The organism is Variovorax sp. OV700 (genome assembly GCF_900099805.1).
Lineage (GTDB): Bacteria > Pseudomonadota > Gammaproteobacteria > Burkholderiales > Burkholderiaceae_C > Variovorax.
Genome location: NZ_FNDR01000005.1, coordinates 1 through 225,244, shown reverse-complemented (window position 1 = coordinate 225,244; position 225,244 = coordinate 1). Strand labels below are relative to the sequence as shown.

Annotated in this window: 206 protein-coding genes, 1 tRNA gene, 2 pseudogenes and 2 riboswitches (1 of these 211 cut by a window edge); of the genes and pseudogenes, 73 read left to right on the top strand and 136 right to left on the bottom strand. The window is 66.2% G+C overall.

The features are described 5' to 3' along the window. The 5 genes from BLR24_RS13895 to BLR24_RS13875 all read right to left on the bottom strand — a co-directional run. Positions 1-33 carry the 5' end (the start) of a hydantoinase B/oxoprolinase family protein gene (locus BLR24_RS13895; protein ID WP_093017743.1) on the bottom strand. It extends 3,621 nt beyond the left edge of the window, so the window shows 33 of its 3,654 coding nt (coding positions 1-33); it begins with the start codon at positions 31-33; its stop codon lies beyond the left edge, outside the window. 72 nt (positions 34-105) lie between these two features. Next, positions 106-1,068, bottom strand: a complete 963-nt coding sequence (locus tag BLR24_RS13890; RefSeq protein WP_093017741.1) for a TRAP transporter substrate-binding protein — start codon at positions 1,066-1,068, stop codon at positions 106-108. A 53-nt stretch (positions 1,069-1,121) separates the two neighbouring features. After that, complete coding sequence (locus BLR24_RS13885) at positions 1,122-2,414, bottom strand: MFS transporter (protein WP_093017739.1); 1,293 nt, start codon at positions 2,412-2,414, stop codon at positions 1,122-1,124. A gap of 42 nt (positions 2,415-2,456) precedes the next feature. After that, the gene (locus BLR24_RS13880) at positions 2,457-3,272 is read right to left on the bottom strand and encodes a putative hydro-lyase (protein ID WP_093017737.1); all 816 of its coding nucleotides are present in this window, start codon (positions 3,270-3,272) and stop codon (positions 2,457-2,459) included. Positions 3,273-3,363: 91 nt separating this feature from the next. After that, positions 3,364-4,269, bottom strand: a complete 906-nt coding sequence (locus tag BLR24_RS13875) for a LysR family transcriptional regulator (protein ID WP_093017735.1) — start codon at positions 4,267-4,269, stop codon at positions 3,364-3,366. Positions 4,270-4,369: 100 nt separating this feature from the next. Here BLR24_RS13875 and denD point away from each other — a divergent pair, with 100 nt between their 5' ends. The 8 genes from denD to gcvP all read left to right on the top strand — a co-directional run bounded on the left by denD (position 4,370) and on the right by gcvP (position 13,902). Then, the gene (denD, locus tag BLR24_RS13870) at positions 4,370-5,386 is read left to right on the top strand and encodes a D-erythronate dehydrogenase (protein ID WP_093017733.1); all 1,017 of its coding nucleotides are present in this window, start codon (positions 4,370-4,372) and stop codon (positions 5,384-5,386) included. A gap of 70 nt (positions 5,387-5,456) precedes the next feature. Beyond that, a complete protein-coding gene (locus BLR24_RS13865) occupies positions 5,457-6,428 on the top strand; it encodes a TRAP transporter substrate-binding protein (protein ID WP_093017731.1) in 972 nt (323 codons plus the stop codon). Between the two features lie 82 nt (positions 6,429-6,510). Further along, a complete protein-coding gene (locus tag BLR24_RS13860; protein ID WP_093017729.1) occupies positions 6,511-7,005 on the top strand; it encodes a TRAP transporter small permease in 495 nt (164 codons plus the stop codon). A gap of 85 nt (positions 7,006-7,090) precedes the next feature. After that, complete coding sequence (locus BLR24_RS13855) at positions 7,091-8,368, top strand: TRAP transporter large permease (protein WP_093017727.1); 1,278 nt, start codon at positions 7,091-7,093, stop codon at positions 8,366-8,368. A gap of 143 nt (positions 8,369-8,511) precedes the next feature. Further along, positions 8,512-9,048: a hypothetical protein gene (locus tag BLR24_RS13850; RefSeq protein WP_175543268.1), complete on the top strand. Its 537-nt coding sequence runs from the start codon at positions 8,512-8,514 to the stop codon at positions 9,046-9,048. A gap of 48 nt (positions 9,049-9,096) precedes the next feature. Then, a riboswitch (glycine riboswitch) is annotated at positions 9,097-9,187 on the top strand. Between the two features lie 12 nt (positions 9,188-9,199). Further along, positions 9,200-9,315: riboswitch (glycine riboswitch) on the top strand. A 45-nt stretch (positions 9,316-9,360) separates the two neighbouring features. Then, on the top strand, positions 9,361-10,536 hold the full coding sequence (gene gcvT, locus BLR24_RS13845) for a glycine cleavage system aminomethyltransferase GcvT (protein WP_093017723.1): 1,176 nt from the start codon (positions 9,361-9,363) through the stop codon (positions 10,534-10,536). Positions 10,537-10,576: 40 nt separating this feature from the next. After that, complete coding sequence (gene gcvH, locus BLR24_RS13840; RefSeq protein ID WP_093017721.1) at positions 10,577-10,948, top strand: glycine cleavage system protein GcvH; 372 nt, start codon at positions 10,577-10,579, stop codon at positions 10,946-10,948. A 47-nt stretch (positions 10,949-10,995) separates the two neighbouring features. Further along, positions 10,996-13,902 (top strand): aminomethyl-transferring glycine dehydrogenase, encoded by a 2,907-nt coding sequence (gene gcvP / locus BLR24_RS13835; RefSeq protein WP_093017719.1) that lies wholly within the window; start codon positions 10,996-10,998, stop codon positions 13,900-13,902. A gap of 57 nt (positions 13,903-13,959) precedes the next feature. Here the strand turns inward: gcvP and BLR24_RS13830 are convergent, their stop codons facing one another. The 19 genes from BLR24_RS13830 to BLR24_RS13740 form a co-directional block, all read right to left on the bottom strand. Next, positions 13,960-14,208 (bottom strand): hypothetical protein, encoded by a 249-nt coding sequence (locus tag BLR24_RS13830; protein WP_093017717.1) that lies wholly within the window; start codon positions 14,206-14,208, stop codon positions 13,960-13,962. Positions 14,209-14,320: 112 nt separating this feature from the next. Continuing rightward, positions 14,321-15,274: a DUF3014 domain-containing protein gene (locus tag BLR24_RS13825; protein WP_093017715.1), complete on the bottom strand. Its 954-nt coding sequence runs from the start codon at positions 15,272-15,274 to the stop codon at positions 14,321-14,323. Between the two features lie 126 nt (positions 15,275-15,400). Further along, on the bottom strand, positions 15,401-16,072 hold the full coding sequence (locus tag BLR24_RS13820) for an alpha/beta hydrolase (RefSeq protein WP_093017713.1): 672 nt from the start codon (positions 16,070-16,072) through the stop codon (positions 15,401-15,403). 7 nt (positions 16,073-16,079) lie between these two features. Continuing rightward, on the bottom strand, positions 16,080-17,132 hold the full coding sequence (locus BLR24_RS13815; protein WP_093017711.1) for an NAD(P)H-dependent flavin oxidoreductase: 1,053 nt from the start codon (positions 17,130-17,132) through the stop codon (positions 16,080-16,082). Between the two features lie 53 nt (positions 17,133-17,185). Continuing rightward, positions 17,186-17,956: a tRNA-uridine aminocarboxypropyltransferase gene (locus BLR24_RS13810; protein ID WP_093017709.1), complete on the bottom strand. Its 771-nt coding sequence runs from the start codon at positions 17,954-17,956 to the stop codon at positions 17,186-17,188. A 52-nt stretch (positions 17,957-18,008) separates the two neighbouring features. Further along, positions 18,009-19,220, bottom strand: coding sequence for a DUF1501 domain-containing protein (locus tag BLR24_RS13805; RefSeq protein WP_093017707.1), 1,212 nt, complete (start codon positions 19,218-19,220; stop codon positions 18,009-18,011). Positions 19,221-19,370: 150 nt separating this feature from the next. Continuing rightward, complete coding sequence (locus BLR24_RS13800; RefSeq protein ID WP_217636320.1) at positions 19,371-20,945, bottom strand: DUF1800 domain-containing protein; 1,575 nt, start codon at positions 20,943-20,945, stop codon at positions 19,371-19,373. Positions 20,946-21,037: 92 nt separating this feature from the next. Continuing rightward, positions 21,038-21,721 (bottom strand): DsbA family oxidoreductase, encoded by a 684-nt coding sequence (locus BLR24_RS13795; protein ID WP_093017703.1) that lies wholly within the window; start codon positions 21,719-21,721, stop codon positions 21,038-21,040. A 39-nt stretch (positions 21,722-21,760) separates the two neighbouring features. Further along, positions 21,761-23,170 (bottom strand): MFS transporter, encoded by a 1,410-nt coding sequence (locus BLR24_RS13790; protein ID WP_093017701.1) that lies wholly within the window; start codon positions 23,168-23,170, stop codon positions 21,761-21,763. Positions 23,171-23,199: 29 nt separating this feature from the next. Further along, positions 23,200-25,095, bottom strand: coding sequence for a bifunctional sugar phosphate isomerase/epimerase/4-hydroxyphenylpyruvate dioxygenase family protein (locus tag BLR24_RS13785; protein WP_093017699.1), 1,896 nt, complete (start codon positions 25,093-25,095; stop codon positions 23,200-23,202). A 140-nt stretch (positions 25,096-25,235) separates the two neighbouring features. Further along, positions 25,236-26,000 (bottom strand): alpha/beta fold hydrolase, encoded by a 765-nt coding sequence (locus tag BLR24_RS13780; protein ID WP_093017697.1) that lies wholly within the window; start codon positions 25,998-26,000, stop codon positions 25,236-25,238. Then, complete coding sequence (locus BLR24_RS13775) at positions 25,997-27,217, bottom strand: multidrug effflux MFS transporter (RefSeq protein ID WP_093017695.1); 1,221 nt, start codon at positions 27,215-27,217, stop codon at positions 25,997-25,999. Before BLR24_RS13775 ends, BLR24_RS13780 begins: the two co-directional genes overlap by 4 nt. Beyond that, positions 27,214-27,642: a carboxymuconolactone decarboxylase family protein gene (locus BLR24_RS13770; RefSeq protein WP_093017693.1), complete on the bottom strand. Its 429-nt coding sequence runs from the start codon at positions 27,640-27,642 to the stop codon at positions 27,214-27,216. The genes BLR24_RS13775 and BLR24_RS13770 overlap by 4 nt, the downstream gene beginning before the upstream one ends. After that, the gene (gene pcaB / locus BLR24_RS13765; protein WP_093017691.1) at positions 27,639-28,850 is read right to left on the bottom strand and encodes a 3-carboxy-cis,cis-muconate cycloisomerase; all 1,212 of its coding nucleotides are present in this window, start codon (positions 28,848-28,850) and stop codon (positions 27,639-27,641) included. Before pcaB ends, BLR24_RS13770 begins: the two co-directional genes overlap by 4 nt. 10 nt (positions 28,851-28,860) lie before the next feature. Further along, positions 28,861-29,694 carry a shikimate dehydrogenase family protein gene (locus BLR24_RS13760; protein ID WP_093017689.1) on the bottom strand — a complete coding sequence of 278 codons (834 nt, stop codon included), beginning with the start codon at positions 29,692-29,694 and terminating at the stop codon, positions 28,861-28,863. Positions 29,695-29,719: 25 nt separating this feature from the next. After that, positions 29,720-30,733 (bottom strand): TRAP transporter substrate-binding protein, encoded by a 1,014-nt coding sequence (locus BLR24_RS13755; protein ID WP_093017687.1) that lies wholly within the window; start codon positions 30,731-30,733, stop codon positions 29,720-29,722. Positions 30,734-30,784: 51 nt separating this feature from the next. Further along, the gene (locus BLR24_RS13750; RefSeq protein ID WP_093017685.1) at positions 30,785-32,065 is read right to left on the bottom strand and encodes a TRAP transporter large permease subunit; all 1,281 of its coding nucleotides are present in this window, start codon (positions 32,063-32,065) and stop codon (positions 30,785-30,787) included. Between the two features lie 15 nt (positions 32,066-32,080). Further along, a complete protein-coding gene (locus BLR24_RS13745) occupies positions 32,081-32,641 on the bottom strand; it encodes a TRAP transporter small permease (RefSeq protein ID WP_093017683.1) in 561 nt (186 codons plus the stop codon). Positions 32,642-32,670: 29 nt separating this feature from the next. Continuing rightward, positions 32,671-33,594, bottom strand: a complete 924-nt coding sequence (locus BLR24_RS13740) for a shikimate dehydrogenase family protein (protein WP_093017681.1) — start codon at positions 33,592-33,594, stop codon at positions 32,671-32,673. 200 nt (positions 33,595-33,794) lie between these two features. On the opposite strand from BLR24_RS13740, the gene BLR24_RS13735 reads away from it, so the two are divergent. The 5 genes from BLR24_RS13735 to BLR24_RS13715 all read left to right on the top strand — a co-directional run bounded on the left by BLR24_RS13735 (position 33,795) and on the right by BLR24_RS13715 (position 38,838). After that, positions 33,795-34,589, top strand: a complete 795-nt coding sequence (locus BLR24_RS13735) for an IclR family transcriptional regulator domain-containing protein (RefSeq protein WP_093017679.1) — start codon at positions 33,795-33,797, stop codon at positions 34,587-34,589. 73 nt (positions 34,590-34,662) lie between these two features. Then, positions 34,663-35,670 carry a Bug family tripartite tricarboxylate transporter substrate binding protein gene (locus BLR24_RS13730; protein WP_093018239.1) on the top strand — a complete coding sequence of 336 codons (1,008 nt, stop codon included), beginning with the start codon at positions 34,663-34,665 and terminating at the stop codon, positions 35,668-35,670. Positions 35,671-35,695: 25 nt separating this feature from the next. After that, positions 35,696-36,361: a response regulator gene (locus tag BLR24_RS13725; RefSeq protein WP_093017677.1), complete on the top strand. Its 666-nt coding sequence runs from the start codon at positions 35,696-35,698 to the stop codon at positions 36,359-36,361. Between the two features lie 18 nt (positions 36,362-36,379). Beyond that, a complete protein-coding gene (locus BLR24_RS13720) occupies positions 36,380-37,780 on the top strand; it encodes a sensor histidine kinase (protein WP_093018235.1) in 1,401 nt (466 codons plus the stop codon). A 35-nt stretch (positions 37,781-37,815) separates the two neighbouring features. Next, positions 37,816-38,838 (top strand): tripartite tricarboxylate transporter substrate-binding protein, encoded by a 1,023-nt coding sequence (locus tag BLR24_RS13715; protein WP_093018237.1) that lies wholly within the window; start codon positions 37,816-37,818, stop codon positions 38,836-38,838. Between the two features lie 6 nt (positions 38,839-38,844). Here the strand turns inward: BLR24_RS13715 and BLR24_RS13710 are convergent, their stop codons facing one another. Then, positions 38,845-39,501 carry a hypothetical protein gene (locus BLR24_RS13710; protein WP_093017675.1) on the bottom strand — a complete coding sequence of 219 codons (657 nt, stop codon included), beginning with the start codon at positions 39,499-39,501 and terminating at the stop codon, positions 38,845-38,847. A 178-nt stretch (positions 39,502-39,679) separates the two neighbouring features. On the opposite strand from BLR24_RS13710, the gene BLR24_RS13705 reads away from it, so the two are divergent. Further along, the gene (locus BLR24_RS13705; RefSeq protein ID WP_093017673.1) at positions 39,680-40,159 is read left to right on the top strand and encodes a hypothetical protein; all 480 of its coding nucleotides are present in this window, start codon (positions 39,680-39,682) and stop codon (positions 40,157-40,159) included. Between the two features lie 5 nt (positions 40,160-40,164). On the opposite strand, the gene BLR24_RS13700 is transcribed toward BLR24_RS13705, so the two are convergent. From BLR24_RS13700 to BLR24_RS13625, 16 genes are all read right to left on the bottom strand, one after another. Next, positions 40,165-41,391: an ROK family transcriptional regulator gene (locus BLR24_RS13700; RefSeq protein WP_093017672.1), complete on the bottom strand. Its 1,227-nt coding sequence runs from the start codon at positions 41,389-41,391 to the stop codon at positions 40,165-40,167. Beyond that, entirely contained in the window at positions 41,384-42,181 is a 798-nt protein-coding gene (locus BLR24_RS13695) for an ATP-binding cassette domain-containing protein (RefSeq protein WP_055805505.1), read from the bottom strand. Before BLR24_RS13695 ends, BLR24_RS13700 begins: the two co-directional genes overlap by 8 nt. Then, on the bottom strand, positions 42,181-43,140 hold the full coding sequence (locus BLR24_RS13690) for an ABC transporter permease (protein ID WP_093017670.1): 960 nt from the start codon (positions 43,138-43,140) through the stop codon (positions 42,181-42,183). Before BLR24_RS13690 ends, BLR24_RS13695 begins: the two co-directional genes overlap by 1 nt. A 20-nt stretch (positions 43,141-43,160) precedes the next feature. Continuing rightward, positions 43,161-44,165, bottom strand: coding sequence for a sugar ABC transporter substrate-binding protein (locus BLR24_RS13685; protein WP_093017668.1), 1,005 nt, complete (start codon positions 44,163-44,165; stop codon positions 43,161-43,163). A gap of 187 nt (positions 44,166-44,352) precedes the next feature. Continuing rightward, positions 44,353-44,685 (bottom strand): hypothetical protein, encoded by a 333-nt coding sequence (locus BLR24_RS30405; protein ID WP_139188758.1) that lies wholly within the window; start codon positions 44,683-44,685, stop codon positions 44,353-44,355. 15 nt (positions 44,686-44,700) lie between these two features. Continuing rightward, positions 44,701-45,177, bottom strand: a complete 477-nt coding sequence (locus BLR24_RS13675; protein WP_093017664.1) for a hypothetical protein — start codon at positions 45,175-45,177, stop codon at positions 44,701-44,703. Next, positions 45,174-49,877 (bottom strand): RHS repeat-associated core domain-containing protein, encoded by a 4,704-nt coding sequence (locus BLR24_RS13670; RefSeq protein WP_093017662.1) that lies wholly within the window; start codon positions 49,875-49,877, stop codon positions 45,174-45,176. The genes BLR24_RS13675 and BLR24_RS13670 overlap by 4 nt, the downstream gene beginning before the upstream one ends. A 16-nt stretch (positions 49,878-49,893) precedes the next feature. Continuing rightward, entirely contained in the window at positions 49,894-50,388 is a 495-nt protein-coding gene (locus BLR24_RS13665) for a pentapeptide repeat-containing protein (RefSeq protein WP_093017660.1), read from the bottom strand. Continuing rightward, a complete protein-coding gene (locus tag BLR24_RS13660) occupies positions 50,385-50,771 on the bottom strand; it encodes an SEL1-like repeat protein (protein WP_093017658.1) in 387 nt (128 codons plus the stop codon). Before BLR24_RS13660 ends, BLR24_RS13665 begins: the two co-directional genes overlap by 4 nt. Positions 50,772-50,801: 30 nt before the next feature. After that, positions 50,802-51,206 (bottom strand): VOC family protein, encoded by a 405-nt coding sequence (locus BLR24_RS13655; RefSeq protein WP_093017656.1) that lies wholly within the window; start codon positions 51,204-51,206, stop codon positions 50,802-50,804. A gap of 36 nt (positions 51,207-51,242) precedes the next feature. Next, a complete protein-coding gene (locus BLR24_RS13650) occupies positions 51,243-51,713 on the bottom strand; it encodes an SEL1-like repeat protein (RefSeq protein ID WP_093017654.1) in 471 nt (156 codons plus the stop codon). Beyond that, positions 51,710-56,374 (bottom strand): RHS repeat-associated core domain-containing protein, encoded by a 4,665-nt coding sequence (locus BLR24_RS13645; RefSeq protein ID WP_254787283.1) that lies wholly within the window; start codon positions 56,372-56,374, stop codon positions 51,710-51,712. The genes BLR24_RS13650 and BLR24_RS13645 overlap by 4 nt, the downstream gene beginning before the upstream one ends. Before the next feature lie 122 nt (positions 56,375-56,496). After that, on the bottom strand, positions 56,497-59,502 hold the full coding sequence (locus tag BLR24_RS13640; protein ID WP_093017650.1) for a type VI secretion system Vgr family protein: 3,006 nt from the start codon (positions 59,500-59,502) through the stop codon (positions 56,497-56,499). A gap of 353 nt (positions 59,503-59,855) precedes the next feature. Then, the gene (locus BLR24_RS13635; RefSeq protein WP_254787281.1) at positions 59,856-61,037 is read right to left on the bottom strand and encodes an MFS transporter; all 1,182 of its coding nucleotides are present in this window, start codon (positions 61,035-61,037) and stop codon (positions 59,856-59,858) included. A 17-nt stretch (positions 61,038-61,054) separates the two neighbouring features. Beyond that, positions 61,055-62,179: a chorismate synthase gene (gene aroC, locus BLR24_RS13630; protein ID WP_093017647.1), complete on the bottom strand. Its 1,125-nt coding sequence runs from the start codon at positions 62,177-62,179 to the stop codon at positions 61,055-61,057. Positions 62,180-62,211: 32 nt separating this feature from the next. Beyond that, positions 62,212-62,397, bottom strand: a complete 186-nt coding sequence (locus BLR24_RS13625) for a hypothetical protein (protein WP_093017646.1) — start codon at positions 62,395-62,397, stop codon at positions 62,212-62,214. 215 nt (positions 62,398-62,612) lie between these two features. On the opposite strand from BLR24_RS13625, the gene BLR24_RS13620 reads away from it, so the two are divergent. Continuing rightward, entirely contained in the window at positions 62,613-63,035 is a 423-nt protein-coding gene (locus BLR24_RS13620) for a cupin domain-containing protein (protein WP_093017645.1), read from the top strand. 92 nt (positions 63,036-63,127) lie between these two features. Next, a complete protein-coding gene (locus BLR24_RS13615; RefSeq protein WP_093017644.1) occupies positions 63,128-64,057 on the top strand; it encodes a DUF2167 domain-containing protein in 930 nt (309 codons plus the stop codon). A gap of 13 nt (positions 64,058-64,070) precedes the next feature. Here the strand turns inward: BLR24_RS13615 and BLR24_RS13610 are convergent, their stop codons facing one another. The 7 genes from BLR24_RS13610 to BLR24_RS13580 form a co-directional block, all read right to left on the bottom strand. Further along, on the bottom strand, positions 64,071-65,213 hold the full coding sequence (locus BLR24_RS13610) for an acyltransferase family protein (RefSeq protein WP_254787277.1): 1,143 nt from the start codon (positions 65,211-65,213) through the stop codon (positions 64,071-64,073). Between the two features lie 14 nt (positions 65,214-65,227). Then, positions 65,228-66,190, bottom strand: a complete 963-nt coding sequence (locus BLR24_RS13605) for an NAD(P)H-dependent flavin oxidoreductase (protein WP_093017643.1) — start codon at positions 66,188-66,190, stop codon at positions 65,228-65,230. 82 nt (positions 66,191-66,272) lie between these two features. Further along, entirely contained in the window at positions 66,273-68,063 is a 1,791-nt protein-coding gene (locus tag BLR24_RS13600) for an acyl-CoA dehydrogenase (RefSeq protein ID WP_093017642.1), read from the bottom strand. Between the two features lie 74 nt (positions 68,064-68,137). Then, complete coding sequence (locus BLR24_RS13595; RefSeq protein ID WP_093017641.1) at positions 68,138-69,070, bottom strand: electron transfer flavoprotein subunit alpha/FixB family protein; 933 nt, start codon at positions 69,068-69,070, stop codon at positions 68,138-68,140. Between the two features lie 13 nt (positions 69,071-69,083). After that, complete coding sequence (locus tag BLR24_RS13590; protein WP_093017640.1) at positions 69,084-69,833, bottom strand: electron transfer flavoprotein subunit beta/FixA family protein; 750 nt, start codon at positions 69,831-69,833, stop codon at positions 69,084-69,086. Positions 69,834-69,971: 138 nt separating this feature from the next. Continuing rightward, positions 69,972-71,252 carry a mechanosensitive ion channel family protein gene (locus BLR24_RS13585; protein ID WP_093017639.1) on the bottom strand — a complete coding sequence of 427 codons (1,281 nt, stop codon included), beginning with the start codon at positions 71,250-71,252 and terminating at the stop codon, positions 69,972-69,974. Between the two features lie 50 nt (positions 71,253-71,302). Then, positions 71,303-72,256, bottom strand: a complete 954-nt coding sequence (locus BLR24_RS13580) for a histone deacetylase family protein (protein ID WP_093017638.1) — start codon at positions 72,254-72,256, stop codon at positions 71,303-71,305. Between the two features lie 86 nt (positions 72,257-72,342). Between BLR24_RS13580 and BLR24_RS13575 the strand changes: the two genes are divergently transcribed. From BLR24_RS13575 to BLR24_RS13555, 5 genes are read left to right on the top strand one after another with little or no spacing between them, the layout of a single operon-like run. Beyond that, positions 72,343-73,263 (top strand): AAA family ATPase, encoded by a 921-nt coding sequence (locus BLR24_RS13575; protein WP_093017637.1) that lies wholly within the window; start codon positions 72,343-72,345, stop codon positions 73,261-73,263. Between the two features lie 37 nt (positions 73,264-73,300). Then, positions 73,301-74,272 carry a DUF58 domain-containing protein gene (locus BLR24_RS13570; protein ID WP_093017635.1) on the top strand — a complete coding sequence of 324 codons (972 nt, stop codon included), beginning with the start codon at positions 73,301-73,303 and terminating at the stop codon, positions 74,270-74,272. Between the two features lie 31 nt (positions 74,273-74,303). Then, positions 74,304-76,322, top strand: coding sequence for a transglutaminase TgpA family protein (locus tag BLR24_RS13565; RefSeq protein WP_093017633.1), 2,019 nt, complete (start codon positions 74,304-74,306; stop codon positions 76,320-76,322). Between the two features lie 52 nt (positions 76,323-76,374). After that, positions 76,375-77,466, top strand: a complete 1,092-nt coding sequence (mltB, locus tag BLR24_RS13560; RefSeq protein WP_093017631.1) for a lytic murein transglycosylase B — start codon at positions 76,375-76,377, stop codon at positions 77,464-77,466. Between the two features lie 4 nt (positions 77,467-77,470). Further along, complete coding sequence (locus tag BLR24_RS13555; protein WP_093017629.1) at positions 77,471-78,100, top strand: HD domain-containing protein; 630 nt, start codon at positions 77,471-77,473, stop codon at positions 78,098-78,100. Between the two features lie 31 nt (positions 78,101-78,131). Here the strand turns inward: BLR24_RS13555 and BLR24_RS13550 are convergent, their stop codons facing one another. The 16 genes from BLR24_RS13550 to glpD form a co-directional block, all read right to left on the bottom strand. Beyond that, entirely contained in the window at positions 78,132-78,620 is a 489-nt protein-coding gene (locus BLR24_RS13550) for a hypothetical protein (RefSeq protein ID WP_093017627.1), read from the bottom strand. Continuing rightward, positions 78,617-79,696 carry a beta-ketoacyl synthase N-terminal-like domain-containing protein gene (locus tag BLR24_RS13545; protein WP_093017625.1) on the bottom strand — a complete coding sequence of 360 codons (1,080 nt, stop codon included), beginning with the start codon at positions 79,694-79,696 and terminating at the stop codon, positions 78,617-78,619. Before BLR24_RS13545 ends, BLR24_RS13550 begins: the two co-directional genes overlap by 4 nt. Continuing rightward, positions 79,693-79,968, bottom strand: a complete 276-nt coding sequence (locus BLR24_RS13540; RefSeq protein ID WP_254787275.1) for an acyl carrier protein — start codon at positions 79,966-79,968, stop codon at positions 79,693-79,695. The genes BLR24_RS13545 and BLR24_RS13540 overlap by 4 nt, the downstream gene beginning before the upstream one ends. After that, positions 79,965-81,122, bottom strand: coding sequence for an ABC transporter permease (locus tag BLR24_RS13535; RefSeq protein WP_093017623.1), 1,158 nt, complete (start codon positions 81,120-81,122; stop codon positions 79,965-79,967). The genes BLR24_RS13540 and BLR24_RS13535 overlap by 4 nt, the downstream gene beginning before the upstream one ends. Positions 81,123-81,127: 5 nt before the next feature. Further along, on the bottom strand, positions 81,128-82,036 hold the full coding sequence (locus tag BLR24_RS13530) for an ABC transporter ATP-binding protein (RefSeq protein WP_093017621.1): 909 nt from the start codon (positions 82,034-82,036) through the stop codon (positions 81,128-81,130). 348 nt (positions 82,037-82,384) lie between these two features. Beyond that, on the bottom strand, positions 82,385-83,365 hold the full coding sequence (locus BLR24_RS13525; RefSeq protein WP_093017619.1) for a BtrH-related acyltransferase DarH: 981 nt from the start codon (positions 83,363-83,365) through the stop codon (positions 82,385-82,387). Beyond that, on the bottom strand, positions 83,362-83,760 hold the full coding sequence (locus tag BLR24_RS13520) for a DarG family dialkylresorcinol biosynthesis protein (protein ID WP_093017617.1): 399 nt from the start codon (positions 83,758-83,760) through the stop codon (positions 83,362-83,364). The genes BLR24_RS13525 and BLR24_RS13520 overlap by 4 nt, the downstream gene beginning before the upstream one ends. A 2-nt stretch (positions 83,761-83,762) precedes the next feature. Beyond that, positions 83,763-84,896 carry a beta-ketoacyl-ACP synthase III gene (locus tag BLR24_RS13515; protein ID WP_093017615.1) on the bottom strand — a complete coding sequence of 378 codons (1,134 nt, stop codon included), beginning with the start codon at positions 84,894-84,896 and terminating at the stop codon, positions 83,763-83,765. Beyond that, positions 84,886-85,866, bottom strand: a complete 981-nt coding sequence (locus BLR24_RS13510) for a hypothetical protein (RefSeq protein WP_093017613.1) — start codon at positions 85,864-85,866, stop codon at positions 84,886-84,888. Before BLR24_RS13510 ends, BLR24_RS13515 begins: the two co-directional genes overlap by 11 nt. Positions 85,867-86,027: 161 nt before the next feature. Further along, on the bottom strand, positions 86,028-87,758 hold the full coding sequence (locus BLR24_RS13505) for an ABC transporter substrate-binding protein (protein ID WP_093017611.1): 1,731 nt from the start codon (positions 87,756-87,758) through the stop codon (positions 86,028-86,030). Positions 87,759-87,855: 97 nt separating this feature from the next. Continuing rightward, positions 87,856-88,164 (bottom strand): DUF2160 domain-containing protein, encoded by a 309-nt coding sequence (locus BLR24_RS13500; protein WP_055805411.1) that lies wholly within the window; start codon positions 88,162-88,164, stop codon positions 87,856-87,858. A 129-nt stretch (positions 88,165-88,293) separates the two neighbouring features. Then, on the bottom strand, positions 88,294-89,106 hold the full coding sequence (locus tag BLR24_RS13490; RefSeq protein WP_093018229.1) for a carbohydrate ABC transporter permease: 813 nt from the start codon (positions 89,104-89,106) through the stop codon (positions 88,294-88,296). Between the two features lie 72 nt (positions 89,107-89,178). Next, a complete protein-coding gene (locus BLR24_RS13485) occupies positions 89,179-90,069 on the bottom strand; it encodes a carbohydrate ABC transporter permease (protein WP_093017607.1) in 891 nt (296 codons plus the stop codon). A gap of 220 nt (positions 90,070-90,289) precedes the next feature. After that, a complete protein-coding gene (locus BLR24_RS13480) occupies positions 90,290-91,360 on the bottom strand; it encodes an ABC transporter ATP-binding protein (RefSeq protein ID WP_093017605.1) in 1,071 nt (356 codons plus the stop codon). A 10-nt stretch (positions 91,361-91,370) separates the two neighbouring features. Next, positions 91,371-92,444: an ABC transporter ATP-binding protein gene (locus tag BLR24_RS13475; protein ID WP_093017603.1), complete on the bottom strand. Its 1,074-nt coding sequence runs from the start codon at positions 92,442-92,444 to the stop codon at positions 91,371-91,373. Continuing rightward, the gene (gene glpD / locus BLR24_RS13470; RefSeq protein WP_093017602.1) at positions 92,444-94,117 is read right to left on the bottom strand and encodes a glycerol-3-phosphate dehydrogenase; all 1,674 of its coding nucleotides are present in this window, start codon (positions 94,115-94,117) and stop codon (positions 92,444-92,446) included. Before glpD ends, BLR24_RS13475 begins: the two co-directional genes overlap by 1 nt. 121 nt (positions 94,118-94,238) lie before the next feature. On the opposite strand from glpD, the gene BLR24_RS13465 reads away from it, so the two are divergent. Together BLR24_RS13465 and glpK are read left to right on the top strand one after the other, a co-directional pair. Continuing rightward, on the top strand, positions 94,239-95,006 hold the full coding sequence (locus BLR24_RS13465) for a DeoR/GlpR family DNA-binding transcription regulator (protein ID WP_093017600.1): 768 nt from the start codon (positions 94,239-94,241) through the stop codon (positions 95,004-95,006). A 369-nt stretch (positions 95,007-95,375) separates the two neighbouring features. Next, a complete protein-coding gene (gene glpK / locus BLR24_RS13460; protein WP_093017598.1) occupies positions 95,376-96,869 on the top strand; it encodes a glycerol kinase GlpK in 1,494 nt (497 codons plus the stop codon). A 24-nt stretch (positions 96,870-96,893) separates the two neighbouring features. Here the strand turns inward: glpK and BLR24_RS13455 are convergent, their stop codons facing one another. From BLR24_RS13455 to BLR24_RS13445, 3 genes and pseudogenes are all read right to left on the bottom strand, one after another. Next, entirely contained in the window at positions 96,894-97,850 is a 957-nt protein-coding gene (locus tag BLR24_RS13455) for an alpha-E domain-containing protein (protein ID WP_093017596.1), read from the bottom strand. Positions 97,851-97,893: 43 nt separating this feature from the next. Then, the gene (locus tag BLR24_RS13450) at positions 97,894-99,393 is read right to left on the bottom strand and encodes a circularly permuted type 2 ATP-grasp protein (RefSeq protein WP_093017594.1); all 1,500 of its coding nucleotides are present in this window, start codon (positions 99,391-99,393) and stop codon (positions 97,894-97,896) included. 90 nt (positions 99,394-99,483) lie between these two features. Then, positions 99,484-101,933, bottom strand: a pseudogene (locus BLR24_RS13445) (DNA internalization-related competence protein ComEC/Rec2). Positions 101,934-102,102: 169 nt separating this feature from the next. Here BLR24_RS13445 and BLR24_RS13440 point away from each other — a divergent pair. From BLR24_RS13440 to BLR24_RS31040, 6 genes are all read left to right on the top strand, one after another. After that, positions 102,103-105,648, top strand: coding sequence for a transglutaminase family protein (locus BLR24_RS13440; RefSeq protein WP_093017593.1), 3,546 nt, complete (start codon positions 102,103-102,105; stop codon positions 105,646-105,648). A gap of 86 nt (positions 105,649-105,734) precedes the next feature. Then, positions 105,735-108,509, top strand: a complete 2,775-nt coding sequence (locus BLR24_RS13435) for a circularly permuted type 2 ATP-grasp protein (protein WP_093017591.1) — start codon at positions 105,735-105,737, stop codon at positions 108,507-108,509. Positions 108,510-108,535: 26 nt separating this feature from the next. Then, the gene (locus tag BLR24_RS13430; protein ID WP_093018227.1) at positions 108,536-109,333 is read left to right on the top strand and encodes a basic amino acid ABC transporter substrate-binding protein; all 798 of its coding nucleotides are present in this window, start codon (positions 108,536-108,538) and stop codon (positions 109,331-109,333) included. 15 nt (positions 109,334-109,348) lie between these two features. Next, a complete protein-coding gene (locus BLR24_RS13425) occupies positions 109,349-110,341 on the top strand; it encodes a transglutaminase family protein (protein WP_093017589.1) in 993 nt (330 codons plus the stop codon). Then, the gene (locus BLR24_RS13420; protein WP_012748505.1) at positions 110,338-110,796 is read left to right on the top strand and encodes a RidA family protein; all 459 of its coding nucleotides are present in this window, start codon (positions 110,338-110,340) and stop codon (positions 110,794-110,796) included. The genes BLR24_RS13425 and BLR24_RS13420 overlap by 4 nt, the downstream gene beginning before the upstream one ends. A 26-nt stretch (positions 110,797-110,822) precedes the next feature. Then, entirely contained in the window at positions 110,823-111,203 is a 381-nt protein-coding gene (locus BLR24_RS31040) for a hypothetical protein (protein ID WP_254787273.1), read from the top strand. Here BLR24_RS31040 and BLR24_RS13410 read toward each other — a convergent pair. From BLR24_RS13410 to BLR24_RS13375, 8 genes are all read right to left on the bottom strand, one after another. Then, entirely contained in the window at positions 111,103-112,128 is a 1,026-nt protein-coding gene (locus BLR24_RS13410) for a LacI family DNA-binding transcriptional regulator (protein WP_093017587.1), read from the bottom strand. The genes BLR24_RS31040 and BLR24_RS13410 overlap by 101 nt on opposite strands. A 124-nt stretch (positions 112,129-112,252) precedes the next feature. Next, the gene (locus BLR24_RS13405) at positions 112,253-113,236 is read right to left on the bottom strand and encodes a 2-hydroxyacid dehydrogenase (protein ID WP_093017585.1); all 984 of its coding nucleotides are present in this window, start codon (positions 113,234-113,236) and stop codon (positions 112,253-112,255) included. A 2-nt stretch (positions 113,237-113,238) separates the two neighbouring features. After that, complete coding sequence (locus BLR24_RS13400) at positions 113,239-114,192, bottom strand: sugar kinase (protein WP_093017583.1); 954 nt, start codon at positions 114,190-114,192, stop codon at positions 113,239-113,241. A 12-nt stretch (positions 114,193-114,204) separates the two neighbouring features. Beyond that, entirely contained in the window at positions 114,205-114,948 is a 744-nt protein-coding gene (locus tag BLR24_RS13395) for a sugar phosphate isomerase/epimerase family protein (RefSeq protein ID WP_093017581.1), read from the bottom strand. Continuing rightward, positions 114,949-115,704 (bottom strand): amino acid ABC transporter ATP-binding protein, encoded by a 756-nt coding sequence (locus BLR24_RS13390; RefSeq protein ID WP_093017579.1) that lies wholly within the window; start codon positions 115,702-115,704, stop codon positions 114,949-114,951. 35 nt (positions 115,705-115,739) lie between these two features. Then, the gene (locus tag BLR24_RS13385) at positions 115,740-116,537 is read right to left on the bottom strand and encodes a transporter substrate-binding domain-containing protein (RefSeq protein WP_093017577.1); all 798 of its coding nucleotides are present in this window, start codon (positions 116,535-116,537) and stop codon (positions 115,740-115,742) included. A 46-nt stretch (positions 116,538-116,583) separates the two neighbouring features. Beyond that, positions 116,584-117,237, bottom strand: coding sequence for an amino acid ABC transporter permease (locus tag BLR24_RS13380; protein ID WP_093017575.1), 654 nt, complete (start codon positions 117,235-117,237; stop codon positions 116,584-116,586). A 27-nt stretch (positions 117,238-117,264) separates the two neighbouring features. Further along, positions 117,265-117,936, bottom strand: coding sequence for an amino acid ABC transporter permease (locus tag BLR24_RS13375; RefSeq protein ID WP_093018225.1), 672 nt, complete (start codon positions 117,934-117,936; stop codon positions 117,265-117,267). 135 nt (positions 117,937-118,071) lie between these two features. Between BLR24_RS13375 and BLR24_RS13370 the strand changes: the two genes are divergently transcribed. Together BLR24_RS13370 and BLR24_RS13365 are read left to right on the top strand one after the other, a co-directional pair. Then, positions 118,072-119,793 carry a magnesium transporter CorA family protein gene (locus BLR24_RS13370; protein WP_217636319.1) on the top strand — a complete coding sequence of 574 codons (1,722 nt, stop codon included), beginning with the start codon at positions 118,072-118,074 and terminating at the stop codon, positions 119,791-119,793. A 44-nt stretch (positions 119,794-119,837) separates the two neighbouring features. Continuing rightward, positions 119,838-120,575, top strand: coding sequence for a metallophosphoesterase family protein (locus tag BLR24_RS13365; protein WP_093017573.1), 738 nt, complete (start codon positions 119,838-119,840; stop codon positions 120,573-120,575). Positions 120,576-120,581: 6 nt separating this feature from the next. Here the strand turns inward: BLR24_RS13365 and BLR24_RS13360 are convergent, their stop codons facing one another. Next, positions 120,582-121,118, bottom strand: a complete 537-nt coding sequence (locus BLR24_RS13360) for a cysteine hydrolase family protein (protein WP_093017572.1) — start codon at positions 121,116-121,118, stop codon at positions 120,582-120,584. Between the two features lie 66 nt (positions 121,119-121,184). After that, positions 121,185-122,777 carry an esterase/lipase family protein gene (locus BLR24_RS13355; protein WP_093017570.1) on the bottom strand — a complete coding sequence of 531 codons (1,593 nt, stop codon included), beginning with the start codon at positions 122,775-122,777 and terminating at the stop codon, positions 121,185-121,187. A 204-nt stretch (positions 122,778-122,981) separates the two neighbouring features. On the opposite strand from BLR24_RS13355, the gene BLR24_RS13350 reads away from it, so the two are divergent. Then, positions 122,982-124,103 carry an MBL fold metallo-hydrolase gene (locus BLR24_RS13350; RefSeq protein WP_093017568.1) on the top strand — a complete coding sequence of 374 codons (1,122 nt, stop codon included), beginning with the start codon at positions 122,982-122,984 and terminating at the stop codon, positions 124,101-124,103. A 15-nt stretch (positions 124,104-124,118) separates the two neighbouring features. On the opposite strand, the gene BLR24_RS13345 is transcribed toward BLR24_RS13350, so the two are convergent. Genes BLR24_RS13345 through BLR24_RS13325 form a run of 5 tightly spaced genes read right to left on the bottom strand, consistent with a single transcriptional unit; the run spans position 124,119 to position 130,826 of the window. Beyond that, positions 124,119-124,307 (bottom strand): hypothetical protein, encoded by a 189-nt coding sequence (locus BLR24_RS13345; protein ID WP_055805346.1) that lies wholly within the window; start codon positions 124,305-124,307, stop codon positions 124,119-124,121. Next, complete coding sequence (parC, locus tag BLR24_RS13340) at positions 124,307-126,700, bottom strand: DNA topoisomerase IV subunit A (RefSeq protein WP_093017566.1); 2,394 nt, start codon at positions 126,698-126,700, stop codon at positions 124,307-124,309. Before parC ends, BLR24_RS13345 begins: the two co-directional genes overlap by 1 nt. A 49-nt stretch (positions 126,701-126,749) precedes the next feature. Further along, on the bottom strand, positions 126,750-127,871 hold the full coding sequence (locus BLR24_RS13335) for a Kelch repeat-containing protein (RefSeq protein WP_093018221.1): 1,122 nt from the start codon (positions 127,869-127,871) through the stop codon (positions 126,750-126,752). A 40-nt stretch (positions 127,872-127,911) separates the two neighbouring features. Further along, positions 127,912-128,802: a lytic transglycosylase domain-containing protein gene (locus BLR24_RS13330; protein WP_093017564.1), complete on the bottom strand. Its 891-nt coding sequence runs from the start codon at positions 128,800-128,802 to the stop codon at positions 127,912-127,914. Between the two features lie 26 nt (positions 128,803-128,828). Then, positions 128,829-130,826 carry a DNA topoisomerase IV subunit B gene (locus tag BLR24_RS13325; protein ID WP_093017562.1) on the bottom strand — a complete coding sequence of 666 codons (1,998 nt, stop codon included), beginning with the start codon at positions 130,824-130,826 and terminating at the stop codon, positions 128,829-128,831. Positions 130,827-131,033: 207 nt separating this feature from the next. On the opposite strand from BLR24_RS13325, the gene BLR24_RS13320 reads away from it, so the two are divergent. The 6 genes from BLR24_RS13320 to BLR24_RS13300 all read left to right on the top strand — a co-directional run bounded on the left by BLR24_RS13320 (position 131,034) and on the right by BLR24_RS13300 (position 135,985). Continuing rightward, entirely contained in the window at positions 131,034-132,257 is a 1,224-nt protein-coding gene (locus BLR24_RS13320) for an MFS transporter (RefSeq protein WP_093017560.1), read from the top strand. Between the two features lie 21 nt (positions 132,258-132,278). Continuing rightward, the gene (locus BLR24_RS30700) at positions 132,279-132,419 is read left to right on the top strand and encodes a hypothetical protein (protein WP_175543267.1); all 141 of its coding nucleotides are present in this window, start codon (positions 132,279-132,281) and stop codon (positions 132,417-132,419) included. A gap of 5 nt (positions 132,420-132,424) precedes the next feature. After that, entirely contained in the window at positions 132,425-132,994 is a 570-nt protein-coding gene (locus tag BLR24_RS13315; protein ID WP_093017558.1) for a class I SAM-dependent methyltransferase, read from the top strand. 79 nt (positions 132,995-133,073) lie between these two features. After that, positions 133,074-133,964 carry a 4-hydroxy-tetrahydrodipicolinate synthase gene (dapA, locus tag BLR24_RS13310; RefSeq protein WP_093017556.1) on the top strand — a complete coding sequence of 297 codons (891 nt, stop codon included), beginning with the start codon at positions 133,074-133,076 and terminating at the stop codon, positions 133,962-133,964. Positions 133,965-134,111: 147 nt separating this feature from the next. Then, a complete protein-coding gene (gene bamC, locus BLR24_RS13305) occupies positions 134,112-135,203 on the top strand; it encodes an outer membrane protein assembly factor BamC (RefSeq protein ID WP_093017554.1) in 1,092 nt (363 codons plus the stop codon). A 5-nt stretch (positions 135,204-135,208) separates the two neighbouring features. Continuing rightward, complete coding sequence (locus tag BLR24_RS13300; RefSeq protein WP_093017553.1) at positions 135,209-135,985, top strand: MBL fold metallo-hydrolase; 777 nt, start codon at positions 135,209-135,211, stop codon at positions 135,983-135,985. Between the two features lie 96 nt (positions 135,986-136,081). Here BLR24_RS13300 and BLR24_RS13295 read toward each other — a convergent pair whose 3' ends face one another. The 3 genes from BLR24_RS13295 to BLR24_RS13285 all read right to left on the bottom strand — a co-directional run bounded on the left by BLR24_RS13295 (position 136,082) and on the right by BLR24_RS13285 (position 138,089). Beyond that, on the bottom strand, positions 136,082-136,348 hold the full coding sequence (locus tag BLR24_RS13295) for a hypothetical protein (RefSeq protein WP_093017551.1): 267 nt from the start codon (positions 136,346-136,348) through the stop codon (positions 136,082-136,084). Between the two features lie 93 nt (positions 136,349-136,441). Beyond that, entirely contained in the window at positions 136,442-136,957 is a 516-nt protein-coding gene (locus tag BLR24_RS13290) for a hypothetical protein (protein WP_093017549.1), read from the bottom strand. After that, positions 136,947-138,089, bottom strand: a complete 1,143-nt coding sequence (locus BLR24_RS13285; protein WP_093017547.1) for a cupin domain-containing protein — start codon at positions 138,087-138,089, stop codon at positions 136,947-136,949. The genes BLR24_RS13290 and BLR24_RS13285 overlap by 11 nt, the downstream gene beginning before the upstream one ends. A 14-nt stretch (positions 138,090-138,103) precedes the next feature. On the opposite strand from BLR24_RS13285, the gene BLR24_RS13280 reads away from it, so the two are divergent. Continuing rightward, a complete protein-coding gene (locus BLR24_RS13280) occupies positions 138,104-138,628 on the top strand; it encodes an FKBP-type peptidyl-prolyl cis-trans isomerase (RefSeq protein ID WP_093017545.1) in 525 nt (174 codons plus the stop codon). 91 nt (positions 138,629-138,719) lie between these two features. On the opposite strand, the gene BLR24_RS13275 is transcribed toward BLR24_RS13280, so the two are convergent. The 4 genes from BLR24_RS13275 to coaBC form a co-directional block, all read right to left on the bottom strand. Then, positions 138,720-139,220, bottom strand: a complete 501-nt coding sequence (locus BLR24_RS13275; RefSeq protein WP_093017543.1) for an outer membrane lipoprotein — start codon at positions 139,218-139,220, stop codon at positions 138,720-138,722. Between the two features lie 159 nt (positions 139,221-139,379). Next, complete coding sequence (dut, locus tag BLR24_RS13270; RefSeq protein WP_093017541.1) at positions 139,380-139,826, bottom strand: dUTP diphosphatase; 447 nt, start codon at positions 139,824-139,826, stop codon at positions 139,380-139,382. Positions 139,827-139,828: 2 nt separating this feature from the next. Continuing rightward, entirely contained in the window at positions 139,829-140,287 is a 459-nt protein-coding gene (locus tag BLR24_RS13265; RefSeq protein WP_093017539.1) for a hypothetical protein, read from the bottom strand. Then, positions 140,287-141,510 (bottom strand): bifunctional phosphopantothenoylcysteine decarboxylase/phosphopantothenate--cysteine ligase CoaBC, encoded by a 1,224-nt coding sequence (gene coaBC, locus BLR24_RS13260; protein ID WP_093017537.1) that lies wholly within the window; start codon positions 141,508-141,510, stop codon positions 140,287-140,289. The genes BLR24_RS13265 and coaBC overlap by 1 nt, the downstream gene beginning before the upstream one ends. Before the next feature lie 150 nt (positions 141,511-141,660). Here coaBC and BLR24_RS13255 point away from each other — a divergent pair, with 150 nt between their 5' ends. From BLR24_RS13255 to BLR24_RS13220, 8 genes are all read left to right on the top strand, one after another. Continuing rightward, entirely contained in the window at positions 141,661-143,340 is a 1,680-nt protein-coding gene (locus BLR24_RS13255; protein ID WP_055805307.1) for a CTP synthase, read from the top strand. Continuing rightward, entirely contained in the window at positions 143,337-144,194 is an 858-nt protein-coding gene (gene kdsA / locus BLR24_RS13250) for a 3-deoxy-8-phosphooctulonate synthase (RefSeq protein WP_093017535.1), read from the top strand. Before BLR24_RS13255 ends, kdsA begins: the two co-directional genes overlap by 4 nt. Next, on the top strand, positions 144,191-144,481 hold the full coding sequence (locus BLR24_RS13245; protein WP_093017533.1) for a DUF1330 domain-containing protein: 291 nt from the start codon (positions 144,191-144,193) through the stop codon (positions 144,479-144,481). Before kdsA ends, BLR24_RS13245 begins: the two co-directional genes overlap by 4 nt. Positions 144,482-144,506: 25 nt before the next feature. Then, a complete protein-coding gene (gene eno / locus BLR24_RS13240) occupies positions 144,507-145,790 on the top strand; it encodes a phosphopyruvate hydratase (protein ID WP_055805298.1) in 1,284 nt (427 codons plus the stop codon). A gap of 17 nt (positions 145,791-145,807) precedes the next feature. Continuing rightward, complete coding sequence (gene ftsB, locus BLR24_RS13235; protein WP_093017531.1) at positions 145,808-146,086, top strand: cell division protein FtsB; 279 nt, start codon at positions 145,808-145,810, stop codon at positions 146,084-146,086. A 114-nt stretch (positions 146,087-146,200) separates the two neighbouring features. Next, on the top strand, positions 146,201-146,821 hold the full coding sequence (gene pnuC, locus BLR24_RS13230; protein ID WP_093017529.1) for a nicotinamide riboside transporter PnuC: 621 nt from the start codon (positions 146,201-146,203) through the stop codon (positions 146,819-146,821). After that, a complete protein-coding gene (locus BLR24_RS13225) occupies positions 146,818-147,516 on the top strand; it encodes an AAA family ATPase (RefSeq protein ID WP_093018219.1) in 699 nt (232 codons plus the stop codon). Before pnuC ends, BLR24_RS13225 begins: the two co-directional genes overlap by 4 nt. After that, positions 147,516-148,496 carry a hypothetical protein gene (locus tag BLR24_RS13220; protein WP_175543266.1) on the top strand — a complete coding sequence of 327 codons (981 nt, stop codon included), beginning with the start codon at positions 147,516-147,518 and terminating at the stop codon, positions 148,494-148,496. Before BLR24_RS13225 ends, BLR24_RS13220 begins: the two co-directional genes overlap by 1 nt. A 30-nt stretch (positions 148,497-148,526) precedes the next feature. Here the strand turns inward: BLR24_RS13220 and BLR24_RS13215 are convergent, their stop codons facing one another. Then, a complete protein-coding gene (locus BLR24_RS13215; RefSeq protein ID WP_093017525.1) occupies positions 148,527-149,534 on the bottom strand; it encodes an Hsp33 family molecular chaperone HslO in 1,008 nt (335 codons plus the stop codon). Between the two features lie 34 nt (positions 149,535-149,568). Then, a complete protein-coding gene (locus BLR24_RS13210; protein ID WP_093017523.1) occupies positions 149,569-150,093 on the bottom strand; it encodes a gamma carbonic anhydrase family protein in 525 nt (174 codons plus the stop codon). Positions 150,094-150,130: 37 nt separating this feature from the next. Between BLR24_RS13210 and BLR24_RS13205 the strand changes: the two genes are divergently transcribed. Further along, complete coding sequence (locus tag BLR24_RS13205; protein WP_093017521.1) at positions 150,131-150,943, top strand: ferritin-like domain-containing protein; 813 nt, start codon at positions 150,131-150,133, stop codon at positions 150,941-150,943. 9 nt (positions 150,944-150,952) lie between these two features. Here the strand turns inward: BLR24_RS13205 and BLR24_RS13200 are convergent, their stop codons facing one another. From BLR24_RS13200 to BLR24_RS13180, 5 genes are all read right to left on the bottom strand, one after another. Next, the gene (locus tag BLR24_RS13200) at positions 150,953-151,429 is read right to left on the bottom strand and encodes a MaoC family dehydratase (protein WP_093017519.1); all 477 of its coding nucleotides are present in this window, start codon (positions 151,427-151,429) and stop codon (positions 150,953-150,955) included. Between the two features lie 59 nt (positions 151,430-151,488). After that, positions 151,489-152,484: a Bug family tripartite tricarboxylate transporter substrate binding protein gene (locus BLR24_RS13195; RefSeq protein WP_093017517.1), complete on the bottom strand. Its 996-nt coding sequence runs from the start codon at positions 152,482-152,484 to the stop codon at positions 151,489-151,491. Beyond that, positions 152,481-153,257 carry a DUF72 domain-containing protein gene (locus tag BLR24_RS13190; protein ID WP_093017515.1) on the bottom strand — a complete coding sequence of 259 codons (777 nt, stop codon included), beginning with the start codon at positions 153,255-153,257 and terminating at the stop codon, positions 152,481-152,483. Before BLR24_RS13190 ends, BLR24_RS13195 begins: the two co-directional genes overlap by 4 nt. Before the next feature lie 12 nt (positions 153,258-153,269). Continuing rightward, a complete protein-coding gene (xerD, locus tag BLR24_RS13185; RefSeq protein ID WP_093017513.1) occupies positions 153,270-154,181 on the bottom strand; it encodes a site-specific tyrosine recombinase XerD in 912 nt (303 codons plus the stop codon). A gap of 79 nt (positions 154,182-154,260) precedes the next feature. Further along, positions 154,261-155,235: a tripartite tricarboxylate transporter substrate binding protein BugE gene (locus tag BLR24_RS13180; protein WP_093017511.1), complete on the bottom strand. Its 975-nt coding sequence runs from the start codon at positions 155,233-155,235 to the stop codon at positions 154,261-154,263. A 101-nt stretch (positions 155,236-155,336) separates the two neighbouring features. Between BLR24_RS13180 and BLR24_RS13175 the strand changes: the two genes are divergently transcribed. Further along, complete coding sequence (locus tag BLR24_RS13175; RefSeq protein WP_093017509.1) at positions 155,337-156,254, top strand: AEC family transporter; 918 nt, start codon at positions 155,337-155,339, stop codon at positions 156,252-156,254. Here BLR24_RS13175 and queG read toward each other — a convergent pair. After that, the gene (queG, locus tag BLR24_RS13170; RefSeq protein WP_093017507.1) at positions 156,202-157,329 is read right to left on the bottom strand and encodes a tRNA epoxyqueuosine(34) reductase QueG; all 1,128 of its coding nucleotides are present in this window, start codon (positions 157,327-157,329) and stop codon (positions 156,202-156,204) included. The two genes, BLR24_RS13175 and queG, sit on opposite strands and share 53 nt — an antisense overlap. Between queG and tsaE the strand changes: the two genes are divergently transcribed. The 3 genes from tsaE to BLR24_RS13155 all read left to right on the top strand — a co-directional run bounded on the left by tsaE (position 157,315) and on the right by BLR24_RS13155 (position 159,825). Next, complete coding sequence (tsaE, locus tag BLR24_RS13165) at positions 157,315-157,824, top strand: tRNA (adenosine(37)-N6)-threonylcarbamoyltransferase complex ATPase subunit type 1 TsaE (protein WP_093017505.1); 510 nt, start codon at positions 157,315-157,317, stop codon at positions 157,822-157,824. The two genes, queG and tsaE, sit on opposite strands and share 15 nt — an antisense overlap. Next, entirely contained in the window at positions 157,821-159,401 is a 1,581-nt protein-coding gene (locus BLR24_RS13160; protein ID WP_093017503.1) for an N-acetylmuramoyl-L-alanine amidase, read from the top strand. The genes tsaE and BLR24_RS13160 overlap by 4 nt, the downstream gene beginning before the upstream one ends. Before the next feature lie 133 nt (positions 159,402-159,534). Then, a complete protein-coding gene (locus BLR24_RS13155; RefSeq protein ID WP_254787271.1) occupies positions 159,535-159,825 on the top strand; it encodes a glycine zipper domain-containing protein in 291 nt (96 codons plus the stop codon). Between the two features lie 60 nt (positions 159,826-159,885). Here BLR24_RS13155 and BLR24_RS13150 read toward each other — a convergent pair whose 3' ends face one another. Next, positions 159,886-160,554 (bottom strand): DedA family protein, encoded by a 669-nt coding sequence (locus BLR24_RS13150; RefSeq protein WP_093017501.1) that lies wholly within the window; start codon positions 160,552-160,554, stop codon positions 159,886-159,888. A gap of 104 nt (positions 160,555-160,658) precedes the next feature. On the opposite strand from BLR24_RS13150, the gene mutL reads away from it, so the two are divergent. The 4 genes from mutL to BLR24_RS13130 all read left to right on the top strand — a co-directional run bounded on the left by mutL (position 160,659) and on the right by BLR24_RS13130 (position 165,413). Further along, on the top strand, positions 160,659-162,548 hold the full coding sequence (mutL, locus tag BLR24_RS13145) for a DNA mismatch repair endonuclease MutL (RefSeq protein WP_093017499.1): 1,890 nt from the start codon (positions 160,659-160,661) through the stop codon (positions 162,546-162,548). Between the two features lie 187 nt (positions 162,549-162,735). Then, the gene (locus BLR24_RS13140; RefSeq protein WP_093017497.1) at positions 162,736-163,740 is read left to right on the top strand and encodes an alpha/beta hydrolase; all 1,005 of its coding nucleotides are present in this window, start codon (positions 162,736-162,738) and stop codon (positions 163,738-163,740) included. Between the two features lie 42 nt (positions 163,741-163,782). Beyond that, complete coding sequence (gene miaA, locus BLR24_RS13135) at positions 163,783-164,766, top strand: tRNA (adenosine(37)-N6)-dimethylallyltransferase MiaA (protein WP_093017495.1); 984 nt, start codon at positions 163,783-163,785, stop codon at positions 164,764-164,766. Continuing rightward, on the top strand, positions 164,763-165,413 hold the full coding sequence (locus BLR24_RS13130) for an ABC transporter ATP-binding protein (protein WP_093017493.1): 651 nt from the start codon (positions 164,763-164,765) through the stop codon (positions 165,411-165,413). The genes miaA and BLR24_RS13130 overlap by 4 nt, the downstream gene beginning before the upstream one ends. Position 165,414: 1 nt before the next feature. Here BLR24_RS13130 and BLR24_RS13125 read toward each other — a convergent pair whose 3' ends face one another. Beyond that, a complete protein-coding gene (locus BLR24_RS13125) occupies positions 165,415-166,371 on the bottom strand; it encodes a threo-3-hydroxy-L-aspartate ammonia-lyase (protein WP_093017491.1) in 957 nt (318 codons plus the stop codon). A gap of 226 nt (positions 166,372-166,597) precedes the next feature. Here BLR24_RS13125 and BLR24_RS13120 point away from each other — a divergent pair, with 226 nt between their 5' ends. The 7 genes from BLR24_RS13120 to BLR24_RS13085 all read left to right on the top strand — a co-directional run bounded on the left by BLR24_RS13120 (position 166,598) and on the right by BLR24_RS13085 (position 176,089). After that, positions 166,598-166,963, top strand: a complete 366-nt coding sequence (locus BLR24_RS13120) for a YciI family protein (RefSeq protein WP_093017489.1) — start codon at positions 166,598-166,600, stop codon at positions 166,961-166,963. Then, entirely contained in the window at positions 166,960-168,192 is a 1,233-nt protein-coding gene (locus BLR24_RS13115; RefSeq protein ID WP_093017487.1) for an RNA polymerase sigma factor, read from the top strand. Before BLR24_RS13120 ends, BLR24_RS13115 begins: the two co-directional genes overlap by 4 nt. Positions 168,193-168,231: 39 nt before the next feature. Next, complete coding sequence (locus tag BLR24_RS13110) at positions 168,232-170,841, top strand: FtsX-like permease family protein (protein ID WP_093017485.1); 2,610 nt, start codon at positions 168,232-168,234, stop codon at positions 170,839-170,841. Between the two features lie 630 nt (positions 170,842-171,471). Beyond that, the gene (locus tag BLR24_RS13100; RefSeq protein WP_093017483.1) at positions 171,472-172,533 is read left to right on the top strand and encodes a PLP-dependent cysteine synthase family protein; all 1,062 of its coding nucleotides are present in this window, start codon (positions 171,472-171,474) and stop codon (positions 172,531-172,533) included. Then, a complete protein-coding gene (locus BLR24_RS13095) occupies positions 172,533-173,612 on the top strand; it encodes a lipocalin-like domain-containing protein (RefSeq protein WP_093017481.1) in 1,080 nt (359 codons plus the stop codon). The genes BLR24_RS13100 and BLR24_RS13095 overlap by 1 nt, the downstream gene beginning before the upstream one ends. 94 nt (positions 173,613-173,706) lie before the next feature. Continuing rightward, positions 173,707-174,168, top strand: a complete 462-nt coding sequence (locus tag BLR24_RS13090) for a hypothetical protein (RefSeq protein WP_093017479.1) — start codon at positions 173,707-173,709, stop codon at positions 174,166-174,168. Positions 174,169-174,253: 85 nt separating this feature from the next. Beyond that, positions 174,254-176,089, top strand: coding sequence for a bifunctional metallophosphatase/5'-nucleotidase (locus BLR24_RS13085; RefSeq protein ID WP_093017477.1), 1,836 nt, complete (start codon positions 174,254-174,256; stop codon positions 176,087-176,089). 57 nt (positions 176,090-176,146) lie between these two features. On the opposite strand, the gene BLR24_RS13080 is transcribed toward BLR24_RS13085, so the two are convergent. The 5 genes from BLR24_RS13080 to BLR24_RS13060 form a co-directional block, all read right to left on the bottom strand. Beyond that, positions 176,147-177,130, bottom strand: coding sequence for a branched-chain amino acid ABC transporter permease (locus BLR24_RS13080; RefSeq protein WP_093017475.1), 984 nt, complete (start codon positions 177,128-177,130; stop codon positions 176,147-176,149). Positions 177,131-177,134: 4 nt separating this feature from the next. Continuing rightward, positions 177,135-178,010, bottom strand: coding sequence for a branched-chain amino acid ABC transporter permease (locus BLR24_RS13075; RefSeq protein ID WP_093017473.1), 876 nt, complete (start codon positions 178,008-178,010; stop codon positions 177,135-177,137). A 143-nt stretch (positions 178,011-178,153) separates the two neighbouring features. After that, the gene (locus BLR24_RS13070; RefSeq protein WP_093017471.1) at positions 178,154-179,350 is read right to left on the bottom strand and encodes an ABC transporter substrate-binding protein; all 1,197 of its coding nucleotides are present in this window, start codon (positions 179,348-179,350) and stop codon (positions 178,154-178,156) included. A gap of 55 nt (positions 179,351-179,405) precedes the next feature. Continuing rightward, the gene (locus BLR24_RS13065; protein WP_093017469.1) at positions 179,406-180,113 is read right to left on the bottom strand and encodes an ABC transporter ATP-binding protein; all 708 of its coding nucleotides are present in this window, start codon (positions 180,111-180,113) and stop codon (positions 179,406-179,408) included. A 1-nt stretch (position 180,114) separates the two neighbouring features. Next, positions 180,115-180,885 (bottom strand): ABC transporter ATP-binding protein, encoded by a 771-nt coding sequence (locus tag BLR24_RS13060; protein WP_093017467.1) that lies wholly within the window; start codon positions 180,883-180,885, stop codon positions 180,115-180,117. Between the two features lie 217 nt (positions 180,886-181,102). On the opposite strand from BLR24_RS13060, the gene BLR24_RS13055 reads away from it, so the two are divergent. Further along, a complete protein-coding gene (locus BLR24_RS13055) occupies positions 181,103-182,302 on the top strand; it encodes an AGE family epimerase/isomerase (protein WP_093017465.1) in 1,200 nt (399 codons plus the stop codon). 31 nt (positions 182,303-182,333) lie between these two features. Here the strand turns inward: BLR24_RS13055 and BLR24_RS13050 are convergent, their stop codons facing one another. The 4 genes from BLR24_RS13050 to BLR24_RS13035 are packed head-to-tail and all read right to left on the bottom strand — an operon-like array spanning position 182,334 to position 187,325. Beyond that, positions 182,334-183,896: a DHA2 family efflux MFS transporter permease subunit gene (locus BLR24_RS13050; RefSeq protein ID WP_093017463.1), complete on the bottom strand. Its 1,563-nt coding sequence runs from the start codon at positions 183,894-183,896 to the stop codon at positions 182,334-182,336. Positions 183,897-183,926: 30 nt separating this feature from the next. Then, on the bottom strand, positions 183,927-185,279 hold the full coding sequence (locus BLR24_RS13045; protein WP_093017461.1) for an HlyD/EmrA/EmrK family protein: 1,353 nt from the start codon (positions 185,277-185,279) through the stop codon (positions 183,927-183,929). Between the two features lie 38 nt (positions 185,280-185,317). Then, positions 185,318-186,796, bottom strand: coding sequence for an efflux transporter outer membrane subunit (locus BLR24_RS13040; protein WP_093017459.1), 1,479 nt, complete (start codon positions 186,794-186,796; stop codon positions 185,318-185,320). Then, entirely contained in the window at positions 186,789-187,325 is a 537-nt protein-coding gene (locus tag BLR24_RS13035; protein WP_093017457.1) for a MarR family winged helix-turn-helix transcriptional regulator, read from the bottom strand. The genes BLR24_RS13040 and BLR24_RS13035 overlap by 8 nt, the downstream gene beginning before the upstream one ends. A 76-nt stretch (positions 187,326-187,401) precedes the next feature. Between BLR24_RS13035 and BLR24_RS13030 the strand changes: the two genes are divergently transcribed. After that, on the top strand, positions 187,402-189,186 hold the full coding sequence (locus tag BLR24_RS13030) for an ABC transporter transmembrane domain-containing protein (RefSeq protein ID WP_093017455.1): 1,785 nt from the start codon (positions 187,402-187,404) through the stop codon (positions 189,184-189,186). Between the two features lie 21 nt (positions 189,187-189,207). Here the strand turns inward: BLR24_RS13030 and BLR24_RS13025 are convergent, their stop codons facing one another. The 25 genes from BLR24_RS13025 to BLR24_RS12905 all read right to left on the bottom strand — a co-directional run bounded on the left by BLR24_RS13025 (position 189,208) and on the right by BLR24_RS12905 (position 213,274). Further along, the gene (locus tag BLR24_RS13025) at positions 189,208-189,675 is read right to left on the bottom strand and encodes a DUF1178 family protein (RefSeq protein ID WP_093017453.1); all 468 of its coding nucleotides are present in this window, start codon (positions 189,673-189,675) and stop codon (positions 189,208-189,210) included. Positions 189,676-189,682: 7 nt separating this feature from the next. Next, positions 189,683-190,291: an NUDIX domain-containing protein gene (locus BLR24_RS13020; RefSeq protein ID WP_093017451.1), complete on the bottom strand. Its 609-nt coding sequence runs from the start codon at positions 190,289-190,291 to the stop codon at positions 189,683-189,685. Position 190,292: 1 nt separating this feature from the next. After that, on the bottom strand, positions 190,293-190,598 hold the full coding sequence (locus BLR24_RS13015; protein ID WP_093017449.1) for a DUF2818 family protein: 306 nt from the start codon (positions 190,596-190,598) through the stop codon (positions 190,293-190,295). Positions 190,599-190,614: 16 nt separating this feature from the next. Further along, entirely contained in the window at positions 190,615-192,102 is a 1,488-nt protein-coding gene (nuoN, locus tag BLR24_RS13010) for an NADH-quinone oxidoreductase subunit NuoN (protein ID WP_093017447.1), read from the bottom strand. Between the two features lie 13 nt (positions 192,103-192,115). After that, entirely contained in the window at positions 192,116-193,594 is a 1,479-nt protein-coding gene (locus BLR24_RS13005; RefSeq protein WP_093017445.1) for an NADH-quinone oxidoreductase subunit M, read from the bottom strand. Positions 193,595-193,619: 25 nt separating this feature from the next. Then, on the bottom strand, positions 193,620-195,653 hold the full coding sequence (nuoL, locus tag BLR24_RS13000; RefSeq protein WP_093017443.1) for an NADH-quinone oxidoreductase subunit L: 2,034 nt from the start codon (positions 195,651-195,653) through the stop codon (positions 193,620-193,622). A gap of 7 nt (positions 195,654-195,660) precedes the next feature. Beyond that, positions 195,661-195,969, bottom strand: coding sequence for an NADH-quinone oxidoreductase subunit NuoK (nuoK, locus tag BLR24_RS12995; protein ID WP_012748597.1), 309 nt, complete (start codon positions 195,967-195,969; stop codon positions 195,661-195,663). After that, complete coding sequence (locus BLR24_RS12990) at positions 195,966-196,628, bottom strand: NADH-quinone oxidoreductase subunit J (RefSeq protein WP_093017441.1); 663 nt, start codon at positions 196,626-196,628, stop codon at positions 195,966-195,968. Before BLR24_RS12990 ends, nuoK begins: the two co-directional genes overlap by 4 nt. Positions 196,629-196,666: 38 nt before the next feature. Continuing rightward, complete coding sequence (nuoI, locus tag BLR24_RS12985; protein WP_055805171.1) at positions 196,667-197,188, bottom strand: NADH-quinone oxidoreductase subunit NuoI; 522 nt, start codon at positions 197,186-197,188, stop codon at positions 196,667-196,669. 17 nt (positions 197,189-197,205) lie between these two features. Continuing rightward, entirely contained in the window at positions 197,206-198,282 is a 1,077-nt protein-coding gene (gene nuoH, locus BLR24_RS12980; protein WP_093017439.1) for an NADH-quinone oxidoreductase subunit NuoH, read from the bottom strand. Then, entirely contained in the window at positions 198,279-200,441 is a 2,163-nt protein-coding gene (nuoG, locus tag BLR24_RS12975; protein WP_093017437.1) for an NADH-quinone oxidoreductase subunit NuoG, read from the bottom strand. Before nuoG ends, nuoH begins: the two co-directional genes overlap by 4 nt. 93 nt (positions 200,442-200,534) lie before the next feature. Then, positions 200,535-201,875: an NADH-quinone oxidoreductase subunit NuoF gene (gene nuoF, locus BLR24_RS12970; RefSeq protein WP_093018215.1), complete on the bottom strand. Its 1,341-nt coding sequence runs from the start codon at positions 201,873-201,875 to the stop codon at positions 200,535-200,537. Continuing rightward, positions 201,875-202,432 (bottom strand): NADH-quinone oxidoreductase subunit NuoE family protein, encoded by a 558-nt coding sequence (gene nuoE / locus BLR24_RS12965; RefSeq protein WP_254787269.1) that lies wholly within the window; start codon positions 202,430-202,432, stop codon positions 201,875-201,877. The genes nuoF and nuoE overlap by 1 nt, the downstream gene beginning before the upstream one ends. A gap of 10 nt (positions 202,433-202,442) precedes the next feature. Then, positions 202,443-203,696, bottom strand: a complete 1,254-nt coding sequence (locus BLR24_RS12960; RefSeq protein WP_093017435.1) for an NADH-quinone oxidoreductase subunit D — start codon at positions 203,694-203,696, stop codon at positions 202,443-202,445. A gap of 1 nt (position 203,697) precedes the next feature. Next, positions 203,698-204,309, bottom strand: a complete 612-nt coding sequence (locus tag BLR24_RS12955) for an NADH-quinone oxidoreductase subunit C (RefSeq protein WP_093018211.1) — start codon at positions 204,307-204,309, stop codon at positions 203,698-203,700. Between the two features lie 13 nt (positions 204,310-204,322). After that, on the bottom strand, positions 204,323-204,802 hold the full coding sequence (locus BLR24_RS12950) for a NuoB/complex I 20 kDa subunit family protein (RefSeq protein ID WP_012748606.1): 480 nt from the start codon (positions 204,800-204,802) through the stop codon (positions 204,323-204,325). Between the two features lie 15 nt (positions 204,803-204,817). After that, positions 204,818-205,177, bottom strand: a complete 360-nt coding sequence (locus tag BLR24_RS12945) for an NADH-quinone oxidoreductase subunit A (protein WP_055805154.1) — start codon at positions 205,175-205,177, stop codon at positions 204,818-204,820. Positions 205,178-205,245: 68 nt separating this feature from the next. Then, positions 205,246-205,330 (bottom strand) — tRNA-Leu (locus BLR24_RS12940). 117 nt (positions 205,331-205,447) lie between these two features. Continuing rightward, positions 205,448-205,861 (bottom strand): preprotein translocase subunit SecG, encoded by a 414-nt coding sequence (gene secG / locus BLR24_RS12935; RefSeq protein WP_093017433.1) that lies wholly within the window; start codon positions 205,859-205,861, stop codon positions 205,448-205,450. Between the two features lie 39 nt (positions 205,862-205,900). After that, a complete protein-coding gene (gene tpiA / locus BLR24_RS12930; protein WP_093017431.1) occupies positions 205,901-206,689 on the bottom strand; it encodes a triose-phosphate isomerase in 789 nt (262 codons plus the stop codon). Further along, positions 206,683-207,681 (bottom strand): NAD(P)H-quinone oxidoreductase, encoded by a 999-nt coding sequence (locus BLR24_RS12925; protein ID WP_093017429.1) that lies wholly within the window; start codon positions 207,679-207,681, stop codon positions 206,683-206,685. Before BLR24_RS12925 ends, tpiA begins: the two co-directional genes overlap by 7 nt. Before the next feature lie 93 nt (positions 207,682-207,774). Then, entirely contained in the window at positions 207,775-210,093 is a 2,319-nt protein-coding gene (pnp, locus tag BLR24_RS12920; RefSeq protein ID WP_093017427.1) for a polyribonucleotide nucleotidyltransferase, read from the bottom strand. Positions 210,094-210,309: 216 nt separating this feature from the next. Further along, the gene (rpsO, locus tag BLR24_RS12915) at positions 210,310-210,576 is read right to left on the bottom strand and encodes a 30S ribosomal protein S15 (protein WP_007837783.1); all 267 of its coding nucleotides are present in this window, start codon (positions 210,574-210,576) and stop codon (positions 210,310-210,312) included. 227 nt (positions 210,577-210,803) lie between these two features. Further along, positions 210,804-211,964 carry a pyridoxal phosphate-dependent aminotransferase gene (locus BLR24_RS12910; protein WP_093017425.1) on the bottom strand — a complete coding sequence of 387 codons (1,161 nt, stop codon included), beginning with the start codon at positions 211,962-211,964 and terminating at the stop codon, positions 210,804-210,806. An 11-nt stretch (positions 211,965-211,975) separates the two neighbouring features. Next, the gene (locus tag BLR24_RS12905) at positions 211,976-213,274 is read right to left on the bottom strand and encodes a branched-chain amino acid ABC transporter substrate-binding protein (RefSeq protein ID WP_093017423.1); all 1,299 of its coding nucleotides are present in this window, start codon (positions 213,272-213,274) and stop codon (positions 211,976-211,978) included. Between the two features lie 122 nt (positions 213,275-213,396). Here BLR24_RS12905 and BLR24_RS12900 point away from each other — a divergent pair, with 122 nt between their 5' ends. Together BLR24_RS12900 and BLR24_RS12895 are read left to right on the top strand one after the other, a co-directional pair. Then, positions 213,397-213,768, top strand: a complete 372-nt coding sequence (locus tag BLR24_RS12900; protein ID WP_093017421.1) for an Hsp20/alpha crystallin family protein — start codon at positions 213,397-213,399, stop codon at positions 213,766-213,768. Between the two features lie 189 nt (positions 213,769-213,957). Next, positions 213,958-214,719, top strand: coding sequence for an alpha/beta hydrolase-fold protein (locus BLR24_RS12895; RefSeq protein WP_093017419.1), 762 nt, complete (start codon positions 213,958-213,960; stop codon positions 214,717-214,719). Here BLR24_RS12895 and tsaD read toward each other — a convergent pair. Continuing rightward, a complete protein-coding gene (gene tsaD / locus BLR24_RS12890) occupies positions 214,655-215,716 on the bottom strand; it encodes a tRNA (adenosine(37)-N6)-threonylcarbamoyltransferase complex transferase subunit TsaD (RefSeq protein WP_093018209.1) in 1,062 nt (353 codons plus the stop codon). The two genes, BLR24_RS12895 and tsaD, sit on opposite strands and share 65 nt — an antisense overlap. A 76-nt stretch (positions 215,717-215,792) precedes the next feature. On the opposite strand from tsaD, the gene BLR24_RS12885 reads away from it, so the two are divergent. The 4 genes from BLR24_RS12885 (at position 215,793) to BLR24_RS12870 (ending at position 220,428) form a co-directional block, all read left to right on the top strand. Continuing rightward, positions 215,793-217,073, top strand: coding sequence for a nitrate regulatory protein (locus BLR24_RS12885; protein ID WP_093017417.1), 1,281 nt, complete (start codon positions 215,793-215,795; stop codon positions 217,071-217,073). Between the two features lie 343 nt (positions 217,074-217,416). Further along, entirely contained in the window at positions 217,417-218,661 is a 1,245-nt protein-coding gene (locus BLR24_RS12880) for a CmpA/NrtA family ABC transporter substrate-binding protein (RefSeq protein WP_093017415.1), read from the top strand. Positions 218,662-218,683: 22 nt separating this feature from the next. Then, entirely contained in the window at positions 218,684-219,622 is a 939-nt protein-coding gene (gene ntrB / locus BLR24_RS12875; RefSeq protein WP_093017414.1) for a nitrate ABC transporter permease, read from the top strand. Beyond that, positions 219,619-220,428, top strand: a complete 810-nt coding sequence (locus BLR24_RS12870) for an ABC transporter ATP-binding protein (RefSeq protein WP_093017412.1) — start codon at positions 219,619-219,621, stop codon at positions 220,426-220,428. Before ntrB ends, BLR24_RS12870 begins: the two co-directional genes overlap by 4 nt. A 25-nt stretch (positions 220,429-220,453) precedes the next feature. Here BLR24_RS12870 and BLR24_RS12865 read toward each other — a convergent pair whose 3' ends face one another. After that, positions 220,454-221,746 (bottom strand): type IV pili methyl-accepting chemotaxis transducer N-terminal domain-containing protein, encoded by a 1,293-nt coding sequence (locus BLR24_RS12865; protein WP_093018207.1) that lies wholly within the window; start codon positions 221,744-221,746, stop codon positions 220,454-220,456. A gap of 257 nt (positions 221,747-222,003) precedes the next feature. Here BLR24_RS12865 and BLR24_RS12860 point away from each other — a divergent pair, with 257 nt between their 5' ends. Beyond that, positions 222,004-223,272, top strand: a complete 1,269-nt coding sequence (locus tag BLR24_RS12860) for an MFS transporter (protein WP_093017410.1) — start codon at positions 222,004-222,006, stop codon at positions 223,270-223,272. A 17-nt stretch (positions 223,273-223,289) separates the two neighbouring features. On the opposite strand, the gene BLR24_RS12855 is transcribed toward BLR24_RS12860, so the two are convergent. Beyond that, positions 223,290-224,990 (bottom strand): bifunctional protein-serine/threonine kinase/phosphatase, encoded by a 1,701-nt coding sequence (locus tag BLR24_RS12855; RefSeq protein WP_093018205.1) that lies wholly within the window; start codon positions 224,988-224,990, stop codon positions 223,290-223,292. Positions 224,991-225,065: 75 nt separating this feature from the next. Between BLR24_RS12855 and BLR24_RS31035 the strand changes: the two are divergent. Then, positions 225,066-225,244 (top strand): annotated as a pseudogene (locus BLR24_RS31035) (NAD(P)/FAD-dependent oxidoreductase); the annotation flags it as partial.

Genomic DNA, 225,244 nt, shown 5'->3' with positions numbered 1-225,244 from the left:
CTGCCAGCGCGGGGGGGAGATGTTGTCTTGCATGGTGTTTCAGCTTGTGGTGTTGAATGAATGCCTCCTTGTCCGGGCCGGCCGGGCAAGGCACTGGGATGGCAACTAACGTTGGAAGTAATACGGTACGAAGATGAGGTTGGCTTCATTCCCGACCGAGCGCACCCATTCGCGGGAGAATCGCTCGCCCAGCCGCTTGAGCTCGGCTTCGAAGCCGGGCGCAATGCGGTCGACCTGCATGCCCTCGGCCTTGAGCTTGCGGGTGGAGCCGGCGGCCTCGTCCTGGCTCATGGCCCAGCCACGCAGCTCGGCCTCACCGGCGGCGTTCAGCACCGCCTGCTTGACGGCGGGCTGCAGTGCATCGAACGCCTGCAGGTTGACGAACACGATGTTCTTCGGAAACCAGGCATTGATCTCGTGGTAATGCCGGAACTGGCTCCAGACCTGGTTCTCCACACCGGTCACGGCCGAGGTGATCATGCTGTCCAGCTGGCCGCCGGCCAATGCCTTTTTGACGTCCACCATCGGCACATCCACGGGCGTGGCGCCCAGCATCTCGGCGATGCGCACGGTGGCCTGGTTGTAGGTGCGCATGCGCATACCCTTGAAGTCGGACGCCGATCGCATTGGCGCGACCGTGTACAACCCCTGCGGCGGCCAGGGAACGGCGTACAGCGCTTTCAGGCCTTGCGCTGCAAAGTGCTTGTCGATCAGCGGGCGCTGCAGGTCCCACAGTCGCTTCGCATCGGCATAGTTGCCCACCACGAAGGGGATGGCATCGGCCCCGGCGATCGGAATCGCCTCGACCAGGCTGCTCATGATGGTCTCACCCGCCTGCACCTGGCCTGCCTGCACCGCCTGGCGGATGTCACCCAGCTTGTACAGCGTGTTGTTCGGCCGCACCTCGATGCGCAGCGCACCCGCTGTGGTCCGTTCCACCTCTCCTGCGAACCACACGATGTTCTGCGTGTGGAAGGACTCGGCGCGGTAGCCGGTCGCCAGTTGCCAGCGCGTCTGGGCGTGCGTCACCGTCGCTGCGAACAAGGCAGCAATCAATAGCAATTTCATGAGAATTTCCTTGCGACGGTACGAGCGCTCGTTTTCGCTCGTTCCCGCTCGGATCAGTTCTGGCGCAGGTCGCGTCCACGCGTCTCTGGAAGACAGAGCGCAACCACCACCACCATCGCATAGGCCACCGCCGCGCACACGCCGATGGCGGTGCCCAGCGGAAGATGCATGCGGTCGCTCAGCACCCCGACCAGCGCTGGAAAGGTGGCGCCGATGCCGCGCCCGAAGTTGTAGCAAAAGCCCTGTCCGGAACCGCGCAGTTCGTTGGGAAAAAGCTCCGCGAGGAAAGCGCCCGCGCCGCTGAAGATGCCCGACATGAAGAAGCCGAGCGGAAAGCCGAGCAGCAGCATCAGTCCGTCGGTGATGGGCAGCAGCGTGTAGGCGTAGACCAGCGATCCGGCGCCCACGGCAAAGAGCATGAACGCACGGCGGCGGCCGAGGCGGTCCGACAGGTAGGCGCCGCACAGGTAGCCGACGAAGGCCCCGACGATGAACATGAACTGGTAGCCGCCCGAGCCCAGCACCGTGAGATGGCGTTCGTTCTTCAGGAAGGTCGGCAGCCAGACGCCGATGGCGTAGTAGCCGCCTTGCATGCCCGTGAACAGCAGGCTCGCGAGCACCGTGGTGCGCAACATGCCGGGCTTGAAGATCGCAAGAAAGTTGCCGCTGCGCTCGCCGCGTTCAACGGCAGCGCGGCTTTGCACATAGATCTCCGGGTCGCGGATGGAGCGGCGGATGAAGACGATCAGCAGCGCCGGAAGAAGCCCGAGCATGAACATCACGCGCCACGAATATTCCGGCGGCAGGAAGGAGAACAGCGCCATCGACACCAGCACCGCCGCCCCCCACCCTACGGCCCAACTGCTCTGGACCAGGCCCACCGCCTTGCCTCGATAAGCTGGCCGGATCATCTCGGCGATGAGCACCGAGCCCACGGCCCATTCGCCGCCGAAGCCCAGGCCCTGCAGCGTTCGGGCGACCATCAACTGCCCCGGCGTTTGCGCCAGCCCGCAGGCAAAGGTGAAGATCGCGAACACCAGGATGGTGAGCTGCAGGATGCGCACGCGGCCATACCTGTCGGCCAGGATGCCCGCTATCCAACCACCAAAGGCGGACGCCACCAGCGTGGCGGTGCCGATCAGCCCCACCTCTGTCTTGCTCATGCCCCACAGCGACAGCAGAATGGGCGTGACCAGCGGCAGCGTGTAGTAGTCGAAGGCGTCGACCGCATAGCCGCTGAACGATGCGGTGAGCGTGCGCTTCTCGTTGGGATTGAGCGTGCGCAGCCAGCTTCCTTCGGCCTGTGCGCCGTCGCCCGCCTGCGTGGCGTCGATGGTGGTCTTCATGGTTGTCTCCAGGTATTGAAATGGGGATGGAAAAACGGCGGGCTAGAACGCAGCCAGGCTGTGGTGCAGCAGGTCGGTCACCAGCATCGAGCCCGGCGCATGCGTGATGGCGAACGGCAGCCTGGCGGCGGCCAGCGCGGCCTGGGGCGTGACGCCGCAGGCCCAGAACACGGGCAATTCGTCAGGCATGACCTCGACCGCGTCGCCGTAGTCGGGATCGGCGATCGACCGGATGCCGATGAGCGCCGGATCGCCGATGTGCACCGGCGCGCCGTGCACGGCCGGAAAGCGCGAAGTGATCTGCACCGCGCGAATGGCATCGGCCGCGCGCAGCGGGCGCATCGACACCACCATCGGCCCATGGAAAGGACCGGCGGGCGTGGTGGCCACCGAGGTTCGGTACATCGCCACGTTGCGGCCCTGCTCGACATGGCGCAGGACGATGCCCTCGGCCATCAGCGCATGCTCGAAGGTGAACGAGCATCCGATGACGAAGCTCACCAGATCGTCGCTCCAGAGCGCGCGAACGTCGGTGGGCTCGTCCACCAGCATGCCGTCACGCCACACGCGGTAGCGCGGCAGGTCGGTGCGGATGTCGATGTCCTCGCCAAGCGCCGGCAGTGCCGGGTCACCGGCCTCCGACACGCCGAGCAGCGGGCACGGCTTGGGGTTGGCCTGGCAAAAGCGCAGGAAATCGGCGGCGTGAGCCTGCGGCAGGAGCACGAGATTGCCCTGCACGTGGGCGCTTGCAAGGCCGCTGGTGTGGGCGTGGAGCGCACCGCTGCGGCAGGCCTGGCGCACGGCCAGCGCGCTGCTGCCTGCGCCGGGCTGTTCTACGAAGGATGGACGGTTCGACATTTGGCGTTTTCGATGCCCGATGCATCGCTGTGGGGTGATGCGCCGGATTGTGGGAATCCGCGCTCACGAACGCCAACGCAAAGTTTCTTTCTCAGCTCATCGATTTTTTCGATGACCCTGGGCGGTGCGATGCATGCACCACGGCGGAGCCCAGCGCGGCCTCCGGCAACGGGGACGAAGGATCGTCGCGGTAGCTTGCGTAGATGGGCAAGGGCTCCAGCGTGTCGTCGCAGGGCAGCACGCGCAGCGGCAGGCGCCGCGCCAGTGGCTCGACCACCGCGCGCGGCAGCGTGGCCACGCCGAAGCCCGCCTCCACCAGCTGCGCCATCGCTGAAATCGATGAGATCGCATGCACGCGCGGCGGCGGGCTGCCGGCTTCGCGAAAAAGTTCGAGCAGCGCCACGTGCGGCTGCGAACCGCGCTGAAAGGTCAGCAGGTCGAGCGAGAGCAGGTCCGGCAGGCGGTAGCGCCGCTTCAGGTGCAGCTCGCGGTGGCCGACGAAGCACATGGGCATCGGCGGCACAGCGCGCGTGCGCACGCCGTCACCAGCGGCCGGCAGCGCGGCAAACACCAGGTCCTGCTTGCCTCGCTGCAGCTGGTCGACCAGCACTGGCGTGGTTTCGACGGTGAGCTCCAGCTCGAAGTCCGGATGCGTCGCCTGCATGTGCTTGAGCCAGCCCGTGAGCCAGCTGTGCACCACCGACTCGATGGCACCCACGCGCAGCACGGCCTCGCGCACCGCGCCCGAACCCATCTCGGCCTTGATGTGCATCTGCATTTCGAGCAGCTTCTGCGCAAAGGCATGAAAGCGCTGCCCCGCCACCGTGAGGCGAAACTGCTTGTCGCGCCGGTCGAGCAGCAGCACGCCCAGCTCCCGCTCGAGCGCGGCAATGCGGCTGGAGAGCGCCGACTGCGTGATGTGCAGCTTCTCGGCCGCACGGGTGACGCTCTTGAGCGCCACGGCCCAGTGAAAGGCTTCAACGAATCGCAGGTTCATCGTTTTCCGGTCGTCCGGCTCCTTGAGTGCGCGAGCCGCGAGTGTCGCCTGAGCCGGGCGCCGTGCTGCGCTATCCTCGTTGCCGAAGGAGACAAGACACATGCAGATCGTCATCACTGGCGGCGCCGGCTTTGTGGGCGCACGCCTTGCCCGCACGCTGCTGAAACAGGGGAAGCTTTCACTCGCGGGTGCGCCGCCCCGGGCCATCTCGCGTATCACGCTGGTCGACCGCGCCCTGCCGCCGGCCGATCTTGCCGCCGATACGCGCATTGCCAGCGCACTCGGCGACCTGAACGAACAACTGGCATCGCCCGATGCAGCGCTCTGGCGCGAAGCCGACGCCATCTTCCATCTGGCCGCCGCGGTCAGCGGCGAATGCGAGACCGACTTCGACCTGGGCATGCACAGCAACTTTGCCGCCACGCATGCCCTGCTCGAGAAGGCGCGCGCCGTGGGCACACGGCCGATGGTGGTGTTTGCCAGCTCGCTGGCGGTGTTCGGCGATTCACCCGAGCAGCCGCTGCCTCCGGTGATCGAAGACCACACGCTTCCGACGCCGCAGACCAGCTACGGCATCCAGAAATTCATCGGCGAGCAGCTGGTGGCCGACTACACGCGCAAAGGCTTCATCCGTGGCCGCAGCGTGCGGCTGATGACGGTGAGCGTGCGTCCCGGTCGGCCCAACGGCGCGGCATCCGGTTTTTTCAGCGGGATGATCCGCGAGCCACTCGCGGGCATTCGCGCCGCCTGCCCGGTGCCCGACGAAACGCCCGTGGCCATCGCGTCGCCAGCTCGCACCGTCGAAGGCATTCTCCGCGCGGCGGAAGCCGGCGACGCCGAATGGGGCCCGCGCACGGCGCTCAACCTGCCCTCGCTTTCCACCACGGTGGGAGAAATGGCCGCCGCGCTCGAGCGCGTGGCCGGCAAGGCCGCCACCGACCTGCTCGACCGCACGCCCGATCCGGCCATCCAGCGCATCGTTAAAACCTGGCCCGGCCGCATCGAAACCGCGCGTGCCAGAGCTTTGGGGCTCTCGGCGGACGCCAATTTCGAAGCGGTGATTCGCGACTACGTCCGTGAAAATCCCGACGCCGTGAAGCTTCCGGTTACGGCATAGTCAAGCGGCTATCCGCGGGGTGCCTTTTTTGGCGTCTGCTTCGCGCCTTCTTTTCTCTGGAGACAACACAATGAAATTGACCCGACTGGCCGCTGGCCTGGTTCTGGGCATGGGCATGGCCTGCGCCGCCTTCGCGCAGACCACCATGAAGATCAGCATTTCGACCGCGCAGAACTCCCACCAGGGCGTCGCGATCGACGTCTTTGCCAAGGAAGTCGAGAAGCGCACCGGCGGCCGCTACAAGGTCCAGACCTTCTACAGCGGCGCGCTGGGCGGTGAGCGCGAGTCGATCGAGGCCGTGCAGCTCGGCACCCAGGAGCTGGCGCTCTCCTCCACCGGCCCGGTGCCGAACTTCGTACCGGAGACGAAGATCCTCGACGTGCCGTTCCTGTTCCGCGACAAAGCGCACGCACGCGCCGTGCTCGACGGCCCGATCGGCCAGGACCTGTTGACCAAGTTCGACGCCAAGGGCTTCAAGGCGCTGGCCTGGGCCGAGAACGGCTTCCGCCACATGACCAACAGCAAGCGCGACGTGAAGGGCCCCGAAGACCTCAAGGGCCTGAAGATGCGCACCATGGAAAACCCGGTGCACATCGCGGCCTACAAGACCTTCGGCATCGTCACCACGCCAATGGCCTTCCCCGAAGTGTTCACCGCCTTGCAGCAGGGCACGGTCGATGGCCAGGAGAACCCACTGTCGGTCATCATCGCAGCCAAGTTCGACCAGGTGCAAAAGCACCTGTCGCTCACCGGCCACGTCTACTCGCCCTGCATCTTCCTGATGAACAAGGCGTCGTTCGACAAGCTCAGCGCCGCCGACAAGCAGGCCTTTCTCGAGGCCGCGAAAGAAGGCACCAAGGCCAACCGCGCCCGCGTGGACGAAGACGATGCCAAGGGCGTAGCCGACCTGCGCGCCAAGGGCATGACCGTGATCGACAACGTCGACAAGACCAAGTTCGTCGCGGCCCTGGCACCGGTGAACGCGCAGTTCGAAAAGGACTTCGGCAAGGCCAATCTCGACAAGATCCGCGACTACAAGTAAACCGGCTGCCGTCGCCCCGACGGCACGCTCCCGCCCGCCCGGATCGGTCTGGCGGGCTTTTTTGTTTTGAAGACAGGTGCAGATGAAAGAAAAATTTCTCGGCATCGAGCGCTGGACCACCGGCTTCTCGATGATCGCCGCCTGCGTGATGCTGGTCATCGCCTCCGGGTTGGGCGTGTTCCAGATCATCACGCGGTTCGTGCTCGAACAACCCGCTGAGTGGAGCGAAATCCTGATCCGCATGAGCCTGATCTGGATGGTGTTCCTCGGCATCCCGATGGCCTTTCGCCAGGGCGCCATGGTGAGCGTGGATGTGCTTTATCGCTGGAGCCCACCCAGCATCAAGCGCGTGCTCGATGCCGTAGTGAGCATTGCAGCGCTGGCACTGATGCTGGTCATTCTGTGGTGGGGTTGGGACTATGCGATGCGCGGCCGCGTGCAGTCGATGGCCGGACTCGAAAGCCTGTCGATGATGTGGTCTTACCTGGCGCTGCCGGTCGGCGCTGTCTTCTGCCTGTTCGGCATCGTTGGTAATTTTCTCGATCCCAAGCGGCTCGAACTGGAGACCGCGCAATGAGCGCCGCGCCGGGCCGCCCCAAGCAAGCGAACGGCCCCCTTGGGGGGCAGCGAGGACACGAAGTGCCGAACGTGGGGGCTACATCATGACGCCCGTGATGGTTGCAACGATGGTGCTGTGTTTCGCACTGTCCGTTTCGGTGGCCGTGTCCATCGGACTCGCGTCGATCCTGGGCATTCAGGTGGCCAACGTCAACATGCTCATTTCCGTGAAGGAGATGTTCAACTCGATCAACAAGTTTCCGCTGGCGGCGATTCCGTTCTTCATCCTGGCCGGCAACTTGATGGAAACCGGCGGCATCTCGCGCCGGCTGGTCGAATTTGCCAAGAGCATCGTGGGTGGCGTGCAGGGCGGGCTGCCGATGACCTGCGTGCTCACCTGCATGATCTTTGCGGCGGTGTCGGGCTCGTCGGTCGCAACCACCTTTGCCATTGGCGCCATTCTGATTCCGGCGCTCATCAAGCACGGCTATCCCACCGCATACGCGGCAGCGCTGCAGGCCACGAGCGCCGAGCTGGGCGTGATCATCCCGCCCTCGATCCCGATGATCCTGTACGGCGTGAGCGCCGAAGTGTCGATCGGCGAGCTCTTCATTGCGGGCTTCGGCCCCGGCATTCTCATCAGCCTGGCGCTGATGCTGTTCGTCTGGGTCTACTGCAAGTGGAGGGGCTGGGGCAAGAACGACGGCGACGGCCGCATGCCTTTCGGCAAGGCGACGTGGCAGGCCGGCTGGGCGCTGCTGATGCCCGTGATCATTCTGGGCGGCATCTACGGCGGCATCTTCACGCCTACCGAAGCCTCGGCGGTGGCGGTGTTCTATGCGCTGGTGGTGGGCGTGGTGATCTACCGCGAGATCAAGCCGAAAGATCTGTACCTCATCCTGCGCAAGTCGGTGCTGTCGTCGGCGGTGATCATGTTCATCATCGCCAACGCGGGCCTGTTCGCCTTCCTGATCACGCGGGCGGGCGTGCCCGACGCCATCGGCCATTGGCTGCAAGAGGTGCTGAAGTCACCGACCATGTTCCTTTTGGGCGTGAACGCTGCGCTGTTCGTCATCGGCATGTTCATCGAGACCAGCGCGGCCATCATCGTGCTCGCGCCCATCCTGGCGCCGGTGGCAGTGCATTTCGGTGTCGACCCGGTGCACTTCGGGCTCATCATGGTGGTGAACCTCGCGCTCGGCATGATCACTCCGCCCTTTGGCGTGAACCTGTTCGCGGCCTGCACGGTGGCTCGAATTTCGCTCGACCGGATCGTGACGTACCTGGTGCCTTTCGTGCTCGTGATCCTGGCCTGCCTGATGGTGATTACCTACGTGCCGTGGATATCTCTGGCACTGCGCGACCTGGTCTACGCCAAGTAGCCGGAACGGCCTAGCAACGAGACGGGCAGCCTTCGCCGGCTGCCCGTTTTTTTTGTTTGCTGGCATGTAGTGCAAAGGTTTCACAAAAATGTCACAGGCTGCAACGATGCTTCATGCCTCGATTTCCGAAAAGCTGTTGCGCCATGTTTCCCACCAAGACCGACAAGGCCCGCGACGAACTGCAAGGCGGGCAACGCACGCTCAGCCAGCGCGAACGCGCATTGCTGCTGATGGCCGACGGCCGGCGTTCGCTGACCGATTTCAGCCCGATGTTTGCGAGCCGCGGTGAAGCCGAGCAGGCATTGCAGGCATTGATGAGCCGCGGCTACCTGCACTATCCGCAAGCGGCGGTGCCCTCCGCCCCCGCGGCGCACATCAACCGCGTCGCCGAACCGTCTCAGGCCGCCACGTCCACCGACCACTTTGACGGCAAGCGCTCCCTGGCCACCACGCGCATGTTCCTGTTCGACATCTGCGAACGCATGTTCGTGCGGCGCGACCCCCGGTTCGCGCAGCAGATGCGCGACGCACTGCGAGAAGCCCGAGACCGCGACGCCATGCTGACGATCGCCGCGCTGATGCTCTCGGAGGTCGAAAAGACCGCCGGGGCGGAACGGGCCGAATCGCTGCGCGAGCGTATCGAGAGGTTACTTCCGCTCTCCTCCGAGACCGTGCACTGAGCCCGTCCGCCCGCCGGCCACCGGACCAGGGCGCCGCGATCCACTACACTCGCCTGGTCAGGAGAGAGCTTCGCCATGCGAGGCCGCCGAAGGCGCAGGGGTTTCCCGAACGCTCAGGCAAAAGGACTGACAAGGCGCTGGCGGATGCCGGCGTTTCCTTGCTGGAGAGAGGCTGTCGCCCGCATCAACGCGATGCAGCAGCCCACCGAAGGAGCAAACCTCGATCGTGGGGCGAATCTCTCAGGTAAAGCGGACAGCAGGGGTGGCCCATGGCTTGCGCCATGGAATTCGACTGCCCCTTTGGAGTGCCCCGTGGCCGCTTCCGCTTCATCATCCGACGCCCAATTGCTCAAGACGCCCCTGCACGACCTGCACGTGGAACTGGGCGCCCGCATGGTGCCGTTTGCCGGCTATTCGATGCCGGTGCAGTACCCCGCCGGCCTCATGGCCGAGCACAAGCACACGCGCGACGCCGCCGGGCTGTTTGACATCTCGCACATGGGCCAGCTGCGCCTGGTGGGCCCGGACGCCGCCGCCGCCTTCGAAACGCTGATACCGGTCGACGTGATCGACCTCGCGCCCGGCAAGCAGCGCTACGGCCTGCTGCTGAACGACGAAGGCGGCATCCTCGACGACCTGATGTTCTTCAACGAAGGGCACGGCTCGATCTTCGTGATCGTCAATGGCGCATGCAAGGTGGCCGACCTGGCCCACATCCAGCAGAAGATCGGCGCGCGCTGTGATGTGCAGCCCATGCCCGACCATGCACTGCTCGCGCTGCAGGGGCCGCAGGCGGCCACGGTGCTGGCAAGACTGTCGCCCGGCATCGAGCGCTTCGTCTTCATGACCGGCGGCGCGGTGCAGATCGGTGGCATTCCCGCCTTTGCCACCCGCAGCGGCTACACCGGCGAAGACGGCTTCGAGATCTCGGTGGCCGGCAAGGATGCCGACGCGCTCGCCCGCCTGCTGCTGGCCCAGCCCGAGGTCAAGCCCGTTGGCCTGGGCGCACGCAATTCGCTGCGCCTGGAAGCCGGACTCTGCCTCTACGGCAACGACATCGACACCACCACCACGCCCGTCGAAGCCTCGCTCAACTGGGCCATCCAGAAGGTGCGCCGCACCGGCGGCGCGCGCGAAGGCGGATTTCCGGGTGCGGCCAAGGTCCTGGCCCAGCTCGCGGCCGCCACGGCCGGCGCAGCGGGCCGCACCGACCATGACACGCTCAAGCGCCGACGCGTGGGCCTCGTGGCACTGGAACGCATTCCGGTGCGCGACGGTGCGGTGCTGCAGTCGTTCGAAGGCCACGACATCGGCTTTGTCACGAGCGGCCTTCTCGGCCCGACGGCCGACCGCCCGCTCGCCATGGGCTACGTGGCCACCGCATTTTCAGAACCGGGCACCCGCGTGCAAGCCATCGTGCGTGGCAAGCCGGTTCCGATGGAAGTCTCGACCCTGCCTTTCGTGCCCACCCGCTACTACCGCGGCTAGGCTCGGCATCCCCGATCACTTTTTCCACGAGGAGTTTTTCATGAGCATCAAGTACACCAAGGACCACGAATGGGTCTCGGCCGAAGGCGGCGCAGCCACTGTCGGCATCACCTTGCACGCACAGGACGCGCTGGGCGACGTGGTATTCGTCGACCTGCCTGAAGTCGGCAAGACCTTTGCCCAGGGTGAAGTGGCCGGTGTCGTCGAATCGGTCAAGGCCGCGGCCGATGTGTTCATGCCCGTCTCGGGCGAGATCACCGAAGTGAACGAAGCCCTGCGCGCCGATCCCTCGCTCGCCAACACCGATCCGCTGGCCACCGGCTGGTTCTTCAAGGTCAAGCTCAGCGAACCCGCGCAGCTCGACGCGCTGCTGGACGCCGCCAGCTACGACAAATTCGCCGCCGAGTCCTGATCCGCCGATTTCACGACGCCTTTCCTCATCTCCGAGCCTTCACCGCCATGCCGATTTCCGCCTTTCCCTCCTTGCAACAACTGGAGAACGCCGAAGAGTTCCTTGCCCGCCACATCGGCATCGATGCGGCGGACGAGGCGCGCATGCTGCCGGTGATCGGTTCGGAAACGCGCGCGGAACTCATCGACGGCATCGTGCCCGCGGCCATTCGCCGCGCCAGGCCGATGCGGCTGCCGGCCCCCATCACGGAAGCCGATGCGCTGGCCGAGCTGAAGGCCATTGCGGCAAAGAACAAGGTGTTCAAGAGCTTCATCGGCCAGGGCTACTACGGTACGCACACGCCGGGCGTCATCTTGCGCAACGTGCTCGAGAACCCCGCCTGGTACACGGCCTACACGCCCTACCAGGCCGAGATTTCGCAGGGCCGCATGGAAGCCCTGCTCAACTTCCAGACCATGGTGTGCGACCTCACGGGCATGGCCATCGCCAACGCCTCGATGCTCGACGAGGCCACGGCCGCGGCCGAGGCCATGACGCTTGCCAAGCGCAGCGTGAAAAGCAAGAGCAACGTGTTCCTGGTGTCGGGCGACTGCCATCCGCAGACCATCGAAGTCATCAAGACGCGCGCCGCGCCGCTGGGCATCGAGGTCAAGGTCAGCACCGTGTCCGAGACGCTGCCGCACCTGATGGTGAGCGGTGAGTTCTTCGGCGTGCTCGCGCAGTACCCCGCCACCACCGGGCACGTGCACGACCTGCGCCCGCTCGCGGGCCATGCGCACCAGTGCGACGCGGCCTTCTGCGTGGCGGCCGACCTGCTGGCGCTGACGCTGCTCGCCCCACCCGGCGAATGGGACGCCGACATCGTCTGCGGTACCACCCAGCGCTTTGGCATGCCGCTGTGCAACGGCGGTCCGCACGCCGCCTACCTGGCCTGCCGTGACGAGTTCAAGCGCTCGCTGCCGGGCCGCCTGGTCGGCGTGAGCGTCGACACCCATGGCCAGCCCGCCTACCGCCTTGCGCTGCAGACGCGCGAACAGCACATCCGCCGCGAGAAGGCCACCTCCAACATCTGTACCGCGCAAGTGCTGCCGGCCGTCGTGGCCAGCATGTACGCCGTGTACCACGGCCCCGACGGGCTGACCCGCATCGCACAGCGCGTGGCCGCGCTCACGGCCATCCTTGCGCAAGGCCTCGCGCAAATGGGCCGCGAGCCGGTCAACGCCACGGCCTTCGATTCGCTGACCATCCGCACCGGCGACGACACACCCAAGATCATCGAGCGCGCGCAGGCCGCGGGCGTCAACCTGCGCCAGCGGCTGCAGCAGCACCTGGGCATTTCGCTCGACGAAACCACCACGCGCGCCGACATCGAGACGCTCTGGGCGCTGTTCGTTCCTACCGGTACGCCAATGCCTCGCTTCGACGACCTGGCCAACACCGCGCCGCGCCTGCCGGACGACCTGCGCCGCACCAGCGCCTTTCTCACGCACCCGGTGTTCAACACCCACAAGAGCGAAACCGCCATGCTGCGCTACATCCGCAGCCTGTCGGACAAGGACCTGGCGCTCGACCGCAGCATGATCCCGCTCGGCAGCTGCACGATGAAGCTCAACGCGACCAGCGAGATGATCCCGATCACCTGGCCGGAGTTCGCCAACATCCATCCCTTTGCGCCGGCCGAGCAGCTGGTGGGCTACGCCCAGCTCGATGCACAGCTGCGCGCCTGGCTGTGCGAAGCCACCGGCTACGCAGGCATCAGCCTGCAGCCCAACGCGGGTTCGCAGGGCGAATACGCGGGCCTGCTGGCCATCCGCTCGTTTCATGAAGCCAATGGCCAGGGCCACCGCAACATCTGTCTCATTCCTTCATCGGCGCACGGCACCAACCCGGCCAGCGCGCAGATGGTGGGCTTGCAGGTGGTGGTGACGGCCTGCGACGCGCAGGGCAACGTCGACATGGACGACCTGAAGTTCGCCTGCGAGAAGCACAGCGACAAGCTTGCGGCGGTGATGATCACCTACCCGAGCACGCACGGCGTGTTCGAAACCCGCGTGAAGGAACTCTGCGAACTCGTGCATGAACACGGCGGCCGCGTGTACGTGGACGGCGCCAACATGAATGCGCTGGTCGGCGTGGCCGCACCGGGCGAGTTCGGTGGCGACGTGAGCCACCTGAACCTGCACAAGACCTTCTGCATTCCGCACGGCGGCGGCGGTCCGGGCGTGGGCCCGGTGTGCGTGGTCGACGACCTCGTGCCCTATCTGCCGGGCCATGCGACGGCCGGCGTGGCGTCGAACGGCGTGGGTGCCGTCTCGGCCGCGCCGCTGGGCAACGCGGCCGTGCTGCCGATCAGCTGGATGTACTGCCGCATGATGGGCGCCAAGGGCCTGCAGGCTGCGACCGAAATCGCGATCTTGAGTGCCAACTACATCAGCGCTCGCCTCAAGGACCACTACCCCACGCTGTACGCGAGCCCCAACGGCCACGTCGCGCACGAGTGCATCCTCGACCTGCGCCCGCTCAAGGACACGAGCGGCGTCACCGCCGAAGACGTGGCCAAGCGCCTGATCGACTACGGCTTTCATGCGCCCACGCTGAGCTTCCCGGTGCCCGGCACGCTCATGGTCGAGCCGACCGAGAGCGAGCCGCTGGCCGAACTCGACCGCTTCATCGACGCGATGATCGCCATCCGCGGCGAGATCCGCCGCGTGGAAGAAGGCGTCTGGTCCAAAGACGACAACCCGCTGAAGCATGCGCCGCACACCGCGGCCAGCCTGCTCGGAACGGAATGGGCTCACCCCTATTCACGCGAGCTGGGTGCCTTTCCGCTGGCTGAGCTCAAGCAAGCCAAGTACTGGCCACCGATCGGCCGTGTCGACAACGTGTATGGCGACCGCAACCTGTTCTGCAGCTGCGTGCCCGTGGGCGACTACACAGAAACCGAAGAGGCCTGAAGGCCCGCAGCGAAGGGCGGCGGCTGCGCGGCCGCCCGGCTACGCACCGTTTGTGGCTTAGGTTTCGCGGCGATACATCGACCACTTCGTGGTCAGGATGTCCGCGGCGATCTTGGCGGCGTTGGCTCCGGCGTAGTTTTCCGATGGGTCGAACTCGAAGGCCTCCCGGTATTTGAGGACCTGCGCGTAGTCTTGATCGAAGGTCATCGGCCCCATGAGCTCGGTGGGATCGGTGCCCGTTGGAAGCGCCAGGAATTTCGTTGGATCGGTGGCGCTCTGGTAGAGGTCAACGCTCATCAGGTTCATACGGGTGTCCTCGATGTCTTTGGGGGATCGCTCTGTCGGGTCGGCAGATCATCCACGCCATCCGCGCCGCACGCAATCGGCCCGCGCCTACAAGGCGCAAGGGGGTGATGGATCAGCGCTGCTGCTGCTGCTTCTTCTTCAGCATCTCGCCCGTTGCGATCTGCTCGCGGAAGCCGCGCAAGCTGGCCTTCATCCTGCGTTCGTTCTCCAGCCCCATGCGCACCATGATCTTCTGGCCTGACGAGAGCGACTCAAGCTGCGGATCTGCGTACTCGTAGCGCACCCACGGCCGCTGCGAAGACACCTTGCCTTTCACCTCGACGAGACGAACCTGCACCGGGCCGCTGGGTTCGGGCGCCTGCAGCAGATGGTCGATCACGGCGATGAGCCGGTCGTTGAAATAGCGCCCCGGGAAGCCGAGTTCCTCATAGGATTTTTGAAACAGCGGATACAGCTGGGCGTAGGTCTTGGCCGCCTTGGCCGGATTGATCGATTCGGCAAGCTGCACGATGGGCGTGTAGCGCGCGGCATTGGCGGGCGCGATGGTCTGCGCCTCGCCCTTGCCTGCGGTGGTGAAGCGCTGCCGGGTGGGCTGCACGGGCCATGTGCTCGCGGGCGACTGCTCCCGCGGCATGTTGTCCACGGTGGCCACCGTGCGGCGCACGATGCCCTCGAACTGCAGGAAGTCGGCCACGTTCTTGCTGCCCATCAGGTCGACCAGCGCCTTCATCACGCGCGTATCGGAATCCGCGACCGTGGGCAGACCCGAGGCGGGCAGCGCGATCGCATCGATCGGGTTCTGCGGCTCCAGCGACTCGGGCGCCGGCGGGGGCGCCGGAGCTGCGGGCGCAGGCCCGTCGTTGGGCGCGGTGGCGACGGGCGGTACCGGCTCCACGTGCAGCACTTGCTGCTGCTGGTACCAGCGCCAGCCGAGGAATGCGGCGGCAATTGCCAGCAGCACGATGACGATGAGGGTTCCGGTCGACGATTCGCGGCGCGGCCTGTACGTGGGTGCGTCGCGCAGCTCGGGCACTTCGCGGATTTCGGGCGTGTCTCTGTCAGACATGAGGGCAGTTTCCTTTTGGGAGGATTGCGGTGGGAGCGAACTGCTATGGTGCATCAACAGAGCCCACACCACGGCCGCGTCCTCGTAACGCCCTGTGACGCGCCGACCGCGCGAAAAGTTCAGCCGCTACGGTGCGCCAGCTGTAAGCGATTGCAGCCACGCCAGCGAGCCCTGCAGCTCGGCCGGGCGGATCTCGTGCCCTCCCGGAAAATCGGCACCCGACAGTGCCAGCGGAAGGCCGCGGGCCAGCTCGCGCGAGGCCTGTGCGGCGCTCGGCGGAATCACGTTGTCTGCACTTCCGTGGCTCATCCACAGTGCCTTGCCCTCGAACGCCTCGGGCGGTGCAATGTGCGGCACCACCTGCGACAGCAGCCGGCTGTGCCACACCATTGCGGCGCGAACCTTGCCGGGCTGCGTGAGCAGCAGCGACAGCGCCATGATGCCGCCCTGGCTGAAGCCGCCGACCACCACGCGCTCCGGCGGCACGCTCAGCTGCTGCGCCGCCGAGGCGATCATCTCGCCGACCAGGAAGCGACTTTCGCGCTCCTGCTCCTCGTTGATGCGCCGCTCGCCATCGGCCAGCACCTGAAACTCGAACCACGCATACGCATCGGGCGAGAGCACATACGGTGCGCGCAGGCTCAGCACGTGAAACTGCGGCGGCATGAGCCGAGCGAAGCCGAACAGGTCCTGCTCGTTGCTGCCCACGCCATGCATGAGCACCAGCAGCCACGGCTCGCGGACGTCGGCCTGGGCGCCGTGCGCCAGGAATTTGAAGGGCAGATGGAGTTGGGTCATGGGTGATTCACAGGGATGCGGGAAAGCCTTCTGCCAGCGCTTGGGTCACCTCGGCCGAAGACACCTCGCGGCAGCCCGTCGCGTTCTGGCCCGACCACAGTGGAGAAAAGTCGCCGCTGCCCTGTGCCTCGGCCTTGGCACGCAGCGGCGCAATGCCCGAAGTGGCGAGCGGAAATTCAGGCGCCGCAGAACCGATCGGCCCCAGCTCGCGCATCACGCGGTTCACGATGCCGCGCGCCGGCCGGCCGGTGAACAGGTTGGTGAGCGCCGTGTGGCGTGCGGCTTCGCTCTTGAGCGCCGCACGGTGGATCGCGGACGTCGTGGCTTCCGGCGTCAGCATGTAGGCGGTGCCAATCTGCACGCCCGCAGCGCCCAGCGCGATCGCCGCGGCCACGCCATTCGCATCCGCGATGCCGCCGGCCGCGATCACCGGCAGTTTCACGGCGCGCACCACCTGCGGCAGCAGCGCAAAAGTGCCGAGCTGCTTCGTCAGGTCGTGCGAAAGAAAATGGCCTCGGTGACCGCCCGCCTCCAGGCCCTGTGCAATGACCGCATCGGCACCGTGCGCTTCGAGCCATACGGCTTCTTCCACCGTGGTGGCCGACGCGAGAACCTTCGAACCCCAGCTGCGCACCTGCGCGAGCAGCGCCTCGGATGGCAGCCCGAAATGGAAACTCACCACCGGCGGCCTGAACTCGGCGAGCAGGTTGGCCACCTCGGCACTGAAGGGATTGCGGCCCGGGCCGGTGGGGATGCCGGCCGCATCGATGCCGAATTCGGCGTAGTACGGTGCCAGCGCGGCGCGCCATGTCGCCTCTCGTTCGGCACTCGGCTCCGGCGGCGTGTGGCAGAAGAAATTGACGTTGTAGGACTTGCCGGTTCCGGCGCGAATGGCCGCCAGTTCGCTGCGCATGGCATCGGGGCTCAGCATGGCGCATGGCAGCGAGCCGAGCCCGCCTGCATTGCTGACCGCGATGGCCATTGCGCTGCCCTGGATCCCGGCCATCGGGGCCTGGATGAGGGGGAGTTCGGTGCCGAGAATTTGCTTTAGCGTCGTCATGCGAAAGGTCTCTGGATGTGTCGATGCCGGCCATTGTCTCGCCAAGCCGGCGGTCACTTCGGTGACGGGGTCATGGTCGAGGCGCACCGCGGGACGGACACTTCGCGCAGCCGCTGATGCGCAGCATCACCCCACGCCACGGGCTGCTGGTTCTTCGCGCGCAGATAGTGGTGCGTGAACACCACCAGATAGGCATACAGCGTCTGTTCGGCAACATGTTCGCCTGCCAGGTTCATGCACATCGCGGCCACCTCGCTGGTGCAGAAGTGGTCGTCGCGGCCGGAGTTGCGCAGCTCGTATTGCGTGATCCGCTCCGGCTGCAGGCTCAACACCGGCAGCCGGTCGAGGTAGGGGCTTCTGCGAAACATCTTGCGTGCCTCGGCCCATGTCGCGTCGAACAGGATGAAGAGTGGGCGTTTCGCGGTGCCACTGCAGTTCGGTTCAGGCGCGGGAACGGTCAGGACCACGCGCTCGGGCGCCGCATACTGCCCCGGGAACACCACGTATGGCTGCCATTGCGGATCGTTCAACAGCGCCAGCAGCGCGGGATCGGTTTCGGTGCGGGCCCAGCCGAAGGCGAAGGTATCGGCCACCACGTCGGCGACCAGCCATCCTGTGTTGGTGGGCTTGAGCGGCTCGATGTCGGCCATGAGCAGACACACTCCCGCACGCGTTGTCACCGAAGGGCGCACAGTGCACATGCAGTGGCTGGGCACCAGGCGGCAGCCCGCGCAGCGCTCGCGCTTGAAGCCACCACGGGCAAGAAAGGGTTTGGCGCTTCGCGCCAGGCGCGCGGCGCGAAGAAGGGAGACGGCGTGAGGCATGCGCCGATTCTCGGCGGTCCCGAGGGCCGGTGCGCCGGAATGCTCCGAGCAGCTAAACCAGCTGCAGATCCTTCGGCGCCACCCCGTCGAACACCCGCGCGAGCTGTGCCGGCGAGAGGCCGTACATCCGCTTGAACAGCCCGCCAAATACCGCGCGGTATTCGTTGAGCACCGGGTAGTCGCGGTTCTGGAACAGCATGGCCTGCGTCACTGCCTGCTGCTCGCCCACGATGCGCCCGCCGGCCTGCGCCGAGAGTCCGCCTCCGAGCACCCAATACACGCTGCCATGCCCGTGATCGGTGCCACGGTTGCCGTTCTCGCGGAAGGTGCGGCCGAACTCGCTGATGACGACCACCACGGTCTGGCGCCACGCATCGTCGCCCATCTCCTCTGCGAAGGCGGCCACGCCGCGGCCCAGTTCCTCGAAACGATTGGCGAGGTAGCCGGTGGCGCCGCCTTGCCCCACGTGCGTGTCCCAGCCGCCGACGTCGACGAAGCCGAGGTCGAAGCGGTCTCGCATCAGCAAGGCCATGCGGCGCGCCACCAGTTCGAAGCCTTTGGCGGTCATGGCGTTTCGGCTGGCGGCATCCATCTCGGCCTGCACCGCGCGCGTCACCTCGTCGCGCAGCTGGAAGCCTTCGGCCACCGGCTTGGCCAGCGGGGTGTTGCGGTACATGTCCGCGATGACCTGGCTCTGCCGCGCATCGATGCCCGCACGCGCATTGCCCGCGAGCGCCATATTGGCGGCCTTGGCGCCGCCGCGCAGCGAAAGGGGCAGCTGCTCTGTGAAGGCAATGGGGGACACGCCCGTGACGGGCCCCGCGCCCAGCACGCCGGCCAGACGATTGAGAAAACCCGAGCGGTAGTCGCGGCGCTTGTCGAGCGCCTGGCCGAGCTCGATGGAGTCCTGCGTTTCGAAATGGCTGCGCGTGAGGTCGTCGGTGCCGGCAAAGGCGATGAAGGCGGCCTGCTTTTGCTGGAACATCGGCATCACGCTTTGTGCCAGCGCCGGGTGCAGGCCCCAGTTGCCGTCGAGCGGCAGCGCGCCGTCGGGCGTGCCGGGGCGGGCGATGGCGATGTTGGGGCGCGAGGCGTAGTAGAAGTCGCTGCTTGTCGGGACGAGCAGGTTGCTGCAGTCGTACGCGCCGCGCAGGAACACGACCAGCAGCTTGGCGCCTTTGGCTGCGGGCGCGGCCATCAACCGGCCAGCGGCGCCCGCGAACGGAACGGCGGCCATGAGCTTGAGCAGTTCTCGACGTTGCATGACGATGTGTCCTTTCTTCTGTCTTGCCCCTTCCCCCTTTGAGGGAAGGTTGGGATGGGGGCACGGCGGCACTTGTTTCGCCTTGGCGCGTCATCGAACGCCGCTTGCCCCCACCCCTGCCCTCCCCCAGAGGGGGAGGGAGAAATACATTCAACGGCGCATCAGCTCCGGCGACGCCAGCAGGAAGGTGTTCCACTCCTGCGGGTTCTTCGCCTGCGCCAGCGCCTCGCGCGTGTCCGCGCCCAGGCCCGCCTGCATCGCGCGCACCGCGCGCGAATCGGCCAGTGGCGGAAATGCGGGTTTCTCGAGCGGAGCCTTGTCGTCCGCGCGGAACAGCACGGCGCCGTTCGCACCGATGGCGCGCGCGATCTCGAAGCGCGTGTTCATCTGCCCCGCGCTGGCCCAGGCCGCTTCGTTGAGCGGATAGCCGTTGGGCGTCTCGTGGCCGTACAGCTGTTCGCCCATGCGGGTGATCCAGCCGAGCATCGGATTCACGTTCGACACCACGCGGTCGTCATACGCGAGCCGCACGCCAGCGATCACGTAGTGCACCGGATCGCGGAACTTGCGGCCGAGCGAAGCGGCGAACTCGGGCGACTCGAACATCGCCTTGAGCGTGACGGCGATGTCGCCGTCGCTGCGCGTGAAGGCCGCAGCCATGCGTTCGACCAACGCCTGTGGCGGATCGTCGGAGACGAAGTACACGGCGAGCTTGCGCGAGATGAAGCGCGCGGTGGCCGGCGCGCGCGCCAGGCGGTCGAGCGCCTCGTCGGCCTCGGCCAGTCCACGGCTCTGGATGGGCTGGCCCAGCAGCGTCTTCGACCCGTAGTCGTGCCGGTTGGGGTTGAACTCGAACAGGCCCTTGCGCACGTAGTCGGCGCGCAGGGCCGGCCGCACGTTCGGCGGCGGCGCGTCGAGCGGCTGGTAGCTCACGCCCACACCGGTGAGCACGCGCGCCAGCTCCTGCACGTCGGTTTGCGAATAGCCGCCGTCCACGCCGAGCGTGTGCAGCTCCATCAGCTCGCGCGCATAGTTCTCGTTGATGCGGTTGGCGGCGTTCTGCGCGTTGTCGAGGTAGCGCAGCATCGCGGGGTGGTGCAGCGTGGCCCCGAGCAGGTCGCGAAACCTGCCGAGCGCATGCGGGCGGATCGCGTTCTCTTCGTAGTCGCCCACCATCGCGCGGAGGTTGTCCTTGCGCAGGCTGACGTTGAAGTGGTTCATCCAGAACCACGTCATCTGCTCTTGCAGCTGGTCGGGCGAATAGAGCGCGCGCAGCACGAAGCGTTGCTGCGCCTCGCGCGCGAGACGGTTCAGCTCCTGCTGATAGGCTTGGCGCGCGGCCTTCTTCTGCTCGTCGTCGGTGAGCGCTTCGGCCGCCCTGCGCTGCGCCTCGAGCGCACGCGCCAGCTCGGGCAGGGGCGTGCGCGAAATGGTCATTGCATCGACCTGGGCTTGCGCGGCCGGTGGCAGCGGCTGCATCCGCGGGCTGAGCTGCCGGCCCATCCAGGCCGCGAGCCCGGTGCGCGCCAATTCGGCCTGGCTGCTGGCGCTGGCACCCCAGGTCACACGATCGAGCCAGCGCAACTGGGTTGCGGGGTCTTCGGCAACGCGGTTCAGCGCCGTGAGCGGCTCTGGCCCGGACCGCAGCGCGCCGATGGTGCAGCCTGCCAGCAGCAGCCCTGCCATGGCAACCGACAACACGCAAAGACGTCCGGAAAGCTGCATGGATCGCATCATGAACCGATCAACCCGCGCCGTGGTGGCGCGGTTGACCGGCTCACGGCTCCGGTCAGGTAAAGCTGGCGCTCAGCCTGGTTTCATGCCGCAACCACTGTGCTGGGCTCTGCACCGGCGATCTGCCGCAGCGCCCGCTCGAACACCTCGACCGGCTGCCCGCCCGAGATCAGGTGGTGGTCGTTGATGATGATCGCAGGCACCGAATGGATGCCCGCGTCCGTGTACATGCGTTCGCGCTCGCGGGTTTCATCGGCAAATTCATCGCCGGCCAGGATCTCGCGGGCCCGTGCCGCGTCCAGCCCGGCCTCGGTGGCCGCGCGAACCAGCACCTCGGGGTCCGAGGGGTTCTGCCTGTCGGTGAAGTAGGCCTTCAGCAGTAGCTTCTTGAGCGCCGCCTGTTTGGCCGGGCTTTCGAGTTCGGCCCAGTGCAGCAAACGGTGCGCGTTGAAGGTGTTGTAAACACGTGGGCGGCCCTCGGGGCTGAACTCGAAGCCCACCTCGGCCCCGCGCTGGCGGATCATCTCGCGCGATTGCGCCTGCTGTTCACGCGTGGAGCCGTATTTCTGGTTCAGGTGCTCGAAGGTTTCCTGCCCTTCGGGCGGCATCTGCGGGTTCAGCTCGAAAGGCTGGAAATGCAGCTCCGCCGTGACGCCAGGCGCCACGCGCCGCAGCGCCGCCTCGAGCGAAGCGAGGCCGACGGCGCACCAGGGGCAAGAGACGTCGGAAACGAAATCGATCTTGAGATGGGAAGTCATGGGCGCCATTCTTCATGGCGCCCGACGCCCTTGGTGCGCGCAAGGTCTTCAGGCCGCAGCCTTGGCCATGCGGGCTGTCGCCAGCGTCTGCTCGCGCATCAGGTCGTACTCGATCTTGTCGACCGGCACCGCATCGGGCTTGCCCAGGTCGTTCATGTGCACGCGGTAGGTCTCGCGTGCGGTCATGGCCGAGATCGCGGCGATGGCGCAGATCGCCAGCGTGATGGCACCGACGGTCAGCGGGATGTTGGCAGCGCCGGGGGGGGCGACCGCCACGAACAGCGCCGGCAGCAGCGCAGTGATCGCGGTGCCGATGTTCTGCGAGATCGCCATGCCCGAGACGCGGGTGCGCGTGGGGAACATCTCTGGATAGAAGCTCGGGAACACGGCGTTGTAGCCCTGATAGACCACGCCCCACATCAGGAGCGACATCACGATGGCCAACGGCACGTTGTGGATGCTGATGGCGTACAGGTAGCCGAACGACAGCAGGCCCGAACCGATGGCGCCGACCATGATCGGCAGGCGGCGGCCGACCTTGTCCGACAGGTTGCCGACGAACGGGATCACGATCACGGCGAGGATGTTGCCCATCACCGGAATCCAGAGGTAGATGTCTTTCTCGAAGTTGATGCCGTAGCCTGGCTGCACTGCGTAGGCGGCGCCAAAGATGGTTGCGACCACCGGAATCACGTTCATCAGGGAGCACAGCAGCACGCGCACCATGTCGCGCCAGCTCTCGGTCACGGCCTGGATCACCGGCGCCTTCGGCACCTTCCCGCTCTGGTCGACTTCCGTGAAGGCGGGGGTCTCGTCCACTTCCTTGCGGATGATGTAGCCGGCCACGATGACGATGAAGCTCAGCAGGAACGGAATGCGCCAGCCCCAGGAGTTGAAGGCATCCTTGTCCATGTAGTGCGCGAGCGGCAGGAACACGGCAGCCGCCATGATCTGTCCGGCCTGCACGCCCTGCAGCGTGAAGCTCGCGAAGAAGCCGCGGCGACCGAAAGGCGCGTGCTCCAAAATCATCGAGCTCGCGCCCGAAATCTCGCCCGCCACCGCAAAGCCCTGGATGAGCCGCAGCAGCACCAGCAGCGCAGGCGCCCACAGGCCGACCTGGTCATAGGTCGGCAGCAGGCCGACGGCGATGGTCGAAAAGCCCATCAGGAACATGCAGACGATCAGCACCGTCTTGCGGCCGTGCGTGTCACCCCAGTGGCCCAGCAGCAGCGCGCCAATCGGCCGTGCGACGTAGCCCACGCCATAGGTCGCGAGCGACGCGATGATCGCGATCTGCGGGTCGCCCTTCGGAAAGAAGATCTGCGGAAAGATCAGCGCCGCGGCGGTGGCGTAGATGAAGAAGTCGTAGTACTCCAGCGCCGAGCCGATCCAGCCGCTTGCGGTGGCCTTCTTGGACTGGTGCTTGCCTTTCGGCTCGTGGGCCGTGATGGATGCCATGGTTTGTCTCCAGGGTTGACGAAAAAGATCTATGCCTGCGCCTGCGATGCCATGCGGGCCGGTGCGTTGAGGGCGCCATACGCGTCGTAGCCCGCGGTGCGTTGTGCCAGTTCGAAGAAGAGCCCGCCTTCGATGTTCTCGGTGTAGATGTGCAGGTAGTCGCCCGCTGCGGGTGAACGATCGAACAGCACACCCGCCTCGCGCAGCCGTGCGAGCAGCGCCGGATCCAGATCGATGCGCGTGGCCAGGTCGTCGTAGTAGTTGTCCGAAATGGGCACGAAGCGCGTGCCGGCGGCGCGCAGCCGAGCCACGCTCTCGAAGATGTCGTCGCATCGCATTGCGATGTGGTGCACCGCGCCGCCGCCCGTCACGCTCAGCGTGCGCGCGGTGCGGGTGCGCTGGCTCAGCGACACGTTGAGCACCAGCCGCACACTGCGATCGGCATTGGCCACGCCCCGGCTGCGGATGAGCCCGAAGGGGTCGGCCAGCTCCAGGCTCTCGCCCGGCTCCAGCCCCAGCACGGCGCGCGTGAACAGCACCCAGGTGTCGAGCTGGTCCACTGCCAGGCCCAATGCCACGTGGTCGATCTGCGTCAGGCCCGCATCTGCGGCGACCGCCGACGCATCTTCCTCGAGGATGAAATCGGCTTCGTACAGCCCGTTGGCGCCCAAGGCCTCGGAAACGAAATGGATGAGGTTGCCGCCCGGCGCCACGATGGCAGGCACGCTCAACTCGTCGGGGCCAACGGGGCTGTCGTGGCGCTGCGAACGCATGGCCGTGGCGCGGTCGACGGCCGCCTGCGGATCGACGCAGCGCACGCCCAGCGCGCAGACCGAGGTGCCGTGCGCTTCGAAGCGGCTGCGCGCGAACGAACCCGGCTGCGCATTGACGATCAGGTTGATCTCGCCCTGGCGGTACAGCACGACGGCCTTGGAGCGGTGCCGGCCGATGCGCCGGAAGCCGAGCTGCCCAAACAGCGTGCGGAGCACAAGGGCCGATGCCTCGTCCGCCGCGAACTCGATGAACGAGAGGCCCGAAAGCGCCGGCACGGCGGGCGGGCTGAACAGCTCGACGCGCTGCGCGTGCGCAGGCTCATCGGCAGCCGGCGCCAGCCGCCTCTTCGCCTCGCTTTCGAGGTACAGCAGCGAGCGCATCGCGTCCACGGCGGTGCGGCGGTTGGGCGTTTCGCGGAACACGTCGTTGAAGATCTCCAGCGAGAGCGGCCCGGTGTAGCCCGCGCGCAGCACCTGCTCGAAGAACCCGATCACGTCGAAGTCGCCCTGCCCCGGAAACGAACGGTGGTGGCGGGCCCACTGCAGCACGTCCATCGAGAGCAGCGGCGCGTCGGCCATCTGCAGGAAGAAGATCTTGTCGCCCGGAATGGCCGCGATGCCCGCGGGATCGTCCTTCAGCGACAGCGTGTGAAAGCTGTCGAGAATCAGGCCGAGGTTCGGATGATCGGCCTCGCGCACGATGTTCCAGGCCTGGCCGTAGAGCGAGGTGAAGCGGCCCCAGGCCAGTGCCTCGAAGCCCACGCGCAGGTTGCGGCGGGCGGCGCGCTCCGCGAGTTCGTGCAGCTGGGCCGCGGCACGTTTCGGGTCGTCGATGGCCAGCGGCGACGTGTTCGAGCAGCACAGCATCGTCGGCGCGCCCATCGCCTCCATCAGGTCGAACTTGCGCTCGGCGCGCTCCAGGCTGCGACGGAACTGCGCCTCGGGCATGCCCTCGAAATCGCGGAACGGCTGGTACAGGTCGATCGAGAGTCCCAGGTCCGCGGTGATGCGGCCCAGCTCGGCGGCGCTGCCCTTGAAGTTGACGAAGTCGGCCTCGAACAGCTCGATGCCGTCGAACCCCGCGGCCGAAACGGCTTCGAGCTTCTGGCGAAGCGTGCCGCTGAGAGAGACGGTGGCAATGGAGCGATGCATGGGGTGACTGTAGAAACACCCGCCACCCACCACAACGCTTTGCACTTAGGCCGCGTTCGATAATCGAACGAGTGCGTTCATTGTTCGCACGAAACAGGGGTTACACCTAGGGCAACCGCTCTCGCGGCAAGCGGCTTTTTTCAGAGGCTGCGCCAGTAATCGATCAGCAGCTGCGCAAACTCGACCGGCCGCTCCACCGCGCTGAGATGCGCCGCGTCGATGGTGGCCAGGCGCGCACGGGGGATAGCAGCCACCATGGCTTCGGACATTGCGGGCGGCGTCGCTTCGTCCTGCAGGCCGGCAATCACCAGCGTCGGCACGGCGATGCGGTGGTTGCTCTCGCGAAAATCGATGGCGGCCACGGCGTTGCAGCTCTCGATGTAGCCCTGCGGATCGGTGCGCACCAGCACGTCGTTCAGCGCCTGGGCCGCGGCTTTGCCCTCCCCGGTGGTGACGAAACCGTGCGTGAGCCAGCGCGCTACCGCGCCTGGCGCAATGGCGGTCACGCCCTTGGCAGCCACGGTTTCGACGCGGGCACGCCACGGCGATTGGTCGGGATAGTGGGCGGACGAATTCGCGATCACCACGCTGCGCAGCAGTTCAGGATGCCGCACCGCCAGCGCCTGCGCGGTCATACCGCCCATCGACAGGCCGACAAAGTGCACCGGCTCCCCGCCCGCCTCGCGTTGGATGAGTTCGGCCACGTCCTGCGCCAGCGTTTCGACGCGCAGCGCGCCGGGCACCACCTCCGAGTCGCCATGGTTGCGGTGGTCGTAGCGGATCACGGTGTGGGCGCGCGCAAGCTGCTCGGCCACGCCGTCCCACATGTGCAGGTCGCAGCCGAGCGCGTGGCTCAGCACGACGAAGGGGCCGCTGCCTTCGCGGACGACGTTCAAACGGGTCATGGTGATTCCTTCTTGATCGGATGTTGGAGACGCGGCAGCCACAGGAAGGCGATGGCCAGCAGCACGCAACCCGCGAGCAGCATCGGCACGACCATCGGCCAGGCGCCGTTCGAAAAACCGGTGTCGACGAACTGTGCCGCAAGTTGGCCCACACAGAATGCCACCATCATCATGCCGAAGCCTGACCAGGACACGGCCCGGCCCGCCAGGTGCGGCAGGTCGCCCACCGCGCCGGCCTGCCCGCAGGGCTGGTGGATGCCGTGGCCCAGGCAATAGACCGCATGGCCGGCGAGCAGCGGCAAGGCGCTGTGCGGCGCGAGCCAGCAGCCCAGCGCCTGAATCGCTGCGCCCGCAATGCTCAGCGTGGCGCCGAGCTGAACGGTGTGCACGGGTCCGTGTTTGCGCAGCAGGCGCCGGCACAGCGTGGTGCTGAAGATGTAGACCAGCGAGCCGCCTGCCGGAATCCAGCCGTACATGGCGGGCGACCAGCCCAGATAGCCGATGTAGACCATCGGAGACAGCAGCAAGAAGCAGAAAAGGCCGCCGTAGGTTGCTGCGGCCAACGACGCCCAGGCGCGAAAGCTGCGGCTGGCGAAGACTGCGCGGGCGCTGCCGCGCGGTGCGGAAACGTCGCCCGCCAGCGGTCGCCGCGTCTCGCCGAACGAATGCCAGCAGAGCACAAAGAGCACCAGTGCATAGAGCGCCATCGACGCCATCACCCAGCGCCACCCGGCGCCCTGCACCAGCCATGCGCCGAGCAAAGGCGCCAGCAGGCCCACCACGCCTAGCCCCGTGAGCCCGCGCGCCATGACGTGCGGGCCTTCGTGCGCGGGGTAGAGGTCGCGCACCGCGGCGCGCGCGCAAACCAGGATGGCCGCCATTGAAAAGCCCTGCAGCGTCCGCCAGCCCGCAAGCACCGGCACGCTGCCGGCAAACGCACCGCCGAGCGCGGCGACCACATAGCAGCCAAGCCCCGCCAGCAACACCGGCCGGCGGCCGAAGCGATCGGCCAGCGGGCCGCAGAGCAATTGCGCAAAGCCGAAGGCCAGCACGAACAGCGTGAGGCTGGTGCTGGCCGAGCCCAGCTCATTGGCGATGGCCGGCAGCGCGGGCAGATAGCTGTCGGTGGCCACGGGCTGTGCCGCCAGCAGCAGCGGCAACAGCAGGCCGAAGCCGACCTCGAACCGGCGGCGCTCGCCAAGCGCGGGCCGCGTCACTGCGCAGGCGCGGCCAGCAAGCCCTTTTCGCGCAGGATGCCGGTTGCGATGCCGAAGGCATGGTTGGCCACCGGCACGCCGCAATAGATGGCCGCCATCATGATGACTTCCTTGATGTCCTCGGGCGTCAGGCGCGACTCGGGCGGCCCGTCGAGCGCGGCGCGCACATGCATCGCGAATTCTTCATAGGCATGGATGCCCAGCATCATCGACAGCACCATGTAGCGGCGCGTCTTGTCGCCGAGCGCCGGGCGGCCCCAGATGTCGTTCCACGCATGGCGCGTGATGAGCTCCTGGAACTCGGCGTTGAACTCGTTGCGGTTGGCCAGCGACTTGTCGACCCAGGCATCGCCCAGCACGCGGCGGCGGTTGACGAGCCCGGCTTCGTAGTCGTTGACGGGGGGAGTGCTTGCCTGGTCGGTCATCGGGATGTGTCTTTCGCAGTCAGTTGGGCGCGCAAGGCCGCCACTTGCCGCAGCGCCGTTTCGCCAGCGGGCCCGGCCAGGGCGGGGTCGAACCATTCGTCCGCGGCTTCTCGCGGCAGCTCCGCGCGCAGAGTGTCAATGTTGGCACGCATGCGCGCCGCGTCGATCTGCAGGCCCGGCAGCGCACCGGCCAGCGCACGCGCGCTGCCGTGCGCGGACATGAGCAGTTGCGGCCATTCGGCCAGCTCGGCCTGCCAGCCGCCAAGGGCGCGCTCGTGCTCCTGCGGCATGGCGGCCAGCAGCGCGGCCACGCGCTGCGGCGCACGCTGGGCCGCGGCCAGCGCCACCATCGCGGCCACGGGGTTGCGCTTGTGCGGCATCGCCGAAGAGCCGCCGCGGCCCGGCTCGGTGGGTTCGGCCGCTTCGCCGACCTCGTACTGGCCCATGAGCGAGATGTCGCGCGCGATCTTGCCGAGGCTGCCCGTGAGCAGCCCCAGCTCGCAACCGAGCGCGATCCATTCGTCGCGCTGCGTGTGCCAGGTGGCACCGGCGTTGCCGAGCCCGAGTTCGTCCGCCACGCGCTGCACGATGGCCGGGCCCTGCCCCTTCATCTGCGCGAGCGTGCCGACGGCGCCGCCGAGCTGCACGTTCAACGCATGGCGCGCGGCCGCTTGCAGCCGCGTACGGCTGCGCACCAGGGGCGCGGCCCATCCGGCGCACTTGAGGCCAAAGCTCGTGACCGAGGCGGGCTGCATCAGCGTGCGCGCAAGAATCGGCGTGGCCGCATGCTGCGTGGCGTGCTGCAGCAGCGCTTCGATCGCGCGGTCGAGATCGGCTTCGATCAGCGCGATGCCTTCGCGCGTGACCAGCGCCATGGCGGTGTCGATCACGTCCTGGCTGGTGCTGCCGAAATGCACGAAGGGCACGGCGGCGGGATTGAACAGGCCCACGGCCTCCTTCAAGGCCTTGACCAGCGGAATTGCGACGCTGCCGGCGCGGCCGCTGTCGCGCACGATCTTCGCTACGTCGAACAGTTCGACCTTGCAGCTGCCGACGATCGAATGCGCGGCCGCTTCCGGCACCAGCCCGAGCGCGGCCTGCGCGCGGGTCAAAGCCGCCTCGAAGCGCAGCATCGCATCGACGAAGTTATGGTCGCTGAAGGCGGAGAGCGTCTCGGACGTGGAAAGAAAGCCTTCGAAAATACTCATGGTGAACGCCTCAGTAGCTGATCTTCGCCGTGGCGCGCAACGCGTCGGCCGTGGCGGTGCCGAAACCGAAAAACTCCAGGTAGGCGGGAATCATCTCGAACAGCATGTCGGTGCCCACCTGCACGGCGCAGCCCTTGTCCAATGCGGCGCGCAAGAGCGGCGTGTATTCGGACTTCATCACCACCTCGCCGACGAAGGTCGACGGCGCGATGCGGTCCACGTCGAAAGGCAGCGGATCGCTTTCCTTCATGCCCATCGGCGTGGCATTGACGACCACGTCGAAGCCGGTCGGATCGTTCGAGCCCGTGGACACCGCCAGCGCCGGATAGTGCGTGCGCAGGCGTCCGGCCAGCGCATCGGCCGAGGCCGTGTTGGCGTCGTAAAGCGCAATCTCCGCCACCCCGGCCGCCGCGAGCGATGCCGCAATCGCCGAGCCGACGCCGCCGCTTCCGGCCACCAGCACCCGCGCGCCCTCGAGCGCGCGGCCCTTGCGCAGAACGCCGCGCACGAAGCCCGCGCCGTCGAACTGGTCGCCCACCAGCGTGCCGTCGGCGCGCTTGAGGACCGCGTTGCAGGCACCGGCGATCTTTGCCGTGGGCGTCACCTCGTCGACCAGACCCATGGTCGTGATCTTGTGCGGCATGGTCACCAGCGCGCCGCGAATGTTCGTGAGCCGGAACAGTGCGGCAAAAGCCGCCGGATAGTCCTCGGGTTTCACGCCCATCGGCACCACGACCGCGTCGATGCCCTGCTTCTCGAACCAGGGGTTGTAAATCATCGGCGCCTTGAAGCTTTCGGTGGGAAAGCCCAGGTGCGCTACGAGGGTGGTCTTGCCGGTGATCATGCTGTGCTTCGCTCGCCTGTTGGATTTACTTGCGGACCTTTGCGATTTCGGCGTACAGCTCCTTCACCACGGCCTCACCCACCAGGGCGCTGTGCTTTTCCACCACCGGCTTGACCTTGTCGCGCAGCCGCTGCATTTCGGCGGGGCTGAACTCGGTCACCTGCATGCCGGCCTTCTTGAGGTCCGCCAGCGCCGCGTCAGCTTGGCCGCGCGACACTTCGCGCTCGTACTTGGTGGCTTCGTCGGCCGCTTCGGTCATGATTTTCTTCTCGGCGTCGCTGAGTGAATCCCAGAGCTTCTTGCCAACGATCAGCGCCTGCGGGTTGTACACGTGCTGCGTCAGCGCCAGGTGCTTTTGCACTTCGGCGAACTTCGACGTGCGGATGACCGTGTTCGGATTCTCCTGGCCATCGACCGCCTTTTGCTCCAGCGCCGGATAGAGCTCGGGGAACGGCATTGGCGTGGCGTTGGCGCCAAGGGCCGTGAACAGGTCGATGTAGATCGGCGACTGGATCACGCGGATCTTGAGACCCGCCAGGTCTTCCACCTTGTTGATCGGTCGCTTGCTGTTGGTCACGTTGCGAAAGCCGAGGTCCCAGTAGCCGAGGCCGATGAGGTTCTTGGTTGCGAGCTCCGTGAACAGCTTCTTGCCGAAGGGCCCGTCGGTCACCGCGTCGGCTTCCTTCGGATTGGCGAACAGGAACGGGAAATCGAACACCGCAAAGGCCTTGACCTGGTTCGAGAGAATGCCGGCATTGAGCACCGTCATCTCGATGGTGCCGCCCTGGATGGCCGAGACGGTCTGCACGTCGCCTCCGAGCGTGCCGCCCGGGAACAGCTTGACCTGCATCTTGTTGCCCGACTTCTGCGCGACGAGTTCGCCGAACTTCTTCGCGCCCAAGGCCTGCGGGTGGTCGCCCTGGTTCTGGAACGCGAATTTGATCGAACGCTCCTTGATGTCTTGCGCAACGGCCGCGGCCACAGGCAGCAGCATGGCAATGCCGAGGCAAAGGGCGCGGGCAATGAGGGTCTTTTTCATGGATTGTCTCCTAGGGGTCTTGGGTCGAAAAATGGAAAGGCGAATGCCGCGTCAGTTGGCAAACCAGCGCATGGGCACCAGCACCAGCGAGGGGAATAAAACAAGCAGGAACATGACGATGAACTGCGCGGTCATGAAAGGCAGAACGCCGCGCGTCACCTCGTCCATCCTCATCTTGCCGACGCCCGCCACCACATTGAGCACGGTGCCCACCGGCGGCGTGATCAGCCCGATGGCGTTGTTGATGATGAACAGCACGCCGAAGTACACCGGGTCGATGCCCGCGGCCTTGACCACCGGCATCAGCACCGGCGTCAAAATCAAGATGGTCGGGGTCATGTCCATGGCCGTGCCCACCGCCATCACGAGCACCATGATCGCGATCAGCAGCAGGGTCTTGTTGCCCATGAAGGGCTCGAGCAAGCTGATGAGCTTGCTCGGCAGGTCGGCCACCGTGATGAGCCAGGCGGACACCATGGCGGCGGCCACCAGGAACATGATCACGGCCGTCGTCTTGGCCGCGCTCACGAACACCTGGTAGAGCTGCGCGAAGTTCATTTCGCGGTACACCACCATGGCCACGAACAGCGCGTACACGGCTGCGACCACGGCCGCCTCAGTGGGCGTGAACACGCCCATCTTGAGACCCACGAGCACGATCACCGGAAGGAACAGGGCCCAGAGCGATTCCTTGAAAGCCTTGGCGCGCTCCGCGCCCGTGGCCTTTGGCGCCGGCTGGATGTTCTCGCGCTTGGCAACCCACCACCATGCGACGGCGATGCCCACCCCCAGCATGATGCCGGGCACGATGCCGGCGAGGAACAGCTTGCTGATCGATACGTTGGCCGCCACGCCGAAGATCACGAAGCCGATCGACGGCGGAATGACCGGCGCAATGATGCCGGCCGAGGCGATGAGGCCCGCGGCGCGCGCCTTGTCGTGCCCCGCGCGCACCATCATCGGCAGCAGCAGTGCCGCGAGCGCGGCGGTGTCCGCCACCGCCGAGCCCGAGAGCGCAGCCAGCAGGCACGCCGCCAGGATGGCGACGAAGCCCAGGCCGCCGCGGCGGTGGCCGACGAGCGTCAACGCCAGGTTGACGATGCGCTTGGAAAGCCCGCCGACGTTCATGATCTCGCCGGCGAGCATGAAGAACGGGACGGCAAGCAGCGGAAAGCTGTCGGCGCCGTTCACCACGTTCTGCGCCAGGATCTGCGCGTCGAACAGGTCGAGGTGAAGCATCAGCGCCACGCCTGAAAGCAGCAGCGAATAGGCAATGGGAATGCCGAGCGCCATGGCGCCGAGCAGCGAGCCGAGGAAGATGAATACGGTCATGGTGGGTTCCGGCTCTCAGTGCTTGCCTGGGATGTTGCGGTGGGCGGTGTCGTCGCGCTCCAGTTGCGCGAGGTCTTCCGACTCCTGCACCATCACGAGTTCGTCTTCGCTCAGCTGGCCGGTGAGCGCACGCACCAGGTCTGCGAGCAGGAACACCCCCGCCGAAACTGCGAACACGATGCCCGAGGCGTAGAAGATCGCGGTCGATGCGCCGGTGACCGGCGCCTGCACGTCCCAGTTGATTTTTGCCTGGGCGAGGCTGCCGCTGAACAGCAGCCAGGTGGCAAACAGCATGAGCAAGTGACCCACCACCAGGCAGATCTTCTTGCCCAGCACCGGCAGGCGCGCCACCAGAAAATCGGTGCCCAGGTGTGCGCGTTCCTTCACAGCGACGACGGCACCGAGGAACGTGACCCAGACGAAGAGCCATCGCGACACTTCTTCCGACACGGTGATGCCGGAGTTGAAGGCATAGCGAAGCACCACGTTGCCGAACACCAGCACGACCATGACGGCCAGCGCCAGCGCGATCAGTGCATCGAGTAGCTTGCAGTAGCCGTCGAATATCTTTGTCATTGCGTCTCCCTTATAAAAATTGTTGTTGGTCAAGCTACGCTCGGCGACTGGTAGCGCAACGGCTGGCGGATCTCGGCATGCATGGAAGGCGGATAGACGATCTCGCGCAGAAAATCGGCGTCGTCGCGCACGCCTTGCGCCGCATCGGCATGGCCGAAGTACCCGAGGTAGTGCGGCATCTGCTGGATCAGCATCTCGAAGCCGGCCTGTGCGTTGAGGCCGCGCGCACGCGCCGCCCGCACCAGAGGCGTCGGCTGGTTGCGCAGCAGGATGTCGAACAGCGCGGCATGGCGGTCCATGCGGGTGACGTCGACAGGCAACGCGTCGTTTTCATCCAGTCCAAGCGGCGTGGCGTTGATCACCAGGTCGTAGCCTTCGGGCGCGTTGCTGTCGGCGACGGTCACGTCGGCATCGAAGAACGCGTCGAGCTTGGCCGCGACGCCGGCGGCCTTGCCGGCCGAGGTGTCATAGAAGGCAATGTGCTCGGCGCCATCGACCGTGCCGCCTTCGGCCAGCGCCACGCCGATGGCGGCGGCGCTCACGCCGGCACCCAGAATCAGCACGCGCTTGCCGCGAAACGGAATATTGAAGTGGTCCAGCGCACCCACGAGGCCTTCGCCGTCGAACAGGTCGCCCTCCAATTCGTTGTTCTCGGTGCGGCGCACCACGTTGACCGAGCCCGCCACGCGGCCGAACAGGCCGCAGCCGTCGAGCAGGTCGACCACCAGCGGCTTGTGCGGCGGCGCAATCACCATGCCGCGCACGTTGCGCGCAAGGAAGGCCGATTTGAAGAACACCGCGAAGTCGCGCAGCGGCACCTGCATGGGCAACAGCACCGCGTCGATGCCGAAACGCTCGAAGACGGCGTTGAACAACCTGGGCAGGCGCACGTTGCGCACGGGGTCGCCAGGGATCAGATACGCGAGTGTGCTGCCGGAGATGGAGGTGGTCATTTCTTGCCTCTTTTGTGCGGCAATCGCTCCAGAGGCATTGCCAAGCCGAACTCTATCCATCTCGCCACGCCAGTCACCCTCGGACTAGGCCTGATTTGCTCGACAATCGTGCTTATGCGTTCGTTTATCGTACAAAAGCCGGGTTTATCCCGATCGCAACCTTCGGTGGCAACGCCCGCCACGCCTGCACACTTCCCCTCATGAGCTCCGAAACCGCCGATCTTTCTCCCGCGCCGGCCGGCCTCGACAAGCGCGACTGGATCGCCGGCCTGGAACGCGGCGTGAGCATCATCGAAGCTTTCGACGACGCCCATCCGCGCCTCACGGCCAGCCAGGCCGGCGAGCGCACCGGCATGACGCGCACGGCCGCGCGGCGCTACCTGCTGACCCTGCAGCACATGGGCTACGTGGCGAGCGACGGCAAGCTGTTCTGGCTCACGCCGCGCGTGCTGCGGCTGGGTCAGTCGTATCTCGACTCGGCACGGCTGCCGCGCATCGTCCAGCCTTTTCTGCAGCGCGTGGCGGCGGGCACGCACGAGATCGCCTACCTGAGCGTGATGGACGGCGACGAGGTGGTCTACATCGCCCGCAACGGCCCCAACCGCAGCATGAGCACCGGCTACGTGCTGGGCGCGCGCGTGCCGGCGCAGGTGACTGCCGCCGGCATGCTGATGCTCGCGCTGCGCGGCGAGGCCGAGTTGTCGGAGTGGCTGGCCACCCGGCAGCTGCAGGTGTTCACCTCGTACACCATTGGAAGCATGGAACGCATGAAGCTCGAGCTGGCGCGCATCCGCGCACAGGGCTGGGCGCTGTCGGAGCAGCAGCTCGACCTCAACTCGCGCGGTATTGCGGTGCCGCTGCGCGACCGGCACGGCACGCTGGTGGGCGCGCTCAACATCACCATGCCCATGGGCCACGAAAGCTCCGAAGACGCGGTGGCGCGCGTGCTCCCGGTGCTGCGCGAAACGGCACAGGCGATGCGCAACCTGATCTGACTGACAGCTTTCCGACAGCCTCCGTCGGGCAGGATGCAGGTTTTCTTTCAAACAAGCGATGGAGACAAGCACCATGTCCGACAACTTCCTGAACGACCCGCAGCCCACGCGCCGCCAGTGGCTGCAGGGCGGCAGCGCATTGGCCCTGGGTGGCCTGCTGCCATCGATGACCTCTGCGCAGGCCGGCTGGCCCAGCAAGTCGGTGCGCTTCGTGGTGCCCTTCGCGCCCGGCGGCAGCTCGGAGATCGTGGCGCGCTCCACCGCGGCAGAGCTCTCGCGCACGCTCGGCCAGAGCGTTTTCGTCGACAACAAGCCGGGCGCGGCCGGCAACATCGCCATGAGCGAAGTGGCGCGCAGTACCGACCAGCACACGCTGATCCTGGGCCATATCGGCACGCTGGCGGTCAATCCGTACATCTTTGCCAAGCTGCCCTACGACGCCAACAAGGACTTCAAGCCCGTGAGCCTGCTGGCCAAGGTGCCCAGCCTCTACGTGGTGCACCCCGACGTGCCGGCAAAGAACCTGAAGGAGTTCATTGCCTACGCCAAGTCGAAGCCCGGCCAGCTCAGCTATGGCTCCGCTGGCAATGGCAGCGCAGGCCACCTGGCCTTTGAATACCTGAAGATGACCGCCAACATCTTCATGCTGCACGTGCCCTACCGCGGCACCGGACCGATGGTGACCGACCTGCTCTCGGGCCGGCTCGATGCCTCGGCCATTGGCGCGGCCGCCATCATTCCGTTCATCAAGGCCGGCAAGGTGCGCTGCATTGCCACCGGCTCGGCCAAACGGCTGCCGCAGCTGCCCGACGTGGCGACGGTGGCCGAGCAAGGCTTTCCGGGCTTTGAAATGACGCAGTGGTACGGCATGCTTGCGCCGGCCAACATCGAGCCGGCGAACCTGGCCAGGCTGTCGGCCGAAACGATGAAGGCCGTGAAGTCGCCCGATTCGATGCAGCGGTTGACCGCCGATGCGGCCGAGGCCATCGGCGGCACGCCCGAGCAGTTCGCGCAGTTCATCGCAGCCGAACAAGCCCGTTGGCAGAAGGTGATCGCAAGGGCAAACATCAAGCCCGACTGAACGCGTCAGGCCCTAGCATCGCGCCATGCGCATCCTGCTGGCGGAAGACGAACACACCCTGGGCACCTGGCTCTGCAAGGCGCTGGAGCATGCGGGCATCCAGGTCGAATGGGTGGACGACGGCCGCCTGGCCGACCGGGCGCTGCAACAGCGCGACCATGACGCGCTGGTGCTCGACCTGGGCTTGCCCGGCATGGACGGCCACACAGTGCTTCAGCGCCTGCGCGAACGCGACCAGCGGCTGCCGGCACTGATCCTCACGGCGCGCGATTCGCTGAGCGAACGTGTGGCTTCGCTCAACGCCGGCGCCGACGATTTCCTGGCCAAGCCCTTTGCACTGGCCGAGCTCGAGGCGCGGCTGCATGCGCTGGTGCGCCGCGCGCGCGGTGTCGAGCATCCGCGCCTGGCGTGCGGCCCGCTGGTGTACGACAGCGCACGCCGGCAGTTTGCGCTAAAGGGGGAAACCCTTGCGCTGTCGCCGCGCGAGCAGGCCGTGCTGCGCGTTCTGGTGCAACGCAGCGGCGAGCCCTTGTCGAAGCAGCAGATTCTCGAGCGGGTGTTTTCCGATGACGAGGAGGTGCACCCAGAGGCCGTCGAAGTGCTGGTCTACCGGCTGCGCAAGCGGCTCGACGGCAGCGGTGTTCGCATTGCCACGTTGCGCGGCCTCGGCTATGCGCTGGAAGCGGACTGAGTGAGCGTGTTGACGGGCATGGCCGACCGGTTGCGCCGCGCGAGCCTGTGGCAGCGGCTTGCGCTGCTGCTGTTCCCTGCCCTGCTGGTGGTGACCGGCCTCGAGCTGTGGATGACGCGGCACGACGCGCTGGCCGCCGCCAACGCGGCCTACGACCGCTCGCTGCTGGGCGCGCTCAAGTCCATCGACGCCAACATCTCGACGGCCTCGGGCGGCCTCTCGGTCGAACTGCCGTACACGATGTTCGAATTCTTCGAGCTCACGGCCAGCGGCCAGGTGTTCTTTCGCGTGACCACGTCCGATGGTCTGGTGGAACTGGGCAGCGCCGACCTCCCCGCGCCGCCGGCCGAACTGGCCATGGGCGTTCCGGCGTTCTACGACGCCACCTATTTCGGAGAGGCCGTGCGGCTTGCGGCCTACCGGCGTGAGCTCGACCGCGCATCAGCCGGCGGCAACGGCCGCAGCGTGCTGATCCAGGTGGGCGAGAGCACGCGCTCGCGGCAGGAGTTCACGGCCCGCTTCGTGCGCAGCGCGGCGCTGCGCGACGGGCTGGTGCTGGCGATGCTTCTCGTCGGCACCGCCATTGCGCTGGCGGCGGCGCTGCGGCCGTTGTCGCGACTGGCACGAGAGGTGCAAGCCCGCACGCCGGACGACCTGACGCGCATTGCCGAATCCGACCTGCCTGCCGACGTTCGCCCGCTGGTGGCGGCAGTCAACCAGCAGATGTCGCGCACGCAAGACCTGGTGGCCCAGCAGCGACAGTTTCTCGACGATGCGTCCCACCAGCTGCGCACCCATCTCACCACGCTGCAGATGCAGGCCGACTACGCGCGGCGCGAGCAGGACCCGGCGCAGGTCCAGCTGGCGCTCGATGCGCTGGGCGCCGAAATCAGCCGCGCCACGCGCAGCACACAGCAACTGCTTGCGCTGGGCCGCAGCGACACGGTGGCGTTCGACGCCGCGGAGTTCGACCTTGCGGCGCTGCTGCGCGAAGTGGCCGTGGACCTGCTGCCCCTCGCGCGCGCCAAGCGCATCGACCTGGGCATCCATTCGCCTTCGCCGGAATTTCCTGCGGTGGCCGACCGCGGCCTGATGCGCGAGGCGCTCGGCAACCTGGTGGCCAACGCCATCGCCTACACGCCGGCCGAAGGAACGATCACGCTATTTGCAGCAGGCGATGCGGCCGGGTGGAGCCTCAATGTCGAGGATGATGGCCCGGGCCTGGGCGAAGAAGAACGGGCATCACTCGGACAACGCTTTCGGCGCGGCGCCCGTGCGGGCAAGGGCGGCTTCGGGCTGGGGCTGGCCATCGCGCGGTCCATTGCGCACCGACACCGGGGAGAATTGCGGCTCGAAGCGCGGCCCGGCACCACGGGGCTGCATGCGATCATCTGGTGGCCCCGGCCGGCCGCCGGCTGACCGAGGCCGCTCCCGTGCCAGTCAACTGCACGCCCATGCCGACACCTTCCGCAACCCGCCGACACGCCCTGCGCGCACTCGCCGCGCTGTTGCTGCCCGCTGCCGCAGCGCGTTCGGTCGCGTCGGCCGGGGCCGATCCGTCCGAAGCCGCGGCAGACTGCGTGATTCCCGCCAAGGCCGGGGGCGGCTTCGCGCTGACCTGCGCCCTCGCACGCGATGCGCTGCAGGTGGTGCGCCCCGCACGGCCGCCGCTCGCACAGCGCTACCTGCCGGGCGGCATCGGTGCGGTCGCCTTCGACCGCGTGGCCACGGGCCGGCTCGGCGGGCCGGGCACGCTGGTCGCGTTCTCCAGTGGCTCGCTGCTCAACCTTGCGCAGGGCCGCTTCGGGCCGCATCCCCCTTCGGCGGTGCGCTGGATCGCCACGCTGGGCACCGACTACGGCGTGATCGCCGTGCACCGCGATTCGCCTTACCAGCGCCTGCAAGACCTCGTCGCCGCATTGCGGCAGGAACCTTCGCGAATTGCCTTCGGCGCGGGCGGCACGGTGGGCAGCCAGGATTGGGTGAAGGCCGCGCTGCTGGTGCGCGCCGCGGGGCGCGACCACAAGGCGATGCGCTTCGTGTCTTTCGAAGGCGGCGGCGATGCCCTCGGTGCGCTGCAAGGCAAGCATGTGGATGCCTTCCCCGGTGACGCGGCCGAGGCCTTGCATGCGATTGCCGGCGGTGCGGCTGTGCGGCTGCTGGCCGTGCTGTCGGAGACGCGGCTCAGCGGTGCGCTCACCGGCGTGCCGACGGCACGCGAGCAAGGCGTGGACATCGTCTGGCCGACCGTGCGCGGCCTGTACCTCAGCGCGAACGTGCCCGACGCTGCCGTGCGCGCATGGACCGCCGCGTTCGCGGAGGCCACTGCCGCACCGGGCTACGCCGCGCTGCGCGAACGGCACGGTCTTTATCCTTTCGCGCTCACCGGCGCCGCGCTCGACGACTACGTGCGGGCCCGCATCAAGACCTACCAGGCACTCGCGGACGAGCTCGGCTTGCGCCGCTGGAGGCCCTGACCGCACTCACGCCGATGGGCGTGACAGCGTTGCCAATTTCTTCTTGGCGCTTTGCAAGAGGCTGACCCTTTCGACGGGCAATTGAGCCTTCGTATCCCCGAGCGCGATGATCTCGAGCGCACAGGGCGCCGCCAGCTTCGACGCGAGCGGGTCGCGCGGTGTCAAGCTGTTGAACCTGGCGTGCGAGATGACGTGCATCTTCAGATGACGGTGGATGTTCTTCGACAGCTTCTGGCAGGCGGCCGTCATGGCAGCTTCATCGGGCGTGAGCTGCCCGTGCACGACGAGGAGTTCCACGGTGCCGTCCTTGTCCTCTCCCAGAACGAAGGCGCGCAAGACCGAATCCTTGAACTTGGCGCGAAGCATCGAGCGAACCGGCTCGGCGGCGGCGAAGGACTTCAGCGCAATGTTGCGCAGCTCGTCATGGAAGAGGAACGAGCGATCGATCGAGACGGTATCGGCATCGGCTTGGTCTGCCTTCGGCTTTTGCTTCTTCAGGATGCCACTGCCGACAAGGTGCTCCAGGGTGCGTTCGGCATCGGCGGGGTCCAGCTTCGAACGCCGGGCCAGCTCGCTGCAAGAAAACTGTTGGTCCGGCGCCGCGTAGGCGACCATCAGGAGTTTTTGTACCTCAGGTGCGAAAAGAAAATCTGCAGCGCTCATTGTTTCCGGTTCTCGACAAGTGGATCGCATTATCGAGAGCCCGTGATCAACGCCTGCCGATGAGGTTTTATCCGCGGCGTTTTCGAGACGAATTCCGTAGGGGCGCATGGTGCAGGCCTACAGCTGTGCCCGACACCAGCCCTCAAGAATGCCTGAACACGAACAAGGAGTTTCAGCCATGAGCCTGGAACAAACGGTCGACACGTTCAAGCAAGTGGATGCCGCAAACGGCAGGTACTGGGCCCCTTGCCTGGCCATCGCACTGATTGCGGTGTTGCTCTTCTATGTGGCATTGAAGGGCCTGGTGAACGAGAGCGCGGCGCGCGCACCAACTTTGCCACCCGCCGTCATGCCAGCCAACGTCGAGCCTCCCGTGCCGGGCACTGCGATGCGCTCGTCCGAGGAACCGCCCTCGCCCCCACCCCATCGCGCGCCGCTGGCGAACGCAACGCTCGAAGCCCCGGCAATCGCCCCGGTGATCGCCCCCGCGGTTGCCGCCGCGGAGCCGACCGCCAAGGCCGCGCCCGCCTTCGTCGAGGTACACAAGTGCGTGATGCCAGAGGGCGATGCCGGTTATACCGATCGGCCTTGTCCCGAGGGCGCCCACGCGAGCACGCTGCGATTCCCGCGCAGCCTGCACGCAGCGGCGACGCCGTAAGCAGCTCAGGCCGCCTTCAGGAACACGTCGTGGTCGGGCGCGAAGTTGGCGTGCAGCGGCAGCATCGCACCGCCCAGCGCGCAGGCCTGCGCACCCGCCCTTCCCCCATGCAGGCGCGGCTGCCAGATGCCTTCCCAGTTGCACCGGCCCAGAGCCGCGCGTGTCTGCTCCAGCAGGGCCTCCAGCAGCGAACGAGACATGGACCCGTCCATCACCACGTCGCCCAGGTCGAGCACCGCAGTGCCACTTGCAATGGCGTAGGCCAGCGCAACCGAAGCCGATGCAAGCCATGCCTGCGTGGCCGCCGCATAGGGCGCCTGCAACGCGCGGTCATCGTAGGCGGCGGTGGCATCGAGGCCTTCGCTGCGCAGGCGCTGTTCCAGCTCCCAGAGCGAGGCTTCGGCAATCAGCTGTTGTGCTGGCGCCCCGACTCCTGCTGCGGACTGCATGGGCAGCGAGGCCAGCGCGCCCGCGTTGCCGTGCGCGCCCGTATGCAGGTGCGAGTCGATCACGAGCCCGCCGCCCACGAAGGTGTCGACGAACACATAGAGAAAACTCTTGAGGTCGTGGCCGCGGCCCGTGACCAGTTCGGCCACGCAGGCAGCCACGGTGTCGCGCGCATAACCCACCGGCACTTCGGTGCGCGCCCGCACCTCGGCGGGCAGATCCATCTGGTTCCACACGTCGGACTGCGCCTTCGACAGCCCCAGCGTGCGGTGCCAGCCGCCCAGCTGGAACGGTGCGGCCAGCCCCGCGCCCACGGTGCGCACCGCGAGCGGACCCAGCCCGTCGCGCAGCCGGTGGATGTGCTCTGCAATGGCGGGCAGCAGCTGCTCCGCATCGGGAAACTCGTAGCTGATGGCATGGCGCTCGCGCACGCGTGCGGCAAAGTCGATGAGCAGCCATTCGGCACCCCGCCGCCCGACCTTGATGCCGATGGCAAAGGCCCCGTCGGGGTTGAGCGCCAGAGGCACCGAAGGCTGCCCGATGCGGCCGCGCACGCGCCCCTGCTTCACGATGAGCTGGTCTTCCTCCAGCCGCGCGGTGATGAGCCCGATGGTCTGCGCGCTCAGCCCGGTGAGCCGAGCGAGCTCGGCCTTGGGCAGGCTGGTGTGAACGCGCAGCGCCTGCAGCACCACGCGTTCGTTGAACTGGCGCATGCCGACCTGGTTGGAGCCGCGCGGGCGCAACAGGTCGGGTGGGCGCGCAGCAACAGCTTCTGCATCAGGCATGGGCCTCCGCGGGCAGCTTGTCGGCAGTCATGGCGCCGGTCATCACGGCCACCGTGTCGCTCATGCTGATCTTCTTCGGGTTGAGCACGGCCGCGCGCTTGCCGAGCCGCGCCACGTGGATGCGGTCGGCCACCTCGAACACATGCGGCATGTTGTGGCTGATGAGCACCACCGGCAGGCCGCGATCGCGCACGCGGCGGATCAGCTCGAGCACCATGTTGCCTTCTTTCACGCCAAGCGCGGCGGTCGGCTCGTCCATGATGACCACGTGCCGCGCGAAGGCCGCGCTGCGCGCCACGGCGACGCACTGGCGCTGGCCGCCGGAGAGCGTTTCCACCGCCTGCGTCATCGACTGGATGCCGACCTTCAGGTCCGCCATGCGCGCGCTGCTCTCCTGCAGCATCTTCTTCTTGTCGAGCATGCGCAGAACATTGCCCATGAAGCCCGGCCGGCGCAGCTCGCGGCCGAGAAAGAGGTTCTCGTAGATGGTCATGGCGGGTGCCACGGCCAGGTCTTGATAGACCGTCTCGATGCCCGCGCGGCGCGCGTCCAGCGGATTGCGAAAGTGCACGGGTGCGCCGTCGAGCAGGATCTCGCCCTCGTCGGGCACGACCGCGCCAGACAGCGCCTTGATGAGCGACGACTTGCCCGCGCCGTTGTCGCCGATCACCGCGAGGATTTCTCCTTCGCGCAGCTCGAAGTCGACCCCGTCGAGCGCAGTGACGTGGCCATAGCGCTTCACCAGGCCCTTGGCCTGCATGATGATTTTCGGATTTGCCACGGTGTTCATCAGCGGGCTCCCCGGCGCGAGATTTGATCGGCCGCCACGGCAAGAATCACCAGCACGCCCGTTACCAGCACCTGATAGATCGACGAGACGCCCATCAGCGTGAGCCCGTTGCGGAACACGCCGACGATCAGCACGCCGATGAGCGAACCCAGCACCACGCCGCGGCCGCCGAACAGGCTGGTGCCGCCAAGCACCACGGCCGTGATGGCATCGAGGTTTTCGGTCTGCCCCGCGTTCGGGTCGCCCACGCCGGTGCGCGCCACCGACAGCAGCGAGGCAATGCCGTAGAGCACGCCCGCGGCCACATACGCGCCCAGAAGCACGCGTTGGGTGGGAATGCCGACCAGGCGCGTGGCCTCGGCGTTGTTGCCCACTGCGTAGATATGCCGGCCCGCCGCCGTCTCGCGCAGCACGAACCATGCGAGCAGATAGAGCACCAGCATCAGCACCGCGCCCCAGGCCACTTCGGCGCTGCCGATGGTGAAGGTGGTGCCCAGCCCCGTGAGGCCGGCGGGCAGATCGGTGATGGTCTGGGAGGACGAATACAGCTGGGTGATCGCGAACGCGATGTTCAGCGTACCCAGCGTCACGATGAACGGCGGCAGCTTGATGCGCGTGACCAGCAAGCCGTTGAGCAGGCCGAACAGCGTCGTCACGCCGATGCCGCACAAGATGGCCACCGGCACCGGCAGCCCCAGTTCAGTGGCGAACTTGCTCATGATGATGCTGCCCAGCGCCATCACCATGCCGCACGACAGGTCGATGCCCGCCGTGAGAATGATCAGCGTCTGTCCGATGGCGATCACGCCAACCACCATCACCTGCTGCATGATCAGCGAGAGGTTGCCGCCCGTCAGGAAGCGATCGGACTGCGTCGCAAAGAAGATGCATGCGCCAAGCAGGGCCAGCCACGGCCCCAGGGCGCCCCACGGGATGTGGTGCGTTGGAGATTTCGCCATCAAGGTGCTCCGGGCCTTGATTACTTCTTGCCCCAGCACAGCTCGGCTCCCGTCTTGGTGTCCTTGCTGTCGACGCCCGCCACGCTCTTGCCGGCGATGAGCGTCACGCCCGTGTCGACGTAGCCCGAGGCCTTCTTGCCCGTCTTGGCGTATTCCACGCCCGCCGCCACGCCCATGGCCGCCATCTTGAGCGGGTACTGCTGCGAGGTGGCTGCAATCACGCCGGCGTTGGTGTCCTTGATGCCCTGGCAGCCGCCGTCCACGGAAACGATCATCACGCCCTTCTCCTTGCCCGCGCGCTTCAGCGCGTTGTAGGCACCGGCCGCGGCGGGCTCGTTGATGGTGTAGACCAGGTTCACGTCGGGCGCCTTCTGCAGGCAGTTTTCCATCGCCGTTTGCGCCTTGGCCTGATCGCCGAAGCTGTCGGCCATGCAGACGATTTCAGGCGACTTCGACAGCTCGTTCGACTTGGCGTCATTGGCTGCCAAGCCAAAGCCCTTCATGAAGCCGTTGTGCCGCTGCGCACCCACCGGGTGGCCTGGCAACAGGTCGAGCGCGACGATCTTCGCCGGCTTGCCCGCCATAGCGGCCTTGGCGTATTCGCCAATCAGCACGCCGGCCGTGTAGTTGTTGGTGGCGAAGAGCGCATCGGTTGCGTCCGGCGGATCGGCCGGGCTGTCGAGCGCGATCACCATCACGCCCTTGTCGCGCGCCTTCTTGATCGCCGGCACGATGGCCTTGGCGTCGCTCGGCGTGATGAGGATGGTCTTGGCACCCGCGGCAATCATGTTTTCCATCGCCGTGATCTGACCCGCGTTGTCGCCGTCGGCCTTGCCCGAACCCGACAGCAGCTTGGCGCCGAGCTTCTTGGCCTCTTCCTGCGCGCCCTCCTTCATTTTTACAAAGAAGGGGTTGGTTTCAGTCTTGGTGACGAGGCCGATGACCGGCTGGTCGGCGGCAAAGGCGGCAGACGATGCGGCGAGGGACATGGCCGCCAGGGCCAGGATGGAGCGGGAGCTGAGCATGTGTGTGTCTCCGTGGGCAGACGGCGTGCGCCTGCGGTCTTGGGATCCGGTAGCGGGTCCGGCGAGGGACGCGGCATCCGGGCGCAGGGAGACTATCGGACAGGAGAGCGACTAAATCAAGTGGATTTAGTTATCGGAAACCCGGAGGTCGGGTGGGAGAAGTCGTCTGATCTTGCTTGGCTTTGGGCTACCGGATCTTCGATTTTCGAAGATCCGGGGAGGCTTCACTTTGCTCATCTCTCAATTTTTCAGCTACGTGAGGAAACGATTTCAAAATAAACAGCAACGCGGTCTCGACATTTGGCAATTCCTCTCGTACATGCACGTCGTAAAGGTCGACTGCATCTTCATACTTTTCCAGATACTCATCGAACCCCACCTTCACCGCTTCACCTGGAAGCCTGACAAAACACTCCCAATGGACAACTTCGCCTTCGCGCAAATACTCACCATTGACCCAGAAGATCTTTTTTGATCGAATTATTGGCCCGAGCTTTGAAAGAATAGCTGCATCGCTCATTTTTGGGAGGCACTATCAGGAACCAAGCAGATTCATACGCGCGTATCCCAGAAGCGCCGCTCCCATGTCCGGATTGAATCGTTTGAGCAGAAAAAGGTAGAGCGGGATAGGCGTCGCGTCTTCTTCCTCATCAGGGTTCCAGCCGCCTTCCTCATAGAAGCAACACACGGCACATCGAATCAGTGCAGCAAGATCCGGTTGTTCGATTTCGAGGCGACCACAAAGTCTCACCAGCTCGACTCTGCGCGATCTTCGCACCTCGTCACTATCGTCAGTGCCGAAGCTGGTGATTGCCGCTTCAAGGTTTTGGACGAGAAAATCCAACTCAATAGACGGCTTGATTTTTTTATCGACCTGGCCGCTTTGGATGGACGCGAGCAAGAACTCTGCATACATCTTCATCATTCGGCTGTAACTAACCTTGCCATTCGTCAGTTCGTGCTCGAGAGTTTCGAGATCCTCTTCTTCGGCGTCACTAAATGGTCCACTCATTTTTTTGCTCCATCACATATGCCAAGTCGACCCATCACATGTCCACATGAACTACAGAACGGAAGAACCATTCCATCATTTCTGACGGTGGTCGAAGTGGCGCCATGAACAACTTTGCGAAGCTCGGCAACATTTGACACCTTGTGCTGGTTGGCTACTCCGCTAAGTGCATCGGGTTCACCGCACCATGAATGCGTTTTGGATTGCAGTTCCTCCGGGACGGAGTCATAAAGTTCCTTGACCACAGGGTTACTGGCACCATTTCCGCCAGCCCGTCCGCTGTAGCCCACTGCGGCCTCTGGAAGCGCTCCTCCCTCAATCGTCGTCCGAGTTCCCTTGTTGTTTGGGGTGATGCCTTTTTCTCGTGCTAGACCTAGTGGATCAATCCATTCGACCGGGTTGGGAACAAACTGGTGCAGATTGAACCCACCAACTAGGCCAACAGGATCTCGCGAAACGAATCGTCCCGCATGCGGATCGTAGTAACGGTTCCGGTTGTAATGCAGCCCCGTTTCCTCATCGAAATACTGCCCCTGGAACCGGATCGGATTCCTGAACCCTGCCTTCCTTCCCGCCTCGCTGATCGCCTGCTTGGCTTCGCCCCAGGCCGTGTAGCTGGCCGACCACGCAATGCTCCCCTCATGGTCCGTCAGTTCCTGCGGCGTGCCCAGGTGGTCGCACTGATAGAAGGCCATCTCCTTCCTATCGAAGGCGCTTGGCACGCTGCGCTGTTCGCCGTTCCACAGCGGATCCTGCTCGATGTCATAGACGCCGCCGTTGGCCTCCATCAGCGCCTTCACATCTGTCGTCTCGCTCAGCGCCATGGCGCGCGGCTGCCTGATCTGCACCAGCGGCACGAAGGAATCGCGCTCGTGGATGTAGTGCACGCTCCATCCCTGCCCTTGCCGCTCGTTCTGCGCGGCAGAGCTTTGCGTGCTCTCGAACGCGAGCACGTCGCCGTCCCAGCCGAACGAGGTGGTCGCGTCGCCTGAACGCTTGGCGATGCGGCGGCCTAATGGGTCGTAGCTGAAGGTAGTCGTGGTGCCGTCGTCGTGGTCGGTTGCCGCGGTCATGCGGTTGAAGCCGTCCCAAGCGAAGACCGCCTTGCGACCGTTCTTCACGCGCTCGATGAGATTGCCGCGCTCGTCGTAACGGTAGCTGGTGCCTGCGTATTCCTTCAGCAGGTTGTCGAGCAGCTTGTTGGCCGTGCGCTGCAAGGGCCCTTCGGCTTGCGTCGGATCGACGATGTTGCCCGCGGGGTCGAAGGCAAACACTTCCCGGCCCAGGCGGCCGTTGGCTTCGAGCAGGCGGCCTACGGGGTCGTAGCGGTAGTCCAGGCGGCCGCGGCGGCTGTCGCCGATGGCGGTGAGCTGGCCGGCCTTGTCGTAGGTGTAGCGGCGACTGAGCTCCAGCGCCTCGATGGTGCCGCGCCCGGTGTTTGAGATGCGCTGCTCCAGCAGGCGACCGGCGGGGTCGTACTTCTGGCGTTGGCTCAGGCCGTTGCCCTGCTCCCTGGCCACTTCGCGGTGCAGGTCGTCGCGCTCGAAGCCGAGGATGTCCTGCCCGTCGATGAGCAGGCCGTGCACATGGCCGGAGCCATAGGTCAGCCACTGCGTGACGTGGCCATCGGGGCGCACGGTCGCGATGCGTTCGTTGAGCTCGTCGTAGCGGTGCTGCCAGACAGCCGTGCGCGCGTTCGCGAGGTAATGGTGGTGCTCGCGCGTCAGGTTGCCGGCGGGGTCGTAGAACCACTGCAGCCGCGCATCGCGATTGGCGGCCTCCAGCAACCTGCCGTTGCGGTCGTAGGCAAAGCGCTCGGACTGGCCTTCGCCGGCGTTGCGCTCGACAAGGCGGCCCAGCGCATCGAACTGCAGTTGCGTCGTGCGGCCGGCCTCGATCACTTCGGCCAGCGTGCCGCTTGTCGCTTCGTGGCGGTATTCGGTGGTCTTGCGGTCGAAGCCGGTTTCTTCGATCAGGCGGCCGACGGGGTCGTAGCGGAAGTTGTAGTGGCTGCCGTTTTCGTTCTGCAACTCGGTGAGGCGGCCAAGCAAGTCCCAGTGGTACTTGAGGGAGCGGCCGGCGGCATCGGTGCGCCCCGCGATGAGACCTGCACGCGTGTAGCTGTAGCGCGTGCGGCGGCCGAGCGCGTCGGCGTGCGCGAGCAAACGCCCTTCGGCGTCATGCGTGAAGTGCTCGCTGGTTTCGTCGGGCAGCACGACTTCTTCCAGTTGCCCTGCGGCGTAGCGGTAGCTGGTGGTGTTGCCGGCGGCATCGATGGCTTTGGCGAGGCGGCCACGGTCGTCGTACTCCCACCGGCTGGTCTTGGCGGAACAATCGGTGTAGCTGGCGAGCTGGCCCGACGGTGTGTAGGCGAGTACCTTGACGCCGCCCTTCGCATCGGTGATGCGCACGGGCCGCCCGGCCTTGTCGTAGGCGTACTCGGTCTTGTGACCCAGCGGGTCGATCTCTTCGGTGAGGTGGCCTTGCGCGTCGTAGTCGCGCTTCCACACGCCGCCCTCGGCATCGCGCAGGCCCGTGAGGCGGTGCAGTTTGTCGTACTCAAAATGCACGCGGCTGCCGTCGGCACGCGTGTGCGTCTGCAGGTTGCCGTCTTCGTCGTAGGCGTAGTCGTCGGTGCTGCCGTCGGTGTGCACGTGGCGCGTGACGTTCTTCGCGTCATCGCGGAAGAACCACTCCTCCAGCTTGTCCGGATGAATGATGCGGTAGGTGTAGCCCTGGATGTCGTAGTAGTACCAGGTCTCGCCGCCCAGCGCATCGGTGACGTAGGTCAGGCGGATGTTTGGGTCCCACTCGAGCGTGGTCGCAAAGCTGCCGTCGTCGGACCATTCGCGCACGGCCTTGGCATCGGAACCGGTGCCGTTGTACTCCAGGTTCATGCCCCGGCCGGTGCGGTCGGTGTAGCGGGTGATCAGGTGGTGCGAGTAGCTGTAGCTCCAGCTGGCGCCGTTCTCGTCTTGTGCCGCGACCAGGTCGCGTTCGGCATCGTGCGTGTAGGCTGCCAGCTGCCGAACGACCTGCCCGTCCTTCAGTTCCCACAGCGATTGGATGAGGTCCGTCCGCGCATCGGGCTGGGTGCCCACATGCGCCATGACGACATCGCCCTGCTTGCTGACGATGTCGCTCAACACCTGCTCGCCGGTGGAGGCGATCACATGGTCGTAACGCAGGCCGATGGCGGCACCATCCTTGGCTTGCAAGCTCACGAGCCGGAAATGCCGCTGCCCGCGCAGCTCGACCAGTTCATAGATTTCGCGCCATTCGGCCTGCTCGCCGAGGGGCAACGGTTTCCCGAAGTCCAGCGTCAACAAGGTTTCGCTGAGCCGCGTGAGCGTTATTTCTTCGATCGCATCGCGGTGTGCCTGGCCCGGGGCCAGCAGCGGGTAGGCGTGGCTGCGGCCATCGTCGCCGCGGTAGACGAGGCTGGGCTTCCCCTGGCGCCGGCCCTTGGCCGGCGTGGCAAGGTCCACGCGCGTGCTGTAGCGCGTGAGCCAGCACGCACCCAGGCTGCCCTGGTCGTAGGCGTCGAGGTCGCTGCGATAGGTGCGCGCCCATTCGATGGGCAGCGGCGCCGCAAGCACGAAATCGGTGTGCGTGAAGCTCTCGCTGCCCGTGACGAAGCTGATTGAATTTGGAGTGCTTGAAACTCCGGGGCAGTTCTTGCAAGCCTTGGGATCGTTCTGTCCTGCGGCCTGCTTGTTGATATGCCCCAGCTGGTTCCCCGGCCTGTCCTGCTCCGACACCGCGCCTGAACGCGGCGGCACAATGGCCGCGCGCTGCCCCTTCTTTCGCTTGATGGCCTCCAGCAGCTTGTGCAGCAGCCACATGATGCTGGCCTGCGCTTCCTTGTCCGCCAGCTTCACGAGCTGCGCGCGGAAGCTGATCTTGAAATCCAACAGGCTTTGGATCACGCCATTGACCCGTCCCGCCACGCTCTCCGGCAAGTAGTCGGTAGCCTTCTTTGCGACGTAGTTGGCTGACTGCTTTGAGTAGCGCACCGCGCTGCCCCACATGCGGCTCCAGGTGCTCTCGGTGTTCGGGTCGTACACCTTGGATTCAGGCACCGGCGGCGTACCGACGTTGAACAGATCCTTCTTTCCGAGCACGCGGTTCAGGATGTCGACCAGGTTGTCCACGATGTCGTCGGCCAGGTTCGCGCAGCCTTTCAGCATCTCGCCAAGCAAGCCGATGGCCTTGTCGATGAAGGTCTCCAGTTCGCCGACGATGGTGGCGTTCAGGTGTCCTACCAGCGTGGTGATGATCGCTTCGCCAAGATTGGAAGTGGCGGTTTTCAGCTGCTGGCGCACCAGGTGCAGCGTGGGCCGCAGGCTCATGCGGGCCGCCGCCATGGTCGGTGGCGCCGGAATCAATCCGATCAGGTTGATGCCCAGGCTGACCCAGTTCAGGAACGCGCCAACGCTGTCCTTGGCCTTCTTCTCGACGATGTTGATCAGGTCCAGGAACACGTCCACCAGCGCCATGATGTTGCCGACGATGGGCAGGCTGCCCAGCACCATGGTCAGGCGCTCGAGCGTCACATAGCCGCCCGTGAACGAACGCAGCCAATCGTCTACCGCCTTGCTCGCCGCCGCGACGTCTTCGTCGACGATGGTGTTCAGCGGCGCCACTGCCGTCTGCGGTTCGCGCTGCGCTGGCGCCTTGCTTTCGTCCGTCCCTGCCATCTTTTCTACTTCCTGCTCAATTGATGTTCGCGCCCTGGAACTCCAGCTGTTCGAAGGTGCTGTTCGTGAAGTCCACGCTGCGCCCTTGCAGCCCCTGTGCATGCACCACGGTGCCGCTGCAGTTCAGCACGCCGACATCGTTCCACTGCCCGCGCGCAAAGCTGATGTCGTCCCACCGGCATTGCGTGAAAGTGCTGGTGCTGATGCTGCCTCCATCGAAGTTCGCGCCCGTGAAGCTGCAATTGACGAAGGTGCATCCGGTGATGGAGATGCGGCCGAAGTCACATTGAGTAAAGCTGCAGCCGGTGAACTGGCAGGCGCTCCAGCCCGCCTGCTTGAAGCTGGTGGCGGTGAAGCTGGTGCCCGAAAAAGTAGAGCCGGCGAACTGCGCCAGGCCCAGGTCGAGCCCCGCGTAGGCGAAGCTGTCGGCTTGCCCCACGAGTCCCGCCGGTGCGCCGCCCGCGCCTTTGCGCCACATGTCGTGGGCCAGGATGATCAATTGGGAGCTCATGTGAGCGGGCTCCACCCGGATACGACCTTCTCCGTCTCTATCTGCTTCAGCAGCCAGCCGGCTTCATCGTTGCCATTTTTCTGGGCCTCCGCAGCCCAGTACGCAGCCTTTTCGAGGTCCGTGCCATCCATGTACAGGTCGTAGGCGAGATTGTGCTGCGCCATGCCATGGCCGCCCTTGGCCGCCATCGACAGCCAGTGCATGGACTGTTCGGCGTCGGAGAAAGTGAAGGTGTAGTACAGCGAGAGGCGGAAGGCAGACTCGGGGTTGCCGGCCTCGGCCTTTGCGGCCAGCGCAATGCGCTGCTCGTCGGTGAGCGCAAAGCTCTGAGCGCCTGAGATGGGAGAGAGAGACGAGATCGAAGCGGGGGCATCGTTGTCCATGAAATGTTCTCCGTTGTGTAAGGCGCTCACTCAATCGATGTCCTGAAAGACACTCCATCCCGAAATGTCGGCACCGGACTCGTCCTCCAAGTCCTCGCAAATCACCTCGATCGAGTTTCCGGACGGATCCACGATCCTCGCGATGTAGAAGCCGGGGGTACGGGCGACCAGATCGAATTCCACGCCCTTGTTCTTCAAGTGTTCGCAAAAGCTGTGGAAGTTCTTCTCCACGAAGAACTCGTAGAGCGCTGCGGTTCTCTTCGGGGCCGCGTCGGAATACTTGAAGGTGATCGCCAGGCCCGGGTGCCCTGGAATCCTGAGCACGTCCATTTCCTGGTCCGGCTCATAGCCGAGCGCGTCCTCGTAGAACGCAGCCATCTTCTCGGGCATCCCCTTCTTTCGAAGCATGGGGATATGAATGGCGAACGGCCTCATTTCCGTACCTTCCTTGCGACCCGATGAGCTCCAAACTCATGGCCGAGGCTTACGGGCCGCCGCAGATCGGGCCGCCTCGATTTCCTTGAGCAGATCGCCCGCATTCGAGCTGCCGTTCTTCAGCGATTCCGAGGCCCAGTGCGCGGCGCCTTCAAGATCCTGGTCCTTCATGTACAGCTGGTAGGCCAGGTTGTGTTGTGCCACGGCATGGCCGCCCTTGGCTGCGATGGACAGCCAGTGCCGCTGCTGTGCGTAGTCCTGATGCAGGAAGCCGTAGTACTGCGAAAGTCGGAAGGCTGATTCGGTGTCGCCGGCCTCCGCCTTTGCAGCGAACGCGGTGCGCTGCTCATCGGTGAGCGCAAAGCTCTGCGCGCCCGAGATGGGCGACGGCGAAGATGGGGATGCAGGGGTGTCGTTGTCCATGAATTTGTTCTCCGCGGCGTGTGAGATCGAAAGCGCGAGTGCCAGCAGGGCCGGCACTGCGCGTGTGAGGTGAGGCTTCGTCATGGCTTGGGATTGAAGGTGTGCCATCGTCCGATGTCGCCCGTATCCATCGTCTTGTCCGCCTTGATGCCCGCTGGTTGAACCTTGCCGTTGGGCCAGATCCAGAGGAACTTGTCGGGCCCGCTGACCGGTGCGCCGAGTTCGTTGGCCACCTTCTGCGCGTAAGGGTCGGAACCGTTGCCGGTGTTGCAGGACATGAGCACGACGTGCTGGCCCTGGGTATACGAAGGGTGAGCCTTGATGCGGTCCGCCATTTGCTTGGGCGTGATCGGGTCGTGCAACGCGCCGACCATGACATCCGAATTGCCGTGGCCGCCCACCGTGAAGGTGCCTTTCGGATTCGGGATGTTGTCGGCCGATTGCCGAATCCCCTCATCGTGCGGAAACAGATTGAGATCGACCAGCCCCAGCGGATCGATGCCGCGCACCGGGTTGTTGCCCACGTACACATGCAGGTTGCGCCCGCCCGCCAAGCCCAGCGGATCGCGCGACACGTAGCGCCCGCTCGCCGGGTCGTAGTAGCGGTGGCGGTTGTAGTGCAGTCCGGTTTCGGCATCGAAATACTGGCCCTGGAAGCGGATCGGGTTCGCAAGGCCCGCGCGCCGCCCGGCCTCGCTGATGGCTTCGCGCGCCTCGCCCCAGGCCTTGTACTGCGCGGACCACGCCACGCGGCCCTCATGGTCGGTGAGCTCGTGCGGCGTGCCGAGGTGATCGCATTGGTAGAAGGCGAGCTCGTCGGGAGTGAAACCGTCGGGCTCGGACTGTTGTTCGCCGTTCCAGAGCGGGTCTTGCTCGATGTCGTAGGCGCCGCCATTGGCGGCCATCAACGCCTTCACGTCGGTGGTTTCGCTCAGCACGATGGCCCGCGCCTGGCGCACCTGCGCCAGCGGCACGAAGGAACCGGGCTCTTGGATGTAGTGCACGCTCCAACCCCGGCCCTGCTGTTCCTGCGCGCCGGAAATGCTCTGTGTGCTCTCGAAAGCCAGCGTGTCGCCGTCCCATCCGAACAGCGTCACGGCGTCGTGCGAATGCTTGGCGATGCGGCGGCCCATCGGGTCGTAGCTGAAAGTGGTGCCGGCGCCGTCTTCATTGGTGGCCGCGGTCATGCGGCCGAAGCCATCCCACGCAAAGGTGGTCTTGCGGCCATTGCGTGTGCGCTCGGCAAGGTTGCCGTGCTCGTCGTAGCGGTAGCGGGTGCCGGCGTACTCTTTCAGCAGGTTGTCGAGCAACTTGTGCGCCGTGGCCTGCTGCGTCGCGGGCTCGGCGTTCGCGGGGCTGGCAATGTTGCCCGCCGGGTCGAAGGCGAACACCTCGCGGCCGAGGCGGCTGCTTGCTTCCACGAGACGGCCGATGGGGTCGTAGCGGTAGCTGAAGTTGCCGTGTCGGCTGTCGCCGACGGCAATCAGCTGCCCGGTCTTGTCGTAGCTGTAGCTGCGGCTCACTTGCAGCGCCTCGATGGCGCCGGGCCGGGTGTGGGCGATCGCCTGTTCGAGCAGCCGGCCGCCGTCGTCGTAGCGCAGCCGCTGGCTCAGACCGTTGCGCTGCTCGCGCAGGACTTCGCGATGCAGATCGTCGCGCTCGAAGCCGAGGATGTCTTCGCCGTCGAGCAGCAGGCCATGCACATGGCCCGAACCATAGGTCAGCCACTGGGTCGTATGGCCATCGGGGCGGATGGTTGCGATGCGGCGGTTGAGTTCGTCGTAGCGGTGCTGCCACACCGCCGTGCGCGCGCTGGCGAGGTAGTGGTGGTGTTCACGCGTGAGATTGCCCGCCGGGTCGTGGAACCACTGCAGGCGGGCATCGCTGTTGGCGGCTTCAATCATGCGGCCGTTACGGTCGAACGCGAACCGCTCGGCCTGCCCGCCAACGGTGCGCTCGACGAGGCGCCCCATCGCGTCCGATTGCAGTTGCATCACGCGCGCGCCCTCCTCCACTGCGACCAATCGGCCGGTGCCTTCTTCATGGCGGTAGCGGGTGGTCTTGCGGTCGAAGCCGGTTTCTTCGAGCAGGCGCCCGACGGGGTCGTAGCTGAAGTTGTAGCGGCTGCCGTTCTCGTTCTGCAGCTCCGTGAGCCGGCCGAGCAGGTCCCATTGGTATCTGAGCGAATGGCCCGCGGCATCGATGCGACCGGAAACGAGACCGGCGCGCGTATAGCTGTAGCGGGTACGTCGGCCGAGTGCGTCGACATGCGCGAGCAGGCGGCCTTCGGCGTCGTGCACGAAGTGCTCGCGCGTTGCATCGGGCGAGGTGATCTCTTCGAGCTGGCCAGGGCTGTTTCCGTCGCCGCGTTGCACGATGCCTTCGCCCGACGGGCTGTAGCGGTAGCGCGTGGTCTGGCCCGCTGCGTCGATGGCCTTGATCATCCGGCCGCGGCTGTCGTATTCCCAGCGGCGGGTCTTGCCCGAGCAATCGGTGAAGCTCGCAAGGCGGCTGCCGGGCGTGTAGCTCAACAGCTTCGTGCCGCCCTTGGCGTCGGTCACGCGCACCGGCCGTCCGGCCTTGTCATAGGCGTACTCGGTCTTGTGTCCCAACGGGTCGATCTCTTCGGTGAGGTGGCCTTGCGCGTCGTAGTCGCGCTTCCATACGCCGCCCTCGGCATCGCGGATTCCCGTGAGCCGGTGCTGGCCGTCGTACTCGTAATGGATGCGGCTGCCATCTCCGCGCGTGTGGGCCTGCAGGTTGCCGTCGACGTCGTACGTGTAGTCGTCGGTGCTGCCGTCGGTGTGCACATGGCGCGTGACGTTCTTCGCGTCGTCGCGAAAGAACCACTCCTCCAGCTTGTCCGGATGGATGATGCGGTAGGTGTAGCCCTGGATGTCGTAGTAGTACCAGGTCTCGCCACCGAGCGCATCGGTGACGTAGGTCAGGCGGATGTTTTCGTCCCACTCGAGCTTCAGCGCCAAGCTGCCGTCGTCGGACCACTCTCGCACGGCCTTGGCATCGGAACCGGTGCCGTTGTACTCCAGGTTCATGCCCCGGCCAGTGCGGTCGGTGTAGCGGGTGACCAGGTGGTGACTGTAGGTGTAGTTCCAGCTGGCACCGTCCTCGTCCTGCGAGGCGACGAGGTCGCGCTCCCCGTCGTGCGTGTAGGCGGCCAGCTGGCGAACGACCTGGCCGTCCTTCAGTTCCCACAGCGACCGGATCAGACCGGTCTGCGCATCAGGCTGCGTGCCCACGTGCGCCATGACGACATCGCCCTGCTTGCTGATGATGTCGCTCAGCACGCGCTCGCCCGTCGATGCGATCACATGGTCGTAACGCAGGCCGATTGACTTGCCGTCCTTCGCTTGCTGCGCCACGAGACGGAAGTGCGGCTGCTTGCTGTCCACGAGTTCGTATATTTCTTGCCACTCGCCTTGCTTGCCGAAGTCCAGTGCCAGCAAGGTCTCGCTGAGCTGGCTCAATGTCAGGTCCTCGATGGGATCGCGGTGCATCTGCCCCACGGCCAGCGCGGGATAAGTGTGGCTGCGCCCGTCGACCCCGCGGTAGACGAGCCCTCCCTGCGGTGCGATGTCGATGCGCGTGGTGTACGGCGTGATCCAACGCGCACCCAGCACGCCGGGGTCGTATGCATCGAGCTGGCTGCGGTACACACGCGACCACGTGATGGACAGCGGCGCGCTCAGAACGAAGTCGGTGTGCACGAAGCTCTCGCTGCCAGTCGCAAGGCTGATCGAGCCACCGACGGCCGCGCGCGCCGGCCGGTTGCGGCAGCCCGGATCGTTGCGGGCGGGCGCCTGCTTGTTGATGTGGCCGAGTTGCGCGCCCGGCCGGGCTTTGTCGGCCACCGCGCCTGCGCGCGGCGGCACGATGGCCGCGCGCTGCCCCTTCTTGCGCTTGATGGCCTCCAGCAGCTTGTGCAGCAGCCACATGATGCTGGCCTGCGCTTCCTTGTCGGCCAGCCGCACGAGTTGCCTGCGAAAGTTGCTCTTGAAATCGAGCATGCGCGCGATCACGCCGTTGACCTGTCCCGCCACGCTGGCCGGCAGCTGGTTGGCCGCCACCTTCGCCACGTAGTTGGCAGACTGCTTGGTGTAACGCACCGCGCTGCCCCACATGCGGTTCCAGGTGCTCTCGGCCTTCGGATCGTGCACGCGGGTTTCCGGTCGAGGCGGCGTACCGACGCTGAACATATCCTTCTGCCCAAGCACGCGGCGCAGCACGTCGACCAGGTTGTCGATGATGCTGTCCGACAGCTTCGCGCAGCTCTTGAGCATGTCGTCGAGCAGCGAGATCGCCTTGTCGATGAACTTGTCCAGCTCGCCCACGATCGTGGCGTTTAAATGCCCCACCAGCACCATGACGATGCTCTCGCCGAGGTTCGATACCGCCGTCTTGAGTTGCTGCCTCACCAGATGCAGCGTAGGCCGCAGGCTCATGCGCGCCGCCGCCATCGTCGGCGGCAACGGAATCAGCCCGATCAGGTTGATGCCAAGGCTGACCCAGTTGAGAAACGCCGCAACGCCGTCCTGGGCCTTCCTCTCGACGATGTGGATGATGTCCAGGAACACATCCACCAGCGCCATGATGTTGCCGACGATTGGGATGCTGCCCAGCACCATGGTGAGCCGCTCCAGCGTGACGTAGCCACCGCTGAAAGAGCGCAGCCAATCGTCGACTGCCTTGCTCGCCGCCGCGATGTCGTCACCGACGATGGTGTTCAAGGGCGCGACCGCGGTCTGGCGTTCCCTTTGAGATGGTTGCTGTTGCGATCCTTCCGCCATTGCCTTGTCTTCCCTCTTGCCTGGACGTTCTTGTTATTCGAGGAGCACGCAGCTGCGCCGCGTCAGCCCATGAAGCCGGGCGTGCGCCCCGCGAGTGCGGGCTGGGTGACAGCGGTGGCCATGCCTGTCTTGATGCCCGCCGGCACGCCGCCGCTCGCGACGCTACCCGCCATGCCGGCGATCGGCACGCCCATCGGCCCTAGCCGCGCCCCCGCCGCCTGCATCGCCATGCCCGTGGCGGCCTGACTCGCCTGGCCGAGCAGCGCCTTGGCGCCGCCCTGCTGAATGGCTTGCGCGGCACCCACGGCTTGCTGCGCCATGCCCGCTGCCTGCGTGACCTGACCCAGCATGCCCGCGGTCTTGCTGTTCGTGCCTGCAACGCTGGCCAGCGCGCCCGCTGCGCCGCCGGCCGAACCCGCCATGCCGGCAAAGCCGCCCGCGCCGGCCAGAAAGCCCGAGGTCCCCGCCGCATCGGCAGCGCCGGCGGTCGGCTCCTTCGCCTTCCAGTCCTTGGGCGTGCCGAAGTAGCTGCCCTCTTCCCACGGATCGCGCGGGTCCTTGCCGAAAGTGACCTTCGCGGTACCGATCGGCAGGCCCGACACGGTCGCGAAACCGTTGCGGTCGAAGGTGCCGGCGTGCGAGCCGCCTTCCGAATCGACCACGGTGAAGTCGCCCTGCGCAACGCCCTGGCGCTTTTCGCCTGTGGGCTTGATGTACTGGTGGTACAGGTCGAGCTGGCCCTTGGGCAATTGCGGCGGGTTGGGCAGCGAAGGCTTGCCCTCGCTGGCCGGGCCCACGAGGCTGTGCACCGCGGCGTGCTCGCGCCAGGTGCCCGAAGTGCCGTGCTCGATGCCGCCCGAGCTCCAGCGGCTGTAGCTGGAGCCGCCGTTGATCACCACCTCTTCCTTCGCATGGATGGTGATCTTGTTGGCGGTTTGCGTGATGTTGAGCTTGGCCAGCACGTTGACGCTGTTCTTCAGCGCCTTGATGTCGATGTCGGCGCTGGCCGCCACCAGACGCATGCCGGCCTTGGAGGCGAACATGCGGATGGCGCTCTGCACGCTCACAAGAAAGCTCTTGCCCGCGCTCACGCTGGTGTGGCCGCCGCTGGTGAGCGCGTTGTGCTCGTTGCTCACCATATGGGTGGAGCCCTGTGCCACCGTTTGCAGACCCTTGGCGCTGGCCAGCGTGAGGTGCGGCTCTTCGAACTCGGGAAAGTCACCCTGCTCGCGATTGCCGCCCTGGCCCTTGATGGCGTCGTTCTGCTCCTTCAGGCCCTTGGCGACTTCGTCCTGGTCGCCGGTGTCGTGCGCCTCCGCGGCCTGGGCCGCTTCGCTCAGGCCCTCATGCAGGTCGCGCGCCTGCGTGAGCCGGCCGACGGTCTCGCCCATGTCAGTGGTGTGCGCCTGCGCGTTGGGACGCGGCTCGGTGGTGACCAGCAGCCCCTTGGCCGCGCGCGCCACGCCATGCCCGTCGGTGCGCAGCTCGAAGCCCTGCCCGCGCGGCTCCTTGCGCCCCGCGGTATCTTCGATGCGGCCGATGTGGCCCACGCTCAGCTGGCTGGCCTGGTGGTCGCTGCGCAGCTGCGCCTGGATCTTTCCGTGGGTGTCATCCAGCACCAGGTGATTGCCGCGCCCGCCGCCGAGTTCGCGGCTGCGAATGCCCGACAAGTGCTTTTGCTCCGGCAACTGCCACGCCGCCATCGTGTCGGCGTTGTAGACGCAGCCGGTGACGATCGGATAGTCCGGGTCGCCGTTCAGGAAGTCGACGATCACCTCCATGCCGATGCGCGGCACCGACACCGCGCCGAAGGTGGCACCCGCCCAGGCGGTGGACACGCGCACCCAGCAGCTGGAGTTCTCGTCGTCCTTGCCGAGGCGGTCCCAGTGGAACTGCACCTTGATGCGGCCGTATTGATCGGTCCAGATTTCTTCGCCGGCCGGCCCGACCACCATGGCGGTTTGCGGACCGCGGGTGCGCGGCTTGGGCGTGGTGCGCTGGGGGCGCCAGGCCAGGCTGGTGGGCTGCACGTCGAAGGCAAAGCGCTGCACCGATCCCTCGGTGGCATCCGCCCCCTCGCTCGCCTGCAGGTTCTCCTGCAGGTGGTAGCTCACGCTCAGCAACAGGTACTGCTGGTTCTGGTCGGCGCGGGGATGGCCGGTCAGGCGCAGCGTGTGGCCGGTGGCAAGCTCGCGCAGGTTGGAGCGGCCGCTGGCGCGGCTGCGCTGGGTCAGCTGCTCTTCGTTGCGAAGGCGCGCATAGGTTTCGCCATCGGCGTGCTGCACGAAGCCGCCGGGCCACTCGTAGTTCTCGTAGCCATCGTGGTCATGACCGGGCGGCATTTGCCGCAGATGCGAGAGATCGGCCTTGGGCTTCTCGAAGTCGTAGTCGTTGTTGTAGTGATGGCCCGCGCGCACCTCTTCCGCGGTTTCCCAGGCATAGATGCGTTCGCGCTGGCCCATGCCGGATTTTTCGAGCGGGTGGTAACGCACCGACTCGCCGCCGGGCAGCGGAACGTGCGAGCTTGCGATGTCGTCCGCAAACACCAGAACGTGCTGCGACGCCTCGTGCCTGAAGTAGTAGTAGATGCCTTCGAGCTCGCACAGGCGCGAGATGAAATTGAAGTCGCTCTCGTGGTACTGCACGCAGTAGTCCCAGCGGCGGTAGTCGCCCCGGTTGAGCTTCTTCTCGATCGGATAGCCGTAGCTGCCGAGCACGTCCGTCAATATCTCGGGAACGGTCTTGCCCTGAAAGATGCGGAAGTCGCTGCGCCGCGTGGCAAGCCACAGCCAGGGCCGCAGCTGCAGGCGGTAGAAGGAATGGCGCGCGTCTTCCTGCTGCAGGCCGAACCGGGTCGCGATGCCGCCAAGGTGGCGCACGCCGCCGCTTTCGGTTTCCACCGCCACCGTGGACGCCTTGCCGAGCAAGGTTTTCGGGTCGACGGCGTTGCTGCTGCCCAGCAACTCGATATCGAAGGCGTAGAGCTGGCTCAGCGCCTCGCGGCCCACCAACTGGCGAAATTGCAACGCCTCGCCAAGGGGCGTCTGGATCGTGACGCGGCGGCTCATCGCAGATCCGCAGCCAACCAATAAGACAAATTGGCTAATGCCAATTGGCTCAATAAGAATATTGTTTTCAAATTGAGCTTCATGCTCAACTCCCCTTGCATTATTTGACTATTATTTTAAATGTTGATTTAACGTAAGAGCCAATGCAAAGGTTAATCTTTCAGGGGAGATGTGGAAGATTTCCGCTGCTTGCCCCAGTGACCGAGGCCATTGGCGTGCACTGCGCCCTGCCGCTGCAATTTGGCAAAGAATTCTTGTAAGAAGAAATAGCACATGAAGCGCGAGAATTCGAAGTGTCGAATTCTTTTTTAAATCGGGCTCAGTGTTGCGGGCGGTTTGCCGCGCTCCGCTCTTCAGGCAGTGCCTGGCGCAATTAGCCCCGGCCGCTCCAGCCTCATCACCCGCCACGCACACAGGCTGCCCACTGCCGCCAGCAATGCGGCCAGCGCGAACATGGTCCGGTAGCCGAACTCCTGCGCAACGGCGCCTCCGAGCAGCACGCCCAGCACGCCGCCGAACCCATAGCCGATCACGGTGAAGAGCGCCTGCCCCCGCCCGCGCAGCCGGCCTGGAAAGCGGCGCGACACCACGGCGATGCAGGTGGTGTGGTGCGCCGCGAAGCTCAGCGCATGCAGCCCTTGCGCGACGACCAGCGCCGCAATCCAGCCGCCCAGCCCGGCGGTCAGGCCCAGCCGCGCCACGGCGGCAATGCCGCACACCAGCATCCAGCGCGGCATCGGCAAGAGACCGATGAGCCGGCCCTGCAGAAAGAACCAGACGATCTCGGCCACCACCGAGAGCGCCCAGAGCAGGCCGATGACGCTTTTGCCGTAGCCGAGCGAATCGAGGTACAGCGAGAAAAAGGCATAGACCGAAAAATGCGACATCACCTGGAAGAACAGTGATGCAAAGAACCACCGCACCGCCGGAATGCGCAGCACCGGGCCGATGGGCTCCTTGACCGTGTCGTGCGACGCCACCGGCTCGCGAATGTCGGGCAGCTTCATGGTCGCTACCAGCACGACGGCGAGCGTGCCCGCGGCCCAGGCCGGAAAGTGCTTCATGCCAAAGCGCTCGAACCACTCGCCCGCAAAGAACACCGTCACCAGGAAGCCGGCCGAGCCACACAGCCGGATGCGTCCGTAGCGCCCCCAGTCGCCGGCCACCAACTGCGCCATGGCGGCCTCGGTGAGCGACATCATCGAACTGGTGTGGGTGAACATCACCAGCAGCACCAGCGCCAGCCACCAGGCGCCGCCATGCCACCAGAGCCCGAAGGAGCTGGCCAGCGCCACCGCCGCGCTGAAGCGCAGCAGCTTCACGCGCTGGCCGGTGTGATCGCTGAGCGCCCCCCAGGCATAGGGCGCGAACACCCGCGTGATCGACTGCACCGAGGCCAGCAGGCTGATCGTGAAGATCGGCAGCCCCAGGTCCTTGAGCCACAGCGGCAGGTAGGGGTTGAAGAATCCGATGTGCGCGAAATAGCTGGCCGACAGACCAGCGAACGCCAGCAGGTGGCCGCGTCCGGCGGCCACTGGTGGCGGGGGAGACACTAGAGGAAGGACGCCTGCGGGGACGCGGCTTCGGTCGTTTCGTCTTGCGCTTTTTGCTGTTGCTGCGCGTCGCCGCACTGCGCGCGGTTGCGCAGCACGTGTTCCATGACCACCAGCGCCAGCATGGCTTCGGCGATGGGCGTCGCGCGAATGCCGACGCACGGGTCGTGGCGGCCCTTGGTGACCACTTCGACCGGGTTGTTGTGAATGTCGATCGACTGCCGCGGGCTGATGATCGAGCTGGTGGGCTTGATCGCGATGCTCACTTCCAGGTCTTGCCCCGAGCTAATGCCGCCGAGGATGCCGCCCGCGTTGTTGGTGACGAAGCCTGTGGGAGTGATCGAGTCGCCGTGCGTGGTGCCGCGTTGGGTGATGCTGTCGAAGCCGGCGCCGATCTCGACCGCTTTCACGGCGTTGATGCCCATCATCGCGTAGGCGATCTCGGCGTCGAGCTTGTCGAACAGCGGCTCGCCGAGGCCAATGGGCACATTGGTGGCCGTCACGCGAATGCGCGCGCCGCAAGAATCGCCGGCCTTGCGCAGGCGGTCCATGTACGCCTCGAGTTCGCTCACGTCGGCAATGGGCGCAAAGAAGGGGTTGTTGGGCACATGGTCCCAGCTCTCGAACGGAATGGCGATTTCGCCGATCTGCGTCATGCAGCCGCGAAACACCATGCCGTATTTCTCGGCCAGCCATTTCTTGGCGACTGCGCCGGCCGCCACCATGGGCGCCGTGAGCCGTGCCGAAGAACGCCCGCCGCCGCGCGGATCGCGAATGCCGTATTTCTTCCAGTAGGTGAAGTCGGCATGGCCGGGGCGAAACTGCTGGGCGATCTGGCCGTAGTCCTTGCTGCGCTGGTCGGTGTTCTGGATCAGCAGCGCAATCGGGGTGCCGGTGGTCTTGCCTTCATAGACGCCGGAAAGAATCTGCACCGCATCGGGCTCGTTGCGCTGGGTGACGTGGCGGCTGGTGCCGGGGCGCCGGCGGTCGAGGTCGCCCTGAATGTCGGCTTCGCTCAGGTCCATGCCCGGCGGGCAGCCGTCGATCACGCAGCCAATGGCCGGGCCGTGCGACTCGCCAAAATTGGTGACCGCGAAGAGAGTTCCGAATGTGTTGCCGCTCATGGCGGGGATTATCCCCACAAAGCGGCGGCCACTCAGTCAGTCGTGTTTTCCATGCGCTTGGTGAGCGTGCCCAGCTGCAGCTCGATGGAGAAGAGCCGCTCGTTCAACACGGCGGTCTGCAGCCGTATGGCTTCGACGATGGCCTTGGTCTGCGGATCGGTGGTGTTGTCGGCCAGTTCCGCCAGGTCGTGCAGCTTCTTGCGAAGTTCGTTGCTCATGGGAGGCTCCGTTCGTCGTCGCGTCGTGGAGCCTGCAGTATGGGTGTTCGCCAACGCCGAGGCAATGCGGGCAGGCAGGTCAGGCGCGCCTCAGCACCAGTCACAGCCATTGCCGTCAGGCTCGTGCGGTTGAGTTTCGCAGCCGGCTCGGTTTGGGAACGCTTTATGCGTGCTGCAGCGCAGCACCACCCTCAAAACCTGCGAAGGAGCGCCCCATGCTGGACCGAACCGCCACCCAGTTCTCCCACGTCAAACCCGGCGACACCGAGTACGTCTCGGGCGGCCTGCGCGATTTCTTTCTCTACCGCGACCTGGGCATTGCAGAAGCCACCAACGGCAAGGTCATCGCGCACCTCGTCAAGGCCAACATGGCACCGGAAACGGGCACCGGCTGGCACCGCCACGAGGCCGACTTCCAGATCGTGATGATGCTCAAGGGCTGGGCCCGCTTCATGTACGAAGACAAGGAAACGCTGGTCGAGGCCGGCGACGTGGTGCACCAGCGGCCGGGCATCCGGCATTTTCTGTTCGACTACTCGCCGGACATGGAATACCTGGAGATCGTCTCGCCGGCCGATTTCAAGAGCATCGACGTCGAGCCGGCGTGCGAGATTCCGCCGCCGACGCCCTGGCCCTGAACGCGGCACTTCACACGCCGTCCTGGCGCTGCTCCGGCGCCGATAAACTCCTCGCGTCTCATAAAAACCGACAACAACCGAGGAGAGAGAACTTGCGTATTCATACCCCTGTGGCCCGCCTGACGGCCGGCCTGCTGTTCGCGTGCGCCCTGACGGCCGCCAACATCGGCAACGCCGCACCGCCCCCCACGGCCGCGGCTCCCGCCACCTCCACGGCCAACGCCCTGGAAGCCGAGCAGGAGGCGGCCTTCAAGGCTGCCAATGCCGTGCAGAAGGCCGGCCCCGCCGACATCGCCCTGCGCGACCAGGCTCACCTGCAGCTGCCAGCCGGCTACGTGTGGGTGCCGACGCCGGCGGCCGCGCAACTCATGCGCAGCATGGGCAACCGGACCGACGACACCTTCATCGGCGTGATCTTCCCCGGCGACGACGCCGACTGGATGGCGGCCGTCAAGTTCGTCAAAGAGGGCTACATCAAGGACGACGACGCGAAGGACTGGAACGCCGACGACCTGCTCAAGAGTCTGAAGGAAGGCACCGAGGCCGCGAACGAAGAGCGCGCCAAGCGCGGCATTCCCGGCATCGAGGTCACGGGCTGGGCGCAGAAGCCGCAGTACGAAGCCTCGACGCACCGCCTGGTGTGGTCGGCGCTCTCGAAGAACAAGGGCAGCACCGGCGAGAACCAGGGCGTCAACTACAACACCTACGCGCTGGGCCGGGACGGTTATCTGAGCCTGAACCTCATCACCAATGCGAAGGACCTCGAGAAGTTCAAGCCCGACGCGGCCAAGCTGCTCGGCGCGATGCAGTACGACGACGGCAAGAAGTACGCAGACTTCAACTCGTCCACCGACAAGGTCGCAGCCTATGGCCTGGCCGCGCTGGTGGCCGGTGTTGCCGTGAAGAAGCTGGGCTTCTTCGCGCTCGCCCTGGCCTTCCTGGCCAAGTTCGCGAAGATCGCGGTCGTGGCGGGCGGCGCAGCGCTCTGGGGCATCGCCAAGCTCTTCAAGAAGAAGACCTGAGGCGCCGCCCGGCTCAGGACGAGACGAGCAATCCGCTGACCAGCAGCGCCGCGAACAGGGCGGTCACCGCGCGCCACGACGCGGGCCGCACTTCGACCCAGCGGTACAGCGCCAGCGCAGCCGCCACCGAAAGACCGAAGGTGGCGGCCATGCCCAGCGCATCGATCCAGGCCGCATGGGGCCCCATCTGGCCGACCGCGGCATTGGTGGCCAGAAGGACCGGAAAGTGGATCAGGAACAGCGAGTACGAGATGCGGCCCAGCCGCTGCAGCGGCATGGCCGCGTCCGGCCAGCGTGCCATCGACAGCCAGTCCTGCCGCTGCGCGATGGCAATGAGCAGCGCGCTCACGAGCGCTGTGGCAATGCGGCTGCGCCAGTCGATGGCCAGTGCGCCCGCGCCGACCAGCGCCAGCAGCACGATGGCGCCCTGCCAGGTGCTGGCACGGGTTGCGCGCCCGATCCAGAAGACCAGCATGCCGAGCCCGTAGGCGCCGAAGAAATAGAGCGCCGTGGCGTCGAAATCGGTGTTGCGGTTGAAAAACGCCAGCGAGGCCAGCACCACCCCCACCACCAGCGCCACGGGAATCCAGCGTTCGCGCGAGTCCGGCGCGGCCGGCGCCCGCCGCCACAAGGCCGGCAACCCCATGAGCGTCAGCGCCAGCACGAAGAGCTGGAAGTCGATGGCCACGTACCAGACCCCGGTGGACAGCGCCTCGTAACCGAGCAGGTCCTGCAGCAGCAATCCGTGCGCGAGCAACTGGCCGATGCTGGGCGATGCCGGCACGTCGTCGCCACTCATCCATGGGCGGACGATGGCGGCCACCAGCACGCACACGGTGAGCGCGGCCAGGTACGGCATGACCAGGCGCCCGTAGCGCTGAAGAATGCGCGCCAGGGGACGATCGACGCGCAGCACGCCGTCGGGCGCGAGGCTGGCCGCCGCCAGAAAGCCCGCGATCACCAGGAAGACCTGGACGGCAAGACGACCGTCATCGGCCAGCCAGCCCAGGAAATCCGGTGCCAGGGGAAAGGCGCCCACCGGCATCGCGCCATAGCGCGACAGGTGGTGCCCGACGATGACCGCGCAGGCGATACCCTTCGCAATGTCGAGCAGCGGCATTCGCCCGCGCTGCACAGGCTGTGCAGCAGGCGCCATGTTGCCCGCGCCGCTCAAAGTGCGAGCCGCTGCCTTGCCTCGAAGTATTCGCGCTTGAGCTTTTCGATGAATGCAGCCGCGCTGGCCACTTCGGTCACGGCGCCGATGCCCTGGCCCGAACCCCAGATGTCTTTCCAGGCCTTGGCCTTGCTGCCATCGCCGCCGCCGAAGTTCATGGTCTTGACGTCGCCTTCGGGCAGGTTGGCCGGGTCCATGCCGGCCTTGACGATGCTGGGCGCGAGGTAGTTGCCGTGCACGCCGGTGAAGAGGCTGGAATAGACGATGTCGTCGGAGGTGCCGTCGACGATGGCCTGCTTGTAGTCTTCGCTGGCGCGTGCTTCCTCGGTGGCGATGAAGGCGGTGCCGATGTAGGCGAAGTCGGCGCCCATGGCCTGCGCCGCCAGCACCGCGCCGCCGGTGGCAATGGAGCCCGACAGCGCGATGGGGCCGTCGAACCACTGGCGGATTTCCTGCACCAGCGCAAACGGGCTCTTCGTGCCCGCATGGCCGCCGGCACCGGCCGCCACTGCGATGATGCCGTCGGCGCCCTTCTCGATCGCCTTCTGCGCGAACTTGTTGTTGATGATGTCGTGCAGCGTGACACCGCCATAGCTGTGCACCGCGTCGTTCACGTCGGTGCGCGCGCCCAGCGAGGTGATGACGATCGGCACCTTGTACTTCACGACCATCTCCATGTCGTGATCGAGGCGGTCATTGCTCTTGTGGACGATCTGGTTGATGGCGAACGGCGCGGCGGGCTTGTCCGGGTTGGCCTTGTTGTAGGCCGCGAGCTCCTCGGTGATTTCGGCCAGCCAGTCTTCCAGCTGCGCCGCGGGGCGCGCGTTGAGTGCCGGCATCGAACCGACCACCCCCGCCTTGCATTGGGCAATCACGAGCTTGGGGTTGCTGATGATGAACAGCGGCGAGCCGATGATCGGCAGCGGCAGGTTGGCGAGCACGGGGGGCAGCTTGGACATGTCGTCTCCGGAATAGGGTTTCGGTTTTATATAAGAGGAAGGCCGTATCGCCCGTCAGGTGGGCGACACGGCGGGCCGCAGTTCAGAACGCGTCGAGCGCCAGTGCCGTGACGCTCTCGGCGCCTTCGACGATGCTGTCGCGGATGCCCGGCACCTTGTTGAGGATGTGCTCGGCATAGAAGCGCGCCGTGGCCACCTTGGCCTGCATGAAAGCGGTATCGACGCTGCGGGATGCCAAGTCTTCTGCAATGAGCAGCGAGCGCGCCAGCTGCCAGCCGGCCACGAGATTGCCCGCCAGCATCAGGTAAGGCACGCTGCCCGCGAACACCGCATTGGGCGATGCCTTGGTCTGGCCCGCGACGAAATCGACCACGTCGACGAACGCCAGGCGCGCGGCCTTCAGACGCTTCAGCACGGCCGCGGCTGCGGCGCTGTCACTCTTGGCGAGCTCGGCCTCGGTCTTCTGGATCTGCGCGGCAATGGCCTTGGCCGTCTGGCCGCCGTCGCGCGCGGTCTTGCGGCCCACGAGGTCGTTGGCCTGGATGGCGGTGGTGCCTTCGTAGATCGTGAGGATCTTGGCGTCGCGGTAGTACTGCGCCGCGCCGGTCTCCTCGATGAAGCCCATGCCGCCGTGCACCTGCACGCCGAGCGAAGTCACTTCCAGGCTCATCTCGGTGCTGTAGCCCTTGACCAGCGGCACCATGAATTCGTAGAACGCCTGGTTCTGCTTGCGTGCATCCGCATCGGGATGGTGGTGCGCGGCGTCGTAGGCGGCGGCGGCCACGGCCGCCATGGCGCGGCAGCCCTCGGTGTAGGCGCGCATCGTCATCAGCATGCGCTTGACGTCGGGGTGGTGAATGATGGGCGCACTCGCATTGATCGAGCCATCGACCGGGCGGCTCTGCACGCGGTCTTTCGCATAGGCCACGGCGTGCTGGTAGGCGCGCTCGGCAATCGCGATGCCCTGCATGCCCACCGCGTAGCGGGCCGAGTTCATCATGATGAACATGTACTCCAGGCCGCGGTTTTCCTGGCCGACGATGTAGCCGACGGCGCCACCGTTGTCGCCGTACTGCAGCACGGCGGTTGGCGAGGCCTTGATGCCCATCTTGTGCTCGATGCTCACGCAATGCACGTCGTTGCGTTTGCCGAGAGACCCGTCCTTGCCGACGATGAACTTCGGCACCACGAACAGGCTGATGCCCTTCACGCCTTCGGGCGCACCGGTGACACGGGCCAGCACCAGGTGCACGATGTTCTCGGCCATGTCGTGCTCACCATAGGTGATGAAGATCTTGGTGCCGAACACCTTGTAGGTGCCATCGGGCTGCGGCTCGGCGCGGCTGCGCACCATGGCCAGGTCACTGCCGGCCTGCGGCTCGGTGAGGTTCATGGTGCCGGTCCACTGGCCGCTCACGAGCTTTTCGAGGTACACCGCCTTGAGCTCGTCGGAGCCGGCCGTGAGCAGCGCCTCGATGGCGCCGTCGCTCAGGAGCGGGCACAGCGCGAAGCTCATGTTGGCCGAGTTGAGCATTTCGCCGCAGGCCGCGCCGATGGTCTTGGGCAGGCCCTGGCCGCCGAAGTCCGCCGGATGCTGCAGGCCCTGCCAGCCGCCCGACACGTATTGCGCAAAGGCTTCCTTGAAACCCGCGGTGGTTGCGACCTCGCCGTCCTTGAAGGACGACGGGTTGCGGTCGCCCGCCACGTTCAGCGGCGCGACCACGTCCTGATTGAAGCGCGCGCATTCTTCGAGCACGGCCTGCGCGGTTTCGAGGCCGGCGTCTTCGAAGCCGGGCAGCTTGGCGATCTCGCCGATGTTGGCCAGGTGCTCGATGTCGAACAGCATGTCCTTGAGGGGGGCGGTGTAGCTCATCTCATGTCTCCAGATACAGCGGATACGAAAAGGGCATCGCGAACGATGCCCTCTGGCTCAGTGCAGCGATGCGATCAGAGCGCCTTGACGAGTTCCGGCACGGCCGTGAACAGGTCGGCCACAAGCCCGTAGTCGGCCACCGAGAAGATCGGCGCCTCTTCGTCCTTGTTGATCGCCACGATCACCTTGGAGTCCTTCATGCCGGCCAGATGCTGGATGGCCCCCGAGATGCCGCAGGCGATGTACAGCTGCGGCGCGACGATCTTGCCGGTCTGGCCCACTTGCCAGTCGTTGGGCGCGTAGCCTGCATCCACCGCGGCGCGGCTGGCGCCCAAGCCGGCGTTCAGCTTGTCGGCCAGCGGCGTCATCACTTCGGTGAACTTCTCGGCGCTGCCCAGCGCCCGGCCACCCGAGACGATGATCTTGGCGGCGGTGAGTTCGGGGCGATCGCTCTTGGTGACCTCGCGGCCCACGAAGCTCGACTTGCCGCTGTCGGCCACGCCTTCGGCGGTTTCAACGGTCGCGCTGCCGCCGGTGGAGGCTGCAGCGTCGAAGCCGGTGGTACGCACGGTGATCACCTTGGTGGCGTCGGTGCTCTGCACGGTGGCGATGGCGTTGCCGGCGTAGATCGGGCGCTCGAAGGTGTCGGGGCTCACAACCAAAGTGATGTCGGAGATCTGCGCCACGTCCAGCTTGGCGGCCACGCGCGGGGCGACGTTCTTGCCGTTGGCGGTCGAGGGGAACAGGATGTGGCTGTAGTTGCCGGCAATGGCCAGCACCTGGGCGGCGACGTTCTCGGCCAGGTTCTCGGCCAGGCTCGGGCTGTCGGCCACGATGACCTTGGCCACGCCCACGATCTGGGCGGCGGCCTTGCCGGCCTCGGCGGCATTGGCACCGGCCACGAGCACGTGCACGTCGCCGCCGCAGGCCAGGGCGGCGGTCACGGTGTTGAGGGTCGCGGGCTTGACGGTCGCGTGGTCGTGTTCGGCAATAACTAGTGCGGTCATGTCGTTGTCTTCCTCAGATCACTTTGGCTTCGTTCTTGAGCTTGTCCACCAGGGTGGCGACGTCGGGCACCTTGATGCCGGCGCCGCGCTTGGGCGGCTCGCTGACCTTGAGGGTCTTCAGGCGGGGCTTGACGTCCACGCCCAGGTCTTCGGGCTTGAAGACGTCGAGCGTCTTCTTCTTGGCCTTCATGATGTTGGGCAGGGTGACGTAGCGCGGCTCGTTCAGGCGCAGGTCGGTGGTGATGACGGCCGGCAGGCTGAGCTGGATGGTTTCCAGGCCGCCGTCGACTTCGCGGGTCACGGTGGCCTTGCCGCCCTCCACTTCGACCTTGGAGGCGAAGGTGGCTTGCGGCAGGTCGGCCAGCGCGGCGAGCATCTGGCCGGTCTGGTTGGCGTCGTCGTCGATGGCCTGCTTGCCCAGGATGACGAGTTGGGGCTGTTCCTTGTCGACCAGCGCCTTGAGCAGCTTGGCCACGGCCAGGGGTTGCAGCTCTTCGGTGGTCTCCACCAGGATGCCGCGGTCGGCACCGATGGCCATGGCGGTGCGCAGGGTTTCCTGGCACTTGGCATCGCCGCAGGAGACGGCGATGACCTCGGTGACCACGCCCTTTTCTTTCAGGCGAACGGCTTCTTCCACGGCGATCTCGTCGAACGGGTTCATGCTCATCTTGACGTTGGCAATGTCCACCCCGGTGCCGTCGCTCTTCACGCGCACCTTGACGTTGTAATCGACGACCCGTTTGACAGGCACTAGAACCTTCATTGACTTGACTCCATTGGGATTGCAGAAAGGGGGCTTCGAGGGCAACCGGTCATTTTAGGGTCCGGTCTCTACCGGCTCCGCATTCGTATCGGCTTGTACCGCGGTGCAACAAAAAAGAACGGTCGTGCTTTTTCGCGATTATACGGCAGCATCGCGCGGACCGGAAACGCCCGGCGGCAGAGATTCCACGCGCAGCACGCGCTGGGGGTATGGAATGTCCACGCCCGCGCTGCGCAGGCCTTCGAGAATGGCGATATTGATGGCCGAGCGCACGTTGTCCTTGCCCTTGTCGGGATCTGCGACCCAGAAGTTCAGAACGAACTCGAGTCCGTCGGGTGCAAAGCTGGCGAGAAACGTCACCGGCTCTGGGTCGGTCATGACTCGCGGCTGCGATTTCGCCGCCCCGCACAGGATGGACTGAACCTCCGCCACGTCGCTGTCGTAACCCACCACGACGCTGGTCGTGATGTTGAACTTGCGGTCCGCCATCGAGAGGTTCTCGACCCGGCTGGTGATGAGCGATTCGTTCGGCACGATGGCTTCGCGGCCGTTGCCCGCGCGGATGAGCGTGTAGCGCGTCTTGATGTCGGTGATGCGTCCCTCGAAGGTGTCGACCTTGACGTTGTCACCAATGCGGATGGAGCGTTCGAGCAGGATGACGAAGCCGCTCACGTAGTTGGCCGCCAGCTTCTGCAAGCCGAAACCCAGGCCCACGCCAAGCGCGCCGCCCAGCACCGAGAGCGCCGTGAGGTCGACCCCCACCGCCGACAACGCAAACAGCAGCCCGACCAGCAGCAAGATGGCGCGCACCGCATTCGAGGCGACCTTGCGCATCGAAAGATCGGTCACGGCCTCGAACAGGATGCGCTTCTCGATGGTGGCGGCAATCCACAGTGCGATCACCAGCACCAGCCCGGCCGACAGCGCGCCCTGGACGATGGTTTGCAAGCTGACGCGCGTCTTGCCGAACGACAAGGTGATGTTGTCGAGTTCGGCCAGCACCGGCGGCAGCAGCCCGACGATCCAGAGAATGGCGGCAATCCAGGCCAGCCACGAGATCGTGCGCTCCAGCAGCCGCACCAGGTTCGAGGTGGGAAACACTGCCCGCATCACGCGCGCGAACAGACGGATGACCAAGAGCGACAGGAAAACCGACACCGCGATGCGCAGTACCAGCACCGGCTGAAAGCCGTTCACCGCGCGGCGGGCGAGCTCGGTGAAAACCAGTGCCAGCAGCGGAAACAGCACGCCGTCGAAGGTGCGCTCGCCGAACCAGATCGAATCCTTGGGCTGGTCGCGCCCGAACCAGCGGCTTGCCACCCACGCCAGGGCCACGCAGGCCACCAGCGCCGCCAATTCGATGCCCAGGCCGCGCGCGTCGACCTGGCCCAGGCGTTGTGTGAAATCGTTGAAATTCATCTCTTGGAAAAACATGGCGCCGTCATGACGCCGTATTTGCGCCTGCGGTGCTACAGGTCGGCAAGGACGCGGATATGGGCTTCCACGCTGCGGGCCAGCGCATCGAGGTTGTAGCCACCCTCGAGCATCGACACGATACGGCCACGCGCATGGCGCCTGGCAACGTCCCGGATGCGGCTGGTGATCCAGGCAAAGTCGTTCTCGGTGAGGCCGAGTTGGCCCAGGTCGTCCTCTCGATGGGCGTCGAAACCGGCGCTCACGAAGATCATCTCCGGCGCAAACTCTTCGAGCCGGGGCATCCAGACGGCCTCGATCAGCTCGCGCACGTCCATGCCCCGGGTGTAGGCCGGGATTGGCAGGTTCAGCATGTTCGACGCCGGGTACTGGGTGCCACTGTACGGATAGAACGGATGCTGGAAAAAGCCGACCATCAGCGCGCGTGGATCGTCCGAAAGGATGTTTTCGGTGCCGTTGCCGTGGTGTACGTCGAAATCGACGATGGCCACGCGCTCCAGGCCATGCACTTCGAGCGCATGCCGCGCCGCAATGGCCACGTTGTTCAGAAAGCAGAAGCCCATGGCCTGCTCGCGGCAGGCATGGTGCCCGGGCGGGCGCACCGAGCAGAACGCGTTCTCTATCTCACCGGCCATGACCGCATCGGTGGCGGCAATGGCAGCGCCGGCGGCACGGCGCGCGGCCAGCAGCGTGAAGCGCGTCAGGATGGTGTCGGGGTCGAGCTGCGCATGGGTAGGGCCGCCGGCCGGTTCGTCGGCGACCAGGCGCTGGTGAAGCTCTTCGAGGTGTTCGAGGTGCGCCTCGCTGTGCGCCCGCGTGATCTGCGACAGTGTGGCCAGCGGCACGTCCCGGTGTTCGAGGGCATCGCCCACCCCGGTGAGCAGCAGCCTGTCTTCGATGGCATCGAGCCGCTCGGGACATTCGGGGTGGCCCCGTCCCATGTCGTGCTTCCAGCAGTCGCGATGTGTGAAGTACCCGGTCTTGCCCATGTCTTTGCCGTGTCTCTGTCGTATCTAGACCTCACACAGCATGGGGCCGGTCGGTCTTACGGTATCGTTTGCATATGGATACAAATATGGACGTCGCTGCGAAGCTTGCCACTTTGCTAAGTCAGCTTAACACGGTGATCGTAGGCAAGGAGCCTCAGGTGCGCGACTGCGTGGCATGCCTGCTGGCGGGCGGGCACCTCCTGATCGAGGATGTGCCGGGAGTCGGCAAGACCACCCTCGCCCATGCGCTTTCGCACACCTTCGGCTTGCAGTTCTCACGCGTGCAGTTCACGGCCGACCTGATGCCCGGCGACCTGTCGGGCGTGGCCATCTACGACCGCGGCCAGCAGGCCTTCGTGTTCCACCCCGGCCCGATCTTCGCCCAGGTGCTGCTGGCGGACGAGATCAACCGCGCCAGCCCCAAGACGCAAAGCGCGCTGCTCGAGGCGATGGAGGAGAAGCAGGTCACCATCGAGGGCGAAACGCGGCCGCTGCCCACGCCCTTCTTCGTGATTGCCACGCAGAACCCGCAGGACCAGCTCGGCACCTTTGCCCTGCCGGAGTCGCAGCTCGACCGGTTCCTCATGCGCATTTCGCTCGGCTATCCCGACCGCGCCGCGGAGCGCGAGCTGCTCGCGGGCGCCGACCGCCGCGAAATGCTGGCCACCCTGCCCGCCATGCTGACCGCAGGCGAACTGACGGCGCTGCAGCAGCGCGTGCAGCAGGTGCATGCCGCCGAGCCGCTGCTGAACTACGTGCAGGACCTGATCGCCGCCACGCGTTCCGGTCGGTGGTTTCTGCAGGGCCTCTCGCCGCGCGCCGGCATTGCCGTCCTGCGCGCAGCCAAGGCGCAGGCGCTGCTGGCCAACCGCAACTATGTCGCGCCCGACGACGTGCAGTCGATATTGCCGCAGACCATCGCGCACCGCCTCACTCCGGTGGGCGACGCGGGCCGGGGCGCTGTGGAGCAGGTGCGCGCGATGATCGCGGACGTGCCGCTGCCTTGACGATGAACCGGCCCGTGAACCAGCCGCTTTGCCACCGATGATCGCGTCGCTACGCTCGCGCATCGACGGCTGGTTTTTGTCGCGCCGGCCGCCTTCGGACACGCTGGAACTCACGCAGCGCAACGTCTACATCGTGCCCACGCGCGCCGGCTGGCTGCTGGGCGCCACGCTGCTGGTGCTCTTGATCGCGTCGATCAACTACCAGCTCAACCTCGGCTACCTGCTGACCTTCCTGCTTGCGGGCAGCGTGGCCGTGGGCATGCATGTGTGCCACGCCACGCTGCGCGGCCTGGCCATGCACCTGACGCCGCCCGAGCCGCATTACGCGGGCGCCGCCGCCGTTTTTCGCGTGGTGCTGCACAACACGCGTCGCAGCGTGCGCTACGGCATCGGCATGGCGGTGCGCGGCAGCGGCCAGTGGGCCTGGACCGACGTACCGGCCCAAGGCAGCGCCACGGTCGAGATCGCGTTCCAGCCGGAGAGGCGCGGCCTCCATCCGGTGCCTGCGCTCACCGCTGAAACCCGATTTCCGCTCGGAACGTTCCGCGTCTGGACCGTGTGGCGCCCCGCTGCGCAGATGCTGGTCTATCCGACGCCCGAGGTGCATCCGCCACCGCTGCCGCCCGGCGAACCCCTGTCAGGACCGGCGGCCACGTCGGCCGCCCTGCGCGCCCAGGCCGCGGGGGAATACGACGGCTTGCGGGCCTACCGGCGCGGCGATCCGCTCAAGCTCGTGGTCTGGAAAAAGGCGGCTCGTGCGCAAGCCACCGGGTCGGAAGACCTGGTGAGCCGTGACACGCAACAAACGCAACGCGAAGAGCTGTGGCTCGATGCGCAGGCAGCCAACGTCGCCGATACCGAAGCACGCCTTTCAAGGCTCTGCGCCTGGGTGCTGATGGCCGACCGGCTGGGCGTGGACTACGGCGTTCGCGTGGCCGGTCGGGTGCTGCAGCCGTCGCAGGGCGAGGCGCACCGCAGAGCCTGCCTGGAAGCGTTGGCCCTATGTTGAACGCCCGCCCTTTCCACCAGGAGCTGCGCGCATGAACAAGTTCATGCGCGAAATCTCGGCGCTGCCAAGGGACGCCAGGGACACCCTGTTCCTGCTGATCGTCATCGCGCTCATCGTGCTTCCGCAGGCCGAGAACCTGCCGTGGTGGTGCAGCGCCATCACAGCGATGGTCCTGGTGTATCGCGGCACCCTGGCCATCGAAGCCCGTCCGCTGCCGGGCAAGTGGGCGCGCGTGGGCCTGCTGGTGTTGACATTGGCCGCCACCTTCGCCACGCACCGCACGCTGCTGGGCCGCGACGCGGGCGTCACGCTGGTCGTGATCCTGCTGGCCCTCAAGACGCTGGAGCTGCGCGCGCGCAGGGACGCCTTCGTCCTGTTCTTCCTGGGCTTCTTCGCGATGCTCACGAACTTCTTCTATTCGCAGTCGCTGATGACCGCGGTCACCATGCTGCTCGCGCTGATGGGCCTGCTCACCGCACTCGTCAATGCGCACATGCCGGTAGGCAAGCCGCCGCTGATGCTGGCCGCGCGCACCGCCAGCTGGATGGCTTTGCTGGGTGCGCCGATCATGCTGGCGTTGTTCCTGCTGTTCCCGCGCTTTGCGCCGCTGTGGGGCACGCCCGCCGATGCCATGGCGGGCCGCACGGGCCTGTCGAACACCATGCGCGTGGGCACCATTGCCCAGCTGGCGCTGGACGATGGCATTGCAGCACGCATCAAGTTCGAGAACGATCGCGTGCCGCCGCAGAGCCAGCTTTATTTCCGCGGCCCGGTGCTCGCGCAGTTCGACGGGCGCGAGTGGACGGCGCTGCCGAGTTGGTCGCGCGGCGCACCGGCTTCGGGCAACCTGCGCACCAGCGGCCAGTCGGTGCGCTACGAGATCACGCTCGAGCCCAGCCACCGGCCCTGGCTGCTCACGCTCGATGCGGCGCAAAGCCCGCCCGAAGTACCCGGCTTCGAAGTGCTGGGCACGCCGGACCTGCAATGGCTCGCGAACCGCCCCATCTCCGACCTGGTGCGCTACCGCGCCGAAAGCCATACGCAGTTCGCGAGCGGCCCGACACGGCAGACGGCCGCGCTGCGTCCGTACCTGGCTCTGCCGCCCGGCACGAATCCGCGCACCGCCGCGCTGGCCGCCGAAATGCGCGCCCAGCCCGCCCTCGCCAACGCCGACACGCAGGCCTTCGTTCATGCGGCGCTGCAGCGGCTGCGCACCGGCGGCTACACCTACACGCTGGAGCCGGGTTTCTACGGCGATAACACCGCTGACGAGTTCTGGTTCGACCGCAAGGAAGGCTTCTGCGAGCACATCGCCTCGGCCTTCGTGGTGCTGATGCGCGGGCTGGGCATTCCGGCACGCATCGTGACCGGCTACCAGGGCGGCGAACTCAACGGCGTCGACAACTTCTGGGTGCTGCGCCAGAGCGATGCGCACGCCTGGGCCGAAGTCTGGCAGGAAGGCGTGGGCTGGATGCGCGTCGATCCCACCGGCGCGGTGTCGCCAGGACGCGTCGGCCAGCAGCAGCGGCTCGTGCCCCAGCCGGGCCTGTTCGCAGGCGCCATCGGCGCGATGAGCCCGACGCTGGCGCAAAACGTACGCGCCGCGTGGGAAGCCGTGAACAACGGCTGGAACCAGTGGGTACTCAACTACACCCAGAGCCGCCAGCTCAACCTGCTGAAGCGTATCGGCTTCGAAGCGCCAAGCCTCGAAGACCTGGCCTATGTGCTGCTCTATCTGCTGGTGGGCGCGAGCCTGGCCGGCGCGGGATGGGCCTTGTGGGAACGCAGCCAGCATGACCCATGGCTGCGCCTGCTGGCCCAGGCGCGCGCGCGCCTCGCCAAGGCAGGCCTCAAGGTGTCCGAGACGGCGCCGCCGCGCCAGATGGCCGCGCAGGCCGAAGCACGCTTCGGGCCCGCAGCCCAGGCGGTGCGCGACTGGCTGCTGAAGCTCGAAGCCCAGCGCTACGCCGAGGTCTCGCCCAATTCACTGGCGGCCCTGCGCAGCGAGTTCCGCCGGCTGAACTGGCCCGCGCCGAACCCCAAGCGCTGAAACCGCATGTGTTCCGCGAAGCCGGACGCGGGCGGACGGCACAATCGCGCCCATGCGATTTTTTCTACCTGCGCCGCCGCGCGCCGCTGCCGTCGTCCTGCTCGCCGCTTGCTGCGCGTGGTCCCTGGGTGCGCAAGCCCAGAAACCCGCCAACGGCCGCTCGGTAAAAACCGTGGCCGGCAGCGCGCCCTACGCCACGCGCGACGACGCCATGCGCTTTGCCGACGACGTGGCCGAACGACGCGGCCTCGACCGCGAATGGGTGCGCGCGACGATCGGCAGCGCCCGCTTCCTGCCGAACGTGCCGCGCCTGATGCTGCCCGGCCCTGTCGGCACTGTAAAGAACTGGCAGGCCTACCGCAGCCGCTTCATCGACGCGACGCGCATCGCCGCCGGCGTGCGCTTCTGGCGAGCCAATGCCGAGACGCTCGCACGGGCTGAAGAGGTGTACGGCGTGCCGCCGGAAATCATCGTGGGCATTGTGGGTGTCGAGACCATCTACGGCCGCAACATGGGCAACTTCCGGGTGATCGATGCGCTGGCCACGCTGGCGTTCGACTTTCCGCAGGCCCACCCGCGCGCGGCCGAGCGCGAGACTTTCTTTCGCGGCGAGCTGGAGAGTTTTCTCAGCACCGAAAGCCGCACCTCCGACGATCCCCTGCGGCCCGTGGGCAGCTACGCAGGCGCGATGGGCATGCCCCAGTTCATGCCGAGCAGCATCGCCAAGTACGCGGTCGATTTCGACGGTGACAGCCGCATCGACCTGGTCGACAACCCCGCCGACGTGATTGGCTCGGTCGCCAATTACTTCAAGGCCTTTGGCTGGACACCCGGCATGCCCTCCATCTATCCCGTGCATTTCGAAGAAGCCCGACTCAAGAAGGCGGTGCTTCTGGCTCCCGACATCCTGCCGAGCTTCAGCGCCGACAGCTTCGTGGCAGCTGGCGCGGTGCCTGAAGGCGAGGGTCTCCGGCACAAAGGCTTGCTCGCGCTCATCGAACTGCAGAACGGCGCCGACGCGCCGCCGACTTATGTGGCGGGCACGCGCAACTTCTACGTGATCACGCGCTACAACTGGAGCAGCTACTACGCGATGTCGGTGCTCGACCTGGGCCAGGAGGTCAAAGCCGCCATGGAGCAATAGACCAATGACACCCGAGGCGCTGCTGGCCAACTGGAACGCCGCGTGGGGCGCGCTGGGTGTGGCGCCCGCCGACGAGGCCCTTTGCATCGAGCTCCAGCGCAGCTACAGCGAGCCGCAGCGCCACTATCACACCTTGCAGCACCTGGGCGAATGCCTGAGGTGGTTCGAGCGCGAGCAAGCGCTGGCCGAGCGCCCGGGCGAGGTGGCGCTCGCGCTCTGGTTTCACGACGCCATCTACGACGTGCATGCGCACGAAGACAACGAGGCACGCAGTGCCGAATGGGCGCGCAGCGCGATGCTCGCCGCCGGCGCGCAGGCCGAGGCGGCCGACCGTGTGCACGCCCTGGTGATGGCCACGCGGCACGATGCCGTCCCTGAAGGCCGCGATGCCAAATTGCTGATCGACATCGACCTGTCGATTCTCGGTGCGGAGCGGGAGCGCTTCGACGAATATGAACGGCAGGTGCACGCCGAATACGCCTTTGTGTCCGCCGAGGTGCGCTTGCCGCGCCGCCGCGCCATCCTGCAGCGCTTCCTGACGCGGGAGGCGATCTACGCTACGCCCCGCATGCATGCGCTGCTCGAGGTACGCGCTCGCGCCAACCTGGCGCGATCAATCGCAGCAACAGCCTGATCCTGCACAGCGCGGGCGAGGCAACGGTGCTTCAGGCCGGCACCAGACGCCACCATTCGGAGCGCGGCTTTTCGCCATTGCGCTCCTCTTCCACCACGCCCAGCAGCAGGCCGTCGCTCCGCGCGCCGGTTCGCGAAAGCCGCAGCAGCTGCTGCGGGTCGCGGCACAAGGCAAAGCTCGCGTCGCCCTGCCATTCGAGACAGCGGCCGACCTCCGCCAGCATCAGTGCAGGCTGGCCCTGCATGAAGGTGAACGGCATGAGCGCGCCCGCGTCGAGCTGCGCCAGGCCCGCATGCGTCACACCCCAGGCACCGCGCATGCTCGACACGCGCAGGCGGGCGCCCGTGGGCAGCGCATCCTCGCCCGCCGCATCGAGGCAGCAGCGCGCGCCGTACATCGCGAGTTCGGTCCAGAGGCCGACGCGCCGCGGCCGACGGCCGAGCCGGTGCGCCAGCCGGTCGCGCCAATCCGCGGGCAGCGGATCGGCGCTGAAGTGCGCGACGGTGCGCCACTCGCTCATGCGGTGCAGTCCTCCAGCACCAGCGAGGCGTGCCCACCACCGAACCCGACCACGTTGAACAGGATGTTGCGCAGCTTGGCGGGCGCCTGCAAACTCAATGCGATGCCGAGTTCGCCGTCGATCGCATAGCCGGTCGACGGCCATGCCCCGGCTTCGATGCAGGCAACGAGCAATGCAAGTTCGGCAGCACCCGATGCGCCCAACGTATGGCCAAGCAGCGACTTGAGCGACACCAGCGGCGGCAGCGTGTCGAAGACCTGCTTCAACGCCTGCACCTCGATCGCATCGTTGACCGGGCTGCCCGCGGCCTGCACCTTGATCAGGTCGATATCTTGCGGACTCAGCCCGCTCTGCGACAGGGCCCCGCGGCACATGGCAACCACTGCGCTGGCTTCGGTGCCCGAGGGATTGCGCCCGTCGACCACGTCGGATCCGCCCCCAATGCGCCAGCGCGCCGCGCGCGAGCCGAGGCGCAATGCAGCCACGGCTTCGCCGAGCACCAGTCCGTTGCGGCCAGCGCCAAAAGGCCGCGCGGCATCGGGCGACAGCAGTTGCATGGCGCCGAAGCCGGCCACGGTGAAGCGATTGCCGAGTTCGGCCCCGATGACCAGCGCCTCATCGGCCTCCCCGCATCGAATGAAGTCGCAGGCCGCCAGCACCGCATTGAGCGCCGAGGTGCAGGCTGTCGAGATGGTGAAAACCGGCCCCTGCCAGTCGAGCGCGCGGGCCACGAGGCCGGCAAAGTCCTGCAGGTCGCCGCCCAGGCGGAGGTCTTGCGCCTCGTGCTCCATGTCGCCGATGTCCAGCGAGGACGATGCAACGAACAGCGGGCCGGAGCGTCCGCCTGCGCCCTCGCCTGCTTGTGCAGCCACGCTGCGCACGGTGTGCTCCAGCCGTTCGGTCCAGCTGCCGTCTTGCGGCGGCAGCATGAACACGGGCCATTGCACGCCTTGCGAGATTGCAACCGGCGTGGGACTTACACCGCCGCGCGCAACGGACGCCATGGACGACGCAAGATCATTGCCCAGCGCACAGGCCAGGCCCGTGCCGGCGAGATACACGCCCTCAACGCTCATGCCCTGCCCGCTTGCACCAGGTGGTCGGCCAGGTGGGCAATGGACGTGAGCGCGCGCCGCGTCTCTTTGCTGTCGGGCATGCGCAGGCCAAAGCGCTGCTGGATCGTCATCGACACCTGCAGGGCGTCGAGCGAGTCGAGGTCGAGCCGGGCCTCGGGCCCGAACAACGGTTCGTCATCGCCAAGGCCACCCGGTGGTGCGTCTTTTTCGACGGCCTCGAGCACCATGGCCTTCAGGCTGGCAATGAATTCAGCGGATACGGAGTCGGTCACGATGCGGGCCTGCGAAACAGAATGACGGCAAGCAGGAACATGGCTGCCGCGAACACCACGAGCCGGCCGACCTGCGGCAAAGTGTCGGCCACGCCGCCGCCGCGCAACAGCACGGTGAGCAGCGCTTCCAGCCCCCAGTTCATCGGGGAGATTTCGACCAGCCGTTGCATGAAGCCCGGCATGACGAACTTCGGCACCATGATGCCGCCGGCGGCCGCCATCAGCACGTTGACCATCGGCCCGATGGTTGCGGCCTGCGCATGGCTGCGCACCAGGCATGCCAGGGCCAGCGACAGGCTGACCGCGGCCAGGCTCACCGCCGCCAGCGCCAGCACCAGCGCGTCCCAATGGATGCCTGCGAGCGAAAGCGCATCGCCGCCGATCAGCGGCATGAGCCAGATGCCGGCCGCCAGCATCAGCACGGCCTGCAGTGCGTTGACCCCAAGATAAGGCAGCGCTTTCGACATCAGCAGCATGAAGCGCGACACGCCCAGGCTGCGCAGACGGCCCAGCGCGCCCGAGCTGCGCTCCTGCACGAACAGGCTGGAGAGCGAGGCCACCACGAAGAACATGCCGAACACCAGCCACGCCGGCACGTTCTGCTGCACCGAAGTGGGCCGCGGCCCGGCAGTGGAATAGCGCTCGGCATTTACCAGCGCCTGGATCGAAGCGCCCGGCGGTGGGCCGGACGTGCCGGGCACCGCCAGCGCGAGGCGCGCCTTCAGTTCGCCGGATGCGCCGACCAGTTCGGCGCGCAGGGCGTTGAACAGGTTGGCGTCGATGCCCGGCTCCGTCAGCAGACGGATGTGGGCCTTGGTCGAGAGCGCGGCCGACTCCAGTTCTGCCGAAAGACCGGGTTCCAGCACGATGACGTACTTGAGCGCGCCGCTGCGCAGCTGCGCCCGCCAGTCGGCATCGAGCGCTTTGGGTGCGCCATGGCTGCGCTGCCAGATCTGCTGCAGCCATTGCGCGGGCGTCCCGGTGTCGCGCACGTCCACCGCGTAACCAAGCTCGGCCAGCGGCGGCCGGTAGATGTCTTTGAGCGTGAGCGACATCAACACAATGAAGGCCATCGGCATGAAAAACAGTGCCGCGAGCCCGTGCATGTCGCGCGCGAGTGCGAGCAGTTCTTTCTTGATGAGCGCAAGCAGCATGGCGTTCAGTCGCGCAAGGAGCGATGGGTGAGCGCCATGAAAAGCTGCTCGAGGTCGTGGCGGCCGAACTCGGCGTGGCGCACCTCGATGCCTTCGGCTTCCAGGGCCTGCAGCACGGGGCCGGGGCCAGTGCCTTCGTTGAGGTGAACGCGCCAATGCACGCCACCCGGCTCCACGGCGCCGAAGCGCGAGAGCTTCTGTTCGTCCAGCCCGTCGGCCGCCAGCGTGAGCAGCATCGCGCTCTTCGACAACAATTCTTCGAGCGAACCTTCGCGCAGCACGCGGCCATGGTCGAGGATGGCGACTCGGTCGGCGATGGCTTCGATCTCTTCCATGTAATGCGAGGCGTAGATCACGGCGGCGCCCTGTTGCGCGAGGCTCTTGATGGCGTCCAGAATGAAGGCGCGCGATTGCGGATCGACGCCCACCGTCGGCTCGTCGAACAGCATCAGCTCGGGTTCGGGCAAAAGGGCGATGGCGAGGTTGAGCCGGCGTTTCAGCCCGCCCGAGAGGCGCTCGGCACGCACGTTCGCAAACTGCTCGAGCTGCGAAAAGCGAGTGCAGGCTTCGATACGCGCCTTCTTGTGCGCACCGGTGAGGCCGCCTGCCGCGGCGAAGCACGCAAGGTTTTCGGCGACCGTGAGCATCGGATAGAAGGCTTGGTCCTGCGGCGCGACTGCAATGCGTGTGGGCGCTTTCGCGCGCACGTGCTGGAGCGGTTGGCCGTCGATGAGGATTTCGCCCGACTGCACGGCCAGCGCGCCCGAGAGGTGCGAGATCAATGTGGTCTTGCCCGCGCCGTTGGGGCCGAGCAAACCCATCACGCAGCCTCTGGGTACCGCGAGCGAAACCTCTTCGAGCGCCGGCCGCTCGGCATGCGAATAGTGGTAGCTGAGGTTCTTCAGTTCGAGCATCGGCGTATCGCTCGTTCGGGGCGCTGTTGTTCGGGGCGCGCTCCCGCCGACGGGGTACCTTTCTCCGCGAATGTCCCCCGGCCTGCGGCCTCCTCCTTTATTTCGCTGCCCAAGGCACCCCATCGACGGGATCGTTGTTCAGAGCGGTCGTTGATCAGCCAGCACCACAGCAGCGCCCAGTGGGCGCAGGGCGCCGGGTGCTCCCCGCAGCGAAATAAAGGAGGAGGCGAAGCCGGGGGACATTCGCGGAGGGGAGTACCCGGTGGCCTGTGCACGCGCCCTGAACAGCAGCGCCCTGAACAGCGCCCATCAAAGACGGCATAACGAACAGAAGAACAAGGCGTCATCTCAAGCAACAGCAGCCTTCAGGTCGCGAAAGAACGTTTCCTCCTGCTGCGCCTGCTCACGCAGACGCTCGGCCAGCGCCGCCGGATCGACCGGCTCGCGCCCCTTCACCATGCGCGCTGCCTTGAGTGCAAAGGCGCGCCAGCCGTCGCCGATGGCGATGAGCCGTTCGGACATCTGCTGCAGCTGCGGTTTGTCGAGCAACTGCGCCGCCTCCTGCAGGAAGCCCGCATAGATGAAACGGAAACCCGCCCCACCCGTGCCGATTTCTTCCTGCATGCGCACCACGTGGCCGATGAAATCGACGCTGCGTGGATCGGCCGGCGACAGCTTCTGCATGCGCTTGGCCAGCGTGCGCATGCCACGCACGCCGACGATGGGAACGGGCGCGAGCATGTTTCGCACGGTCTTGCGGATGGCCTTTGTCACCGATGCCGCGTCGACCGTCTTGCGCTCGATCGACTGCGGGTAGTACATGAGGCCCTTGGGCGCGAGCACGCCCTTGGCGAAGCGCGCACGCGAAAGGTCGGCGCTGGCGCAGCGCACCGGCTCTTCGAACACCGGATCGCTGATCAGGTAGTCGTCGCCGTCCTTGCCGTAGACCAGCAGGTTGTGCGCATTGAAGTGAAAGCGCATGTTGGGCGGAAAGTAAGGCAGCCAGTAGACCGAGGTCTGCAGCCCCACAATCTGCCCGCCCGCCAGCAGCGCGTCGAGACGCTGGGCACCGGCCTCTGGGCTGCGGAAGGTCTCGAAGCGGAAGCGCGCGGCCATGGGCGCCAGCAAGCCTTTGATGATGGCCTTGGGCGGCATGCGGTACGAGATGAGCGGCAGGCCCGACAGCTTGATGAACGGCAGGTACGCGAACGACAGCGCCGACGACAGACCGAGCGCCATGCTCTCTGTCATGGGCACCCCGTGGTGGCGCATCAGGTTCGAGATGACGCCGCTTTCGCAATGCGCCGCTTGCTGGTGTTCGAAGTTCACGACGGCAGGCCTTGCAAGGTGGAAACGGGCAGGCCCAGCGCCTCCGAATAGCGCGCCATGTGCTTTTGCGACAGCGCTGCGAAGTGCTTGGGCTGCAGGTGACGCCGCACGCGCCATTGCCAGAAGCCGCTGGTCTGCGAGAGCAGCGCCACGTCCATGCGGCGTTCGTACATCCAGTATTCGAGCGGCGACGCGAGCCCCTGGGCCACGCGCTCCTTGGCCGCCTGCGCCTGCACGATGAGCACGTCGACCGCATGGCTGGTGACGATTTCTTCCGCCTCCCAGCCGCGCGACCGGGTGGTCACGACCCGGCCTTGCGCGTCGCGCGCGTACATGAGCTTGGCGTGGCCATCGAGGGTGGCGTTGCCTTCTTGGGGAACGGCGTCAAGATCCATGGCTAGACTGCTTCCATATAGATGAAGCCGCTCGAGAAGCGGCCGCTTTCGGGCACGAACATCAGCAGCTTGTGGCCGGGTTCGATGCGGCCCGAACGGAACAACTCGTCGAGCATGATGTAGGGCGACGCCGATCCGGTATTGCCCTTGCTCGCGAGGTTGCTGAACCAGCGTTCGCGCGGAATCGCGAAGCCCATCGATTCGAGGCAGCGACTTACGGGCTCGACGAAATAGCTGGACGACAGGTGCGGCAGGAACCAGTCGACGTCGGACGCCTTCAAGCCGCGCTTCTCGACGATGGCCGCCAGCGGCTCGCCCAGCGTGGCGCGCACGATGTTCTCGTTGAGCAGGCGCACGTCCTGCTTGACGGCGAAAGTCGACTCTCGCTGCCAGTCCTCCGGCGCGGTGCGCGCCCAGCCGTCCAGCCCACCTTCGGCATTCTTGTCGGCGCCCGCATACATGCACACCGGCAGCTCGTGCGCGGCGGACGACAGGTCGATCCATTCCACGCGCAGCGACAGCGGGCCGCGGGGCTCGCGCTCGAGCAGCACGGCGCCCGCGCCGTCGGACAGCATCCAGCGCAGGAAGTCCTTTTCAAAGGCGAGTTCGGGACGCTCCTCCAGCGCTTCGAGCTTGTGTTCGAGTTCGGCCTCGAACCGGGAGCCGCGCATCACGGCCGAGGCCAGTTCGGAGCCGGTGGCCACCGCGCGGCGCGCATCGCCCGCGCGCACCGACAGCCACGCATGCTTGAGCGCCGTGGTGCCCGCAAGACAGATGCCCGCGCAAGCCACCACTTCGAGCCGCGGCCAGCCGAGCTCGCCATGCACCATCACCGCGTGGTTGGGCATGAGCTGGTCCGGCAGCGAAGTGCCGGTGGCGAGGCAATCCACTGGCCCGATGTCGCCCAGTGCCCGGATGGCCGAAGCGGTCAGCTGCGCATTGTTCATGGCGAGCTGCCCCGTGCTCCGGTCGATGGCGTAATGACGCGACTGGATGCCGTTGCTGCGAAGAATCAGCCGACGTGCGCGCGACGCCTTGCCTCCGATCCGACCGAGAACGTCTTCGATGTCTTCATTGCTGACCGGGGAAAAGGGCAGAAAGGCGGCAGTGCGGGTCAGAAAGACATCAGTCGTCATAGAGGGGGGAACGATCCGTGGCCGAGCCCGAGGGGCGCTCGAAGTGAGCCGTCATTTTAGTCAGCCACCCCTTGAACAAAGGCCGCAGCAGCGCCTGCAGCGTCAAGCTCACGGGCACGACCGTGACAATCAGCACAAGGAGGAAGACCACGTAGAGCAGCAGCAACGGCTTGCGCTGCCATGCACCGGGCCGCCCCGCTCCCATGATCAGTTTTCCCCAAAGAAAAAAGCTTCGCGTGCCGGCTTTTTCGCTGATCAGGAGCCGGGCATCGGCCCGCACCGCACCCAGGCCCGCGAGCAGCGGCTGCGATCCGCGCTCGAGGTCCTTGTGCAGCGCCTCGCGCAGCGCGCGGCCGAAGCGGCCCGCGCCCTGGACCTGTTCGGCGCTGAGGCCGGCGTCGGGCATGCCCCAGAACCCGCGCTTGCGACCCCAGATGAGCCAGGCCGGCGTGGTGAAGAAAGTGGCCAGCGTCGGGCCGGGGTCGGTCAGCACCACGTTGTCGACCAGGCGCGCGCCCACGGCATCGAGCAGTCCCTTGAGCTTCTCGTGCGCCAGCAGCCACATGTTGCGGCAGGCGATGACCGTGACGACGGGCTTGCCCCGGAGCAGGCGGCTTGCCAGCGGATGCTTGAGAAAGGCGGTAATCGGCTGCGACGGCGCCAGGAACCAGATCTGGTACGGCAGGATGACGAGATCGAAGTCTTCGTCACCGGTGAGTGAGAGGGGCGCGAGCGGAGCCGGCTTCAGGTGGGCCGATTCCGGAAAAGCGTCGAAGAAGGTCAGGAACGGCCAGGGAAACGGAAAATCCGCCTGCGGGCGCAGCGTTTCGACGTGCACCGAGATCTGCGGATCGGCCCGGAGCGGCGCAACGATCTGGTCGGCAACACTGCCGAGCTGGCCGGTCTGCGAATAGTGAATCACCAGGACACGTTTGGGGCGCGCGGCGGGGATGGAAATGCTTGAGGTCACTTGCTGGGGCTGAGCGGGGGCCGTCGAATGTAAGCCAAGCGTCGCACTGGCGCATCTGCCATTGGTCATGCCGTCGCGCCGACCCCACGGATGGGGACGAAAAAAAAGGCCGCACCCTTCGGCGCGGCCCTCATCGGCTGTTCTGCAAGAAACGCAGGCGGTCAGCGCACCTTGCCTTCCTTCCAGGCCGCCAGCATCTTGCTGTACTCGATGGTCTCGCCCTTGGGCTTTTCGTTGGCCAGCTTCTTCCACGGCGCGTTCTTGTCGCTCAGCCACTTGTTGGGATCGCCCTTGGCGTTGAGCTTGGGCGCGCAATGGGCCATGCCAGCGCGCTCGAGGCGGGCCATCACGTTGTCCATCTCGTCGGCCAGGTTGTCCATCGCCTTCTGCGGGGTCTTCTCGCCCGTCACGGCCTCGGCCACGTTCTTCCACCAGAGCTGCGCGAGCTTCGGATAGTCGGGCACGTTGGTACCGGTAGGCGTCCATGCCACGCGGGCCGGGCTGCGGTAGAACTCGACCAGGCCGCCGAGCTTGGGCGCCAGGTCGGTCATGGCCTTGCTCTGGATATCCGACTCGCGGATCGGCGTGAGACCGACGATGGTCTTCTTGAGCGACACGCTCTTGGCCGTGACGAACTGGGCGTAGAGCCAGGCTGCGGCGGTCTTGTTGGCGTCGTGGGCACTGAAGAAGGTCCACGAACCCACGTCCTGGTAGCCGTTCTGCATGCCCTGCTTCCAGTACGGGCCGTTCGGGCCCGGGGCCATGCGCCACTTGGGCGTGCCGTCGGCATTGACCACCGGCAGGCCCGGCTTGGTCATGTCGGCCGTGAAGGCCGTGTACCAGAAGATCTGTTGCGCGATCTGGCCCTGGGCCGGCACCGGACCAGCTTCGCCGAAGGTCATGCCCGTGGCTTCCTTGGGCGCGTACTTCTTCATCCAGTCGATGTACTTGGTGAGCGCATAGACCGCGGCCGGCGAATTGGTGGCGCCGCCGCGCGAGACCGAGGCGCCCACCGGAGTGCACTTGTCGTCGCCCACGCGGATGCCCCATTCGTCCACCGGCATGCCGTTTGGAATTCCGATGTCCGCAGTGCCTGCCATCGAGAGCCAGGCATCGGTGAAGCGCCAGCCGAGCGACGGGTCTTTCTTGCCGTAGTCCATGTGGCCGTAGATCGGCTTGCCGTCGATGGTCTTCACGTCGACGCTGAAGAACTCCGCGATGTCCTCGTAGGCGCTCCAGTTGAGCGGCACGCCCAGGTCATAGCCGTACTTGGCCTTGAATTTGTCCTTCAGGTCCTTGCGGTCGAACAGGTCGGCGCGGAACCAGTAGAGATTGGCGAACTGCTGGTCGGGCAACTGGTAGAGCTTCTTGTCCGGCCCCGTCGTGAAGCTGGTGCCGATGAAGTCCTTGATGTCCAGACCCGGATTGGTCCATTCCTTGCCCGTCCCGGCCATGTAGTCGGTCAGGTTCATGATCTTGCCGTAGCGGTAGTGCGTACCGATCAGGTCGGAGTCGGAGATCCAGCCGTCGTAGATCGACTTGCCCGACTGCATCGAGGTCTGCAGCTTCTCGACCACGTCGCCTTCCTGGATCAGGTCGTGCTTGACCTTGATGCCGGTGATTTCCTCGAAGGCCTTGGCCAGCGTCTTGGACTCGTACTCGTGCGTGGTGATGGTTTCCGACACCACCGAAATCTCCTTGACGCCCTTCGCCTGGAGCTTCTTGGCGGCATCGATGAACCACTTCAACTCTGCGGTTTGCTGATCCTTGGTCAGGGTCGACGGCTGGAATTCGCTGTCGATCCACTTCTTGGCTTCGGCTTCGCCTGCCGAAGCGCTCTGCGCGGCGAACATCGCCGCTGCCAGTGCCAATGCCGTATAGCGCATCTTCATGAGTCTGTCTCCTCGGTTGAAAGCTTCCCCGGTTCTTTCGATCGCGGCTCCGGGGAGGCAGAGAGCCGGTCGCGTCTGAAAACGAATCTTTGTGGCGCTAGCCCTTGCGCATTACCAGCGCCAGGAGAAACATCGACAGCACGAAGCTGATCCAGATCGAGGGCTCGGCCTGCAGGCCCAGCCATTCCTGGAACTTGCCGGCCAGGCCGATGAAGACCAGGTTGAAATAGGCCGCCGAAAGCAGCCCGATGAAAAGCCGATCGCCGCGCGTCGTGGCAATGGGCAGCCAGCCGCGCCGCATCGTGGTGGGCGACTTGAACTCCCACACCGTCATGCCGACCAGCATGAGCGCGATGCAGGTGAAGAAAACCGCCACGGGGGTGGTCCAGACCATCCAATCGAACATTTCTCAACTCCTTTTCTTTTCTTGCCCCTTCCCCTCCCGGGGGAAGGTTGGGATGGGGGCATCGGCGCTCGATGGAAACGCCGCTTGCCCTCACCCCTGCCCTCTCCCGGAAGGAGAGGGAGCCAATACCTACACCCGCCCCATCGCAAAGCCTTTTGCGATGTAGTGCCGCACGAACCAGATCACGATCGCGCCCGGCACGATGGTGAGCACGCCCGCCGCGGCCAGCGTGGCCCAATCCATGCCCGAGGCGCTCACCGTGCGCGTCATGGTCGCCACGATGGGCTTCGCGTTCACGCTGGTCAGCGTACGGGCCAGCAGCAGCTCGACCCAGCTGAACATGAAGCAGAAGAACGCCGCCACGCCCACGCCGGCCTTGATGAGCGGCAGGAAAATCCGCACGAAGAAGCGCGGGAACGAATAGCCGTCGATGTACGCCGTCTCGTCGATCTCGCGCGGAATGCCGCTCATGAAGCCTTCGAGAATCCACACCGCCAGCGGCACGTTGAACAAAAGGTGTGCCAGCGCCACGCCCAGATGCGTGTCCATCAGGCCCACGGTGCTGTACAGCTGGAAGAACGGCAGCAAAAACACCGCGGGCGGCGTCATCCGGTTGGTTAAGAGCCAGAAGAACACGTGCTTGTCGCCCAGGAACGAATAGCGCGAGAACGCATAGGCCGCCGGCAGAGCCACGGTGAGCGAGATCACCGTGTTGATCGCCACGTAGATCAGGCTGTTGATGTAGCCCGAGTACCACGACTCGTCGGTGAAGATGCGCGCGTAGTTGGCCCAGGTGAGCTCGTGGGGGAAGAACGAGAAGCTCGAGACGATCTCCTCGTTCGTCTTGAAGCTCATGTTGACCATCCAATAGATGGGCAACAGCGCGAACAGGATGTACAGCGCCAGGAAGATGCTGCGCTTGTGGAACCGCTTTTCAGACATGTTGACCCCCTTGGCGCTGTGCGCCGTCCCCCCGAGGGGGAGCATCCGCCTTGAGGCGGCTCGGCGACGGATTCATTGCTCTTTCTCCACTTCTTGCGTGCCGACCCGCTGCATCCAGTTGTAGAGCACGAAGCAGAACAAGAGAATGATGAGGAAGTAGATCAGCGAGAAAGCTGCCGCTGGCCCCAGGTCGAACTGGCCCACGGCCTTCTGCGTGAGGTACTGGCTCAGGAAGGTGGTGGCATTGCCAGGCCCGCCGCCCGTCAGCACGAAGGGCTCGGTGTAGATCATGAAGCTGTCCATGAAGCGCAGCAGCACCGCAATCATGAGCACGCCGCGCATCTTGGGCAGCTGGATGTAGCGGAACACCGCGAACTTGCTGGCGCCGTCGATGCGCGCCGCCTGGTAGTAGGCGTCGGGAATCGAACGCAGGCCGGCAAAGCACAAGAGCGCCACCAGCGGCGTCCAGTGCCACACGTCCATCACAAGCACCGTGAGCCAGGCGTCCGCCGCGCTGCCGGTGTAGTTGTAGTCGACGCCCAGTTTCTGCAGCGCGTGGCCCAGGAGGCCGATGTCGGCACGGCCGTAGATCTGCCAGATGGTGCCGACCACGTTCCACGGAATGAGCAGCGACAGCGCCACCACCACCAGTACCGCGGAAGACTTCCAGCCCTTGGCCGGCATCGACAAGGCAAGGCAGATGCCCAGCGGAATCTCGACCAGCAACACCGAGAGCGAGAAGCCCAGTTGGCGCCACAGCGCCTGGTGCAGCTCGTCGTCGCGCATCACCGAGGCGAACCATTCGGTGCCGACGAACACGCGCCGCTCGGGCGAAATGATGTCCTGCACCGAGTAGTTGACCACCGTCATCAGCGGCACGATGGCCGAAAAGGCCACGCAGATCAGCACCGGCAGCACGAGCCACCAGGCCTTTTGATTGATGGGCTTGTTGGTAGCGTTCATGGTGTTGCTCCTTCCCCCTCTGGGGCTGAGGGCTGCGGCTTTAGTTCCGCCTGCGCGGAACTGGACAGCCCGAAGAGCGGCAGCCTCTGGCTGCCTGCACCGAGGTTGGGATGGGGGCGGGCAGAGCGCGCAATGGATGCGCCGCTTGCCCCCACCCCGGCCCTCCCCCGGAAGGGGAGGGAGAAAGACAAAGGCACGGAGCGGTTTGCAATCGAGACGTTCATGCCACCAGCTCCTCGTCCTTGTAATAGCAGGTGTGACTGTCGAGCACCCGCAACCACACGGTGTTGCCCACCGCCGGCGGCTCGTCGTCCGAATGCAGCCGCACCTTGATCACGCTGCCATCGACTTGCGCGCTCAACATGGCATGCGTGCCGACGTCCTGCACCTGCTTCACCACGGCGGGCACGGCACCGGCGGCGCCCGCGTTCGAAAGGCGCAGATACTCCGGCCGGATGCCGATCTTGAGCGCGCCCAGCGGCAGCTCGCGCGTGGGCACGAGCGGCGTGCCCGCCACTTCGAGCGCGCCATGCGCGCTGTTCGCCGAAAGAAAGTTCATGCCCGGCGAGCCGATGAAGTGGCCGACGAAGGTATGCGCGGGACGCTCGAATAGCGCCTCGGCACTGCCCACTTGCACGGCCTTGCCGCGTGTCATCACCACCACCTCTTCGGCGAAGGTGAGTGCTTCGATCTGGTCGTGCGTGACGTAGATCAGCGTGAGCTTGAGTTCGCGGTGAATCTGCTTGAGCTTGCGGCGCAGCTGCCACTTGAGGTGCGGGTCGATCACCGTCAGCGGCTCGTCGAACAGCACGGCCGACACGTCGCTGCGCACCAGCCCGCGGCCGAGCGAAATCTTCTGCTTGGCATCGGCCGCGAGGCCCGCCGCGCGGTGGTTGAGCTGGCCGCTCATGTCGAGCATCTCGGCGATCTCGCCCACGCGCTTCTTGATCTGGTCCTCTGGCACCTTGCGGTTGCGAAGCGGGAACGCGAGGTTCTCGGCCACCGTCATGGTGTCGTAGATCACCGGAAACTGGAACACCTGTGCGATGTTGCGCTCCTGCGGCGTGGCGCGGGTCATGTCGCGGCCGTCGAACGTCACCGTGCCCTGCGAAGGCACGAGCAAGCCGGAGATGATGTTGAGCATGGTGGTCTTGCCGCAGCCCGAGGGGCCGAGCAAGGCGTAGGCGCCGCCGTCGCGAAAGCTCATCTTGAGCGGCAGCAGCGCATAGTCGCTGTCCTGCGTCGGGTTGGGGCGGTAGGCGTGAGCCAGGTCGAGATCGATGCGTGCCATAGCGAGGGTCCTAGTTTCCTTTGCGCCATGCCGGCGCGAGCGCCAGCCTTTCGCCGGCATCGAACACATAGGCTTGCGACGCGCTGAAGTACAGCGTGATCGGCGTGCCCAATTCGAAACGGTGCACCCCGGTGAGCTGCGCCACCAGTTCGCCGACCGCCGTGTCCACGTGCACGAAGGTGTCGGAGCCCGAGATTTCGGCCAGCTCCACCTTGCCGGGCATGGCGATGTCGCCCTCCCCCGCCCCGACGTTCAATGCGCTTGCGCGCAGGCCGACCGTGACCGCACCCGAAATGTTTTCGGGCACGGCCAGTGCCAGTGCCGGGCCGCCGGCCAGTTGCACGCGGCCCGCAGTGGCCGTGCCGGGCAGCAGGTTCATTGGCGGATCGCTGAATGCGCGCGCAACGCGCAGCGATTGCGGCGCATGGAACACTTCGGCGGTGGGGCCGTACTGCAGCAGTTCGCCAGCATCCATCACGGCCGTGTAGCCGCCGAGCAGCAGCGCCTCGCCGGGTTCGGTGGTGGCGTAGATCACTGTCGAATCGCCGGTGGCGAACAGCTGCGTGAGTTCTTCGCGCAGGCCTTCGCGAAGCTTGTAGTCGAGGTTTACCAGCGGCTCGTCGAGTAGCATCAGCGGCGCGTTCTTGGCCAGCGCGCGCGCCAGTGCCACGCGCTGCTGCTGCCCGCCCGACAGCTCGGCGGGCAGGCGGTCGAGAAACATGCCGATGTGCAGCTTGTCGGCCAGCGCCTTCACGCGCGCATCGATGTTCTTCTCGCCGCGCAGCTTGAGCGGCGAGGCGATGTTGTCGGCCACCTTGAGCGACGGATAGTTGATGAACTGCTGGTACACCATGGCCACGTTGCGCTCGCGCACCGGCATGCCGGTCACGTCCTTGCCGTCGACCAGCACCTTGCCCGTGCTGGGCGTGTCCAGCCCAGCCATCAGGCGCATCAGGCTGGTCTTGCCGGCCTGGGTGGCGCCCAGCAGCACGGTGACCGCACCGCTCCTGGGCGCAATGCTCTGCTCGTAGAGCCAGGTTTGCGCGCCGACCTTCTTGGTGACGCGCTCCAGAGTCAATTGCATCAGCGCTTCCCGTTGATCATGTAGAGGTTGTTCTTTGCGCCCGCCTGCAGCCAGTCGGCCACCTGCTGGCGCTCTTCGGCCGTGTAGCGCAGGCCGAGCTTCGACCGGCGCCAGAGCACGTCGTCGGCGCTCATGGCCCATTCCTGTTCTTGCAGAAAGCGCAGTTCGCGCTCGTGAAGGCCCGGAGCGACGGCGTCGCCCATGTCGGCCATCGCCTCTGCATCGCCCAGCAGTTCGGCCACGCGTGCGCCATAGGCGCGTGCCAACCGCCGCGCGAGCTTGGCATCGAGCCATGGATAGCGGGCCTGCACCGCGGCCACGAAGCGTTCGAAATCGTCGTCAGGCCGCGTGGCGGCGCCGATCCATGCGGAGAGGTCGCCGCCAGCCAGGAAGGCACCGTCGGTCCAGGGCGGGCGCTGCGCGCTCGACTGGCCGAGCATCTTGCCGACCTCGTCGGCCGCGTCTTCGGCCAGCTTGCGGAAAGTCGTGATCTTGCCGCCCCACACCGACAAGAGCGGCGCCGCCGCGGTGTTCGACTCGAGCATGTAGTCGCGCGTAACGGCGGACGGGTCGCCCGACGCATCGTCGAGCAGCGGGCGCACGCCCGAATAGGTCCAGACCACGTCGGCCGGCTTGATCGGCTTGTCGAAATAGCGGCTCGCCTGCATGCAGAGATACGCAATCTCTTCCTCGGCAATGCGCGCCGCGCCGGGATCGTCGCCGTTCAGCTCGATGTCGGTGGTGCCGATCAGCGTGAACTCGTCCTGGTAGGGAATCGCGAAGATGATCCGCTTGTCAGGGTTCTGGAAGATGTAGGCATGGTCGTGCTCGAACAGGCGCGGCACCACGATGTGGCTGCCCTTGACCAGCCGCAGATGCCGGGTGGCCAAAGTCTCGCCTTTGGCCGATTGCGCCACGCCGCGCAGGAACGATTCGGCCCACGGGCCCGCGGCATTGACCACGGCGCGGGCGCGCACCACGCGAATGCCGCCGTCGGCGCCTTCGAGCGTGGCGGTCCAGCCGTCGGCGTCGCGCTGCGCATGAACACAGCGGGTGCGCGTGAGCACCTCGGCGCCGCGCGCCCTGGCATCGATGGCGTTGAGCACCACCAGCCGCGCATCGTCGACCCAGCCGTCGGAATAGACAAAACCGCGCTTGAACTGCGGCTTGAGCGGCGCGCCGGCCGCGTGGCTGCGCAAGTCGATGCTGCGCGAGCCCGGCAGCACTTCGCGCTTGGCGAGGTGGTCATACATGAACAGGCCGATGCGGATCATCCAGGCCGGCCGCATCGACGGGTCATGCGGCATCACGAAGCGCAGCGGCCACATGATGTGCGGCGCGCTCTTGAGCAGCACCTCGCGCTCCTGCAGCGCCTTGCGCACGAGCGAGAACTCGTAGTACTCCAGATAGCGCAGCCCGCCGTGGATGAGCTTGGTCGACGAGGAAGACGTGTGCGACGCGAGGTCGTCCTTTTCGCACAGCACCACGCGCCAGCCCCGGCCCGCCAGGTCGCGCGCAATGCCGCAGCCGTTGATGCCGCCGCCGACGATCAGCACGTCGCAATCGGTTGCCGGCAGAGGCGAATTGGAGGAGAAATCGCTCACAGGAAATGGGCCCGTTGATTCGTGACTTTGATCACAGAAGGGCGCCATTGTATTTTCGCGTCTTTTCATTTGGGTTCCTTTCGACGCGATTTTCCTCCGAGTTTTCCCTTAGAAATCTTCGTTTTCTTTCGCTTTAAAGTGGCACGGCCTGTACTCTCCCGAGAGTCTTCACGTTCTTTACGACGCCCCTGTGAACTCCAATCCGCGCCAGATCAACCTTCTCGATACCGTGCGCACGCGCGGCTCCGTCACCGTCGAGCAGCTGGCCGACATGCTGGGCGTCACGCTGCAAACGGTGCGGCGCGACGTGCAGCGGCTGGCCGACGAAGGCTTGCTCACGCGCTTTCACGGCGGCGTGCGCGTGCCGAGTTCCACCACCGAGAACATCGGCTACCAGCAGCGCGAAACGCTTCATGCCGAAGGCAAGGCGCGCATCGCGCGGCGCGTGGCCGAACTGGTGCCCAACGACTGCTCGCTGATCCTCAACATCGGCACCACCACCGAAGCCATTGCCAAGGCGCTGCTGCGGCACACCGGCCTGCGCGTGATCACCAACAACCTGAACGTGGCGACCATCCTGAGCGGCAACACCTCGTGCGAGGTGATCGTGGCGGGCGGGTCGGTGCGGCCGCGCGACCGCGCGATCGTGGGCGAGGCCACGATCGATTTCATCCGCCAGTTCAAGGTCGACATCGCGCTGATCGGCGTGTCGAGCATCGAGGCCGACGGGTCGCTGCGCGACTTCGATCTGCGCGAAGTGAAAGTGGCGCAGACCATCATTGCGCAGGCTCGGGAGGTGTGGCTCGCGGCGGATGCGAGCAAATTCAACCGGCCGGCGATGATCCAGCTGGGTACGCTCTCGCAGATCGACAGGCTGTTCACCGATGCGGAGCCGCCGCCCCCCTTTGCCGACCTGCTGCATGCGGCGCAGGTTCGGCTTGAGATTGCGCGCGGTTGAGATGAGAGTTCGTCGTCTTGTTCATCGCCGCCGGGGTCATTCAGGGCGCGCTCCCGCCGACGGGGTACCTTTCTCCGCGAATGTCCCCCGGCCTGCGGCCTCCTCCTTTATTTCGCTGCGCAAGGCACCCCATCGACGGGATCGTTGCTCGGGGCGGTGGTTGATCGAGCGAAACAACCGTAGCGCTTGGTGTGCACAGGGCGCCGGGTACTCCCCGCAGCGAAATAAAGGAGGAGCCGAAGGCGGGGGACATTCGCGGAGGGGAGTACCCGGTGGCCTGTGCACGCACCCTGAACAAGTGCCCCGAACGAGACAACAGCGCCAAGAACACAAAACAAGCATGACCAGACTCCGAGGAACACCAAAGCCATGACCTACCTGCTCGCCCTCGACCAAGGCACCTCCAGTTCGCGCAGCATCGTGTTCGACCGCGAAGGCCATATCGTCGCCATCGCGCAGAAGGAGCTCACGCAGATCTACCCGCAACCCGGCTGGGTCGAGCACGACCCCATGGAGATCTGGCACAGCCAGTTGGCCACCGCGCGCGAAGTGCTCGCCAAGGCCAAGCTCCAGCCCGCGGACATCCATGCCATTGGCATTACCAACCAGCGCGAGACCACCGTGCTGTGGAACCGCAAGACCGGCCAGCCTGTGCACCACGCCATCGTGTGGCAAGACCGGCGCGCCGAGCCGCTTTGCGCAAAGCTGCGCGAAGAAGGCATGACCGACACCATCCAGGAGAAAACCGGGCTGGTTATCGATGCGTATTTTTCCGGCACCAAGCTTCGCTGGCTGCTAGACAACGTGCCCGGCGCGCGTGCAGACGCCGAGCGCGGCGAACTCGCCTTCGGCACCGTCGACAGCTGGCTCATGTGGCAGCTCACCGGCGGCAAGGTGCACGTGACCGACGTGAGCAACGCTTCTCGCACGATGCTCTTCAACGTGCACCGCAACGAGTGGGATGCAGACCTTCTCAAGGCGCTCGACATTCCCGCCGGGCTCATGCCCACCGTGCAGCCCTCGAGCTCGCACTTTGCCGATACCGATGCCGCGCTGCTCGGCCGCGCACTGCCCATCGGCGGCGTGGCCGGCGACCAGCAGAGCGCCCTCTTCGGGCAGGCCTGCTTCGCAGCCGGCATGGCCAAGAACACCTACGGCACCGGCTGCTTTCTCTTGATGCACACGGGCGCGGCGTTCCAGCCCTCGCACAACGGCCTGCTCGTGACCAGCGCCGCGCAGACCGATGCCACACCGCAGTACGCCATGGAAGGCAGCGTCTTCGTCGGTGGCGCCGTGGTGCAGTGGCTGCGCGACGGCCTCAAGGCCATCAAGGGCAGCGCCGAAGTGCAGTCGCTCGCCGAGAGCGTGCCCGACGCGGGCGGCGTGATGATGGTGCCAGCCTTCACCGGCCTCGGAGCGCCCTACTGGAACGCCGATGCACGCGGCACCATCACCGGCCTCACGCGAGGAACCACCGTGGCCCACATCGCGCGCGCTGCGCTCGAAAGCATCGCCTACCAGAGCGCCGCGCTGCTGCAAGCCATGAGCCGCGATGCTGTCGCCGCCGGTGGCACGCCGGTGGCCGAACTGCGCGTGGATGGCGGCGCCAGCGTGAACGACCTGCTGATGCAGTTCCAGGCCGACCTGCTCGGTATTCCCGTGGTGCGGCCCGAAGTGATCGAGACCACCGCGTTGGGCGCCGCCTACCTCGCGGGCCTCTCGACCGGCGTCTACAGCGACGCGCGCCAGCTCTCGAAGCTGTGGAAGGTGGAGCGGCGCTTCATGCCGACCATGGGCCGCGCGCAAGCCGAGGAATCGATGGCCCGCTGGGAGCGGGCGGTGCGGCAAGCCACCGCCACCTGAGGCGCCTCGGCTCGCGGTTCTTTTTTACTGCGCCGGAACCAGGAAGTCCTGGCTGATCCGCCCACCGAGCTCGTTCACGCGGTCCAGGAACTGCGTGAGGTACGCATGCAGTCCGGTCGCCAGAATTTCGTCCACCCGCGCGTACTGCAGGTCGGCCAGCAGTTTGCCGGCGCGGCGCTGGGTTTCGGCGCTTTGCTCGTTCTGCACCTTGGCGAGGTTGTTCACCACCTCGACCAGGCTCGCGTGCAGCGAGCGCGGCATGTCGGCGCGAAGAATGAGCAGCTCGGCCACGCGCTCGGGCTTGATCACGTCGCGGTACACCTTGCGGTACACCTCGAAGGCCGAGACGCTACGCAAGATGGCGCTCCAGTGATAGAAGTCGTACTCTTGGTCTTCTTCTGTGGCGGTGCCGAAGAACTCGCTGTTGAGGGCGTGAAACTTCACGTCCACCAGCCGCGCGGTGTTGTCGGCGCGCTCCAGGAAGGTACCCAGGCGCGAGAAGTAAAAGGCTTCGTCCTGCAGCATGGTGCCCAGCGTGACGCCGCGTGAGAGGTGCGAGCGGAACTTGACCCATTCGAAGAACTGGGCCGGATCTCGCTCGAAATCTCCCGCGCGCAGCATGCGGTTCACTTCGAGCCAGGTGGTGTTCTGCGTTTCCCAGGCCTCGGTGGTGAGCGCACCGCGGACCGCGCGTGCGTTTTCGCGCGCGGCCTTGAGGCAGGAGACGATCGAGGACGGATTGCTCTCGTCCTTGACCATGAACTCCATCACATCGTGGGGCGTGATCTGCTCGTACTTCTTGTTGTACGAGGGCAGCAGCTCGCTGATGGACAACACGCCCTGCCAGCCGTATTTGGCCACTTCGGCCGATTGGGGCAGGAGCGAGGTCTGGTAGTTGACGTCGAGCATGCGCGCGGTGTTTTCCGCGCGCTCGGTGTAGCGCGACATCCAGTAGAGGTGGTCGGCAGTGCGTGACAGCATCGTTTGTTCTCCTGATTCCTTGCTTGCTTGCTTGCCTGCTGCGCTAGGCCGATTGCGTTTGACTTTGCGACTGCGTCGCTTTCGGCTTGGCGCCGCGGTCCGCCTCGAGAATCCAGGTGTCCTTGGTGCCGCCGCCTTGCGACGAATTGACCACCAGCGAGCCTTCCTTGAGCGCCACGCGCGTGAGGCCGCCGGGCACCATCTGCACCTCGCTGCCCGAGAGCACGAAGGGGCGCAGGTCGATGTGGCGCGGTGCAATGCCGGCGTCGACAAAGGTCGGCGACGTGGAAAGGCTCAGCGTGGGCTGCGCGATGTAGCCGTCGGGCTTGGCAATCACGGCTTTCTTGAAGTCTTCGATCTCGGCCTGCGTGGCCGCCGGTCCGATCAGCATGCCGTAGCCGCCGGCGCCATGCACCTCCTTGACGACCAGGTCCTTCATGTTGTCGAGCGTGTACTGCAGCTCGTCCTTGTTGCGGCACATGTAGGTGGGCACGTTCTTCAGGATCGGCTTTTCGCCGAGATAGAACTCGACCATCTTGGGCACGTAGGGGTAGATCGACTTGTCGTCGGCCACGCCGGTACCCACCGCATTGCAGATGACGACGTTGCCGTCGCGGTAGGCGCGCATCAGGCCGGCGCACCCGAGCGTCGACGTGGGGCGGAACACCTCGGGGTCGAGGAAGTCGTCGTCGACCCGGCGGTAGATCACGTCCACGCGCTTCGGTCCACGCGTGGTGCGCATGTAGACGAAGTTGTCGCGCACGAACAGGTCTTGCCCCTCGACCAGTTCCACGCCCATCTGCTGGGCGAGGAAGGCGTGCTCGAAGTAGGCACTGTTGTACATGCCGGGCGTCAGCACCACCACCGTGGGCTCGGCCGTGGCGGCCGGCGCGCTGGCGCGCAGGGTTTCGAGCAGCAGGTCGGGGTAGTGCGCCACGGGCGCGATGCGGTTCTGGTTGAACAGCTCGGGGAAGAGCCGCATCATCATCTTGCGGTTTTCCAGCATGTAGCTCACGCCGCTGGGCACCCGCAGGTTGTCTTCGAGCACGTAGTACTCGCCGTTGCCCTGGGCGTCGGGCGCCCGGACGATATCGATGCCCGAAATGTTCGAGTAGACGTCGTGCGGCACGCTGACGCCCATCATTTCGGGGCGGAACTGCGCGTTGTTCAAAATCTGTTCGGCCGGAATGATGCCGGCCTTGATGATTTCCTGGTCGTGGTAGACGTCATGCAGGAAGCGGTTGAGCGCCGTGACGCGCTGCACCAGCCCCTTTTCCATGCTCTCCCATTCGTGGGCGGGAATGATGCGCGGCAGCAGGTCGAACGGTATGAGCCGCTCGGTGCCGGAACCGTCCTCGTCCTTTGCGCCGTACACCGCAAAGGTGATACCGACCCGGCGGAAGATCATTTCCGCCTCCTCGCGACGCGCCCGCATCACCTCGCCGGGTTGCTTCGCAAGCCATTGGTCGTAGCGCTTGTAGTGTTGCCTGATTGCAGCCCCCGCATAGGGCAACTGCTCATACATCTCATCGAATTTGTGCATGGAACGACCAATCTCCTTGAGCCATAGCTTAGCAAGTTCGAGGCCAGTGAAAGCCCTATGTTGGCGCGATTTCGGGTCCGGCGGGCGCCCTCAAGGCAGGCGGTGGTGCCAGTAACGGGCCTGGCGCTCCCGTTCGCAGCCGACCTCGGCCGGCGCCCGGCTGTGCCATGAAGCGGCGCCGCAGGGCACGTTTTCCACCAGCCGCACCCCGTGCGCGGCATAGCGCTCGACCACCTCCGGGGCCGGATGGCCGAAGCGATTGCGATAGCCCGCCTGGACCAGCGCGATGCGCGGGCGCACCGCCCCGAGCAGCACGTCGCTCGACGAGGTCTTGCTGCCATGGTGCGGTGCCAGCAGCACATCGGCCTGCAGCACCCCGGTTCGCGACACCAGCGCCGCTTCCTGCAGGCGCTCGATGTCGCCGGCCAGCAGCGCCGTGGCGCGGCCGTTGGCGACGCGCAGCACGCAGGAAATGGCATTGGGCTTGGTGAAGGAAAGATAGTCGGCGGCCACGGGATGGAGAACTTCGAAATCCACCCCGTCCCAGGTCCAGCGCTGGCCGGCTTCGCAACGCCGGGCCGGGCGCACCGACTGCAGCGGATGCGCGGCTTCGATCGAGCTCAGGAGCGCAGCCTGCGGCTGCATCGCGAGCACCGCGGCCGCGCCCCCGGTGTGGTCGCTGTCGCGATGGCTCAGCAGCAGCATGTCCAGGCGTTCGTCGAAAGCGCGCAGCAAGGGGACGAGCACGCGATGGCCGGCGTCGCTTTCGAGGCTGTAGCGCGGCCCCGCGTCGTACAGCAGGCTGTGCGTTGCGGTGCGCACGAGGACCGCGTTCCCCTGTCCGATGTCCGCGGCCAGCAGCTCGAACTCCCCCGCGGGCGGCCGGGGCGCCTGCCACAGCAGCACCGGCAGCAGGAACGGCAGGCCCAGCGTGCGCAGCGACCACGGCAGCCGCATGGCCAGCAGGACGCCGCCGGCCACCCCGCACGCTGCCATCCACGCCGGCGGAGCGGCCATGGACAGCGTGGCGTACGGCAATGCGGCCAGCCAGCGCAAGAGCAAGGCCAGCGCCTGGACCGACCATGCGGCGACGTCCCAGAGGGGCGCCACGGCAGTGCCCAGCATGGCCAGCGGCGTGATCACCAGCGTGACCCAGGGGATCGCAACGGCGTTGGCCAGCAGGCCCACCACCGAGACCTGCTGGAAAAGCAGCAGGCCGAGCGGCGTCAGCGCCAGCGTGATCACCCATTGCTCGCGAAAAAACGCCAGCAGCCGGGCCGCCGGTCCCGTCTTCTCGTCGGCCGCCCGCATGAAGCCGGTCGTGAACAGCACCCCGACCGCGACGAAGCTGAGCCAGAAACCGGCCTGCATCAGCGCCCAGGGATCGATGCCGACCACCACCGCCGCGATCAGCAGCCAGATGTGGGGCCACGGCCAACGACGCCCCGTGAGGCGCAGCAGCGCCGCGGTGGCCAGCATCCAGACCGTGCGTTGCGAAGGCACGCCCCAGCCGCTGAAAAGCGCATAGAGCCCGGCCAGGAGCACGCCGCCAACGAGCGCGGCCTGCGGTGCGGGAAAGCGCATCATCAGCCGCCCGCTGCGGCGCCACAGGGCGCCGACCGCATGCGCCGCGAGCCAGGCAAACATGGTGATGTGAAGCCCCGAGATCGACATCAGGTGCGCCACGCCGGTGGCGCGAAAAATATCCCAGTCGTTGCGCTCGATGGCGCCCTGGTCCCCGGTGACGAGGGCAGCGATCACGCCCGCCTGCCGAGGATCGGCGACGCGCTCGAAACCGCGTCTCGCACCGCTTCGCGCGCCCGTTCGAGCGGGTGCTGCCACGTGGCTTGCAAACGTGCCGGCGCCGCGTCGCGGGCGCCCGTTCGCACGTAGCCGCTGGCATGCACGCCCTGCTCCCACATCCACAGTTCGCTGTCAAAGCCATGCGGATTGAGATTGCCATGCGGCGCCTTGAGCCGGACCGTGAGGCGCCAGCGTTCGCCCGCGTGCAGCGGGGCGGCCGCGTCTCCCCTGGCCGCGGCTCGCCCTTCGGGAGCGCGTCCCCAGAGGCTGGTGTCGTCGCGATACCAGCCGAGTGCAACGCGTGCCGGAACACGCGGCGGCGATGCGAGGGGCTCATCGGCCCAGCGGGCCGACTCCACGTCGAGCCGAAACCGCGTACCGCCCTCGTTGCGCTGCGGCATCTGCGCCACCACGCCGACCACCTGCAGGTCTCGTCCTTCGATGGCCGGGTCCAGCGCGCCGCTTGCATAGGCAGCCGCCCGCCACCCTGCGAGCCCGCCTCCGGCGAAGGTTCCGCAGGCCAGGGCCACGATCACCGGCAGCCCGGCCAGCATGCGCCATGCACGAGGCCAATGAAATATCGGCCGCCATCGCCGCGAAAGCAGGGCCAGCCCCGCGAGACCCGTGAAGAACAAGGCCGCATAGGCACCCCCGCTCCACAGCCGTGCCTGATGCAACTGGCATGCGGCGCCGAGCAGCGTTCCGCCCAGCGCGGCAAAGGCCCACGACCCGGCCATGACGACACCGGACGCCCGCACCGGCGTCAACAACAAACTCCGGAACACATGATGCAAACCCTCCCAGGCCCGCGCTCAATGGCGCGTTAATTGCTTTGCTTCTGGGCTAGTATGCGTCTCACAAGAGACATCTTTTCGATGCAATCTCGCAGTACTGCACACAAAACGCATGTCCATTCACGCCGCACTCCACCACGTCACCCACTACAAATACGACCGCCTGGTGCAGCTGGGCCCACAGGTCGTGCGCCTGCGGCCCGCGCCGCATTGCCGCAGCAAGGTCATTTCGTATTCGCTGCAGGTCGAGCCGGCCGATCACTTCGTCAACTGGATGCAGGACCCGTTCGCCAACTACCAGGCGCGGCTCGTGTTTCCCGAGAAGACGCGCGAGTTCAAGGTCACGGTCGATCTCGTGGTCGAAATGGCGGTCTACAACCCGTTCGACTTTTTTCTCGAGCCGCAGGCCGAGAACTTTCCGTTCAAGTACACCGCCTCGCAGGCCGAGGAACTCGCGCCTTACCTCGTCACCGAGGAGCCCACACCGCTGCTGTCGGCCTACCTCGACAAGATCGAGCGCAAGGAACAGCGCACCATCGACTTCCTGGTCGGCATCAACCAGCAAGTCCAGCAGGACGTCAACTACCTGATCCGCATGGAGCCCGGCGTGCAGACGCCGGAAGAAACCCTCACCAACGGCAGCGGCTCCTGCCGCGACTCGGGCTGGCTGCTGGTGCAACTGCTGCGCCACTGCGGACTGGCGGCGCGCTTCGTCTCGGGCTACCTGATTCAGCTCACGCCCGACGTGAAGGCGCTCGACGGCCCGAGCGGCACCACAGTCGACTTCACCGACCTGCATGCCTGGTGCGAAGTGTTCTTGCCGGGCGCGGGCTGGGTCGGCCTGGATGCCACCTCGGGCCTCCTAGCCGGCGAAGGCCACATTCCGCTGGCGTGCACACCCACACCTTCGAGCGCCGCGCCCATCGAAGGCGGCGTCGACGAAGCCGAGGTCGATTTCGGCCATGAAATGAAGGTCACGCGCATCTACGAATCGCCGCGCGTGACCAAGCCCTACTCCGAAGAGCAGTGGGCCGAGGTGCTGGCGCTCGGCGACGCGGTCGATGCGCGCCTCACGGCCGGCGACGTGCGGCTCACGATGGGCGGCGAGCCCACCTACGTGGCCACCAGCGACCGCGACGCGCCCGAGTGGAACACCGATGCGCTCGGCCCCACCAAGCGCGGCTATGCCACCGAGCTCGTCCACAAGCTGCGCGCCGAATACGGCCAGGGCGGTTTTCTTCACTTCGGGCAGGGCAAGTGGTATCCGGGCGAGCAACTGCCGCGCTGGGCGCTTTCGATCTTCTGGCGCGCCGACGGCCAGACGCTCTGGCACGACCCCGAACTTTTTGCCGACGAACGCGTGCCCACGCACTACACGAGCGAAGACGCACGCCGCTTCACCACCGTGCTGGCACACAAGCTCGGCATCACCGAGCGCTACGCGCAGCCCGGCTACGAAGACGTTTATTACTACCTCTGGCGCGAACGCCGCCTGCCGGTCAACGTCGACCCCTTCGAATCGAAGCTCGACGACGAACTCGAGCGGGTTCGCCTGCGCCGCGTGTTCACGCAAAAGCTCGACGCCGTCATCGGCTACATGCTGCCGCTCGAACCCGCCAATGCCGATGTGGACGCCCCCGCGCTCGAAGGCCCTGGCTGGAAAACCGGCCCCTGGTTCCTGCGCGACGACCGGCTCTACCTGATCCCGGGCGACTCGCCCATGGGCTACCGCCTGCCGCTCGATTCGCAGCCCTGGGCCAGCAAGGGCGACTACCCTTACCTGGTCGAACGCGACCCGACCGCGCCGCGCGCAGCCCTGCCGAGTTCGTCCGACTACCGCGCACGGTATGCCGTGCCTGCCGGAGGCGGCATGGGCGCCGACCTCGGCACGGTGCCCTATGAATTCGGTGCGCCGCCCGTGGTGCCCGCGGCCGTGCGCATGCAGGCTCCGGGCGTTGGCGGCACCGCAGCTGCCGAAGCAGCCACAGGCGATGGCAAGGGCAAGACATCACCGGCCGATGCAGCCGAGGGCCTCAAGGCGCAGGCCACCCGCCAGCCCCTGCGCGGCGAATCGGCCCATTGGGTCACGCGCACGGCGCTGTGCGTCGAGGTGCGCGATCCGCGGCGCGCCAACGGCCCCGCAGCCGAGAAAAAGGGCAGTGCCTCGGGCGTGCTCTACGTCTTCATGCCGCCGCTCGCGCGCCTGGAAGATTACTTGGACCTCGTCGCGGCCGTCGAGGCCACGGCGCAGCAGCTGGGCATGCGCATCGTGATGGAAGGCTACCCGCCGCCGCGCGACCCGCGCCTCAAAATGCTGGCCGTCACCCCCGATCCGGGCGTGATCGAAGTCAACATCCATCCGGCCCACAGCTGGAAAGAACTGGTCGATCACACCGAGTTTCTCTACAACGCCGCATTCGAAACCCGACTCTCGGCCGAGAAGTTCATGACCGACGGACGCCACACCGGTACCGGCGGCGGCAATCACTTCGTGATGGGCGGCGCCACGCCCGCGGACAGCCCGTTCCTGCGCCGGCCCGAGCTGCTTGCGAGCCTCTTGCTCTACTGGCACAACCATCCGTCGCTGAGCTACCTGTTCTCGGGCATGTTCATCGGCCCGACCAGCCAGGCGCCGCGCGTGGATGAGGCACGCAACGACCAGGTCTACGAGCTCGAAATCGCCCTGAAGGAAATTGCCAGGAACCGCGAGATCCACGGCCAGAACATGCCGGCCTGGCTGGTCGACCGCACGCTGCGCAACATCCTGATCGACGTGTCGGGCAACACGCATCGCAGCGAGTTCTGCATCGACAAGCTCTACTCGCCCGACTCCAGCACCGGCCGGCTCGGCCTGCTCGAACTGCGCGCCTTCGAAATGCCGCCGCATGCGCGCATGAGCATTGCGCAGCAGCTGCTCATCCGCGCGCTGGTGGCGCGCTTCTGGGACGACCCGTACAAGGCCCCTGTCACGCGCTGGGGCACCGAGCTGCACGACCGATTCCTGCTGCCCACCTTCGTCAAGATGGACTTCGACGACGTGATCAGCGAGATGCGCCAGGCCGGCTTCGGCTTCGACGTCGACTGGTTTGCACCGCATTTCGAGTTCCGCTTCCCCTTGGTGGGCCAGGTGCAGGCCATGGGCGTGGAGCTCTCGCTGCGCAACGCGCTCGAGCCCTGGCACGTGATGGGCGAGGAAGGCTCGGCCGGCGGCACGGTGCGCTATGTCGATTCGTCGCTCGAACGCATCGAGGTGCGCGTGACCGGTCTGAACGAAAGCCGACACGTGATCACCGTCAATGGCAAGGTACTGCCGCTGCAGCCCACCGGGACCGTGGGCGAGTTCGTCGCGGGCGTGCGCTACAAGGCCTGGAACCCGCCCTCGGCGCTGCATCCGAGCATCGGCGCCCATGCCCCGCTGACCTTCGACATCGTGGACACCTGGATGAAGCGCTCGCTGGGCGGCTGCCAGTATTTCGTCGCCCACCCGGGCGGACGCAACTACGACACCTTCCCGGTCAATGCCTACGAAGCAGAAAGCCGGCGCATGTCGCGCTTCACCGAGATGGGCCATACGCCCGGCCTGATGCGCACGCCGCCGGCCACCATCGAGCTCGCGGGCAGCCGCGAATTCCCTTTCACGCTGGACTTGCGGCGCTGAGGCACCGGTATAAAAAGGCCGCAAAGGGACATTTGGCACATTGGCCGTCACACCACCCGTGACGGCAATGTGACAATCCATCCCCTGTGGAACCTTTGAACGAATCCCTGTTCGACGCCCAGGCACTGGAATTTCCAGCCGCCCTGGCGTCGGCGCTCGCCCCGGCCGCCCTGCCCGGCCACTTCGACGAGCTGCGCGGCGAGGCCACGCCCGCGGCACCGACGCGGCCTGCCGTGGGCATGCCTCCCATGGCGCCGATGGCGCCTTTGCTCTACGACGCCGCGGCAGAGCGCCCGACGGCGGTCCCAGGTACGCAGGCCCAATTCCAGACGCAGAGCCAGAGCCAGACGCAAACGCCGATGCCGGCTCCGGCTGCCCAGCAACCACAGCCTTCCAGCGAAAAGCCGCCTCTCACGCCCGCCTGGAACGCCTTCTTCGACCAGCTCGGCCAGGGCGGTTTCGGCGACCTGCCAAGGCGCGCGGTCAGCCTGGAGCGGCAAATCCGGGACAACGGCGTCACCTACAACGTCTATGCCGACGCCAACGGGCCGCAGCGCCCCTGGTCGCTCGACCTGTTTCCGCTGATCGTCTCGCCCGAGAGCTGGAGCCAGATCGAAACCGGTGTGCTGCAGCGCGTGCGGGTGCTCGACCGCGTCATGGCCGACGTCTACGGCCCGCAGCAGCTGCTGGCCGAAGGCCTGCTGCCCGCGGCGCTGGTGCGCGGCCATCCCGGCTATTTGCGCGCCCTGCACGGCGTGAAGCCGCCCGGCGACACATGGCTGCACATCGCAGCCTTCGACCTCGCCCGCGGGCCCGACGGCAACTGGTGGGTGGTCTCGCAGCGCACACAGGCGCCCTCGGGGCTGGGCTACCTGCTGGAGAACCGGCTCGCCATTGCGCGCCAGTTTCCGCAGGCCTTCGAGGCGCTGCACGTGCAGCGCCTGGCCGCCACCTACAGCGCCATGATGGACGGCCTGCAGAACATGTGCCCGGCCGGCGTGCCGCCGCACATCGCACTGTTGACGCCCGGCCCCTACAACGAGACCTACTTCGAGCACGCCTACCTCGCGCGCTACCTGGGCGTGACGCTGGTCGAGGGCAGCGACCTGACCGTGCGCGACCAGCGGCTCTATCTCAAGACACTGCAGGGGCTGCGGCCGGTGCACGGGCTCATCAAGCGGCTGGACGACCAGTTTCTCGATCCGCTCGAACTGCGTCCTGATTCCACCTTGGGCGTTCCAGGCCTGCTGCAGGCCATCCGCGCGGGCAATGTGCTGGTGGCCAACATGCCGGGCTCGGCGTTCCTCGAATCGCCCGCGCTGCTGGGCTTCCTGCCCGGCCTCGCGCGCCGCCTCATCGGCGAAAAGCTCAAGCTGCCGGCGCTGCCGACCTGGTGGTGCGGCGAACGGGCCGCGCTCGAGGCGGTGCTGCCGCAGCTGGGCGACTGCGCCATCAAGCCCACCTACCCCGGCTCCGACGGGCAGACCAGCTTCGACGCGGTGCTGGGCAGCCAGCTGAGCCGGCGCAAGCTGGACGAATGGGCCGGCCGCATCGTGCGCGAGGGCGAAGCCCACACGATCCAGAGCTATCTCCCGCTGTCGCAAATGCCCACCTGGGCCAACGACTTGGGCCCCGGCCACATCGCGCCGCGCGCGGTGCTGCTGCGCGTCTTCGCGGTGAGCGATGGCGCGCAGTCGTGGCGGGTGCTGCCCGGCGGGCTGGCACGGCTCGCAGGCCGCGATGCGCAAATCGCCTCCATGCAGCGCGGCGGCAGCAGCGCCGACGTATGGGTGCAGACGCATGGTGAGGTCGACCGCACCACGCTGCTGCAGCCGCACGCCACGCCGGCCTCGCTGGCGCGGCACCGCGCGCCCGTGACCAGCCGCGCTGCCGAGAACATGTTCTGGCTCGGCCGCTACACTGAGCGCGCGGAAAACGCAGTGCGCCTCGCGCGCCTCACGCTCAACCTGCTGGGCAGCGAAGACCAGTCGTCGCGCCCGCTGCTCGACTGGCTGCATCGCATGGCGCTGCGCAATGCGCTGGTGCCGGCCGGAGTGCCCAGTGCGCCGCAGTCGCGCCGCGTGTTCGAACGCGCGCTGGTCGCCGAGCTCGGCGATGTGGAGCGCGGCGGCAGCGTGGGCTTCAGCCTGCTCTGCATCCGGCAGGCCGCAGCCGCCGTGCGCGAGCGCCTCTCGCAGGACAACTGGAACCAGATCATGCGCGCCGAAGCCGAGTTTCTGCGGCGCACGGCCGAGCAGGCCGGCGAAGGCAGCTTTGCCACCGGCGCGGCGCTGCGCGCGCTCGAATCGGCCAGCACCGCACTCGCCGCCATGACCGGCGCCCAGACCGACCGCATGACACGCGACGACGCCTGGCGCCTGCTGTCGATCGGCCGCCACATCGAGCGCCTTGGGTTTCTTGCCAGCGCGCTCGAGGCCGGTTTCGAGGACGGCGCAGTGCATGAAGTGAGCGGCTTCGAAGCCATGGTGGCGCTGTTCGACAGCACCATCACCTTTCACGCCCGCTACCAGCAACGGCGCGACGTGGCCACGCTGGTCGACCTGCTGGTGCTCGATGCCGAGAACCCGCGCTCGCTCGCGTGGGTCACGCAAACGCTGCGCGGTCGAATTGCGCGCCTGGCCGGCAGCGCGCCAGGCAAGCTCACCGCGCTGTCATACGAACTGCCCGATCCGGCCACCTGGACGCTCGAGCATCTCTGCGCGGTCGGAGCCGACGCGAACTACCCTGCGCTGGCCGAACTTCTGGCCAATTGCGAGACGGCGGCCTACCATGTGTCCGACGCCATCGGCACGCGCTACTTCACGCTCACTTCCGAATCGCTGCGCTCCGTCGGAGCCTGATGACGCTCTCTCCCAGGAGGCAGCCCATGCTCGACAACCGCCGCTTCACGCTGATTGCCGCCACCCTTCTCGCCGGCCTTGCATTGGCTGGCTGTGGCAAGCAGGCGCCCGTAGCCACACCGACGGCCGCACCCGCTGCCCGCGTCTACGTGGTGGGCACCGATGCGGCCTACACGCCCTTCGAGACGCAGAACGACAAGGGTGACATCGTCGGCTTCGACGTCGACGTGGTGAAGGCCGTCGCAAACAAGGCCGGCATCGAGGTGAAGTTCGTCAACACGCCGTGGGAAGGCATCTTCAACGCGCTCGGCCAGGGCGATCGCGACCTGCTGGTTTCGGCCATCACCATCACCGACGAGCGCCGCCAGACCATGGACTTCTCGAAGCCCTACTTCGACGCGAAGCAGTTGATCGCCGTCCGCACCGATGCACCGGTAACCCGGTTCGAAGACATCAAGGCCATGAAGGTCGGCGTGCAGAACGGCACCACGGGCGACGAGGTGGTGGGCAAGCTGCAGGGCAAGTCGAGCGGCAACATCAAGCGCTTCGAGTCCACGCCGCTGGCGCTCAAGGAACTCGAAGCCGGCGGCGTCGAGGCCGTGGTCGCCGACAACGGCGTAGTGGTGCACTACCTCGCCAACAACACCAAGGGCGGCTTCAAGACGGTGAGCGATGCGTCCTTCCCGGTCGAGCACTACGGCATCGCGGTCAAGAAGGGCAACGCCGAACTGCTGGCCAGGATCGACAAGGGCCTTGACGACATCAAGGCCGACGGCAGCTACGACAAGATCTACGCAGCGCATTTCGGCAGCGCGCCGAAGTAGCCACAGAGAAACCCCATGCTCCTTCACGTCACCCACGAAACCCGCTACGAGTATTCGCCTCCGGTCGAAACGGCGCAGCACCTGGCCCATCTGAAGCCGCTGGCCACCGGCTCGCAGCGGCTCGTGAGCCACAAACTCGCCATCGAGCCGCAGCCCGCGCAGCGCAACGAGCAGCCCGACGTCTACGGCAACATGCGCGCATTTTTTGCGCTCGAATCCACGCACGACAGTCTCGTCGTCACCGCCGAAAGCGTGGTCGAAACCTCGACCCCGCTGCTAGCGCCAGGCATTGCGCTCGACATGCCCTGGGAGGCCGTGCGCGAGCGCTTCCGCTATCGCAAGGACGCCACCTTCGATCCGGCCTCGGAGTTCGTTTTTCCGTCGCCCTACGTGCCGCGCCACGGCGATTTCGCGGCCTATGCGCGCGCCAGTTTCGCGCCCGAACGGCCAACCTTCGACGTGGCGATGGACCTCACCGAGCGCATGTACCGCGACTTTGCCTACGACGCCGACAGCACCGAAATCAACACGCCCGCCGTGGAGGCCCTGGCGCAGCGCAAGGGCGTGTGCCAGGACTTCGCGCACATCATGATCGCCTGCTTCCGGGCGATGGGCCTGCCGGCACGCTACGTGAGCGGCTACCTCCTCACGCAACCGCCGCCTGGCCAGCCGCGGCTGGTGGGCGCCGATGCCTCCCACGCATGGGTTTCTGTGTACCTGCCCAGCGAAGACGAGGGCCCGGACAGCGCCGGCGGCTGGGCCGAATTCGACCCCACCAACGGCCGCCAGCCCGGCGAAGACTACGTCGCACTCGCGATCGGCCGCGACTATTCCGACGTCTCGCCCATGCGCGGCGTACTGCACGGCGGCGCGCGCCACACGCTCAAGGTGGGCGTGACGGTGCGGCCCATCGAAGAGCTGCGGACCCAGGCCGCAGAGGCGGCGCAGTCACAATCACAGACACAATCGCAGATTGAATCGCAACCCACAGACAAGGACCTCCAATGAGCGTTTACGACAAGCTTTCCAGCCTCGGCATCACCCTGCCCCCGGTCGCCGCCCCCGCCGCGGCCTACGTGCCTTTCGTGCGCACCGGCAACCTCGTTTTTCTCTCGGGCCACATCGCCAAGAAGGACGGCAAGGTCTGGGCCGGCCAGTTGGGCGCGAACATCGGCACCGAAGAAGGCAAGCAGGCCGCGCGCGCCATTGCCATCGACCTGCTGGGCACGCTGCACGCGGCCGTGGGCGACCTGAACAAGGTCACGCGCATCGTCAAGGTCATGAGCCTGGTCAATTCCGTGGGCACGTTCACCGAACAGCACCTGGTGACCAACGGCGCGAGCGAGTTCTTCGCCGAAGTGTTCGGCCCCGAGAAGGGCGCGCATGCGCGCAGCGCGTTCGGCGTGGCGCAAGTGCCCATGGGCGCCTGCGTCGAGATCGAGCTGATCGCCGAAGTCGGCTGACCGGCTCTGCGCAGGCAGCAACAGCCATGAGCGTGCAGGCCCTGCGCTCGTCCTTCGGCAACAACTGCCACTGGTGCGGGCTGCCGATGGACTTTGCGGAACCTCGCAGCGCGCCGGAGTCGGCCACCATCGAGCACCTGAACGATTCGACACTGGGCGGCGTCCGCAAGCAGAAGCACCGGCGGCTTGCCCACGCGATCTGCAACCAGACCCGAAACGAGTTCAAGCTGCAGGCCGAACGCGGTTTCCAGCGCTGGATTGCCGAGCGCGTCGAGGCGGGCCTCGCCTCCGCCGCGAATCAGCCCGTCATGCCGGCCGGGACGAGCCCCGCACCACCAGTTGTCCCGGCAGCAGCAGTTGCCGCGGCGCTGCATCCAGCCCCTGCAGCCGTTCTATCAGGCAGGTAGCCGCCGAGCGGCCAATGGCGTCGGTCGGCTGCGCCACGGTGCTCAGGCCGGGCCCGATCAGCGAGGCCCATTCGGGATCGTCGAAGCCGACGAAGCCCAGGTCTTGTCCAAACTGCCAGCCCAGCCGCGCCATCGATTGCGCGATGCGCAGCGTGACCACGGCGTTGCCAGCGACCACCGCCGCCCGGCGCCCCCTTTTTGCGCGCTGCCGCAGCAAGCGCAAGGCTACGTCGAGCGCATCGCCGTCGTCTTCGACGCTCTCGAACACCTCGCCCGCCACCCGCGGCTCGTGCGCGGCCACGCAGGCACCGAAGGCGGCCGTGCGTTCGCGCCGCGAACTCACGCCCTTCTGCGGCTCGGTCACGTAGAGCAGTTCGCGAAAGCCACCTTCGACCAGGTGGCCGCAGGTGTCGCGCATGGCCGAATGGTTGTCGAGCGCCACGAAGTCGGTGTGCATGCCGGCGTGGCGACGGTCGACCAGCACCGCTGGCTTGCCGTGCAGCGTGACCGCGTCGACCACGTTGCTGCCGCGGCCCAGCGTGTTGAGGATGAAGCCGTCGACCTGGTAGCCCGCGAGCGCATTGATGGCCTCGCGCTCGCGTTCGCTCTCGTTGCCCAGGTTGAACAGCATCACGAGGTAACCCGCTTCCTGGCAGGCCTTCTCGGCGCCGCGCAGCACCGCCACCGAATAGGGGTTGGTGATGTCCGCCACGATCAGACCGATGAGCCGCGAGCGTCCATGGCTCAGCGCCTGCGCCATCGGGCTGGGCGTGTAGGCCAGCTTGGCGATGGCCGCCTCCACGCGCGCCGCGATGTCGCGGCTCAGGAGCCGGTCGCGGTGGTTGAGAAAGCGCGAGACAGTGGCCTTGGAAACGCCCGCCGCCTCGGCGACGTCGGCGATGGTGGCGCGGCCCGCCGGGTTCATGGATCTGCTCCTTCCCCCTCCGGGGGAAGGCTGGGATGGGGGCAGGCAGAGCGTCCGATGGATACGCCGCTTGCCCCCACCCCTGCCCTCCCCCGGAAGGGGAGGGAGAAAATCCTCTGCGGGTTCATGCAGTCGCCGTGTCGTACGGCGCCGTCGGCTTCTCGCCGGCCAATACCTGCAGCAGGTTGGTGGTTGCCAGTTCCGCCATGGCATGCCGCGTCTCGTGCGTGGCCGATCCGATGTGCGGCAGCGGCGTCACGCGCGGATGGGTGCGCAAGGGCGAATCGGCCGGCAGCGGCTCCTTCGCGAACACGTCCAGGCCCGCCGCGCGCAGCGTGCCGTGATCAAGTGCGTGGAGCAAGGCGGCTTCGTTCACCGTGGCACCGCGGCCGCCGTTGATGAAGGCCGCTCCGGGCTTCATACGCGCGAAGAAGGCGGCGTCGATCATGCCGCGCGTCGCGTCGGTCAACGGCAGCATCGCCAGCACGATGTCCGAACGCGCGAGCAGTTCGTCCAGGGGCGTATGCGTGGCGCGGTCCTGCAGCTCGGGCGCCTGCGTGGCCAGGTCGACCGGCCGGCGCGAGTGATAGAGCACCGGCATGCCGAAGCCCAGCGCGCCGCGGCGCGCCACGGCCTGGCCGATGCGCCCGAAGCCGAGAATGCCCAGCGTCTTGCCATGCACGTCGGTGCCGAAGAGTTCGTCGCCGATGTTCTTCGTCCACCGGCCTTCGCGCACGAGGTTCGAAAGCTCGACCACGCGGCGCTGCGTGGCCATCAGGATCGCGAACACCGTGTCGGCCACCGTTTCGGTCAGCACGTCGGGCGTGTGGCACAGCACGACGCCGCGCTTATGCAGTTCCGCCAGCGCGTAGTTGTCGACGCCGACCGATATGCTCGAAATCACCTCGAGCGCGGGCGCCGCGTCGAGCAGCGCCGCATCGACCGTGTGGCTCGCGCCGATGAGCCCGTTCGCGGTGCGCAGCGCGGCCGCAAAAGCTTCCGGCTCCTTGCGCGGATCGGCCACGGTCACATGGTGCGCGGCCTGAAGGCGCGCCAGCTGGTCTTCGGGCAACGGGCGAAAGACAAGCACGTTCTTTTTCGTCGTCATGGTCAGAATCCTGCTTCTTCGAGTTGTGCGCGGGTGGGCAAGCCTTCAGTGTCGCCCAGAACCTGCACGGCGCGCGCGCCGATCCAGGCGCCGCGGCGCACGGCCTCGGGCACGCTCCTGCCTTCGAGCAATGCGCTCACCACGCCGGCCGCGAAGCCGTCGCCCGCCCCCACGGTGTCGATCACTTCCTTCACCGGAAAGCCATCGACGCGGCCGGTACCGGCCACGTCGCTGTCGTAATAGGCGCCTTCGGCACCAAGCTTGACGACCACCAGCTTCGCACCGCGCTCACGGTAGAAGCGCGCCACGTCTTCAGGTTTGGTGTGGCCCGTGAGCAGCAAGCCCTCCTCGATGCCGGGCAGCACCCAGTCGGCACGCGAGGCCAGCTCGTTGACCCAGTGGCGCATGGTCTCGGTCGAAGACCACAGCGTGGGCCGCAGGTTGGTGTCGAACGAGATCGTGCGGCCGGCCGCGCGCATCACGTCCATGCTCTTGAGCGCGGCCTGCAGGCTGCTGTCGGAGATGGCCGGGAACACGCCCGTGGCATGCAGGTGGCGCGCCGAACGCAGCCAGGCTTCATCGACGTCGGCCGGGCCCATCTGGCTGGCGGCCGAACCCTTGCGGTGGTATTCGACGGGCGGGTCGCTGCCATCGGTGACGCGGCCTTTGAACTGGAAACCCGTGCGCTGCGACGGATCGCAAATGACGTGCGAGCAGTCGATGCCCTCGGCCTTCATCGCGGCGATCAGATAGCGCCCCATCGAGTCGGTGCCGAGCCGGCTGGCCCAGCCCACCTTGAGGCCCAGGCGCGCAAGGCCGATGGCCACGTTGGTCTCGGCACCGGCCGTGCGCTTGTGGAACGCCTCTGCGTTTTCCAGCGGACCGGGCCGGTCGGCCACCAGCAGCAGCATGGCTTCGCCGAACAGGGCAACGTCGAAAGCGGTGGGTTCTGTCATGTGTGGTTCTGCTTACGCCCGTGCGGCGCGGATGAAGTCGATTTGCGTGCGCGTGGCAGCCAGCAGGTCGTCACCCGCCAGCGGGTATTCGATGGCGTGCGGCACGTCGGCCGGCAGCGCGCGCAATACGGCGCGCCATGGCGCGGCGGAGTCGCCCAGCGGCACCGCCACCCACTTGTGCGGCAGGCGCTGCGCGCCCTTGCAATGCACGTAGCGCACGCGGCGGCCCAGCACCTCTGCGGCCTGCAAGGGGCACTCGCCGACCCAGTGCCAGTTGCCCATGTCGAAGGTCATGCCCAGCTCGACGCCGGCCCGATCGGCCGCATCGAAGAAAGCCTGCAGCGCGGGCAGCGTGCCGGCGCGCACGGTCTGGTCGTTCTCGATTAGCAGCTCGACGCGGGTTTGCGACAGTTCCACCTTCAGGCCCCAGAGCGAGCCGTGCGAAGAAGGCTGGAAATCGCCGATGGACATCTTGAGCCGCTTGGCGCCGACGCGCGTCGCTGCGGCGATGCCGCGCTTGAGCGCGGCGCTGTCGAGCCAGCCGCCTTCGGCCCAGAGGCCTTCGGGGCTGGAGTACACGGAGGCGAGACCCTTCAGCGCGGGCAGTTCCGCATCCGCATCACGCAGCATCTCGCCACGCACTTCAACGGAAACGGCGCCCGCTGCCAATGCCAGCTGCGCGCACCAGAGCTGGCCGTGCCGCCCCACCTCGGCCGCGCCGAAGGACGACAGGGAAATCAGAACGGAAAAGGACATTCAGTGTGCTTGGTGGGAGCTGAGGATCTGGCCGAGGAATTGTCGTGTCCTTTCGTCCTTTGGATTGCCGAAGAACTCGGCGGGCGCCGCCTGCTCGACGATCTTTCCGTCGGCCATGAAGATCACCCGGTCGGCCACGCTGCGGGCAAAGCCCATTTCGTGCGTCACGCACAGCATGGTCATGCCGTCTTCGGCCAGGCCGATCATGGTGTCGAGCACTTCCTTGACCATCTCGGGGTCGAGCGCCGAGGTGGGCTCGTCGAACAGCATGATCTTGGGCGTCATGCACAGCGCGCGCGCAATCGCCACGCGCTGTTGCTGGCCGCCCGAGAGCTGGCTCGGGTACTTGTGGGCCTGCTCGGGAATGCGCACGCGCGCGAGGTACTTCATGGCCACCTCTTCGGCCTGAGCCTTGGTCATGCCGCGCGAGCGCATTGGCGCGAGCGTGCAATTTTCCAGGATGGTGAGGTGCGGGAACAGGTTGAACTGCTGGAACACCATGCCGACCTCGGCGCGCACCGCGTCCACGTTCTTGCCGCCGGCCGTGAGGTCGATGCCATCGACCACGATGCGGCCCTTCTGCACCGTCTCGAGCCGGTTGATGCAGCGGATGAGCGTGGACTTGCCCGAACCCGAAGGCCCGCAGATCACGATGCGCTCGCCCTGGCGCACCGACAGGTCGATGCCGGTCAACACCTGGAATTCACCGTACCACTTGTTGACCGCTTCCATGCGGATGATCGATTCCGTCGTCATGCCAGGATTCCTCGTTTTTCTTCAGCCTTGGCGGCTTACTGCATCTTGGGCAAGTCGGCCTGCAGCCACTTCTGGTAGAGCTTGTTCAGCTCGCCGTTGGCGGTGTTCCTGGCGACGAACTCGTTGACTGCCTTGTGCAACTCTTCCTGGCCCGGACGCATCGCGATGCCCATCGATTGCTGCACCAGCGTGAACTTGTTTTCATAGGTGCCGGCGGGCACGCGCTTGGCGATTTGCGCCGCCACCGTCACCGAGCAGCCGATGGCATCTACCTGGCCGGAGATCAGCGCCTGCATGGCCGAGGCGTCGTCGTCGAAGCGGCGGATCTCGGTGCCTTCCGGCGCGGCCTTGGTCACGGCCACGTCTTGCGTCGAGGCGCGGGCCACGCCCACGCGCAGGCCCTTCAGGTCGCCCGCCGCTTTGATGGGCGTCTTGGTGGCGCCATACAGCACGATGGTCGCGGCCGCGTAGGGCTGCGAGAACTGCACCTGCTTGGCGCGCTCGGGCGTGATGGCCAGCGAGGCGACCAGCACGTCGACCTTGTTGGTCAGCAGGAAGGGAATGCGGTTCGGGCCGGTCACCGGCACGATGTTGGCCTTGACGCCCCAGTCCTTGGCCAGCAGCTTGGCGACGTCGGCGTCATAGCCGTCGGGCTGGTTCTGCGCATTGGTGGTGCCGTAGGGCGGAAAATCGACCAGCATGCCGATGGTGATCTCGCCCTTCTTCTTGATGTCGGCGACGGACTGTGCCGAGGCAAAGGGGGCGAACACGGTGAGCGCGGCGCCAAGGCCGAGGGCTGCCAGCGCAACGCGGCGGGTGGTGGTACGGGTCATGGGGATGTGTCTCCGGAAAAAGAAAGGAAGCGACGAGAAAAGGGAATCAGCGGGCCAGGGCCTGCGCGCGCCTGCGCTCCATGCGGGCAGCAAGCAGCGACAGCGGCCAGCAGATCGCGAAGTAGATGGCGGCCACCACCGAGAACACGATCAGCGGCTGGAAGGTGGCGTTGTTGATGATCTGGCCCGCGCGGGTGATCTCCGCAAAGCCGATGATGGCCGCGAGCGATGTGCCCTTGATGATCTGCACCAGGTAGCCCACCGTGGGCGCGAGCGCGATCTTGAAGGCCTGCGGCAGCACCACGTCGCGCATGCGCGCGCTGTACTTGAGGCTCAGCGCCTCGGCGGCCTCCCACTGGCCGCGCGGAATGGCCTGGATGCAGCCGCGCCAGATCTCGCCCAGGAAGGCCGCGCTGTTGAAGACCAGCGCCACGCCCGCGGCAATCCACGGGTTGATGTCGAGCCCGAGCACCGGCGCGCCGAAGAAGATCAGGAACAGCTGCAGCAACAGCGGCGTGCCCTGGAAGACCTGGATGAACACCGTCGACACGGTGCGTGCCCAGGTCGAATCGGAGGTGCGCATGAGCGCGACGGCCAGCCCCAGGATCGCGCCGCCAATGAAGGCAATGGCAGACAGCGCCAGCGTCCACTTGGCCGCTTCGAGGATGAAGAGAAATTCGGGAAAGCCGAAGGTACGCATGATTTTTTGTGTTCCGTGCGTGGCCTGTTACCGGCGGTCCGGATAGTTGAGCGTGCGCTTGTATATGAGCTTGAACAGCGCCGAAAACGCCAGCGCCAATGCCAGGTAGATGGCGGCCACCACGATGTAGATCTCGAAGCTGCGGAAGGTCTGCGACTGCAGGTTGGCGGCCACCGAAGTCAGGTCGTCGGCCGAGATGACCGACACCACGGCCGAGCTCAGCATCAGCAGGATGAACTGGCTCGTGAGTGCCGGGTAGATGGCCTTGAGCGCGGGCTTGATGATCACGAAGCGGAAGATCTCCCAAGGCTTCAGGTTGAGCGCCCTGCCCGCCTCGATCTGCCCCTTGGGAATCGATTCGATGCCCGCGCGGATGATCTCGGTCGCATACGCACCCAGGTTCACCACCATGGCCACCAGCGCCGCCGTTTGCGGCGACCAGCGCAGCCCGATGGCCGGCAGTGCAAAGAAGAAGAAAAACAGCTGCACCAGGAACGGCGTGTTGCGGATCACCTCGATGTACGCATTGACGACAAAGCGCAGCCAGCCTGGCCCCGAAGTCTTGCCCCAGGCACAGAAGATGGCGACCACCAGGCCCAGCAGGGTGGCCACCAGGGAGAGCTGGATCGTGATCCAGGTGCCCTTGAGCAACAGCGGCCAGGCAGCGAAGACGGCTTCGAATTGAAACTGGTAGTTCATGGGTGCGGCAAGCACGGCGTGGCCGCGCGCATGCCTTGAAAGCAAGGCTTGCAGCTTATATGAAACCGGTTTCAGGCCTACCTAGGGATTGCCCTAGGTCAGCCTTTTGACAGCCCTTCTGCCTACACTCATGTGATGCTGAATACATCCGAGGCTCCCGTTCGCGCAGAGGCAGGCGCATCCCTGGCTGGCGCTTCCGCGGCGCCTGCCGTGCAGCATTTCAGGCAGGCCCTGCTCTGGCCCCTGCGGCTGATGCCGGCTCCGGACGACAAGCCCTCGCACCACGGTCCCTGGCATGTGCTGCGCGAGATGGGCGATGCCTCGCCATGGCGTGAAGAGATCGATGAATACACCGGCGACAGCAGTCGCTTTCATGAACGGCACTACAACGAGTTCGTGAGCTTCCTGCCGTATGTGCAGCGCTTTCTCTACGGCGAGGGCCGCTCGAAGAGCAAGAGCGGCGATGAAGACGGCCACGGCGGCGATTCGCCGATGCGCGTCTTCCGCCGCCACGACATTGCGGCGGTGCGCGTGGTGGCGCAGCCCGGCGATGCGCCCATCACGCTCGACGTGGTGCATTGCGACCTGTATTTCTTCTTCGACATCGACGTGGTGATGCTCAACCTCGAGGTCGGCGCGGACCACCTGAGCCTCGCGCAGGCGCAAGACCTGCTCTACCGGTTCGGCCGCGCGTATCCGGCCGGCTGGAACGCCGAGGGCGGCGCGCTGCATTGCATGGCCAGCGTCGAATGGCTGGCTGCCGATGGCAGCGTGCTCGCGCGTTCGGATGCTCAGCAGCGCGAAGCTTTTCTTTCGCACGTGGCTCAGCACCGCGCGCCACGCATCTCGGCCCACTGGGCCTATCTGATGCAGCCGCTGGTGAGCGACCATTCCGACGACCCTGGCGTGCTGCGCTTCCGGCAGATCGAGTACTACCGCATGCCGGTAATGGCCTACCTTTCGCTCGACGACCCCAAGCGCCTCTCGCGCAACGACTTCATTCGGCTCGGGCTGGTCACTGGCGCCGCCGAGGCCGATGCGGCGCAGCAGGCGCACCTGCCCTATGCCGACCAGCATCTGGCCGATTTCGAGAAGCGCTATTGCTACGACCGCTTCTGGGTCGATGCGGGCGCGGCGCCCAACACGCGCTACCTGTGCAACGGCCACGCACTGATCGTGGTGGGTGATGCGCGCTCCGAATTCTTCTGCTGCCGCGACCGCGGCGTGCTCGCGCAGTTCAGGCACCAACACTTCCTGCTGTTCCTCATCGCGCACTTCCAGAAGGCCTCGCTCCTGATGTTCTCCGACCAGCTGGTGGAGGCCCTCAAGCGGCTCGACATCCGCAGCACGCCGAGCGTGAAGCAGTTCAAGCGCGCCATTCGCGCGAGCTTCGAACGCTTTCTGCGCTTCACGCACCGCTACTGGTTCCACGAGATCTCGGAGCAGGCGCAGGTGCGCGCGCTGTCCCACATGTGCACCGCGCACCTCGGGCTCGACCCGCTCTACGACGAGGTCAAGGCGCGCATCGCCGACATGAACACCTACCTGGATGCAGACAGCCTGCGCCGGCAGGCCAGCACCGTGGTGCGGCTCACGGTGGTCACGCTGTTCGGCCTGATCGGCACCGTGACGACGGGCTTCCTCGGCATGAACCTGCTGGCCGAAGCCGACGCGCCGCTATGGCGCAAGGTGCTCTGGTTTGGCGTGGTCTTCGTCTTCACCACCTGGCTCACCATCTACACCATGGTGAAGTCGCAGCGCCTGTCGGACTTCATCGATGCGCTGTCGAACGACCGGCTGAGCTTCAAGGGCAAGCTGGCCGCGCTGGCGCGGGTGTGGCGGCCGGGCTCGGACTAAGATCGCGCCCTCTCCTCTCTCCGTTGCCTGCACAGGGTTTGCGAATGCGCATTGCGATCGTCTCCGACATTCATGGAAACCTTCATGCACTCGAGGCCGTGGTCAAGGACATCCGCCGCCGCGGTGTGGACGCCGTCGTCAACCTGGGCGACAGCCTCTCCGGTCCGCTGATGCCGCTGGAGACCGCGCAGTTCCTGATGGCCCAGAACTGGGTTCATCTTGCCGGGAACCATGAGCGCCAGCTTCTTACCCTGCCCTCCGGCCGGCGAGGACCGTCCGATGAGTTCGCGCATTCGCGGCTCGGCGGGAAGGAATTCGCATGGATGGCATCGCTGGGGCCGAGCCTTCGCTTCAGTCCGGAAGTCTTGCTCTGCCATGGCACGCCGGCGAGCGATCTCGAGTACTTTCTGGAGACCGTCGAGCCCTCGAACTTCCGCGCGGCAACCATGCCGGAAATCGATGCACGCCTCGGCAAGGTCGATGCCGAGCTGATCGCGTGCGGTCACACTCACGTGCCGCGCGTGGCCCGCGCATCCGGCGGGCAGTTGATCGTCAATCCGGGCAGCGTCGGCCTGCCGGCGTATGACGATATCCATCCCTATCCGCACGCCGTCGAAACAGGTTCGCCGGATGCGCGCTATGCCATCGTCGAGCGGTCGGACGGCGCCTGGATCTCGACGCTCATTGCCGTGCCGTATGACCACGCGGCCATGGCTGCGCTGGCTCTGGAGCACGCGCGTCCGGACTGGGCCTGCGCGCTCTCCACCGGGCGCATGCCGTAGCAGCGCTCAGTCGCCGAACGCGATCTCCGCGCTGTCGATCGCGCGGATCGGCACACCAAAGCTCGTGATGTCCGACAGCGCGGCGTTGTGGTGCGCGCGAATGAAGGCGCCCGTGGCGTGCGGCTTGTCGTGCGAGGTGTGTGCGTCGGCCGCGAGCGTGACCTCGTAGCCCAGCCCGGCGGCGCGGCGCGTGGTGGTGTCCACGCAAAACTCCGACGAGTAGCCGCAGATCACCACGCGCTGCACCCCTTGCCCGGTCAGCCAGGCCTCGAGCGGGGTGCGCAGGAAGGAGTCGGGCGTGGTCTTGCGGATCTTGGTGTCGCGCGAATCGACATGCAGCGCATGGGCCAGCTGCCAACGTTCGGAATCGAACTCCAGGTCGACGGCGTTCTCGTGCTGGATGAAGGCCACCGGCACGCCTGCGGCACGCGCGCGTTCGGTGAGCGCATTGATCCGCTGCACGACTTCGCCGGCCTCGTGAGGGCGAGGTGGATCGTCGCAGAGGCCACGCTGCATGTCGATGACGAGGACGGCAGTTTTCATGATGATGGAAAGCAGGACCTTGGGTCACCGAGTATGACTCCGGAGCCAGCCTTCCGGGACGCCGCTTCAGCTCCAGGCGCCCACTTCGAGCCGAACCTTGCCGCTGATGCCGGGAGCCGCCGGCGCCGCGCCCAGGCTTGAAAGCGGCACGATGAACTGCAGCTTGCCATTGGCCAGCTGTTTCGGACTGATCGGGAGCGAGGCCTGCCCCGCGGTGTCGGTCTGCCAGCCGTACTTGACGTTCCAGTTCTGCGCCGGATCGTCCGGCCGGGGCGGCGCGATCTCGATGACCAGCGTGTCGCGGAACAGCGAACTGCCTTCGTAGTGGCCGTCGAGCCAGAACTTCTTGTTCACCTGGTAGTCGGGCACGCGCACGCCCAGCGTCATGGCGTAGGCCAGCGTCGGCCGGTCCTGCTTCACGCGGGCCTTGTTGGCAAGGAACACGGTCGAGAGATAGATCGAGCGGCGCTCGGGCTTTTCCGGGTCGGTCAGTTCCTTGTGCGTGCGGCAGGCGGGCGAGTCTTCCTCGGCCACGCGCCGGCTGAGGTACCAGCGCTTGCCGCGCGGCGCTGCCAGCAATTCGACCTGGTAGAGCGCATCCACGTCGGCGTCCTTGGGCAGATCGGGCGGCAAGGTGACGCCATCGACGTCGAACCAGAGATCGACGCGCACGTCTCCGAAGAGAAAGCGCACGAGATTCTGGTAGGCCTCCTCCGAATTGACGATGCCGAAGTAGCCCGAGTGCGAACGAAAGGCGTAGGCGGTGGCCACGGGCTTGCTGCGTTTCAGCTCGTCGATGGACCAGAGCGAGGCGTTCTCGATGCGCACCAGCCCGTCGCTGCCGTGGCCCGCGAACATGCGCGAAAGACCCTTGGCCGCTTCGTAGTCGCCGCGGTTGGAGCCCACCATGCAGAAGAAGCGCTCGGCCGGAAAGGATGCGGCCGGCAGGTAGTCCATGCGGCCATCGACAGGAGCCGTATCCAGAAACTCTGACATCTTCTCGCGGTTGAAGGTGTTCATCTCGTTGGCCGTGAGCCAGGCCGGCACGTTGACGCCGCCCATGTCGATGCCGTTGTGCGGCGTGGCATAGGTAAACACCTTGTCGACACAGGCGCGCGCCGCCGCATCGCCGAGCGCCGGGTTCTGCAAGAAGGCCCGCACCACCAGCCCGCCCATCGAATGCGCCACCAGGTAGCAGCGGAAGTCGACCGCAGGGAAAGCGAGGCCCTCGCGCTGCGCCACCAGGTCGCGCACGCGGAGGATCAGCTTGCTCAAACCCTGTGCGTAGATCTTCACGTCGCGCGACTTGCCATCGCCGAGCAGCTCCGAGCCGCTGTCGTAGTAGCGGTAGATGATGACGGAGGCGGCAGGAATGCCGTCCACGTCCTTGCCGGTTTCGTCGGGAGACGGCTTCCAGTCGTTGTCGAGAATGTCCAGGCCGTTTTGATAGACGCTCTGGTATTGGTAGTCGGCAAGGAGCCGCACCACCGGAGATTCGAAGACGAACTTCTGCGCCGGCGCGTCCTTCTTGACGGTGGCGCGATACACGGTGGAGCCCACGTTGAAGCCGCAGAACGGATCGGCGGCGGTGTCGTCGCGCTCGGCTTCGGTCATGGCGTAGCCGCGCACGTAGATGATGGGATAGCGGTTGCTGCTCATGGTGTGTGCGCCTTTCCGTAGCCCGCGAAACGTGGCGCCTTGCAGTGTGCCGGTCCATGCCGCCGTCATCCATAGAGCGCATGGCATACGACAGGTGGCGGGCCGCGCGAATGCCCCTTTGCACCGAATGTTTCTGCCGCTGAAACCATTCGGCGCGGCGCGCGGGCTAAGCTCGCACCGCAAAAACCAGAACACGCACGAGCCATGAACGACGTTGCCCAGCCCTCGAATCTCCTCCAGCGCAGCTTTCGCCGCTGCGGCACCTTGCTGTTCGCGGCCAGCTGCACGCTGGTGGCCGCCTGCACAAGCAACAGTGGATGCGGAGCACGCTACGACGCGTCGCCGCAGTTCAAGGGCTGCACCTTTCAAAATCTGCCGAACCCGGAAGTCAAGCCCTCCGCCAGCGCATGGCGCATCTGGTCGCGCTTCATCGTCGGCAGCAAGGTCGACACCGTACCGGTCGATCCGATTCCCGTGCGCATGCTGAGCACCGCCGACCTGGACGCGCTCGACGCCAAGGCCAACCACGTGGTGCGGCTCGGCCATTCGTCGCACCTGCTCAAGCTGCAGGGCAAATACTGGCTGATCGACCCGGTGTTCAGCGAGCGGGCGTCGCCGTTCAGCTTCGCCGGGCCCAAGCGCTTTCACAAGCCGCCGCTCACGCTGGAGCAGCTGCCGCCAATAGAAGGCCTGATCCTCTCGCACGACCATTACGACCACCTCGACGTGGCCACCATCGAGTACCTGGCTCAGCGCGTGCAACGCTACTTCGTCCCGCTGGGCGTGCGTGCGCGGCTCGTGGCCATGGGCGTGCCCGCGGAGCGCGTGACCGAGCTCGACTGGTGGCAAGGCGGCGAACACGACGGCGTGAAGCTCACCGCTACGCCAGCGCAGCACTTCTCGGGCCGCACGCTGACCGACCGCGACCGCACGCTGTGGGCCTCATGGGTGGTGCAAAGCGGCGAGCAGCGAATCTTCTACAGCGGCGACTCCGGCTATTTTTCGGGCTTCAAGCAGATCGGGGAGCGCTTCGGCGGCTTCGATCTGGCACTGATGGAAAACGGCGCCTACGACGCCTACTGGCCCGCGGTGCACATGACGCCCGAACAGAGCGTGCAAGCATTTGAAGACCTGCGCGGCAAGGTGCTCTATTCGGTGCACAACAGCACCTTCGACCTCGCCTTCCACACTTGGCACGATCCGCTCGATCGCATCGCGGACCTGTCGGAAGCCAAGAAGATCGAACTGGCGACGCCGGTGATCGGTGAAGTGCTGACTGTAGGCAAGGCGCGCACCAACGAGCGCTGGTGGCAGGGCCTGCACTGAGGCCTGCAACAGCCTCTAATTGCGTTCTTTGCGCTCGCGCGCCCGGCGCTGCTGCCGGGTTTCGTTGGCCTGCGCCGCGATGCGGTCCTTCTCGCGCTGCTTGGCCCCGCGCTTCATGCGCATGCGGCGGCCGAACCAGAAGCTGGCAAGGCCGGTGACCACCGCAATGAAGAGGCCGATGACGCTGATGTCGATGCCGCCCATCACAGCATCCGCACGATGCTGGCCGGCTTGAAGCCGAGGTCGGCCGCCTTGCCTTTGCGCGCACGGCTGCCGCGCGCGTTGTTGAGCGTGCGGATCTCCAGCGTCTCGTCGCGCTCCTTGCCGCCGCGGCCGATGCCTTCGATCTTCACGCTGCGCGTGTAGGCCGCGGCGCCCGCCAGCGTGTCCTTCGCCTCCAGGTCGATCAGCGTGAGGCCGCGGCCGCCCTTCGGCAGGCTCTTGAGCTCGGTGATGTCGAAGGTCAGGATGCGGCCGCCGGTCGAGGCGCAGGCCACGTGCGTGGCGGCCGGCATCGGCTCCGCGCCACTCGCGCCGCCCACCAGCGACGGTCGGCAGAGCTGCTCGCCCTCGCCCACGTCGATGAAGGCCTTGCCGCCGCGCTGGCGCGACATCATGTTCTCGACTGTGGCGATGAAGCCGTAGCCGCCCGTGTTGGCCAGCAGCACGCTCGCGCCCACCGGCCCCGCAAAGAAATGCGTGACGTGCGTACCGGCATCGAGTTCGATGAGCGTGGTCACGGGTTGGCCGTCGCCGCGCGCGCCGGGGAGCGACGCCACCGGCACCGTGTAGACGCGCACCGATTTGTCCTTGGCGCTACCGAAGACCAGCAGCGTGTCGACGCTGCGGCACTCGAAGGCGCCGTAAAGTGCGTCGCCGGACTTGAAGCTGTATTCGGGCGCTGCCGCGCCGTTGGCGCCATTCTTCTCGCTGGCCCAGCCCTTCTGCGCGCGGACCCAGCCCTTCTGCGAGACGATGACGGTGACGGGCTCGTCGACCACCTTGACTTCGGCCACGGCGCGCTTCTCGGCCTGGATCAGCGTACGGCGCGGGTCTTCGAAGGTCTTGGCGTCGGACTCGATCTCCTTCACCAGCAGGCGGCGCAACGCGGCCGGGCTGCCGAGGATGTCTTCGAGCTTTTTCTGATCTTCGCGCAGGCCTTTCAGCTCCTGCTCGATCTTGATGGCCTCGAGCCGCGCGAGTTGGCGCAGACGGATTTCAAGGATGTCCTCGGCCTGGCGTTCGCTGAGGTTGAAGCGCGCGATGAGCGCAGCCTTCGGGTCCTCGGCCGCGCGAATGATCGCGATCACCTCGTCGATGTTGAGCAGCACCAGCTGCCGGCCCTCGAGGATGTGGATGCGCTCCAGCACCTTGTTGAGCCGATGCCGCGAGCGCTTTTCAACCGTGATTTCGCGGAATGCGATCCACTCGTTGAGCATCTGGCGCAGCGACTTCTGCGTCGGCTTGCCGTCGATGCCCACCATCGTGAGATTGATCGACGACGAGGTTTCGAGCGAGGTCTGCGCGAGCAGCGTGGTGATGAACTCGTCCTGGCTGATGCGCGAGGTCTTGGGCTCGAACACCAGGCGCACCGCGGCGTCCTTGCTGGATTCGTCGCGCACCACGTCGAGCACCGACAGCATCGCGGCCTTCAGCTGGGTCTGGTCGGCGGAGAGGGCCTTCTTGCCGGCCTTGACCTTCGGGTTGGTGATTTCCTCGATCTCTTCGAGCACCTTCTGCGTGCTGACGCCGGGCGGCAGCTCGTTGACAACGAGCTGCCATTGGCCGCGCGCAAGGTCTTCGATCTTCCAGCGCGCGCGCACCTTGAGGGAGCCGCGGCCGGTGCGGTAGGCGTCGGCGATGTCGGCCGGGCCGCTGATGATCTGGGCGCCGCCGGGGTAGTCGGGGCCGGGCACGATCTGCAGCAGTTCCTCGTCGCTGAGCTTGCCGTTCGCCTTGATCAACGCCACGCAGGCATCGGCGATCTCGCGCAGGTTGTGGCTCGGGATTTCAGTGGCCAGGCCGACCGCGATGCCGCTCGCGCCGTTGAGCAGCGTGAACGGCAGGCGCGCGGGCAAGAGGCGCGGTTCTTCGGTGCTGCCGTCGTAGTTGGGAATGAAGTCGACCGTGCCTTCGTCGATCTCGTCGAGCAGCAGGCTGGTGATGCGCGCAAGGCGCGCTTCGGTGTAGCGCATGGCCGCGGCGCCGTCGCCGTCGCGGCTGCCGAAGTTGCCCTGGCCGTCGACCAGCGGATAGCGCTGCGAAAAATCCTGCGCCATGCGCACCAGCGCGTCATAGGCCGCCTGGTCGCTGTGCGGGTGGAAGCGGCCGAGCACGTCGCCCACCACGCGCGCGCTCTTGACGGGCTTGGCACCCACGGTGCCGTTGGCGCCGCCGAAGCCCAGGCCCATGCGCGACATCGAATAGAGGATGCGCCGCTGCACCGGCTTCTGGCCGTCGGACACGTCGGGCAGCGCGCGGCCTTTGACCACGCTGAGCGCGTATTCGAGATAGGCGGTTTGTGCGTAGTCGGCCAGCGTGAGGGTGGTGTCGCCGTCGGTGGGACCCTGGAGATCGAGCGGAGGTTGGGAGTCCATGTAGAAGAGAAAAAGAAAAACAGTTGCGGGCCGTGCGCTTTTCTTGCGCTCAGCCTAGTGTGAAAGCCTCGTGCACCGCGGACTGCACGGACCCGCCGAGCACCGCGCCGCCGCCGGCCACGTAGATCCAGTCGCCGATCACCGCGGCCCCGACGGCGTGCCGCGGCGTGGTCATGGGTGCGTGGCGCTGCCAGGTGTCCGCCACGGGATCGTAGCTTTCCATCTGGCCGAACACCTTCGCCTGGCGCGGCACGCCGCCCACCAGAAAGCCACCCTCCCCGCCCATCGCGAAGAAGCGGCCGCGATACACCACGAGACCATGGCCCGAACGCGCGGTGGGCAGCGGCGCACGCAGCTCCCAGGTGTCGCGCGCGGTCAGGTAGACGTGGTGCAGGTCGGTGTTGTATTCGAAGGTGTTGAAGCGTCCGCCGATCACGTGGATCTGACCGCCGTGCGCCACGCAGCCTACGTGGTCGCGCGCGCCGGGCAGCGGCTTGGCGGAGGTCCAGCGGTCGGCCTTCGGGTCGTAGACCTCGTGCCAGCCCACGCTGGCGCGCTCGGCCGCGGGCTCGGAGGCACCGCCTATCAGGTGCAGAACGCCGCCCTGCATCACGGCGGCCGCGGCGCCGCGCGGGCGCGGCGGCGGCGCAATAGCGGTCCACCGGTTGGCCGCGATCTCGTAGACGTAGGCGTTGATGTCGGAGCGGCGGTTCTGTTCGACGAAGCCGCCGAGCGCATACACGCGCCCGTCATCGGCCGTCACCGCGACATGGTTGGCGCCGCGCGGCAACGGCGCACCGTCCAGCCAGCGGTCGGCCTTGGGATCGTAGATGTGGTGGTAGTCGCGGTTGACCGCGCCCTCTCCATAGCCGCCGACCACGTGCATGCGCCCCCCGGCCGCCGTGGCCCAGGCCATCTCGCTGCGCGGAATCGGCAGGGCCGCGCGCGGCACCCAGCGCCCGGCGAGACCGGCGGGTGCGGGGCTCTCGGTGACGCGCTGAGCCTCCTGCTCTGGAGTCATGTGGTGTGACACGCCGCCCTGCAACCGCGCATACGGCTCGTTCGAGGAAGGCGCCACGGGCAGCGTGTCGTGCGGTGCCGCATGCTGCGCGCGCGCCGTGCCCGCCAGCGCGCAGGCGGCTGTCCCGAGGACGAAGCTTCGGCGGTGCATGGCGGACTGATTCATCGGCGAGGAAAGCACGGATGCGGCATCAGGACAGCGGCGCTTCCGCCGCGCCATCCGATACCGTCGGCTGCTCGGGCGTGTCGGGCATCGCCGGCATGCCGCTCGGTGAATCGGGCGGCATGTTGCCACGGCCCAGGGCGCCGCCCTTCGGCACCGTCAGCTCCATGCGAATACGACCCGGCGCCTTGCCGCCGCGCGCGCTGCTGCCACCTCCACCGCCCAGCGCCGACGACGGCTTGAGGTAGGCATAAAGCTGCAGCACCGTCTGCACGTAGTTCTGCGTTTCCTTGTAGTTCGGAATCTTGTTGCCCGCGCGCTGCACCGCGCCCTCACCGGCGTTGTAGGCGGCCAGCGCCAGTTCGATCTGGCCCGGGAACATGGCGATCAGGTCTCGCAGGTAGCGCGAGCCGGCGGCGATGTTGATGCGCGGATCGAACAGCTTCTTTTCGATGCTGCTGCGCTTGTCTGCCGAGACGCCGTAGCGCTGCGCGGTGCCCGGCATGAGCTGCATGAGCCCCATCGCGCCCTTGGGCGAGACAGCCTGCGCGTCGAAGCCCGACTCGGTGGCGATCAGCGCCTGCAGCAATTCGTAGTCGATCGAATGCTTGTCCGCCGCATCGCGCAGCGCGGCCTTCGCGGTCTTGTAGCTGGGCGAGGCCTCGAAAAGAGCGAGCAGGGTCTGCGAAGCTTGCGGCACCTTCCCATCGAGATTGCGCCCGCCGCGTCCGAACGGTGCCACGCCCTGCGAGGTGTCGAAGCTCTGCCCGCGGCGAAAGAAGATCTGGTAGCGCTCGTCGATCTTTTCCGCTGCGAAATGGGCCACGCCCTTGCTGTCGATGTAGCCGTAGATGTCAGCGGCGTGCGCCAGCCCGTGCTGCGTGCAGAGCAGCAGCAAGGCCAGGAACAACGGACGCATGAGATCTGAAATTTTCACGAGGGTGATCAAACATCGATGTCGACATCGTCGGCGCGCAGTTCCATCAACTCGCGCCGAGCCGCTGCCTCGCCCTTGCCCATGAGCTTGGTGATCTCCCCTTGGGTGGACGTGAAGTCGAAGCGCCCCAGCTGCACCTTCATCAGGCGCCGGGTATCCGGATTGAGCGTGGTTTCCCACAATTGTTCCGCACTCATCTCGCCCAGGCCCTTGAAGCGGCTGATGCTCCAGGCGCCTTCGCGCACGCCGTCCTTGCGCAGTTTATCCAGGGTGGCGGTCAGTTCGCCCTCGTCGAGGGCATAGACCTTGGAAGCCGGTTTCTTGCCGCGCGCCGGGGCATCGACGCGAAAAAGTGGCGGCTTTGCGACATACACGTGGCCGGCTTCGATGAGTTTCGGAAAATGCCGGAAGAACAGCGTGAGCAGCAGCACCTGGATGTGCGAGCCGTCCACGTCGGCATCGGAAAGGATGCAGATCTTGCCGTAGCGCAGGCCGCTCATGTCGGGCGTGTCGGCGGGGCCGTGCGGATCGACGCCCACGGCCACCGAGATGTCGTGGATTTCGGTGTTGGCAAAGAGCCGGTCGCGCTCGACTTCCCAGGTGTTCAGCACCTTGCCGCGCAGCGGCAGGATGGCCTGGCTCTCCTTGTCGCGGCCCATCTTGGCGCTGCCGCCGGCCGAGTCGCCCTCGACCAGGAAGACTTCGTTGTGGCTGATGTCCTTGCTCTCGCAATCGGTCAGCTTGCCGGGCAGCACGGCCACGCCGGAGCCCTTGCGCTTCTCGACCTTCTGGCCGGCGCGCTGGCGCGTCTGCGCGGCCTTGATGGCCAGCTCGGCGAGCTTCTTGCCGTAGTCGACGTGCTGGTTGAGCCACAGCTCGAGCGCCGGGCGCACGAAGCTCGACACCAGCCGCACCGCATCGCGCGAGTTGAGCCGTTCCTTGATCTGGCCCTGGAACTGCGGGTCGAGCACCTTGGCACTCAGCACGTACGAGGCGCGCGCGAACACGTCTTCGGGCAGGAGCTTCACGCCCTTGGGCAGCAGCGAGTGCAGTTCGATGAAGCCCTTCACCGCTGTGAAGAGGCCATCGCGAAGGCCACTTTCATGCGTGCCGCCGGCGCTGGTGGGAATCAGGTTGACGTAGCTCTCGCGCACCGGCTGGCCGTCTTCGGTGAAGGCCACGCACCAGTCGGCGCCCTCGCCTTCGGCGAAGTTGTCGGCGTTCTTGTCGGCATGGCCGCTGCCTTCGAACAGCGGAATCACCGGGTCGCCGCTCAGCGTCTGCATCAGGTAGTCGCTCAGGCCGCCCTTGTAGAGCCACTGTTGCGTTTCCTTGGTCTTCTCGACCGTGAGCGTGACGCTCACGCCCGGCATCAGCACGGCCTTGCTGCGCAGCAGGTGCGTGAGTTCGCTCATGGGCAGGGCGGCGGTCTCGAAATACTTGGCGTCGGGCCAGGCGCGCACGGTGGTGCCCTGGCGGCGCTCGCCGGCCTCGAGCTTGCGGATTTCGAGCGCCTCGATCACATCGCCGGCACTGAAGGCCAGCCTGGCCACCGAGCCTTCGCGGTGCGAGACGACTTCAAGCCGCTTGGAAAGCGCATTGGTCACCGACACGCCCACGCCGTGCAGGCCGCCCGAGAAGCTGTAGGCGCCGCCCGAGCCTTTGTCGAACTTTCCGCCCGCGTGCAGCCGGGTGAACACCAGTTCGACCACCGGCGCCTTTTCTTCGGGGTGCATGCCGAACGGAATGCCGCGGCCGTCGTCTTCGATGCTCACCGAGCCGTCGGTGTGCAGCGTGACCTTGATCTTCTTGCCGTAGCCTGCCAGCGCCTCGTCGGCGGCGTTGTCGAGCACTTCCTGGATGATGTGCAGGGGGTTGTCGGTCCGGGTGTACATGCCCGGGCGCTGCTTGACGGGCTCCAGGCCCTTGAGCACGCGGATGGAACCTTCCGAATACCCGGAGGACGCGGACGATGAACTGGGGGGAGTCTTGAGGGGAGTCGCCATGGGGGCGGATTGTAGTCAGTCGAATCCAAATGACTGGATACCCATACAGCAGCATCGTCCGGCCGCAGTTCCATGCATCGAATTTCGACGCGGTCGCAGCTCCCGTTCGCTTTGATGCCTGGAGCGCATCAAAGCCCCCGCCATAAATCATCAATGACAGGAGGCGCCTCCGCCTGCCAATGAGTGCAAGTCGCTACATTCGACGCCATGCAAGCCTCCGCCCCCACTCTCTCGATCAAGCAGGTGCTGATCTGCGGCGCCATGATCGTCACGCTTTCGATGGGCATCCGCCACGGCTTCGGCCTCTGGCTGCAGCCGATCACGCAGGCACAGGACTGGACCCGCCAGACCTTTTCGTTCGCGCTGGCTGTCCAGAACCTGTCGTGGGGCATCTTCGGGGTGTTCGCGGGCATGGTAGCCGACCGCTTCGGCGCCTTCCGGGTCCTGATCGCAGGCACGGCGTTCTATGCGCTGGGCCTGCTGGGCATGGCGTATTCGCCCACGCCGCTGCTGTTCACGCTGAGCGCCGGCGTGCTGATCGGCGCGGCGCAAGCGGGTACGACCTATGCGGTCGTCTACGGCGTGATCGGGCGCCAGATTCCGGCCGAGCGGCGCTCGTGGGCCATGGGCGTGGCGGCGGCGGCCGGCTCGTTCGGCCAGTTCCTGATGGCGCCCATCGAGGGCCGCCTGATCGGCCACCTGGGCTGGCAGACCGCGCTGGCGGTGGTGGCAGTGCTGGCGCTGGTGATCGTGCCGCTGGCCTTCGGCCTGCGCGAACCGCAGCGTGGGGCGTTGGCCGGCCGTCGCGACCAATCGGTGCTGCAGGCCGTGGGCGAGGCCTTCCGCTACCCCAGCTTCGGCCTGCTGATGGCCGGGTACTTCGTCTGCGGCTTCCAGCTTGCTTTCATCGGCATCCACATGCCGACCTACCTGCGCGACCAGCGCCTGGCGGCCGACGTGGCGGGCTACGCGCTGGCGCTGATCGGGCTCTTCAACGTGTTCGGCACCTACACGGTCGGTTTGCTGGGACAGAAGCTGGCCAAGCGCAAGATCCTGGCGGCCATCTACCTTGCGCGGGCGGTGTCGATCATGCTGTTCCTGCTGGTGCCGATTTCGCCGCTCAGCGTGTATGTGTTCTCGGCGGCTATGGGCTTTCTCTGGCTTTCGACCGTGCCCGCCACCAATGCGATCATCGCGGGCATCTTCGGGGTGGCGCACCTGTCGATGCTCAGCGGCTTCGTGTTCCTGAGCCACCAGGTGGGGTCGTTCATCGGCGTCTGGCTCGGCGGCTATCTGTACGACACCACGGGCAGCTACGACATCGTCTGGTACATCGCGATCGCGTTGGGCGTGTTCGCAGCGCTGATCAACCTGCCGGTCAAGGAAAGCGCCATTGCGCGCGGCGACCAGCCGGCCGCGGTGCCGGGCTGACGACGGAGAATGGACCGATACATGACTTCGCAGTTGCGCCATCGCCTCGTGCATGCCGGCTGGCTGGCCGGCGCGCTGGCGGTGCTGGGCGGCGTTTTCGCGCTCTACGTTCACCCGAGCTTTCTCGTGACGCTGGTCGACCAGGTCTGGTCCTGCTTCTGATCGCCATGAAAGACATGGCAAACCCGCACGCCGGACTGGCGCCCTCGGAATGGATCGTGAAGTGGTCGCACCTGCTCGCGCCCGGCGCCACGGTGCTCGACGTGGCCTGCGGCCAGGGGCGGCACATGCAATGGTTCGAGGGACGCGGACATCTGGTCACCGGCGTCGATCGCTCACCGGAGGCCACCCAGGCCGCAAGTGCCTTCGGCCATACCCTGACGGCCGACATCGAATCCGGCCCCTGGCCTTTCGCCGGCGGGGCTTTCGGCGCGGTGGTCGTTACCAACTACCTGTGGCGCCCGCGCATGGCGGACATCGTGGCCGCGGTTGCGCCCGGCGGCGTGCTGCTCTACGAAACCTTTGCGGCCGGCAACGAAAGCGTGGGCAAGCCCTCGCGCCCGGACTTCCTGCTGCAGCCCGGCGAACTGCTGGCCGCCTGCCGGGAGCTGCGCGTCGTGGCCTATGAAGACGGTTTTCTTGACGAGCCGCCGCGCTTCGTTCAGCGCATTGCCGCCGTCCGTGCCGGCGAGGCCGGTCCGGGCCAGCCCGCACGCCATCCGCTGCGGGGAAACTGACCCCACCGGGGGGCCGGTTTCCGCCGACCACGGAGTAAGTAGAATCGGCGCTTTCGTCCACCGACAGAGAGATTCCCCCTTGGAGCAACTGACAGGCAGCATCGTCGCTCTCGTCACGCCGATGCACGACGACGGCAGTGTCGACTATCCCGCCCTGCGCCGGCTGATCGACTGGCACATCGACGAAGGCACCGACTGCCTCGGCGTGGTCGGCACCACCGGCGAATCGCCCACGGTCGACGTGGAAGAGCATTGCGAAATCATCCGCGTGGCGGTCGAGCAGGCCAAGGGCCGAGTGCCCGTGATGGCAGGCTGCGGCGCCAACTCGACCAAGGAAGCCATCGAGCTCGCCCGCTTCGCCAAAGGCGTGGGCGCCGATTCGCAACTGCAGGTCGTGCCCTACTACAACAAGCCGACGCAAGAAGGCCAGTACCAGCACTTCAAGGCCATCGCCGAAGCCGTGGGCGACCTGCCCACCGTGCTGTACAACGTGCCCGGCCGCACCGTGGCCGATATGGCGCACGACACCGTGCTGCGGCTCGCGCAGGTGCCGGGCATCATCGGCATCAAGGAAGCCACCGGCAACATCGAACGCGCGCAGTGGCTGATTCGCGATCTGCCAAAGCACTTTGCCGTGTATTCGGGCGACGACCCCACCGCCGTGGCCCTCATGCTCTGCGGCGGCCAAGGCAACATCAGCGTCACGGCCAACATTGCGCCGCGCAAGATGCACGAGCTGTGCGTTGCAGCCATTGCAGGCGACGTGCGGCGCGCCATGGAGATCCAGTTCGAGCTCATGCCGCTGCATCGCCACCTGTTCGTCGAGCCCAACCCGATCCCGCTCAAGTGGGCCATGTCCAGGCTCGGACTCTGCGGGGGCACGCTGCGGCTGCCGCTTACCGAACTGGCCGAATCGAACCGCCCCGTGGTCGAGGCCGCCCTGCGTGCCACCGGCCTGCTCAAGGGCTGAGCCGGTCCGCCGCTCCCATACACCTCCCGTACTTCTTTTTCGCCTGCCGCATCAAGGTCAAGCAACCTTTTGCCCGAACCGTGCTCAGAGAGTGCGGGCAATGCGGCCCCTAGATTGACCGAACCCATTCCAACAAGGAAGACGACGTTGAAGAACCTTTCGCACATCTCGCGATTCGCACTGCTGGCAATCGTTGTCAGCCTCGCCGCCTGCTCCGTCCTCGAGAGCGACAAGATCGACTACAAGAGCGCCGGCAAAGCCCCGACGCTCGAAGTTCCGCCCGACCTCTCGCAGCTTTCGCGCGAAAACCGCTATGCGGTGCCGGGCGGCGCGGTCACGGCCAACGCCTACCAGGCCGGCGTTGCCAACGCGCCGGGCATTCCGACCGCGGTGGCCAACATCGGCGACGTGCGCATGGAGCGCTCGGGCACGCAGCGCTGGATCGTCATCAACCGCTCGCCCGACCAGCTTTGGGACCCGGTGAAAGACTTCTGGCAGGAAAGCGGCTTCCTCTTGACCACCGAGCAGCGCAACCTCGGCATCATGGAAACCGACTGGGCCGAGAACCGCGCCAAGCTGCCGCAGGACATCATCCGCGGCACGCTGGGCAAGCTGGTCGATTCGGTCTACTCGACCGGCGAACTCGACCGCTTCCGCACCCGCCTGGAGCGCACGCCCACCGGCACCGAGATCTTCATCAGCCACCGCGGCATGCAGGAGGTCTACAACAACAGCCGCCAGGATCAGACCGTGTGGCAGCCCCGCCCGAGCGACCCTGAACTCGAAACCGAGTTCCTGCGCCGCCTGATGGTCAAGCTCGGCGTCTCGCAAGAGCAGTCGAAGATCCTGGCCGCAACCACCGCGCCGACCAAGACCGCCACTGTCGCCACCGTGAGCGGCCAGCCGGTCGTGCAGATCAGCGAAGGCTTCGACCGCGCATGGCGCCGCGTGGGCCTGGCACTCGACCGCACCGGCTTCACCGTGGAAGACCGCGACCGCACCGCCGGCATCTACTACGTGCGCTACGTGACTCCCAACCCGGACAAGAAGGAACCCGGCTTCTTCGGCAAGCTGTTCAGCAGCTCGAGCAAGAACGAGGCGCCGATCAAGTTCCGCATTCTCGTGAAGGGCGGCCAGGGCGAGAGCACCACCGTCTCGGTCCTGGACGAATCCGGCGCGCCCGAAACCTCGGCCAACGCACAGCGCATCGTCCAGGTCATTGCCGACGACCTGAAGTAGCCCGCATGCTCCGCTTCCGAAGCCTCGGCAGCGGCAGCACGGGCAACGCCGCGCTGGTCGAAGCGACCAGCGGCGGGCGCACCTCGCGTCTCCTGATCGACTGCGGCTTCGGCTTGCGGCAGCTCGATCTGCGGCTCGCCAAGGCGGGCCTCACGGCTGGCGACATCGACGCGATCTTCGTCACCCACGAACACGGCGACCACATCGGCTGCGCCCATTCGCTGTCGCGGCGCAGCCGCATTCCCGTCTGGATGAGCGAAGGCACCTGGCTCGCCACGGGCGGGCGGGATTTCGAAGGCCGGCTCAACCTCGCGCGGGACGATACGGAATTTGCGGTCGGCAACATCGCTGTGCGGCCCTTCACCGTGCCGCACGATGCGCGCGAGCCGCTGCAGCTGCGCTGCTCCGATGGCGCGCGGACCCTGGGCGTGCTCACCGACCTGGGCCATGCCACGGCCCATGTGCTTTCCAGGCTCAGCGGCGTGCACGCGCTGCTGCTCGAGTTCAACCACGACAGCGAGCTGCTGGCCAACTCGGCCTATCCGGCATTTCTCAAGTTGCGCGTGGGCGGCAAGCATGGCCACCTGTCGAACACGGCGGCCGCGGACATTGCGCGCGCGGTGCGCCACGACGGCCTGCGCCATGTGGTCGCGGCGCATTTGAGCGAACAGAACAACCGTCCCGAGATCGTGCGGCGCCTGATGGCCGACGCCCTTGGGGGGCACGAGGCCGAGATGCTCACGGCCAGTGCGTCGGAAGGCTCGCCCTGGCTGGACGTCTGAGCGCGCGGCCGGCTTCGCGTCTTTCGACCACCATGCAAAAAGCCGCCCGAGGGCGGCTTTTTGCCCGGCGCATGAAACGCCGCAAGCCAAGCTTGCTTACTGCTTGGGCGCTTCGTTCTTCTTGGCAGCCTCGGTCGCCGCATTGGCCGCGTCCAGGGCCGATGAGGCCGCCGGCGAAGGCGCCGTGGCCGCGGAACCGGTCGACGGCGCCGGTGTCACCACAACCGCCGGAGGCGCAGGCTCGGTCACCGGAGCGGGCGGAGGGGTCACAACGACCGGCGCGACTTCCTCTTTCTTTCCGCAAGCCACGAGTGCGGCAGCGGCGATCAACGAGGCGAGCAGGACGGAAGACGACTTCTTCATGGAAACTCCTTTGGCAATGGATATCTAAACGAAAAAATTCTAGACCCGCATCACTGCCCGTTTATGTCTCGCAGCCTCTTTCGCGGCATTGGCTTACAAGCCCAGCGTCGATGCCGGAAATGCGGGCCGCCCTGCCCTCCACAACTCATCAATTGTTTCTCGAAGTTCGCGCCGCGCACGCGGATCGAAGCCGCACACGCCGCGGCTACGTTCGGGATCGTGCCGGTGCGCGAACCAATCCGGGGTCCAGATGGCACTGGGCACCGCGGGGCTCCCCGCCTCCGGCCGGACCGCCCTGCATTCGATGATGTGGTCCCACATGCGCCGCCACGGCACCAGCCGCGTGTGGGCACGTTCGATGACGTCGAAGCGCTGCGCCAGCAGAACAAAACGGCGGCCGCTGGCCGACCAGGCCTGCAGCGCCTGGATGCTGGCCCGCTCGCCGAGCGGCCAATCGGCAAAGTCGGGGTCGCTGAGAACCAGTTCCCTCCAGCCCTGCCGCGACGCGTTCTCGAGCGCAGCGCGCACGATGCCCTCGAAGGCCTCGCGGCCATCGAACCGTCCTTCGGGCAAGGACGGTTCCGAAGGCGCGGGCGTCTCACCCTGCATGAACCCACCCCGCTTCGCACCACTCGGCCAAGAGCGCCAGCGCACCCTCGCTCGCGCGCGCCAGTTCGCGAGGGCCGAGCGCGCGCCGGTCGGCCAGCCGCCGCATCAGCGTTGCATCGGCTCCGCCGGCGCGAAAGCTCTCGCCGTTGATGTACAGGTGCCGTGCGTCGTAAAGCATGCGCGTGCGGCGGTCGAGCACCACCTGGTTCAACCCGTCCGGCGCTTCGGCGCCTTCGTCGAACCAGACGTTGGCCTTGGGCTCCGTGAGCGATTCGCCCAGTGCGCGGTCGATCGCGTCGGGGTCGCGCAGTGCGGCTTCGACGGCCTTGCGCGCGAAGACCTGCAGCGCGGCCGGCATGGCGGCTGGCGCATCGACCGCGGGCTGCGACGGATCGCGATAGCGCGCCAGCTCGGCCGGGCCCGCATCTTCGAGCGCCTCCGAATAGGCCTGCGCCATGCGCGCCAGCAGATCGGCGCCAAGCTCGCCCGCCGCGGACGACCGCAGGCCGATGGAGCAGGTCATGCAGTCGTCGCCGACCGCCACGCCGTCGTGCGCATAGCGCGGCGGCAGATAGAGCATGTCGCCTGGCTCCAGCACAAAGCTTTGCTCGGGCTCGAAATGCTCGAGGATCTTGAGCGGCACGCCTTGCTGCAGGCGCAGGTCGCTCTGCTTGCCGATCGACCAGCGCCGCGTGCCCTGCGCCTGCAGCAGAAACACGTCGTAGCTGTCGAAATGCGCGCCCACGCCGCCCTGGTCGCTCGCGTAGCTGATCATCAGGTCGTCCAGCCGTGCGTCGGGCAGAAAGCGGAACTGCTGCAGCAATGCATGCACGCCGTCGTGATGCAGGTCGACGCCCTGCACCAGCAGCGTCCATGCGGGCTGCTTCAGCGGCGGCAGCGCACGCCGCGCAAGCGGCCCGTGCCTGAGCGTCCAGCCGGCCTTGCCTTGGCGGATAAGGCGCGATTCCACGTCTTCACGCTCGGCCAGGGCAAACAGCGCGCCGCGCTCGATCGGTGGCACCATGGCGGGAATGGCCTGGCGCACCAGCAACGGTTTTTTCTGCCAATACTGCCGCATGAACTGCGCGGCGCTCAGGCCGCCGAGCAACGGCAGCGGTTGTGTAGTCTCCATGGGAGAATTCTGCAATGGAAATCTCTGAACAATGCGTGGTCGGCCTGACCTGGACGATGAAAGACACTCTGGGCGAAGTGTTGGACGTGCTCGACGAACCGGTGGAATTCATGGTCGGGGGCGATGACCTCTTCGACGTGATCGAAGCTGCCCTGCAGGGCCACGAGCCCGGCGCCCGGGTACAGCTGCAGCTCGAGCCCGAGCAGGGCTTCGGCGACTTCAACGACCAGCTGCTCTTTCTTGAGCCGCGCTCGCTGTTTCCCGAAGGCACCGAGGAAGGCATGACCTTCGACGGCGCCGCACTGCCCAAGGGCGTGAGCGACGCCATGCCCAAGGACGTGATCTACACCGTGGCCGAAATCTACCCGGAGCACCTGGTGCTCGACGGCAACCATCCGCTCGCGGGCATTGCGATCCGGCTCGACATCACGGTGCGCTCGGTACGCGAGGCCACGGAAGAAGAAGTCGGCAGCGGCACGGCGGGCACGGCCTTTTTCAAGGTGCCTCCAACGGCGCCGGGCAACGATCTGCTGCACTGACCGAAAGGCGGGCATACCGCGACAGCCAACAACAAAAAGCCGGGCAGACTGCCCGGCTTTTTGTTGCTTGCGATAGCTGCCCGTGGGCAGATTACATGCGCGAGATCTGCCCGTTGTCGATGCGCACGCGGTCACCAATGCGCAGGTCGCCCGGGTTCTGCACGTCGAAGGCGCGGTAGCCGCCGCGGTCGGTCTGCACAGAGATGCGATAGCTCTCGTAGGCGCGGGGGCCGTTGCGCTGAGCCTCGATGGTGTTGCCCAGCAGTGCACCACCCACGATGCCCAGGGCGGTTGCCGCGGCGCGGCCGCTGCCGTGCCCGAACTGGTTGCCCACCACGCCGCCCACGACCCCACCCGCCACGGCACCACCGCCGGTGGTGCCGGTGCCACCGGTCTCGCTGCGCAGCACTTCGATATTGGCCACGTGGCCATATTCGACATACGCCGCCTCCTGGTACGGAACGGCCTGTGGCGGCGCCTGGTAGGGGTAACGTGTGGTCTGGTAGACCGGCGCGGGAGCGACGCAGGCCGTGAGCGTGGCAATCGCCAGCGCGGAAGCGCCGATGGAAACGAAGCGCATTGAAATTTTCATGTTGAGGGCTCCTCGAATTAATGGGTGCATTCGAATGCACCAAGCCTGTGTCTAACGCCTTTCTCGCAAGAGGGATGACGCCTGACACACACCGAAACGTAGGAGCGGGCCGCGAACTGACGGTTCCGATCTTTACCGGCCCGATACGCGAAGACGAGGTCAGTGCTTGCCGGTGGACCCGTAGCCGCCTTCGCCACGTTGCGAAGCTGCAAATTCTGTGACCACGCGAAACTCCGCCTGCACCACGGGCACGATCACGAGCTGCGCCAGCCGCTCCATCGGCTGGAGCACGAACGGCGTGTCGCTGCGGTTCCATGCGCTGATCTTCAGTTCGCCCTGGTAGTCGCTGTCGATCAGGCCCACGAGGTTGCCCAGCACGATGCCGTGCTTGTGACCCAGGCCGGAGCGCGGAAGGATCAGCGCCGCATAGCCAGCGTCGGCCAAGTGGATCGCGATGCCGGTGCCCACGAGCTGCCAGGCATTGGGCTCCAGCGTGATGGGTGCATCGAGGCAGGCCCTGAGATCGAGCCCTGCGCTGCCGGGGGTGGCATAGGCGGGCAATTGATCCACCATGCGTGGATCGAGGATACGAACGTCTACTTTCACTTCTACTTGCCTTGCTTGTGTTGCTGTTCTCTTTGCTTGCGGGCGGCTTCCTCGAGCACCTGCTGCCACTTGGCCACGCCGGGTGAAAGCTTCAGGCCCTTGAACTTGCTGGCGAGCCAGAGGGCCGCACCGAACAAGACCACCAGGACGACGACAGGCACGCCGGCCGACCACAGCGCAACGAGAACCAGCGCGCCCACCACGCCGATGATCTTGAGCGCCGCAGGCGGGAACGCCCCGAAGCCTGGCACGGAGGTATCGCCGTTCGAGGATTCACGCCGCTGTGCCGCGGCCGCCGCGGCGCCCTGCGCGCCTTGGGCACCTGGCGCGGGCGTCATGCCCACGTCGAGCCCATGATCGCCTTCGTGCGCTGCCCGCTTGGGCAATGCAGCCTGGGCGGACAGCCGCTCGACGTAGCTGGCGAAATCGCCATTGGGCGGTGTGTTCCATTGGGGATTCATCAGGCCCTCCAGTCAGGCAGGCGTGCGGCGATCTCGGTCATGAGTTCGCGCGCCAGGGTGAGCTTGGGCGCGCGCGGCAGCTCGCGCGTGCGCTTTGCGTCCACCAGCAGCAGCGCATTGTCGTCCTGCCCGAAAGTCAGCGGGCCAATGTTTCCGACCAGGAGCGGAATTCCCTTGCGCTCGCGCTTGGCCTTGGCGTGCTCCGCCAGGTTCTCGCTCTCAGCCGCGAAGCCGACGCAGAACAGCTTGCGCGTCTGGGCGCGCTCGCTCTTGGCGACCGCCAGCAGGATGTCGGGGTTCTCGACGAAATTCAGCACCGGCGTCTTGCCGCTGCCGTCCTTCTTGATCTTTTGTTCGCTGTGCGTCGCGGGGCGCCAGTCCGCCACGGCCGCCGTCGCTATAAAAATGCTAGCAGACTGCGATGCACGCAGGGTCGCGTCGAGCATGTCCGCTGCCGAAAGCACGTCGATGCGGTGGACCCCGCGCGGGGTGGGCAGGTGCACCGGACCGGCCACCAGCGTCACTTCGGCGCCAGCCTCGCGGGCGGCGCGCGCAATGGAGAAACCCATCTTGCCGGACGAATGGTTGGTGATACCGCGGATGGGATCGAGCGGCTCGAAAGTGGGGCCCGCGGTCACCAGCACTTTCTGGCCCGCAAGCAGCTTCGGCGCAAAGAAGGCCGTGACGTCCTCGAGCAGCTGCGGCGGTTCGAGCATGCGCCCGTCGCCGGTCTCGCCGCAGGCCTGCCAGCCATTGCCCACGCCCAGCACCGTGGCACCGTCGGCCGCCACCTGCATCAGGTTGCGCTGGGTGGCGGGATGCGCCCACATCTCGCGGTTCATGGCCGGCGCAATCAAGAGCGGCACGCGGTCCATCGGGCGCGCCAGGCACATCAGGCTCAGCAGGTCGTCGGTTCTTCCCTGCACCAGCCGCGCGATGAAGTCGGCGCTGCAGGGCGCGAGCACGATGGCATCGGCCTCGCGGCTCAGGTTGATGTGCGGCATGTTGTTGGGCTCGCGCGTGTCCCACTGCGAGGTGTAGACCGTGCGCCCCGACAGCGCCTGCATCGTGACCGGCGTGATGAACTGCTCGGCTGCCTCGGTCATCACGACCTGGACGGTGGCGCCCGCCTTCACGAACAGGCGGCACAACTCGGCCGACTTGTAGCAGGCGATACCGCCAGTGAGGCCCAGGACGATGTGTTTGCCGGCGAGATCTTGCATGGGGCGTATTGTTGCTCACCCCCAGCCTGCCCGCACTTCGGGCGGCCGTGCGTCGCGGCCCTTAGAAAGATGTCCTTGGCGGAAGCTGTCGCAATGGGCACACCTATAATCAGCATTTCCCACTGCCCGGTCCTCGCGTCCGGAACTGGCATGACCAAATTTGTCTTCGTCACCGGTGGTGTCGTATCTTCCCTTGGCAAGGGAATCGCCTCCGCCTCCCTCGCTGCGATCCTCGAATCGCGCGGCCTCAAAGTCACCCTCATCAAGCTGGATCCGTACATCAATGTCGATCCCGGCACGATGTCGCCGTTCCAGCATGGCGAGGTGTTCGTTACCGACGACGGTGCCGAGACCGACCTCGACCTCGGCCACTACGAGCGCTTCATCACCACGCGGATGCGCAAGGCCAACAACTTCACCACCGGCCAGATCTACAAGACCGTGCTCGAAAAAGAGCGCCGCGGCGACTACCTCGGCAAGACGGTACAGGTGATCCCGCACATCACCAACGAGATCCAGGAATACATCAAGCGCGGCGCCGGCCTCGGCACCGCGCATGAAGTGGACGTGGCCATCGTCGAAATCGGCGGCACGGTGGGCGACATCGAATCGCTCCCGTTCCTCGAAGCCGTGCGCCAGATGAGCCTGCGCATGGGCCCGAACAACTCGGCCTTCGTGCACCTGAGCTACGTGCCCTGGATCGCCGCCGCCGGCGAGCTCAAGACCAAGCCCACCCAGCACACCGCCAAGGAACTGCGTGCCATCGGCATTCAGGCCGACGCACTGCTGTGCCGTGCCGACCGTCCGATTCCCGACGACGAGCGCGCCAAGATCTCGCTGTTCTCGAACGTGCCCGAATGGGGTGTGATCTCGATGTGGGACGTCGACACCATCTACAAGGTGCCGCGCATGCTGCACGAGCAGGGCCTGGACGGCCTCATCTGCGACAAGCTGCGCATCAACACGCCGCCCGCCAAGCTGCAGCGCTGGGACGATCTGGTCTACGAAGTCGAGCATCCGCAGCAGGAAGTGAGCATTGCCATGGTCGGCAAGTACGTCGACCTGTCCGACAGCTACAAGTCGCTGAACGAAGCACTGCGCCACGCCGGCATGAAGAACCATGCCCGCGTGAAGATCGACTACATCGATTCCGAAACCATTTCGGCGCAAGACGTCTCGCGGCTTGCCAAGTACGACGCGATCCTGGTGCCCGGCGGCTTCGGCCAGCGCGGCGTCGAGGGCAAGATCTCGGCCGCCCGCTTTGCGCGCGAAGGCAAGGTGCCCTACCTCGGCATCTGCCTGGGCATGCAGGTGGCAACCATCGAATACGCGCGCCACGTGGCGGGCCTCAAGAACGCCAACAGCACCGAGTTCGATCCCGAAACGCCCTGCCCCGTGATCGCGCTGATCACCGAATGGAAGGACGCCGACGGCACCGTGAAGACGCGCAACGAGAAGTCAGACCTCGGCGGCACCATGCGCCTGGGCGCGCAAAGCTCCGACGTTACGGCCGGCACGCTGGCCCACAGCATCTACGGCGACGTGGTGACCGAACGCCACCGCCACCGCTACGAAGCCAACGTGAACTACCTCGACGAGCTGCGCGCCGCAGGTCTCGTGATTTCCGCGCTGACGCAGCGCGAGCACCTCACCGAAATCGTCGAGCTGCCGCAGGACGTGCACCCCTGGTACATGGGCGTGCAGTTCCACCCCGAATTCAAGTCGACGCCGTGGAGCGGCCATCCGCTCTTCAACGCCTTCATCAAGGCGGCGCTCGAGCACAAGGCCCGCAGTGCGGGCGGTGCAAAGAACCTGAAGGCAGTCGCATGAAACTCTGCGGATTCGACATCGGGCTCGACCAGCCCTTCTTCCTGATTGCCGGACCCTGCGTGGTCGAATCCGAGCAATTGCAGATGGACACGGCCGGCACGCTGAAGGAAATCACTTCCTCGCTCGGCATTCCGTTCATTTTCAAGAGCAGCTTCGACAAGGCCAACCGGTCGTCGGGCACCAGCTTTCGCGGCCCGGGCCGCGAGAAGGGCCTGGAGATCCTGGCCAAGGTGAAGCGCGAACTCGGCCTGCCGGTGCTGACCGACGTTCACACCGAAGACGACATCACCGAGGCCGCCAAGGTGGTCGATGTGCTGCAGACCCCCGCCTTCCTGTGCCGCCAGACCGACTTCATCCGCGCGGTGGCGCAGTCGGGCAAGCCGGTCAACATCAAGAAGGGCCAGTTCCTCGCGCCGCACGACATGAAGAACGTGATCGACAAGGCGCGCGCGGCGGCCAAGGAAGCGGGCCTGCCCGAAGACAGCTTCATGGCCTGCGAACGCGGCGCGAGCTTTGGTTACAACAACCTCGTGTCCGACATGCGTTCGCTCGCAATCATGCGCGAGACTGGCGCACCCGTCGTGTTCGACGCCACCCACTCGGTGCAGCTGCCGGGCGGCCAGGGCACGAGCTCGGGCGGCCAGCGCGAAATGGTGCCGGTGCTGTCGCGCGCGGCCGTGGCCGTGGGCGTGGCCGGACTCTTCATGGAAACGCACCCCGACCCCGCCAAGGCACTGAGCGACGGCCCCAATGCCGTGCCGCTCAAGCACATGAAGGCCCTGCTCGAAACGCTGCTCGCTCTCGACCAGGTCACCAAGAAAAACGCTTTCCTCGAGGACATCTTTCAGCAATGAGCAGCGCCTACATCATCGCCAACGTCGAAGTCACCAACCCGGTGCAGTACGAGGACTACAAGAAGTGGTCCACCGAAGCCATGAAGGCGCACGGTGCCGAGGTGTGTGTGCGCGGCGGCAAGGTCGAAGTGCTCGAGGGCGACTGGGCTCCCCAGCGCATCGTGATCCTCAAGTTCCCGAGCGTCGAAGCCGCCAAGAAATTCAATGAATCGCCCGAGTACGGCAAGGCGCGCGCCTCGCGCCAGGGCGCCGCGATCATGCGCATGATCGTTGTCGAAGGTCTGTGATCCGTTTTATTGAGAAAGACAAAAGATGAGTGCAATCGTTGACATCGTCGGCCGCGAAATCCTCGACAGCCGCGGCAATCCCACAGTCGAGTGCGACGTGCTGCTCGAATCGGGCACCATGGGCCGCGCGGCCGTGCCATCGGGCGCATCGACCGGTTCGCGCGAAGCCATCGAGCTGCGCGACGGCGACAAGAAGCGCTACCTGGGCAAGGGCGTGCTCAAGGCCGTGGAGAACATCAACACCGAGATCTCGGAATCCGTGCTCGGCCTGGACGCCAGCGAGCAGGCCTTCCTCGACCGCACGATGATCGACCTGGACGGCACCGACAACAAGGGCCGCCTGGGCGCCAACGCCACCCTGGCCGTTTCGATGGCCGTGGCACGCGCCGCGGCCGAAGAGTCGGGCCTGCCGCTTTACCGCTATTTCGGCGGCATGGGCGGCATGCAGCTGCCGGTGCCGATGATGAACGTCATCAACGGCGGCGCGCACGCCAACAACAGCCTCGATCTGCAAGAGTTCATGATCATCCCCGTGGGTGCGCCAAGCTTCCGCGAGGCCGTTCGCTACGGCGCCGAGGTGTTCCACGCGCTCAAGAAGATCCTGGGCGACCGCGGCATCAGCACGGCGGTCGGCGACGAAGGCGGTTTCGCGCCCAGCGTCGAGAGCCATGAAGCAGCCATCCAGCTGATTCTCGAAGCCATCGACAAGGCCGGCTACGTGGCGGGCGAGCAGATTGCGCTCGGCCTCGACTGCGCCGCCAGCGAGTTCTACAAGGACGGCAACTACGTGCTCTCCGGCGAGAACCTCACGCTGTCGGCCGGCAACTGGGCCGACATGCTGGCCACCTGGGTCGACAAGTACCCGATCATCAGCATCGAGGACGGCATGCACGAAGGCGACTGGGACGGCTGGAAGCTGCTCACCGACCGCCTCGGCAAGCGCGTTCAGCTGGTGGGCGACGACCTGTTCGTCACCAACACCAAGATCCTGCAGGAAGGCATCGACAAGGGCATTGCCAACTCGATCCTCATCAAGATCAACCAGATCGGCACGCTGACCGAGACCTTCGCCGCCATCGAGATGGCCAAGCGCGCGGGCTACACGGCCGTCATCTCGCACCGCTCGGGCGAAACCGAGGACAGCACCATCGCCGACATCGCGGTGGGCACCAACGCCGGCCAGATCAAGACTGGTTCGCTCTCGCGCTCCGACCGCATCGCCAAGTACAACCAGCTGCTGCGCATCGAAGAAGACCTCGGCGACATCGCCAGCTACCCCGGCCGCGGCGCGTTCTACAACCTGAAGTAGCGCTCGAAGCCGGCGGCATGCGCTCGCGCCTCGTTCCACCCATCGTGCTGTTGCTGCTGCTGGTCATCCTGCAGTGGCAGCTGTGGAACGGGCGCGGCAGCGTGCGCGACGTGTCGCAGCTGCAGACCAAGCTGGCGGAGCAAAAAGAGGCCAATGCCAAGGCCACTGTGACCAACGAGCGGCTGGCCTCAGAGGTCAACGACCTCAAGGTCGGCCTCGAGATGGTCGAGGAGCGCGCGCGCCAAGAATTGGGCATGGTCAAGCCCAACGAAGTGTTCGTTCAGGTCACACGCTGAATATGGCCCCCACGCTCGGCACTGCGTGTCCTCGCTGCCCCCCGAGGGGGCCGCTCGCGCCTTGGGGCGGCCCGGCGGCGCTCGATACTCCCACACTCGGCACCTGACGCCCTGATGCCCGAGTTCTTCTCGGCCCCCGCCTTCGCGCTCTGGGGCTCACCGGTCAGCTGGCTCGAACTCGTGGCCGCCGTGCTGGCGCTTGCGATGGTCGGCTGCAACATGCGCGAAGTCCATTGGGGCTGGCCGCTCGCGATCGTCAGTTCGCTGCTCTACGTGGCTGTGTTCGCACAGGCACGCATCTATGGCGACGCCTCGCTCCAGGTGTTTTTCGCGATCGTCGCGAGCTGGGGCTGGTTTCAGTGGCTGCGGGGCCATCGCGCCGATGGCAGTGCATTGCGGGTCAGCCGGCTGCCGCCGCGCGGCATCGCGTTTTCGCTGGCGGCCTGCGCACTGGCGTGGCCCGCGGTCGCGCTCTTCCTGCACCGTTTTACAGACACCGACGTGCCCTGGTGGGACGGGTTCTCGACCGGGCTCAGCCTCGTCGGCCAGTTCCTGCTCGGGCGCAAATTCATCGAGAACTGGCTCGTGTGGCTGGCGGTGAACATCGTGAGCGTAGGCCTGTTCATCCACAAGGGCCTGTGGCTCACGGTCGGCCTCTACGCCGTGTTTGCTGTGCTCAGCGTGGCCGGCTTTCTTGCATGGCGCACGCGCATGCCCGGGGCTGCGCGCGCATGACTCCCATGCTGCCGGTCGGATGCGTCGTTGCGCTGCTCGGCGCCGAGAGCACGGGCAAGACCGAACTCGCCCGCGCGCTCGTGCAGCGCCTGCAAGAGCGCGGCATTGCAACCACGATGGTGGGCGAATACCTGCGCGAGTGGTGCGACCGCGAAGGCCGCACGCCCCGCCCCGACGAGCAGCGGTCCATTGCCCAAGAGCAGACCCGCCGCATCGACGCCGCGGCCGCCGTGGGCGTGGTGGTGGCCGACACCACGGCCCTCATGACCGCGGTCTACAGCGAGCAGCTGTTCGGCGACACCTCGCTCCATGCCGACGCGCTGGCGGCGCAGGCGCGCTATGCCATCACCTTGCTGACCGCGCTCGACATTCCATGGGTTGCCGACGCATTGCGCGATGGCGATCACGCGCGCGAGCCCACCGATGCGCTGGTGCGCGCGGCGCTGACGGGCGCGAGGCTTTCTTTCGCGGTGGTGCACGGCACCGGCAGCGAAAGGCTTTCCAGTGCGTGGAACGCCATCAACTCCATTGCCGCCAGCGAAGGCCGGCCTCGCGCACGAGGCCGCTTCGATTCGAAACCAGCCGCCTGGACATGGCCTTGCGAGAAGTGCTCCGACCCGGAATGCGAACATCGGCTCTTCAGCGACCTGATCGGACGCCGCGACAACCCCTCGACCCCCAGTTCGGAGATCTGATGTTCCCGATTCGTTTCTCTCATCATTCCGCTGGCTGGGCCAGCCTCTTGTTTGCCGCACTGCTCGCGGCCGGCGCCGCCATGGCCGCGCCCGTTGCCGCCACGGTGGAAAACGCCACCACGCCCACGGCCTGCGCCGAGGAAGACAACGTCTCGTTGGTGCTGCACGGCGCTGGCATCCGGCGCATGCGCATCGAGGCGCTGCAACCGCCCTACCTGGACAGCATCGGCAACGACACCACCGCACCCGACTTCTCGAACTGCAACTTCGACGGCGGTGCGCACCCCACCGATCCCGCGCACAAGTTCAAGCCCCGCCGCGTGGTGCTGCTGGACGACGCGCAGTGGCGCATCGTCGGCATGACCTTGCCGAGCTTCTGGCGGCCGCAGCAAGTGCCGGTGCGCGTGGGCGCGCGTACGGACCGTGGCTTTCACATGCTGCAGATCTTCCGCAAGGAAGAAGGCAAGGCGCTCGAGGCGCTGGTGCTCTATCCGGCCGACGGCTACTGGCGCATCAAGCCGCTGCCGGAAGAACGCTTCGGTGACGGGGTGTACGGCTCTTCGTTCCTGCTCGGGCCGGTCGAACAGGGCAAGCGGCCGGTGGTCGACATTGCGTCGATCCGCATCGTGCCCAAGCCCCTGGCCATCCACCTGCGCTTCGTCGGGGGCGGCAGCGCCGTGGCCAAGGTTTCCGAGATCAGCCGAACGCGCACCGCGCTCGACGTGCGACTCTCGTCGCCGACGGCCAATGCCCGGCCCTTTGCCGTGCTGCGCTCGATGTACGTCACGCCCGACAACGCCGACGTGAGCGAGGTGCGGTGGCAGGAGTCGCCCGATGCCGCGGAGCAGGTGCTGTCCCTTCCCGAGCTGAAGACGCTGAGCGGCACGCACCTGCGCTTCGGACGCAGCCTGCCTTCGCGCCACAACACCAGCGCACCCGACATCGTGTTCGGCGACTTCGACGACAAGGCGCCGCGCTGATCTAGGCGGCCGGCTTCGCCGACGGCGCTGTTACTGGACGACGGGGCTGCCCGGAACCTGGTCGCCCGGCGGCCTGAAGATCTGCGCCGCATCGACCGCGTCGAAGCGGTACTGCTTGCCGCAGAAGTCGCAGCCCACTTCGATGTCGCCGCGCTCCGCGAGGATCTCCTCGGCCTCTTCCACGCCGAGCCCGCGGATCATCTGCGCCACGCGGTCGCGGCCGCAGGTGCACGCGAAGTGCGGCCCTAGCAGGCCCGCCTGCGGCTCGAAGCGCAGCAGCTTTTCTTCCCAGAACAGGCGCCGAAGAATGGTCTCGATGTCGAGCGTCAGCAACTCGTCGCGCGTGAGGCTCGAGGCGAGAATCGAAATGCGGTTGTAGTCCTCGTTCAGGCCGATCTGGTCCTGGTTGCCCTGGTCATGGTCCCTGACCGATGTGCCGGACTGGCCTTCGAGATTGCCCTCGCCCTTGACCGGCAAGCGCTGGATGAGCAGGCCCGCCGCCACCTTGTCGTCGGCCGCGAGCACCAGCGTCGTGTCGAGCTGCTCGCTCTGCAGCATGTAGTGCTGCAGCACGTCGCTGAGCTTGCCGAGCTTCTCGCCCTCGTCGTCGAAGAGCGGCACCACGCCCTGGTAAGGCGTCGTGCCCGGCAGCTTGTCCTTGGGGTCGAGCGTGATCGCGCAGCGGCCCTTGTTGTTCTCGTTCACCATCTCCGGCAGGCGCGCATCGGCAGGCAGGTTGCCGATCACCTTGGCGGTGGCGCGCAGGCTCAGGTCGGGCTTGGCCTCGGCCACGGCCACCTTGACCGGACCGTCGCCGAAGATCTGCAGAATCAACGCGCCGTTGAACTTGATGTTGGCCTGCATCAGAGTGGCCGCGGCGGTCATCTCGCCGAGCAGCTCGGCCACGGGCGGCGCATAGGCGCCGGTGGCGGTGTTGGAGGCGCGCCGCGCCAGGATTTCCTGCCACGCATCTGTCAGGCGCACGATCATGCCGCGCACCGGGAGGCCATCGAACAGGAATTTGTGCAGCTCGCTCAAAACGGATTCTTCTTTCTGTTGGGCCCGCGCTCGGTCAGGCAATCTTCTTGAGGCCCTTCGCATAGCGAACGGCGTTGTCGACGTAATGGTCGGAGCCGTGGCGCAAACGGGCGGCGTCTTGGTCGCTGATCGTGCGCATCACCTTGGCGGGCGAACCGAAGATCAGGGAATTGTCGGGAAACTCCTTGCCCTCGGTCACGACGCTGCCGGCACCGACAATCGAATTGCGGCCGATCTTCGCGTTATTCAAGACCACGGCCTGGATGCCGATCAGCGAGTTGTCGCCGATGGTGCAGCCATGCAGCATGACCTGGTGGCCGATGGTGACGTTCTCGCCGATGGTGAGCGGGCTGCCGGGGTCGGAGTGCAGCATCGACATGTCCTGCACGTTGCTGTTGCGTCCGATGGTCATCGTCTCGTTGTCGCCGCGCAGCACCGCACCGAACCAGATGCTCGCGTTCTCGCCCAGCTGCACGTTGCCGATCACTTCCGCGCTGTCGGCGACCCATGCGCCGGTGCCGAGTTGCGGCGCAACGCCGTCGAGTTCATAGAGGGCCATCGTGGAGTCTCCGGGAGCAAAAACTAGAATTGTAGGGATGCACCCCCGATTGAGCGCGCTGGCCGCGCTGCGACTGAGCGATCCTGAAGCAAAGGTGGCGGCAACACGCACCACCGCTGCGCGAGCCGCTACCGATTCCATAGCAACCGAACCCCTGCGCACGGTAGGCGATGACATCGGCGTGCCGGGCCGTCCCGAAAGGCCGCTGCGCGTGGCTGCCACCGCCGTGCAAAAACGCTCGCCCTTCACGACCGACGGCCGCGCTGCGCTGATCCATTCGATCTGCCACATCGAGTTCAACGCCATCAATCTTGCGCTCGATGCGGTCTGGCGCTACGACGGCATGCCCGAGGCCTACTACCGCGACTGGCTGCGCGTGGCCGATGAAGAGGCACAGCACTTCACGCTGCTGCATGCGCACCTGCAGGACATGGGCTGGCGCTACGGCGACTTACCCGGCCACGACGGGCTCTGGAGCATGTGCGAGAAAACGAAGGACGACGTGCTGGCGCGCATGGCGCTGGTGCCACGCACGCTCGAAGCGCGAGGGCTCGACGCCACGCCGCTGATCCAGGCCAAGCTGAAGCGCGTCAACACGCCCGATGCACTGCGCGCGGTCGAGATCCTCGACATCATCCTGCGCGACGAAGTGGGCCACGTGGCCATCGGCAACCACTGGTACCGCTGGCTCTGCGAGCGTGAGGGCCGCGACCCCGAGGCGACCTACCCCGAACTGGTGGCACGCTACGAGGCGCCGCGCCTGAAGCCGCCCTTCAACCTCGAAGCCCGCGGACGGGCCGGCTTCAGCACCGAGGAACTGCGCGCGCTCTCGGCCAGCAGCAAAGACTGAACGGAAGGCCTACGCAGGCCGGGCGTGCACCACCAGCTTCGGCGTGAAGTACTGGACCACCTCGCCCAGCTGGTTGAGCGTGCGGCAGCGCATCGTCACCATCGCGCGGCCGGGCTTGGAGCGCGAGGGCGTGATCTCGAGGACTTCGCTCACCACATGCAGCACATCGCCGGGCCGCGTGGGCTTGGGCCATTGCAGTTCGCCGCCCGAGCCGATGATGCCCTCGGCCAGCGGAATGCCGCTTTCCACCAGCAGCTTCATCGTGAGCGCCGCCGTGTGCCAGCCACTCGCCGCCAGGCCGCCGAAGAAAGTGTTCTTCGCGGCCTTTTCGTCGGTGTGAAAAGGCTGCGGATCGAACTGAAGCGCAAAGGCCTTGATCTGCTTCACGTCCAGCACATGTTCGCCGCTCTGGAAACGATCGCCAACCGACAGGTCTTCCAGGTACAGCGCGCGCTTCGCGCCGGTGTCGTCAGGGAGTGCCACCATGGGAGTTCCTTGTAGTGCCTGTGCGCATTCTCGAACTTTCAGCGCGCCAGGACGCAGGGTCAATCGGCCTTGATGTTCGCGGCCTTGACGATGCGCCCGTTGCTCTCGAACTCCGAGGCGATCTCCTTGGCAAAGGCCGCGGGGGTGCCGCCGGTCGGCACGTTGTCGGTGGCCGTGAGCTTGGCGCGCAACTCGGGGCTCGCCAGCGCCTTGTTGATCTCGGCGTTGTACTTTGCAACGAGCGCGGGTGGTGTCGCCGCGGGCGCGAAGACACCGAACAGCGAGTTGATGTTGGCCGCGTTGTAGCCCAGCTCGCCCAGCGTGGGCACCTGCGGCAAGCTTTCGAGCCGCGCGGGCGCGCCCACCGCCAGCGGACGCAGCTTGCCCGACTGGATGTGCGAAGTGAGCGTGGGGCTCGCGTTGCTCGAAAGAATCTCGAACTGCCCGCCCAAGCCATCGTTGAGCTGCTGGCCGCCACCCTTGTAGGGCACGTGCGTGATGTCCACGCCCGCCGCCGCCCTCACCTGCTCCAGCACGATGTGGCCGAGCGACGCCGGACCCGAAGTGGCCCAGCGCACCGCGCCCGGCTGCGCCTTGGCATCGGCGATGAGCGCGCGGAAATCCTTTGACTTGCTGGCCGGCGTGGCGATCAGCAGCACCGGCGAATACATCACGCTCGCGACGGGCGCGATGTCTTTCTGCGGATCGAAGGGCAGCTTGCCGAGGTGCGGGCTCAACACCAGCGGGCTGATGGCCGAAAAGCCCAGCGTGGCGCCATCGGGCGCGGCCTTGGCCACTGCGTCCATGCCGATGGTGCCGCTGGCACCGGCGCGGTTTTCCACCACCACGGTGGTTCCCAACTGCGTGGCGAGTTTGTCGCCGAGCGCGCGCGCGACCACGTCGCTGACGCCTCCTGCGGGGTACGCCACGATGAGGCGGATGGTCTTGGGAATGGTCTGGGCCTGTGCACCGGCAGCCGCTGCGCAGAGCGCCGCGCCGGCAAGGAACCACGCGGACTTGAATGAAAAATGCATGTCGAATCTGGAGAAGTTCATGGATGTCCCATGGAGGGAGGCGCCGATTTTGAAGCAATGCGCAACAGCGTCAGCGCGTTGCCCACGGCTGCGCCGCTGGCCGTGTTGTCGAAGATGCACCAGCATGCCGCGCCGTCCCTCTCCGTGGCCTGGCGCAAGCGAACGGCAAGCCGCAGCAACAGTGCGTCGTCGTAGGCCGACCAGTAGCGGCGTGGTGAACCGTGCAGGCGCAGGTACACCAGCCCGGGCCATCCCCCCGGTGCCGCGGCCTCGTGGAACAGGACCGGGTCGGCCAGCACGCGGGCCACGTGAAACAACGAGAGCAAGCCTTCCGCCTGCGGCACGAACCAGCTGCGATGCCGCGGCTCGAGCGCCACCGGGCCTTCGAACCTCTTTCGCAGCGCCGCCAAGAATCGCTTTGCAATGCCTGCATCGAACGCAAGGCTGGGCGGCAGCTGCACGACGAGGCAGCCAAGCTTGCCGCCCAACCCGCCGACCTGCGCGAGGAACGCCTCGAACGCAGGCATGGCATCGGCCAGCCGCCTTTCGTGCGTAATGAACTGCGGCAACTTCACCGCGAAGCGGAAGCCGCCGGGCGTGCTGGCGGCCCAGCGCTCATAGGTTTCGCGCCGGTGAGGCTTGTAGAACGAGCTGTCGATTTCCACCGCATCGAAGCGCTGCGCATAGCGCGCCAGATGCGAACCATCGGCAGGAAAATCGGGCCACGACACCCGCGGCAGGCTCCAGCCCGCGCAACCGATGCGGAGCAGCGGCGGCGGCATGGCACGGTTCATTCGCGTGCACCCTCAGCCGCGCGGGTGGTGCCTGGCGTGCAGCTGCTTGAGCCGCTCGCGCGCCACGTGGGTGTAGATGGTGGTGGTCGAAATATCGGCGTGCCCCAGCAGCAGCTGCACCGCGCGCAGGTCGGCGCCATGGTTCAGCAAATGCGTGGCGAACGCATGGCGCAAGGTGTGCGGCGACAACGGCACGTGAATGCCGGCCGCGGCGGCCTGCTTCTTCACGATGATCCAGAACATCACGCGCGTCATGCCCGCGCCGCGCGAAGTCACGAACAGGTCGGGCGTCTGCTGGCCGTCCAGGATGGCGGGCCGCGACTCCTCCAGGTAGCGCTCGATCCAGCGCCTGGCCTCGCCGCCGAAGGGCACGAGGCGTTCCTTGTTGCCCTTGCCCAGCACGCGCAACACACCGTCATTCAGGCTCATGTCGATGGCCTTGAGCGACACGAGCTCGCTCACGCGCAGCCCGCTCGCATACATCAGCTCGAGCATGGCGCGATCGCGCAGCCCCAGCGGCGTCTCGACGTCGGGCGCGGCCAGCAGGTCGTCGACCTGCTTCTCGGACAAGGTCTTGATGGCGCGCGGCATCTGCCGCGCCGGCGCGAGCCGCAGGCTCGGATCGGCCGAGATGCGCCGCTCGCGCAGCGCCCAGCGGTAGTAGCGCTTGAACACGGTGAGCCGGCGATTGGCCGAGGTGGCCTTGCCTTTGGTGGAAAGGCGCACGCCCATGTAGGCCTGCAGGTCGTTCTCCTTCGCGGCATCGAGCAGCGCGCCGCCGCGCTCCTTGCGCAGCCACCCGGCGAACAGCGCCAGGTCGCGCCGGTAGGCGGCCAGCGTGTTTTTCGACAGTCCGTCTTCGAGCCAGAGGGCGTCGATGAAGTCGTCGATTTCAGGGGTTTGTGTGGCGGTGGCCTCGGTCATGCCTGCAAGATAGCAAAAAGAAAATCACCAAAGAAAAAGGCCGCCTCGTGCGGGCGGCCTTGGCTCAGAGCAACTGCGGTCAGTCGAGCTTCAGCTTCTGCTTGGCAACCACCTGCTTGTAGACGTCGTACTCGGCCTTGATCTGCGCGGCAAACTGCTCGGGCGTGTTGGCCACGATCAGCGAACCGGTGTCTTCGATGCGCTTCTTCACGGCCGGGTCTTCCACGGACTTCTTCACGCCGGCATTGATCTTGTCGACCACTTCCTTCGGCAGGCCCTTGGGGCCGAGGATGCCGTAGTAGGCCATGCGATTGACCGGCTCGAGCCCCACTTCCTTGAAGGTCGGCACGTTGGGCAACGCGGCAAGGCGCTGCGGCGCCGACACCACGATGGGAACCAGGCGGCCGCTCTGGATGAACGGCATGGCCGACGGAATGTTGTCGAAAATGATCGGCACCTGGCCTGCCACCACGTCGTTGAGCGCGGGGCCCGCGCCGCGATAGGGAATGTGCGTTACGAAGGTGTTGGTAAGGCTCTTGTAGAGCTCCATCAGCAGATGGCCGATGCCGCCCGTGCCCGACGAGGCATATGAATACTTGCCGGGGTTCTTCTTGAGCTCGGCCACGAACTCTGCATAGTTCTTGGCCGGGAAGCTCGGGTTCACCGCAATGATGTTCGGCGTGGCCGCAATGTTGATGATCGGCGTGAAGTCGTTGATGGGGTCGTACGGCACCTTGGGGTTGATGGCCGGGTTGGCCGCCGTGCTCGAGACCGTGGCCACGCCGAGCTTGTAGCCGTCGGGCGTGGCGCGCGCCGTTTCGGCCGCACCCACGATGCCGCCGCCACCCGCGCGGTTGATCACCACCACGGGTTGACCCAGCACCTTGCCCAGCGGATCGGCAATCACGCGCGCCACGATGTCGGTGGTGCCGCCCGGTGCAAAGGGCACGCTCAGTTCGACCGGCTTGTTGGGATAGCCCTGCGCGAAGCTCTGGCCCGCGACCGCGACCAGCGCGGCGGCACCCATCATGGCGCCCCATTGACGACGTTGCATCGAAAACTCCTTGATTGACTGTGTCGAAAAAGCAAAGCCCCGGATGCTAGCGGCTTCGCACCGGGCCCGTGCTGTGGAATACCCATGGTCCGCCGCGGTTTATGCTCGAAGCGGTGAACTTCGCCCAGCTGCTCTTTCCGGATTTTTCTCTCATTGCCATCGGTTGGCTGCTTTGCCGCTACACCGCTCTCGACCGCCGCGTGTGGGACCAGGTCGAAAGCCTGGTGTACTACTTTCTTTTTCCGGTACTGCTGTTCCATTCGATCGTGCGCAGCCCGCTCGATTTTGGCGCCACATCGAGCCTGCTCACCGCGGGCGTGGGCATCGGCATCAGCGGCATCGCGCTGGCCTATGCACTGCCCTTCATCCCGGGCCTGCGCACGCACATCGACCGCCGCGATCACGCCGCAAGCGCGCAGATCGCGTTTCGCTTCAACTCCTTCATCTGCCTCGCGCTGGCCGAACGGTTGGCCGGCCCGCAAGGCCTGTTGCTGATCGCGGTGCTGATCGGCGTGTGCGTGCCCATGTTCAACATCGCGGCCGTCTGGCCGATGACGCGGCACGCCAAGACCGGGTTTGCGCGGCAGCTGGTGCGCAATCCGCTGATCGTTGCCACGCTGGCGGGGCTGCTCGCGAACGTGCTGGGCTTCACCGTTCCGAACTGGGCCACGCCGACGCTCACGCGCATCGGCGCCGCATCGCTTGCGCTCGGCCTGCTGGCAGCGGGAGCGGGCATGCAGTTCGCAACCCTTGGGCGCGGCAAGGTGCTGGCGGTTTCGGTGCTGGCCATCCGGCACCTGATCTTGCCCCTGGTCGCTTGGGGTCTCTCCCTTGCGCTGCGCCTGGACGCCACGCAGGCTTCCGTGCTGATGGCGTTTTCGGCCGTGCCCACGGCCTCGAGCGCCTATGTGCTGGCAGCGCGCATGGGCTACAACGGGCCGTACGTGGCGGGTCTCGTGACCCTGTCTACGTTGTTGGGGATGGCCAGCCTGCCGTTTGCGCTGGCGTTGCCGCGCTAGCCGACTCGGGCTGCTGCGCCAGCGCCCACGCCACGTGCTCGCGCACCAGTTCGCTGGGGTGGGCAGCCCGTGTGGCCAGTGCCTCCGCGGCACCGCTTTCGCCAGCACGCAGTGCGTTGCCAAGCGCGACGGCGATGTTGCGCAACCATCGTTCGTGCCCGATGCGCCGGATGGGACTGCCTTCGGTGAAGCGCAAGAAATCTTCCTCGCTCCAGGCGAAGAGTGACGCCAGCGCCTGGCCGGTCAGCCCTTCGCGTGCGTCGAAGTCGGGCAGCGCGCTTTTCTTCGCAAACTTGTTCCAGGGGCAGATCAGCTGGCAGTCGTCGCAACCGTAGATGCGGTTGCCCATCAACGGCCGAAGCTCCAGCGGAATCGGTCCGCCGTGCTCGATGGTGAGATACGAGATGCAGCGGCGCGCATCGAGCCGGTAGGGCGCAATGATGGCCTTCGTCGGGCACACGTCGATGCAGGCGCTGCAACTGCCGCAATGCGCGGTGACCGGCTCGCTCTCGGGCAGCGCCATGTCGACGTAGATCTCGCCGAGAAAGAACATCGAGCCCGCGCTTCGATCCAGCACCAGCGTGTGCTTGCCGCGCCAGCCTTGGCCGCTGCGCGACGCGAGTTCGGCTTCGAGCACCGGGGCCGAATCGGTGAAGGCGCGATGCCCGAACGGGCCGACCTCCTCGGCAATGCGTTCGGCCAGCCTGGCCAGCCGTGCACGCAGCACCTTGTGATAGTCGCGGCCGCGTGCATAGACGGAGACGATGGCCTCGCCGGGGCGCGTGAGACGGTCGAATTCGACGGCCTGCCAATCGTCCAGCGGCGTGTCACGCGGCAGGTAGTCCATGCGGGCCGTGATGACGCTCACCGTGCCCGGCACCAGCTCTGCGGGCCGCGCGCGGCGCGTGCCGTGCGTTGCCATGTATTTCATCTCGCCATGGAACCCATGGGCCAGCCATTGCATCAGACCTTCCTCGGCGCTCGATAGATCGACGCCCGCGATTCCGATTTGGGAGAATCCGAGTTCCCGGGCCAATGCCTGAATACGAGCAACGAGTGGATGGCTGACGATCACTTGCCGATTGTAGAAATTCCGAAGAACGCCGGCCGCACGCTGCACTGGCGCAGCGAGGACGACACCGCCGCCTTCGCACGCGCGCTCGCGGCCTCGCCCGCCTTGCGCGATGCCTTCATTGCGCTGCATGGCGACCTCGGCGCCGGCAAGACCACCTTCGTGCGGCACCTGCTGCGCGCGCTGGGCATCCAGGGTCGCATCAAGAGCCCGACCTATGCGGTGGTCGAGCCGCACGAGGCACCCGACGGGCTCGCCATCTTCCATTTCGATTTCTATCGCTTCAACGATCCCCGCGAATGGGACGACGCCGGTTTTCGCGACATTTTTGCGGGACCGGGGCTCAAGCTCGCTGAATGGCCGGAAAACGCCGCAGGCCGCACACCAACTGCCGACCTCGCTATTAAAATAGAAGCAATGACAGACGACACACGCAGCGTGGCCCTCCTGGCCAACACCCCGCGCGGCAGCGACCTGCTGGCGCGCGTCGGCGCATGAAGGCGAGCGGCCTCAAGCGGCGCGTGCTGCTGCAAGGCGGCAGCATTGCGCTGATGCTCGGCGTGCACCAGATCGCGCGCGGCGCCACCATCCTCGCAGTGCGCGTATGGCCCGCCGCCGACTACACGCGCGTGACCATCGAGTCCGATGCGCGCCTGCATTCGCAGCAACTCGTGGTGGGCAGTCCGCCGCGGCTGGCAGTGGACATCGAAGGCATCGACCTGAATCCCGAACTGCGCGAGCTGGTCGGCAAGATCAAGCCCGGCGACCCCTACATCAACGGCCTGCGCGTCGGGCAAAACGCGCCGAAGGTGGTGCGCATCGTCTTCGACCTGAAGCAGGCCGTGGTGCCGCAGGTGTTCTCGCTGGCGCCGATCGCCGCGTACAAGCACCGGTTGGTGCTCGACCTCTACCCCGAAAAAGCCATCGATCCGATGGAAGCGCTGATCACCGAGCGCCTGCGCGAGGCACCGCGCAGCGGCGGTAGCAGCAGCGGCAACGACACCGCCGTGGCCAGCGCGCCCTCGGTCCCACCGCCCGCCGCGCCCTCTTCGGCCGTCGCGCCCGATGGCGGGCCGCCGATCCTCGTGCGGCCGTCGCCCAACGTGCCCGCGCCGCGCCCTGTGCCCGGCAGCACCGCGCCTCCCGCTCGGCCGCCGGCCGCGGCGGCCGCGCCCGCGCCCGATCCGCTCGGCGAACTGATGACGCAGCAGTCGACGCGGCCCGGGCCTGCCGCGCCACCACCACCTGTCGCGCCCATTGCGCCTGCTGCGCCTGTCGCACCTGCCGTGCCCCCCGCGCCCCCCGCGCCCCCCGCGCCCGCACGCGGCAACGCTACCGCCAGCCGCACCGACCGCATCATCATCGTGGCGCTCGATCCCGGCCACGGCGGCGAAGACCCGGGTGCCATCGGCCCCAACGGCACGCGCGAAAAAGACATCGTGCTGCAGATCGCGCACCGCCTTCGCGACCGCATCAACGCCAGCAGCGTCAACGGCAATCCGATGCGTGCGTTTCTCACGCGTGATGCGGACTTTTTCGTGCCGCTGGGCGTGCGCGTGCAAAAAGCACGGCGCGTGCAGGCCGACCTGTTCGTGAGCATCCATGCCGATGCCTTCACCACGCCCGCCGCGCGCGGCGCGAGCGTGTTCGCGCTGAGCCAGAGCGGCGCCTCGAGCAGCGCCGCACGCTGGCTCGCCAACAAGGAAAACGATGCCGACAAGGTGGGCGGCGTGAACGTCGGCAACCATGAAGCGCAGGTGCAGCGCGCACTGCTCGACATGAGCACCACGGCACAGATCAACGACAGCCTGAAGCTCGGCGGCGCCATGCTCGGTGAGATCCGCGGCATCGGTGCGCGGCTGCACAAGCCGCAGGTCGAGCAGGCCGGTTTTGCCGTGCTCAAGGCGCCCGACATTCCAAGCGTGCTGGTCGAGACGGCATTCATCAGCAACCCCGAAGAAGAAGCCAACCTGCGCAGCGTCAGCTACCAGGAAAGCCTTTCCGACGCGCTGATGCGCGGCATCCAGCGCTACTTTGCGCAGAACCCGCCGCTGGCGCGCAGCCGTCAGCTTTGAACTGTCTTGCGCCGCCCTGCTGTCCCACGCGGGGCGGCCCGTGGCACCGCACACCCAGGCGCGGCAGGCTCCTACAACGCCGGCAGGCCGCTTTTGCCCATCATGGTCACATCACTCTAGAAAGGTGGACGACATGATGAAGGCACGAATCTGGATGGCTGCTGCGGCGGCTACCACGGTCATGGCAGTGGCGGGTTGCGCATCCGGTCCCAATCAGAACCTGGGCACCGGGGTCGGCGCACTCGGCGGCGCGGCAGTGGGCCACGCCATTGGCGGCAATACCGCCAGTACGCTGGGCGGCGCAGCCATCGGCGGCGTGATTGGCAACCAGGTGGGCCGTAGTGTGGACGAACGCAACTACTACGAGAGCCAGCGCGCTTATCCGCCGAACACCTACTACCCGCGCAACGGTCCGACCTACTGACCCGTTCTGACCCTCTACTGAGAAGCGCGCCACCACCGGCGCGCTTTTTTTGAGCGCCGGTCAGGCCTTCGAAGGCAATTGCGCGCGAGCCTTTTCCGCGCGCGACGCACGCCAGGCGCCGAAGATGGCGATCAGGCCAGGCACGAAGATCAGCGCCCAGATGATCTTGTCGAGGTGCTCGCGCACGAAGGGCAGGTTGCCGAAGAAATAGCCCGCCGTTGCGATGCCAAGCACCCAGATCAGCCCGCCGACCACGTTGAACATCGTGAACTTTGCGCGGCTCATTTCGGCCACGCCGGCCACGAAGGGCGCAAAGGTGCGAATGAAGGGCATGAAGCGGGCAAGAATGATCGTGACGCCGCCGTAGCGCTCGTAGAACGCATGCGCCTGGTCGAAGGCCTTGCGGTTGAAGAAGCGCGAGTTCTCCCACTTGAAGACCTTGGGCCCGAAGAAGCGGCCGATGCTGTAGTTGCACTGGTCGCCCAGGATGGCAGCGGCAATCAGAACCGCGCAGGCCAGCGGAAAGCTCATCAGCCCCACGCCGCACAGTGCACCCACGATAAAGAGCAGCGAGTCACCGGGCAGGAACGGCATCACCACCGCGCCGGTCTCCACGAACACGATCAGGAAGAGCAGTGCATAGACCCACGGTCCATAGGCAATGACGAAGGCCTCGAGATGTTTATCTACATGCAGGATGAAGTCGACGAGAAAGCTGATGATTTCCATGGTGGCGGATTATCCGTGCTGCGTGCCGCATGGCTTCCCGTGATGGATTCAGAGACCCTGGATGACAGCTCGATACATCCGGATGACGCTTCTAGAATGCTCGCGTGAGCGCCCTTCCCTCCTCCATTCCCTCTCTCGAACGACGTCCGATCCGCGAACTTCCCGACGAGCTGATCAGCCAGATCGCGGCCGGCGAAGTGGTCGAACGCCCGGCATCCGTGGTGCGCGAGCTGCTCGACAACGCACTCGATGCAGGCGCACGGCAGGTCACGGTGCGGCTGGCCTCGGGTGGCGTTCGGCTGATCTCGGTCGAGGACGACGGCCAGGGCATTCCGCGCGAGGAACTCACGGTGGCGCTGCGCCGCCATGCGACCAGCAAGATCGCCAGCCTGAACGACCTGGAAACCGTGGGCACCATGGGCTTTCGCGGCGAGGCGCTCGCGGCCATCAATGCCATTGCCGAACTCAGCATTCTTTCGCGCTTTGCGGGTGCCGACGGTGCCTTTGCGCTCGATGGCCGCACCGGCGAATTGCGCCCGGTAGCCCGCGCCGTGGGCACCACGGTCGAGGTGCGCGAGCTTTTCTTCGCCACGCCGGCACGCCGCAAGTTCCTGAAGACCGACGCCACCGAACTGGCCCACTGCATCGAGGCCGTGCGGCGCCATGCGCTGGCGCGGCAAGAAGTCGGCTTCTCGGTGTGGCACGACGGCAAGCTGGTGGAGCAGTGGCGCGCCGCTGACCAGCGCGAGCAGCGGCTCGCCGATGCGCTCAGCGACGACTTCGTGGCGCAGAGCGTGGCAGTCGATCATGTCGGCGGCCCGGTTCGCGTGGTCGGCCGTGCGGGCATTCCCGACGCGGCCCGGTCGCGCGGAGATCAGCAGTTCTTCTACGTCAACGGCCGTTTCGTGCGCGACAAGGTGCTTTCGCACGCGGTGCGCAGCGCCTATGAAGACGTCCTGCATGGCCAACGCCAGCCGGTGTACGCGCTCTACCTCGAAATCGACCCGTCGCGGGTCGACGTGAACGTGCATCCGACCAAGATCGAAGTGCGCTTTCGCGACGGGCGCGAGGTGCACCAGGCGGTGCGCCACGCCATCGAGAACGCGCTTGCCGCGCCGCGCGCGGGCGATGCGGTGGCGCCGGCGGGCGTGCAGCAACCCTTTTTCAAGCCGAACCTGCCGGCTTCGGGCGTCACCTGGGCGCAGCCCGCCATCAACTTCACGGCCAGGGAGCGCGGGGCCGGCGATTTCGAGGCCATGTGGCCGCGTCGGGCGGACGAGGCGTCCCACTCACCCGAGCCCGCTGCCTCGGGCTGGCCCAGTGCCGGCGCATCGCCGATGGCGTTGCGCGCCCCGGCCGGGTTGCCGGGTGAATCGTCAGCACCCGAAGCCCTTGCCACCCACGACGAAGCCTGGCCGCTCGGCCGCGCGCTGGCGCAACTGCAAGGCATTTACATCCTGGCCGAGAACAGCCAGGGCCTGATCGTGGTCGACATGCACGCCGCGCACGAGCGCATCGTCTACGAGCGGCTCAAGATGCAGCTGGACGGCGCCGCCATCACCAGCCAGCCGCTGCTGATTCCGGCCACGTTCGCGGCCACGCCGCAAGAAGTGGCCACCGCCGAAGCCTGCGCCGCGGTACTGCCCACGCTGGGGCTGGAAATCACCCCCTTTTCGCCGCGCACCCTTGCGGTGCGTGCGGTCCCGGGCACCCTGGCCGATGGCGATCCGGTGGAGCTCGCGCGCAGCGTGCTGGCCGAACTGGCCCAGCACGAAGCGAGCAGCGTGGTGCAGCGGGCACGGAACGAATTGCTTTCGACTATGGCCTGCCACGGTGCCGTGCGGGCCAATCGCAAGCTCACCATCGACGAAATGAACGCTTTATTACGTCAAATGGAAGCAACCGAGCGCTCGGACCAGTGCAACCATGGCCGCCCCACTTGGCGGCAGCTGTCGATTCGCGAGCTGGACGCGCTTTTTATGCGCGGCAGGTAACCAATCGGGTGCTTTTGAGGGTTTTTCCGGGGTTTTTGGCGGTCATCCGTGAAACGGGCACGGGCGTTGCATGTGTAGAACAAAGTGCCGCATGAGCACTGCGAGGGAGGGGTGCTGAGGCGCAGTGTCGGCGCGTTTCAGTCGAAAGTACATGAACTTTCTGCCGGCTTCGCTGTCCCTCTAGCCCATGAAACGCTGGTCCCTGCTTGCCTCCGTTCTTTCGCTGTGCGCCCTTCTGGCGGCCGGTTGCTCCACGTTCGATGAGCAGCAACGCGAGTGGATCTTTCAACCCAGCGACCGCAGCTGGGGCAACACCGCCACCATGACCGAGGGCATGCAGGACGTCTGGATCGACTTCCAGTCGTCCATTACCGGAGAATCCGCACGCCTTCATGGCCTCTGGCTCGGCGGCGAGCCCGAAACTACCGACCGGCCCGTGATGCTTTACCTGCATGGTGCCCGCTACAACGTGGCCGGCTCGGCGCCGCGCATCCAGCGCATGCACGATCTGGGCTTTTCGGTGCTGGCCATCGACTACCGCGGCTTCGGCAAGAGCTCCAAGGGCCTGCCGTCCGAAGAATCGGCACGCGAAGACGCCCGCGCCGCCTGGACTTGGCTTGCCGCCCGCCACCCCCGTCAGCACCGTTACATCTTCGGCCACTCGCTCGGAGGCGCCATCGGCATCGACCTGGCCGCGCACGTCAACGACGAGAGCGGCACCATCGTCGAAAGCACCTTCACCTCCATTGCCGACGTGGTGAGCGGCTTCAAGTGGGGCTGGCTGCCGTTCGGTGCCCTCATCACGCAGCGCTTCGAGGCGATCAATCGGGTCAAGGACATCGGCGCGCCACTGCTGGTGGTGCATGGCACCGCCGACAGCCTCATCAACCCCACGCTGGGCCGCAAGCTCTACAACGCGGCCACGGTCCCCAAGCTGTTCGTGCTGGTCGAGGGCGGGTCGCACCACAACACCAATTCGGTCGGAGAGGCCCAGTACCGCTCCGCGCTCTCTCAGCTGTTCCGCATGAAGCCCGAGGCCACCCTGGCCGTGCGGCACACGGATGGCTTGCCCATGCCCGTGACGCGCGCCGCGCAACCGGTGCCCGTATTGCCGCCGACCCAGGGCGCGGATTCGACTGCTCTGCCGCAAGAAGCGCGCGCCAAGGCCGCCGCCAGCGCGCAGGCCATCTGACGCAAGGCCCGGCTTCGTTTTTGTTGTTACCCTCGGGCGCTTATGCCGCCCTCTGTTGCCGCCACCGGCCATCCTGAAAACCTGAAATACATAGCGCTCGCGGGGCCGACCGCCTCCGGCAAGACCGCGGTAGCGCTGGCGGTGGCACGCGTACGGCCGGTCGAGATCGTCAGCGTCGATTCCGCGCTCGTCTATCGCGGCATGGACATCGGCACCGCCAAGCCGAGCCTGGCCGAACAGGCAGCCGTACCGCACCACCTGATCGACATCCTCGACCCCGCCGAGAGCTACAGCGCCGCGGCTTTCGTGGTCGATGCGACACGGCTGATCGACGAGATCCGCGCCCGCGGTGCCTTGCCGCTGCTGGTGGGCGGCACCATGCTTTATTTCAAGGCCCTGTTCGACGGCATCGATGCCATGCCTGCCGCGGACGCCGCGGTGCGGGCCCGCATCGACACCGAAGCAGCCGCGCTGGGCTGGCCCGCCATGCATGCGCGGCTCGCCAAGGTCGACCCCGTGACGGCCGCACGCCTTGCGCCGCAAGACAGCCAGCGCATCCAGCGCGCGCTCGAAGTCTGGGAGAGCAGCGGGCAGCCCCTGTCGAGCTTTCATGCCGGGGAAAACAAGGCTGCGAAAGGCCTGGCCGGGGGCATGCTCTTCTCGCTCGAACCCGGCGACCGCGCCTGGCTGCATGCGCGCATTGCCGATCGCTTCGACGCCATGCTGGCAGCCGGCTTCCTCGACGAGGTCAGGGCACTGCGCGCACGCGGCGACCTCTCGACAGAGCTCCCCTCCATGCGCTGCGTGGGCTATCGCCAGGCGTGGGAAATGCTCGACACGTCTGGCAGCGCAACGCCCGACGCCAAGGCCATGAACGAGTTGCGCGAACGCGGCATCGCGGCCACGCGACAGCTTGCCAAGCGGCAGATCACCTGGCTGCGCAGCATGCCGGCTCGCACCGTCATCGCTTGCGATGCGCCCGACGCCGTGCAGACCGCCGTTCAACGCATTGCAACCGCCGCATGACGCTGCGCATTTCCAAGCTCGCCAAGCACTATGGCGATGTCCCGGTCTTCGAGAACGTGACGCTGACCGTCGAGCCCGGCGAATTCGTCGCCATCGTCGGCGAATCGGGTGTGGGCAAGTCGACGCTGCTCAACTGCATGGCCGGGCTCGACAGCTGGGATGCGGGCACCGTCACGCACGAGGGCACCGACATCGGCGCGCTCGACGGCGAAGCCTGCGCGCTCTGGCGGCGGCGCCACGTGGGCTTCGTGTTCCAGGCCTTTCATGTGCTGCCGCACCTCGACGTGGCGCAGAACGTATCGCTGCCGCTCATGCTGCTGGGCGGGCAGAAGGACGACGGCCGTGTCGCGCACATGCTCGAAGCGGTAGGCATGCCCGGCATGGGTGCGCGCCTGCCGCAGACGCTTTCGGGCGGACAGCTGCAGCGCGTGGCGATTGCGCGTGCACTGGTGCACCGCCCCGCCCTGCTGCTGGCCGACGAGCCCACCGGTAACCTCGATCCCGCCACCGCCGCCAAGGTGATGGAGCTCCTGATCGGCCAGACGCGCGAGCACGGCGCCTCGCTGGTGCTGGTGACGCACTCCGAGAGCGCGGCGGCCCGTGCGGACCGCCTGCTGCATCTCACGGCCGAAGGAATTCGCGCCTGAGCTACGCGAGCAGCGCGGCGTAGCGCGCGAGGTCGACGTTGCCGCCGCTCACCACGATGCCGACGCGCTGGCCCGCAATGGCCTTGCCTGCCGCGATGGCCCCCGCGAAAGCGAGGCAACCCGTCGGCTCCACCACGATCTTCATGCGCTCGGCAAAGAAGCGCATCGCCTCGACGAGCTGCGTGTCCGTCACGGTGAAGATGTCGTCTACGTCGCGCCGGATGATCGCGAAGGTGTACTCGCCCAGGTGCTGCGTCTGCGCGCCGTCGGCAATGGTCTTGGGCGTTTCGATGTGCACGATCTTCCCGGCGCGGAAAGACTGCTGGCCGTCGTTGCCCGCTTCGGGCTCTGCGCCGTACACCTTGCAATCCGGCGCCAGCGCGCGCGCCGACAGCGCCGAACCCGACAGCAGCCCGCCGCCGCCCAGGCACACGAACAATTGGTCGAGCGGGCCGGTCTCCTCGATCAGCTCCTTCACCGCGGTGCCCTGGCCCGCGAGCACGTCCGGATGGTCGTAGGGCGGAATCATCGTCATGCCGCGCTCTTGCGCAAGCCGCTTCGTCAGCGCCTCGCGGTCTTCGGTGAAGCGGTCGTACATCACCACTTCGGCGCCATAGCCCTTCGTGGCCGCGACCTTGGCGGCGGGCGCGTCCTTGGGCATGACGATGACGGCCGGCATCGAGAGCAGCCGGGCCGACAGCGCAATGGCCTGCGCGTGGTTGCCCGAGGAGAACGCGATCACGCCGCCCTTGCGCTGCGCAGCGCTGAACTTCGACAGCGCATTGAACGCACCACGAAACTTGAATGCGCCCATGCGCTGCAAGTTCTCGCACTTGAAGAAGAACCTGGCGCCCCAGCGCTCGTCGGCCGTCTGCGAGCGCAGCACGGGCGTGCGGTGGGCATGGCCTTCGAGCCGCGCAGCCGCGGCAATGACGTCGTCGTAGGTAGGTAGTTGCATGGGCCGAGCTTAGCGGCGGCTTTCGATCCGTTGAAGCCCGATGGGCAAAAACCCGGTACTCGCGGATGACCGGCCGTTCCGTTATTTGGCGCGAACCGTTGCGCCGAACGACGATCGCGTAAAAAATAATCCCGCGCGACACCGCCTCGTGTCGAAATGACAGGCTGCGGGCCGTCATTGGGGTGAGCGATCCTGCTCAGCACCTTTTCCATGACGGAGAGACACCATGCAGTACATGTTGATGTTTTACCAACCCGCAGCCGAGTTCGAGCAGCGCAACGATGCGTCTTCGCAAGCCTTGCGGGCCAGTTGGATGGCCTATGCCGACGCCGTGCGCGCGTCAGGCATTTCGCTGGGCGGCCACGGCCTGTTCCCGCCCATGACCGGCACCACGCTGCGCGTGCGCGGCGACAAGCGCCAAGTGCAGGACGGCCCCTTCGCCGACACCAAGGAGCAGCTCGGCGGCTACTTTGTGATCGACGTGACCGACCTCGATGCGGCTCTCGAGTGGGCCGCGCGGGCGCCGTGCGCCACCAGCGGCGGCGTGGAGGTGCGCCCCGTCTTCACTGCAACCGCAACAGCCGCCGCGTGAACGATCCGGCGGCTCATCGGGCCGCCGAACGGGCAGCGCGCGAGTCGTATGGGCGGCTCCTCGCGATCCTTTCGGCGCGCACGCACGACATTGCGGCATCCGAAGATGCGCTTGCCGATGCGTTCGCGCGCGCACTCGAGCGCTGGCCCGCCGACGGAATTCCCGACCAGCCCGACGCCTGGCTGCTCAGCGTCGCGCGGCACCGCAGGCTCGACGCCTGGCGCCACACCCGCGTGCAGGATGCGGCCACGCAAACCCTGCTGCTGCTGGCCGGCGAGGTGGACGTGGGCGCCGCCGACGGCGCGGCCGTGCCCGACGAGCGCTTGCGGCTGCTCTTCGTGTGCGCGCATCCCGCCATCGACGCGGCCGCCCGTGCGCCGCTGATGCTGCAGACGGTGCTCGGGCTCGACGTGGCCCGCATGGCGGGCGCCTTCCTGACCTCGCCCTCCACGCTCGGCCAGCGCCTCGTGCGGGCGAAGGCGCGCATTCGGGCCGCGGGCATTCCCTTCGAATACCCGCAGGCTCGCGACCTGTCGCAACGGCTGCAGGATGTTCAGGACGGCATCTATGCTGCCTACGGCACCGGCTGGGACGACGTCGACGGCGCGGATGCCTTGCCCCGCAACCTCACGGCCGAAGCCATCGACCTCGGCCGCATTCTTTGCAGCCTGATGCCGAACGAACCCGAGCCGCTGGGGCTCCTGGCGCTGATGCTGTTTTGCGAGAGCCGCGCGGCGTCCCGCCGCAGCGAGGCCGGCGCCTATGTGCCGCTCGACCGGCAGGACATGGCACGCTGGGATCCCGCACTGCTCGCGCAAGCCGAGGAATGCCTGCGGCGCGCCTCAGGCATGCAGCGCATCGGCGCGTACCAGCTGGAAGCCGCCATCCAGTCGGCGCACTGCGAGCGGCGCGTGGGAGCACCGGTGCCACCCGAAGCGCTGGTGGCGCTGTATGAGGGCCTGCTGGCCCTTCGGCCCAGCGTCGGCGCGCAGGTCAGCCTCGCCTGCGCCTTGGCGAATGCACGCGGCCCGGACATTGGCCTGCAGGCGCTCGATGCCATTCCAGCGGACGAGGTCGCGAGCTATCAGCCCTTCTGGGCAGCGCGCGCCCACCTGCTGGCGGCCGGCGGTGCGCGTGCCGCGGCGCGCCAGGCTTTCGACCGCGCCATTGGCCTCAGCACCAGCGCAGCCGTGCGCGCCTATCTCAACGGGATGTCTGAGCGGCTTTGAGATTCGTGCGCGCTCCCGGGCGCCAGCCACAATCGCGTCATGCGTGCCTTGCTCACCACCTTTTCTTGGCAGGAACTGCGCCACCACCCTTGGCGTAACGCCGCGGCCGTCTTGGCCGTGATGCTGGGCGTGGCGCTCGCGTTCTCGGTGCAGCTCATCAATGCCTCGGCCCTCGACGAATTCTCGAGCGCGGTGCGTTCGGTCAACGGCCAGCCGGACCTCGAGGTGCGCGCCGTGCAGGGCAGCTTCGACGAAGTTGTTTTCGCGCGTCTGGCGCAGCATCCGCAGGTGACGCTGGCGAGCCCGGTGCTCGAGTTCCAGGGCCTGGCGCTGGCTGGTGAACGCCAGGTGCCGATGCGCGTGATCGGCATCGATGCGCTTGCGCTGCCCACCATCGCACCGGCGCTGATGCCGCAGCCCCGCAAGAACGCCAACCGTTTCGCGATGCTGGCGCCGGGCCATGTGTTTCTCAATGCCGCGGCGCGCAAAGTGCTCGGCCTGCCGGCCGAAGCGGTGGAAGGCCGCGCGGAGACGATTCAGCTGCGCAGCGGCAGCGCCTGGCAGCAACTCGAAGTTGCAGGCCATGTCGCCGCCAGCGGAACGGCGCTGGCGGTGATGGACATCGCGGCCGCACAAGACCTGTTCGGCAAGCTCGGCCAACTCAGCCGTGTCGACCTGAGGCTGGCACCGGGCACCGATCAGGCGGCGTTCATCGCGTCGTTGCAGCGGTCACCGGGCTGGCCCGCCGGCTTGCAGTTTGCCGAGCCGGGCGACGCGGCCGAGCGTGTGAGCAATCTCTCGCGCGCCTACCGCGTCAACCTGACGGTGCTGGCGTTGGTGGCGCTTTTCACCGGGGCTTTCCTGGTGTTCTCGGTGCTGGCACTCAGCGTGGCCAAGCGCGCGCAGCAGTTCGCGCTGCTCGGCGTGCTGGGCCTGACGCCGCGCGAGCGGCTGCGCCTGGTGCTGCTCGAATCGCTGGTGCTGGGCCTGATCGGAAGTGGCGCCGGCCTGGCCCTGGGCACTGCGCTCGCGGCCTTCGCGCTGCGCGTGCTCGGCGGCGACCTCGGCGGCGGCTACTTCGAGGGCGTGGCGCCCGCACTGCACTGGAGCACCGGCTCGGCCTTGCTGTACGGCGGGCTCGGCGTGCTCGCGGCCCTGGTGGGCGGTTGGTGGCCCGCGCGCGCGGCACAGGCGCTGCCCGAGGCGCAGACCCTCAAGGGCCTGGGCGCCGCACCGGTCCAAAGCAAGAGCCACTGGCTGGCGCTCGGCCTCATTGCCGCGAGCGCGGCACTGGCCAACATGCCGGCCATCGGCGGCATTCCGGTGGCGGCCTATCTTTCGGTGGGCTGCCTGCTCGTGGGCGGCATCACCGCACTGCCCTGGCTGATCGCGCTGCTCTACGACCGCGTGGCGCCCGTGTTTGCGCAGCGCGTGTTGCCGATGCTCGCCATCGAGCGCGCGCGGCGCATGCGCGGCACCGCCGCCGTGGCGGTCAGCGGCGTGGTCGCGAGCCTGAGCCTCGCGGTGGCGCTCACGGTCATGGTCGCAAGCTTCCGCGATTCGGTGACGCGCTGGCTCGACGTGGTGCTGCCGGCCGATCTTTATCTTCGCGCCACCTCGAGCGGCCGCTCCGGCAATTCGGGCACCCAGAGCAGCAGCGACACGGCCACCTTCCCGCCGGCCTTCGTGCAGGCGCTGTCACGACTGCCCGGCGTGGAGCGTACCGGCACGCTGCGCACCCGGTCGCTGCAGCTCGACCCCGCACAGCCCGCGGTCGCGCTGATTTCGCGGAGCCTCGATGGCGGCGCGGCGCAGGCGCTACCACTGGTGGGCCCCGCGCTGCCGGTGCCCGCGGGACAGATCGGCATCTACGTGAGCGAACCGATGGTCGAGCTGTATGGCGCCAAGCCGGGCGCTTTGTTCGCACCGCTGTCCTCGGCATTGGGCGGCGCCACGGGTTCCGAGGCGGCGAAATTCTTCGTGGCGGGCGTGTGGCGCGACTATGCGCGGCAGTTCGGCGCCATCACCATGGACGCGCGCGATTTCGAGCGGCTGACCGGCGAACGCAACGTGAGCGATGTGTCGCTGTGGCTTGCGCCGGGCGCATCCGAAGGCGCAGTCCGAGCCGCGGTTCGCGAGCTTGCGGCGCGTCGCAGCGGCGTGAGCGGCGAATCCGGTTCGAACATCGAGATCTCCTCCGTCGGGCAGATCCGCGCGACTTCGCTGCGCATCTTCGACCGCAGCTTTGCAGTCACCTATTGGCTCCAGGCCGTGGCCATTGCCATCGGCTTGTTCGGCATTGCGGCGAGCTTCAGCGCGCAGGTGCTGGCCAGGCGCAAGGAGTTCGGGCTGCTCGCGCATCTGGGCTTTACGCGGCGGCAGGTGCTGGCCGTGGTGGCGGGCGAAGGCGCGGCATGGACAGCGATCGGGGCCGTGGCCGGGCTCTTGCTCGGGCTCTCGGTGTCGGTGGTGCTGGTGAAAGTCGTCAATCCGCAGAGCTTTCACTGGACGATGGATTTGCTGGTGCCTTGGGGTCGGTTGCTGGTGCTTTGCGCTGCTGTTGTGGCCGCGGGGACGGTGACTGCGTGGATGGCTGGGCGGGCGGCTGCTGGGAAGGATGTTGTTCTTGCTGTTAAGGAGGATTGGTAGGGGTTTTTTGAGTTCCGAGGCCGGGATATCCGCCCGGCGGCGGACTTACTTTCTTTTGCTTCGCCAAAAGAAAGTAAGCAAAGAAAAGGCGACCCTACTGTCTGCGTCCCTTCGCTTCGCTGCGGGCAACCTGCGGTGCTCGATTCCGGCGGGGGTCCGCAGAACTCGCTTCGCTCAAACAGCTGCGGCCCTGATCCCGCCTGCATCTGCGCTCCTCGGCGCATACAGAAGGGGTGGGAGCCGACAGGCCATCGCTTCGCTCGGCCCCAAGGCCAACTGCAAAACTCAATACCGAAGCCCAATACCAACCACCGCAGGCGCGTAGCGCCTGCGGTGGCCTGGTGGCCGAGCGAAGCAAAGGCCCGTGTGGTCTCCAAGCCCCTCTGTATGCGCCGAGGAGCGGAGAGTTTCGCGGATCAGGGCCGCAGCTGTTTGAGCGAAGCGAGTTCTGCGGACCCCGCGAAACGCGAGCACCGCAGGTTGCCCCGTAGCGAAGCGCAGGGGTCGCAGACAGTGGGGTCGCCTTTTCTTTGCTTACTTTCTTTTGGCGAAGCAAAAGAAAGTGAGTCGCCCGCCGGGGCGAGTCCCGGCCTCGGGAAACAAACAAGACCCTTGTAGACTGCCAGTGATATGCAGCAAACCCCCACCAGCTGGCAAGGCACAGCCATCCGCCGCATCGAAGCCGACTACCACCGCAGCGCCGACACGCACCTCATCCCGCTGCCGCTGCCAACGCTCGCCGCTCAAGGCATCGACCTGTACCTCAAGGACGAGTCGACCCACCCCACAGGCAGCCTCAAGCACCGCCTCGCGCGATCGCTTTTTCTCTATGCGCTGTGCAACGGATGGGTGCGCGAAGACACCACGATCGTCGAGGCCTCGAGCGGCTCGACGGCGGTCAGCGAAGCCTATTTCGCGCGTCTGTTGGGCCTGCCCTTCATCGCCGTGATGCCGCGCAGCACCTCGCCAGAGAAAGTGACCCAAATCGCTTTCTATGGCGCGCGCTGCCATTTCGTCGATCACGCGTCGCAGGTCTACGAAGAGGCGCGTGCGCTCGCCGAGCAAACGGGCGGCCACTACATGGACCAGTTCACGTATGCCGAGCGCGCCACCGACTGGCGCGGCAACAACAACATCGCAGAAAGCATGTTCCAGCAGATGGCGCGGGAGCGGCATCCGGTGCCGGCCTGGATCGTGGTGGGCGCGGGCACCGGCGGCACCAGTGCCACCATCGGGCGCTACGTGCGCTTTCGCTGCCATGACACGCAGGTGTGCGTGGCCGACCCCGAGGGCTCGGTGTTCTCGGCCTACCACCGCACAGGCGATCCAACGATGACGGCGGCGGGCTCGCGCATCGAAGGCATTGGCCGGCCGCGCGTAGAGCCGAGCTTCATCCGCACGCTGGTCGACCGCATGATCGAAGTGCCCAACCTCGATTCGGTGGCGGCGATGCATGCGCTCTCGGCACTGCTGGGGCGCAAGGTCGGCCCTTCGACCGGCACCAACTTCGTCGGCATGCTGGCCATTGCACGCGAGATGCGCGCGGCCGGCCGGCAGGGTTCCATTCTTTCGCTGCTGTGCGACGCGGGCGAACGCTACCTGCCGAGCTATCACGATGCGGCCTGGGTGCAAAACGCATTCGGCGACATCGGACCGTCGCAGCAGCGCATCGACGCGCTGGTTGCGGAGTGATGCCGCCGCCTGCCTTCCTCAGTCTCTCCCGGCGCAGCCTGCTGCTCGCGGCGCTGGCCGCCGCGGCGCCCGCAAGCTGGGCATTACCTGCGCGCGCGCTGCAGTTCCCGCGCGACTTCGGCAGCCACCCCGAACTGCAAACCGAGTGGTGGTACATCACGGGCCACGCGAAGACGCTGGCGGGACGCGAGTTCGGCTTCCAGGTGACGTTCTTCCGCTCGCGCGTCGATGCGGCGCAAGGCCTGCGCTCGGCCTTCGCGGCCAAGCATCTCGTGTTCGCGCATGCGGCCGTCACCGACCTCGAAGGCCGCGTGCTGCTGCACGACCAGCGCATTGCACGCGCGGGCTTCGGCATTGCGTCGGCCAGCGAAGCCGATACCGACGTGCGCCTGCGCGACTGGTCGCTGGTACGCGGGGCGGACGGCAGCTATTCGGCGCACATCCCGGCCGGTGAGTTTTCGATCGACCTGCGCTTCGCGCCCACGCAGCCGGTGCTGCTGCAGGGCAAGGCCGGACTCTCGCGCAAGGGCCCGGAAGAGGCGCAGGCGAGCTACTACTACAGCGAACCCCAGCTCAAGACCCAGGGCAGGCTGACGCTCAAGAAAGGCCAGGCCTTCGACGTCGACGGCACCGCCTGGCTCGACCATGAATGGAGCGAGGCGCTGATGCATCCCGACGCCGTGGGCTGGGACTGGATCGGCATGAACCTGGACGACGGCAGCGCCCTCACCGCCTTCCGTTTGCGGCGTCGCGACGGCGGTGCATTGTGGGCGGGCGGATCGTTTCGCACACGCGACGGTGCGCTGCGCATCTTCGGCAGCGACGAGGTGCGCTTCGACGGTGTGAGCGCGTGGACCAGTCCGCGCACGCAGGCGAAGTACCCGACGCAGTGGCGCGTGCAGACCCCATCGGGCAGCTTCGAGGTGCGCGCCCTGCTCGACGATCAGGAGCTCGACAGCCGTGGCTCTGCCGGCGGCGTGTACTGGGAAGGCGTGAGCGATCTGCTCGATGCACAGGGGCGCCGTGTCGGCCGGGGCTACTTGGAGATGACGGGCTACGCTGCGCCGCTGCGGCTCTGAGAGACCGCGCAGCTTCGGCCCGTCATCACGCTGTCATGCCGAGCCCCTGAACTCGGCTTTCGACATTGCACGATGGCCGTGCGCCAAGGCTCGAATGAAGAAGAACAGACCCCGGATCATCGCGCTGCTGATGCTTGTGCTGGCCGCTGCAGCAGGCATCGCATGGGCATTCGCAGCCGCGCGGCCTGCCCTGCCGGCGAACGGCGCCGCGCTCGAAATCCGCTGGCATGGCAACGGCATCATCCTGCAGGGCGCGGTGAGAGATGCGGCCACGCAGCACGCACTGGTCGAAGGCGCGACCGCACGGCTCGGCGGCGAGGCCGACCAGGTCGTGGACTGGCTGGACATCGCGCCCGAGGCGCTGCCCGTGGCGGACGCCGCGGCGCTTGCCAGCCTCATCCGGGTGGGGCAAGAGGGCTGGCATCTGCAGCGACGAGCCGCCAGCGGATGGCTCGCCGTGCACTCGCCCGACGACGCGCGCAGTGCGCAGGCCGGCGAGTTGCTGCAACGCGCCTTCGGCCCCGACGTGACCATTCGCCTGGTTCCCCTGCCCTGAGAACTCGAACGAAGAGGAGCGGCGGTCATGGCGACGTCATCTGCCATCTTCAGCATGCGCTGCATTCCACAAAGAGGAGAGGCTCATGCACGCATCTTTAAAACCACGTCTCGCGCTGGCGGGGATTGTCCTGGCCGCGCTGTCCGCCTGTGGCGGAAACGATAATTCGAACGGCTTCATTCCGTTCATCCCGTCGCCCGCACCGGCCCCCGCGCCGCCAGCCCCGCCGCCGCCCGCCACGCCCGGCAGCGTGGACGTGAAGCTCATTGCCTTCAACGACCTGCACGGCAACCTCGAGCCGCCCAGGTTGTCCATCACCGCGCCCGCCAAGAGCGGCGGCACGGTCGCGGTGCCCGCCGGCGGCGCGGCCTACCTCGCTTCGGCCATTGCGTCGCTCAAGGCCAAAAACGAGAACAATGCAGTGGTGTCCGCTGGCGACATGATCGGCGCCTCGCCGCTGGTGTCGGCGCTGTTCCTCGACGAGCCGACCATCGAGGCCGTGAACGAGATGAAGATCGACTTCAACGCGGTCGGCAACCACGAGTTCGACAAGGGCCAGACCGAACTCCTGCGCATGAAGAACGGCGGCTGCGCCAAGAACACGCCGCTGGAGCCCTGCCGTGTCAACAAGGCCTTTCCCGGCGCCAACTTCGGCTTCCTCGCAGCCAACACCGTGAAGACCGACGGCACGACGCTGTTTCCCGCCACGGGCATGAGGACCTTCACGAAGGATGGGGCCACGGTGAAGGTGGCGTTCATCGGCATGACCCTCAAGGGCACGCCCAGCATCGTGACGCCGTCCGGTGTCGCGGGCCTGAGCTTCAAGGACGAAGCCGACACGGCCAACGCATTGATTCCGCAGCTGAAGGCCCAGGGTGCCGATGCCATCGTCGTGGTGGTCCACGAAGGCGGCACGACCACGGTGGGCTACAACGACAAGAGCTGCGCCGGACTGAGCGGCGACATCCTGCCGATCCTGGACAAGCTCGACGCATCGGTCGACGTGGTGATCTCGGGACATACGCACCGCTCGTACATCTGCGACTACGGCAAGACGAACCCGGCCAAGCCCTTCCTGCTGACGAGCGCCGGCCAGTACGGCACCTTGCTGACCGACATCAACCTGACGATCGACACGCGCACCCGCAAGGTGACGGCAAAATCGGCCGACAACGTGATCGTCCAGGGCGAGGCCTACACCAGCGGCGCCAACACGATTGCGCTGACCGATCAGTACCCTGCGTTCGGCAAGAACCAGCAGGTGGCCGCACTCATCAGCCAGTACCTTTCGATCGCCGCCCCGCTGGTGCAGCGGGTGGTGGGCACGCTCTCGGGCCCGGCCACGCGCACGCAGACCGCTTCGCGCGAGAGCGTGCTCGGCAATCTGATCGCCGATGCGCAGCTCGACGCCACCAGCGCCAGCAACAAGGGCGGCGCGCAGATCGCGTTCATGAATCCGGGCGGCGTGCGCGCCGACCTCGTGCCGGCCGGCGACGGCAGCGTGACCTACGGCCAGGTCTTCAGCGTGCAGCCCTTCGGCAACAGCCTGGTGGTGAAGACGATGACCGGCGCGCAGATCAAGGCCGTGCTGGAGCAACAGTTCAACAGCGGCACCAACACGGTCGCTTCGCCCAGAGTGCTGCTCCCTTCGCGCAGCCTGAGCTACAGCTACAGCCTCTCGGCGCCCGCCGGCTCGCGTATCAGCAGCATGGCGCTCAACGGCACCGCGATGACCGACGGCACGAGCTACCGCGTGACGATGAACAGCTTTCTGTCCACCGGCGGCGACAACTTCACGGTGTTCAACCAGGGCACCGACACGCTCGGCGGCGACCAGGACGTGGATGCGCTGGAGGCCTACATCAAGGCGAACAGCCCGCTGGCGCCGCCGGCGACCAACCGCATCACCGTGCTGCCCTGAACGGGCCTCCTGCCCCAGATGCGAAAAAGGCGGACACCGTCCGCCTTTTTCGTTGCATCAGACCTTGCTTTTTCGGCGGTCGATGAAGGCGATGACCTCGCCCATGATCCCCTTGCGGAATGCGAGCACGCAGATCACGAAGATCAGGCCTGTGACCATGGTCACCGATTCGCCGAGCGTGTTGAACCAGTCGACACCGGTCGCGCGTGCCATGAAGGTGCCGAAGTCGCCGACCTTGTTCTCCAGCAGCACCACGACCGCCGAGCCCACCAACGGACCCGAGAGCGTGCCGAGGCCGCCCACCAGCGTCATCAGGATCACGTGGCCCGATGCGGTCCAGTGCACGTCGCTCAGCGACGCGAAGCCCAGCACCAGCGTCTTGAGCGAGCCGGCCAGGCCGGACAGCGCCGCCGAGATCACGAAGGCGAGCAGCTTGAAGCGGTTGACATCGTAGCCCAGCGAGATGGCGCGCGGCTCGTTCTCCTTGATGCCCTTGAGCACCTGCCCAAAAGGCGAGTGCACGGTGCGCGCAATCAGCAGGAAGGCCGCCACCACGATCACCAGCGCGACGTAGTACATCGTCAGGTCGTCGCGCAGATCGACGAGGCCGAACAGCTTGCCGCGCGGCACGCTCTGCAGTCCGTCTTCGCCGCCCGTGAAGGGCGCCTGCAGCACGACGAAATACATCATCTGTGCCAGTGCCAGCGTGATCATCGAGAAATAGATGCCCTGGCGGCGGATGGCCAGCCAGCCGAACACCAGGCCCAGCAGCGCGCCAGCCAGCGTGCCCGCGATCAGGCCGAGTTCGGGCGTCAGGTGCCAGACCTTGAGCGCCTGTCCCGTGATGTAGGCGGCGCCCCCCAGGAAGGCGGCATGGCCGAACGACAGCATGCCGGTGTAGCCCAGCAGCAGGTTGAAGGCGCAGGCGAAGAGTGCAAAGCACAGCACCTTCATCACGAACACCGGGTAGAAGCCGATGAAAGGTGCGGCGACGAGCGCCAGCAGCAGCACCCCGTAGACGACGAGCGATATTTTCTTCATGGACTTATTTCTCGCTGCCGAACAGGCCCGCGGGGCGGATCAGCAGCACCACGACCATGATCACGAAGACTACGGTGGCCGAAGCCTCGGGATAGAACACCTTGGTCAGCCCTTCGATCACGCCGAGCCCGAGGCCCGTGAGGATGGCGCCCATGATCGAGCCCATGCCGCCGATGACTACCACCGCGAACACGATGATGATGAGGTTCTGCCCCATCAGCGGCGAAATCTGGATCACCGGCGCGGCCAGCACGCCGGCAAAGGCCGCCAACGCCACGCCGAAACCGTAGGTCAGCGTCACCATCAGCGGCACGTTGACGCCGAAGGCTTCCACCAGCCGCGGGTTCTCGGTGCCAGCGCGCAGGTAGGCGCCGAGCCTTGTCTTCTCGATGGCATACCAGGTGGCAAAGCACACGACCAGCGACGCCACGACCACCCAGGCACGGTAATTGGGCAGGAACATGAAGCCCAGGTTGGTGCCTCCGCTCAGCGCCTCGGGCGTGCTGTAGGCGAGGCCGGACACGCCGTACACCGAGCGGAAGCCGCCCTCGATCAGCAGCGTGAGGCCGAGCGTGAGCAGCAGGCCGTAGAGGTGATCGAGCTTGTAGATCCAGCGCAGCAACAGACGCTCGATCAGCACGCCGAACAGGCCGACGATCAAGGGCGCCACCACCAGCATGACCCAGTAGTCGATGTTGAAGTACGTCATCGCCATCCACGACAGCACCGCTCCCATCATGAACAGCGCGCCGTGCGCAAAGTTGATGACGTTGAGTAGACCGAAGATCACCGCCAGCCCCAGGCTCAGGATCGCGTAGAACGACCCGTTGACCAGCCCCAACAGGAGCTGGCTCAACAGGGCAGGCATGGATATGTTCATCGTATAGACGAGGTTCAGAAAGACAGCAATGACTTCGCGAGGGGGCCGCCACGCACGGCCGCCCGAAGCGGCCGAACCGCCCCCCGGTCAAGGGGGTTGGCGAAGCGACACGCTGTGCGCGAAGACTGGGGGGCGAGCAACAATTATTTCCAGAGCGCGCAGGTGCTCTCTTCCTTGGTCGTGTAGACCTGGTCGCCCGGCACCTTCTTGACGATCTTCAGCAGGTCCCACGAACCCTTGGATTCCGAAGGCTTCTTGACCTCTGCCAGCAGCATGTCGTGCACCATGCGGCCGTCGGGGCGGATCACGCCCTTGGCGTAGAAGTCGTTGATCGGCGTCTTCTTGAGGTAAGCCATGACCTTGTCGGCGTCAGTGCTCTTCACCGCTTCGACGGCCTTCAGGTAGGTCATGGTGGCCGAGTAGTCCGCCGCCTGGATGTCGGTCGGCTTGTTCTTGGTCTTGGCTTCGTAGCGTGCGGCCCACTTGCGCGACTCGTCGTCCGCGTCCCAGTACCAGCTGGTCGTGTGCAGCAGGCCCTGCGTGGCCGGCAGGCCCAGGCTCTTCACGTCGGTCAGGAACACCAGCAGGCCGGCGACCTTCATCGACTTGTCGATGCCGAATTCCTTCGACGCCTTCATCGAGTTGATGAAGTCGCCGCCGGCGTTGGCCAGGCCCAGCACCTGCGCCTTGGAGTTCTGCGCCTGCAGCAGGAAGGACGAGAAGTCCGATGCATTGAGCGGTGCCCGCACCGTGCCCACCACCGTGCCGCCCTTGGCCTTGACGACCTTGGCGGTGTCGCCCTCGAGCGCATGGCCGAAGGCATAGTCGGCCGTCAGGAAGAACCAGCTCTTGCCACCGGTGTCGACCACCGCGCCGCCGGTGCTCTTGGCCAGCGCGACGGTGTCGTAGGCGTAGTGCACGGTGTAGGGGCTGCACTGCGCGTTGGTCAGCGCCGAGGTGGCCGCGCCATTGGTGAAGAACACGCGCTTCTTCTCCTGCGCCACCTTGGAGGTGGCCAGCGCGACGCCTGAATTGGTGCCCGCGAAGATCATCGTGGCGCCAGCCGTGTCGATCCATTCGCGCGCCTTCGAGGCTGCAATGTCGGGCTTGTTCTGATGGTCGACGCTCAGCACTTCCACGGGCTGGCCGAGCACCTTGCCGCCCATGTCGTCGATGGCCATCTGGATGGCTGTTGCGCCGCCCTTGCCTTCCAGGTCGGCGTACAGGCCCGACAGGTCGCTGATGTAGCCGATGACGACCTTCTCCTGCGCCTGCACGGCATGGCTGGCGAGACCCGCGGCTCCGAGCATGAGTGCAATGATTTTGAGCTTGTTTTGCATGGTGTCTCCTGGGATGGTTGAGAGAGTCAACGGGGAAAAAACGTTGGCGCGGCCGCTACACGCCCAGCAGCTCGCTGAGCACAGGCATCTTGGCGTCGAGTTCCTTGGCGCCGAAGGCCTCGACCATGCGGCCGTGCTCCATCACGTAGAAGCGGTCGGCCAGCGGTGCGGCGAAGCGGAAGTTCTGCTCCACCATCACGATGGTGTAGCCCTTGGCGCGCAGTGTGTGGATCATTCGGGCCAGCGCCTGCACGATCACCGGCGCCAGGCCTTCGGAAATCTCGTCGAGCAGCAGCAGCTTGGCGCCGGTGCGCAGGATGCGCGCCACCGCGAGCATCTGCTGCTCCCCGCCCGAAAGACGCGTGCCCGGGCTGTTGCGGCGTTCGGCCAGGTTGGGAAACATCTCGTAGATCTCGGCCACCGACATGCCCTGCCCCGCACCCTTGAGCGCCGGAGGCAGCATCAGGTTTTCTTCCGCCGAGAGACTGGCGAAGATGCCGCGCTCTTCGGGGCAATAGCCGATTCCCAGGTGTGCGATGCGGTGCGTCGCCATGCCGATGGTCTGCACGCCGTTGACTTCGATGCTGCCCTTGCGCGTGCCGGTCAGGCCCATGATGGCGCGCAGCGTGCTGGTGCGTCCGGCGCCGTTGCGGCCGAGCAGCGTGACGACCTCGCCGGGCTGCACCACCATGTCGACACCGTGCAGCACGTGCGATTCGCCGTACCAGGCCTGGAGACCCTTGATTTCCAAGGCAGCCGTCATGTCAATGCGCCCCCTGCAGTTGACCATCCGTTGTGCCCATATAGGCTTCCATCACCTGCGGATTCTTCGAGACTTCAGCGTACGGCCCTTCGGCAAGCACGGCGCCTCGCTGCAGCACGGTGATGGTGTCGGCAATGGTCGACACCACGCTCATGTTGTGCTCGACCATCAGGATGGTGCGACCCGCAGACACGCGCTTGATGAGTTCCGCCACGCGGTGCACGTCTTCGTGGCCCATGCCCTGCGTGGGCTCGTCGAGCAGCATGAGTTCGGGGTCCATGGCGAGCGTGGTGGCGATCTCGAGCGCACGCTTGTGGCCGTAGGGCAGGTTCACGGTAAGCTCGTCCGCCTGGTCCGCCAGACCCACTTCGGCCAGCAGTTCGCGTGCTCTGGCATCCAATGGCTTGAGCGACTTCTCGCTCTTCCAGAAGTGGTACGAAGTGCCGAGCGCGCGCTGCAGCCCGAGGCGCACGTTCTCGAGCAGCGTGAGATGCGGAAACACCGCCGAGATCTGGAACGAACGGATGATGCCGCGCCGCGCGATCTGCGCCGGCCGCTCGCCCGTGATGTCATGCCCGTTGAAAAGGATGGTGCCGGTGGTCGGCTCGAGAAACTTGGTGAGCAGGTTGAAGCAGGTGGTCTTGCCGGCGCCGTTGGGGCCGATGAGCGCGTGGATCGATCCCCGCACGACCGACAGGTTGACCTTGCTGACCGCCGTGAAGCCCTTGAATTCCTTGGTGAGCTGGCGTGTTTCGAGGATGACGTCGCTCATCTCGCGAAGTCGCCCGGGTTCAGGAAGAATATGTCGGTCATGCGGTCCATCTCGATGCGCCACTACCGAGCGCGGCCTGATTGTTCGTGGGTGCCTCCCGCTTGCATACTGGGGCAAATGCCTATGCTGCAGTGCAACTTGTGCGCACCGTCACTCCCTTGCAGCGAATGACTGTCGTCACAATGACAATGACTCGCTGGCTTCAACCTTGAACCCCATGCCCGACTTCCGCTCACCCGACTTCCTGACGGACCACATCCTGCATACGCTGGCTTTCTACGAGCCGGTCAGCCGCGACTCATCAGGAGGCTCCTTCCACTTCTTCAAGGACGACGGCACGGTGTACGACCGCCGCACGCGGCACCTGGTGAGCAGCACGCGCTTCGTGTTCAATCATGCAATGGCCTACCGCCGCTTCGGCAGGCCGGAAGACCTTGTCGCCGCACGCCACGGCCTGGCTTTCGTGCAGCACGCGCACGCGCAGCCGGGCGGCGGCTATGCATGGCAGATCGACTGGCACGACGCACGAGCCACGGTGCAGGACGACACGAACCATTGCTATGGCCTCGCCTTCGTGCTGCTCGCGCACGCGCACGCGCTGATGGCCGGCATCGGCGAAGCGCGTGCGGGGCTGGCGCACACCTGGGATCTAATGGAACAGCGTTTCTGGGAGCCGCAACATGCGCTCTATGCGGACGAGGCCAGCGCCGACTGGCATGTCAAACCCTACAGGGGCCAGAACGCCAACATGCACGCCTGCGAGGCGATGCTCGCCGCGTTCGAGGCCACGCAAGAGGCGCGCTATCTCGATCGTGCATTCACGCTTGCGGACTCGGTCACGGGCCGGCAGGCCGCGCTGGCCGAGGGACTGGTGTGGGAGCACTACCGCGAAGACTGGTCGGTCGACTGGGACTACAACCGCAACGACAAGAGCAACATCTTCCGGCCCTGGGGTTTCCAGACCGGCCACCTCACCGAATGGGCCAAGCTGTTGCTTCAGCTGGAGCGCGCGCTGGTTGCCGCAGGCCGCGAGGCGGAGTGGATCGTGCCGCGCGCACGGCACTTCTTCGACATCGCCATGCTGCGCGGCTGGGATGCCGACAACGGCGGGCTGGTCTACGGATTCGGCCCCGATGGTGCGGTGTGCGACGGCGACAAGTACTTCTGGGTGCAAGCCGAGAGCTTTGCCGCCGCTGCCGTCCTGGCCGTGCGTACCGGCGACGCCGGCTACTGGGACTGGTACGACCGCATCTGGGCCTACAGCTGGGCGCACTTCGTCGACCACCGGCACGGCGCGTGGTATCGCATCCTCACGCCTGACAACCGCAAGCTGAGCGACGAAAAAAGCCCAGCCGGCAAGACCGACTATCACACCATGGGCGCGTGCTACGACGTGCTTCGGGCGCTCGGCGCCTGAAGAAGCGCGCCTTTCTTTCCTCTTCGCGCGCCTAGTGCGCTCCCGCCGCGGCGTCGCCGCCTGCGCCGCCACGCTGCGGCCTTGCCAGCCACACCAGCGGAATCAGCAGCAGGAACAGGATGGCCGACGCATAGAAGATGTCGTTGGTGGCCAGCATGAACGACTGCTGGTCGACGATGCGGTTGACCTGCCCCAGCACCTGCTCCGTGCTCAGGCCGCTGCTCGCCAGCCCGGACATTGCATTGGTCGCTGCGTTGTTGCCCTGGTTCACCGACTCCGCCAACTGCGAGTGATGCAGCGCGGCGCGGTTCTCCCACAACGTGGTGGTGATCGACGTGCCCATCGCGCCCGCGGTGATTCGCAGGAAGTTCGACAGCCCCGACGCGGCCGGAATGCGATCTGGCGTCAGGCCCGACAGCGTGATGGTCACGAGCGGAATGAAGAAGAACGCCATCGCGATGCCCTGGATGATCGTCGGGATGATGATCGTGACGAAGTCGGCCTGCGTGTTGAAGTTCGACCGCATCCACAGCACCAGCGCGAACACCAGGAACGAGAAGGTGGCATAACGGCGCGGATCGATCTTGCCGACCGTGAGCCCGACCACCGGCGAGAAGAAGATGGCGAGCAGACCCACCGGCGCCATGATCATGCCGGCCTGCGTGGCCGTGTAGCCCATCCACTGCTGCAGCCACAGCGGCAGCAGCACCACGTTGCCGAAGAACAGGCCGTAGGCTACGGCGGTGGCCACCGCGCCCGACCAGAAGTTGCGGCGCTTGAAGAGCGACAGGTCGACCACCGGATGCTTGTCGGTCAGCTCCCAGATGAGGAAGAACGCGAAGCCGACCACGGCGATGACCGCCATCGTGACGATCTCGGGCGAATGGAACCAGTCGAGTTCCTTGCCCTTGTCGAGCATCAGCTGCATCGAGCCGACCCACAGCACCAACAGCGCGAGGCCGATGGCGTCGATCGGCACCTTGTGCGTGGTGCTTTCACGCTTGCGGTAGAGCGTCCAGGTGATGGCCGCTGCCACGATGCCGACCGGGATGTTGATGTAGAAGATCCACGGCCACGAGATGTTGTCGGTGATCCAGCCGCCCAGCAGCGGCCCCATCACCGGCGCGACCAGCGTCGTCATCGACCACATCGCCATCGCAAGGCCCGCCTTGGCGCGCGGATAGCTCGACAGCAGCAGCGTCTGCGACAGCGGGATCATCGGCCCCGCGACGAAGCCCTGCAGCGCGCGGAACAGGATCAGCGTCGTCATGTTCGGCGCCAGGCCGCACAAGAGCGAGGCGATCATGAACAGGATCACGCTGGCCATGAACAGGCGCACCTGGCCGAAGCGCTGGGTCATGAAACCCGTGAGCGGCACCGCAATGGCGTTGGCCACCGCGAAGCTGGTGATGACCCAGGTGCCTTGCGTGGTGCTCACGCCCAGGTCGCCCGAGATGGCCGGCAGCGACACGTTCGCGATCGACGAGTCGAGCACGTTCATGAAGGTGGCGGCCGAAAGCGCGATCGTGCCCCAGACGCGGGCGGCGCCCTCGAGCGGCGGATGCGCAACGTAAGCGGGAGCAGCAGTGGCCATTGGCTTTGCCTCGGGAACCGTTGACGGCGATCAGCCGGGATGGGATTGCGAAGCAGCTTGCGCAGCGGTCCCGGCATTGGCGGCCGGCGTGGCCGAGCGGGCCGTTGCCGGCGCCGCGGAACCTGCGGATGCGCCGCGCCCGAGATTCGCGGCCACGATGCGATCGACTTCGGCGTCGGCGCCCTGGTCGAGCTTGCTGTAGACCTGCGTCTGCGACATGGCGGTGGCGCGCGGCGCATCGGCCAGCATCTTTCCGCTCTTCTGCGAGATGTCGATCTCGGCATCCATCGAAAGGCCGATGCGCAGGGGGTTGGCCTTGAGTTGCTCGGGATCGAGCGCGATGCGAACCGGCACGCGCTGCACCACCTTGATCCAGTTGCCGGTGGCGTTCTGCGCGGGCAGCAGCGCAAACGCGCTGCCGGTACCCACGCCCAGGCCGGCGACCTTGCCGGTGTATTCGACCTTCTTGCCGTAGACGTCGGCCTTGAGCTTTACCGGCTGGTCGATGCGGATGTTGCGCAGCTGCACTTCCTTGAAGTTGGCGTCGACCCACAGCTGGTTCAGCGGCACGATGGACATCATCGGCGTGCCGGCTGCCACGCGTTGGCCGAGCTGCACGGTGCGCTTGGCCACGTAGCCATCGACCGGCGCCGGCAGCGCCACGCGCTGCGTGGCGAGGTACGCCTCGCGCACCTTGGCGGCGGCGGCCAGGACACTCGGGTGCTGGGCCACGCTGGTGCCTTCGGTCAGCGACTGATTGCTGGCCAGCGCTTCGCGCGCGGCCACCACGCCGGCCTGCGCCGCCGCAAGCTGGCTCTTCGCATTGTCGAGCGACGTCTCGGCGTGGTTGAGTTCTTCCTTCGAGACCGCGCCGTTGCCCGACAGCGCGCGGCGGCGCTGCAGGTCGTCCTGCGCCTTGGCGATGTCGCTCTGTGCCCGGGCGATGTCGGACTGGCGCAACGTGACCTGTGCGGCCAGCGAGCCGTTGTTGGCGTACAGCGTGCGCACCTGGCGCACGGCCTGCGCCAGCGCGGCCTCGGCCTGCTCGAGCGCCACCTTCGCATCGGCGGGGTCCAGCTGCACCAGCGGCTGGCCGGCCTTCACGAAGTCGGTGTCGTCGGCGTTGATGGCCATGACGGTGCCGCCGATCTGCGGCGTGATCTGGATGACGTTGCCCTGCACGTAGGCGTTGTCGGTGTCTTCGTAATGGCTGGCGACCAGCCATTCGTAGACACCCCAGCCGCCGCCGGCGACGATCACCACGGCCGCGAGTGCAGTCAGCGCGCGGCGGCGCTTGCCGTTGCCGGCGGGTGCCGCGGGTGCTGCGGGTGCTGCGGTGGAGGCTGCGGAAGCAGCGGGCGTCGGAGTGTTGTTGTCGCTCATGATGAATTTCTTTCCGAAGACGAAGAAGTCGGTTCAGTTCAGTTCAATGCGGACGGCGCGGGCGCCGCGGCGGTGGCGGTTGCCGGCGGCTGCCAGCCGCCACCGAGCGCGCGCGCCAGGCCCACCTGCGTGTCGAGCGCGCGGGCGGCAAGATCGACCGCCAGCCGGCGCTGCGCGAGCACGGCGGTTTCCGCGGTCAGCACGTTGAGGTAGTTGCCGAGGCCGGCGCGGTAGCGCTGCACCGCGATGTCGTAGGCACCTTCGGCCGCCGTTTGCGCGGCGCGCTGTTCGGCTTGCTGACGGGCGATCGACTGCGCGCTCGACACCTGGTCGGCCGCGTCGCGCACCGCATCGAGAACGGTGGCGTTGTAGCTCTCTATCGCGCCGTCCAGGTCGGCCGCCTTGCCGCGCAGGTTGGCTCGCAGCCGGCCCCCTTCGAAGATCGGCAGATGGATGGCCGGGCCCACGCCCCACTGCTCGCTGCCCGACTTGAGCAGCTTGCCGAAACCCAGGCTCTGGAAGCCGACGAAGGCCGTGAGGTTCACGTTGGGATAGAACTGGGTCTTGGCATTGGCCACGTCGCTGGAGGCGGCCTCGACGCGCCAGCGCGCGGCGGCAATGTCGGCACGGCGTCCCAGCAGGTCGGCCGGAATGTTGGCCTGCAGCGCGATGGGCTTGACGGCTTCGAGCACCGGCGGCTTGAGCGAAGCCGACACGTTGGGCTGGCCCACGAGCGCATCGAGTGCGTGCTGCTGCAGCGCGATCTGCTCGTTGAGTGCTTCGATCTGCTGGCGCGCTTCGGGCAGCCCGCCTTCGCTCTGGCGCAGTTCGAGGCGGGTGTCCAGGCCGGCGGAAACGCGATCGCGCACGAGCTTGAGCGTTTCGTCGCGCTGGGCCAGCGTGCGCTGGGCCACGCCGAGCTGCTCGTTCAGGCGCGCCCACTGGAAGTAGCTGCGCGCCACGTTGCTGGCCAGCAGCACGCGCGCGGCATCGGCATCGGCGGCCGCGGCATTGGCGCTGCCAATGGCGGCTTCCAGGGCCGTGCGGTTCTTGCCGAAGAAGTCAAGCTCCCAGCTTGCGCCGAGCTGCAGCAGGCCGATGTTCTGCGTCGAGCCGCCCAGCGGTGCGGGATAGATGTAGTTGCTGTTGAATTTCTGGCGATTCAGGTCGAGTTCGCCATTCACCTTGGGCTTCAGGGCCGACTCGGCGATGTCCGCGGAAGCCTGCGCCCGCGCGAGGCGTGCGCGTGCCACCTGGAGATTCGGATTGCCGGCCACGGCCTGGTCGATCAGCGTGTCCAGCTGCGCGTCGCCGAAGGCTCGCCACCATTGGCTGTCGACACTGGGCACAACGGCTGCGCCGCTGTCGGCGGCAATGCCGAGCGACGACGCATTGCGAAGCCTGGCCTCCGAGCCGATGCCGGCCATGTCGGCACAACCGGCCAGCGCGACCATCAGGAGCGCGGCCGCGACAACAGGGGTACGGCGCACAGCGCGCGCGGCAAGGGATTCAGTCATTTTTTTCTCCACGGGCTGCGAGGGCCTGCGCGTTGTCGAGGATGCGGCGCAGGTAACCCTTGAGTTGCTCCCACTCTTCGTTGGTGAAACCCGCCAGGTGCTCGTTCTGCACGCGGCTCAGCACATGCGGCACTTCCTTGGCGGCGGCACGGCCTTCTTCGGTGAGTTCGATGTTGACGACGCGGCGGTCTTCCAGCGAGCGGACGCGGCGGCACAGGCCCTTGGCCTCGAGGCGGTCGAGCAGGCGCGTCATGGCACCCGCGTCGAGCTCGCAGGCGCGGGCCAGTTCGGCCACTGTGGTGGCCGCGCCGACGTGCAGCTTGTACAGGGGCAACCATTGGGGGAAGGTGGGGCTGCCGGGTTCGCACATGCGGGTTTCCACGGCCTGGGCCACGGCGCTCAATATGCGCCGCATCAGATACCCGATGCTCTCCTCGGCCTGGTAGGTCTCGGCACGGTAGAAGTCCGCCGGCCGGAGCTTGGGGTCGCCGGAAGCTGGCGGGACTTGCGGGGTATCTGCATCGCTCATGGCCAGAATATTAATTGCCCAAGCAATTATTGTCAAGGCTGCCTTTGTGGCGGCAAGCGTCGGTAGAATCCGCGCCATGGCTTCTTCCCCTCTGTCTACTCCAGCCAAGGGCTCGCCCCGGTCGCTGTCGGGCTTGAGCCCTTTTCTTCGGCCATACCGCGTTCAGATCGTGCTGGCGGGCATCTTTCTGGTGTTCGCGGCGATCACGACGCTGGTGTTTCCGCTGGCCCTGCGCAGCCTGATCGACGGCGGCCTGGTCAGCGCGGACAAGGGCGCGCAAACCATGGCGCTGCGCGAGCACTTCGGCGCGCTATTCGCAGTGGCCGTGGCGCTGGGACTTTTTTCAGCCGCGCGCTTCTACACGGTGAGCTGGCTCGGCGAGCGCGTCACGGCCGATCTGCGCAATGCGGTGTACGGCCATGTGCTGCGCCAGAGCCCGGCGTTCTTCGAGACGACGCAAACCGGCGAAGTGCTGTCGCGCCTGACGGCCGACACCACGCTGGTACAGACGGTGGTCGGCTCGTCGCTGAGCATGGGCCTGCGCAACGCGGTCATGGGCGTGGGCGCCCTGGCAGTGCTGATCTGGACCAACCCCTATGTGATGGTCCAGGTGCTGGGCATCCTGGTACTGGTGGTGCTGCCGAGCATGTGGTTCGGCCGGCGCGTGCGCAAGCTCTCGCGCGCCAGCCAGGACCGCGTCGCCGACTCGAGCGCCATCGCGGCCGAGGTGCTCAATGCCATTCCGGTGGTGCAGAGCTACACGGCCGAATCGCGTGAAGCCGGCCGCTTCAATGCCTCGACCGAAAATGCCTTCAAGACCGCCGTGCGCCGCACCAAGGCGCGTTCGGTGCTGGTGGCCTTCATCATCATCGCCACCTCGGCAGCGCTGCTCTGGGGCCTGTACCAGGGCACGCAAGCCGTGCTGCGCGGCGACATCACGGCCGGCCACCTGGGCCAGACCGTGGTCTACGTGGCCATTCTCGCGAGCGCGACCGCCGTGCTCGGCGAGGTCTACGGCGACTTGCTGCGGGCAGCCGGCGCGACGGAGCGCCTGATGGAACTGCTTCATGCGCCGGCGGCGATCGTTTCCCCGCAGGATCCCGCGGCCGCGCCCGTTCCCGTGGCGGGCAGCGCGGTCAAGTTCGAAGCCGTGACCTTTCACTACCCCTCGCGGCCCGGCACGCCGGCGCTGAAGAACTTCAGCCTCGACATCGCGCCCGGCGAAACGGTCGCGCTCGTGGGTTCGAGCGGCGCGGGCAAGAGCACGGTGTTCCAGCTGCTGCTGCGCTATTACGACCCCCAGTCGGGGCGTCTGCTGCTCGATGGGGTGCCGCTCGCCTCGCTCGCGTTGTCCGATCTGCGCACCCGTATCGGCCTGGTGCCGCAGGACGCCGTGATCTTCTCGGCCAGCGCCTTAGAGAACATCCGCTACGGCCGCCCCGACGCAACCGCCGACCAGGTGCATGCCGCCGCCCGCGCGGCCTTTGCGCACGACTTTCTGCAGGCGCTGCCCGAAGGCTACGACACCTTCCTTGGCGAGCGCGGGGTGCGCTTGTCGGGTGGACAGCGCCAGCGCATCGCGATTGCGCGCGCCATTCTCAAGAACCCGCCGCTCCTGTTGCTGGACGAAGCGACGAGTGCGCTCGACGCGGAGAGCGAGCGCATGGTGCAGGCGGCGCTCGAATCGGCGATGGAAGGCCGGACCACGCTGGTGATTGCGCACCGCCTCGCCACGGTCCAGAAGGCCGACCGCATCATCGTGCTCGACCATGGCGGCATCGTGGAGCATGGAACGCATGCCACGCTGGTGGCGCAAGGCGGGGTTTACGCCCGCTTGGCGGCCCTTCAATTCACGGCTTGATCCTGCACGCGCAGGAGCGGATTACTGCAGCGTTTCCTTGAGCGCGGCCGGAATCGGCAGCGGCATCACCGGAATGCCTTCTTCGAGCAGCGCCTCTGTCTGCTCGCGGGTGGCCTGACCGCGGATGCCGCGCTCCTCGGCTTCGCCGTAGTGCATCTTGCGCGCCTCGTCGGCGAAGCGTTCGCCGACGTCCTCGGTCTTCGCGAGAACCTCGCGCACCGCGCGCATCCACCGTGCCTCGGGAGACATTTCGGCCGGAAGCTGCGCCTTGCCCGGCGAGTCCGGGGTCGGGGATGCCGCGGCATCCGCCGGCGCCTTGGCGTTGCCGAGGTTGAGGCGCGGCGCGCTCAGGAGCTTGACGATGCGCGTGTCGGCACAGACCGGGCACTCGACCAGGCCGGCCGAGAGTTGGGTTTCAAACGCCTCGTTGGACGCAAACCAGCCTTCGAAGCCGTGGCCATGCGAGCAGCGTAGATCGAGAACCTTCATGCGCGGATTATCCCGCGCCGCCCTGCGCAGCGGGGGCCTGCCAATCGAGTTCCCATGCGCCCGAAAGGACGTTCTGCAGCCAGAGCGCACAAGTGAGCGACTTGGCATCGGTGATCGTGCCGTCGCGGCACCAGCCCGCCACTTCCTGCGGCGTGGCCGTGAACACGTCGAGAAACTCGCCGTGGTCGAGCTGGCGCGTGCCGAGCGAAAGGCCGCGCGCAAAGTAGATGTGGATGATCTCGGTGGAATAAGCCACCGCCAGGTGCATGGCGCCGGCATATGCCCATTCGCGCGCGGTGTAGCCGGTTTCCTCGACCAGCTCGCGCTGGCCGCAAAGGAACGGATCCTCGCCAGCGTCGAGCTTGCCGGCCGGAAACTCGGTCATCACGTGCGCGACCGGGTAGCGGTACTGGCGCTCAAGCACCACACGGCCGTCGTCGAGCAGCGGAATCACCACCACCGCGCCCGGATGGATCACGTACTCGCGCGTGGCGGTGTGGCCGTCGGGCAGGCGCACGGTGTCTCGGCAGACCTGGAGGAAATTGCCCTTGACCAGCACCTCGCTGGCAGTGCGCTCTTCCTTCAGGTGCGATTCGGCAATGGAGGTGGAAGTCATGTCAGTGCCTGTGCTTCATGAGGTAGCGCCAAGTGAATCCTGGAAATGCCAGCACGATGAAAAGCGCGCCGGTCACCGCGTAGAACTCCCAGCCCTGCGGGGCGATCTGCCCCGCCCTGCGTTCGAACAGCAGCCCCACGCCGCCGGCAACGAAGTACAGCACCACCAGCTCGGCAAAGCGGATCGCCAGCGATTTGGGATGGACGCGCAGCGGTATGGCGCCAAACAACCGGTCGTTGAGAAACGGCAGGTTGGCCGCCATCAGCGCCACCACGAGCACGACCCAGACCGAGGCGGTTTGCGACACCGTGCTCTGGCCGGGATCAGTTGGCCAGCGTCGCCACGATGGCGTTGGCGCACAGCGTCATGAGGCCGCCGGGAACGATGCCCAGCACGAGAATCAGCAAGCCGTTGATCGACAGCACGGTGCGCACGTCGCGCGGGGCCGACACGGTGCTGGCCGTGACGGGAGCGTCGAAATACATGACCTTGACCACGCGCAAGTAGTAGAAGGCGCCGATCAGCGAAGTGATCACCGCGAACACGGCCAGCCCGATGTAGAGCGCCTGGCCCGACGCGATCAGCGCCTGCAGGACCGCCAGCTTGGCATAGAACCCGACCAGCGGCGGCAGGCCGGCGAGCGAGAACATCGCGATGGCCATCACGCCGGCATACAGCGGGCTGCGCTGGTTCAGGCCGGCCAAGTCGGTGATCTCTTCGCTTTCGAAGCCCTCGCGCGCCAGCAGCAGGATGATGCCGAAGCTCGCCAGCGTGGTCAGCACGTAGGTCACGATGTAGAACATCGAGGCGCTGTACGCGAACTGCGCGTTGTAGGTGTTGCCGTTGACCACGCCCGCCACCAGGCCGAGCAGCATGAAGCCCATCTGCGCAATGGTCGAATAGGCCAACATGCGCTTGAGGTTGGTCTGCGCAATGGCGGCCAGGTTGCCCACCAGGAGCGATGCGATGGCCAGCAGGGCCAGCATCTGCTGCCAGTCGATGGCCAGCGGCAGCAGACCTTCCACCAGCAACCGGATGATGATGGCGAAGGCGGCCAGCTCGGGCGCCGCGCCAATCAGCAGCGTGACGGCCGTCGGGGCGCCCTGGTACACGTCGGGCACCCACATGTGGAAAGGCGCAGCCCCCACCTTGAAGGCCAGGCCCGCGACGATGAACACCAGGCCGAACACCAGCACCTGATGGTTCACCTTGCCGCTGGCGATGATCTTGAACACCTCGTTCACGTCGAGCGAACCAGTCGCGCCGTACATCATGGAAAGGCCGTAGAGCAGGAAGCCGCTGGCCATGGCACCGAGCACGAAGTACTTCATGGCCGCTTCGCTTGCCACCGCATTGTCGCGGCGCAGTGCCACCAGCGCGTAGCTCGAGAGCGTGAGCAGTTCAAGGCCCAGGTAGATCAAGAGGAAGTTGCTGCCCGAGATCATCACGAACATGCCCAGCAGCGCGAACATGCTGATGGTGAACATTTCGCCGCCGCGCAGCATGTCGCGGTCCGCCGCGTAGGGCCGGCCGTAGACCAGCGTGACCATGAGGGCCACGGTGGCAAAGCACTTGAGCCAGTTGCCCATGGGGTCGCTCACGACCATGCCGCCGAAGCCGTACACCGTCTTGCCGTCGTTGGCGGCGATGCCGGTCAAGACGGCCACCACGGCCAGCGTGAGCAGCGTCAGGATGTAGGTTCGCGTGCGTTGCGCACTGGTGCTCGACAGGTCGACCAGTGCAATGATGCAGGCCATGACCAGCAGCACGATTTCGGGGTAGATCGCGACCCAGCTGAGTTTGTCAATCATCTCGTTCTCTTCTTCAGCGTGGCAGTTTCGAGGTAGCCACGTGGCGCAGGAGCTCCGTCACGGAAGCATCCATCGCGGCGGTGAACGGCTTCGGATAGATGCCCATCCACAGCACGGCAATGGCCAGCAGCGACAGCATCAGGAACTCGCGGGCGTTGATGTCGGTGAGTTCCTTGACGTGGTCGTTGCCGACCGGGCCGAGGTACACGCGCTTGTACATCCAGAGGGTGTAGGCCGCGCCGAAGATCAGCGCGGTGGCGGCACCCAGGCCGATCCAGAAGTTGGCCTTGACCGCACCCAGGATGACCATCCACTCGCCCACGAAACCGGCGGTGCCCGGCAGGCCGCAGTTGGCCATGGCGAACAACAGCGCGAACGCGGCAAACTTGGGCATGGTGTTGACCACGCCGCCGTAGTCGGCGATCTGGCGCGAATGCACGCGGTCGTACAGCACGCCGATGCCAAGGAACATGGCGCCCGACACGAAGCCGTGCGCGATCATCTGCACGATGCCGCCGGACACGCCGAGCTCGTTGAAGATGAAGAAGCCGAGCGTGACGAAGCCCATGTGCGCGACCGACGAGTACGCCACGAGCTTTTTCATGTCTTCCTGCACCAGCGCCACCAGGCCGACGTAGATCACCGCGATCAGCGACAGACCGATCATGAGCCAGGCCCATTCGTGCGAGGCGTCGGGCGCAATCGGCATCGAGAAGCGCAGGAAGCCGTAGGCACCGAGCTTCAGCATGATCGCGGCCAGCACGGCCGAGCCGCCGGTCGGCGCCTCGACGTGCACGTCGGGCAGCCAGGTGTGGACCGGCCACATCGGCACCTTGACCGCAAAGGCGGCAAAGAACGCGAAGAAAAGGAAGGTCTGCGCCGTCAAACCCAGCGGCAGCTTGTGCCAGCTCAGGATGTCGAAGCTGCCGCCCGACTTGTTGTACAGGTAGATCAGCGCCACCAGCGTCAGCAGCGAGCCGAGCAAGGTGTAGATGAAGAACTTGAAGGCTGCGTAGATCTTGTTCGGGCCGCCCCAGATGCCGATGATGAGGTACATCGGGATCAGCGTGGCTTCGAAGAACACGTAGAACAGGATACCGTCGAGCGCGGCGAACACGCCGATCATGAAGCCCGAAAGAATCAGGAACGCGGCCATGTACTGGTTGACGCGCTCGGTGATCACTTCCCAGGCCGAGATCACGACCACCACGGTCGTGAACGAGGTCAGCAGCACCAGCCAGAGCGAGAGCCCGTCGATGCCGACGTGATAGCTGACATTGAAGCGCGCTATCCAACTCGCCTTTTCGACGAACTGCATCGCGGCGGTGCCGTTCTCGAAGCCCGTGTAAAGCGGCACGGTCACCAGGAAACTGATGATCGCGCCGACCAACGCGACCCAGCGCACGCCCCGGGCGTGCTCGTCACGGCCGAACGCCAGCAACGCGACACCGAATGCGATGGGCACCCAGATGGCAAGGCTCAACAAACCCATTTTTCTTTTTCTCCAGCGCTAAAGCTCAGCGTTTGAACCAGACGAAGTACGTCATCAGGATGAAGATGCCGAGCAGCATCGCGAAGGCGTAGTGATAGATGTAGCCCGACTGGAGCCAGCGCACCGCACCCGAGATGCGGCCGACGACCTTCCATGAACCGTTGACCAGGGCACCATCGATCAACGCCTGGTCGCCGCCCTTCCACAGGCCGGTACCGAAGGCACGCGTGGCACGGGCAATGACGTTCTCGTTGAACCAGTCGAGGTAGTACTTGTTTTCCAGCAGGCGATAGACCGGTCCGAAGGCACGTTTGATGGCGGCCGGCAGCGCCGGATTGACCATGTACATGTAGAACGAGAGCACCACCCCGGCCAGCGCCAGCCAGAACGGCGCCGCCGTCAGGCCGTGGATTGCCATGGCCACGGGGCCGTGGAAGGCTTCTCCGAGCTCCTTCATGGCATGGTGCTTGTCGGCGTCGACCGCGATGGCACCCTTGAAGAACTCGCCGAAGAGCATCGGCTCGATCGTCATGAAGCCGATCACCACCGACGGGATGGCTAGCAGCACCAGCGGCAGCCACACCACCCAGGGCGATTCGTGCGGCTTGCCGCCGTGATGGCCATGGTCCTCATCGTGCTCCGCATGTTCGTCGTGGTGGTGCGCGTCGGGGTTCTGGTCGTAGCGCTCCTTGCCGTGGAACACCAGGAAGTACATGCGGAACGAATAGAAAGCCGTCACGAACACGCCGGCCAGCACCGCGTAGTAGGCGAACTGCGCGCCCCACAGGTGGCTTTCGTGCACCGCTTCGATGATGCTGTCCTTCGAGTAGAAGCCGGCGAAGAACGGCGTGCCGATCAGCGCGAGCGAACCCACGAGCGAAGTGATCCAGGTGATCGGCATGTACTTGCGCACGCCGCCCATCCAGCGGATGTCCTGGTTGTGGTGCATGCCGATGATCACCGAGCCCGCGCCGAGGAACAGCAGCGCCTTGAAAAAGGCGTGCGTCATCAGGTGGAACACCGCGACCGAATAGGCCGACGCGCCGAGCGCCACCGTCATGTAGCCGAGCTGCGAGAGCGTCGAGTACGCGACCACTCGCTTGATGTCGTTCTGGATGATGCCGAGGAAACCCATGAACAGCGCCGTGATGGCACCGATCACCAGGATGAAGCTCAATGCGGTGTCGCTCAGTTCGAACAGCGGCGACATGCGCGCCACCATGAAGATGCCGGCGGTCACCATGGTGGCCGCGTGGATCAGCGCCGAGATGGGTGTCGGGCCTTCCATGGAATCGGGCAGCCAGACGTGCAGCGGAAACTGCGCGCTCTTGCCCATCGCGCCGATGAACAGGCAGATGCAGATCACGGTGATCAGCATCCACTCGGTGCCGGGGAAGGTAATACCAGCCAGGGTGCCGGCCTTGGCGAAGGCTTCGCCGTAGTTCAGCGTGCCGGCGTAGGCTGCAATGAGGCCGATGCCGAGAATGAAGCCGAAGTCGCCCACGCGGTTGACCAGGAACGCCTTCATGTTCGCGAAGATGGCCGTGGGCCTGTTGAACCAGAAGCCGATCAGCAGGTACGACACCAGGCCCACCGCTTCCCAGCCGAAGAACAGCTGGAGCATGTTGTTGCTCATGACGAGCATCAGCATCGAGAAGGTGAACAGCGAGATGTAGGCGAAGAAGCGGTTGTAGCCCTCGTCTTCTTCCATGTAGCCGATGGTGTAGACGTGCACCATCAGCGACACGAAGGTCACCACGCACATCATCGTGGCCGTGAGGCCGTCGACCAGGAAGCCGACTTCCATCTTGAGGCCGCCCACGACCATCCATTCGTAGAGGGTGGCATTGAAGCGGGCGCCATCGACCACCACGCTCTTGAGCGTCATCGCCGAAATGATGAAGGCGACGAAAACGCCGAGGATGGTCAGCGAATGCGTGACTTTGCGGCCGATGTGGTTGCCGCCGAACTTGGTGCCGAACAGGCCGGCGACGACGGCGCCGACCAGGGGTGCCAATGGCACGGCCAGTAGGGTGGATGCGGAAAGGGTTGCGCTCATACTGCTTTCAACCCTTGAGCGAGTTGAGTTCGTCGACGTTGATGTTGGACTTGTTGCGGAACAACAAGACGAGCAGCGCGAGACCGATGGCGGACTCGGCCGCGGCCACCGTCAAAATGAAGAACACGAAGATCTGACCATGCATGTCGCCCAGGTAGTACGAGAACGCCACGAAGTTCATGTTCACCGCAAGCAGCATCAGCTCGATGGCCATCAGCAGCACGATGAGGTTCTTGCGGTTCAGGAAAATGCCGATCACCGAGAGCGCAAAGAGCATGGCGCCGAGCGATAGAAAATGTCCGAGCGTGAGCGTCATGCCTTGTTTTCCTTTGCCGCTGCTGCTGCGTCGGCGGGTGCGTCCACCACGGGCTCGGCAGCGCGCGTGACCGCCATCTGCACGATGCGAACGCGGTCGCGCGCCTTCACGCGAACCTGGGCGGACGGGTTGACGTACTTGCTGTCCTTGCGGGTGCGCAGCGTCAGGGCAATGGCGGCCACGATGGCGACCAGCAAGATGACCGCGGCAATTTCCAGCGGATAGAGGTATTCGGAATACAGGAGCTTGCCGAGCTCGAGCGTGTTCGAGCTGTTGGCAGAGGTGGTCGCCATGGCGCGCGGTGCTTCACCGAGACGGAAGCCGCCCATCAGCACTGCGGCCATTTCGAGCGCAATCAATGCGCCTACGCCGGCTGCCAACGGAAAGTGCTTCCAGAAGCCCTCTCGCAAGCCGTCGACATTGATGTCCAGCATCATCACGACGAACAGGAACAGCACCATCACCGCGCCGACGTAGACGAGCACGAGCGAGATCGCCAAAAATTCGGCGCGCAGCAGAAGCCAGATCGCCGAAGCCTGGAAGAAAGCCAGCACCAGGTACAGCGCGGCGTACACGGGATTGCGGGCGGTGATGACGCGGAAGGCTGCAAACAGCAGCACCACGGCAAAGAGATAGAACAGACCGGTCTTGACGTCCATTTGGAATTCGAATTGGTACGGGGTTCGGGCTGAACGGATCAGCGGTACTTGGCGTCGGCCGCCTTGTTCGCTGCAATTTCTTTTTCGTAGCGGTCGCCCACGGCCAGCAGCATGTCCTTGGTGAAGTACAGGTCGCCGCGCTTTTCGCCGTGGTATTCGAAGATGTGGGTCTCGACGATCGAATCGACCGGGCAGCTTTCTTCGCAGAAACCGCAGAAGATGCACTTGGTCAGGTCGATGTCGTAGCGCGTGGTGCGGCGCGAGCCGTCGTCGCGCACATCGGATTCGATGGTGATGGCGAGCGCCGGGCACACGGCTTCGCAGAGCTTGCAGGCAATGCAGCGCTCTTCGCCGTTTTCATAGCGGCGCAAAGCGTGCAGGCCGCGAAAGCGCGGCGACAGCGGCGTCTTTTCTTCGGGAAACTGCACCGTGATCTTGCGGGCGAAAGCGTACTTGCCGGTGATCGCAAGGCCCTTGAACAGTTCGAACAGCATGAAGCTGCCCAGAAAATCCTTGAGCGAGAACGGAGCGGACGTTGTTGCGGTGTGCGCAGCAGACATGATGTTGGCGCTTCCAGTTATTTCCAGATGTTGAACGGGGTCTGCATCCAGGCACCGACCACGACCAGCCACACGAGCGTGACCGGGATGAAGATCTTCCAGCCCAGACGCATGATCTGGTCATACCGGAAGCGCGGGAACGTCGAGCGAACCCACAGGAACATGGTGACCACGCAGAAGGTCTTGGCACCGAGCCAGATCCAGCCGGGGATGAAGCTCAGGAACTCGAACGGAGGCAGCCATCCGCCGAGGAACAGCACCACGCACAAGATCGAGACCAGCCACATGTTGGCGTACTCGGCCAGGAAGAACATGGCAAAGCTCATGCCCGAGTACTCGATCATGTGGCCCGCGACGATTTCGGACTCGCCTTCGACCACGTCGAAGGGGTGGCGGTTGGTTTCAGCCAGGCCCGAGATGAAGTAGACGACGAAGATCGGCAGCAGCGACAGCCAGTTCCACGACAGGAATCCGATGCCCATGGATGCAAAGGTGCCCTTGCCCTGCCCTGTCACGATGTCGGTCATGTTCAGGCTGGCCGAGACCATCAGCACCACGACGAAGCAGAAGCCCATCGCAATTTCGTAGCTCACCATCTGTGCCGAGGCGCGCAGCGCGCCAAGGAAGGCGTACTTCGAATTGGAAGCCCAGCCCGCGATGATCACGCCGTAGACCTCGAGCGAGGTGATGGCCATCACGAACAGCAGGCCGGCGTTGATGTTGGCCAGCGCTACATCGGGGCCGAAGGGAATCACGGCCCATGCGGCGAGCGCCGGCATGATGGTCATGATCGGGCCCAGCAGGAAGAGACCCTTGTTGGCGACCGTCGGAATAATGATTTCCTTGGTCATCAGCTTGAGCGCGTCGGCAATGGGCTGCAACAGGCCCAGCGGGCCGATGCGGTTCGGGCCGATGCGGATCTGCGTGAAGCCGATGGCCTTGCGTTCCCACAGCGTGAGGTAGGCCACGGCTCCCATCAGCGGAAGCACGACCACGATGATCTTGATCAGCGTCCAGATCACGGGCCAGACCACGGCTGTCCACCAGCCCGCATGGACCAGACCCAGGCCGAAAGCATGCAGTGAATCGATCATGCCAATGCCTCCTCGGCACGGGCCGGTGCTGCCAGTGCGTTGCGCGCATCGGCGGTGAGTTGCAGCGACGGTGCGCGGCGCACGATCGAGTCGAGCCGGTAGATGCTCGCAACCACGGGTGCGGGAACCGCCCCGGTGGAAGCCACTGCCCTTGCTGCGGTCGTATTGCGAAGCGCATCGGCCGGCACGGCGCCGTTGTCGCCGATGGTGCGCAGCACGTCAGCGGTCGATTCGAAGGCAAAGCCCGGCAGGCCGAGCAGGTTGGCCAGCACGCGCAGCACCTTCCAGGCCGGACGCGCTTCGCCTTGCGGCTTCACGACGGCATGGAAGCTTTGCACGCGGCCTTCGGCATTGACGAAGGTACCCGGCGTTTCGGTGAACGGCGCGATGGGCAGCAGCACGTCGCTGAACTCGAGGTTGGCCTTGAACGGGCTCAGCGTGACGACCATTTGCGCATTGCCGATGACATCGGCGGCTGCGGCACCCGCGGCTGAGTCGAACACCGGCTCGGTGTTGAGCAGCAGCACCGCCTTGAGGCCGGAACCCGCCGCCAGCATGCGGCCGGCATCGAGGCCGCCATTCTTCGGGAACGCGCCGACGAGTTGCGCGCCCACGGTGTTGGCGGCTTCGGTCAGGTAGCCGACGGTGGCGCCGGTCTGAGCGCCGATCCAGTTGGCGAGGGCCAGCAGGCTGCTGGCTTGCGCGTGGTGGGCGGCGGCGTTGCCGAGCAGGATGGCCTTGCGCTCGCCGGTCAGCAGCGATGCTGCGATGGCTTGTGCGGTGGCATCCGGTGCATTCTTCGGTGCCAGCGGCGCAGCGGCGCCATTGGTCTGGCCGATGGCAGCGGCCACGGCGGCCAGCGCCTCGATCCACTGGTCGGCTTCGACGATCGTCGATTGCGCCACGTTCATGGCCCACGCTTCACGGTCGGCCATGAGGCTGGCCGAGGTGATCACCGACAGCGCGGCGCCCTTGCGCACGGCCTGGCGGATGCGCTGCGCGAACAGCGGGTGGTCCTTGCGCAGGTTCGATCCGACGACCAGCGCGCGTTGCAGCTGCGTGAGGGATGCGATCGAGGTGCCGAGCCAGCGCACGCCTTCGAACGCCGTGAATTCGGCGTTGCGCAGGCGATGGTCGATGTTGTCGCTGCCGAGTTCACGCGTGAGCATGGCGGCAAGCTGCAACTCTTCGAGCGTGCTGTGCGGACTTACCAGCGTGCCGATGCTTTGCGCGCCGTGGTCGGCCTTGATCTGCTTCAGGCCGTTGGCCACGTATTCGAGCGCGGTCTGCCAGTCGACCTGGTGCCATTGGCCGCCCTGCTTGAGCATCGGCTGCGTGAGGCGTTCCGGGCCGTTGAGCCCTTCGTACGAGAAGCGGTCGCGGTCGGCGATCCAGCACTCGTTGACGTCTTCGTTCTCGAGCGGCACCACGCGCATCACGCGGTTGTTCTTGACCTGGACGATCAGGTTGGCGCCGGTGGAATCGTGCGGGCTCACCGACTTACGGCGCGACAGCTCCCAGGTGCGGGCGCTGTAGCGGAACGGCTTGCTCGTGAGCGCCCCGACCGGGCAGATGTCGATCATGTTGCCCGACAGTTCGGAGTCGACCGAATCGCCGAGGAAGGTTTCGATTTCGGAGTGCTCGCCACGTTGCGTCATGCCGAGCTCCATCACGCCGGCCACTTCCTGGCCAAAGCGGACGCAGCGCGTGCAATGGATGCAGCGGCTCATTTCTTCCATGCTGATCAGCGGACCGACGTCCTTGTGGAAGACGACGCGCTTTTCTTCTTCGTAGCGCGAAGAAGAACCGCCGTAGCCCACGGCCAGGTCTTGCAGCTGGCACTCGCCGCCCTGGTCGCAGATGGGGCAATCCAGCGGGTGGTTGATCAGGAGGAACTCCATGACCGACTGCTGCGCCTTGATGGCCTTCTCGCTCTTGGTGCGAACGATCATGCCCTGCGTGACGGGCGTGGCGCAGGCCGGCATCGGCTTGGGCGCTTTTTCCACGTCGACCAGGCACATGCGGCAGTTGGCCGCGATGCTCAGCTTCTTGTGATAGCAGAAGTGCGGGATGTAGGTGCCCGCCTTGTCGGCCGCATGCATGATCATGCTGCCTTCGGTCACGTCGACCTTCTTGCCGTCGAGTTCGATTTCAACCATATGTGTGGGCTTCCGCCGGGCCGCCCCAAGGGAGGCCAGCGCCCCCTCGGGGGGCAGCGAACGAATGTGAGTAAGGGGGCAATTTCATCGCGCTCAGGCCTGGACGGGCGCTTTCGGGACGTAGCCCGGAATCAAGGCCTCGAACTCGTGACGGAAGTGCTTGATCATCGCGCGCACCGGCATGGCCGCCGCGTCGCCGAGGGCGCAGATCGTGCGGCCCTGGATGTTGTCTGCCACGGAATTGAGCAGGTCCATGTCCGACGCCCTGCCCTGCCCGTTGTGGATGCGGTCCACCACGCGGTAGAGCCAGCCCGTGCCTTCGCGGCACGGCGTGCACTGGCCGCAGGACTCGTGCATGTAGAAGTACGACAGGCGCCGGAGCGACTCGACCATCGAGCGGCTGTCGTCCATGACGATGACGGCGCCCGAACCCAGCATGGAGCCGGCCTTGGCGATGGAGTCGTAGTCCATCGTGCATTCCATCATGATGGAAGCAGGCAGCACCGGCGACGACGATCCGCCAGGGATCACGGCCTTGAGCGTGCGGCCCTTGCGAACACCGCCGCACAGCTCCAGGAGCTTGGAGAACGGCGTGCCCATGGGCACTTCGTAGTTGCCGGGCAGTTCGACGTCACCGCTCACCGAATAGATCTTGGTGCCGCCGTTGTTCGGCTTGCCGCATTCGAGGTAGGCCACGCCGCCGTTGTTGATGATCCAGGGCACCGCCGCAAAGGTCTCGGTGTTGTTGATGGTGGTGGGCTTGCCGTACAGGCCAAAGCTCGCGGGGAACGGCGGCTTGAAGCGCGGCTGGCCCTTCTTGCCTTCGAGCGATTCGAGCAGCGCCGTTTCCTCGCCGCAGATGTAGGCACCGAAACCGTGGGCGGCGTGCAACTGGAAGTTGTACGTGCTGCCCATGATCTTGTCGCCGAGATAGCCGGCGGCGCGCGCTTCTTCGAGGGCTTCCTCGAAGCGGTCATAGCTCTGGAAGATCTCGCCGTGGATGTAGTTGTAGCCCACGCTGATGCCCATTGCATACGCAGCGATGGCCATGCCCTCGATCACGATGTGCGGGTTGAACTGCAGGATGTCGCGGTCCTTGCACGTACCCGGCTCGCCTTCGTCGGAATTGCAGACGAGGTACTTCTGGCCCGGGAACTGGCGGGGCATGAAGCTCCACTTCAGGCCGGTGGGAAAGCCCGCGCCGCCACGGCCGCGCAGGCCCGAAGCCTTGACTTCGGCAATCACCTGGTCGGGCGTGAGGCCCTCCGTCAGGATCTTGCGCAGCGCCTTGTAGCCGCCGCGCGCTTCGTAGTCGGCCAGGCGCCAGTTGGTACCGTCGAGGCCGGCATAGATCTGCGGCTCGATGTGGCGGTCATGGAAACAGGTCTGGACGCCCGTCGCCTGGAATTGCTGGAGCACTTGTTCGGGCGACATCACGCGGCCTCCCCTTTGGCGACGCCGGTGGACGCGCGCAATCCGTCGATGAGCTGGTCGAGCTTCTCGTTGCTCATGAAGCTGCACATGGTGCGGTCGTTGACCAGCATCACGGGCGAGTCGGCGCAGGCACCCAGGCATTCGCTCTGCTGCAGCGTGAACAGGCCATCGGCCGTGGTCTCGCCCATCTTGATGCCGAGCTTCTTCTCGAGGTGGACCAGCGCGGTGACGCCGTCGCGCAGCTGGCACGGCAGGTTGGTGCACACGTTGAGCTTGAACTTGCCCACCGGGTGCTGGTTGTACATGTTGTAGAAGGTCGTGACTTCGTGCACGGCGATGGGCGCCATGCCGAGGTACTCGGCGATCTCGCGCTCGCGCTGCATGCTGATGAAGCCTTCGTCCTGCTGCACGATGGCCAGACAGGCCATCACCGCCGACTGCTTGCCGGCTTCAGGATACTTGGCGACTTCGCGCGCAAAGCGCTCGAGAATCGCGGGCTTCAGAGGAGCAGAAGGCGCCGAAGGCGCCGTGTCATGGTGGGTCGAGGAAGTCGTCATTCGCTCTTTCTCACCTGTCGATTTCGCCGAACACGATGTCCATCGTGCCGATCACCGCGACAGCGTCGGCGATCATGTGGCCGCGCGACATTTCGTCGAGGGCGGCAAGGTGCGGGAAGCCGGGGGCCCGGATCTTCAGGCGGTACGGCTTGTTGGCGCCGTCGCTCACCAGATAGATGCCGAACTCGCCCTTCGGGTGCTCGACGGCGGCATACGCCTCGCCTTCGGGCACGTGGAAGCCTTCGGTGAAGAGCTTGAAATGGTGGATCAGCTCCTCCATGTTCGCCTTCATCGATTCGCGCGCAGGTGCTGCGACCTTGTGGTTGCTGGTGATCACCGGGCCAGGGTTGACACGCAGCCAGGCCGAGCACTGCTGGATGATCTTGTTGGCCTGGCGCATTTCTTCCACGCGCACGAGGTAGCGGTCATAGCAGTCGCCGGTCTTGCCCACGGGCACGTCGAACAGCATCTGGTCGTAGACGTCGTAGGGCTGCTTCTTGCGCAGGTCCCATTCGATGCCCGAGCCGCGCAGCATGGGGCCGGTGAAGCCGAGGTTCAGTGCGCGCTCCGGCGTCACGACGCCGATGCCCACGGTGCGCTGCTTCCAGATGCGGTTGTCGGTGAGCAGCGTTTCGTACTCGTCGACCATCTTCGGGAATCGCTTGCAGAAGTCGTCGACGAAGTCAAGCAGCGAGCCCTGGCGGTTCTCGTTGAGCCGCTCGATGGCCTTCGCATTCTTGATCTTGCTGACCTTGTACTGCGGCATCGCATCAGGCAGGTCGCGGTAGACACCGCCCGGACGGAAGTACGCCGCATGCATGCGCGCGCCCGACACGGCTTCGTACATGTCGAACAGGTCTTCACGCTCGCGGAAGCAGTAGATGAGCATGTTCATCGCGCCGCAGTCGAGGCCGTGCGCGCCGAGCCACAAGAGGTGGTTCAGCAGGCGGGTGATCTCGGCGAACATCACGCGGATGTATTGCGCGCGGATGGGTACGTCCAGGCCCATCATCCGCTCGATGGCAAGGCAGTAGGCGTGCTCGTTGCTCATCATCGACACGTAGTCGAGACGGTCCATGTACGGCAGCGACTGGATGAAGGTGCGCGACTCGGCGAGCTTTTCGGTTGCGCGGTGCAAGAGGCCGATGTGCGGATCGGCGCGCTGGATCACTTCGCCGTCGAGCTCGAGCACCAGGCGCAGCACGCCGTGCGCCGCCGGATGCTGGGGACCGAAGTTGAGTGTGTAGTTCTTGATTTCGGCCATATCAGTGCAAACCGCCGCCGTAGTTGTCTTCGCGGATCACGCGCGGCGTGATTTCGCGGGGCTCGATCGATACCGGCTGGTAGACGACGCGCTTCTGCTCTTCGTCGTAGCGCATCTCGACGTGGCCGGACACCGGGAAGTCCTTGCGGAACGGATGGCCGATGAAGCCGTAGTCGGTAAGAATGCGGCGCAGGTCGTCGTGCCCCTCGAACACGATGCCGTAAAGATCGAAGGCCTCGCGCTCGAACCAGGTGGCGGCGTTCCAGACGGGCTGGAGCGAATCGACCACCGGCAGGTCTTCGTTGGGGGCGAACACCTTGAGGCGCACACGCTGGTTGAGGCTCACCGAAAGCAGGTGCGTGACGACGCAATAGCGCTCGCCCTGCCACTCGCCTTCGCGGTAGTCGGAGTAGTCCATGCCGCAGAGGTCGATCAGCTGCTCGAAGCGGCAGCCGGGCGCGTCGCGCAGCAGCGTGGCCACCTCGATGTAAGAGTCGGCCGCAACCACCACGGTCACCTCGCCCAACGCGAGCGTCACGCTCTTGGCGCGGGCGCCGAGCGCCTCGGCGATGGTGGCGCGCAGCACCTCCGGCGATATTGCAAAGTCAGTCATCGTCGGCAATCCCTCAGGCGCGGGCAATGGTGTTGGTGCGGCGAATCTTCTGCTGCAGCTGGATCACGCCGTAGAGCAAGGCTTCGGCAGTGGGCGGGCAACCTGGCACATAGACGTCGACAGGCACGATGCGGTCGCAGCCGCGCACCACCGAATAGCTGTAGTGGTAGTACCCGCCGCCATTGGCGCATGAGCCCATCGAGAGCACCCAGCGCGGCTCAGGCATCTGGTCGTAGACCTTGCGCAGCGCCGGCGCCATCTTGTTGCACAGCGTGCCGGCCACGATCATCAGATCGGACTGGCGGGGGCTGGGCCGAAACAGCATGCCGAAACGATCGATGTCGTAGCGGGCCGCGCCCGCGTGCATCATTTCGACCGCGCAGCAAGCCAAGCCGAAAGTCATCGGCCAAAGTGATCCGGTCTTCGCCCAGTTCACCACCGAGTCGTAGGTGGTGGTGACGAAGCCTTCCTTCATGACGCCTTCAATGGCCATTTTGTCGATTCCTTGTCATTCCCAGTCGAGCGCGCCTTTTTTCCACTCGTAGACGAAGCCCACGACGAGGATGGCGAGAAAGATCATCATGGCCCAGAAGCCGACGGCGCCGATTTCCTTGAGCGCGATGGCCCACGGAAAGAGAAAGGCAATCTCGAGATCGAACAGGATGAAGAGAATGGCGACGAGGTAATAGCGCACGTCGAATTTCATGCGCGCATCCTCGAAGGCCTCGAAGCCGCACTCGTAGGGAGCGTTCTTCGCTGCGTCGGGCCGATTGGGACCCAGGATGTAGCCGATGACTTGCGGTGCGACACCTACACCGACACCGACCAGAATGAACAAAAGGACGGGGAGATAGGAATCGAGGTTCATCGGGAGATTTTTCACCGCTTGCCACCGGCAGGAAAACGCTCTGAATGAGGTTTTCTGCCAGTGAGATTTGGTGCGGTCGGCGAGACTCGAACTCGCACAGCTTTCGCCACTACCCCCTCAAGATAGCGTGTCTACCAATTTCACCACGACCGCGGTTTTTTGTTCGGATGGCATGAGGTACCTGGAAAGGTGTTTGGCTTTCCGAACAGCTTTAGAGTTTACCCTGAAATGAAGCCGTTTCTCGTTGGCGACTTCATGAAAACAACTTGATTATTTGTTCGGGATCTGGCCCGGGCCCGAAACAGGTGCAGCAGGTGCCGAAGCTGGTGCCTTGGCAGGCGCCGCACCGGATGTGCCCGAAGGAATTTGCCCCGCTGCGGCTGACGCGGGGGTTGCAGGCGTGCCGACGGCCGCGCGCTCCAGCAGGCTGCCGCCGCCCGTGGGCCGTGCATGGCTGAAGTAGGCCAGGAGCAGCGTGCACGCGAAGAAGACCGCCGCCAGGACGGCCGTGGTGCGCGAAAGGAAATTCGCGCTGCCGCTGGCGCCGAACAGGCTGCCGGCGCTGCCGCTGCCGAAGGCCGCGCCCATGTCGGCGCCCTTGCCGTGCTGGATCAGGATCAGCCCGATCATTGCAAGGGCCGACAGCATCTGCACGCCGACCAGTAGATTGAGGACCACATTCATTCGTTCTTACTCCTAATTGATGACAGCCGCGGCTCGCGTTCAGCGAGCGGCGGCAGAAATGATCTGCAAAAAGTCGGGGGCCTTGAGCGACGCGCCACCAATGAGACCACCGTCGATGTCAGGCTGCGCCAGCAGCTCTGCGGCGTTGGCCGCGTTCATGCTGCCGCCATAGAGAATGCAGATGCCGGCCGCGTGCTCGCTGGCGGCGTGGTGCAGTTGCGCACGCAGCACGGCATGCACCGCCTGCGCCTGTTCAGGCGTGGCCGTCTTGCCCGTGCCAATGGCCCAGACCGGCTCGTAAGCCACGACGATTTCGCTGATGCAATGGCCGTTGACGTGGATCACCGCGGCCAGCTGGCGCTTGACGACTTCCTCGGTATGGCCTGCTTCGCGCTCGGCCAGCGTTTCGCCCACGCAAACGATCGGCGTGATGCCGTTCGCCAGCGCAGCCGCCGTCTTGGCCGCTACCGCTTCGTCGGTTTCGCCGTGGTACTGGCGGCGCTCCGAATGGCCGACGATCGCATAGCGCACGTCGAATTCCTTCAGCATGGCCGCCGATTGCTCGCCCGTGAACGCACCTTGCGGGTGCGCCGAGATGTCCTGTGCGCCAAGCGCCACGACCGCGGAGCCCGCCAGCAGCGATTGCAGCTGGGCGAAATACGGGGCCGGCGCGCAAAGCGCGATATCGCAGCTGGCCGGCGCCGCGGCCAGACCCTGCTGCAGGGCCTTCACCAGCGCCTCGTTGGCAGCAAGGCTGCCGTTCATCTTCCAGTTGCCCGCGATCAGCTTCTTTTTGGTCGTTGTCATCGTGTTGTTGCCCGTCACCATGTCAGCACGATCTTGCCGATGTGCTGGTTGGATTCCATCAGCGCATGCGCCTGCGCGGCACCGCTGGGTTCGCCGCCCGCCACAAACGTGCTGTGGATCACGGGCTTGATCGCGCCGCTTTCGAGCAGTGGCCAGACCTTCTCGCGCAGCGCCTTGGCAATGGCGCCCTTGAAGGCCACTGGCCGGGGCCGCAGGGTCGAGCCGGTGATCACCAGCCGCTTGCGCAGCACCAGGCCCGCGTTGAAGTCGCTCTTGACGCCGCCCTGCACCGCGATGATCACGAGCCGGCCGTCTTCGGCCATGCACTCGATCTCGCGGGCCACGTAGTCGCCGGCGACCATGTCGAGGATCACGTCCACGCCCTTGCCACCGGTGAGCTTCTTTGCTTCTTCGGCGAAGTCGCTCGTGCGGTAGTTGATGGCGTGGTCGGCGCCCAGCGCCTTGCAGGCTTCGCACTTGCCGTCGCTGCCGGCCGTGACGATCACCGTCGCACCCAGCGCCTTGGCGATCTGGATGGCCGTCACGCCGATGCCGCTGGATCCGCCCTGGATCAGCAGGGTCTCGCCCTTTTGCAGGCGGCCCCGCTCGAACACATTGCTCCAGACGGTGAAGAAAGTCTCGGGCAGCGACGCTGCCTCGGAATCGCTCCACCCCTTGGGCACCGGCAGGCATTGCGCCACGGGCGCCACGCACAGTTCGGCATAGCCGCCGCCCGCAACCAGCGCGCAGACGCGGTCGCCGATCTTGAAACCCGCCTCGGCCAAGGCCGCGGCGTCGCCCGACACGATCTCGCCGGCCACTTCGAGGCCCGGCAGGTCGGAGGCGCCCGGCGGCACCGGATAGTGCCCCTTGCGCTGCAGCACGTCCGGACGGTTCACACCGCTGGCCGCCACGCGAATCAGCAACTCGCCCGTACCGGCCACCGGATCGGGACGCTCCACGGCGCGCAGCACCTCAGGGGCGCCGTACGAAGTGATTTCAATGGCTTTCATGGTCTTTGGCCTGCAACGAACGCCCGCGGAACGGGCGTGGTTAGCTGTTCAAAAAGATGGCAGCGGCAAAGCTGCCGTTGCGCCCTTCTCTACTTACTCTTGCGGTTCGCGCGGTGCGTACTGCGGCTCGCCAACGGGCGCCTGCGGCTGCTCGTTGCGCGGCTGCTGTTGCTGCTCGTTGTTGAAACGCGGCGCACGTTCGCCACGATCGCCACCGCGATCACCGCCACGGTCGCCACGGTCCGAACGCTCGCGGCGCTCGCCGCCGCGGTCACCACGGTCTTCACGCGGTGCGCGCTCCTGGTACTCCATACCGGCCGGACGCTCGCTCAGGGCCTTCATGGACAGCTTGACGCGGCCCTTTTCGTCCGTCTCGAGAACCTTGACCTTGACGATCTGGCCTTCGCTCAGATAGTCGGTCACCTTCTCGACGCGTTCGTGCGCGATCTGGCTGATGTGCAGCAGGCCGTCCTTGCCAGGCAGCAGGTTGATGAGCGCGCCGAAGTCCAGGATCTTGGTGACCGGGCCTTCGTAGACCTTGCCGATTTCGACTTCGGCGGTGATCTGCTCGATGCGGCGCTTGGCGAACTCGGCCTTTTCCGGATCGGTCGAGGCGATGGTGATGGTGCCGTCTTCGTCGATGTTGATCGTCGTGCCGGTTTCTTCCTGCAGGCCGCGGATGACCGCGCCGCCCTTGCCGATCACGTCGCGAATCTTCTCGGGGTTGATCTTCAGCGTGGTCAGGCGCGGTGCGAATTGCGACACCTCGGTCTTGGCTTCGCCCATGGCTTCCTGCATCTTGCCCAGGATGTGCATGCGCGCTTCCTTGGCCTGCGCCAATGCGACCTGCATGATTTCCTTGGTGATGCCCTGGATCTTGATGTCCATCTGCAGCGCGGTGATGCCGTTGGTCGTGCCGGCCACCTTGAAGTCCATGTCGCCCAGGTGATCTTCGTCACCCAGGATGTCGGTCAGCACCGCAAAGCGGTTGTCTTCCTTGATGAGGCCCATGGCGATGCCGGCCACGTGGGCCTTCATCGGCACGCCAGCGTCCATCATCGACAGGCAGCCGCCGCAGACCGAAGCCATCGACGAGGAGCCGTTCGATTCGGTGATTTCCGACACCACACGAATGGTGTACGGGAATTCTTCCTTGGTCGGCAGCACGGCGACGAGCGCGCGCTTGGCCAGGCGGCCGTGGCCGATTTCGCGGCGCTTGGTCGAGCCCATGCGGCCCACTTCGCCGGTGGCAAAGGGAGGCATGTTGTAGTGGAACAGGAAGCGGTCTTCGTATTCGCCGGCCAGCGCGTCGATGCGCTGTGCGTCGCGTTCGGTGCCGAGCGTGGTGATGACCAGGCCCTGCGTCTCGCCGCGCGTGAACAGCGCCGAGCCGTGGGTGCGGGGCAGCACGGAGTTACGAATCTCGATGGGGCGCACGGTGCGCGTGTCGCGGCCGTCGATGCGGGGTTCGCCCGAAAGGATCTGGCTGCGGACGATCTTCGATTCGATCGAGAACAGCAGGTCGTTGACCTTGCCGGCGTCGAAGGGTTCGCCGCTTTCCTTCAGCGTGTTCATCACGCTGGCATTGGCTTCGCGCAGGGCCTGCGTGCGGGCTTGCTTGCTGCGGATCTGGTAGACGGCGCGCAGCTTTTCTTCGGCCAGGCTCTTGACCTTGGCAACGAAGGCTTCGTCTTCGGCCGGCGCTTGCCAGTCCCACACCGGCTTGCCGGCGTCGCGCACGAGTTCATGAATCGCATTGATCGCGATGTTGGCTTGTTCGTGGCCGAACACCACGCCGCCCAGCATGATTTCTTCGCTGAGTTGCTGTGCTTCGGATTCCACCATCAGCACGGCGGCTTCGGTACCGGCAACGACGAGGTCCATCTGCGAATCCTTGCGGGCGGTCTGGCCCGGATTCAGCACGTACTGGCCGTTGACGTAGCCCACGCGCGCAGCGCCGATCGGGCCGCTGAACGGAATGCCGGAGATCGACAGAGCGGCGCTCACGCCGATCATGGCGGCGATGTCGGCGTCGACTTCGGGGTTGAGCGACAGCGTGTGGATGACCACGTGCACTTCGTTCAGGAAACCTTCGGGGAACAGCGGGCGGATCGGACGGTCGATCAGGCGGCTGGTCAGGGTTTCATGTTCGCTGGGCTTGGCTTCGCGCTTGAAGAAGCTGCCGGGGATCTTGCCCGCGGCGTAGGTCTTCTCGATGTAGTCGACGGTCAGCGGAAAGAAGTCCTGACCCGGCTTGGCGGTCTTGGAGGCGACCACGGTCGCGAGGATCACGGTGCCGTCGATGTCGACCACCACGGCGCCGCTGGCTTGGCGCGCGATTTCGCCCGTTTCCATGACGACAGTCTTGTCGCCCCATTGGAAGGACTTGGTGACTTTGTTGAAGAGGCTCATGTTTTGCTCCTGTTTTGATAGCGAAACACCTGTATTCGGCACAGGTTCCGCAGGGACGGAGGCTTCTCAGAACACGATGCCATTCCAGCGAAGCTCGGCGGGAACTTCATTGGAATGACACAGCTTCGCTCTGTTTTGGCACTCCGAAAGTGGATCGCGAAGTAAAAAACGCCTGAGCTAGCGGACTAACCCAGGCGTTTTTTCATGCGATTCGGTTTACTTGCGCAGACCCAGCTTGGCGATCAGCGCGGTGTAGCGGTCGGCGTCCTTGGACTTGAGGTAGTCCAGGAGCTTGCGGCGGCGGCTCACCATGCGCAGCAGGCCGCGACGGCCATGGTGATCCTTGGCGTGCGTCTTGAAGTGGGGGGTGAGCTCGTTGATACGGGCGGTCAGCAGTGCAACTTGCACTTCTGGGCTGCCGGTGTCGTTGGCGGCGCGGGCGTTGTCTTTGACGACTTCGGCCTTGATGGAGGCTGCGATCATGTTGAATTTCCTTGTTCCGGGATGTTTGACTTGCGGTGAGCGCTGGAACTGCCCTCACCGTGCGCCTTGCGGCATGCAAAGCCATGGGATTATAACCCTCCCCCGTTCTCGCTCACTTCGTGTAGCTCGTTCCCCCTCAAGGGGGCAACACTGGCGGCCCGGCAAAGCCGGTTCCGCGGTGTTCCCGAACGGCCCGGGCTTCGCCGGGCGCGATTTTGGCGTGGCGCCTATTCCTGGGCGGCGAGCCAGGTTTTCAGGCGCTCGACACCCTGAACCAGGCGCTGGGGGTCCTTGGAGGCGAAGCACCACCGCAGCCAGCCTTGGGCTTCCGGGGCGAAGGCATTGCCGGGGGCGAGGCCGAGGCCGGCTTCGACGACCAGGCGCTTGGCGAGGTCGAGGGAGTCGCCGAAGCCTTCGAGGCGGAAGAAGGCGTACATGCCGCCCTTGGCGGGAGCCACCTGCACGCCGGGGAGTGCGGCCAGCAGCGGGACCAGGGTGTCGCGGCACTGTTTCAGATGGGCCACCACGCGGGGCGTGATCTCGGCGGTGTGTTCGATGGCGGCGACGGCGGCGCGCTGGGTGAAGACGCTGGCGCAGGAGGTGTTGAACTCGATCAGCTTGCCTATGCCCTCGACCAACACGGGCGGCAGCACGAGCCAGCCCAGGCGCCAGCCGGTCATGAGGAAGCTCTTCGAGAAGCTGTGCGTCACCACCAGCCGGTCGTCGGGCTTCGATATGTCGAGGAAGCTGGGTGCGCAGCCGTTGGGCGTCGATTCGAAGTAAAGGCGCTCGTACACCTCGTCGGCCAGGATCCAGGTGCCGGTTTCGCGGCAGTGGTCGAGCACGGCCTGCTGCTCTTCGCGCGTCATGGTCCAGCCGGTGGGGTTGTTGGGCGCATTGACGATCAGGAGCTTGGTCTTCGGCGTGACCGCCTGGCGCAAAGCGGCCAGGTCGAGCGTCCACTGGCCGTCAGCAGGCACCAGCGACACCGTGCGCACATGGGCACCCAGGATGGCGGGTTGCGCCGTGAGGTTGGGCCACACCGGCGTGACCGCGACCACCTCGTCGCCCGCATCGACCAGCGCCTGGACCGCGAGCATCAGCGCGCTGACGCCGCCGGAGGTCACGGCAATGCGCGACGCATCGACCGCGGGATGCAGCTTGCTGGTGTAGCCGGCAATCGCCTCGCGCAGTTCGGGCAGCCCGAGGTTGTGCGCATAGAAGGTTTCGCCGCGCTGCAGCGAATCGATGGCCGCCTGGCGGATCACCTCGGGCGTGACCTCGTCGCTTTCGCCGAACCAGAACGCGAGCACGTCGTCGCGGCCGAGCCCGGCATTGGCAACCTCGCGGATCTTGGAGGCTTCGAGGTTGTGAATGGCTTCGCGCATGTCGTCGTTTCCTAGATTCTTTTCATTTTGCAGCTGGTCGGCAGTTCGGCGCGTTCGGGGGCAATGGTCTTGATCACGCGAAAACCGTAGCCCGAACCTTCGACGTCGAACTGAACGCCGGGCTTGCCCTGCTTGTCCATCACGCCGACCACGAGTTGCTGCTGAAACTGGTGGTCGGCCGCGCGCATGCGGCCGCGCTGTCCATAAAGGCTCACGTCGGCCTGCTCGAGCGCACGCGCCACGGCCACGGCTTCAACACTGCCCGCGCGTTCGATCGACTGCGCCAGCGATTCCACGAGCAGCTGCATGCGCATGTGCACGTAGTCGTCGGCCGGCCTGGGAAAGCGCGCGCGGAAGGCGCGATAGAACGACTCGGACTGAGCAGTCTGAACGTTGGGCAGCCAGTCGGCCACCGCGATCACGCGGCCGATGCCGGCATCGCCGATGGCCGCGGGCGCGCCCAGCGCATTGCCATAGAAGGTATAGAAGGTGCCGTTGAATCCGGCCTCGCGCGCAGCCTTCACCAGCAGCGTGAGGTCGTTGCCCCAGTTGCCGGTGAACACCGCCTGCGCGCCGCTCGCAAGGATCTTGCTGGCGTAGGGCGCGAAGTCCTTCACCCGGCCCATCGGGTGCAGCTCGTCGCCGACGATTTCCACGTCGGGCCGCTGCACGCCCAGCTGGCGCTTCGATTCGCGCAGCACCGCCTGGCCGAAGCTGTAGTCCTGCCCGATGAGATACGCACGCTTGAGGGCCGCATCGTCCTTCACCACTTCCATCAGCGCGGCCACGCGCATGTCGGCATGGGCGTCGAAGCGAAAGTGCCAGAAGCTGCAGCGCTCGTTGGTGAGCACCGGATCGACGGCCGCGTAGTTGAGAAAAATCACGCGCCGCGAGGGATCGCGCTCGTTGTTCTTCTCGATGGCATCGACCAGCGCCGCGGCGGTGGCCGAGGAGTTGCCCTGCAGCACGATGCGCGCGCCGTCGTCCATGGCCGCGCGCAATGCCGACAGCGCCTCTTCGTTCTGCCCCTTGCTGTCGTAGCGGTCGAGCTGCAGCGGCCGCGCACCGCCGGGCACACCCGGCAGCTTGACGCCGCCGCGCGCATTCACGCGCTCCACGGCCCACAGCAGGTTGCGGAACACCGCCTCGCCCGTGTTGGCGAACGGGCCGCTCATGCTCTCGATCAATGCAAGGCGAATGGGCGCTGGCGGTGCCGTGGGCGTCTGGGCTAGCGCCGCAAAGGGCGTTGCGCATAGCGCCAGCGCTGCAAATTTCAAGGCCTTGCGACGCCAAATAAAGGGGGGGTTCATTGTCTTGAAACGGGTGCGGCCATGCCTAGATGAGGTGTCAAGCGGCACTCAGGATTGAATGGCCGCGCAGTGTAAGGGACACACATTCCTTGTCCTCATTGTGTTCATTCAGGAGTTCTCACATGTTTTTCGCACCTACCCTTCGCACAGCTCGCTTCGCTCCCCGTTCGTACGACCGCGCCTTCGAGCGCTTCGTCAACGAAGCCTTCACCGGAGCAAGCCGCTCGCCCCTCGTCGAACAGGACGACAAGAGCTGGACCCTTTCCCTCGATGTGCCGGGCCTCTCGCGCGAAGACCTCGCCATCGGCATCGAAGGTGCCGTGGTCCGCATCGACAGCAAGGCCGAGGCCAAGCGCCAGTTCAAGGCTGCCTACGAGCTGCCGCTGGACATCGACGTGGCTGCCAGCGAAGCCAAGCTCGAGAATGGCGTGCTCACGCTGAAACTCGGCAAAAAAGTGCCGGCCAGCCAGATTTCAGCGTTGCAGATCAACTGAGGTTGAAAAGCCCGCGAGAGGAAAGTGTCGTTAACTTTTGTTTTTGACTTTGTTCGCACTCCCTATTCACAATAGGGCAGCGGATAACGTCACATGATGTGACGTTTTCACATTTTTCTTCTTCGTGGGCGTCTCGCAAGCGCACCGAATCCCCGCGGTGCGGATTCGGGTGCCCCCTCAAGGCACGCCATGATCACGCACCTCAAGTCAGCCAAAGACAATGAACGGTCGGAGACGCTCCTGGTCTTCCTGCCGGGTGCCTACCTGAAACCCGACGAATTCGAGCGCGAAGGCTTCATCAGCGCGGTCCGCGAGCGCCACCTGGCGGCCGATTCGCTGCTAGTGGACGCTGACGTTTCCTACTACTACGACCAGACGCTCAGCGAGCGCCTGCATGCGGATGTCATCGAGCCGCAGCGGGCCAACGGCTACAAGTCGATCTGGCTCGTGGGCATTTCCATTGGCGGCTTCGGCGCGCTGATCCATGAACTGTCCAGGCCGGGCTCGGTCGACGGCATCGTCGCACTGGCCCCCTACCTGGGGCGGCGCGTTCTCGGCGCCGAGATCCTCAAAGCCGGCGGCCTGCGTGCGTGGCAGGCACCCAGCGGCCCCCTGCCCGACGAGGAAGTCGACCGCAAGCTGTGGCCGTGGTTCAAGCAATACCTGGAACCTCAGCAGGCCCGGAAGCTGCCGGAGCTCTATCTCGGCTTTGGCCTGGACGACCGCTTTGCCAGCAACCACAGGCTGCTGGCCGATGCCTTGCCCGAAGGCCGTGTCTTCACGACCGAAGGGGGCCACGACTGGCCGCAGTGGCGCCAGCTGTGGCGCAACATGCTCGATGTGCTGCCGGTGCCGTCGCTCGGCCGCACGCCGCGCCCCGCTGCTGCTAGGCGGGCACCCGCGAGGGTGCCTCGGGCGTCATCAGCGAAGCCATGGGCCATCGCGGCTTGACGTCGAAGGCATAGCGTTCGCTGGCCTCGACCAGCCCCGATTGCAGCCGCATGGCGGCCGCCATGGCAATCATCGCGCCGTTGTCGGTGCACAGATGCAGTTCCGGGTAGTGCACGCGCACGCCGCGCTTGGCACAGGCGGCGTTCAGTTGCTCGCGCAGGCTTCGGTTCGCCCCCACCCCGCCAGCCACGACGAGCCGCTTGAGGCCGGTCTGCTCGAGCGCCGCCATCGACTTCTTCAGCAGCACCTCGACGATCGCCGCCTGCGTCGACGCGGCAAGGTCCGCCTTGTTCACCTCGAGCGCGGTGCCGAGCTTCTTGGCCTGCGTCAGCACGGCGGTCTTCAGCCCGGCGAAGGAAAAATCCAGGTCGCCGCTGTGCAAGAGCGGCCGGGGCAGCTTGAAGGCGGTGGCATTGCCCTCTTCCGCCAGCTTGGCCAGCCAGGGGCCGCCCGGATACGGCAGGCCCATGAGCTTGGCGCTCTTGTCGAAGGCCTCGCCGGCTGCGTCGTCGATGGTTTCGCCCAGGAGTTGGTAGCGCCCGACGCCATCGACCCGCATCAGCTGCGTATGCCCACCCGACACCAGCAGCGCCACGAACGGAAATTCCGGCGGATCCGCGCTCAGGAAGGGCGACAGCAGGTGACCTTCGAGGTGATGCACGCCGAGCACCGGCTTGCCAAGCGCCGCGCCCAGCGCGCAGGCCACGCCCGCACCCACCAGCAAGGCCCCCGCTAGGCCTGGCCCCCGCGTATAGGCGACCACGTCGATTTCGGCCAGCGAGCGCCCCGCCTCGGCCAGCACGGTTTCGGTCAACGGCAGCACGCGGCGGATGTGGTCGCGGCTGGCCAGTTCGGGCACCACGCCGCCATAGGCCTGGTGCATGGCGATCTGGCTGTGCAGCGCGTGCGCGCGCAGCAGCGGCAGCGCGTTGCCGTGCGATTCGACCAGCGCCACGCCGGTTTCGTCGCAGGAGGATTCGATTCCCAGGAGAAGCATGCTGCGAGTGTAGGCGGGGTGCCAATCCCGCACGGCACGGATGTTGCAGCACATCTGTCGCCCTCCCTTCCCCACCATGAAATCCGGACTGAGTTTTCTGATCGCCGCCAGAAAGTGCGAAATCGACGAGCTGGACCAGCTCGCGCGCACCAGCGACCTGGTCGGCCTGATCGCGCGGCTCGTTCATGCGCTGCAGCGGGAGCGCGGCATGTCGAACGTCTTTCTCGCCTCGCGAGGCGTCCGTTTCGCCGACCAGCGCGATCCTCAGATCGCCGAATGCCTGGCGCTTGAACAAGCGGTGCGCGCCGGATTCGACCAGCTCGAGACCGAGGCGCGTCCAGGCGCCACCGCCGGCAACAGCGCCCGCCTCTTCAGCCGCATTGCCTGGGTGCTCCCCGGGTTCGACGGCCTGCCCGCGCTGCGCCGCCGCGTCGGCGCACTCGAGCTGACGCCTGCGCAGGCCACCGCGGCATTCGCCAAGCTCGTCGCCGGTTTGCTGGCCGTGGTGTTCGAAGCGGCCGACGGCGCCACCGACCCCGAGATCTCGCGCCTCCTGGTCGCGATGTTCAATTTCATGCAGGGCAAGGAATTCGCAGGCCAGGAGCGCGCTTTCGGCGCTGCTTCGCTGGCCGTGGGCCGCCGCGACGAGTCGCAGCGCCAGCAATGGCTGCATCTCATCGAACTGCAGGAGCGCTGCTTCCAGGTCTTCATCGATTTCTCCAGCAGCGGCGTGCTGGCGCTCTGGCATTGCAGCCAGTCCGATGCGGCCACGGCCGAGATCGAGCGCATGCGCCGGATGAGCGTGACGTCGGCCCAGGCAGCTTCGGCCGCTGTGCCCGACCCCCGGTTGAGCCAGGCGTGGTTCGACAGCTGCACGCGCCGCATCGACACCATGAAGACCGTCGAGGACCGCCTGGCCACCGACCTGCGCGAGCTCTGCGCCCGCAAGACCACCGAGGCGCGCAGCGAACTTCAGAGGTACGAGGAGGTGCTTGGCACTCTGGCGCCCCAAACCGAGGGCGCGGCCTTCTTCGACGACGCCGACACCCAGGCCACCGAGCCCGCCCAATATGGCCGGCACCTGGAGCGCTCCGTGCTCGACATGGTCCAGGAGCAATCGCGCCGCCTGCAGGCCATGAGCGACGAGCTCGAAACCGTGCGGGCCTCGCTCAACGAGCGCAAGCTGGTCGAGCGTGCCAAGGGCCTCTTGATGGCGCACCGCCGGATGACCGAGGGCGAAGCCCACAAGATGCTCCTGCAAACGGCCATGAACCAGAAGCGCCGGCTCGTCGACGTGGCCGAGTCGATGCTCGCCATGGCCGACTACCTGCCCCTGGCCGAGGCGCCCCAGCGCTGAAGAAGCGGGCACGGGCGCACGAATTGGTGCGACGCACAACAATCGTGCGCGCAACCGGCTTTTGGCCCCAGCGAACCGGGAAACACGCCGCAAGCCACTCTCCTGCTGCCTATTTGATAGCGGATGAGGGGTTCGAAAAGCTGGCACACAGTTTGCTGAAGTAGTACATGGACCTCAGGGTCCCAGGCAGGCAAACATCCAACGGCGGGTGTTTGCCGACCGACATCGGACAAAGGCGTCCCCATCCCGCAAGGGCTCGTTTTCGAGCGGCCCTTGCGCGGTGCGGACGCCTTTTTTGTTTTTTGCTTTTCCTTTTTGTTGTCCTTCAACCGGAGCCCGTCACATGACCGACCTGCTGAAAACCCGCCTCAGCCGCCGCCGCGTACTGCAAGCCGCCGCCATTGGCGCCGTGGGAATCGATCCCGCCCTGCGCGCAGCTGTCTGGGCCCAGGGCTCGGACAAGCCGGAGAAGGAGGAAGTGAAGATCGGCTTCATCCCTCTGACCGACTGCGCCAGCGTCGTGATGGCTTCGGTGCTCGGCATCGACAAGAAGTACGGCGTGAAGATCGTCCCCAGCAAGGAAGCCAGCTGGGCCGGCGTGCGCGACAAGCTCTCCAACGGCGATCTGGACATGGCGCACGTGCTCTACGGCCTGGTCTACGGCATGCACCTGGGCTTGAGCGGTCCCAAGAAGGACATGGCCGTGCTCATGACCCTCAACAACAACGGCCAGGCCATCACGCTGTCGAAAAAGCTCGCCGACAAGGGCGCAGTGGACGCGGCCTCGCTCGCCAAGCTTATCGCCACCGAAAAGCGCGAATACACCTTTGCCCAGACCTTTCCCACCGGCACGCATGCCATGTGGCTCTACTACTGGCTCGCCTCGGCCGGCATCGACCCGTTCAAGGACGTCAAGAACATCACCGTGCCGCCTCCGCAGATGGTGGCCAACATGCGCGTCGGCAACATGGACGGCTACTGCGTGGGCGAGCCCTGGGGTCAGCGCGCGATCATGGACGGCATCGGCGTGACAGCCATCACCACCCAGGACATCTGGAAGGACCATCCGGAGAAAGTGCTCGGCACCACGGGCGACTTCGTCAAGAAGTATCCCAACACCGCGCGCGCCGTCACCGCAGCCATCATCGAGGCCGGCAAGTGGATCGACACGGGCCTGCAGAACAAGAACAAGATGGCCGAGACCATTGCCGACAAGAGCTACGTCAACACCAGCGTGGACGCCATCAACCAGCGCATCCTGGGCCGCTACATCAACGGCATGGGCAAGAGCTGGGACGACCCCAACCACATGAAGTTCTACAACGGCGGCGCGGTGAGCTTCCCCTACCTTTCGGACGGCATGTGGTTCCTCACGCAGCACAAGCGCTGGGGCTTGCTGAAGGAGCATCCGGACTACCTGAAGGTGGCCACCGAGATCAACCGCATCGACATCTACAAGCAGGCCGCCGCCGCCACGCAGACGCCGGTTCCCAAGGACGTGATGCGCACCAGCAAGCTGTTCGACGGCTCCGTGTGGGACGGCAAGGACCCGAAGAAATATGCCGACTCTTTCAAGATCCACGTCTGAGACGCCTGAGGAGAAACACACCATGGTCAGCGCCGTATTTCATTCGCCGATGGACGCATCTCTCCCTCTCCCTCTCCCGCGCGCGGGAGAGGGCCGGGGTGAGGGTGTGCCCCGCGCCGAGGCAGCCCCCCTCCCGATCCTCAAAAAGGAACGCGTGCAAAAACCACGTACATCCATCGACCTGCGCGCCTTCTGGATGCGCGTGCTGCCGCCGCTCGCGGGCTTCGGTCTTCTGGTGCTGATCTGGGAGCTGGTCGCCATGAAAAGCACCACCGGCTTTCCGTCGCCGCTGGTCACCTGGCAGCAGGCGCTCACCGTGTTCAGCGATCCGTTCTACAGCAAGGGTCCCAACGACCAGGGCGTCGGCTGGAACGTGCTCTCGTCGCTGCAGCGCGTGGCGCTGGGCTTCGGGCTGGCCGCGGCCGTTGGCATTCCGGCGGGCTTTGCGATCGGGCGCTTCGAGTTTCTTTCGCGCATGTTCAATCCGCTCATCAGCCTGCTGCGTCCGGTGTCGCCGCTCGCATGGCTGCCCATCGGACTCTTGGTGTTCAAGGGCGCCAACCCGGCGGCCATCTGGACCATCTTCATCTGCTCGATCTGGCCGATGGTGATCAACACCGCCGTGGGCGTGCAGCGCGTGCCGAGCGACTACATGAACGTGGCCAAGGTGCTGAACCTGTCCGAGTGGAAGATCTTCACCAAGATCCTCTTCCCCGCCGTGCTGCCCTACATGCTGACCGGCGTGCGCCTGGCCGTGGGCACCGCGTGGCTGGTGATCGTCGCTGCCGAAATGCTCACCGGCGGCGTCGGCATCGGCTTCTGGGTGTGGGACGAGTGGAACAACCTCAACGTCGCCAACATCATCATCGCGATCTTCGTCATCGGCATCGTCGGCCTGGTGCTGGAGTTCGCGCTCATCAAGCTCGCTACGGCATTCACGTTCGAAGAGGTGAAGTCATGAATGATGATTCCAAGTACATCGAAATTCACGGCGTCGAGCAGCGCTTCAAGACCGCCAAGGGCAGCTTCCTTGCGCTGCGGGGTGTCAACCTGAACGTGGCCAAGGGCGAGTTCGTCACGCTCATCGGCCATTCGGGCTGCGGCAAGTCGACGCTGCTGAACCTCATCGCCGGCCTGACCACGCCGACAGAGGGCGTGCTGCTGTGCGCGAACCGGGAAATCAAGGGTCCGGGCCCGGAGCGCGCGGTGGTCTTTCAGAACCACTCGCTGCTGCCCTGGCTCACCTGCTTCGAGAACGTCTACCTCGCGGTCGAACGCGTGTTTGCTGCCACCGAGAACAAGACGCAGCTGCGTGCGCGCACCGATGCGGCGCTCGCCTTGGTCGGTCTCACGCCGGCGGCGCAAAAGCGCCCTGGCGAAATATCGGGCGGCATGAAGCAGCGCGTGGGCATTGCGCGCGCGCTGTCGATGGAACCCAAGGTGCTGCTGATGGACGAGCCCTTCGGCGCCCTCGATGCGCTCACGCGCGCCAAGCTGCAGGACGAGCTGCTCGCCATCGTGCAAAAGACGCAGAGCACCGTCGTCATGGTCACGCACGACGTCGATGAGGCGGTGCTCCTGAGCGACCGCATCGTGATGCTCACCAATGGCCCGGCCGCCACCATCGGTGAAGTGCTGGCGGTGGACATTGCCCGTCCGCGCAACCGCGTCGAACTGGCCGAAGACCCGGTCTACGTGCACGCCCGCAAGGCCGTGATCGACTTTCTCTACACGCGCCAGGCGCACGTGGAGAAGGTCGCAGCCTGAACCAGCGAGCGCGGCACAAGCGGCGTCAGGACATGATGACCTGCAAGCTGTGCTCGTACCAGGCCGTGAGACGCTCGAAGGTGTCCACCAGCGCTTCGCTGGACCGCACCAGCGTCGCGCGGCCCTCGGCGCTGTCGAGCGCCTGCACGCCGCCCACCAGGCGCAGCCATTCGTCGCGTGCGGCCACCAGCGCGGCGCGGATCTCGGGTGAGCTGAGGGGCGCGCGCTCCAGCTCGCCCAGCGCCGCCTCGAACTCGTTCATGGTCGGCAGCAGTCGGCTGCGCGAAGCCTCTGCCGCAATGGTCGATGCGAGCAATGCGTCTTTCGCCAGGCGCTGCGCGCGCATGCGCTGGCGGCCGCAGATGTTCACGATGCGCAGCGCACGCCGCGCGCCGGAAGCTTCCAGCGCATCCGTCATGGCCTCTGCGGCCGACAGCAAGGCCTCGCCGCGCGCATCGATCTCGGCCAGCCCCTCGGGCGCCGGCCGCACGGCCAGCAAGGCGGCCAATCCGTCCCAGGCCGTGCGCACCTCGCCGAGCGCCTGTACGCCAGGCGCGCCCAGATCGAGGGTGGCCAGATGATCCAGGTTCTGCTGCACCCGCTCGGTCGATTGCGTGCGCAGGACCCGCGCGCGCTGCACGTCGATGCCGGCGAGCAGCTGCGCCGCCACGCGCACCAGTCGCTGCGAAAGCATGCGCAGCTGTCCGGCGCGGTTGATGGCATCGGCCCATTGCGCGGCCTCGATCACCGAGCGCGACACCTCGCCCAGCCTCAAGTTGGCATGCATGGCGGCACCGCGCAGAAGGCCGAAGGCTTCGTCCTCGCCGATGCCCCGCGTGGACATCAAAAGGCCCTTGGCGCGATCGACCCACTTGCGCTCGTCCATGCGAGTGCGCAGGCCCTCGAGCTCGGTGCGCAAGGCGGCGTCGCGCTGCCAGCGGGCCTGCGCCCTGGCCGTCAGCCCGGCCAGCGAAGCGCCGTCGAGCGCATCGAGCGGCATCCACGCATGCACGCCGAGCGCAACCAGCGCTTCGTGCTGCGCGCCGTCGAGCGGCGCACTCACCAGGCTCAGTGTGCACGGCGGGGCGCCGTTCCATTCTTTCAACGCATCGAGCAGCGGCTGCAGCTGATGCGCCGGTGCCGGCAGCCAGGCCAGCACCTGTTGCGGTGCAATCGCACCCACCTGCTGCACCAGCGTGTGGCAGGTGGCCCGCTCGCTGACGATAGCGCCGGCACTCGCCAGCGCTTGCTGCAGGGGCTCCGGCAACGGCGCGGGTACGGCGAATTCATTGGGCAGAACGACGAGAAGGGACATCATGGCAAAGCGGTTGAAGGCAGGGCAAGCATAGGTCACGCCGGCTCGTTTTCGCAGGCACGCCTCTTGCATCGATTGGGCTGCGGTGTAACGAAGCACCGCTTTGGTGAGGCTGCAGGCTCCTGCATCCGTCCCGGCATTCCCCATGCCGGAAAGCACCCCCACGCCGACAGCGTCCGCCGCCGGCACTCCGCCCCAACCCCGTCCGTCGACACGGCTCCTGAAGAGCTGCGCCGCGGCATTTCGCACGATTGAACGCCATGTCCAGTTTCAGGACCTTCTTGCAATCAGGCCACGGCCCGACGCTGTTCTCGGCCTTTCTGTATTTCTCGTTCTCCTGCTGCATCTGGGTGCTGAACGGCGCCATGGCACCCTTCATCGGCGAGACCTTCGACCTCTCGCCCGCACAGAAGGGCCTGATGCTGTCAGTGCCCATCATCGCGGGCGCGCTGATGCGCTTTCCGCTCGGCATCCTGTCGCAATACATCGGCCGCAAGAACGCCACGCTGGTCGAGATGGCTCTGATCGCGGTGGCCATGCTGTTCGGCTTCTTCTTCGTGAAGAGCTTCAACGACCTGCTGGCCATGGGCGTGCTGCTGGGCATCGCGGGTGCGAGCTTCGGCGTGGCGCTGTCGCTGGGCTCGGGCTGGTTCCCGCCGCAGCACAAGGGCCTGGCCATGGGCCTGGTGGGCGCCGGCAACGTGGGCACCGCGGTGTCGGTGCTGGTGGCGCCGCCGCTCGCGCAGTGGCTCGGCTGGCAAGCGGTGTACGGCGTGGCCGCGGCCGCCATCCTGGTGCCGATGGTCGTGATGATCGTGTTTGCCAAGGAGCCGCCCGACGTCGACAGCCACGCGAGTTTCCGCGAGCACATCGCCTGCCTGTTCGAAAAAGACGGCTGGGTGTTCAGCCTCATCTACGGCGTGACCTTCGGCGGCTTCATCGGCCTCATTACCTTCCTGCCCTCCTACTACTACGACCAGTTCGGCGTGAGCAAGGTGCAGGCCGGACAGCTCACGATGCTGGCTGCCTTCATGGGCGCCGCGGTGCGCGTCGTGGGCGGCTGGATCTCCGACCGCTGGGGCGGCGTCAACACCCTGACGGTGGTGCTGCTGGTGGTGGCTGTCGGCCTGGTGCTGGTGGGCATCTCGTCGTCCTCCCTGGCACTCACCACGCTGCTCCTGATCCTGTGCTTTGCCGCGCTGGGCGCGGGCAACGGCGCGCTGTTCCAGCTGGTGCCGCTGCGCTGGCCCACGAGCACCGCGGTGGCCGGCTCGATGATCGGCGAGATCGGCGCGCTGGGCGGCGGCCTGGTGCCCAACGCCATGGGCCTGTCGAAGCAGTACCTGGGCAGCTATGTCTGGGGCTTCGTGTTCTTCGGTGCGCTCTCGCTCGTGATGTTGGGCGTGATGCGCGTCATGCAGATCCGCTGGACCCGCACCTGGGCCGAAAAAGGCGGCCGTGCGCGCACCTCGCCCCAGCCGACGGAAACGAAGAAGTACGTCCCACCACGGAAAGCGGCACGCCCATGACCTTCTTCCGCTCGCCGTCAGCGTGGCAGGAAGAGAAGCCACACCACGAGCAGTGCGTTGAACAGCAGCGACATGGCCAGTGCGATCTTGTAGAGCGCGGCCGGATCGCGGCGGATCAACGGCGTGGCGGCGGGCGCGTTGACGGGGCGGGAAGCGCCCCGCTCCAGGGCGAGCAGCATTTCCTCGGCGGTTTCGAAGCGCTCCCTCGGATCGCGCGCAACGGCCTTGCGCACCAGGTGGTCGAGCCACACGGGCACGTCGGGCCGCAGGCGCGAGAGCGCGACGGGATCGCGCCGGTAGCGCGCCACCTGGTAGGGCTCGATCTCGCCGTAAGGAAGGTGTCCGCCGAGCCACTGGTACAGCGTGGCGCCGAGCGCGAACAGGTCGCTGCCGGGGTCGGCATGGGCGCCCTCCCATTGCTCGGGATTGATGTAGCTGGGCGTGCCGGCATGCAGCTCCCGCTGGGCGGAGCCTTCGCGTCCGGACAGCGCCACGCCAAGATCGAGGATGCGCCAGCGTCCATCGTCGCCCAGGTGCAGGTTGCCGGGCTTGATGTCTCGATGCACCACGCCATGGCGGTGCAGCCGGCCCAGCGCCTTGGTCACCTCGATGGCCGCCGTGACCACTTGGGCCACCGTGCCGCGGGCGCCGGACTTGCGCATCTGCTCCAGCGTGCGCCCGCCGTGCCAGTCGAACACGATGTAGAGCGCGCTGGCGTTTTCGGCCCGCTCGTGCACGCGCACGAATCCGCCGCTCCCCACGCGCTGGCCGAGCCAGGCTTCGTGTGCGAGCATGGCGCGCTCCTGCGGATCGCTGGCGCGCGAAGGGTGCAGCGTCTTGAGCGCCACCAGCTCGCGCGTGGCCGCATTGCGCGCCTGGTACAGCAGGTGCACGCCGGTGTCGGCCACCAGCCCGGTGACGACGTAGCCGTCGAGCGCATCGCCCACTTTCAGGAACGGCGGCGGCGCCAGGCGGCGGCCGTCGCCGAGTTCGTCGTCCAGTTGCCGCGCGTCCAGGCCCACGACGCGAATGACCAGTGCGGTCGCGTTGTCGTGCGTGCCCGCATTGAGCGCCGCTTGCACCAGCGCCTCGCTCGCTTCCTCGGCACCGCCCTGCAAGGCCAGCTCGGCCAGGCGCTGCGGCTTGAGCACGCCGTGCACGCCGTCGGACGTGAGCACGAAGCAGTCTCCCACGCGCACGTCGCCCTGCACGTAGTCGACGCGCACCTGGTCGTCCAGGCCGATGGCGCGCGTCAGCCGGCTGCGCATGTCGGGATGTTCGAAGGCATGGTCCTGCGTCAGCAGCATGGCCGGCTCGCCGTCGGTGCGCACACGCCATGCGCGCGTGTCGCCCACGTGCGCCAGCGTGTAGCTCTGGCCATGCAGCACCAGCGCCGTCAAGGTAGTGAGCGCCGTGCCCCCGCCCTGGCGGCGCCGGTTGTGATCGGCGAGCCAGGCGTTCTGCGCGGCGACCAGGCGGTCGAGCGCGGCAGTCGGCTCCCAGGTGTCGGGCGTGGCGAAGTAGTCGGCCAGAAGCCCCATCACCGTGGTCTGCGACGCCTCCAGCCCGCGGCCGCCGGTGGACACGCCATCGGCAATGGCCGCGATGAGTCCGCGCGACTCCTCGCCGGGCGGCGCGTTCACGGCGCCGGCAAAGTCTTCGTTCACTTCGCGCGGTCCGCGCTGGCTGCTGTAGCCGATGTCCACTTCAAAGCTCATGGCGCCATTCTCCACGTGCTTTCCACGCGCGCCGCGCGCTTCTCCATTGCTTGATTCCTTGAAAGGCCCCACCCCATGAAGAAACTCAAACTCGTGATGGTCGGCAACGGCATGGCCGGCGTGCGCACCCTGGAGGAGCTCCTGAAGCTCGCCCCGGAGCTGTACGACATCACCGTCTTCGGTGCCGAGCCGCACCCCAACTACAACCGCATCCTCTTGTCGCCCGTGCTGGCCGGCGAGCAGACCGTGGACGA

What these genes read in the sequence shown, in the direction of transcription:
- BLR24_RS13075 (WP_093017473.1), bottom strand. Translation starts at nt 178,010, where the DNA reads ATGAACATATCCATGCCTGCCCTGTTGAGCCAGCTCCTGTTGGGGCTG.
- BLR24_RS12945 (WP_055805154.1), bottom strand. Translation starts at nt 205,177, where the DNA reads ATGAACCTCGATTCCTATCTCCCCGTCCTTTTGTTCATTCTGGTCGGT.
- tsaE (WP_093017505.1), top strand. Translation starts at nt 157,315, where the DNA reads ATGGCTGACGATCACTTGCCGATTGTAGAAATTCCGAAGAACGCCGGC.
- BLR24_RS13055 (WP_093017465.1), top strand. Translation starts at nt 181,103, where the DNA reads ATGCCCGACTTCCGCTCACCCGACTTCCTGACGGACCACATCCTGCAT.
- BLR24_RS13365 (WP_093017573.1), top strand. Translation starts at nt 119,838, where the DNA reads ATGCGCATTGCGATCGTCTCCGACATTCATGGAAACCTTCATGCACTC.
- BLR24_RS13325 (WP_093017562.1), bottom strand. Translation starts at nt 130,826, where the DNA reads ATGGCGACTCCCCTCAAGACTCCCCCCAGTTCATCGTCCGCGTCCTCC.
- BLR24_RS13120 (WP_093017489.1), top strand. Translation starts at nt 166,598, where the DNA reads ATGCAGTACATGTTGATGTTTTACCAACCCGCAGCCGAGTTCGAGCAG.
- denD (WP_093017733.1), top strand. Translation starts at nt 4,370, where the DNA reads ATGCAGATCGTCATCACTGGCGGCGCCGGCTTTGTGGGCGCACGCCTT.
- BLR24_RS13500 (WP_055805411.1), bottom strand. Translation starts at nt 88,164, where the DNA reads ATGTTCGATTGGATGGTCTGGACCACCCCCGTGGCGGTTTTCTTCACC.
- BLR24_RS13195 (WP_093017517.1), bottom strand. Translation starts at nt 152,484, where the DNA reads ATGAACTTCTCCAGATTCGACATGCATTTTTCATTCAAGTCCGCGTGG.
- BLR24_RS13400 (WP_093017583.1), bottom strand. Translation starts at nt 114,192, where the DNA reads ATGACAGAACCCACCGCTTTCGACGTTGCCCTGTTCGGCGAAGCCATG.
- BLR24_RS13785 (WP_093017699.1), bottom strand. Translation starts at nt 25,095, where the DNA reads ATGCATCGCTCCATTGCCACCGTCTCTCTCAGCGGCACGCTTCGCCAG.
- BLR24_RS13355 (WP_093017570.1), bottom strand. Translation starts at nt 122,777, where the DNA reads ATGAGCAGCAACCGCTATCCCATCATCTACGTGCGCGGCTACGCCATG.
- BLR24_RS13695 (WP_055805505.1), bottom strand. Translation starts at nt 42,181, where the DNA reads ATGAACACCGTGGCAAATCCGAAAATCATCATGCAGGCCAAGGGCCTG.
- BLR24_RS13705 (WP_093017673.1), top strand. Translation starts at nt 39,680, where the DNA reads ATGAGCCTGGAACAAACGGTCGACACGTTCAAGCAAGTGGATGCCGCA.
- BLR24_RS13345 (WP_055805346.1), bottom strand. Translation starts at nt 124,307, where the DNA reads ATGGGCGGCATCGACATCAGCGTCATCGGCCTCTTCATTGCGGTGGTC.
- BLR24_RS13690 (WP_093017670.1), bottom strand. Translation starts at nt 43,140, where the DNA reads ATGGCGAAATCTCCAACGCACCACATCCCGTGGGGCGCCCTGGGGCCG.
- BLR24_RS13655 (WP_093017656.1), bottom strand. Translation starts at nt 51,206, where the DNA reads ATGAGGCCGTTCGCCATTCATATCCCCATGCTTCGAAAGAAGGGGATG.
- BLR24_RS13050 (WP_093017463.1), bottom strand. Translation starts at nt 183,896, where the DNA reads ATGGCCACTGCTGCTCCCGCTTACGTTGCGCATCCGCCGCTCGAGGGC.
- BLR24_RS13370 (WP_217636319.1), top strand. Translation starts at nt 118,072, where the DNA reads ATGCTGAATACATCCGAGGCTCCCGTTCGCGCAGAGGCAGGCGCATCC.
- nuoL (WP_093017443.1), bottom strand. Translation starts at nt 195,653, where the DNA reads ATGAGCGCAACCCTTTCCGCATCCACCCTACTGGCCGTGCCATTGGCA.
- BLR24_RS13590 (WP_093017640.1), bottom strand. Translation starts at nt 69,833, where the DNA reads ATGAAGGTTCTAGTGCCTGTCAAACGGGTCGTCGATTACAACGTCAAG.
- gcvH (WP_093017721.1), top strand. Translation starts at nt 10,577, where the DNA reads ATGAGCATCAAGTACACCAAGGACCACGAATGGGTCTCGGCCGAAGGC.
- BLR24_RS13760 (WP_093017689.1), bottom strand. Translation starts at nt 29,694, where the DNA reads ATGATCACCGGCAAGACCACCCTCGTAGCGCACCTGGGCTTTCCCACC.
- BLR24_RS13290 (WP_093017549.1), bottom strand. Translation starts at nt 136,957, where the DNA reads ATGCAGGGTGAGACGCCCGCGCCTTCGGAACCGTCCTTGCCCGAAGGA.
- BLR24_RS13385 (WP_093017577.1), bottom strand. Translation starts at nt 116,537, where the DNA reads ATGACCCGTACCACCACCCGCCGCGTTGCGCTGGCAGCCCTCGGCCTT.
- nuoE (WP_254787269.1), bottom strand. Translation starts at nt 202,432, where the DNA reads ATGACGACTTCCTCGACCCACCATGACACGGCGCCTTCGGCGCCTTCT.
- BLR24_RS13670 (WP_093017662.1), bottom strand. Translation starts at nt 49,877, where the DNA reads ATGGCAGGGACGGACGAAAGCAAGGCGCCAGCGCAGCGCGAACCGCAG.
- BLR24_RS30405 (WP_139188758.1), bottom strand. Translation starts at nt 44,685, where the DNA reads ATGAGCGATGCAGCTATTCTTTCAAAGCTCGGGCCAATAATTCGATCA.
- BLR24_RS12895 (WP_093017419.1), top strand. Translation starts at nt 213,958, where the DNA reads ATGATCACGCACCTCAAGTCAGCCAAAGACAATGAACGGTCGGAGACG.
- pnp (WP_093017427.1), bottom strand. Translation starts at nt 210,093, where the DNA reads ATGAGCCTCTTCAACAAAGTCACCAAGTCCTTCCAATGGGGCGACAAG.
- BLR24_RS13220 (WP_175543266.1), top strand. Translation starts at nt 147,516, where the DNA reads ATGTTCCCGATTCGTTTCTCTCATCATTCCGCTGGCTGGGCCAGCCTC.
- BLR24_RS13065 (WP_093017469.1), bottom strand. Translation starts at nt 180,113, where the DNA reads ATGACGGCTGCCTTGGAAATCAAGGGTCTCCAGGCCTGGTACGGCGAA.
- rpsO (WP_007837783.1), bottom strand. Translation starts at nt 210,576, where the DNA reads ATGATCGCAGCCTCCATCAAGGCCGAAGTCGTCAAAGACAACGCCCGC.
- BLR24_RS13810 (WP_093017709.1), bottom strand. Translation starts at nt 17,956, where the DNA reads ATGCCTCACGCCGTCTCCCTTCTTCGCGCCGCGCGCCTGGCGCGAAGC.
- BLR24_RS12905 (WP_093017423.1), bottom strand. Translation starts at nt 213,274, where the DNA reads ATGAACCCCCCCTTTATTTGGCGTCGCAAGGCCTTGAAATTTGCAGCG.
- BLR24_RS13545 (WP_093017625.1), bottom strand. Translation starts at nt 79,696, where the DNA reads ATGAGCGTTGAGGGCGTGTATCTCGCCGGCACGGGCCTGGCCTGTGCG.
- nuoH (WP_093017439.1), bottom strand. Translation starts at nt 198,282, where the DNA reads ATGATCGATTCACTGCATGCTTTCGGCCTGGGTCTGGTCCATGCGGGC.
- BLR24_RS13425 (WP_093017589.1), top strand. Translation starts at nt 109,349, where the DNA reads ATGCTCCTTCACGTCACCCACGAAACCCGCTACGAGTATTCGCCTCCG.
- BLR24_RS13555 (WP_093017629.1), top strand. Translation starts at nt 77,471, where the DNA reads ATGACACCCGAGGCGCTGCTGGCCAACTGGAACGCCGCGTGGGGCGCG.
- BLR24_RS31040 (WP_254787273.1), top strand. Translation starts at nt 110,823, where the DNA reads ATGAGCGTGCAGGCCCTGCGCTCGTCCTTCGGCAACAACTGCCACTGG.
- BLR24_RS13030 (WP_093017455.1), top strand. Translation starts at nt 187,402, where the DNA reads ATGGCTTCTTCCCCTCTGTCTACTCCAGCCAAGGGCTCGCCCCGGTCG.
- BLR24_RS13335 (WP_093018221.1), bottom strand. Translation starts at nt 127,871, where the DNA reads ATGCACCGCCGAAGCTTCGTCCTCGGGACAGCCGCCTGCGCGCTGGCG.
- BLR24_RS13570 (WP_093017635.1), top strand. Translation starts at nt 73,301, where the DNA reads ATGATCGCGTCGCTACGCTCGCGCATCGACGGCTGGTTTTTGTCGCGC.
- nuoI (WP_055805171.1), bottom strand. Translation starts at nt 197,188, where the DNA reads ATGTCTGCTGCGCACACCGCAACAACGTCCGCTCCGTTCTCGCTCAAG.
- gcvP (WP_093017719.1), top strand. Translation starts at nt 10,996, where the DNA reads ATGCCGATTTCCGCCTTTCCCTCCTTGCAACAACTGGAGAACGCCGAA.
- BLR24_RS13175 (WP_093017509.1), top strand. Translation starts at nt 155,337, where the DNA reads ATGCTCGAAGCGGTGAACTTCGCCCAGCTGCTCTTTCCGGATTTTTCT.
- nuoF (WP_093018215.1), bottom strand. Translation starts at nt 201,875, where the DNA reads ATGTCGCCCGAACAAGTGCTCCAGCAATTCCAGGCGACGGGCGTCCAG.
- BLR24_RS13045 (WP_093017461.1), bottom strand. Translation starts at nt 185,279, where the DNA reads ATGAGCGACAACAACACTCCGACGCCCGCTGCTTCCGCAGCCTCCACC.
- BLR24_RS12900 (WP_093017421.1), top strand. Translation starts at nt 213,397, where the DNA reads ATGTTTTTCGCACCTACCCTTCGCACAGCTCGCTTCGCTCCCCGTTCG.
- BLR24_RS12990 (WP_093017441.1), bottom strand. Translation starts at nt 196,628, where the DNA reads ATGGACGTCAAGACCGGTCTGTTCTATCTCTTTGCCGTGGTGCTGCTG.
- BLR24_RS13245 (WP_093017533.1), top strand. Translation starts at nt 144,191, where the DNA reads ATGAGCAGCGCCTACATCATCGCCAACGTCGAAGTCACCAACCCGGTG.
- nuoK (WP_012748597.1), bottom strand. Translation starts at nt 195,969, where the DNA reads ATGACGCTCACGCTCGGACATTTTCTATCGCTCGGCGCCATGCTCTTT.
- BLR24_RS13090 (WP_093017479.1), top strand. Translation starts at nt 173,707, where the DNA reads ATGAAGAAGAACAGACCCCGGATCATCGCGCTGCTGATGCTTGTGCTG.
- BLR24_RS13530 (WP_093017621.1), bottom strand. Translation starts at nt 82,036, where the DNA reads ATGCTCGAACTGAAGAACCTCAGCTACCACTATTCGCATGCCGAGCGG.
- BLR24_RS13830 (WP_093017717.1), bottom strand. Translation starts at nt 14,208, where the DNA reads ATGAACCTGATGAGCGTTGACCTCTACCAGAGCGCCACCGATCCAACG.
- nuoG (WP_093017437.1), bottom strand. Translation starts at nt 200,441, where the DNA reads ATGGTTGAAATCGAACTCGACGGCAAGAAGGTCGACGTGACCGAAGGC.
- kdsA (WP_093017535.1), top strand. Translation starts at nt 143,337, where the DNA reads ATGAAACTCTGCGGATTCGACATCGGGCTCGACCAGCCCTTCTTCCTG.
- BLR24_RS13320 (WP_093017560.1), top strand. Translation starts at nt 131,034, where the DNA reads ATGCAAGCCTCCGCCCCCACTCTCTCGATCAAGCAGGTGCTGATCTGC.
- tsaD (WP_093018209.1), bottom strand. Translation starts at nt 215,716, where the DNA reads ATGCTTCTCCTGGGAATCGAATCCTCCTGCGACGAAACCGGCGTGGCG.
- BLR24_RS13865 (WP_093017731.1), top strand. Translation starts at nt 5,457, where the DNA reads ATGAAATTGACCCGACTGGCCGCTGGCCTGGTTCTGGGCATGGGCATG.
- BLR24_RS13595 (WP_093017641.1), bottom strand. Translation starts at nt 69,070, where the DNA reads ATGACCGCACTAGTTATTGCCGAACACGACCACGCGACCGTCAAGCCC.
- BLR24_RS13780 (WP_093017697.1), bottom strand. Translation starts at nt 26,000, where the DNA reads ATGACCCGTTTGAACGTCGTCCGCGAAGGCAGCGGCCCCTTCGTCGTG.
- BLR24_RS12910 (WP_093017425.1), bottom strand. Translation starts at nt 211,964, where the DNA reads ATGCGCGAAGCCATTCACAACCTCGAAGCCTCCAAGATCCGCGAGGTT.
- BLR24_RS13675 (WP_093017664.1), bottom strand. Translation starts at nt 45,177, where the DNA reads ATGAGTGGACCATTTAGTGACGCCGAAGAAGAGGATCTCGAAACTCTC.
- pnuC (WP_093017529.1), top strand. Translation starts at nt 146,201, where the DNA reads ATGCCCGAGTTCTTCTCGGCCCCCGCCTTCGCGCTCTGGGGCTCACCG.
- BLR24_RS13155 (WP_254787271.1), top strand. Translation starts at nt 159,535, where the DNA reads ATGATGAAGGCACGAATCTGGATGGCTGCTGCGGCGGCTACCACGGTC.
- BLR24_RS13565 (WP_093017633.1), top strand. Translation starts at nt 74,304, where the DNA reads ATGAACAAGTTCATGCGCGAAATCTCGGCGCTGCCAAGGGACGCCAGG.
- glpK (WP_093017598.1), top strand. Translation starts at nt 95,376, where the DNA reads ATGACCTACCTGCTCGCCCTCGACCAAGGCACCTCCAGTTCGCGCAGC.
- BLR24_RS13205 (WP_093017521.1), top strand. Translation starts at nt 150,131, where the DNA reads ATGCACCCCCGATTGAGCGCGCTGGCCGCGCTGCGACTGAGCGATCCT.
- BLR24_RS13125 (WP_093017491.1), bottom strand. Translation starts at nt 166,371, where the DNA reads ATGCAACTACCTACCTACGACGACGTCATTGCCGCGGCTGCGCGGCTC.
- BLR24_RS13620 (WP_093017645.1), top strand. Translation starts at nt 62,613, where the DNA reads ATGCTGGACCGAACCGCCACCCAGTTCTCCCACGTCAAACCCGGCGAC.
- BLR24_RS13295 (WP_093017551.1), bottom strand. Translation starts at nt 136,348, where the DNA reads ATGAAGAAGTCGTCTTCCGTCCTGCTCGCCTCGTTGATCGCCGCTGCC.
- BLR24_RS13485 (WP_093017607.1), bottom strand. Translation starts at nt 90,069, where the DNA reads ATGAACGCTACCAACAAGCCCATCAATCAAAAGGCCTGGTGGCTCGTG.
- BLR24_RS13475 (WP_093017603.1), bottom strand. Translation starts at nt 92,444, where the DNA reads ATGCAATTGACTCTGGAGCGCGTCACCAAGAAGGTCGGCGCGCAAACC.
- BLR24_RS13770 (WP_093017693.1), bottom strand. Translation starts at nt 27,642, where the DNA reads ATGACCGACCAGGCAAGCACTCCCCCCGTCAACGACTACGAAGCCGGG.
- BLR24_RS13610 (WP_254787277.1), bottom strand. Translation starts at nt 65,213, where the DNA reads ATGGCGCCTGCTGCACAGCCTGTGCAGCGCGGGCGAATGCCGCTGCTC.
- BLR24_RS13375 (WP_093018225.1), bottom strand. Translation starts at nt 117,936, where the DNA reads ATGAACTACCAGTTTCAATTCGAAGCCGTCTTCGCTGCCTGGCCGCTG.
- xerD (WP_093017513.1), bottom strand. Translation starts at nt 154,181, where the DNA reads ATGACCGAGGCCACCGCCACACAAACCCCTGAAATCGACGACTTCATC.
- pcaB (WP_093017691.1), bottom strand. Translation starts at nt 28,850, where the DNA reads ATGAGTATTTTCGAAGGCTTTCTTTCCACGTCCGAGACGCTCTCCGCC.
- BLR24_RS30700 (WP_175543267.1), top strand. Translation starts at nt 132,279, where the DNA reads ATGACTTCGCAGTTGCGCCATCGCCTCGTGCATGCCGGCTGGCTGGCC.
- BLR24_RS13505 (WP_093017611.1), bottom strand. Translation starts at nt 87,758, where the DNA reads ATGAAGATGCGCTATACGGCATTGGCACTGGCAGCGGCGATGTTCGCC.
- BLR24_RS13085 (WP_093017477.1), top strand. Translation starts at nt 174,254, where the DNA reads ATGCACGCATCTTTAAAACCACGTCTCGCGCTGGCGGGGATTGTCCTG.
- BLR24_RS13450 (WP_093017594.1), bottom strand. Translation starts at nt 99,393, where the DNA reads ATGCACAAATTCGATGAGATGTATGAGCAGTTGCCCTATGCGGGGGCT.
- nuoN (WP_093017447.1), bottom strand. Translation starts at nt 192,102, where the DNA reads ATGATTGACAAACTCAGCTGGGTCGCGATCTACCCCGAAATCGTGCTG.
- BLR24_RS13200 (WP_093017519.1), bottom strand. Translation starts at nt 151,429, where the DNA reads ATGGTGGCACTCCCTGACGACACCGGCGCGAAGCGCGCGCTGTACCTG.
- BLR24_RS13735 (WP_093017679.1), top strand. Translation starts at nt 33,795, where the DNA reads ATGAGCTCCGAAACCGCCGATCTTTCTCCCGCGCCGGCCGGCCTCGAC.
- BLR24_RS13395 (WP_093017581.1), bottom strand. Translation starts at nt 114,948, where the DNA reads ATGTCCTTTTCCGTTCTGATTTCCCTGTCGTCCTTCGGCGCGGCCGAG.
- BLR24_RS13280 (WP_093017545.1), top strand. Translation starts at nt 138,104, where the DNA reads ATGGAAATCTCTGAACAATGCGTGGTCGGCCTGACCTGGACGATGAAA.
- BLR24_RS13300 (WP_093017553.1), top strand. Translation starts at nt 135,209, where the DNA reads ATGCTCCGCTTCCGAAGCCTCGGCAGCGGCAGCACGGGCAACGCCGCG.
- BLR24_RS13420 (WP_012748505.1), top strand. Translation starts at nt 110,338, where the DNA reads ATGAGCGTTTACGACAAGCTTTCCAGCCTCGGCATCACCCTGCCCCCG.
- BLR24_RS12865 (WP_093018207.1), bottom strand. Translation starts at nt 221,746, where the DNA reads ATGATGTCCCTTCTCGTCGTTCTGCCCAATGAATTCGCCGTACCCGCG.
- BLR24_RS13330 (WP_093017564.1), bottom strand. Translation starts at nt 128,802, where the DNA reads ATGCGTCCGTTGTTCCTGGCCTTGCTGCTGCTCTGCACGCAGCACGGG.
- BLR24_RS13790 (WP_093017701.1), bottom strand. Translation starts at nt 23,170, where the DNA reads ATGGCATCCATCACGGCCCACGAGCCGAAAGGCAAGCACCAGTCCAAG.
- BLR24_RS13720 (WP_093018235.1), top strand. Translation starts at nt 36,380, where the DNA reads ATGGCCGACCGGTTGCGCCGCGCGAGCCTGTGGCAGCGGCTTGCGCTG.
- BLR24_RS13585 (WP_093017639.1), bottom strand. Translation starts at nt 71,252, where the DNA reads ATGAATTTCAACGATTTCACACAACGCCTGGGCCAGGTCGACGCGCGC.
- BLR24_RS13575 (WP_093017637.1), top strand. Translation starts at nt 72,343, where the DNA reads ATGGACGTCGCTGCGAAGCTTGCCACTTTGCTAAGTCAGCTTAACACG.
- BLR24_RS13020 (WP_093017451.1), bottom strand. Translation starts at nt 190,291, where the DNA reads ATGACTTCCACCTCCATTGCCGAATCGCACCTGAAGGAAGAGCGCACT.
- BLR24_RS13685 (WP_093017668.1), bottom strand. Translation starts at nt 44,165, where the DNA reads ATGCTCAGCTCCCGCTCCATCCTGGCCCTGGCGGCCATGTCCCTCGCC.
- BLR24_RS13130 (WP_093017493.1), top strand. Translation starts at nt 164,763, where the DNA reads ATGACGCTGCGCATTTCCAAGCTCGCCAAGCACTATGGCGATGTCCCG.
- BLR24_RS13080 (WP_093017475.1), bottom strand. Translation starts at nt 177,130, where the DNA reads ATGAAGAAAATATCGCTCGTCGTCTACGGGGTGCTGCTGCTGGCGCTC.
- BLR24_RS13070 (WP_093017471.1), bottom strand. Translation starts at nt 179,350, where the DNA reads ATGCAAAACAAGCTCAAAATCATTGCACTCATGCTCGGAGCCGCGGGT.
- BLR24_RS13740 (WP_093017681.1), bottom strand. Translation starts at nt 33,594, where the DNA reads ATGACCACCTCCATCTCCGGCAGCACACTCGCGTATCTGATCCCTGGC.
- BLR24_RS13430 (WP_093018227.1), top strand. Translation starts at nt 108,536, where the DNA reads ATGCTCGACAACCGCCGCTTCACGCTGATTGCCGCCACCCTTCTCGCC.
- BLR24_RS13650 (WP_093017654.1), bottom strand. Translation starts at nt 51,713, where the DNA reads ATGACGAAGCCTCACCTCACACGCGCAGTGCCGGCCCTGCTGGCACTC.
- BLR24_RS13255 (WP_055805307.1), top strand. Translation starts at nt 141,661, where the DNA reads ATGACCAAATTTGTCTTCGTCACCGGTGGTGTCGTATCTTCCCTTGGC.
- coaBC (WP_093017537.1), bottom strand. Translation starts at nt 141,510, where the DNA reads ATGCAAGATCTCGCCGGCAAACACATCGTCCTGGGCCTCACTGGCGGT.
- BLR24_RS13455 (WP_093017596.1), bottom strand. Translation starts at nt 97,850, where the DNA reads ATGCTGTCACGCACTGCCGACCACCTCTACTGGATGTCGCGCTACACC.
- BLR24_RS13110 (WP_093017485.1), top strand. Translation starts at nt 168,232, where the DNA reads ATGCGTGCCTTGCTCACCACCTTTTCTTGGCAGGAACTGCGCCACCAC.
- glpD (WP_093017602.1), bottom strand. Translation starts at nt 94,117, where the DNA reads ATGAAAAGACGCGAAAATACAATGGCGCCCTTCTGTGATCAAAGTCAC.
- BLR24_RS13805 (WP_093017707.1), bottom strand. Translation starts at nt 19,220, where the DNA reads ATGCAACGTCGAGAACTGCTCAAGCTCATGGCCGCCGTTCCGTTCGCG.
- BLR24_RS12950 (WP_012748606.1), bottom strand. Translation starts at nt 204,802, where the DNA reads ATGGCCATTGAAGGCGTCATGAAGGAAGGCTTCGTCACCACCACCTAC.
- BLR24_RS13795 (WP_093017703.1), bottom strand. Translation starts at nt 21,721, where the DNA reads ATGGCGCCCATGACTTCCCATCTCAAGATCGATTTCGTTTCCGACGTC.
- BLR24_RS13710 (WP_093017675.1), bottom strand. Translation starts at nt 39,501, where the DNA reads ATGAGCGCTGCAGATTTTCTTTTCGCACCTGAGGTACAAAAACTCCTG.
- BLR24_RS13850 (WP_175543268.1), top strand. Translation starts at nt 8,512, where the DNA reads ATGTTTCCCACCAAGACCGACAAGGCCCGCGACGAACTGCAAGGCGGG.
- BLR24_RS13800 (WP_217636320.1), bottom strand. Translation starts at nt 20,945, where the DNA reads ATGCAGCTTTCCGGACGTCTTTGCGTGTTGTCGGTTGCCATGGCAGGG.
- BLR24_RS13700 (WP_093017672.1), bottom strand. Translation starts at nt 41,391, where the DNA reads ATGCCTGATGCAGAAGCTGTTGCTGCGCGCCCACCCGACCTGTTGCGC.
- ftsB (WP_093017531.1), top strand. Translation starts at nt 145,808, where the DNA reads ATGCGCTCGCGCCTCGTTCCACCCATCGTGCTGTTGCTGCTGCTGGTC.
- BLR24_RS13725 (WP_093017677.1), top strand. Translation starts at nt 35,696, where the DNA reads ATGCGCATCCTGCTGGCGGAAGACGAACACACCCTGGGCACCTGGCTC.
- BLR24_RS13035 (WP_093017457.1), bottom strand. Translation starts at nt 187,325, where the DNA reads ATGAGCGATGCAGATACCCCGCAAGTCCCGCCAGCTTCCGGCGACCCC.
- BLR24_RS13885 (WP_093017739.1), bottom strand. Translation starts at nt 2,414, where the DNA reads ATGAAGACCACCATCGACGCCACGCAGGCGGGCGACGGCGCACAGGCC.
- BLR24_RS13025 (WP_093017453.1), bottom strand. Translation starts at nt 189,675, where the DNA reads ATGAAGGTTCTCGATCTACGCTGCTCGCATGGCCACGGCTTCGAAGGC.
- miaA (WP_093017495.1), top strand. Translation starts at nt 163,783, where the DNA reads ATGCCGCCCTCTGTTGCCGCCACCGGCCATCCTGAAAACCTGAAATAC.
- BLR24_RS13855 (WP_093017727.1), top strand. Translation starts at nt 7,091, where the DNA reads ATGACGCCCGTGATGGTTGCAACGATGGTGCTGTGTTTCGCACTGTCC.
- tpiA (WP_093017431.1), bottom strand. Translation starts at nt 206,689, where the DNA reads ATGGTGACGGGCAACAACACGATGACAACGACCAAAAAGAAGCTGATC.
- eno (WP_055805298.1), top strand. Translation starts at nt 144,507, where the DNA reads ATGAGTGCAATCGTTGACATCGTCGGCCGCGAAATCCTCGACAGCCGC.
- BLR24_RS13140 (WP_093017497.1), top strand. Translation starts at nt 162,736, where the DNA reads ATGAAACGCTGGTCCCTGCTTGCCTCCGTTCTTTCGCTGTGCGCCCTT.
- BLR24_RS13715 (WP_093018237.1), top strand. Translation starts at nt 37,816, where the DNA reads ATGCCGACACCTTCCGCAACCCGCCGACACGCCCTGCGCGCACTCGCC.
- parC (WP_093017566.1), bottom strand. Translation starts at nt 126,700, where the DNA reads ATGGACTCCCAACCTCCGCTCGATCTCCAGGGTCCCACCGACGGCGAC.
- BLR24_RS13880 (WP_093017737.1), bottom strand. Translation starts at nt 3,272, where the DNA reads ATGTCGAACCGTCCATCCTTCGTAGAACAGCCCGGCGCAGGCAGCAGC.
- BLR24_RS13490 (WP_093018229.1), bottom strand. Translation starts at nt 89,106, where the DNA reads ATGTCTGAAAAGCGGTTCCACAAGCGCAGCATCTTCCTGGCGCTGTAC.
- BLR24_RS13580 (WP_093017638.1), bottom strand. Translation starts at nt 72,256, where the DNA reads ATGGGCAAGACCGGGTACTTCACACATCGCGACTGCTGGAAGCACGAC.
- BLR24_RS13730 (WP_093018239.1), top strand. Translation starts at nt 34,663, where the DNA reads ATGTCCGACAACTTCCTGAACGACCCGCAGCCCACGCGCCGCCAGTGG.
- BLR24_RS13550 (WP_093017627.1), bottom strand. Translation starts at nt 78,620, where the DNA reads ATGAGCGAGTGGCGCACCGTCGCGCACTTCAGCGCCGATCCGCTGCCC.
- BLR24_RS13060 (WP_093017467.1), bottom strand. Translation starts at nt 180,885, where the DNA reads ATGAGCGACGTCATCCTCGAAACACGCCAGCTCACCAAGGAATTCAAG.
- BLR24_RS13265 (WP_093017539.1), bottom strand. Translation starts at nt 140,287, where the DNA reads ATGAATCCCCAATGGAACACACCGCCCAATGGCGATTTCGCCAGCTAC.
- BLR24_RS13360 (WP_093017572.1), bottom strand. Translation starts at nt 121,118, where the DNA reads ATGAAAACTGCCGTCCTCGTCATCGACATGCAGCGTGGCCTCTGCGAC.
- BLR24_RS13625 (WP_093017646.1), bottom strand. Translation starts at nt 62,397, where the DNA reads ATGAGCAACGAACTTCGCAAGAAGCTGCACGACCTGGCGGAACTGGCC.
- BLR24_RS13875 (WP_093017735.1), bottom strand. Translation starts at nt 4,269, where the DNA reads ATGAACCTGCGATTCGTTGAAGCCTTTCACTGGGCCGTGGCGCTCAAG.
- BLR24_RS13100 (WP_093017483.1), top strand. Translation starts at nt 171,472, where the DNA reads ATGCAGCAAACCCCCACCAGCTGGCAAGGCACAGCCATCCGCCGCATC.
- BLR24_RS13665 (WP_093017660.1), bottom strand. Translation starts at nt 50,388, where the DNA reads ATGAGCTCCCAATTGATCATCCTGGCCCACGACATGTGGCGCAAAGGC.
- BLR24_RS13380 (WP_093017575.1), bottom strand. Translation starts at nt 117,237, where the DNA reads ATGCGTACCTTCGGCTTTCCCGAATTTCTCTTCATCCTCGAAGCGGCC.
- BLR24_RS13535 (WP_093017623.1), bottom strand. Translation starts at nt 81,122, where the DNA reads ATGCTGCTTGCGCTCATCAAGAAAGAACTGCTCGCACTCGCGCGCGAC.
- BLR24_RS12880 (WP_093017415.1), top strand. Translation starts at nt 217,417, where the DNA reads ATGACCGACCTGCTGAAAACCCGCCTCAGCCGCCGCCGCGTACTGCAA.
- BLR24_RS13815 (WP_093017711.1), bottom strand. Translation starts at nt 17,132, where the DNA reads ATGACGACGCTAAAGCAAATTCTCGGCACCGAACTCCCCCTCATCCAG.
- BLR24_RS13480 (WP_093017605.1), bottom strand. Translation starts at nt 91,360, where the DNA reads ATGGCACGCATCGATCTCGACCTGGCTCACGCCTACCGCCCCAACCCG.
- BLR24_RS13210 (WP_093017523.1), bottom strand. Translation starts at nt 150,093, where the DNA reads ATGGCCCTCTATGAACTCGACGGCGTTGCGCCGCAACTCGGCACCGGC.
- mltB (WP_093017631.1), top strand. Translation starts at nt 76,375, where the DNA reads ATGCGATTTTTTCTACCTGCGCCGCCGCGCGCCGCTGCCGTCGTCCTG.
- BLR24_RS13660 (WP_093017658.1), bottom strand. Translation starts at nt 50,771, where the DNA reads ATGGACAACGATGCCCCCGCTTCGATCTCGTCTCTCTCTCCCATCTCA.
- BLR24_RS13405 (WP_093017585.1), bottom strand. Translation starts at nt 113,236, where the DNA reads ATGACGACGAAAAAGAACGTGCTTGTCTTTCGCCCGTTGCCCGAAGAC.
- BLR24_RS13040 (WP_093017459.1), bottom strand. Translation starts at nt 186,796, where the DNA reads ATGACTGAATCCCTTGCCGCGCGCGCTGTGCGCCGTACCCCTGTTGTC.
- BLR24_RS12855 (WP_093018205.1), bottom strand. Translation starts at nt 224,990, where the DNA reads ATGAGCTTTGAAGTGGACATCGGCTACAGCAGCCAGCGCGGACCGCGC.
- BLR24_RS13315 (WP_093017558.1), top strand. Translation starts at nt 132,425, where the DNA reads ATGAAAGACATGGCAAACCCGCACGCCGGACTGGCGCCCTCGGAATGG.
- BLR24_RS13890 (WP_093017741.1), bottom strand. Translation starts at nt 1,068, where the DNA reads ATGAAATTGCTATTGATTGCTGCCTTGTTCGCAGCGACGGTGACGCAC.
- BLR24_RS12870 (WP_093017412.1), top strand. Translation starts at nt 219,619, where the DNA reads ATGAATGATGATTCCAAGTACATCGAAATTCACGGCGTCGAGCAGCGC.
- BLR24_RS13150 (WP_093017501.1), bottom strand. Translation starts at nt 160,554, where the DNA reads ATGGAAATCATCAGCTTTCTCGTCGACTTCATCCTGCATGTAGATAAA.
- BLR24_RS13440 (WP_093017593.1), top strand. Translation starts at nt 102,103, where the DNA reads ATGTCCATTCACGCCGCACTCCACCACGTCACCCACTACAAATACGAC.
- BLR24_RS12960 (WP_093017435.1), bottom strand. Translation starts at nt 203,696, where the DNA reads ATGGCCGAAATCAAGAACTACACACTCAACTTCGGTCCCCAGCATCCG.
- BLR24_RS12860 (WP_093017410.1), top strand. Translation starts at nt 222,004, where the DNA reads ATGTCCAGTTTCAGGACCTTCTTGCAATCAGGCCACGGCCCGACGCTG.
- BLR24_RS13160 (WP_093017503.1), top strand. Translation starts at nt 157,821, where the DNA reads ATGAAGGCGAGCGGCCTCAAGCGGCGCGTGCTGCTGCAAGGCGGCAGC.
- BLR24_RS13750 (WP_093017685.1), bottom strand. Translation starts at nt 32,065, where the DNA reads ATGACCGTATTCATCTTCCTCGGCTCGCTGCTCGGCGCCATGGCGCTC.
- BLR24_RS13640 (WP_093017650.1), bottom strand. Translation starts at nt 59,502, where the DNA reads ATGAGCCGCCGCGTCACGATCCAGACGCCCCTTGGCGAGGCGTTGCAA.
- BLR24_RS12925 (WP_093017429.1), bottom strand. Translation starts at nt 207,681, where the DNA reads ATGAAAGCCATTGAAATCACTTCGTACGGCGCCCCTGAGGTGCTGCGC.
- BLR24_RS13520 (WP_093017617.1), bottom strand. Translation starts at nt 83,760, where the DNA reads ATGGATCTTGACGCCGTTCCCCAAGAAGGCAACGCCACCCTCGATGGC.
- BLR24_RS13825 (WP_093017715.1), bottom strand. Translation starts at nt 15,274, where the DNA reads ATGTCTGACAGAGACACGCCCGAAATCCGCGAAGTGCCCGAGCTGCGC.
- BLR24_RS13180 (WP_093017511.1), bottom strand. Translation starts at nt 155,235, where the DNA reads ATGCAACGTCGTCAATGGGGCGCCATGATGGGTGCCGCCGCGCTGGTC.
- BLR24_RS13190 (WP_093017515.1), bottom strand. Translation starts at nt 153,257, where the DNA reads ATGAACCGTGCCATGCCGCCGCCGCTGCTCCGCATCGGTTGCGCGGGC.
- BLR24_RS13285 (WP_093017547.1), bottom strand. Translation starts at nt 138,089, where the DNA reads ATGGAGACTACACAACCGCTGCCGTTGCTCGGCGGCCTGAGCGCCGCG.
- secG (WP_093017433.1), bottom strand. Translation starts at nt 205,861, where the DNA reads ATGAATGTGGTCCTCAATCTACTGGTCGGCGTGCAGATGCTGTCGGCC.
- BLR24_RS13005 (WP_093017445.1), bottom strand. Translation starts at nt 193,594, where the DNA reads ATGGGTTTGTTGAGCCTTGCCATCTGGGTGCCCATCGCATTCGGTGTC.
- BLR24_RS13390 (WP_093017579.1), bottom strand. Translation starts at nt 115,704, where the DNA reads ATGACGACGGAATCGATCATCCGCATGGAAGCGGTCAACAAGTGGTAC.
- BLR24_RS13225 (WP_093018219.1), top strand. Translation starts at nt 146,818, where the DNA reads ATGACTCCCATGCTGCCGGTCGGATGCGTCGTTGCGCTGCTCGGCGCC.
- BLR24_RS13600 (WP_093017642.1), bottom strand. Translation starts at nt 68,063, where the DNA reads ATGAGCTACACCGCCCCCCTCAAGGACATGCTGTTCGACATCGAGCAC.
- BLR24_RS13745 (WP_093017683.1), bottom strand. Translation starts at nt 32,641, where the DNA reads ATGACAAAGATATTCGACGGCTACTGCAAGCTACTCGATGCACTGATC.
- ntrB (WP_093017414.1), top strand. Translation starts at nt 218,684, where the DNA reads ATGGTCAGCGCCGTATTTCATTCGCCGATGGACGCATCTCTCCCTCTC.
- BLR24_RS12885 (WP_093017417.1), top strand. Translation starts at nt 215,793, where the DNA reads ATGAAATCCGGACTGAGTTTTCTGATCGCCGCCAGAAAGTGCGAAATC.
- BLR24_RS13410 (WP_093017587.1), bottom strand. Translation starts at nt 112,128, where the DNA reads ATGAACCCGGCGGGCCGCGCCACCATCGCCGACGTCGCCGAGGCGGCG.
- BLR24_RS12955 (WP_093018211.1), bottom strand. Translation starts at nt 204,309, where the DNA reads ATGACTGACTTTGCAATATCGCCGGAGGTGCTGCGCGCCACCATCGCC.
- BLR24_RS13350 (WP_093017568.1), top strand. Translation starts at nt 122,982, where the DNA reads ATGAACGACGTTGCCCAGCCCTCGAATCTCCTCCAGCGCAGCTTTCGC.
- BLR24_RS13275 (WP_093017543.1), bottom strand. Translation starts at nt 139,220, where the DNA reads ATGAAAATTTCAATGCGCTTCGTTTCCATCGGCGCTTCCGCGCTGGCG.
- BLR24_RS13820 (WP_093017713.1), bottom strand. Translation starts at nt 16,072, where the DNA reads ATGACCCAACTCCATCTGCCCTTCAAATTCCTGGCGCACGGCGCCCAG.
- BLR24_RS13755 (WP_093017687.1), bottom strand. Translation starts at nt 30,733, where the DNA reads ATGAAAAAGACCCTCATTGCCCGCGCCCTTTGCCTCGGCATTGCCATG.
- BLR24_RS13515 (WP_093017615.1), bottom strand. Translation starts at nt 84,896, where the DNA reads ATGACGACTGATGTCTTTCTGACCCGCACTGCCGCCTTTCTGCCCTTT.
- BLR24_RS13860 (WP_093017729.1), top strand. Translation starts at nt 6,511, where the DNA reads ATGAAAGAAAAATTTCTCGGCATCGAGCGCTGGACCACCGGCTTCTCG.
- BLR24_RS13095 (WP_093017481.1), top strand. Translation starts at nt 172,533, where the DNA reads ATGCCGCCGCCTGCCTTCCTCAGTCTCTCCCGGCGCAGCCTGCTGCTC.
- BLR24_RS13605 (WP_093017643.1), bottom strand. Translation starts at nt 66,190, where the DNA reads ATGTCCAAGCTGCCCCCCGTGCTCGCCAACCTGCCGCTGCCGATCATC.
- aroC (WP_093017647.1), bottom strand. Translation starts at nt 62,179, where the DNA reads ATGAGCGGCAACACATTCGGAACTCTCTTCGCGGTCACCAATTTTGGC.